The organism is Chryseobacterium gleum (assembly GCF_900636535.1).
Lineage (GTDB): Bacteria > Bacteroidota > Bacteroidia > Flavobacteriales > Weeksellaceae > Chryseobacterium > Chryseobacterium gleum.
Genome location: NZ_LR134289.1, coordinates 2,364,528 through 2,595,213, shown reverse-complemented (window position 1 = coordinate 2,595,213; position 230,686 = coordinate 2,364,528). Strand labels below are relative to the sequence as shown.

223 protein-coding genes, 1 tRNA gene, 1 other RNA gene and 3 pseudogenes (2 of these 228 only partly in view) are annotated in these 230,686 nt (G+C 35.7%); 149 read left to right on the top strand and 79 right to left on the bottom strand.

Annotated features, from left to right (window positions below):
• Window positions 1-494, top strand: the 3' portion of a protein-coding gene (locus EL165_RS11905) for a hypothetical protein (protein ID WP_126358630.1). 25 nt of this gene lie to the left of the window's left edge; only the last 494 of its 519 coding nucleotides appear in the window; its start codon lies beyond the left edge, outside the window; it ends in the stop codon at window positions 492-494.
• A 32-nt stretch (window positions 495-526) separates the two neighbouring features.
• Here EL165_RS11905 and EL165_RS11900 read toward each other — a convergent pair.
• Window positions 527-597 (bottom strand) — tRNA-Gln (locus tag EL165_RS11900).
• 362 nt (window positions 598-959) lie between these two features.
• Between EL165_RS11900 and der the strand changes: the two genes are divergently transcribed.
• Window positions 960-2,270 (top strand): ribosome biogenesis GTPase Der, encoded by a 1,311-nt coding sequence (gene der / locus EL165_RS11895; RefSeq protein WP_002976791.1) that lies wholly within the window; start codon window positions 960-962, stop codon window positions 2,268-2,270.
• An 80-nt stretch (window positions 2,271-2,350) separates the two neighbouring features.
• Here the strand turns inward: der and EL165_RS11890 are convergent, their stop codons facing one another.
• The 3 genes from EL165_RS11890 to EL165_RS11885 form a co-directional block, all read right to left on the bottom strand.
• Complete coding sequence (locus EL165_RS11890) at window positions 2,351-2,836, bottom strand: GNAT family N-acetyltransferase (protein WP_002976793.1); 486 nt, start codon at window positions 2,834-2,836, stop codon at window positions 2,351-2,353.
• A gap of 170 nt (window positions 2,837-3,006) precedes the next feature.
• Entirely contained in the window at window positions 3,007-4,053 is a 1,047-nt protein-coding gene (locus tag EL165_RS26115; RefSeq protein WP_198418459.1) for a hypothetical protein, read from the bottom strand.
• A 77-nt stretch (window positions 4,054-4,130) separates the two neighbouring features.
• The gene (locus EL165_RS11885; RefSeq protein WP_198418458.1) at window positions 4,131-6,929 is read right to left on the bottom strand and encodes a non-ribosomal peptide synthetase; all 2,799 of its coding nucleotides are present in this window, start codon (window positions 6,927-6,929) and stop codon (window positions 4,131-4,133) included.
• 132 nt (window positions 6,930-7,061) lie between these two features.
• On the opposite strand from EL165_RS11885, the gene upp reads away from it, so the two are divergent.
• The gene (upp, locus tag EL165_RS11880) at window positions 7,062-7,712 is read left to right on the top strand and encodes a uracil phosphoribosyltransferase (RefSeq protein WP_041461610.1); all 651 of its coding nucleotides are present in this window, start codon (window positions 7,062-7,064) and stop codon (window positions 7,710-7,712) included.
• 2 nt (window positions 7,713-7,714) lie between these two features.
• On the opposite strand, the gene EL165_RS11875 is transcribed toward upp, so the two are convergent.
• The 3 genes from EL165_RS11875 to EL165_RS11865 form a co-directional block, all read right to left on the bottom strand.
• Entirely contained in the window at window positions 7,715-8,401 is a 687-nt protein-coding gene (locus tag EL165_RS11875) for an alpha/beta fold hydrolase (RefSeq protein ID WP_002976799.1), read from the bottom strand.
• A 132-nt stretch (window positions 8,402-8,533) separates the two neighbouring features.
• The gene (locus tag EL165_RS11870; protein WP_002976801.1) at window positions 8,534-9,187 is read right to left on the bottom strand and encodes a ComF family protein; all 654 of its coding nucleotides are present in this window, start codon (window positions 9,185-9,187) and stop codon (window positions 8,534-8,536) included.
• Window positions 9,188-9,500: 313 nt separating this feature from the next.
• Window positions 9,501-10,979, bottom strand: coding sequence for a helix-turn-helix domain-containing protein (locus EL165_RS11865; protein ID WP_002976803.1), 1,479 nt, complete (start codon window positions 10,977-10,979; stop codon window positions 9,501-9,503).
• A 126-nt stretch (window positions 10,980-11,105) separates the two neighbouring features.
• Between EL165_RS11865 and aceB the strand changes: the two genes are divergently transcribed.
• The 11 genes and pseudogenes from aceB (at window position 11,106) to EL165_RS26305 (ending at window position 20,354) form a co-directional block, all read left to right on the top strand.
• Window positions 11,106-12,680, top strand: a complete 1,575-nt coding sequence (aceB, locus tag EL165_RS11860) for a malate synthase A (RefSeq protein ID WP_002976804.1) — start codon at window positions 11,106-11,108, stop codon at window positions 12,678-12,680.
• Window positions 12,681-12,794: 114 nt separating this feature from the next.
• Window positions 12,795-14,075 (top strand): isocitrate lyase, encoded by a 1,281-nt coding sequence (gene aceA, locus EL165_RS11855; protein WP_002976807.1) that lies wholly within the window; start codon window positions 12,795-12,797, stop codon window positions 14,073-14,075.
• Between the two features lie 113 nt (window positions 14,076-14,188).
• A complete protein-coding gene (locus EL165_RS11850; protein WP_002976808.1) occupies window positions 14,189-14,761 on the top strand; it encodes an OmpH/Skp family outer membrane protein in 573 nt (190 codons plus the stop codon).
• 116 nt (window positions 14,762-14,877) lie between these two features.
• Complete coding sequence (locus EL165_RS11845) at window positions 14,878-15,267, top strand: acyl-CoA thioesterase (RefSeq protein WP_002976811.1); 390 nt, start codon at window positions 14,878-14,880, stop codon at window positions 15,265-15,267.
• 124 nt (window positions 15,268-15,391) lie between these two features.
• Entirely contained in the window at window positions 15,392-15,826 is a 435-nt protein-coding gene (locus EL165_RS11840; protein WP_126358629.1) for a hypothetical protein, read from the top strand.
• Window positions 15,827-15,913: 87 nt separating this feature from the next.
• A complete protein-coding gene (locus EL165_RS11835) occupies window positions 15,914-17,077 on the top strand; it encodes a hypothetical protein (protein ID WP_002976815.1) in 1,164 nt (387 codons plus the stop codon).
• Between the two features lie 95 nt (window positions 17,078-17,172).
• Window positions 17,173-17,619 carry a 6-pyruvoyl trahydropterin synthase family protein gene (locus tag EL165_RS11830; RefSeq protein ID WP_002976816.1) on the top strand — a complete coding sequence of 149 codons (447 nt, stop codon included), beginning with the start codon at window positions 17,173-17,175 and terminating at the stop codon, window positions 17,617-17,619.
• Window positions 17,620-17,640: 21 nt separating this feature from the next.
• On the top strand, window positions 17,641-18,492 hold the full coding sequence (locus EL165_RS11825; RefSeq protein WP_126358628.1) for a UDP-2,3-diacylglucosamine diphosphatase: 852 nt from the start codon (window positions 17,641-17,643) through the stop codon (window positions 18,490-18,492).
• Between the two features lie 110 nt (window positions 18,493-18,602).
• Window positions 18,603-19,592: pseudogene (locus EL165_RS11820) on the top strand (LuxE/PaaK family acyltransferase).
• A gap of 217 nt (window positions 19,593-19,809) precedes the next feature.
• The gene (locus tag EL165_RS26310) at window positions 19,810-20,007 is read left to right on the top strand and encodes a hypothetical protein (RefSeq protein ID WP_232529183.1); all 198 of its coding nucleotides are present in this window, start codon (window positions 19,810-19,812) and stop codon (window positions 20,005-20,007) included.
• Window positions 20,008-20,063: 56 nt separating this feature from the next.
• The gene (locus EL165_RS26305; RefSeq protein WP_232529182.1) at window positions 20,064-20,354 is read left to right on the top strand and encodes a hypothetical protein; all 291 of its coding nucleotides are present in this window, start codon (window positions 20,064-20,066) and stop codon (window positions 20,352-20,354) included.
• Between the two features lie 266 nt (window positions 20,355-20,620).
• Here the strand turns inward: EL165_RS26305 and aqpZ are convergent, their stop codons facing one another.
• Window positions 20,621-21,337 carry an aquaporin Z gene (gene aqpZ, locus EL165_RS11810; protein ID WP_041461611.1) on the bottom strand — a complete coding sequence of 239 codons (717 nt, stop codon included), beginning with the start codon at window positions 21,335-21,337 and terminating at the stop codon, window positions 20,621-20,623.
• Between the two features lie 219 nt (window positions 21,338-21,556).
• On the opposite strand from aqpZ, the gene EL165_RS11805 reads away from it, so the two are divergent.
• The 12 genes from EL165_RS11805 (at window position 21,557) to EL165_RS11750 (ending at window position 34,782) form a co-directional block, all read left to right on the top strand.
• A complete protein-coding gene (locus EL165_RS11805; protein ID WP_002976828.1) occupies window positions 21,557-22,177 on the top strand; it encodes a DUF5715 family protein in 621 nt (206 codons plus the stop codon).
• 62 nt (window positions 22,178-22,239) lie between these two features.
• Window positions 22,240-23,019 (top strand): hypothetical protein, encoded by a 780-nt coding sequence (locus EL165_RS11800; RefSeq protein WP_126358627.1) that lies wholly within the window; start codon window positions 22,240-22,242, stop codon window positions 23,017-23,019.
• A 15-nt stretch (window positions 23,020-23,034) separates the two neighbouring features.
• Window positions 23,035-23,658, top strand: coding sequence for a hypothetical protein (locus tag EL165_RS11795; protein WP_002976831.1), 624 nt, complete (start codon window positions 23,035-23,037; stop codon window positions 23,656-23,658).
• Between the two features lie 95 nt (window positions 23,659-23,753).
• Complete coding sequence (locus EL165_RS11790; protein WP_002976833.1) at window positions 23,754-24,440, top strand: sensor histidine kinase; 687 nt, start codon at window positions 23,754-23,756, stop codon at window positions 24,438-24,440.
• Window positions 24,409-25,086, top strand: a complete 678-nt coding sequence (locus EL165_RS11785) for a response regulator transcription factor (protein WP_002976835.1) — start codon at window positions 24,409-24,411, stop codon at window positions 25,084-25,086. The genes EL165_RS11790 and EL165_RS11785 overlap by 32 nt, the downstream gene beginning before the upstream one ends.
• Window positions 25,087-25,235: 149 nt before the next feature.
• Window positions 25,236-26,588 (top strand): phospholipase effector Tle1 domain-containing protein, encoded by a 1,353-nt coding sequence (locus EL165_RS11780; protein WP_002976837.1) that lies wholly within the window; start codon window positions 25,236-25,238, stop codon window positions 26,586-26,588.
• A gap of 184 nt (window positions 26,589-26,772) precedes the next feature.
• Window positions 26,773-28,698, top strand: a complete 1,926-nt coding sequence (locus tag EL165_RS11775; protein ID WP_002976839.1) for an ABC-F family ATP-binding cassette domain-containing protein — start codon at window positions 26,773-26,775, stop codon at window positions 28,696-28,698.
• A 147-nt stretch (window positions 28,699-28,845) separates the two neighbouring features.
• Window positions 28,846-29,199, top strand: coding sequence for a hypothetical protein (locus EL165_RS11770; protein WP_002976841.1), 354 nt, complete (start codon window positions 28,846-28,848; stop codon window positions 29,197-29,199).
• 251 nt (window positions 29,200-29,450) lie between these two features.
• A complete protein-coding gene (locus EL165_RS11765; RefSeq protein WP_002976842.1) occupies window positions 29,451-31,844 on the top strand; it encodes a TonB-dependent receptor in 2,394 nt (797 codons plus the stop codon).
• Between the two features lie 18 nt (window positions 31,845-31,862).
• Window positions 31,863-32,447, top strand: coding sequence for a hypothetical protein (locus EL165_RS11760; RefSeq protein ID WP_002976844.1), 585 nt, complete (start codon window positions 31,863-31,865; stop codon window positions 32,445-32,447).
• A 140-nt stretch (window positions 32,448-32,587) separates the two neighbouring features.
• Window positions 32,588-33,922 carry a trigger factor gene (locus EL165_RS11755; RefSeq protein ID WP_002976846.1) on the top strand — a complete coding sequence of 445 codons (1,335 nt, stop codon included), beginning with the start codon at window positions 32,588-32,590 and terminating at the stop codon, window positions 33,920-33,922.
• 173 nt (window positions 33,923-34,095) lie between these two features.
• Complete coding sequence (locus EL165_RS11750; protein ID WP_002976849.1) at window positions 34,096-34,782, top strand: hypothetical protein; 687 nt, start codon at window positions 34,096-34,098, stop codon at window positions 34,780-34,782.
• 64 nt (window positions 34,783-34,846) lie between these two features.
• Here EL165_RS11750 and EL165_RS11745 read toward each other — a convergent pair whose 3' ends face one another.
• Together EL165_RS11745 and EL165_RS11740 are read right to left on the bottom strand one after the other, a co-directional pair.
• Window positions 34,847-35,431 (bottom strand): DUF3109 family protein, encoded by a 585-nt coding sequence (locus EL165_RS11745; RefSeq protein WP_002976850.1) that lies wholly within the window; start codon window positions 35,429-35,431, stop codon window positions 34,847-34,849.
• Between the two features lie 6 nt (window positions 35,432-35,437).
• Window positions 35,438-36,343 (bottom strand): DUF6427 family protein, encoded by a 906-nt coding sequence (locus EL165_RS11740; protein WP_002976852.1) that lies wholly within the window; start codon window positions 36,341-36,343, stop codon window positions 35,438-35,440.
• A 42-nt stretch (window positions 36,344-36,385) separates the two neighbouring features.
• Between EL165_RS11740 and EL165_RS11735 the strand changes: the two genes are divergently transcribed.
• The gene (locus EL165_RS11735) at window positions 36,386-36,619 is read left to right on the top strand and encodes a DUF6341 family protein (RefSeq protein ID WP_002976854.1); all 234 of its coding nucleotides are present in this window, start codon (window positions 36,386-36,388) and stop codon (window positions 36,617-36,619) included.
• Window positions 36,620-36,703: 84 nt separating this feature from the next.
• On the opposite strand, the gene EL165_RS11730 is transcribed toward EL165_RS11735, so the two are convergent.
• The 5 genes from EL165_RS11730 to EL165_RS11710 all read right to left on the bottom strand — a co-directional run bounded on the left by EL165_RS11730 (window position 36,704) and on the right by EL165_RS11710 (window position 39,812).
• A complete protein-coding gene (locus EL165_RS11730) occupies window positions 36,704-37,141 on the bottom strand; it encodes a universal stress protein (RefSeq protein ID WP_002976856.1) in 438 nt (145 codons plus the stop codon).
• A 59-nt stretch (window positions 37,142-37,200) separates the two neighbouring features.
• Complete coding sequence (locus EL165_RS11725) at window positions 37,201-37,806, bottom strand: fumarylacetoacetate hydrolase family protein (RefSeq protein ID WP_002976858.1); 606 nt, start codon at window positions 37,804-37,806, stop codon at window positions 37,201-37,203.
• An 86-nt stretch (window positions 37,807-37,892) separates the two neighbouring features.
• The gene (locus EL165_RS11720) at window positions 37,893-38,291 is read right to left on the bottom strand and encodes a putative signal transducing protein (protein WP_002976860.1); all 399 of its coding nucleotides are present in this window, start codon (window positions 38,289-38,291) and stop codon (window positions 37,893-37,895) included.
• A gap of 1 nt (window position 38,292) precedes the next feature.
• Window positions 38,293-39,057 (bottom strand): 3'-5' exonuclease, encoded by a 765-nt coding sequence (locus EL165_RS11715; RefSeq protein WP_002976863.1) that lies wholly within the window; start codon window positions 39,055-39,057, stop codon window positions 38,293-38,295.
• Window positions 39,058-39,098: 41 nt separating this feature from the next.
• Complete coding sequence (locus EL165_RS11710; RefSeq protein WP_002976865.1) at window positions 39,099-39,812, bottom strand: CDP-alcohol phosphatidyltransferase family protein; 714 nt, start codon at window positions 39,810-39,812, stop codon at window positions 39,099-39,101.
• Between the two features lie 89 nt (window positions 39,813-39,901).
• Here EL165_RS11710 and EL165_RS11705 point away from each other — a divergent pair, with 89 nt between their 5' ends.
• From EL165_RS11705 to EL165_RS11665, 9 genes are all read left to right on the top strand, one after another.
• Entirely contained in the window at window positions 39,902-41,830 is a 1,929-nt protein-coding gene (locus tag EL165_RS11705) for an LTA synthase family protein (RefSeq protein WP_002976867.1), read from the top strand.
• Between the two features lie 205 nt (window positions 41,831-42,035).
• Window positions 42,036-42,455: a DUF2147 domain-containing protein gene (locus tag EL165_RS11700; RefSeq protein ID WP_002976869.1), complete on the top strand. Its 420-nt coding sequence runs from the start codon at window positions 42,036-42,038 to the stop codon at window positions 42,453-42,455.
• Window positions 42,456-42,689: 234 nt separating this feature from the next.
• On the top strand, window positions 42,690-43,670 hold the full coding sequence (locus EL165_RS11695; RefSeq protein ID WP_002976871.1) for a pyruvate dehydrogenase complex E1 component subunit beta: 981 nt from the start codon (window positions 42,690-42,692) through the stop codon (window positions 43,668-43,670).
• A gap of 114 nt (window positions 43,671-43,784) precedes the next feature.
• Complete coding sequence (locus EL165_RS11690; RefSeq protein WP_002976874.1) at window positions 43,785-45,779, top strand: KUP/HAK/KT family potassium transporter; 1,995 nt, start codon at window positions 43,785-43,787, stop codon at window positions 45,777-45,779.
• Window positions 45,780-45,844: 65 nt separating this feature from the next.
• A complete protein-coding gene (locus EL165_RS11685) occupies window positions 45,845-46,318 on the top strand; it encodes a Fur family transcriptional regulator (protein WP_002976876.1) in 474 nt (157 codons plus the stop codon).
• 3 nt (window positions 46,319-46,321) lie between these two features.
• Window positions 46,322-48,061: an OstA-like protein gene (locus tag EL165_RS11680; RefSeq protein WP_002976878.1), complete on the top strand. Its 1,740-nt coding sequence runs from the start codon at window positions 46,322-46,324 to the stop codon at window positions 48,059-48,061.
• A gap of 96 nt (window positions 48,062-48,157) precedes the next feature.
• Window positions 48,158-49,333 carry an aspartate aminotransferase family protein gene (locus EL165_RS11675; RefSeq protein WP_041461613.1) on the top strand — a complete coding sequence of 392 codons (1,176 nt, stop codon included), beginning with the start codon at window positions 48,158-48,160 and terminating at the stop codon, window positions 49,331-49,333.
• A 188-nt stretch (window positions 49,334-49,521) separates the two neighbouring features.
• Window positions 49,522-49,908, top strand: coding sequence for an START-like domain-containing protein (locus tag EL165_RS11670; protein ID WP_002976884.1), 387 nt, complete (start codon window positions 49,522-49,524; stop codon window positions 49,906-49,908).
• A gap of 78 nt (window positions 49,909-49,986) precedes the next feature.
• Window positions 49,987-50,802 (top strand): aminotransferase class IV, encoded by an 816-nt coding sequence (locus EL165_RS11665; RefSeq protein WP_002976886.1) that lies wholly within the window; start codon window positions 49,987-49,989, stop codon window positions 50,800-50,802.
• A gap of 88 nt (window positions 50,803-50,890) precedes the next feature.
• Here the strand turns inward: EL165_RS11665 and EL165_RS11660 are convergent, their stop codons facing one another.
• Complete coding sequence (locus EL165_RS11660; RefSeq protein WP_002976889.1) at window positions 50,891-51,472, bottom strand: N-acetylmuramoyl-L-alanine amidase family protein; 582 nt, start codon at window positions 51,470-51,472, stop codon at window positions 50,891-50,893.
• A 104-nt stretch (window positions 51,473-51,576) separates the two neighbouring features.
• Entirely contained in the window at window positions 51,577-52,125 is a 549-nt protein-coding gene (locus tag EL165_RS11655; protein ID WP_002976892.1) for a YqgE/AlgH family protein, read from the bottom strand.
• Between the two features lie 24 nt (window positions 52,126-52,149).
• Between EL165_RS11655 and pdxH the strand changes: the two genes are divergently transcribed.
• The gene (pdxH, locus tag EL165_RS11650; RefSeq protein WP_002976895.1) at window positions 52,150-52,791 is read left to right on the top strand and encodes a pyridoxamine 5'-phosphate oxidase; all 642 of its coding nucleotides are present in this window, start codon (window positions 52,150-52,152) and stop codon (window positions 52,789-52,791) included.
• A 514-nt stretch (window positions 52,792-53,305) separates the two neighbouring features.
• Here pdxH and EL165_RS11645 read toward each other — a convergent pair.
• On the bottom strand, window positions 53,306-53,596 hold the full coding sequence (locus EL165_RS11645) for an HU family DNA-binding protein (protein ID WP_002976900.1): 291 nt from the start codon (window positions 53,594-53,596) through the stop codon (window positions 53,306-53,308).
• Window positions 53,597-53,995: 399 nt separating this feature from the next.
• On the opposite strand from EL165_RS11645, the gene panD reads away from it, so the two are divergent.
• Window positions 53,996-54,346, top strand: a complete 351-nt coding sequence (gene panD, locus EL165_RS11640) for an aspartate 1-decarboxylase (protein WP_002976902.1) — start codon at window positions 53,996-53,998, stop codon at window positions 54,344-54,346.
• 3 nt (window positions 54,347-54,349) lie between these two features.
• The gene (locus EL165_RS11635; RefSeq protein ID WP_002976904.1) at window positions 54,350-55,432 is read left to right on the top strand and encodes a lysylphosphatidylglycerol synthase transmembrane domain-containing protein; all 1,083 of its coding nucleotides are present in this window, start codon (window positions 54,350-54,352) and stop codon (window positions 55,430-55,432) included.
• An 88-nt stretch (window positions 55,433-55,520) separates the two neighbouring features.
• Here the strand turns inward: EL165_RS11635 and EL165_RS11630 are convergent, their stop codons facing one another.
• The 7 genes from EL165_RS11630 to EL165_RS11600 form a co-directional block, all read right to left on the bottom strand.
• Complete coding sequence (locus tag EL165_RS11630; RefSeq protein WP_002976906.1) at window positions 55,521-55,961, bottom strand: GNAT family N-acetyltransferase; 441 nt, start codon at window positions 55,959-55,961, stop codon at window positions 55,521-55,523.
• 17 nt (window positions 55,962-55,978) lie between these two features.
• Window positions 55,979-56,500, bottom strand: a complete 522-nt coding sequence (locus tag EL165_RS11625; RefSeq protein WP_002976908.1) for a 3'-5' exoribonuclease domain-containing protein — start codon at window positions 56,498-56,500, stop codon at window positions 55,979-55,981.
• Between the two features lie 230 nt (window positions 56,501-56,730).
• On the bottom strand, window positions 56,731-57,927 hold the full coding sequence (gene tyrS / locus EL165_RS11620) for a tyrosine--tRNA ligase (RefSeq protein ID WP_002976909.1): 1,197 nt from the start codon (window positions 57,925-57,927) through the stop codon (window positions 56,731-56,733).
• Between the two features lie 479 nt (window positions 57,928-58,406).
• Window positions 58,407-58,997 (bottom strand): NAD(P)H-dependent oxidoreductase, encoded by a 591-nt coding sequence (locus EL165_RS11615; RefSeq protein WP_002976913.1) that lies wholly within the window; start codon window positions 58,995-58,997, stop codon window positions 58,407-58,409.
• A gap of 75 nt (window positions 58,998-59,072) precedes the next feature.
• Entirely contained in the window at window positions 59,073-59,891 is an 819-nt protein-coding gene (locus tag EL165_RS11610; protein ID WP_002976915.1) for a helix-turn-helix domain-containing protein, read from the bottom strand.
• 12 nt (window positions 59,892-59,903) lie between these two features.
• On the bottom strand, window positions 59,904-60,398 hold the full coding sequence (locus EL165_RS11605) for a GNAT family N-acetyltransferase (RefSeq protein WP_002976917.1): 495 nt from the start codon (window positions 60,396-60,398) through the stop codon (window positions 59,904-59,906).
• Entirely contained in the window at window positions 60,376-60,996 is a 621-nt protein-coding gene (locus tag EL165_RS11600; protein ID WP_002976920.1) for a TetR/AcrR family transcriptional regulator, read from the bottom strand. The genes EL165_RS11605 and EL165_RS11600 overlap by 23 nt, the downstream gene beginning before the upstream one ends.
• Window positions 60,997-61,094: 98 nt before the next feature.
• Here EL165_RS11600 and EL165_RS26495 point away from each other — a divergent pair, with 98 nt between their 5' ends.
• A complete protein-coding gene (locus EL165_RS26495; protein ID WP_002976922.1) occupies window positions 61,095-61,229 on the top strand; it encodes a hypothetical protein in 135 nt (44 codons plus the stop codon).
• Window positions 61,229-61,585, top strand: a complete 357-nt coding sequence (locus EL165_RS11595) for a hypothetical protein (RefSeq protein ID WP_002976924.1) — start codon at window positions 61,229-61,231, stop codon at window positions 61,583-61,585. The genes EL165_RS26495 and EL165_RS11595 overlap by 1 nt, the downstream gene beginning before the upstream one ends.
• An 89-nt stretch (window positions 61,586-61,674) precedes the next feature.
• On the opposite strand, the gene EL165_RS11590 is transcribed toward EL165_RS11595, so the two are convergent.
• On the bottom strand, window positions 61,675-64,047 hold the full coding sequence (locus EL165_RS11590; RefSeq protein WP_002976926.1) for a TonB-dependent receptor: 2,373 nt from the start codon (window positions 64,045-64,047) through the stop codon (window positions 61,675-61,677).
• A gap of 138 nt (window positions 64,048-64,185) precedes the next feature.
• Here EL165_RS11590 and EL165_RS11585 point away from each other — a divergent pair, with 138 nt between their 5' ends.
• The gene (locus EL165_RS11585) at window positions 64,186-64,761 is read left to right on the top strand and encodes a Crp/Fnr family transcriptional regulator (RefSeq protein WP_002976929.1); all 576 of its coding nucleotides are present in this window, start codon (window positions 64,186-64,188) and stop codon (window positions 64,759-64,761) included.
• A 59-nt stretch (window positions 64,762-64,820) separates the two neighbouring features.
• Window positions 64,821-65,840 (top strand): NAD-dependent epimerase/dehydratase family protein, encoded by a 1,020-nt coding sequence (locus tag EL165_RS11580; protein ID WP_041461616.1) that lies wholly within the window; start codon window positions 64,821-64,823, stop codon window positions 65,838-65,840.
• Between the two features lie 14 nt (window positions 65,841-65,854).
• Here the strand turns inward: EL165_RS11580 and EL165_RS11575 are convergent, their stop codons facing one another.
• On the bottom strand, window positions 65,855-66,478 hold the full coding sequence (locus EL165_RS11575; protein ID WP_002976933.1) for a hypothetical protein: 624 nt from the start codon (window positions 66,476-66,478) through the stop codon (window positions 65,855-65,857).
• 191 nt (window positions 66,479-66,669) lie between these two features.
• Here EL165_RS11575 and EL165_RS11570 point away from each other — a divergent pair, with 191 nt between their 5' ends.
• The gene (locus tag EL165_RS11570) at window positions 66,670-67,233 is read left to right on the top strand and encodes a TetR/AcrR family transcriptional regulator (protein ID WP_002976935.1); all 564 of its coding nucleotides are present in this window, start codon (window positions 66,670-66,672) and stop codon (window positions 67,231-67,233) included.
• Between the two features lie 39 nt (window positions 67,234-67,272).
• Window positions 67,273-68,673, top strand: coding sequence for an MFS transporter (locus EL165_RS11565; protein WP_002976938.1), 1,401 nt, complete (start codon window positions 67,273-67,275; stop codon window positions 68,671-68,673).
• Between the two features lie 59 nt (window positions 68,674-68,732).
• Here the strand turns inward: EL165_RS11565 and EL165_RS11560 are convergent, their stop codons facing one another.
• The 9 genes from EL165_RS11560 to EL165_RS11520 form a co-directional block, all read right to left on the bottom strand.
• Window positions 68,733-70,013, bottom strand: a complete 1,281-nt coding sequence (locus tag EL165_RS11560) for a serine hydrolase domain-containing protein (RefSeq protein WP_002976940.1) — start codon at window positions 70,011-70,013, stop codon at window positions 68,733-68,735.
• An 83-nt stretch (window positions 70,014-70,096) separates the two neighbouring features.
• Window positions 70,097-70,828 carry a class I SAM-dependent methyltransferase gene (locus tag EL165_RS11555; protein WP_002976942.1) on the bottom strand — a complete coding sequence of 244 codons (732 nt, stop codon included), beginning with the start codon at window positions 70,826-70,828 and terminating at the stop codon, window positions 70,097-70,099.
• 158 nt (window positions 70,829-70,986) lie between these two features.
• Entirely contained in the window at window positions 70,987-71,400 is a 414-nt protein-coding gene (locus EL165_RS11550) for an SRPBCC family protein (RefSeq protein WP_002976944.1), read from the bottom strand.
• 2 nt (window positions 71,401-71,402) lie between these two features.
• Complete coding sequence (locus tag EL165_RS11545; RefSeq protein WP_002976947.1) at window positions 71,403-71,906, bottom strand: SRPBCC family protein; 504 nt, start codon at window positions 71,904-71,906, stop codon at window positions 71,403-71,405.
• Window positions 71,907-71,950: 44 nt separating this feature from the next.
• On the bottom strand, window positions 71,951-72,271 hold the full coding sequence (locus tag EL165_RS11540) for an ArsR/SmtB family transcription factor (RefSeq protein WP_002976949.1): 321 nt from the start codon (window positions 72,269-72,271) through the stop codon (window positions 71,951-71,953).
• A 159-nt stretch (window positions 72,272-72,430) separates the two neighbouring features.
• Complete coding sequence (locus EL165_RS11535; RefSeq protein ID WP_002976950.1) at window positions 72,431-72,631, bottom strand: YqaE/Pmp3 family membrane protein; 201 nt, start codon at window positions 72,629-72,631, stop codon at window positions 72,431-72,433.
• A 26-nt stretch (window positions 72,632-72,657) separates the two neighbouring features.
• Window positions 72,658-73,041 carry a tetratricopeptide repeat protein gene (locus EL165_RS11530; protein ID WP_002976952.1) on the bottom strand — a complete coding sequence of 128 codons (384 nt, stop codon included), beginning with the start codon at window positions 73,039-73,041 and terminating at the stop codon, window positions 72,658-72,660.
• 144 nt (window positions 73,042-73,185) lie between these two features.
• Complete coding sequence (locus EL165_RS11525; RefSeq protein WP_002976954.1) at window positions 73,186-73,599, bottom strand: hypothetical protein; 414 nt, start codon at window positions 73,597-73,599, stop codon at window positions 73,186-73,188.
• A gap of 16 nt (window positions 73,600-73,615) precedes the next feature.
• The gene (locus tag EL165_RS11520) at window positions 73,616-75,634 is read right to left on the bottom strand and encodes a M3 family metallopeptidase (protein ID WP_002976956.1); all 2,019 of its coding nucleotides are present in this window, start codon (window positions 75,632-75,634) and stop codon (window positions 73,616-73,618) included.
• 209 nt (window positions 75,635-75,843) lie between these two features.
• Here EL165_RS11520 and EL165_RS11515 point away from each other — a divergent pair, with 209 nt between their 5' ends.
• The 5 genes from EL165_RS11515 (at window position 75,844) to rimM (ending at window position 78,931) form a co-directional block, all read left to right on the top strand.
• Window positions 75,844-76,374, top strand: coding sequence for an SRPBCC family protein (locus EL165_RS11515; protein ID WP_002976958.1), 531 nt, complete (start codon window positions 75,844-75,846; stop codon window positions 76,372-76,374).
• Between the two features lie 139 nt (window positions 76,375-76,513).
• The gene (locus tag EL165_RS11510; RefSeq protein ID WP_002976960.1) at window positions 76,514-76,963 is read left to right on the top strand and encodes a hypothetical protein; all 450 of its coding nucleotides are present in this window, start codon (window positions 76,514-76,516) and stop codon (window positions 76,961-76,963) included.
• A 132-nt stretch (window positions 76,964-77,095) separates the two neighbouring features.
• Window positions 77,096-77,608: a nitroreductase family protein gene (locus tag EL165_RS11505; RefSeq protein WP_002976963.1), complete on the top strand. Its 513-nt coding sequence runs from the start codon at window positions 77,096-77,098 to the stop codon at window positions 77,606-77,608.
• 202 nt (window positions 77,609-77,810) lie between these two features.
• Complete coding sequence (locus EL165_RS11500; RefSeq protein ID WP_002976965.1) at window positions 77,811-78,374, top strand: 30S ribosomal protein S16; 564 nt, start codon at window positions 77,811-77,813, stop codon at window positions 78,372-78,374.
• Between the two features lie 14 nt (window positions 78,375-78,388).
• Window positions 78,389-78,931, top strand: a complete 543-nt coding sequence (rimM, locus tag EL165_RS11495; RefSeq protein ID WP_002976967.1) for a ribosome maturation factor RimM — start codon at window positions 78,389-78,391, stop codon at window positions 78,929-78,931.
• Window positions 78,932-78,972: 41 nt separating this feature from the next.
• On the opposite strand, the gene EL165_RS11490 is transcribed toward rimM, so the two are convergent.
• From EL165_RS11490 to EL165_RS11470, 5 genes are all read right to left on the bottom strand, one after another.
• Window positions 78,973-80,625, bottom strand: a complete 1,653-nt coding sequence (locus EL165_RS11490; RefSeq protein ID WP_002976970.1) for a serine hydrolase domain-containing protein — start codon at window positions 80,623-80,625, stop codon at window positions 78,973-78,975.
• A gap of 85 nt (window positions 80,626-80,710) precedes the next feature.
• A complete protein-coding gene (locus EL165_RS11485) occupies window positions 80,711-81,625 on the bottom strand; it encodes a helix-turn-helix domain-containing protein (protein WP_002976971.1) in 915 nt (304 codons plus the stop codon).
• A gap of 90 nt (window positions 81,626-81,715) precedes the next feature.
• Window positions 81,716-82,555 carry an SDR family NAD(P)-dependent oxidoreductase gene (locus tag EL165_RS11480; RefSeq protein ID WP_002976973.1) on the bottom strand — a complete coding sequence of 280 codons (840 nt, stop codon included), beginning with the start codon at window positions 82,553-82,555 and terminating at the stop codon, window positions 81,716-81,718.
• Between the two features lie 119 nt (window positions 82,556-82,674).
• Entirely contained in the window at window positions 82,675-83,481 is an 807-nt protein-coding gene (locus EL165_RS11475) for a helix-turn-helix transcriptional regulator (protein ID WP_002976975.1), read from the bottom strand.
• Window positions 83,478-84,407: a helix-turn-helix domain-containing protein gene (locus EL165_RS11470; RefSeq protein ID WP_002976976.1), complete on the bottom strand. Its 930-nt coding sequence runs from the start codon at window positions 84,405-84,407 to the stop codon at window positions 83,478-83,480. The genes EL165_RS11475 and EL165_RS11470 overlap by 4 nt, the downstream gene beginning before the upstream one ends.
• A gap of 347 nt (window positions 84,408-84,754) precedes the next feature.
• Between EL165_RS11470 and EL165_RS11465 the strand changes: the two genes are divergently transcribed.
• From EL165_RS11465 to rpoN, 6 genes are all read left to right on the top strand, one after another.
• A complete protein-coding gene (locus EL165_RS11465; protein ID WP_002976978.1) occupies window positions 84,755-85,393 on the top strand; it encodes a hypothetical protein in 639 nt (212 codons plus the stop codon).
• Window positions 85,390-85,854 (top strand): hypothetical protein, encoded by a 465-nt coding sequence (locus EL165_RS11460; protein ID WP_002976980.1) that lies wholly within the window; start codon window positions 85,390-85,392, stop codon window positions 85,852-85,854. Before EL165_RS11465 ends, EL165_RS11460 begins: the two co-directional genes overlap by 4 nt.
• A gap of 30 nt (window positions 85,855-85,884) precedes the next feature.
• Window positions 85,885-86,526 carry a hypothetical protein gene (locus EL165_RS11455; protein WP_002976981.1) on the top strand — a complete coding sequence of 214 codons (642 nt, stop codon included), beginning with the start codon at window positions 85,885-85,887 and terminating at the stop codon, window positions 86,524-86,526.
• Between the two features lie 153 nt (window positions 86,527-86,679).
• Complete coding sequence (locus tag EL165_RS11450) at window positions 86,680-88,419, top strand: helix-turn-helix domain-containing protein (RefSeq protein WP_002976985.1); 1,740 nt, start codon at window positions 86,680-86,682, stop codon at window positions 88,417-88,419.
• A 756-nt stretch (window positions 88,420-89,175) separates the two neighbouring features.
• Window positions 89,176-90,624 (top strand): asparagine--tRNA ligase, encoded by a 1,449-nt coding sequence (gene asnS, locus EL165_RS11445; RefSeq protein WP_002976987.1) that lies wholly within the window; start codon window positions 89,176-89,178, stop codon window positions 90,622-90,624.
• Between the two features lie 159 nt (window positions 90,625-90,783).
• Window positions 90,784-92,247, top strand: coding sequence for an RNA polymerase factor sigma-54 (gene rpoN, locus EL165_RS11440; protein ID WP_002976989.1), 1,464 nt, complete (start codon window positions 90,784-90,786; stop codon window positions 92,245-92,247).
• Window positions 92,248-92,348: 101 nt separating this feature from the next.
• Here the strand turns inward: rpoN and EL165_RS11435 are convergent, their stop codons facing one another.
• From EL165_RS11435 to EL165_RS11425, 3 genes are read right to left on the bottom strand one after another with little or no spacing between them, the layout of a single operon-like run.
• Window positions 92,349-93,974, bottom strand: coding sequence for an AMP-binding protein (locus tag EL165_RS11435; RefSeq protein ID WP_002976993.1), 1,626 nt, complete (start codon window positions 93,972-93,974; stop codon window positions 92,349-92,351).
• Between the two features lie 58 nt (window positions 93,975-94,032).
• A complete protein-coding gene (locus EL165_RS11430; protein WP_002976996.1) occupies window positions 94,033-94,707 on the bottom strand; it encodes a hypothetical protein in 675 nt (224 codons plus the stop codon).
• Window positions 94,700-95,191 carry an RNA polymerase sigma factor gene (locus EL165_RS11425; protein ID WP_002976998.1) on the bottom strand — a complete coding sequence of 164 codons (492 nt, stop codon included), beginning with the start codon at window positions 95,189-95,191 and terminating at the stop codon, window positions 94,700-94,702. Before EL165_RS11425 ends, EL165_RS11430 begins: the two co-directional genes overlap by 8 nt.
• A gap of 182 nt (window positions 95,192-95,373) precedes the next feature.
• Between EL165_RS11425 and rnpB the strand changes: the two genes are divergently transcribed.
• An RNA gene (rnpB, locus tag EL165_RS11420) (RNase P RNA component class A) lies at window positions 95,374-95,698 on the top strand.
• Window positions 95,699-95,794: 96 nt separating this feature from the next.
• Here the strand turns inward: rnpB and EL165_RS11415 are convergent.
• Together EL165_RS11415 and EL165_RS11410 are read right to left on the bottom strand one after the other, a co-directional pair.
• Window positions 95,795-96,664, bottom strand: coding sequence for a polyphosphate kinase 2 family protein (locus EL165_RS11415; RefSeq protein ID WP_002977000.1), 870 nt, complete (start codon window positions 96,662-96,664; stop codon window positions 95,795-95,797).
• Between the two features lie 204 nt (window positions 96,665-96,868).
• Entirely contained in the window at window positions 96,869-97,333 is a 465-nt protein-coding gene (locus EL165_RS11410; RefSeq protein WP_002977002.1) for a DUF1573 domain-containing protein, read from the bottom strand.
• Between the two features lie 128 nt (window positions 97,334-97,461).
• Here EL165_RS11410 and EL165_RS11405 point away from each other — a divergent pair, with 128 nt between their 5' ends.
• The 6 genes from EL165_RS11405 to EL165_RS11380 all read left to right on the top strand — a co-directional run bounded on the left by EL165_RS11405 (window position 97,462) and on the right by EL165_RS11380 (window position 104,012).
• Complete coding sequence (locus EL165_RS11405; RefSeq protein WP_041461400.1) at window positions 97,462-100,077, top strand: valine--tRNA ligase; 2,616 nt, start codon at window positions 97,462-97,464, stop codon at window positions 100,075-100,077.
• A gap of 21 nt (window positions 100,078-100,098) precedes the next feature.
• A complete protein-coding gene (locus EL165_RS11400; protein WP_002977007.1) occupies window positions 100,099-100,710 on the top strand; it encodes a DUF3239 domain-containing protein in 612 nt (203 codons plus the stop codon).
• Between the two features lie 133 nt (window positions 100,711-100,843).
• Complete coding sequence (locus tag EL165_RS11395; protein ID WP_002977009.1) at window positions 100,844-101,479, top strand: DUF4241 domain-containing protein; 636 nt, start codon at window positions 100,844-100,846, stop codon at window positions 101,477-101,479.
• A gap of 66 nt (window positions 101,480-101,545) precedes the next feature.
• Window positions 101,546-102,436 (top strand): ribokinase, encoded by an 891-nt coding sequence (locus EL165_RS11390; RefSeq protein WP_002977011.1) that lies wholly within the window; start codon window positions 101,546-101,548, stop codon window positions 102,434-102,436.
• A gap of 89 nt (window positions 102,437-102,525) precedes the next feature.
• Window positions 102,526-103,371 carry an alpha/beta hydrolase family protein gene (locus tag EL165_RS11385; RefSeq protein WP_041461401.1) on the top strand — a complete coding sequence of 282 codons (846 nt, stop codon included), beginning with the start codon at window positions 102,526-102,528 and terminating at the stop codon, window positions 103,369-103,371.
• Window positions 103,368-104,012: an HD domain-containing protein gene (locus EL165_RS11380; RefSeq protein ID WP_002977015.1), complete on the top strand. Its 645-nt coding sequence runs from the start codon at window positions 103,368-103,370 to the stop codon at window positions 104,010-104,012. Before EL165_RS11385 ends, EL165_RS11380 begins: the two co-directional genes overlap by 4 nt.
• Here EL165_RS11380 and EL165_RS11375 read toward each other — a convergent pair.
• Window positions 104,009-105,244: a porin family protein gene (locus EL165_RS11375; RefSeq protein WP_002977017.1), complete on the bottom strand. Its 1,236-nt coding sequence runs from the start codon at window positions 105,242-105,244 to the stop codon at window positions 104,009-104,011. The two genes, EL165_RS11380 and EL165_RS11375, sit on opposite strands and share 4 nt — an antisense overlap.
• A 69-nt stretch (window positions 105,245-105,313) precedes the next feature.
• Between EL165_RS11375 and EL165_RS11370 the strand changes: the two genes are divergently transcribed.
• On the top strand, window positions 105,314-105,907 hold the full coding sequence (locus EL165_RS11370) for a hypothetical protein (protein ID WP_002977019.1): 594 nt from the start codon (window positions 105,314-105,316) through the stop codon (window positions 105,905-105,907).
• 42 nt (window positions 105,908-105,949) lie between these two features.
• Here EL165_RS11370 and EL165_RS11365 read toward each other — a convergent pair whose 3' ends face one another.
• Both EL165_RS11365 and EL165_RS11360 read right to left on the bottom strand, forming a co-directional pair.
• Window positions 105,950-106,180, bottom strand: coding sequence for a hypothetical protein (locus EL165_RS11365; protein ID WP_002977020.1), 231 nt, complete (start codon window positions 106,178-106,180; stop codon window positions 105,950-105,952).
• 151 nt (window positions 106,181-106,331) lie between these two features.
• Window positions 106,332-107,221, bottom strand: a pseudogene (locus tag EL165_RS11360) (DUF72 domain-containing protein).
• 316 nt (window positions 107,222-107,537) lie between these two features.
• Between EL165_RS11360 and EL165_RS11355 the strand changes: the two are divergent.
• Complete coding sequence (locus tag EL165_RS11355; RefSeq protein WP_002977023.1) at window positions 107,538-110,723, top strand: TonB-dependent receptor; 3,186 nt, start codon at window positions 107,538-107,540, stop codon at window positions 110,721-110,723.
• 426 nt (window positions 110,724-111,149) lie between these two features.
• Here the strand turns inward: EL165_RS11355 and EL165_RS11350 are convergent, their stop codons facing one another.
• The 3 genes from EL165_RS11350 to EL165_RS11340 all read right to left on the bottom strand — a co-directional run bounded on the left by EL165_RS11350 (window position 111,150) and on the right by EL165_RS11340 (window position 114,234).
• Window positions 111,150-112,808, bottom strand: a complete 1,659-nt coding sequence (locus EL165_RS11350) for a ribonucleoside-diphosphate reductase subunit alpha (RefSeq protein WP_002977026.1) — start codon at window positions 112,806-112,808, stop codon at window positions 111,150-111,152.
• 55 nt (window positions 112,809-112,863) lie between these two features.
• Window positions 112,864-113,154 carry a hypothetical protein gene (locus EL165_RS11345; protein ID WP_002977029.1) on the bottom strand — a complete coding sequence of 97 codons (291 nt, stop codon included), beginning with the start codon at window positions 113,152-113,154 and terminating at the stop codon, window positions 112,864-112,866.
• A gap of 105 nt (window positions 113,155-113,259) precedes the next feature.
• On the bottom strand, window positions 113,260-114,234 hold the full coding sequence (locus EL165_RS11340; protein WP_041461620.1) for a ribonucleotide-diphosphate reductase subunit beta: 975 nt from the start codon (window positions 114,232-114,234) through the stop codon (window positions 113,260-113,262).
• Window positions 114,235-114,658: 424 nt separating this feature from the next.
• On the opposite strand from EL165_RS11340, the gene EL165_RS11335 reads away from it, so the two are divergent.
• The 42 genes from EL165_RS11335 to EL165_RS11130 all read left to right on the top strand — a co-directional run bounded on the left by EL165_RS11335 (window position 114,659) and on the right by EL165_RS11130 (window position 159,989).
• The gene (locus EL165_RS11335) at window positions 114,659-115,348 is read left to right on the top strand and encodes an ABC transporter ATP-binding protein (RefSeq protein ID WP_002977033.1); all 690 of its coding nucleotides are present in this window, start codon (window positions 114,659-114,661) and stop codon (window positions 115,346-115,348) included.
• A gap of 99 nt (window positions 115,349-115,447) precedes the next feature.
• On the top strand, window positions 115,448-115,801 hold the full coding sequence (locus EL165_RS11330) for a four helix bundle protein (RefSeq protein WP_002977035.1): 354 nt from the start codon (window positions 115,448-115,450) through the stop codon (window positions 115,799-115,801).
• 130 nt (window positions 115,802-115,931) lie between these two features.
• The gene (locus EL165_RS11325; RefSeq protein WP_002977037.1) at window positions 115,932-117,161 is read left to right on the top strand and encodes an ABC transporter permease; all 1,230 of its coding nucleotides are present in this window, start codon (window positions 115,932-115,934) and stop codon (window positions 117,159-117,161) included.
• 85 nt (window positions 117,162-117,246) lie between these two features.
• On the top strand, window positions 117,247-118,518 hold the full coding sequence (locus tag EL165_RS11320; protein WP_002977039.1) for an ABC transporter permease: 1,272 nt from the start codon (window positions 117,247-117,249) through the stop codon (window positions 118,516-118,518).
• Window positions 118,519-118,622: 104 nt separating this feature from the next.
• On the top strand, window positions 118,623-119,834 hold the full coding sequence (locus EL165_RS11315) for an efflux RND transporter periplasmic adaptor subunit (RefSeq protein ID WP_002977042.1): 1,212 nt from the start codon (window positions 118,623-118,625) through the stop codon (window positions 119,832-119,834).
• 121 nt (window positions 119,835-119,955) lie between these two features.
• Window positions 119,956-120,522 carry a hypothetical protein gene (locus EL165_RS11310; protein ID WP_002977043.1) on the top strand — a complete coding sequence of 189 codons (567 nt, stop codon included), beginning with the start codon at window positions 119,956-119,958 and terminating at the stop codon, window positions 120,520-120,522.
• Between the two features lie 51 nt (window positions 120,523-120,573).
• Window positions 120,574-122,100: a glycosyltransferase family 39 protein gene (locus EL165_RS11305; RefSeq protein WP_002977045.1), complete on the top strand. Its 1,527-nt coding sequence runs from the start codon at window positions 120,574-120,576 to the stop codon at window positions 122,098-122,100.
• Between the two features lie 156 nt (window positions 122,101-122,256).
• On the top strand, window positions 122,257-123,162 hold the full coding sequence (locus tag EL165_RS11300; protein WP_002977048.1) for an NAD(P)/FAD-dependent oxidoreductase: 906 nt from the start codon (window positions 122,257-122,259) through the stop codon (window positions 123,160-123,162).
• A 150-nt stretch (window positions 123,163-123,312) separates the two neighbouring features.
• Window positions 123,313-124,578 carry a serine hydroxymethyltransferase gene (gene glyA / locus EL165_RS11295; protein WP_002977050.1) on the top strand — a complete coding sequence of 422 codons (1,266 nt, stop codon included), beginning with the start codon at window positions 123,313-123,315 and terminating at the stop codon, window positions 124,576-124,578.
• Between the two features lie 55 nt (window positions 124,579-124,633).
• Window positions 124,634-125,092, top strand: coding sequence for a regulatory protein RecX (locus EL165_RS11290; RefSeq protein WP_002977053.1), 459 nt, complete (start codon window positions 124,634-124,636; stop codon window positions 125,090-125,092).
• Between the two features lie 356 nt (window positions 125,093-125,448).
• On the top strand, window positions 125,449-127,377 hold the full coding sequence (locus EL165_RS11285) for a polysaccharide biosynthesis protein (protein ID WP_002977054.1): 1,929 nt from the start codon (window positions 125,449-125,451) through the stop codon (window positions 127,375-127,377).
• Window positions 127,378-127,416: 39 nt separating this feature from the next.
• Window positions 127,417-128,241, top strand: coding sequence for a polysaccharide biosynthesis/export family protein (locus tag EL165_RS11280; protein ID WP_002977056.1), 825 nt, complete (start codon window positions 127,417-127,419; stop codon window positions 128,239-128,241).
• Window positions 128,242-128,247: 6 nt separating this feature from the next.
• Window positions 128,248-130,635 (top strand): GumC family protein, encoded by a 2,388-nt coding sequence (locus EL165_RS11275; protein ID WP_002977057.1) that lies wholly within the window; start codon window positions 128,248-128,250, stop codon window positions 130,633-130,635.
• Window positions 130,635-131,930, top strand: a complete 1,296-nt coding sequence (locus EL165_RS11270) for a nucleotide sugar dehydrogenase (protein ID WP_002977059.1) — start codon at window positions 130,635-130,637, stop codon at window positions 131,928-131,930. The genes EL165_RS11275 and EL165_RS11270 overlap by 1 nt, the downstream gene beginning before the upstream one ends.
• 6 nt (window positions 131,931-131,936) lie before the next feature.
• On the top strand, window positions 131,937-133,127 hold the full coding sequence (gene lhgO / locus EL165_RS11265; protein ID WP_002977061.1) for an L-2-hydroxyglutarate oxidase: 1,191 nt from the start codon (window positions 131,937-131,939) through the stop codon (window positions 133,125-133,127).
• Window positions 133,128-133,170: 43 nt separating this feature from the next.
• Entirely contained in the window at window positions 133,171-134,295 is a 1,125-nt protein-coding gene (locus tag EL165_RS11260) for a DegT/DnrJ/EryC1/StrS family aminotransferase (protein WP_002977063.1), read from the top strand.
• 13 nt (window positions 134,296-134,308) lie between these two features.
• On the top strand, window positions 134,309-134,881 hold the full coding sequence (locus tag EL165_RS11255) for an acyltransferase (RefSeq protein ID WP_041461623.1): 573 nt from the start codon (window positions 134,309-134,311) through the stop codon (window positions 134,879-134,881).
• A gap of 9 nt (window positions 134,882-134,890) precedes the next feature.
• Window positions 134,891-135,904: a Gfo/Idh/MocA family protein gene (locus EL165_RS11250; protein ID WP_002977068.1), complete on the top strand. Its 1,014-nt coding sequence runs from the start codon at window positions 134,891-134,893 to the stop codon at window positions 135,902-135,904.
• A gap of 106 nt (window positions 135,905-136,010) precedes the next feature.
• Window positions 136,011-137,285 carry a lipopolysaccharide biosynthesis protein gene (locus EL165_RS11245; RefSeq protein WP_041461402.1) on the top strand — a complete coding sequence of 425 codons (1,275 nt, stop codon included), beginning with the start codon at window positions 136,011-136,013 and terminating at the stop codon, window positions 137,283-137,285.
• The gene (locus tag EL165_RS11240) at window positions 137,275-138,453 is read left to right on the top strand and encodes an O-antigen ligase family protein (protein WP_041461403.1); all 1,179 of its coding nucleotides are present in this window, start codon (window positions 137,275-137,277) and stop codon (window positions 138,451-138,453) included. The genes EL165_RS11245 and EL165_RS11240 overlap by 11 nt, the downstream gene beginning before the upstream one ends.
• Window positions 138,443-139,630, top strand: a complete 1,188-nt coding sequence (locus EL165_RS11235) for a glycosyltransferase family 4 protein (RefSeq protein ID WP_002977072.1) — start codon at window positions 138,443-138,445, stop codon at window positions 139,628-139,630. The genes EL165_RS11240 and EL165_RS11235 overlap by 11 nt, the downstream gene beginning before the upstream one ends.
• A gap of 8 nt (window positions 139,631-139,638) precedes the next feature.
• A complete protein-coding gene (locus EL165_RS11230) occupies window positions 139,639-140,853 on the top strand; it encodes a glycosyltransferase (RefSeq protein WP_002977074.1) in 1,215 nt (404 codons plus the stop codon).
• 39 nt (window positions 140,854-140,892) lie between these two features.
• Window positions 140,893-141,804 (top strand): hyaluronoglucosaminidase superfamily protein, encoded by a 912-nt coding sequence (locus EL165_RS11225; protein WP_002977076.1) that lies wholly within the window; start codon window positions 140,893-140,895, stop codon window positions 141,802-141,804.
• Window positions 141,801-142,946: an N-acetyl sugar amidotransferase gene (locus EL165_RS11220; RefSeq protein WP_002977078.1), complete on the top strand. Its 1,146-nt coding sequence runs from the start codon at window positions 141,801-141,803 to the stop codon at window positions 142,944-142,946. The genes EL165_RS11225 and EL165_RS11220 overlap by 4 nt, the downstream gene beginning before the upstream one ends.
• A complete protein-coding gene (hisH, locus tag EL165_RS11215; RefSeq protein ID WP_002977080.1) occupies window positions 142,943-143,557 on the top strand; it encodes an imidazole glycerol phosphate synthase subunit HisH in 615 nt (204 codons plus the stop codon). The genes EL165_RS11220 and hisH overlap by 4 nt, the downstream gene beginning before the upstream one ends.
• 6 nt (window positions 143,558-143,563) lie before the next feature.
• A complete protein-coding gene (locus tag EL165_RS11210) occupies window positions 143,564-144,328 on the top strand; it encodes an AglZ/HisF2 family acetamidino modification protein (RefSeq protein WP_002977081.1) in 765 nt (254 codons plus the stop codon).
• A 92-nt stretch (window positions 144,329-144,420) separates the two neighbouring features.
• Window positions 144,421-145,455, top strand: coding sequence for a polysaccharide biosynthesis protein (locus EL165_RS11205; RefSeq protein WP_041461625.1), 1,035 nt, complete (start codon window positions 144,421-144,423; stop codon window positions 145,453-145,455).
• A 15-nt stretch (window positions 145,456-145,470) separates the two neighbouring features.
• Window positions 145,471-145,893, top strand: a complete 423-nt coding sequence (locus EL165_RS11200; protein ID WP_002977085.1) for a WxcM-like domain-containing protein — start codon at window positions 145,471-145,473, stop codon at window positions 145,891-145,893.
• A gap of 1 nt (window position 145,894) precedes the next feature.
• Window positions 145,895-147,013 carry a polysaccharide biosynthesis C-terminal domain-containing protein gene (locus EL165_RS11195; protein WP_002977087.1) on the top strand — a complete coding sequence of 373 codons (1,119 nt, stop codon included), beginning with the start codon at window positions 145,895-145,897 and terminating at the stop codon, window positions 147,011-147,013.
• A 325-nt stretch (window positions 147,014-147,338) separates the two neighbouring features.
• On the top strand, window positions 147,339-148,229 hold the full coding sequence (locus tag EL165_RS11190; RefSeq protein ID WP_164720335.1) for an O-antigen ligase family protein: 891 nt from the start codon (window positions 147,339-147,341) through the stop codon (window positions 148,227-148,229).
• On the top strand, window positions 148,177-149,310 hold the full coding sequence (gene wecB, locus EL165_RS11185) for a non-hydrolyzing UDP-N-acetylglucosamine 2-epimerase (protein ID WP_041461404.1): 1,134 nt from the start codon (window positions 148,177-148,179) through the stop codon (window positions 149,308-149,310). Before EL165_RS11190 ends, wecB begins: the two co-directional genes overlap by 53 nt.
• A 3-nt stretch (window positions 149,311-149,313) precedes the next feature.
• Window positions 149,314-150,558 (top strand): glycosyltransferase family 4 protein, encoded by a 1,245-nt coding sequence (locus EL165_RS11180; RefSeq protein ID WP_002977093.1) that lies wholly within the window; start codon window positions 149,314-149,316, stop codon window positions 150,556-150,558.
• A gap of 13 nt (window positions 150,559-150,571) precedes the next feature.
• Complete coding sequence (locus EL165_RS11175; protein ID WP_002977094.1) at window positions 150,572-151,354, top strand: methionyl-tRNA formyltransferase; 783 nt, start codon at window positions 150,572-150,574, stop codon at window positions 151,352-151,354.
• Window positions 151,351-152,196: a polysaccharide deacetylase family protein gene (locus tag EL165_RS11170; protein WP_002977096.1), complete on the top strand. Its 846-nt coding sequence runs from the start codon at window positions 151,351-151,353 to the stop codon at window positions 152,194-152,196. Before EL165_RS11175 ends, EL165_RS11170 begins: the two co-directional genes overlap by 4 nt.
• On the top strand, window positions 152,186-153,022 hold the full coding sequence (locus EL165_RS11165) for an NAD-dependent epimerase/dehydratase family protein (RefSeq protein ID WP_002977098.1): 837 nt from the start codon (window positions 152,186-152,188) through the stop codon (window positions 153,020-153,022). The genes EL165_RS11170 and EL165_RS11165 overlap by 11 nt, the downstream gene beginning before the upstream one ends.
• An 11-nt stretch (window positions 153,023-153,033) precedes the next feature.
• Window positions 153,034-154,005 carry an MraY family glycosyltransferase gene (locus EL165_RS11160; protein WP_002977099.1) on the top strand — a complete coding sequence of 324 codons (972 nt, stop codon included), beginning with the start codon at window positions 153,034-153,036 and terminating at the stop codon, window positions 154,003-154,005.
• A 19-nt stretch (window positions 154,006-154,024) separates the two neighbouring features.
• Window positions 154,025-154,570, top strand: coding sequence for a dTDP-4-dehydrorhamnose 3,5-epimerase (gene rfbC, locus EL165_RS11155; protein WP_002977101.1), 546 nt, complete (start codon window positions 154,025-154,027; stop codon window positions 154,568-154,570).
• Window positions 154,571-154,665: 95 nt separating this feature from the next.
• Window positions 154,666-155,967 (top strand): 30S ribosomal protein S12 methylthiotransferase RimO, encoded by a 1,302-nt coding sequence (rimO, locus tag EL165_RS11150; protein ID WP_002977103.1) that lies wholly within the window; start codon window positions 154,666-154,668, stop codon window positions 155,965-155,967.
• A gap of 397 nt (window positions 155,968-156,364) precedes the next feature.
• Complete coding sequence (locus EL165_RS11145; protein ID WP_050791089.1) at window positions 156,365-156,985, top strand: hypothetical protein; 621 nt, start codon at window positions 156,365-156,367, stop codon at window positions 156,983-156,985.
• A 139-nt stretch (window positions 156,986-157,124) separates the two neighbouring features.
• A complete protein-coding gene (locus EL165_RS11140) occupies window positions 157,125-157,727 on the top strand; it encodes a hypothetical protein (RefSeq protein ID WP_228370500.1) in 603 nt (200 codons plus the stop codon).
• Between the two features lie 551 nt (window positions 157,728-158,278).
• On the top strand, window positions 158,279-158,650 hold the full coding sequence (locus EL165_RS11135) for a septal ring lytic transglycosylase RlpA family protein (protein WP_002977109.1): 372 nt from the start codon (window positions 158,279-158,281) through the stop codon (window positions 158,648-158,650).
• 101 nt (window positions 158,651-158,751) lie between these two features.
• Window positions 158,752-159,989 (top strand): IS3 family transposase gene (locus EL165_RS11130; protein ID WP_429825934.1). Its coding sequence is split into 2 segments (ribosomal slippage): window positions 158,752-159,100 and window positions 159,100-159,989, totalling 1,239 coding nucleotides; the frame shifts between segments, so codons are not numbered across the junction.
• Between the two features lie 36 nt (window positions 159,990-160,025).
• Here the strand turns inward: EL165_RS11130 and EL165_RS11125 are convergent.
• From EL165_RS11125 to porX, 3 genes are all read right to left on the bottom strand, one after another.
• Entirely contained in the window at window positions 160,026-160,790 is a 765-nt protein-coding gene (locus tag EL165_RS11125) for an exodeoxyribonuclease III (RefSeq protein WP_002977122.1), read from the bottom strand.
• Window positions 160,787-161,080, bottom strand: coding sequence for a YciI family protein (locus tag EL165_RS11120; RefSeq protein ID WP_002977124.1), 294 nt, complete (start codon window positions 161,078-161,080; stop codon window positions 160,787-160,789). Before EL165_RS11120 ends, EL165_RS11125 begins: the two co-directional genes overlap by 4 nt.
• Window positions 161,081-161,181: 101 nt before the next feature.
• Window positions 161,182-162,726, bottom strand: a complete 1,545-nt coding sequence (gene porX / locus EL165_RS11115; protein WP_002977126.1) for a T9SS response regulator signal transducer PorX — start codon at window positions 162,724-162,726, stop codon at window positions 161,182-161,184.
• Window positions 162,727-163,138: 412 nt separating this feature from the next.
• Between porX and EL165_RS11110 the strand changes: the two genes are divergently transcribed.
• The 9 genes from EL165_RS11110 (at window position 163,139) to EL165_RS11070 (ending at window position 171,212) form a co-directional block, all read left to right on the top strand.
• On the top strand, window positions 163,139-164,365 hold the full coding sequence (locus EL165_RS11110; RefSeq protein WP_041461405.1) for an HD domain-containing protein: 1,227 nt from the start codon (window positions 163,139-163,141) through the stop codon (window positions 164,363-164,365).
• Between the two features lie 71 nt (window positions 164,366-164,436).
• The gene (gene lpxD, locus EL165_RS11105) at window positions 164,437-165,468 is read left to right on the top strand and encodes a UDP-3-O-(3-hydroxymyristoyl)glucosamine N-acyltransferase (RefSeq protein WP_041461406.1); all 1,032 of its coding nucleotides are present in this window, start codon (window positions 164,437-164,439) and stop codon (window positions 165,466-165,468) included.
• Window positions 165,461-166,858, top strand: coding sequence for a bifunctional UDP-3-O-[3-hydroxymyristoyl] N-acetylglucosamine deacetylase/3-hydroxyacyl-ACP dehydratase (locus EL165_RS11100; protein ID WP_002977133.1), 1,398 nt, complete (start codon window positions 165,461-165,463; stop codon window positions 166,856-166,858). The genes lpxD and EL165_RS11100 overlap by 8 nt, the downstream gene beginning before the upstream one ends.
• Complete coding sequence (lpxA, locus tag EL165_RS11095; protein ID WP_002977135.1) at window positions 166,859-167,653, top strand: acyl-ACP--UDP-N-acetylglucosamine O-acyltransferase; 795 nt, start codon at window positions 166,859-166,861, stop codon at window positions 167,651-167,653.
• Between the two features lie 65 nt (window positions 167,654-167,718).
• The gene (locus EL165_RS11090; protein WP_002977137.1) at window positions 167,719-168,009 is read left to right on the top strand and encodes a hypothetical protein; all 291 of its coding nucleotides are present in this window, start codon (window positions 167,719-167,721) and stop codon (window positions 168,007-168,009) included.
• A gap of 15 nt (window positions 168,010-168,024) precedes the next feature.
• On the top strand, window positions 168,025-168,591 hold the full coding sequence (efp, locus tag EL165_RS11085; RefSeq protein WP_002977139.1) for an elongation factor P: 567 nt from the start codon (window positions 168,025-168,027) through the stop codon (window positions 168,589-168,591).
• 67 nt (window positions 168,592-168,658) lie between these two features.
• The gene (locus EL165_RS11080; protein ID WP_002977141.1) at window positions 168,659-169,561 is read left to right on the top strand and encodes a UDP-3-O-(3-hydroxymyristoyl)glucosamine N-acyltransferase; all 903 of its coding nucleotides are present in this window, start codon (window positions 168,659-168,661) and stop codon (window positions 169,559-169,561) included.
• A gap of 90 nt (window positions 169,562-169,651) precedes the next feature.
• Complete coding sequence (gene sucD, locus EL165_RS11075) at window positions 169,652-170,524, top strand: succinate--CoA ligase subunit alpha (RefSeq protein WP_002977143.1); 873 nt, start codon at window positions 169,652-169,654, stop codon at window positions 170,522-170,524.
• 16 nt (window positions 170,525-170,540) lie between these two features.
• Entirely contained in the window at window positions 170,541-171,212 is a 672-nt protein-coding gene (locus tag EL165_RS11070; protein ID WP_002977144.1) for a porin family protein, read from the top strand.
• 139 nt (window positions 171,213-171,351) lie between these two features.
• Here the strand turns inward: EL165_RS11070 and EL165_RS11065 are convergent, their stop codons facing one another.
• The 3 genes from EL165_RS11065 to EL165_RS11055 all read right to left on the bottom strand — a co-directional run bounded on the left by EL165_RS11065 (window position 171,352) and on the right by EL165_RS11055 (window position 174,037).
• Window positions 171,352-172,662, bottom strand: a complete 1,311-nt coding sequence (locus tag EL165_RS11065; protein ID WP_002977147.1) for an ABC transporter permease — start codon at window positions 172,660-172,662, stop codon at window positions 171,352-171,354.
• Between the two features lie 5 nt (window positions 172,663-172,667).
• The gene (locus tag EL165_RS11060) at window positions 172,668-173,579 is read right to left on the bottom strand and encodes an ABC transporter ATP-binding protein (protein ID WP_002977150.1); all 912 of its coding nucleotides are present in this window, start codon (window positions 173,577-173,579) and stop codon (window positions 172,668-172,670) included.
• A gap of 107 nt (window positions 173,580-173,686) precedes the next feature.
• Window positions 173,687-174,037: a T9SS type A sorting domain-containing protein gene (locus tag EL165_RS11055; protein WP_002977152.1), complete on the bottom strand. Its 351-nt coding sequence runs from the start codon at window positions 174,035-174,037 to the stop codon at window positions 173,687-173,689.
• A 118-nt stretch (window positions 174,038-174,155) separates the two neighbouring features.
• Between EL165_RS11055 and hemB the strand changes: the two genes are divergently transcribed.
• Window positions 174,156-175,145 (top strand): porphobilinogen synthase, encoded by a 990-nt coding sequence (gene hemB / locus EL165_RS11050; RefSeq protein ID WP_002977154.1) that lies wholly within the window; start codon window positions 174,156-174,158, stop codon window positions 175,143-175,145.
• An 80-nt stretch (window positions 175,146-175,225) separates the two neighbouring features.
• Here the strand turns inward: hemB and EL165_RS11045 are convergent, their stop codons facing one another.
• On the bottom strand, window positions 175,226-175,519 hold the full coding sequence (locus EL165_RS11045; protein ID WP_002977156.1) for a TM2 domain-containing protein: 294 nt from the start codon (window positions 175,517-175,519) through the stop codon (window positions 175,226-175,228).
• A gap of 187 nt (window positions 175,520-175,706) precedes the next feature.
• On the opposite strand from EL165_RS11045, the pseudogene lptB reads away from it, so the two are divergent.
• The 3 genes and pseudogenes from lptB to EL165_RS11030 all read left to right on the top strand — a co-directional run.
• Window positions 175,707-176,432, top strand: a pseudogene (lptB, locus tag EL165_RS11040) (LPS export ABC transporter ATP-binding protein); the annotation flags it as partial.
• Window positions 176,433-176,936: 504 nt separating this feature from the next.
• Window positions 176,937-178,664, top strand: coding sequence for an ABC transporter ATP-binding protein (locus EL165_RS11035; RefSeq protein ID WP_050791132.1), 1,728 nt, complete (start codon window positions 176,937-176,939; stop codon window positions 178,662-178,664).
• Window positions 178,665-178,725: 61 nt separating this feature from the next.
• Window positions 178,726-179,679, top strand: coding sequence for a helix-turn-helix transcriptional regulator (locus EL165_RS11030; RefSeq protein WP_002977162.1), 954 nt, complete (start codon window positions 178,726-178,728; stop codon window positions 179,677-179,679).
• A 210-nt stretch (window positions 179,680-179,889) separates the two neighbouring features.
• On the opposite strand, the gene EL165_RS11025 is transcribed toward EL165_RS11030, so the two are convergent.
• Window positions 179,890-180,381 carry a DinB family protein gene (locus tag EL165_RS11025; protein ID WP_002977164.1) on the bottom strand — a complete coding sequence of 164 codons (492 nt, stop codon included), beginning with the start codon at window positions 180,379-180,381 and terminating at the stop codon, window positions 179,890-179,892.
• Window positions 180,382-180,554: 173 nt separating this feature from the next.
• Here EL165_RS11025 and EL165_RS11020 point away from each other — a divergent pair, with 173 nt between their 5' ends.
• From EL165_RS11020 to EL165_RS10995, 6 genes are all read left to right on the top strand, one after another.
• Window positions 180,555-181,139, top strand: coding sequence for a hypothetical protein (locus EL165_RS11020; RefSeq protein WP_002977166.1), 585 nt, complete (start codon window positions 180,555-180,557; stop codon window positions 181,137-181,139).
• A gap of 335 nt (window positions 181,140-181,474) precedes the next feature.
• The gene (locus tag EL165_RS11015) at window positions 181,475-183,895 is read left to right on the top strand and encodes a TonB-dependent receptor plug domain-containing protein (RefSeq protein ID WP_002977168.1); all 2,421 of its coding nucleotides are present in this window, start codon (window positions 181,475-181,477) and stop codon (window positions 183,893-183,895) included.
• A 156-nt stretch (window positions 183,896-184,051) separates the two neighbouring features.
• Window positions 184,052-184,621 carry a cob(I)yrinic acid a,c-diamide adenosyltransferase gene (locus EL165_RS11010; protein WP_041461407.1) on the top strand — a complete coding sequence of 190 codons (570 nt, stop codon included), beginning with the start codon at window positions 184,052-184,054 and terminating at the stop codon, window positions 184,619-184,621.
• Window positions 184,611-185,240, top strand: a complete 630-nt coding sequence (locus EL165_RS11005) for a thiamine diphosphokinase (protein WP_002977172.1) — start codon at window positions 184,611-184,613, stop codon at window positions 185,238-185,240. Before EL165_RS11010 ends, EL165_RS11005 begins: the two co-directional genes overlap by 11 nt.
• 42 nt (window positions 185,241-185,282) lie before the next feature.
• Window positions 185,283-186,158: a tyrosine-protein phosphatase gene (locus EL165_RS11000; RefSeq protein ID WP_002977175.1), complete on the top strand. Its 876-nt coding sequence runs from the start codon at window positions 185,283-185,285 to the stop codon at window positions 186,156-186,158.
• Window positions 186,159-186,280: 122 nt separating this feature from the next.
• A complete protein-coding gene (locus EL165_RS10995) occupies window positions 186,281-187,675 on the top strand; it encodes a type III PLP-dependent enzyme domain-containing protein (protein WP_002977177.1) in 1,395 nt (464 codons plus the stop codon).
• Between the two features lie 115 nt (window positions 187,676-187,790).
• Here the strand turns inward: EL165_RS10995 and EL165_RS10990 are convergent, their stop codons facing one another.
• Entirely contained in the window at window positions 187,791-188,450 is a 660-nt protein-coding gene (locus EL165_RS10990; RefSeq protein WP_002977179.1) for an HAD family hydrolase, read from the bottom strand.
• A 184-nt stretch (window positions 188,451-188,634) separates the two neighbouring features.
• Between EL165_RS10990 and speB the strand changes: the two genes are divergently transcribed.
• From speB to EL165_RS10975, 3 genes are all read left to right on the top strand, one after another.
• The gene (gene speB / locus EL165_RS10985) at window positions 188,635-189,492 is read left to right on the top strand and encodes an agmatinase (protein WP_002977181.1); all 858 of its coding nucleotides are present in this window, start codon (window positions 188,635-188,637) and stop codon (window positions 189,490-189,492) included.
• 69 nt (window positions 189,493-189,561) lie between these two features.
• Window positions 189,562-190,404 carry a bifunctional helix-turn-helix domain-containing protein/methylated-DNA--[protein]-cysteine S-methyltransferase gene (locus EL165_RS10980; protein ID WP_002977184.1) on the top strand — a complete coding sequence of 281 codons (843 nt, stop codon included), beginning with the start codon at window positions 189,562-189,564 and terminating at the stop codon, window positions 190,402-190,404.
• A 280-nt stretch (window positions 190,405-190,684) separates the two neighbouring features.
• Window positions 190,685-191,293 carry an alpha-ketoglutarate-dependent dioxygenase AlkB family protein gene (locus tag EL165_RS10975; RefSeq protein WP_041461629.1) on the top strand — a complete coding sequence of 203 codons (609 nt, stop codon included), beginning with the start codon at window positions 190,685-190,687 and terminating at the stop codon, window positions 191,291-191,293.
• 235 nt (window positions 191,294-191,528) lie between these two features.
• On the opposite strand, the gene EL165_RS10970 is transcribed toward EL165_RS10975, so the two are convergent.
• The 4 genes from EL165_RS10970 to EL165_RS10955 all read right to left on the bottom strand — a co-directional run bounded on the left by EL165_RS10970 (window position 191,529) and on the right by EL165_RS10955 (window position 197,393).
• Window positions 191,529-193,388 carry a CocE/NonD family hydrolase gene (locus EL165_RS10970; RefSeq protein WP_002977188.1) on the bottom strand — a complete coding sequence of 620 codons (1,860 nt, stop codon included), beginning with the start codon at window positions 193,386-193,388 and terminating at the stop codon, window positions 191,529-191,531.
• Window positions 193,389-193,613: 225 nt separating this feature from the next.
• Window positions 193,614-196,382 carry a TonB-dependent receptor gene (locus tag EL165_RS10965; RefSeq protein WP_041461630.1) on the bottom strand — a complete coding sequence of 923 codons (2,769 nt, stop codon included), beginning with the start codon at window positions 196,380-196,382 and terminating at the stop codon, window positions 193,614-193,616.
• A gap of 96 nt (window positions 196,383-196,478) precedes the next feature.
• Window positions 196,479-196,898, bottom strand: a complete 420-nt coding sequence (locus EL165_RS10960; protein ID WP_002977193.1) for an SH3 domain-containing protein — start codon at window positions 196,896-196,898, stop codon at window positions 196,479-196,481.
• A gap of 6 nt (window positions 196,899-196,904) precedes the next feature.
• Window positions 196,905-197,393: a BON domain-containing protein gene (locus tag EL165_RS10955; RefSeq protein WP_002977195.1), complete on the bottom strand. Its 489-nt coding sequence runs from the start codon at window positions 197,391-197,393 to the stop codon at window positions 196,905-196,907.
• Between the two features lie 222 nt (window positions 197,394-197,615).
• On the opposite strand from EL165_RS10955, the gene EL165_RS10950 reads away from it, so the two are divergent.
• Together EL165_RS10950 and EL165_RS10945 are read left to right on the top strand one after the other, a co-directional pair.
• Window positions 197,616-198,866: a dicarboxylate/amino acid:cation symporter gene (locus EL165_RS10950; protein WP_002977198.1), complete on the top strand. Its 1,251-nt coding sequence runs from the start codon at window positions 197,616-197,618 to the stop codon at window positions 198,864-198,866.
• 9 nt (window positions 198,867-198,875) lie between these two features.
• Window positions 198,876-199,598, top strand: a complete 723-nt coding sequence (locus EL165_RS10945) for a phytanoyl-CoA dioxygenase family protein (protein WP_002977200.1) — start codon at window positions 198,876-198,878, stop codon at window positions 199,596-199,598.
• 46 nt (window positions 199,599-199,644) lie between these two features.
• Here EL165_RS10945 and EL165_RS10940 read toward each other — a convergent pair whose 3' ends face one another.
• The 4 genes from EL165_RS10940 to EL165_RS10925 form a co-directional block, all read right to left on the bottom strand.
• Window positions 199,645-199,968 (bottom strand): hypothetical protein, encoded by a 324-nt coding sequence (locus EL165_RS10940; protein ID WP_002977202.1) that lies wholly within the window; start codon window positions 199,966-199,968, stop codon window positions 199,645-199,647.
• A 127-nt stretch (window positions 199,969-200,095) separates the two neighbouring features.
• Window positions 200,096-200,413, bottom strand: a complete 318-nt coding sequence (locus tag EL165_RS10935; protein ID WP_126358624.1) for a hypothetical protein — start codon at window positions 200,411-200,413, stop codon at window positions 200,096-200,098.
• A gap of 10 nt (window positions 200,414-200,423) precedes the next feature.
• Window positions 200,424-203,225 (bottom strand): GH92 family glycosyl hydrolase, encoded by a 2,802-nt coding sequence (locus EL165_RS10930; protein WP_002977206.1) that lies wholly within the window; start codon window positions 203,223-203,225, stop codon window positions 200,424-200,426.
• Window positions 203,226-203,383: 158 nt separating this feature from the next.
• Complete coding sequence (locus EL165_RS10925; protein WP_002977209.1) at window positions 203,384-203,839, bottom strand: hypothetical protein; 456 nt, start codon at window positions 203,837-203,839, stop codon at window positions 203,384-203,386.
• A 151-nt stretch (window positions 203,840-203,990) separates the two neighbouring features.
• On the opposite strand from EL165_RS10925, the gene EL165_RS10920 reads away from it, so the two are divergent.
• Window positions 203,991-205,097 (top strand): Mrp/NBP35 family ATP-binding protein, encoded by a 1,107-nt coding sequence (locus EL165_RS10920; protein ID WP_002977210.1) that lies wholly within the window; start codon window positions 203,991-203,993, stop codon window positions 205,095-205,097.
• A 47-nt stretch (window positions 205,098-205,144) separates the two neighbouring features.
• The gene (locus EL165_RS10915; RefSeq protein ID WP_002977212.1) at window positions 205,145-205,393 is read left to right on the top strand and encodes a NifU family protein; all 249 of its coding nucleotides are present in this window, start codon (window positions 205,145-205,147) and stop codon (window positions 205,391-205,393) included.
• Window positions 205,394-205,528: 135 nt separating this feature from the next.
• Here the strand turns inward: EL165_RS10915 and EL165_RS10910 are convergent, their stop codons facing one another.
• The 7 genes from EL165_RS10910 to ppk1 all read right to left on the bottom strand — a co-directional run bounded on the left by EL165_RS10910 (window position 205,529) and on the right by ppk1 (window position 214,121).
• Window positions 205,529-206,236: a barstar family protein gene (locus EL165_RS10910; RefSeq protein ID WP_002977214.1), complete on the bottom strand. Its 708-nt coding sequence runs from the start codon at window positions 206,234-206,236 to the stop codon at window positions 205,529-205,531.
• 21 nt (window positions 206,237-206,257) lie between these two features.
• On the bottom strand, window positions 206,258-206,650 hold the full coding sequence (locus EL165_RS10905; RefSeq protein ID WP_002977216.1) for a DUF3060 domain-containing protein: 393 nt from the start codon (window positions 206,648-206,650) through the stop codon (window positions 206,258-206,260).
• A 167-nt stretch (window positions 206,651-206,817) separates the two neighbouring features.
• A complete protein-coding gene (locus EL165_RS10900) occupies window positions 206,818-209,856 on the bottom strand; it encodes a choice-of-anchor I family protein (RefSeq protein ID WP_002977219.1) in 3,039 nt (1,012 codons plus the stop codon).
• A gap of 138 nt (window positions 209,857-209,994) precedes the next feature.
• Window positions 209,995-210,144 (bottom strand): hypothetical protein, encoded by a 150-nt coding sequence (locus tag EL165_RS25830; RefSeq protein ID WP_002977221.1) that lies wholly within the window; start codon window positions 210,142-210,144, stop codon window positions 209,995-209,997.
• Window positions 210,141-210,794: an NAD-dependent epimerase/dehydratase family protein gene (locus EL165_RS10895; protein WP_002977224.1), complete on the bottom strand. Its 654-nt coding sequence runs from the start codon at window positions 210,792-210,794 to the stop codon at window positions 210,141-210,143. The genes EL165_RS25830 and EL165_RS10895 overlap by 4 nt, the downstream gene beginning before the upstream one ends.
• Before the next feature lie 373 nt (window positions 210,795-211,167).
• Window positions 211,168-212,052 (bottom strand): Ppx/GppA phosphatase family protein, encoded by an 885-nt coding sequence (locus EL165_RS10890; RefSeq protein WP_002977226.1) that lies wholly within the window; start codon window positions 212,050-212,052, stop codon window positions 211,168-211,170.
• A complete protein-coding gene (gene ppk1 / locus EL165_RS10885; RefSeq protein ID WP_002977228.1) occupies window positions 212,049-214,121 on the bottom strand; it encodes a polyphosphate kinase 1 in 2,073 nt (690 codons plus the stop codon). The genes EL165_RS10890 and ppk1 overlap by 4 nt, the downstream gene beginning before the upstream one ends.
• A 231-nt stretch (window positions 214,122-214,352) precedes the next feature.
• Here ppk1 and EL165_RS10880 point away from each other — a divergent pair, with 231 nt between their 5' ends.
• The 6 genes from EL165_RS10880 to EL165_RS10855 all read left to right on the top strand — a co-directional run bounded on the left by EL165_RS10880 (window position 214,353) and on the right by EL165_RS10855 (window position 220,592).
• A complete protein-coding gene (locus tag EL165_RS10880; protein ID WP_126358623.1) occupies window positions 214,353-215,057 on the top strand; it encodes a hypothetical protein in 705 nt (234 codons plus the stop codon).
• A gap of 200 nt (window positions 215,058-215,257) precedes the next feature.
• On the top strand, window positions 215,258-217,156 hold the full coding sequence (gene dnaK / locus EL165_RS10875; RefSeq protein ID WP_002977232.1) for a molecular chaperone DnaK: 1,899 nt from the start codon (window positions 215,258-215,260) through the stop codon (window positions 217,154-217,156).
• Between the two features lie 203 nt (window positions 217,157-217,359).
• Window positions 217,360-217,914, top strand: coding sequence for a helix-turn-helix domain-containing protein (locus EL165_RS10870; RefSeq protein ID WP_002977234.1), 555 nt, complete (start codon window positions 217,360-217,362; stop codon window positions 217,912-217,914).
• A gap of 4 nt (window positions 217,915-217,918) precedes the next feature.
• On the top strand, window positions 217,919-219,208 hold the full coding sequence (locus EL165_RS10865; protein ID WP_002977236.1) for a site-specific integrase: 1,290 nt from the start codon (window positions 217,919-217,921) through the stop codon (window positions 219,206-219,208).
• 5 nt (window positions 219,209-219,213) lie between these two features.
• Window positions 219,214-219,885 carry a hypothetical protein gene (locus tag EL165_RS10860; protein WP_002977238.1) on the top strand — a complete coding sequence of 224 codons (672 nt, stop codon included), beginning with the start codon at window positions 219,214-219,216 and terminating at the stop codon, window positions 219,883-219,885.
• A gap of 176 nt (window positions 219,886-220,061) precedes the next feature.
• Window positions 220,062-220,592: a hypothetical protein gene (locus EL165_RS10855; protein ID WP_002977239.1), complete on the top strand. Its 531-nt coding sequence runs from the start codon at window positions 220,062-220,064 to the stop codon at window positions 220,590-220,592.
• A gap of 5 nt (window positions 220,593-220,597) precedes the next feature.
• On the opposite strand, the gene EL165_RS10850 is transcribed toward EL165_RS10855, so the two are convergent.
• The gene (locus tag EL165_RS10850) at window positions 220,598-221,416 is read right to left on the bottom strand and encodes a hypothetical protein (protein WP_002977242.1); all 819 of its coding nucleotides are present in this window, start codon (window positions 221,414-221,416) and stop codon (window positions 220,598-220,600) included.
• A 148-nt stretch (window positions 221,417-221,564) separates the two neighbouring features.
• Between EL165_RS10850 and EL165_RS10845 the strand changes: the two genes are divergently transcribed.
• From EL165_RS10845 to EL165_RS10820, 6 genes are all read left to right on the top strand, one after another.
• Window positions 221,565-221,852 (top strand): helix-turn-helix domain-containing protein, encoded by a 288-nt coding sequence (locus EL165_RS10845; RefSeq protein ID WP_002977244.1) that lies wholly within the window; start codon window positions 221,565-221,567, stop codon window positions 221,850-221,852.
• A gap of 9 nt (window positions 221,853-221,861) precedes the next feature.
• Window positions 221,862-223,118, top strand: a complete 1,257-nt coding sequence (locus tag EL165_RS10840; RefSeq protein ID WP_002977248.1) for a type II toxin-antitoxin system HipA family toxin — start codon at window positions 221,862-221,864, stop codon at window positions 223,116-223,118.
• Window positions 223,119-223,322: 204 nt separating this feature from the next.
• Entirely contained in the window at window positions 223,323-223,673 is a 351-nt protein-coding gene (locus tag EL165_RS10835) for a helix-turn-helix domain-containing protein (protein ID WP_002977250.1), read from the top strand.
• Between the two features lie 14 nt (window positions 223,674-223,687).
• Window positions 223,688-224,044, top strand: coding sequence for a DUF3853 family protein (locus EL165_RS10830; RefSeq protein WP_002977252.1), 357 nt, complete (start codon window positions 223,688-223,690; stop codon window positions 224,042-224,044).
• The gene (locus EL165_RS10825; protein WP_002977254.1) at window positions 224,025-225,119 is read left to right on the top strand and encodes a hypothetical protein; all 1,095 of its coding nucleotides are present in this window, start codon (window positions 224,025-224,027) and stop codon (window positions 225,117-225,119) included. Before EL165_RS10830 ends, EL165_RS10825 begins: the two co-directional genes overlap by 20 nt.
• A 67-nt stretch (window positions 225,120-225,186) precedes the next feature.
• The gene (locus EL165_RS10820; protein WP_228457750.1) at window positions 225,187-225,978 is read left to right on the top strand and encodes a toprim domain-containing protein; all 792 of its coding nucleotides are present in this window, start codon (window positions 225,187-225,189) and stop codon (window positions 225,976-225,978) included.
• Between the two features lie 62 nt (window positions 225,979-226,040).
• Here the strand turns inward: EL165_RS10820 and EL165_RS10815 are convergent, their stop codons facing one another.
• Together EL165_RS10815 and EL165_RS10810 are read right to left on the bottom strand one after the other, a co-directional pair.
• Window positions 226,041-227,135, bottom strand: a complete 1,095-nt coding sequence (locus EL165_RS10815) for a hypothetical protein (RefSeq protein WP_002977257.1) — start codon at window positions 227,133-227,135, stop codon at window positions 226,041-226,043.
• Window positions 227,136-227,189: 54 nt separating this feature from the next.
• Entirely contained in the window at window positions 227,190-227,981 is a 792-nt protein-coding gene (locus tag EL165_RS10810) for a hypothetical protein (RefSeq protein WP_002977259.1), read from the bottom strand.
• A gap of 1,182 nt (window positions 227,982-229,163) precedes the next feature.
• On the opposite strand from EL165_RS10810, the gene EL165_RS10805 reads away from it, so the two are divergent.
• The 4 genes in view from EL165_RS10805 to EL165_RS10790 are tightly spaced (at most 15 nt apart) and all read left to right on the top strand, a layout consistent with a single transcriptional unit that may run on beyond the window.
• Window positions 229,164-229,565: a single-stranded DNA-binding protein gene (locus EL165_RS10805; protein WP_002977263.1), complete on the top strand. Its 402-nt coding sequence runs from the start codon at window positions 229,164-229,166 to the stop codon at window positions 229,563-229,565.
• Window positions 229,566-229,580: 15 nt separating this feature from the next.
• Window positions 229,581-230,018 carry a hypothetical protein gene (locus EL165_RS10800; RefSeq protein WP_002977264.1) on the top strand — a complete coding sequence of 146 codons (438 nt, stop codon included), beginning with the start codon at window positions 229,581-229,583 and terminating at the stop codon, window positions 230,016-230,018.
• Window positions 230,019-230,027: 9 nt separating this feature from the next.
• Window positions 230,028-230,576: a PRTRC system protein E gene (locus EL165_RS10795; protein WP_027383749.1), complete on the top strand. Its 549-nt coding sequence runs from the start codon at window positions 230,028-230,030 to the stop codon at window positions 230,574-230,576.
• A 9-nt stretch (window positions 230,577-230,585) separates the two neighbouring features.
• Window positions 230,586-230,686: the beginning of a PRTRC system protein C gene (locus EL165_RS10790; RefSeq protein ID WP_002977268.1), read on the top strand. 118 nt of this gene lie beyond the right edge of the window; only the first 101 of its 219 coding nucleotides appear in the window; its start codon is at window positions 230,586-230,588; the stop codon falls past the right edge of the window.

Genomic DNA, 230,686 nt, shown 5'->3' with positions numbered 1-230,686 from the left:
ATGTTGTTTCAATTAACCTAAAAAATAAAAAAGAATTTGAGGGTATATTGGTAGATATATCAGATGATTGGTGCTATATAAAATATATTCCTGTTGATTATGTGGTGGATGGTTTCGTAATGATAAACCAAAGATATATTAAAAACATTCAAAGATCGGAGGAGCATGAATTTAAAGAAAATATACTAAGATTAAAGGGAGTAATTGCTGAAAAAAGTGTTGAGTTAAATATTGATGATAATATAAAATTATTGTCGGATATGCAATCTAAAATTGAACTTATTCAAATTGAGCTGAAATATCCTCATAAATGTTATATTGGTAAAATTCATCTTGTTAAAGGACATTCATTTAAAGCGAGATTACTGAGTCCCAAAGCAAACTGGTTGTTAATCGAATCTTTTTTGTATAAAGAAATACGGGCTATTTACTTTGATAATGACTATGTTAATTCTTTACAGCTGGTTTTGCCTCCCATTTCAGATCTGGATTAAATAAAAAAACCACCCTTAAAAAGGATGGTTTGTAGACCCACAGGGATTCGAACCCCAGATGACTGAACCAAAATCAGTAGTGTTACCGCTACACCATGGGTCTGTTTCTATGCCGCGAAATTATAGAATTTATTTTAAATATGAAAATCAAAATTAAAGATTCATTAACATAATTAGTAAGATGACAGCTTTATGTATTGATATCCAAAGAATTATTTTTTTTAATAAATTTTAGAAAAAAACTGTTTCTATCCATAAACATTAGATTTGTGGATATTACTTGCTCAATTTGATGAGAGGTCTTACATTAATTTATTCGAGGTATAATAACTTCCCGCTTCCAGCCTTCAACGTTCAGTTAAATAATAAAACCTTATCTTTGCAAAAAAAATTGGGCTCCAAAAGTTGGAGTAACCCATTAATAACATATCCTGAGCAAAGCAAAAGGATTATTAAACATTTTTTATGTCAAATATTGTCGCAATCGTTGGACGTCCCAACGTAGGAAAATCCACGCTTTTTAACCGTTTATTAGAAAGAAGAGAAGCTATTGTAGATTCTACAGCCGGTGTTACCAGAGACCGTCACTACGGAAAATCAGACTGGAACGGAGTAGACTTTACCGTAATTGATACCGGAGGGTACGATGTAGGTACAGATGATATCTTCGAAGAAGAAATCCGTAAACAGGTACAGCTAGCAGTAGATGAAGCCACTTCTATTATCTTTATGATGAACGTAGAGGAAGGGCTTACTGATACGGATCACGAAATTTACAGGCTTCTCAGAAGATCCAACAAACCGATTTATATTGTTATCAATAAAGTGGATTCTGCAAAGGAAGAACTTCCTGCTACTGAATTTTATCAATTAGGAATCGATAAATACTATACACTTTCTTCAGCCACGGGTTCCGGAACAGGAGATCTGCTGGATGATATCGTTAGAGACTTCCCGACTACAGAATATAAAGACCCATTTGAAGGACTTCCTAAAATTACCATTGCTGGGCGTCCGAACGTAGGGAAATCTACCTTGACAAACGCCTTGCTGGATGTTGAAAGAAATATCGTAACTGATATTGCAGGAACAACAAGAGACAGTATCCAGACTTTATATAATAAATTCGGACACGAGTTTGTATTGGTGGATACAGCAGGGATGAGAAGAAAGTCTAAGGTAAACGAAGACCTTGAATTCTATTCCGTTATGAGATCTATCCGTTCAATCGAATATTCTGATGTAGTGATCATTATGGTAGATGCCACACAAGGATGGGAATCCCAGGATATGAACATCTTCGGACTGGCTCAGAAAAACAGAAAAGGAATTGTAATCCTTGTTAATAAATGGGATTTGATCGAGGACAAGCAAACCAATACAATGCGTGATTTCGAGAAATCAATCAAAGATAAAATTGGCCAGTTCCAGGATATTCCAATCTTATTCGTTTCAGCCTTAACGAAGCAAAGAATTCTAAAGGCTGTAGAAGTAGCTATGCAGGTTTATGAAGACCGTAAGAAGAAAATTAAAACTTCAAAACTGAATGAAGTAATGCTTCCGATTTTTGAAAATACGCCACCGCCGGCTTTAAAAGGAAAATATATTAAAATCAAATATTGTGTTCAGCTTCCTACACCGTCACCGCAGTTTGTATTTTTCTGTAACCTTCCGCAATATGTGAAAGAACCGTATAAAAGATTTACTGAAAATCAGTTGAGAAAAGAATTCGGGTTTACCGGAGTTCCGATTGAAGTATATTTCAGACAAAAATAATAAGAACAAATATTATAAAAACTCCGGCAAGCGAAGCTTGCCGGAGTTTTTGTTTCAAATAAATTTTCATTTCAGGCTTTTCAAGGCAGCCACTTTTCATATACAAGTCTTACAGGGCGGTAACCCTGTGAAACAAGCCACCGCTGCATTGTATCATTATTGCATAATGTATAACGGTAAATTTTCCGGATTTTATAGTTTGCATACCTTTCTTCAAATGCCTTATTGAGGGCAGAATAGATTCCCTGTTTTCTGAACTCTTTTTTTACATATCCTTCTGAAACGTACAGATCATCTCCTTCCCCAAGCTCAAAATTACTGTCATCTTTCTCTTCAAGATAACCGAAAAGAAAACCTATTGCATTCCCATCGGCTTCAGCAATAAGAAAAGTGCCATCATTTTCTTCCTCACATGTTGACATAAACCGGAGATAACTTTCTCTGATCTGACTCCAGTCAGCGGTGTTGTTATTCATTTCCTTTTCTGAAATATGGAGTTCACCTACCAGTTCATCAACAACAGGAAGGTTTTCGGTGATTTTTATTTTTCTGATGGAATAATTCATAATGATGTTTTTTTATGTGTTGGAATCCGGAAGAGGAAAATTGGAGGTTTGTATTGTTTAATACTATAACCCTTGCTATTAAGAATTAAAACAGATTTAATTAGAAAGATACTTATTCCTATTCTGAACCTGAATTGCTTCTATCTTCCGGTCTCATGCTTCCAGTTTTATCACTTTCCTCTCAGCGGACTGCCATACCAGGACGTATTATCCGAAAGCACTTCTCCTTTCATAACCAGGGAAAGAGGATCAATATTAACATTGTTTCCGATTTCACTGTCATATAGAATAATTGTTCTTGAATTGATTGTGGTCTGTTTTCCGATTTTTACACTTCCTATTTTCATAATCCTGTCTTCAAAAAGGTGAGTCTGGGGACCGCAGTCTTCATTCAGCATGGTTTCATTTCCGATTGAAACCATATCAAATTCTGTAATATCAGTTGTATTGAGCCAAACTCTTTTTCCAATTTTCACCCCCAGAAATCTCATAAAGAACGGCAGCCAGAAAGTTCCGCGCAGAAAATCAAGGAAAAACTGTACAGGAAGAGCTTCATAGATTGTTGTAATGCCTTCACTCAGCCATACCTTCATACTGTACATCGGCATTTCAGTTTTTTTATACCTTCCTACAAAAATCCATTTCAGCAGTACAGTGAAGAAAAAAGAAGGCAAAGCAACAATTCCCAGATAATAAAACGGAGACAGTAAGATAAGATAATGAATGTTTCCTTCCAGATAAGTACTTGTATAGGCAATGAAAAGTACGCTGCAGATAATCACCACAGTTTGTGGGAGAATAATTCTGATTCCTTCAACTACAGCTCTTGCAAGCTTAAGTTTAAATGATGGATTATAGGTAAGGTTATCCTGAAAAGCATCAGATTTCTGTCTGGACGGCAGACCAATCGGAGGAGAACCAAACCAGTCTTTTTCATTTGAATTTTGCAGTTGTTCTTCAGATGGAGCTTTGCTCAATACTCCGATCAGCATATTATCTTTCAGTTCATATCCCTGTGGAATCAGTCCGCTGTTTCCTACAAAGCTGTTATTTCCTATTTTGGTTTTCGATAAAATTAATTTTTCATTCCTTACATCATGCTCTCCCAAAATGACTGCATCTGCAATAAATGAGCCTTCCCCGATTTCTAAAAGATGATGGGAAACATCACTGGCTGTCGAGATTTCTGAATTCTTTCCCACTTTTGCGCCCATCATTTTATAGAATTTACTGATATAGATAGAGGCAAAAAGCGGATGTACAATAACGAGGGAGAGATTAAAAATCTGGTCCTTTATCCATTTTTATAATACATAAAACTGTATACCGGATAGATGCCAGGTTTCATATTATACTGTAAAATCCTGGTCAGGATACTTACCACTCCGATAAACAATAAAATATAAACGGTAGAAAGAATCGGAGCCTGCCACAGATAATAGAAACTATAATCAGCTGAACGCTCGTCCAGATAATACAGAGTATAAAGTGTGGGGGCTAAAGGTAAAACAATAAGAAGAGGAAAGAAAAATAATGAACAGGCATACAGTAAAGCAAAACGGTTTCTTTTTCCCGCAGAAGCCAGCGTAGGTGCTTCAATTTCTTCACCGGATTTTACTCTTACCTTTTCAGCCGGACTGCCGTTCCATACTTCTCCAAATCCTATTTTTCCTCCTTCATTAAGGCAGCTTAAATCCTGAAGTTCCCCGAATTCCTCAATAACGGTATCTCCGCATACAATCACGGAAGATCCAAGATAAGCGTGCGCTTTGATATGTACTTTTCTGATCTTTAAAATCCCATTCTCTACAGAAGCATTGTCAATACTGCAGCCCGAGCTGGTATTCACATTTTTATCTATCGTTACAAGATCTTCGGCAGCGATAGGAAGGAGGCTTAACTGAGCGCTCGGATCTACTTTTACTCCAAGAAGCCTCAGGTATTTCGGATATAAAGGTGTTTCTACAATAAATTCTGAAGGCATCAGTCGCTTAATCGTTTTCCAAAGCCACCACCTGAAATAATACCATCCCCAAAGCGGATAATCTCCTTCTTTTATTTTTCCGATTACCAGCCATTTTGTAAGAACAATAATGATTGAATATACAGGTGGAATTAATGTATAAAGTAAAACAGCACTCAGTAAAGCATAATGTAATCCGTACCCGTTAATCTGGAAATAATAATAGCTCAGATAAGGGAAAAAGATCTGAATACTTAATAAAGCAAATACAACCAGTAAACTAACCGTCTGGGCAATATTACAGGCAATATACTGCCATGTTGAAACCCTGTGAAACGGTTCCTGGCGGGATGTCGCCTGAGTATGCTTGTTTTTGAGAAACTCAGAATAAACTGACAAAGGACGGTTTTCATAAATCTCTTTCAGTGAAGCAGTAGGAATGCCTGCCTTCTGACGAAGATGAGAAACTAATGTTGCCGCCAGCAAGGAATGTCCACCAAGATCCGTGAAAAAATCCTGGGTGAGATTGATTTCTTTTCCCGGAAATACCCATTGCAGCGTCTGGATAAGTTTTTCTTCTATCGGAGCTTCAGCATCAATGTTGATTTCTTCGTTTTTCTGATGAACCGTGAAACTTTCAGGAAGAGGAAGCCGTTTTCTGTCGATTTTACCACTTGGCATTCTCGGCATTTCTTTCATCAGAACAATAGAAATCGGAACCATGTAAGGTGCCAGAAATTTTGCGAGTTCTTTGCGCATTTCATTTTCATCGAAAGAAGATTCGTTGCTCATGACGGCATATCCCACAAGTTGCCCCTGCCCATTTGAATCTTCTTTTACGGCTACAGCAGCTGAAGAAACATCATGCAGCTGATTGAGCCGGGATTCTATCTCGCCAAGCTCAATTCTGTACCCGCGTAATTTGATCTGATCATCAATTCTTCCCTGAAAATCAATAAATCCATCTTCGCGTATGATAACAGCATCCCCGGTTTTGTATATTCTGTCTCCGGGAAGATCTTCAGGAAATGGATTGGCTAAAAACTTCTGTTCAGTAAGTTCAGGAAGATTAAAATATCCGTTACTGACTCCAGGCCCGGAAATGACCATCTCACCACGTTCTCCCCGTGGAACAATATTCATGTTTTCGTCAACCACAGCAATATGATAATTGGGAAGAGGAAGACCAATGGTCAGTTCCTGTTGTCCATTCAGTTCAGTCATATTGGATGAAACTGTTGTTTCTGTAGGTCCGTAGCTGTTGATGAATACTCTATAGGGCTTGGCCCATTTTTCCTGTACCTGTTTTGTACATGCTTCCCCTCCGGTATTGATGAACCTGACAGCAGGAACTTCGTCGATAATGGCCAGAATACTGGGAACTGCATGAAGGACGGTAATTTTATTTTTGGTTAAAACATCGCTAAGCTCATCGATCGCTTTTACAGTGGTGGCGTCAGCGATCCATATGGTGGCTCCTGCAAAAAGACTGATCCACACTTCTTCACACCACATATCAAAAGAAACAGAAAATCCCTGATATACGATATCCGTATCCCTGATTTTTATAAAATCCTGCTCAGAGCGGATTAAATGACAAATGTTCCGGTGGGATATCGGAATTCCCTTAGGGTTTCCTGTGCTTCCTGAGGTAAACAATACATAAGCCCAGTTGTCTGGTGTATAATTGGGAACAGGTGCAGGAACCGGATGTTGAGGTTGTGGTGCAATTTCTAAAGGCTGACAATGAATATGTGCATCCGTGTCAGAAAAATAAGTTTTGACATTAATATCTGTAAAAACCTTTTTTATCCTGTCCTCAGGCATTTCACGGTCTAATGGAATGTAAGCGGCACCGGCTTTAAGAATTCCAAGTATGGCTACAGGAAGTTCAAGGCTTCTCGGATACCATACTCCGATACGGTCGCCCGGCTGTACTCCATGATCTTGCAGTTGAAGCGCAATGGCATTACTCCAACTGTCCAGTTCAGCATAGGATATTTTTTTATCTTTAAATATAAAGGCTGTTTTGTCTTTATATTTCTCAAAGGTGGGAACCAATAATTCAGGCAGAGTTTCATCTTTGATAAACTCCGGACTGATCTTTCCTAAAATCAGGCTTTTCATCATTTAAAATTTACTAAATAGGGTACTTGGGATGTTTTAATAAATATACATATTTCTCACAATCTTTCAATTCGTTTTTTAGTTGTAATTTTGCAGGAATTAATTCAATCAACTGAAATTAAAAATATAATTTTCATGCTTACTATTTTATCGCAACATTTTTCTCTTGTCAACGAATGGATCAACGAACTTAGAAACGTTAATATCCAGCATGACCGGATGAGATTCAGAAGGAATATGGAGAGAATTGGGGAGATTGCCGCTTTTGAAATCAGTAAAGGACTGGAGTATAGGGAAATTGAAATTCAAACTCCTTTAGATACAATAAAAAGCAGGGAAATTGCTGTACAGCCTGTTATTACAACTATTTTAAGAGCTGGTGTTCCGTTATTTGAAGGAATCCTTAACTACCTGGACAGAGCGGACTGTGGTTTTGTGGCAGCTTACAGAAAACATGATGCCAACGATTATTTCTCAATCAAGCAGGATTACCTTACTTGTCCGAGTATTGAAAACAGACCTTTGATCGTTGCAGATCCAATGCTGGCAACAGGCGCCTCTTTAATTGAAGCCATCAAAGATTTGCTGACTCACGGAAATCCAACCCAGCTTCACATTGTAGCCGCTATTGCTTCAAGGCAAGGTGTTGAGACCATTCAGAATGCCTATCCTGAGGCTCAGATCTGGGTAGGAGCTATTGATGAGCATTTAACTTCTAAAGGATATATCACTCCGGGACTGGGGGATGCTGGGGATTTGAGCTACGGAGAAAAACTTCAGCGATAATTTTAAGAAAGATTCCAGAAATCTTTCATTAAGTTTAACAATAAATCAGGCCGTACTTTATCCATAGGATGTTTGGTATCCGGAAGTACGGCTAATTTTGCATCAGGAAGACTTCGGTAAATATGGGCGCTTTCCTCGATAGTAACCATATTGTCTTTATCTCCCACCATGACCTGAGCCGGGATATTTATCGTAGCAAAATTATTTTCCAGAGGTGGATTTTTACCCAGATCGATCATTAGTTCAGCAATAGCCGGAAGAAGTGCTTTCCATTTTGCTCCATGTTGTGATTCCAAAAGCCGGGCATACTGAGGGATTTTCTCAAGAATGACATCAGGATTAAGCATTTTGCTTTCTTTTAAAGCCTGCTCTTCAGTCCAGGCAAACTTAGTTCCCAGAGTCATAACAGAATTTATATTTTCCGGATTTTTCATAGCATAGCAAAGTGCCACATAACCTCCCATGCTATGCCCGAAAATGGATACATCCGCCAGATTATTTACTTCACAATACTCCGAAAGCTCCTGAGTGTACTTTTCTATACTGATACCTTCTGCCGGTAATTCGCTATTTCCATGACCTGAAAATAGAGGGGTATGTACTGTAAAATACTGAGAAAGTACGTTCAGATAAGGCGCGAAAATATCGCTGTGTCCCAGGGCTCCGTGTAATAAAAGCAGATTTGGCATAGCTATTTAATTTTCTGAAAATTAGCGAAAAGAATTGAATGGTGAAAATGGATTAAGCATAAGATTGAGAGGGTTTGAGAGTTGGAGGGCTTGGAAATATTTTTGAATATAACCTCGTATCCCGAACCTCTATTAAACATCCTCTGCCATCACCAAAACACTTACCTTATTGTCTCCGGCATTTAGAATCTCCCATGCAACCGATGAAACTGTATTGCCTGTGGTGAAAACATCATCAATCAGAAGGATATGCTTTCCGGTAACAGGCCGGGTGATGGAGAAAGTATTGTCTGTTTCCAATCTGTGCTTCTTGTCTTTCAGAGCCTGTGCTTTGGAGTAATGATTTCTCCTGATTAATTCATGATCAAAAGGAATGTGATAAAATTTAGACAAAGTTTCAGTATATAAATGAAGCTGATTGTAACCACGTTCCTTCAGTTTTTTTGGATGAAGCGGTACACTTACTAAAAGATCAGGATTGTCGTCTTGGAAATCCAGGCGCTCTGTTGTCCAGTTTGCCAGAATTTTCCCTGTTTTTTCACGGCTTCTGTATTTTAGTTCATGAATAATCTTGCGACTTAAGCCTTCTTCCTCGAACCGTATCAGTCCAAATGCATTCTCAACAGGAAAAAATAAACTGCATTTTTCCTTAATCGGATTATTTTCAAAATAATTGTAATGGGTAAAATGAATCTGGCTGAAACAAAGATCACAAACCAGAATCTCGGAAACAATGATCCTGTTGCAGTGAAGGCAACGGTTAGGAAATAATAAATCTAATATCATAGTGTGTTTTTACTAAGATATAAAATTAATGTCAATTTTTGCCTCGCAAAGTCAATAGTGAATTATTATTGTTCACAAATTTTATGAGCTAATTATTTTATTTAGCATGAGGCATTTTCGTGGCTGAGTGGAACGCCATAGCGACCGAAAAGCTATTAAATAGTATAGAAAACTTCGTGAACTCCGCGTTTAGAAAAATAACTTACCCGTGAATTTCAACAGCAAATCTATTATTCATAAACCTTAATCTCGCATCCCGAGCTTCGTATAAAAATTCACAAGCGAAGCGCATTGATGATTCACTATTTATCCATTAATTCTCAAATCTCTTCCTGATTTTCTCCACAGAACTCTTCATACTCATGTTAAAATGTTCCTTTTCCAGCCTTACCGGCGGCGCTTGTCTTACTTCGCAGTCAGCAATACTGCAGGATTCACAGGTGACCCCTACATTGATGGTTTTTAAAGAAGGAGATTTGATAAAACCTATTTTTTTGATCGTTTGGGAATTCAGTAAAATGCCGAGACAATAACTTCTGTTGCTTCCATCTGAAAAAGGATTTCTTTGTGAAGTGGAAATCACCAGATAGCTTATTCCCTGGTCTTTATAATGAGAAATCTGGGCGTCAGTTAAAGTTTCATTTTCCTTTAAATGATCAAGATTTTTCACAGCAATCCATCTTCTGCAGTAATGCTCATTGGTGGCATTGGCGTGAGGAGCCTGCTGATGGTTGAGATGAAGCTCCTTTAAAATCTGGATTTTATCAGAGTTTTTCTTTTTTACCAGGCATAAATAAAACAGGTCTTTAATACCCATTTCAGCCGAAAGAATATTCGTTAGCCGATAATAGAATGTTTCAGGAGAATGAGTGAAGCTGTTAATGAGATTTTCAAAATTTTCCGGCTCCCATTTATTTTGCTGGAAAAATTCAGAGGCTTTTTCGATGACAGGTTGTTTTGAAATTAATAAAGCTCCGGCAAAATAAGACGCATAAAAATTATTCAGAATTTCTTCAAAACTCCCGAAATCAAGCCATGAATACGTGTTGGGACGGTTTTTTAATTCCAGCACATTGAAACCGATTTCCTTAGCGAGGATGAATGTTTTCTGATCCTTTTCCAGTTTTTGATTCAGCAGTAAAAGTTTTTTCTCAGGAATAAAAAGTGAACGCAGATTATCCAAAGTGCCATATATTTCAAAATCTTCAGATTGAATCTTGTAACCAAACTTTTCTCCAAGAATTTTTTCCAGAATGTCAGACTTTAAATTTTTCCCGGCCTGTAACTTGTTTTCCTTCGTGAATAAGCTTACTTTTTCTTCAATTTCCGGGAAATAATTATCGTATAATTCCTGAAACGATCTTAAAACGGCAAAATAAAACCGTTCTTTTCCAAGATTATAATTCTGTGAAATTTCAATCAGTGCATTGATAAAAGCAGTTACTTTTTTGGGGGCATCACTGATGATACTGATGAGATTATTTTTGTTGATTCCGAATAGTTCCAACGGAACTTCCTTAAAGAAATCAGATTGCAGAATTTCATTGAAAGGAGCCAGGCTTTTATCAAGTTTGGTAGAAACCAGATCGTCAAATGTGCAGCTCAGCGCTTCAGAAAGCTGGATGATCTTGTCATGCTTTGGATATTTTTTACCATTCTCAATTTCATTAAGATAAGATTTTGATAATCCTGTCTTTACGGCAAGGTCCTGTAGAGACCAGTTTCTTTTCTGCCTCTGCTGTTTCAGTTTTAGTCCGAAAACTGTTTTGATAAAGTCGCTTTCTGAATTCATTACTCAAATATAAATAAATAGATGCGATTATTCGCATAATAATTTTTAAATAAATTTAGCGAACGTTCGCTATTTGTGAAAATTTTTGTTTATGTTTGTAACATCAAATCACAAAATCAATAAGTTATGGAAACCAAGACTCAGTTAGAAATAAAGGCTCAGAAGCAGTTTGAAGCAGTTTTTACTCCGGATCTGGTAGATTTTCTGATTGTGCTTCATCAGAATTTCAATCATAAAAGATTAGAGCTTTTAGAAGAAAGAAAAAAAACACAGCAGAAATTTGATAACGGTAACCTTCCTGAATTTTTAAAAGAGACAGAAGCTATCCGAAACGGAAACTGGGTGTGTGCACCGCTGCCGGAAGATTTGCAGGACAGGAGAGTAGAAATTACCGGACCTGTTGATCGTAAGATGATTATTAATGCCTTGAATTCCGGAGCGTCTACCTTTATGGCTGACTTTGAAGATAGCAGCTCGCCGGTGTGGGAAAACTGCATTCAGGGACAGATTAATCTTTCTGATGCCATTAACAGAACCATTGATTTTGTCAACGAAAAAGGAAAAGCATATACCCTTAATGACAGAACTGCTGTTTTGCAGGTTCGTCCCCGCGGCCTTCATCTTCCGGAAAAACATATTGAAATTAATGGAGAGAAAGCTTCCGGCTCCCTGATTGATTTTGGAATCTATTTTTTCAGAAATGCAAAAGTGCTTTTAGAAAATGGAAGCGGTCCTTATTTCTATCTTCCGAAACTGGAACATTATAAAGAAGCCCGCTGGTGGAATGATGTTTTTGTTTTTGCCCAAAATTATCTGGGGATTCAGGAAGGAACGATCAAGGCTACGGTTTTAATAGAAACCATTACCGCCTCATTTCAGATTGATGAAATTTTATTTGAATTAAAAGAACACAGTGCCGGCCTTAATTGTGGCAGATGGGATTATATTTTCTCCTATATCAAAAAGTTCAGAAACCTGCCGGAATTTATCGTTCCGGACAGAGATCAGGTGACCATGACTTCACCTTTCATGAGTGCCTATTCAAAAAGAGTCATTGAAGTCTGTCACAAAAGAAACGTACACGCAATCGGCGGAATGGCCGCTCAAATTCCTGTAAAAGATGATGAAGAAGCAAACAAAAAGGCTTTTGAAAAAGTAAAAAATGATAAGGAAAGAGAAGTGAAAAACGGTCATGACGGCACATGGGTGGCACACCCTGCATTAGTTGCTGTGGCTAAAGAAGTTTTTGACCAATATATGCCTTCCAGAAATCAGATTGATAAAAAATTTGAATATCATATTACAGAAAGCAATCTGCTGGAAATTCCCAAAGGTGATATTACCGAAAAAGGAGTCCGGAAAAATATCAATGTAGGAATTCTCTACCTTGAAAGCTGGCTGATGGGAACCGGTGCTGCCGCCATTTACAATCTGATGGAAGATGCGGCTACTGCAGAGATTTCAAGAACGCAGATCTGGCAATGGCTGAAGAACGAAGCTGTATTGAGTGATGATCGAACATTAACCCGAAGCATGATATTGCAGTGGGAAAAAGAAGAAATGGACAATATTGAAAAGTATGTAGGAGAAACCCGTTTCCAGAATGGAAAATTCAATCTTGCCAAAGAACTTTTCAATGAGTTGATTTTCTGTGAAAAGTTTGAAGAATTTCTAACCCTTAAAGCATATCCTTTTATCTAGTTTGAGAGTGAGTGAGTAGGAGTGTCCGAAAGTTTCAGAATCATATCCCGTACCTCCGAATCTCGTATCCCGAACCCCGAACCCCAAAATCTAATCAAACAAAATCCAAATATTATGAAAACAAGACAAGAACAAATCCAGGCTATTGAGCAAGATTGGCTGACAAATCCACGCTGGAATGGTATCAAAAGACCGTATACAGCAGAAGAAGTTCTGAAACTTCGCGGTTCTTATACCATAGATTATACCATTGCGACAGAAATGTCAAAAAAATTCTGGAATAAACTAAATAGCCAGGACTATGTGGCAGGGCTTGGTGCATTAACCGGTAATCAGGCAGTGCAGGAAGTAGATGCCGGACTGGAAGCAATATATCTTTCAGGATGGCAGGTAGCGGCAGATGCTAACTTATCAGGGGAAATGTACCCGGATCAATCACTATATCCGGCTAATTCAGTACCTGCTGTAGTAAAGAAAATTAATAATGCTCTCTTAAGGGCAGATCAGGTACAGTCTGTAAACGGAACCGATAATAAAGAATATTTAGTGCCCATCATTGCAGATGCAGAAGCAGGTTTTGGAGGTAATCTGAATGCTTTTGAGCTGATGAAACAAATGATTGAAGCGGGAGCAGCTGCTGTACATTTTGAAGACCAGCTTTCCTCTGCAAAAAAATGCGGACACTTAGGTGGAAAAGTACTGGTTCCTACTCAAGAAGCTGTCAATAAACTGATTGCAGCGCGCCTGGCTGCCGATGTATTGGGAGTTCCAAGCCTTATTATTGCAAGAACAGATGCTGACGCTGCAGATTTACTGACGTCAGATATTGATGACAGAGATAAAAAATTCGTAACAGGAGAAAGAACTTCAGAAGGATTTTATGTTGTAAGAAACGGAGTAGAACAGGGAATCGACAGAGGTTTGTCTTATGCCCCTTACGCAGACCTGATCTGGATGGAAACCTCAAACCCTGATCTGGAACAGGCAAGAAGATTTGCAGAAGGAATTCATGCGAAATTCCCTGGAAAGATGCTTGCTTATAATTGCTCTCCTTCCTTTAACTGGGCGGCAAAGCTGAGTGTGGAGGAAATGTCTACCTTCCGTGAGGAACTTGCCAAGATGGGATATAAATTCCAGTTTATTACTTTGGCAGGATTCCATGCTTTGAATACTGCGATGTTTGAACTGGCTCTAGCCTATAAAGAAAGAGGAATGGCAGGATATTCAGAACTTCAGGAACGGGAGTTTGCCTTACAGCAGAAAGGATTCAGAGCGGTGAAACATCAGTCTTTTGTAGGAACCGGGTATTTCGATGAAGTACAGAATATTGTTACAAACGGCTCTTCAGCTACAGTTGCGATGAAGGATTCTACAGAAACTGCACAATTCCATTAGTCATTTTTTTCCATATTTTTTTGATGTTAAACCTTCTCTGTTTTGGGAAGGTTTTTCTACATTATACATAATCAAAAATTGAGTTATATTTGGGGACGAAAAAATTATTAAAAATGAATTTAATCAAAGTACTTTTTATTACATTAGGATTAACACTTACTGCAAATGCTGCAAAAGCCCAACAAAAAATTGGAAGCGTGAATACTGATGACATTTTTGCAAGTTTACCCGAAGTAAAAACAATAAGTGCAACTGTGGATAACCTGACAAAAACAAAACAGACTGAAATTGAAAAACTGATTGGAGATTATCAGACTAAGCTGAAAGCAGCGCAGGATAAAGAAAAAACTCTTAGCGAAGCCAACAAAGAAGCAGTCACTAAAGAATTAATCGCTGCACAGACTGAATTACAGGGTCTTGGTAAAAAGATAGAAGATTCGAGAGCTCAGGCTGCTAAAGATATTTCTGCAAAACAAAACGAATTGTTTACGCCATTGCAGCAAAAAGTAAAAGAGGCTATTGCTGCTGCCGCTAAAGAAAGAGGTATCAATTATGTTTTTGATATTGCATCTCAGGAAACCAATAACCTTGTTTACAACGACGGAAGTGAAGATATCACGGCGCTTGTGAAAAGTAAACTGGGAGCTTCCGCAACAACCGCCAAGCCAACAGGGAAATCCAAATAAGAATTTATATACTGAATATAGAAACGGAATCAACAGAGCTGGTTCCGTTTTTTTATATGTAAAAGTGTGAGAAAGTTCTGTTTTAAAATAATAAATTTGAGTAAACTTTCAGGAGAATGAATTTAATGTACGAAAAACAGATAAAGGTAACTAAGGATCATATCGACCAGAATAATCATGTTAATAATGTACAGTATGTGCACTGGGTGGAAGAAGCAGCTGCAGAGCACTGGGATCTGTTAAAACATAAAACAGAGTATGCCAATGATGTCTGGATGCTTCTGGATCACCATATCCAATATAAAAAACAGGTTTATCTGAATGATGTCATTACAGTAAGAACCTATCCTCTGGCCCCTGAAGGAGCCAAACAGCCGAGAAAAGTAGAATTTTACTGCAATGATGAGCTTGTGGTAGATTCAAGGACCCTTTGGATTCTGTTTGATCCTGTAACCCAAAAGATAAAACGTCTTGAAAGCGACTGGCTGGAGAAGTTTTTCAATTAGAATAAGATGCGGAGTAAAACGATTTTAATTTGTTAAAATGGAATTTGAGTATAAAAAGAATAAAATTTTAGGCAATTTGATATTGGGGTATTTTTATCTATGTTTTACTATCTTTATTACTGTTATGATTCTACGTAACATTAGCCGGGAGTGGAATACGCTTTCATTATCAAAAATATTTTCCTCTACTATTCCGGTTTTTTTGTTTTCTTTTCTTACTTATCTCTTTTTAGGAACGGCTCTGATCAGAAGAAAGTATTACCTGCAGAACTTAAAAGAAGAAGCTAAAATTGATCCTTTAGAAAAGCAAATTATCATATTGGATAAACAGAGCAGAAAAGAAAGAAGAATAGATTTCAATAAGGTTAAGGCTGTTGAATTGTATTATTCATGGAATTCAAACGCCTTTTCATCAGATCTGGGATATTCTAAAATTGTGCTTGAGGATAATGCTAAACCTGTTTTGATTACTCAGAATAATATTAATCAATATTATATTTATAAAGCTTTTAAGAATAAAGTAACTGTAAACAAGTCAAGATTTGCAAATAATTTATAAAGAAATAGAGTGGAGTCAATTTCTTATGCTGCTGGCTTTAAATTTGTAGCTAACGAAGATTAATTGTCAATCAAAAATTAAAAACACATGAAGCTTTTATATTTCCTTACATTGTTGTTAAGCATTGCAGGTTATGGTCAGGAAAACCCTTACTGGTTTACAGATGATATTAAAAAGAAGGTGGCAGATTCTACCCAAAGTCAATCCTGGCGAAGTCAGATGGCAGCAACGTATTACTCAATAAGCGGACAATATAAACCTGCACTGGAAAGTTGGGATATGACTTTTGGAAGAGTAAAGAAGCTGAGCAAGGCAGATAGTCTGAGATTTACAGAATTAATCCCTGTCAATGCAAAAGATTATCTTTTAAAAAAAGCGGAGAGTGAGCAGATTATTATCATTAATGAAGCCCATCATAACGCAAGTCACAGAACTTTTGTATCCTCCTTACTTCAGGGATTATATGATAAAGGTTATCGGTATCTGGGACTCGAAACATTAGCGAGTGACTCTGTAAACGTCACAAAATTTGCTGTTCTTAGCAGTGGATATTATTCCAAAGAACCGGAATTCGGAAACCTTATTTACAATGCTTTGAAAATTGGATTCAGGCTTTTCCCATATGAGGCGGAAGGAAACAATAAAGAAAGAGAAATTGGAGAGGCGAAAAATATTTTTGATTTTATGCAGAAAAATAAAGAGGGGAAATATCTGATCTATTGCGGTTATGAACACGCTTATGAAGGTACTCATAAATCCTGGGAGAAAACAATGGCGGGAAGACTTTCCGACCTTACCGGGATCAATCCGTTCACCGTTGACCAGACTCAGTTTTCAGAAAAAAGTAACCTGAAGTATAATGAACCGCTTTTAAGATTGGTAAATAATAATGTTCCTGTTGTTTTAAAAGATCAAAATGAGGGAATATATAACGATAGTGACAAAAAACTTTATACCGATATTAAAATCATCCATCCAGTTACAAAATACATCAAAGGCAGGCCAGATTGGATGCTTGGAGGAAACCGTAAGCTGTATAAAATTCCGGTTTCTAAAATTTCAACATATCCGGTTATGGTTTTTGCTTACAGAAAAGGAGAATATGAGCAAAATGGAATTCCGGCTGATATCCTTGAACTTAAAACTCCCAAAGAGAGCCGTTTTTTAATACTGGATAAAGGCAATTATGATATTGTTATAAAGGATAAAGAATATAAAGTCCTTCAAAGATTCGGAAAAAAAATAAAATAATAATTAACATTAATGATCAGTCCAAATAATATTTAAAATCGCTGCAATAGAAACAGTCTTTTCTGTGTTAAGCGGTTTTGTCATATCTTTGCAGTATGATACGTATTACAAAAATTTTTACATTCGAAACGGCCCACGTACTTTACAACTACGATGGGAAGTGTAAAAATATGCATGGACATTCCTATAAGCTGTTTGTGACAGTAAAAGGAAAACCGATTAATGATATTGATAACCCTAAAAACGGGATGGTAGTTGATTTCGGAGATATCAAGAGTATCGTAAAATCTGAGATCGTAGATGTGTGGGACCATGCGGTTCTTGTCAATGCACTTTCTCCACACAAAGAATTGGGAGATGATCTGGAGCAGAAAGGACATAAAGTCATCTATTGCAGTTTCCAGCCAACCTGTGAGAATATGTTGTACGCGATCGCCGCTAAAATCAAATCAAAACTTCCTGAAGGAATTTCTTTAGCTTATCTTAAACTTCATGAGACGGAAAACTCTTATGGAGAATGGTTTGCTGAAGATAATCAATAATTTACCCACAAAACTCAGAAGGTGTTAAAAACAACAATTAACTTAGAACCTGGAAAAAAAGTATATTTCGCTTCAGATCAGCATTTTGGTGCTCCTACGCCAAAGGAAAGTAAGTTGCGCGAGGAGCGGTTTATACGCTGGATGGACGAGATCAAAGAAGATGCTCAGGTTTTATTTTTAATGGGTGACCTTTTTGATTTCTGGCATGAATGGAAACATGTAATTCCAAAAGGATATGTCCGTGTTCTGGGTAAAATTGCGGAACTTAAAGACAGAGGAATTCATATTTATTTCTTTGTAGGGAATCATGATCTGTGGATGAAAGATTATCTGGAAGAAGAAATTGGCTGCACGGTATTCTATCAGAAACAATATTTTGAAATGGGAGGAAAGCAGTTTTTGCTGGCTCATGGAGATGGTCTGGGACCGGGTGATAAAGGATATAAAAGAATGAAGAAGTTATTCACGAATCCCGTAGCACAATGGTTTTTCAAATGGCTTCATCCTGATATTGCAATGAAGATCGCATTATACCTTTCTCAAAAAAATAAAATGATCTCTGGAGAAGAAGACAAAGCATTTCTCGGAGAAGATAAAGAGTTCTTGATTATTTATTCCAAAGAAAAGCTGAAGACGCAGAAGATTGATTACTTTATCTACGGACACAGACATCTGCCTATGGTGCTGGATCTGGAACCGGGTGCAAAATATATCAATCTCGGAGACTGGATTTCCTATTTTACCTATGGAGTATTTGAAAAGGATTTTGAACTGAAAACTTTTGAAAATAAAACAAAAAAATTACCTCTAAAAAGAGGTAACTTTCGAACGGGTGGAAAACCCACTCTTGTTTTTAATCCATATTCCGGATAAATGACTGCAATAAGTTTACCAAAATAGGTTTTCTACATTAAAAAATTATTAAATAAAAATATTGTATCGCTGTAATTACTTTGTAGTAAGGGATTAAGAAATTCAAAATTATGGAACTGAAAAAAATATTCAACATAAAAACGGAACAGGATTTCCTGAATGCATCATTGAAAACATTTCGTTATCAATATGAAAATGTTGAAATATACAGGAAATTCGTTGACTTTCTGAATGTGAATCCCGATGAGGTAGACAGCCTGGCAAAAATTCCGTTTTTACCCATCGAAATGTTTAAAAACCATCAGATTCTGGATAAAAACGTAGCAGCAGATCTGTATTTTCAAAGTTCAGGAACCACTCAGATGAATCTTTCAAGACATTTCATTGTAGATCCGGAATTATATGAAGAAAGTATTTATAAAAGCTTTGAACAATTTATAGGAAAGCCGGAAGATTTATTTTCCTTGGTTTGCTGCCAAGTTATCTTGAAAAACAGCATTCGTCACTGATCTACATGGTAGATTATCTGATGAAAAATCAGGTAAGCCTGAAAACGGATACTTCCTTTATAACCATGCTGAACTTTTTGATCTCTTGAATAAGCTTCAGGATAAAAAGGTCATTCTTTTCGGAGTTTCCTTTGCCTTATTAGACTTTCTGGATTATTGTCATGCTGAGCAAAGCGAAGAATCTTTCAATTTTCCTGAAAATCTGATAGTGATCGAAACCGGAGGAATGAAAGGCAGAAAAGAAGAAATGACAAAAGATGAATTGCTGAAGATTTTACAGGAAGGACTTAAAACAGATAAAATATACTCTGAATATTCCATGACAGAACTGCTTTCACAAGCATATTCCTTGGGAATAACGAGTATGAATGCCCAAACTGGATGAGGATCATGGTTAGGAATGCGGAAGATCCTTTAGCCTATGAAAAAGAAGGAAGAACAGGAGCTATTAATATAATTGACCTTGCCAATATCCATTCCTGTTCATTTATTGCAACGCAAGATCTGGGAAAAATAACCGGAGATAAATTTCAGGTATTAGGAAGAATAGACCATTCTGATATCAGAGGCTGTAGTCTGCTCGTAAGCTGAAATGCTGAACAGGCAATGGGGAATAGTCAATTTGCTTCGCTTGTCAATTTTTGTATAATGATAACAAATATAAATAGCTTGTAACTTTGCTGAGTGAAACGCCTTTGCGAATATTTTTAGGGAGTTGGTAAATTAAAAGTTTTGTGAACATTGCGTTTACAATATTTACTGCATTATCATTAATACATTTTACCTTGTACATTTTACAGTCATAACAATGATCAAAATAGAAGAACTCATACACGCCTACATCCATTCCCACTGCGATTTTGAAAAAGAGATTGTATTGACGAATTATTTTCAGGCAGATTGGGAAGCAGATATCCTGATCATTGATGCAGAAGGCGGCAGTCACGAAATTGAAATCAAACTTTCAAAAGTGATTTTAAAAATGATTTCAAAAAATCATACCTGAATAAAGATACCGGCGAAAAATTTCTGAAACATGATAAAATTTCCTGCGGAGATTATATGTGTAATTCTTTTAGCTTTCTGCTCCCGATGGGAATGGTAGATGCTGAACTTATTCCGGAACATTGCGGAATTATTGAATTCTATCATAATGTGGACACGTGGGAAACTGAGTTTTACCCGATCCGCCAACCCAAAAAACTCCATGAAGATTCTTACTGGAAACTGAATGATAAAGATCTTTTCATCAGAAAAATGGCCCTGAACCTTCTTCAGCGCAAAATGGAGATCAAAGGAAAGCATGAAGAACTGATCTTTAAAAATCCTTTTGAAATCAAAAAGCTGAAATAAGATAAAAAAAATTTTTTAACGCAAAGTTTAATTTCTTATTGGTATGTCTTAAGGATGCAAAGAAGAAATCAATTTCATTGATTCTTATTAAGTAAACATTACAATTAGCTTCATCTGCGACGTAGTCGTAACCACTTTGCTGCCTTGAATAAAAGCTCTCCTTCATAAAAACTTTGCGTTTACAAAGAATTTAAAAACAATTTATTCAAAATCAAAAATAAAATCCTGCCGCCTGACAGGATTTTATCATTGAATGTTATTTAAAATTAATCTGTAATTTCAGCTGTGTCTCTCTGAAGTAGGAACTTATAAATTAATCCTCCTACAATTCCTCCCAAAATAGGAGCAACCCAGAACAGCCAAAGCTGCGACATGGCAATTCCTCCCACAAAAACTGCCTGAGAAAGTGATCTCGCAGGGTTCACAGAAGTATTCGTAATCGGGATGGAAATCAGGTGGATCAAAGTAAGAGCAAGACCAATGGCAAGACCGGCAAATTTACCGTTAGCCCATTTGTCTGTAGCGCCCATAATCACAATAAGGAAAAATGCTGTTAATAAAAACTCAGCCAGGAAAGCTGCCCCCATGCTGAAAGCCTTTCCATTGTAAACAGCCTCACCGTAAAAGTTCGTGGCGAAATCTCCGGGTTTCGAGAATTCTACCGCTCCGGCTCCGTTAAGGATCGTATACAGACATCCTGCTGCTACAATCGCTCCCAGACATTGGGCTACAATGTAAGGAATAAGATCTTTTGCCGGAAATCTTCCGCCTGCTAAAAGTCCGAAAGAAACAGCCGGGTTAAAATGTCCTCCTGAGATATGTCCTACAGCGTAAGCCATGGTAAGAACAGTAAGACCGAAGGCTAAAGCAACTCCTAAAAGTCCGATGCCAATATCTGGAACACCGGCTGCAAAAACAGCGCTTCCACAACCTCCGAAAACAAGCCAAAATGTGCCGAAAAATTCAGCGAAAAGTTTTTTTATCATATTGTTTATTGTTTAAAGTATCTCAAATGTAAAATTTAAATCTTAAAGTAAAAAGATAAATCTGAAAAAATATTTCAAAAAAGAGAGAACAAAAATTACAAAATCTGTAATTTGGTGTAAAGTTTGTTTGGGATTTATTTAGAGAGTATTATAGTCGGTTTTGAAAGATATAACATAAATGTTTTATCTTTCATTTGTAATTTTAAAGGTTGGTGAATGAGAAAGTTTTTATGTGTGGTCTTTGTACCTTTTATTTATAGTTTACATTATTCGCAGGCAGCAAAAAAAGCTTTTCCCTGCTATGATCTTGCCACTGTATTGAAAGTTGAACCTACACCGCTTTATAAATCTCACCTCGATGCTTCTAAGAGTTTTGGGCTAAAGCTGCTGAAAGACTCCAAAACAGTACAGAAATATATCAACAGCGGTAAATTCCACAAAATAAAAAAGTCAGGAAAAGGGTATCAGGTTCAGAGACTTGATTACAGCAGGCCTTATATGGTAACCAAAGCAAAAACCACCCTGGAAAAAATAGGATCTAAGTTCAGTAAGGATACAAAAGGCGGTACATTTACTGTTTCATCCATTACCAGGACTCTTGAAGACCAATGCAGGCTGAGAAGAGTGAATTCCAATGCCTCACTTGGGATTAGTTCTCACAATTACGGCAATTCCTTTGATATTTCTTACATAAGATTCAACAACGTTCTGAAATACAATCCAAAAATGGAAATAGCGCTGGAGAAAGTTTTAAAATATTATGAAAAGGCCGGTAGAATATATTATATTAAAGAAAAACAGCAGAGCTGTTATCATATTACTGTGAAAAATTATTAATCAAAACCCTCTTGCATAGCATCTTTAGTTTATCTATTTTTATACGACTAAAAACTATGCTTATGTCAACATTAAACATTGTAGATTATATGCTGCCTGTAGAAGAATGCAGAGCAGCATCAAATGAGTGGAAAGCATCCTTTTCTGACTTTTCAAAACTTCAAAAACTTATTCCTACCAATTACGTATTTAATATTTCCAGAGACCACCTTGAGTGGATGAAGGGGTTCAGTGATTATAAAGACTTTTGTGCGGCAGTCGGAATTTACAGAGATCGTTTGATCCTTATTTTTTATCCTATGAATAACGATGGCGGGAAAATAGATCTGAAAGAATATCCGTACAGTTTCCTTACTGAGCTTGACCGAGACCTTAAATTACAGGAAATTAAGGAATATACAGTTATCAGAAATGCAGTTCTTTCTAAAAATCTTGAAAGCACTGAGAAAAATATGAATATGGGATTCCCGGTAAGCAGTACGCCGATTCTTGAACAGGATATAGCTGTAGAAGCAATTCAACGTTGGAGAAACGAAGGAATGGACTGGTTTTATAAAGAGAGCAGAGAAAACGAAGGAAGCGGAATCTTCAGAAAATTCTATGTTCCAACAGCAGACCTTTGCCTTTTAGATGAAGGACTGGCAGGAATTACCTGTTCTTTCGGGATCAGATACAATGATATTTATGGGAAGATGCTCGTAACGCTTATATTTATCTCTTTTCGTGAAAACCTCAGAAATGCAGAACTGGGTATAGATACTATCTCCAATACCTATGACTGGGCCAAGCCATGTCCGCCTATCTGCCGTATACCGGATGTAGATGTAGGTTGCGAATTTTAAATGATACGCTGAGGAATGGCTGAACTTTATAAGACAATTTTATTCCTGAATTATGCACTGCTTCTGTCTGTTATACTGCTGGGAGCAGCAAAATACCGCATATTAACTACTAAAGAAAAGCAGTATTGTCATTATGCTGTTTTTCTTTTTTTTATTGAGCTGCTGAATCTGGCGCTGCCTTATATATTCAGTCTTAATGATACCTCATTCCTCTATCCTTTATATATCGCAGGAGAATTTTTTCTACTGGCCGGCTTATTTGTCAGAAAGTTGGATTGGCCAAAATCTTTTTTGGGTCTTGTTGGTATATTCGCGGCAGGTTTTATGATCTCAAAATACGGATTTGATTACCCTGCAAATGCTGATATTGCAAAAGTGGTTTCCAATATCATGATCATCTGTCTTTCAGGTTTTATCCTGATCCGGGAAATTAAAAATACGTCTTTACAGAACCGTTTTCTTCTTGCAGATGCCAGTATTTTTTTCTACTATTCCGTGTCGGTATTTATTTTTATCATCCAGCACCAGATCGCCAACCTGTCAGAAAACGATTATTATACTATTCTCAGTGCCAATAATATTCTTTCGAGTATTTTGTACTGTTCATTTTTATATACTTTTTTCAGATTAAAGAAGTAACCTTAAATATCAACCTGCTGATCCTTATAATTGTTACCATAACAGTTATAGTATCCTTTATTCTGCTGGCTTACAGAACCTTTATAACCAGAATAATGAAGGAAAAGAATGCACAGCATGAGGCGGAAGTTCTTCACCAGAAAAAACTGGTGCTGGAAAACATTAAAGCTCAGGAAGAAGAAAGAAAAAGAATTGCAGTCATGATTCATGATGATATCGGAAACCGTCTCAATATTCTTTCTTTATGGCTGAATAACCTTGACACGCAAGGCGACGAGCAGATCAAAAAAAATATCTATGGCCAGATGTCTTCACTGATTGATGCTGCCAGAAGTATTTCCCATTCGTTATATCCCGTTAATCTGGAATCGGTAGGGCTGGTTTTATATGTAGAAGAACTGATTGCAAATCTTTCCCATAAAATTAATATCTCATTGCAGGTAATGCCGGGATATGAGAAGAAAGACCTTTTTGCAGAAGTTCAGCTGTACAGGATTATTCAGGAGTTTACTACCAATGTGATCAAACACTCGGATGCAACGGATCTTTGGATTTACATTAAAGATTATCCGGAAAATACAGCGGTTGTCATTTCTGATAACGGACAGGGGTTTGAATATGAAGAAGTGAAAAAAGGAATGGGAATCAAAAATATAGAATCCCGTATCAAATCATTGAATGCCACGCACAAATGGAAAAAAACTTTTTCGAATAAAGGAAGTCGTTTAATCATAAAAATTCCAAAATATCATGAGTTCCCAAATCAAAGTAGCACTGATTGATGATGAACAGCTGATCCTCGAAGGAGTAAAAATGTTGCTGTCCAATGAAAAAAACATATCGGTAAGTCTTACCGCTGATAATGGCCCCGATTTTATAGAGGACCTCGGAAAACTTTCAAAAGATGATTTTCCTGATATTGCCCTTATAGACGTTCAGATGAAACCTATGAACGGTTTTGAGCTGGTAGAAATCCTTAAAGAAAAATATCCGGACCTTAAAATTATTATCCTGTCTTCCCATTACAAAACCTCTATTCTGGGCTATATGGTCAAGCTGGGGGTGTCCGCATTTCTTCCCAAAAACTCAAATAAAAAAACTTTTATTGAAGCCATCACAATGGTGGATAAAAACGGGGTTTTCTTTACTGCTGAAGACCATCAGATGCTGTTCACCTATATGAACAGTTCAGCCAAAAAAAAATCCCTTTTTGAAACAGAAGATGAACTTTCCGAAAGAGAAAAAGATGTTGTAAAGCTGATCTGCCAAGAATTGACCAATAACGAAATCGGAGAAAAACTGTTCATCAGTCCAAGAACTGTGGAAAGTCACAGGCAGCGTATTCTGGAAAAGATAGGCGCTAAAAATACAGTAGGAATAGTCATCTATGCCATTGTCAACAATATTTACTCACTTGAAAAAATATAATTGGATTCCGTAGAAATACGGAATTTTTTATTTGGTACTTTTCACTCTAGCCAGCCTTGTTTTTCTTCTGTTATTTTGAAATGTCTCTTTCAGGGATCTTAGTAAAAAAAAACACAAACACGATCTGTAATAAAAAATTAAAGTAAAGCATGAGTGGCAGCAGAGTGATTTCCGTCGGGATTTTCTTTGACGGTACAGGAAACAATGGGGCAAATATTCTTTCAGCGGATAAACCGCTGAATAATAATGAAAGCTATTATGGAACCTTCACCAATATCTATAAATTATACAGTTTATTCGTTGGAGATGAAAAAATATATATTGAAGGAATTGGTACCGTAACAGGTAATGAAGATAATAATTTTGCAATAGCAACCTGCGCAAATCCACCTTATGGAAACGGGTATTCTTCAGATGATAAACTTCAGAAAGCCGGGGATTTTGTACAAAATATAGTTAAGAACGAGGCTGCGGAATATCACTTTTACTTATACGGATTCGGGAGAGGAGGAATGCTGGCCAGAACCTTTGGCAATCAGCTTTTGACTGATTATGCAACGGAAAATTGCAGAATAAAATTTTTAGGTGCTTTTGATACCGTAGAGTCCAAACCTTTTAATACGTATAATATGAGTATTGCGGACCGTGTAGAAAATGCTTTGCACATCTGTGCGGTCAATGAGAGCAGGTTTTTCTTTCCGCTTACCGGTTTCTTTGAAAACTCAAAAGCGATGCAGGATCAGAAATCACAAACCAGGTCATCTGTTTGGAAAGAAATCTTTGTGCCTGGAGACCATGCTGATGTAGGAGGTGGATATCTGGAAGGGCCGCAATCTGTATATATTTCCACAGAGTTTATCAATACCGATGATCTGCATAGGTATATTTCAGAAATAAGAAATACAAAAACGGATACGGATGGAAATAAAATATGGAATGCATTGCTATCAGGATATGAAGTTGAGACAGTCAACGGACTTTCAAAAGCTTATGTTTGCCGAGATAGAGTGTATAATGAGCTGTCAAAAATTTATGGAAAGCTGATGATGGATGAAACCAATACAATATCAGCTGTGTTTAGTGCCGGGAATGAAGCTTATTTCGGAACAGACTATAACAGGCATTCTTTTCTCGATCGGTTTTATATCAAAATGAAAGAATATATCAAAGATCTGTCTGTAAACAAAAAGCCGGTTTATGATTTTGGAAAATTTGCGGATTATATCCATATTTCATCAAACTTTGGATTATACAGTGACAATTTTCGGTATAGAACTCAACGTGAAATTAATATTGAGCTGATCAATAACGGATTAAACGTTTCAAGCAGTACCTCTGTTGATCAGACGAGCTGTACGAGACTTTCTGCAGAACTCCACCTGCCGGAAGACAGTTTTGTAGCAGACTTTCTCTATGGAACCAGTGTCCCGAATAATGATATCTGGATCCGTTCCATTTTAAAAGCACCGGAAAAGATCGCATTCAGTGAAATAAATAAGTAGTGCCAACGCTTCTCAGTTTTAAATTTAGGTTAGGAGACATCTGATGGTGTCTCCTTTTTTTAAGCCTCACTTCTATAGAAGAAATTGATTTACAACAGACCGTTTTTTTATTTCTGGGCTATTCATTTCTTTTTCCGTATTTTTGCCGGCGAAAATTCATTATTCATTACTAATTATAATTAAGATGCTTTCGGTTCAGAGTTTAGGATTACATCATTCAGGAAATTATTTATTTCAAAATGTCAATTTCACCATTAAAAAGGATGATAAAGTAGGTCTGGTAGGTAAAAATGGAGCAGGGAAATCCACTTTATTGAAAATGCTTTCCGGAGAAATTAATTTCTATGAAGGAGAAGTGGTGACAGAAGGAAGTATTACCATTGGTTTCCTGAAGCAGGATCTTGACTTCGTAAAAGGGAGAACGGTTTGGGATGAAACCATGCAGGCTTTTGAACAGATTAATGCCTGGAAAAACGAGCTTGAAGAAGTCAACCACCAGATGGCAGTCAGAACAGACTACGAAAGTGATTCTTATACGGACCTGATTAATAAAATGACAGAGCTGAATGATCTTTTGATGAACCATGATGCCTACAATCTTGAAGGTGATATGGAAAAAGTATTGTTTGGTTTAGGATTTAAAGCAGATGATTTCCAAAAGATTACCGATGAATTTTCCGGAGGATGGAGAATGAGAATTGAACTGGCAAAATTGCTGCTTCAGAAGAATGATATCATGCTTCTCGATGAGCCTACCAACCACCTCGATATGGAATCCATCATCTGGCTTGAAAACTTCCTTAAAGACTATCCGGGAGCTATTGTTCTGGTAAGTCACGATAAGCAGTTTATGACAGCGGTTTGTAACCGTACTTTCGATATCAACAATAAAAAGGTTGACGATTATAAAGCCAACTATTCCAAATATCTCATCATGAGAGAAGACCGCCGTGAGAAACTGATTCAGGCTAAAAAGAATCAGGACGCGGAGATCAAGCAGATGGAAGACAATATCAATAAGTTCCGTGCAAGTGCTACAAAAGCTTCTTTCGCACAATCACTTATTAAAAAGCTGGATAAAATAGAACGTATTGAAGTTGATAATGAAGACGTTTCAAAATTCAATATCCGTTTCGTACAGTCTATGGTTCCGGGAAAAGTAATTTTCGAAGCGGTAAACCTTGGTAAGGCTTACGGTAACAAACAGATTTTTGATAATGTAGATTTCATCGTTCAGAGAGGAGATAGAATTGCCCTTTTAGGACAGAACGGACAGGGAAAAACTACACTGGCTAAAATTCTGGCTGGAGATATTAAAGATTATTCAGGAACCTGGAATCTTGGGCACAATGTTAATATCGGATACTTCGCACAGAATCAGGAAGAGGTATTAACACCTAATAAAACGGTTCTGGAAGAAGCTGAAGATGCAGCAACGGAAGAAACAAGACCGAGAGTAAGAGATTTATTAGGATCTTTCTTATTCCAGGGAGATGCCGTTACCAAGAAAACAAAAGTACTTTCCGGAGGAGAGAGAAACCGTCTGGCACTTTGTAAGCTGTTGCTTCGTCCTTTCAATACACTGATCATGGACGAACCTACCAACCACCTTGATATCCAGTCTAAGGAAATCATCAAGCTGGCATTGCAGAACTTTGAAGGAACACTTATTGTGATTTCGCACGACAGGGAATTCCTGCAGGGACTTTGTGATAAGATCTACGAGTTCCGTGACGGGAAAATGAAAGAATTCCTTGGAGATATCAACGAATATCTTGAGTACAGACAAAAGGAAACCATCAGGGAGATTTCTGCAGAAAAAGCCAAACTTCATAATGAAGTGAAGGAAGAACCTAAGAAAGTTGAGGAAAAACCTGTTGTAGTTAGCCAGAGTTCAAATATTGTCAGCAAGGAACAGAAAAATATTCAGAATAAAATCAAGAAAGTAGAAGAAAGAATTTCTGAGCTTGAAGCCAAAATTGAAGCGATGGAAGCTTCTTTTGCCAAAGAAAATCCTTCAGACGAAACCCTGGAGCAGTATAATAAAGCTAAGGAAGACTTAGATACAGCATTGCAGGAGTGGGAATACTTAGGAACCCAACTGGATTAATAAAAATACAAATGCTTCATCAATTTAAAAGGATGAAGCATTTTTTTTGTAACGGAATTCTCTTCAATACAACTTATTATCTATAGTCATTAAGTAATTTAATAAAAGTTTAAGGGAACAATTAAATTATTTTCATAATTTTGAACCATGATTAAAGAAAGCAGAAATTTAAAGCGTTTTATCTCCAGGCTGTTGTTTGGAGTGTATTTCCTCGCGCTGCTTTCTCAAAGCTTTCACCATCACGATTCTGTAGATTATTTTAAAGTTTTTCATTTTAAAAAAGTCGAGAATTCGGTGACGAAAGCCGTTACTAAAGAGAAAGCTGGCGACTGTCTGGCCTGCCACTTTTTGGTTACCGGACATACATTAGCTCCTGAAGAATTCAGTTTTACTTTTGAGCATTACAGCCATGAAGTAAAACAAATCATCGCCATCCAGGAGAAAATCTGGTCTCAGACCAAATTCACCTTTCAGCTTCGGGGACCACCCGCACTTTCATAATTCACAGATTCTAGAGGGTTTAAAGTTTTTTTACTTTAAAGTTTAATGTTTGATGTTCAAAGGTTAAAGCTGTTGGAAATCATTTGATAATGAATATTATTAACGATTTCAGTGACTAACTTTTATTTCTCATCATTAATACATTTTACTTTTTACACAATGTACAGTTTACAAACAAACCCTTCCCACAATTTTTAACGAAAAATGTACCTTATTGAAATTAAAAAGGGTACGCAATCAATCTATTTACAATGAAATTGATATATTGCCTGCTGCTGATCTTTTGCGGATCAGTATTTACAAGCGCACAAAAAACCTATACTGTAGAGGGAACCGTTCAGGATTTCCATGATAAAACATTGCTGGAAAATGCAGTGATCAAAATCGGGAACTTTACAGCCAAAACAAATAAGAAAGGTAAATTTTCTTTTGACAAAATTCCAGCAGGAAAGTATACACTCATTGCACAACATCCTGATTGCAATGATTATACTGAAAATATAGGAGTTGATCGGGATGTTCAGCTGGTGATTACACTGGAACACCATGTCAAAGATATTGAAACCGTTACCATCCATGGAAGCCATAAAAATAATGGTTCGTTGGTAGTGAAGACTATTGATAAGGCAATGATTTCAAGAAATGTTACCGAAAATTTAGGGAATTTATTAACAAATATTTCGGGTGTTAATGTTCTTAAAACGGGAAATAATATTGCTAAACCTATTATCCATGGCCTTTATGGAAGCAGGGTTTCCATTCTTAATGATGGAGTGAAACTTGCTGAACAGGAATGGGGAGTAGAGCATGCACCCAATGTGGATGTTAATAATTTCGAACATATTGATGTCATTAAAGGTGCATCAGCTTTGAAATATGGGGCTGGCGCTGTAGGTGGAGTAGTCGTTTTACAACCGCAGGTTCTGCCTAAAAAGGATACAATCATGGGGAACGTTTCTCTTTCCGGAATTTCAAACGGAAGAGGAGCTGATCTTAATGTGAAACTAGCAAAAACCTGGGAGAATGGCTGGGCCATCAAAACCAATGGGAGCTATAAAAAGCTGGGAGATCTTGAAGCTCCGAATTATGGTTTGATGAATACCGGGATTGAGAGTTCAGGATTTAACTTTGGAGTTCAGAAAATGACTTTTGAAAAAGGTTTTTCATTTGATTATTATCTAACCAAAAGCACAGTAGGAATTCTTAGAAGTTCCCATGTAGGGAACTCAGAAGATCTTCGCAATGCTCTTACATCAGCACAACCAATCTATCAGAGAGATTTTAGTTATGATATTGATAACCCTAGACAGGAAATCGAGCATCATATTGCCAAAGTTTCTGCCTATAAAAGGTTTGAAAATTTTGGAAAAATCACAGCTACTTACAGTTTTCAATACAATCATAGAAAAGAATATGATATAAGACGTACAGAAGCTTTGAGCAAAAAACCGGCATTGGATCTTGAACTGATCACCAATGATCTCAATGTGAATCACCTGATAGAAAGAGGAAATTGGAATCTTGAAACAGGGATTAATGCTGGTTATCAAAATAACTATTCCAATACTCAGACTGAAGCAAGACGTCTTGTCCCGAACTATGACAGATATTATGCAGGAATTTATTCCGTATTGAAATATAAAATCGCACCTGAGCTGGATTTTGAACTTGGAGGCAGATACGACTATGATCGCTATGAAGTAACAAAATGGTATGATCTGAGTGACTGGAACAAAACCTATGCTGCAGACTATTCAGATTTTGTAGTAAGAATTAACCAAAACAGAATTCTTACCAAACCATCTTTAAGCTATAATAACATTTCGCTAAACGGAGGAGTTGTTTATCACCCTTCAGAATATTTTGATCTGAAATTTAATTATGCAAGAGTCTCAAGGTCTCCTAATATCGCAGAACTTTTTGCAGATGGGCTTCACCATTCTGCTGCCATTATTGAAAGAGGAGATATGAGAATGAAAAGCGAAACAGGAAATCAGTTTAATCTGGTCGCAGATGTTAAAGCAAATGTCTTAAAAGGATTAAATATTTCTATAAACCCTTATTTCTTTTATACTCAGAATTTCATCAACCAGATTCCTACGGGATATCAGAATACACAGTGGGGCGGAGCTTTTGTAGTATATAACTATCAACAGATTAATGCAAAAATGTATGGGCTGGATATTGATGCACAGCTTAAGGTTACAGATAATCTGACTTACAAAGGAAGTGGTTCCTATGTTTACGGGCAAGATACAACCCATGATGTACCACTTATTTTAATGATGCCTCCTAATTTTAATAATTCATTGGAATTCAATAAGAAAGAATGGAAAGGCTTCTATTTTACAATAAGTAACAATACCTATCTGAAACAGACAAGATTTCCTGTTTATAACGTTCCGATCAGATTATTCGATTCGGACGGAAATCCTTACAATGAAGAAGTGGACATCTCTACACCTCCAAGTGGATATTCCCTTTGGAACCTTCAGACAGGGGTAAACCTGTCTAAAAATTTCGGAATTGATTTTTCAGTTCGGAATGTATTCGATAAGTCTTACAGAGACTATCTGAACAGACTTCGTTTCTTTTCCAACGAAATGGGAAGAAACTTTATTTTAACTCTTAAATATCAATTTTAATTACTTAAAATCAAAAAAATGAAAAATATTTTTAAAAATACAATTCTTATCTTAGGACTTTTATTCTTTGTTTCTTTAAGCTTAACATCATGTAACAGGAGTGATGATGAAGCAGATGACCTTCCTCAGGAAGAACTTTCAGATGTTCTATTGAGAGTAACAGATGTTGCTACAGGAACTCCGGTTGTATACGACTATCAGGTGAATAGTACTACTAATCCGAATGTTAAGTTAATTAATGGTCATACTTATAATGTTGAAGTAATTTTCAAAAATGGCGATGAAGACGCTACTCAGGAAATTAAGGATGCAAAAGATGAACATTTCTTAGTATATAATTTTCCCAATTCTGATATTACTTTAACACGTACAGATGATGCCAGTTCTACAAGAGGAGACGGAAGCCGCGTAGGATTGAAAACAAAATGGGTTGTTAATACTGCAGTAAAAAATGCTTCTGCACCTAGTCAGCTGGTTCTTACATTATTCCATGAACCGGTGACAGTTTCTGAAGCTTCTGCCGTTAGTGGAAATGGGGTTATTTATGGAACACATACTGGCGGTGAAACAGACGCACAGGCTAACTATAATATTATTAATTAATATATACCTTAATCTTGTTTGGACCGCCGGAATTTCTCCGGCGGTTTTTTATTTAACAATATTTGGCGTTATAAGTTGATTTTAAATGGGTGATTTTCATAAAAAATTCCTATTTTTGCAACCTAAAATTTTAATCAATAATGAAGGTTACCGCACAAAACCATGATGACGTAAGTGCATTGCTTACAGTAACATTGGAAAAATCTGACTACAAAGAAAAAGTAGAGAAGCAGTTGATTAATTATGCTAAAAATGCGCAAGTTCCTGGATTCAGAAAAGGGAAAGTGCCTTTGAGTATGGTTAAAAAACAATATGAAGCAGGTATTGCATTTGAAGAAATCAACAGACAGGTTTCTGATGCATTGAACAACTATGTTAATGAAAACAAATTAAGATTAGTTGGTCAGCCTATTCCTCAGCCAGTAAACGAATTCGATTACAATGCTGATCAATTGGAAGTTGCTTTTGAAGTAGGATTTGAGCCTGAATTCACGATAGATTTAGCTAAATATGAAGCTCCTCATTACAAAGTAGAAGCTTCTGACAAAGAAATCGGTAAGAGCATTGAAAACATGCAGAAGCGTTTCGCTGAGCAGGTTCCTCAAGATAAAATCACTAAAGATTCTTACATTGCTTTAGAAGTTTCTCAGGTTGTGGAAGAAGATGCTGAAGGAGAACACCACCACCACCCGAAAAACCTTACGATTACCGCTGAAAACAAAGAAGCTTTCAAATTGGTAAAAGGTTTGAAAATGGATGGATCTGTAAAAGTTACTAAAGAAACACTTGCAGGTGATGAAGAATTAGCTAAAGAATTAGGATTCAGCAAAGAAGAAGTTGAGCACTTACACCACAATGAAGTAGAAGTAAAAGTAAAAGATTTCTATTCATTAAACTTAGCTGAACTTAATCAGGACTTATTCGATAAAGTATACGGAGAAGGAAACATCAAATCTGAAGAAGAACTTAAAGAGAAAGTAAAAGCTGAATTGGATGAGTATTTCCAGCAGAACGCTGATGTTCACTTCGTGAATAAAGTATTGGAGCAGGTAACTGAGAAAGAAGAAGTAAAACTTCCTGAATCATTCCTTGTGAAGTGGTTATTATTCTCTAACCAGAACATCCAGTCTGAAGAGCAGGCTAAAGAAATTCTTGAAGCTGAGAAAAACCAGTTGAAATATCAGATCATCGAAGGTAAACTGATGACTGAAAATGAAATTAACCTTGACTATGCTGATGTATTGGCTCAGGCTGAGCAGTTAGTGAAAAATCAATTGGCAATCTACGGAATCCACCACTTAGGTGATGAAGAAATCCAGAAGTATGCTGTTGAAATGTTGAAAGATCAGGAGCAGGTAAGACAAATTTCTTCTGAAGTAGCTATGGCTAAATTGAAAGATGTAATTCTTGAAAAAGCAAGCAAAAAAGAAACTAAAATTTCTCACGACGAATTTTTAGAAGAACTTAAAAAATAGTTATATCAGATATAAATATTTGAAAACCGTCAATTGTTGGCGGTTTTTTTATATATATCCCACACCTGAAAATCATGAATCATTAATCAATTATCAATCATCACTAATTGCTCATTATTGATTTGTATGTCCGCCAATATTCCTATATTTACCCTTTAAACTTTATTATAAATATGAAAAAGATCATCATTCCGTTTTTCTGCGCTGTACTTTTTTCAGTGCCTGCAGCAGCTCAGAAAAAAGGGGCTGCATCTGCTAAAACAGAAGCCGTAAAATCAAAATTGACACCTAAAGAAGTCATTGATAATTATTTCAAAGCATTAGGTGGAAAAGATAAACTGGACGCTGTAAAATCTACCATTACTGATAACACCGTGGCTGTACAGGGAATGGAAATTCAAATGACCACTAAGAAATTAGGAAATAAATTCAAATCTGTGCAATCTTTCATGGGGAAAGAAATGATTCAGCTTTTTGACGGAGAAAAAGGATATTTTGATCAGATGGGAACTAAAACAGATATTCCTGCTGATAAAATTGCTGATCTGAAAAAAGGAAAACCCATTGATGCATTAGCATTTGATGCCTCTAATTTCCAGACGGTATCTACAGAAAAACTTGACGGAAAAGACTATAATGTATTGTCTTCAGATAAAGGAAAGTTTTATTTCGATGCTGGAACCGGACTTTTGTATAAGACGGATGCAGGGGAAGGAAATGCAACGATTAAAAGTTATATGACGGTAGACGGAATACAGTTCCCTGCAGAACTGGATGCTGAAGGCGGAGGTCAGAAGATGACCATTAAAACCACAAAAGTTGTCATCAACTCTGGAGTTACAGATGCTGATTTTAAATAAAAATCATTTTCTAAAAAGATAAAAGCCGGGAATTTCCCGGCTTTTTTGATATTTAATTCAATTCTTAAGAACCATATTCTTTTTTCCATTCATCAGCAGCTTCGCTCAGAACGGTATAAAATTCTTCGCCGTATTTTCTGATCAGCGGAGTTTTTAAGAACTTATACACAGGAACCTGAAGCTCTTTTCCAAGGGTACAGGCATCGCTGCATACATTCCATTCATGATAATTCAATGCGGTAAAAGCAGAATATTCCGTAACACGGATCGGATAGAGGTGGCAGGAGATCGGTTTTTGCCAGTCTACAGCACCATCTTCGTACGCTTTTTCAATACCACATTTGGTAATTCCTTTTTCATCGAATGTCACATAAGCACATTCGCGGTTTTCCACCATAGGAGTAACATACATTCCGTCGTGTGGATCAGTAGTCCATGTGCCCTGCTCTTCAAGGGCTTTGATTCCCTCTTGGGTAAGATAAGGTTTTATTTTATCAAAAATACTGTCCAATATTTCAAGCTCGTTCTTATCCAACGGAGCTCCCACATCTCCTTCCACACAACATGCACCTTTACATTTCGAAAGGTTGCAAACAAATTCTTCGGAAAAAATTTCCTCTGAAATCAATTTATCGTCTATCTGAATCATAATTTTTTAAAATAAATCAAAAACTGTACCCGCTTTAAAGGTCAGTAAACTAATAATAATAACCCATACACTGGCTTCTCGCATCCAGTATTTGGGTAAAAATCTCATCATCCTGCTCAGAATAATACTAGAAGGAAATGCCAGCAGCATTAGGTATTCATAGCTTTTATTCATATACAGGATAATGGTGACAAGCTGTGCCACGGAAAAGACCAGCAGAAAAGTATACTTATATCTGCTTATCGGGCTTTTTTTATTATAATTTTTGAAATGGTCATATACGGCATAAATAAGCATCAGAACCACAGGAATCAATGGCAGAAGCTCGGTGTAATCTGTTACCGGTTTCATTTTTCCAAACGGAAAATAATCGATATTCCATGAAGTAAACTGAACGAAATACATGACAGAAAAATAGCTGAATGTAATCAGGACAATTCCTAAAAGGAACCTGAAGAGATTCAGCCCTATTTTGGCAGAAGTTGCAATCACGTGGATGATCACAAAAACAGCCATTGGCCAGGTAGTGGGAAGAAAGATAAAATTCAGCGCTACAATAGCCCCCACCAGCACATATGATTTTTTCCTGACATCCTCATCTGCACTGGTCAGAAGAAGAAGTAGAAAAGAGTTGGTAAGCAGTGAAACGGCAATTCCTATATCCAGATTTCCGGGATAAAGTCCGAAAATAAAAAAAGTATACAGGAATAATGGAAGATGGGTCTGGTAATTAAGCGCAATACTGTGAAAACAAAAATATCCCAAAGCAATTCCCAGAAAAGTTATTCCGGCAATAATAGCTTCGTAAGTGTTGAAATTCAGTATGTTAAATATTATTACTACTAAAAGAAGAAAACCAATATAAACAGGAATTGAAAAAATATTGCTTTCTTTTGAAAGTAATTTAAACATTTTTTATAAATTTGTACAAAGTTAATTTAAAAAAGGAAAATAATGACGTCTTTCTTTCTATTCTTAAGCAAAGTTTTCAAATGGTCTTTCGGTTTCTTTGATGCTTTCGGTAATGTTTTAAACTGGATTCTGTTTATAGTTTGCTGTGTACTATTCACTTATTGGTGCTATGTACTGGTGGTTACACTTGGTGGCGACAAAGATAAAGACTATTATTCTCCAACGGAAGGTAAGCACCCTTACTACGATCCGAATATCTACAAAAAAGAAGGTTAATTAATTGGTTATATAGTAAAAAACCGATCAAAGCATATTGTTTGATCGGTTTTTTTATTACTAACGATTAAAATTTTCTTTTTCTTAGTCGTGAATCGGAAGTACCAGAACAGGAATACTTGAACTTTTCGTTATTCCTTTTGTTAAGCTTCCCACGAATACATCATATATTCCGCTTCTGCCATGTGATCCCATCACAATATAATCTGCATTTTTAGCCTTGGCATGCTCCAGAATAATATCTTTCGCAATTCCTTGTTTTAAAAGGTGCTCACAATCGATATCATGAGCAAGAATCCTCTGCTCAATCTTGTTAAGCTGTACCAGCTCTTCTCTGATCTCATTGGCTTCCACTTCCGGAAAATATTGAAATCCCATATCGCCAATGGCAAAGCCGATATCTGACGGCGCTACGTGGATCAGGTAAATTTTGCCGTTAAGCTGTTTTGCAAATTTTATGGCACCGTCTACCAGTTGGTCTGTCTTGTCCCCAAAATCTACGGGTAATACAATATTTATCATAACCTCTAATTTTGTTATCTAAAGATATGAAAAATTTGTCAGACTCTGATGTTAAATACTTATAATATTCGGATATCAAGCATTTTTTCTTCTTCAAGATAAGCTTCCAGAATATCGTTTTCCTCTACCTTTCCAACCCCTTTTGGAGTTCCTGTGAAAATAAGGTCTCCTACTCGTAACGTAAAGTATTGGGAAGCAAATGCAATAATGTCGTCAAAGTTGAACATCATGTCTTTTGTATTGCCATCCTGTACCTTTTCTTTATTTTTTAATAATGAAAACTGAAGGTTCTCCAGACTGAAATTCTCTTTTTTAAAGAAGCTGCTTACCACAGCAGAACCATCGAAACCTTTGGCAAGCTCCCATGGAAGCCCTTTTGATTTCAGTTCGCTCTGAAGATCTCTGGCTGTAAAATCGATTCCAAGACCAATTTCTTCATAATGTTTATGTGCTGTTTCTCTCTGGATATACTTTCCTCCCTTTGAAATTTTTAATACCACTTCAAGTTCGTAGTGAATATCATTGGAGAATTCAGGAATGTAAAAATCATTTCCTTTTAGAACTGCCGTATCCGGTTTCATGAAGATAACAGGATTTTCAGGAATTTCATTTCCTAATTCTTTTGCATGCTCACTGTAGTTTCTTCCTATGCAGATTATTTTCATAATTCTTTTTTTATATTTTTAACCCCGTCATTGCGAGGGACGAAGCAATCTTTTAGTTGGTTTAAGACTATTGATTCCTGAATAGATTAATGGGTAAATTCATTCCCGCAATAGTAACATTTGAATTTGTGGCTCGTCAGAAAAGAAATTCCGAAAAAGCTGGTGGCACTGTCATCCCTGTAAATATGATTGGATCCACATTTCGGGCAGACAAAATCAAACTCAGGATCTTCAATGGTATGTTCTACTTCCAGCGAGTACTGCTCATTGTCTTTATAATCCTGAAGAATTTGCCGGGCTTTTTCCACATCTTCTTCAAATACCTGAAGCTGTATGCCACCTACCGCCTGTGACAGAAGCCAATCTGATTGAATAAGTTGCTCATTGGCAATAAAACTGTTAATCCCGTTTTCAGCCAGAATTTGTTTGTCCCTGTTAGCTTCAAGGGCAGTTTCGTAAAATTTAAAACGTACCAGTTCAGACATATTAAAATCTGCTTGACAGTTGAATTTTTGTAAAAATCTTTTTGGTATACAGCGGAAAATCAGCATTCTGAAGCCATCCGAAATACCCTAAATCTTTCTGGAATACCGCTTTCACGCCCTGTCCTTTATATTTTCCAAAGTTGAAGACCTCTTCCATTTTCTCATTATATCCGATAAATCCGGCAAGATCTGCATTCTTGTTATGGAATGTAAATTCACTTAACGGCGCTATTTCATTCGGAATATCATCATATTTTCCGACCTGGGCATCCAGAACTTCAAACGTTGCCATTACATCAGCTTCTGCAGAGTGTGCATTTTCCAGTGTTTTTCCACAGTAAAACTGATAAGCTGCTCCTAAGTTCCTGGGTTCCTTCTTATGGAAAATAGTCTGTGCATCCACCAGTCTGAATTTATTCAGATCAAAATCCATTCCTACTCTTAAAAGCTCTTCAGCCAGAAGCGGAACATCAAATCGGTTGGAATTGAAGCCTCCAAGATCACTTCCTGAAATCATTTCCATAATTTTAGCAGCAATATCCCTGAAAGTAGGAGCATCTTTTACATCTTCATCATAAATGCCATGGATCTCGCTGCATTCTTTAGGAATCGGCATTTCAGGATTGACGCGCCATGTTTTGCTTTCTCTGGAAGCATCCGGGTTTACTTTCAGGATACAGATCTCAACAATTCTGTCTTTTCCGATGTTGGTTCCTGTGGTTTCCAGGTCAAAAATACAAAGCGGTTTATGGAGTTTTAAATTCATGTCGGTGATTAATAATTTGAAGTGTGTTTTATTTTAATAATTTATTTTAACTGTCCCTGAAAAATGAGAGACACCAATATATAATAAATAACAAGCATCGGAATTCCTACTACCTGAAACAGGGCAAGAATAACAATTCCTCCTGCAAGTAATACTACTTTAGGGTAGTTGTCTTTTAATTGTTTTGATTTGAACTTCATCGCCATCATCTTGATCGGGCTGATCAGAAGCCATGAAGTAAGAAGGGTAAGCAGAATCAGCAGCAATTCATTTTCAAACAAATAGCTGAAATTTCCGGTTTCTTTAAAGGCATAATAAAGACCAAAAAGTAAAACAGTGTTTGTAGGTGTATTCAATCCTTTGAAATAATAGCGCTGCTCTTCATCAAGATTAAAGATGGCAAGTCTCAGACAGGAAAACACAGTAACGATGATCCCAATGTATTTGATCTCAAATGGAAAGTGAATCCCAAGAAGTTCTGCACCAAACGGTTCAAGCGCTTTATACATCGTAAGTCCCGGAATTACTCCAAAGCTTACCATATCCGCAAGGGAATCAAGCTGAAGGCCAAGATTGGAGTTTGATTTTAATGCTCTGGCTACAAAGCCGTCAAAAAAATCGAAAACCGAGGAGAGAATAAGGCAGATTGCCGTTGTCTGATAATCTCCTAATATTAGATGTATTGCACCTATACAGCCTGCAAATAAATTAGCCAGGGTTAAAGCATTGGCCAGATTATTTTTTATAAAATCCATAAACACAAAATTACAGTTTTTAAAAATTCTAACTCAAAATAATATGAACTAAAAAACGCATTAAAATGATTTTGATGTAAATTTGCCCCATGAAATTTTTAAAAGGATTTAGAAAACAGGAAGTTCTGGCATTGGTTTACCGGATTTTCCTGGCCTATGTTTTTTATCAGATTGCCAGACTTTTATTCTGGTATTTTAATAAAGATCTGATTAAGGTTGACTCTGTTTCAGAATATATAAAGCTGGCTTTCCATGGTACAGCTTTCGATACCACAGCGATTCTGTATGTCAATGCATTATTTATACTCCTTAGTTTATTGCCTTTGGTGATCAACACCAGGAAACCTTTTCAGAAAATTCTTTTCTGGCTGTATTTCATTACCAACGGGATTGCCTATGCGATGAATTTCGGGGATTTTATTTACTATAAATTTTCACAGGCAAGACTTACTTCAGCCGTATTTCAGGTAGCTGAGCACGAATCAAATGTTTCTAAGGTACTGATGATTTCTATCGGACAACATCCTTTCGTACTGATCTGGTATGTGATTCTGATGATCCTGTGGGTTTTCCTTTATAAAAGAGTAAAGGTAGAAGACATAAAACCTCTGAAGCTGCTGCCTTATTTCATCACCTCCATTATTACTTTGTGTATCACTGCTGTATTGGTTGTGGGAGGAATCAGAGGTGACTTTAAACACAGTACGAGACCTATTAATATGGTGGATGCGACCCGTTTTGTAACGAATCCGCTGCAGGGAAATATGGTGCTCAACAGTACATTCTCCTTTTTAAGGACTTTAAATACCAATAATTTCAAGGAAGTTCATTTTGTGAGCGAAAAAGATATAGAAGAGTATGTACAGCCTTATAAAGTATATGACAGAAAAGTAAAAAATCGTCCCAATATCGTTATTTTTATTGTAGAATCTTTCAGTAGAGAATATTCGGGCGCTTTCAATAAAGATAAAAATATCAAAGATTACGTTTCTTACACACCGTTCATGGACAGTCTGTCAACCCAGAGTCTTATTTTTCCGAATACTTTTGCAAACGGCAGACAGTCAATTCATGGGATGAGCAGCGTATTGGCGGGAATTCCGAGTCTTACGGATGCATTTACAGGATCACCTTATTCCAATCAGAAAATCCAGTCCATTGTTTCTGTATGTAATGACCTTGGCTATGACACTTCGTTCTATCATGGAGCGCCAAATGGTTCCATGGGATTCCTTGGTTTCGGAAATATCTTAGGATTTAAGCATTATTTCGGGAAAACAGAGTATAACCACGATGAAGATTTCGACGGGATGTGGGCGGTCTGGGATGAACCCTTCCTTCAGTATTTTGCAAAAAATGTAGGAAAGAAGCAGCCCTTTATGACTACTGTGTTTACGGCTTCATCTCATCACCCTTTTAAAATCCCTGAAAAATACAATGGAAAATTTAAAAAGGGAAAAATAGAAATGCATGAACCGATACAATATACGGATTATGCAATAAAGAAATATTTTGAAACAGCTAAAAAACAGCCTTGGTTCAATAATACAATCTTTGTTTTCACGGGAGATCATACCAACCAGGTGTATTATCCGGAATATGAAAAAGCGATGAACCGTTATGCCGTTCCATTGATTTTCTATTCTCCGAATCCTGAATACCAGCTTAAAGGAGTCAGCCAGGAAATTGCACAGCAGGCAGATATATATCCTACACTGGCAGACCTTATAGGATATAACAAGCCTATCAGAAGCTGGGGGAGAAGTCTGGTGAGCGATAAGAAATATCCTTTCATTGTTGTGAATTCTGACGGAAGTATGGAGCAGTTCATGATCGGAAATTATATTTATCGTTTTGACGGAAAAGAAATAGTAGGGGTATATGATAAATCTGATCTGGGCCTTGAAAAGAATCTGGTTAATGAGATTAAAAATCCGGAAGTAGAGCTGGGAAAGAAAACAGCAAAAGCCTGGTATCAGGATTATATGGACAGAGTGATTAACAGGAAACTGTATTAGGGCGAAATGGCAAAAAGGTAAAACCGTAAAATGGCGAAAACATCACAGGCTGATTGAAACTTAGCTTTTTCGCATTTTAGCGACTTTACGTTTTATATCCTCTTTATGCTTTGTATAATAAAAGTTTTTGTTTGTTGAAAATTAATTTATACATTTATCAATACGTAGATAAGAATATTGTATTACAATTAAAACTATAAGAAATATGAAAAAAATATTGTTAACGTTCGCACTTTCTTTATGTGGTGTGCTTACATTTGCACAGATAGAAGGTAAGTGGAAAACGATAGATGATGAAACCAAACAGGCAAAATCTATTGTTGAAGTGTATAAAAAATCTGATGGGAAATATTATGGAAAAGTTTCCCAGCTGTTAATAAAACCGGCTGATGCCAACTGTACACTTTGTAAAGATGACAGAAAAGGAAAACCGCTTTTAGGATTGGAAATCATAAGAGGACTGAAAAAAGACGGTGATGAGTTCACAGGAGGAACCATTACAGATCCTAAAACCGGAAAGACATACAAATGTACCATTACAAGAAGCGGTGACAAACTGAATGTAAGAGGTTACTTAGGATTGTCTTTACTAGGGAGAACCCAGGTTTGGGAAAAAGCTAATTAATTTAAGTTTAAAATAGAATTTACATGGCATTTCAGAAATAGAATGCCATTTTTTGTGGATAAAATTTTGAATAAATTCTTAGAAACCTTGAAAAACCACAAGAACAAAGCTGGTAGCAGGGAAATTCATTTTAAATCCAGTTAATATTATGACTTTACATTGAAATGAAAAGGCTTTTTATTATGTGTATAATAAAAAAACACTATTTTTGTAGTCTAAATTTTTCAAGAAAATATGGCAGAATATACTTTTCGTGAGGTAATTGCACAGGCAATGAGCGAGGAAATGCGTAAAGACGAATCCATCTACCTGATGGGGGAGGAAGTTGCAGAATATAACGGTGCATATAAGGCTTCAAAAGGAATGCTGGATGAATTTGGTCCGAAAAGAGTAATCGATACACCGATTGCAGAACTTGGATTTACAGGAATCTCTGTGGGAGCTGCAATGAACGGTAACAGACCCATCGTAGAATTTATGACATTCAATTTCTCATTGGTAGGAATTGATCAGATTATCAATAATGCAGCTAAAATCCGCCAGATGAGTGGTGGACAGTGGAATTGTCCAATCGTTTTCCGTGGACCTACTGCTTCTGCAGGACAATTAGGAGCTACTCACTCTCAGGCATTTGAAAATTGGTTCGCCAACTGCCCGGGACTTAAAGTGGTGGTACCTTCTAACCCATACGATGCAAAAGGATTATTGAAAACTGCAATTCAGGATAATGACCCTGTTATTTTCATGGAATCTGAGCAGATGTATGGAGATAAAATGGAAATTCCTGAAGAAGAATACTACTTACCAATAGGAAAAGCAGATATCAAGAGACAGGGTACAGATGTAACTTTGGTTTCCTTCGGAAAGATCATGAAGCTGGCTTTACAGGCTGCTGAAGATATGGCTAAAGAAGGAATTTCAGTAGAAGTTATTGACCTTAGAACTGTTCGTCCTCTTGATTTTGATACCATTTTGGAATCCGTGAAAAAAACAAACAGATTGGTTATTTTGGAAGAAGCGTGGCCATTTGGTTCAGTATCTTCAGAAATTACTTATATGGTACAGCAGAAAGCATTTGATTACCTGGATGCTCCAATCAAGAGAATTACTACTCCTGATGCACCTGCACCTTACTCTGCTGCATTATTTGCAGAATGGTTCCCTAAACTTGAAAAAGTAAAAGAGGAAATCAAAAAAGCGATGTACGTAAAATAGTTATAGAAAAAAACTTCCGAAAGGAAGTTTTTTCATTTATTATATTCATGAAGAAAAATTCTTGACGTCATAAAATTAGTATAAATTTGCGCCTTTAAAATAAATTAAGCTGATATGGCAGAAGTTACAGAAGATGGCTACCACTTCGACATAAAAAGACTTTCCTTTATTGGAGTTCTGGTGTCTCTGGGAATTGTTTTTGGAGATATTGGTACCTCTCCGCTTTACGTAATGAAAGCAATTGTGAATGCAAGATCCCAGGGGAGCAATATGCCTTTCAATGAATACATAGAAGGTGCTCTTTCCTGTATTATCTGGACTCTTACCCTGCAGACCACAATCAAATATGTGATCATTGCTTTGAGAGCAGATAACAAAGGTGAAGGAGGTATTCTTGCTTTGTTTTCACTGGTAAGAAACCTTAAAAAAGGATGGTTGTACCTCATTGCAATTATTGGTGCAGCCGCACTTATTGCAGACGGAGTCATTACCCCATCACTGACGGTAATGTCAGCTATTGAAGGTCTTGAAATTTATAATCCCCACACTCCCGTTGTTCCTATCACTATCGGAATTCTGATTGCCATTTTTGTGGTACAGCAATTCGGAACCAGCTTTATCGGGAAGTTTTTTGGTCCGGTGATGGTGGTTTGGTTCCTGGTATTAGGAGGTCTGGGAGTTATGCATTTGAGCGAAAATTTTGAAATTTTAAGATCTTTCAACCCTTACTATGCCTATAAGCTTATTGTTAATTCTCCGAGTGCAATTGTGATTCTTGGAGCTGTTTTCCTTTGTACAACCGGAGCAGAAGCATTGTATTCCGATTTAGGGCACTGTGGTGCTAAAAATATCAGAGTGAGCTGGGCATTTGTTAAGATCATGCTTATTCTGAACTATCTTGGACAGGGAGCATGGCTGCTGACTAATTATAATAAACCTGGATTCTCTGTGGTAAACCCGTTCTTTGGAATCATGCAGGAATGGATGATCATCCCGGGAGTAATCCTAGCAACAGCTGCTGCAATTATTGCCAGTCAGGCGTTGATTACAGGTTCTTTCACCATATTCTCTGAAGCGATGTCTCTTAACCTTTGGCCAAATCAGAAAATTGATTATCCTTCCGGAGTAAAAGGACAGATGTATATTCCGAGAATCAACTGGGGACTTCTTATCCTGTGTATCATTGTCGTTCTGCATTTCAAGGAATCAGGAAAAATGGAAGCTGCTTACGGACTTTCTATTACAGTAACAATGTTGATGACAACGGTTCTGCTGGTATTCTGGTTATTGAAGCACAGAGTAAGCAAGGTTTTAATCCTGTTTTTCGCATTGGTGTACATGGCTATCGAACTAGGTTTCTTCAGTGCCAATATCATCAAATTCATGGAAGGAGGATGGATTACCGTTGTATTGGCCGGCTCAATAGGAGTTTCTATGTATGCATGGTATAACGGACGACTGATCAAAACAAGATTTATCCAGTTTGTGAAAATTGAAAAATACGTGTCTATTCTTAAAGACATGAAGCTGGATGAAACCATTCCGAAATATGCTACCAATCTGGCTTACCTGAGCAGAGCAAAAAGAAATGATGAGGTGGAATCAAAAATTATTTATTCCATCATCAAAAAACAACCTAAAAGAGCAGATCATTACTTCATTCTGAGCATCGTAAATCAGGAAGATCCATACACTTTCAGATATACCGTAGATGAAATTCTTCCGGGAACAGTATATAAAATCAACTTCCTTTTAGGATTTAAAGTAGACCGAAGAATCAACGACTATTTTAATATGGTCCTGAAAGATTTAATGGCGGACGGAACCATTCCTTCAAGAAGCAGCCATCCATCTTTACGTGCTCATGACATACCACCGGATCTTAAATATGTGATCATAGATAACACCTATATCAACGATATCCTTTTAACTGTTAAACAGAAGATTACGCTTAACATTTATAACTTTGTGAAGTATATCGGAAGTGACGACTTTAAGGCTTGGGGAGTATCTTCGCATAATGTTGAAGTAGAATCTGCACCGATTACAGAACTTACAGTTTACGATAATAAGATCGAACAATCAGGATATTTCCGTCATAACTCGTAGCTACTTGTATTTAACCATACTATCTATTTAAATAAAATTCAATAAATTTGTAGATAATTTTTTTAATGGATACAATACAAAAAGAAAAAAATATAGCTTTGATCAAGGATGTTTTGAGAAACTACTTATTAGAAAAAGGGTTCAGAAACACACCTGAAAGATATACGATATTAGAAGAGATTTATAATATGGATCATCACTTTAATGTTGATGATCTGTATCTTCTGATGATGCAGAAAAAATATCATGTTTCCAAAGCAACGATTTACAATACGATCGAAATTTTCCTTGATGCAGGCTTAATCCGTAAGCATCAGTTCGGAGAAAAGACATTGACCTCTTCATCTTATGAAAAGTCTTATTTTGACAAACAGCATGACCACCTGGTGATCTACAAAAAAGACTCTGATAAAGAAATTGAAGAAATTATTGAATTCTGTGACCCGAGAATTCAAGGAATCAAAGAAGCCATTGAAGAAGCATTTGGCGTAAAAATTGATTCTCATTCGCTATATTTTTATGGCACTAAGAATGACTAATTAATGAGAATAGCACTTTTTCTGTTACTCTTTATTTCTACGCTAAGCTTTGCGCAGGATAAAAACCCTGTGAAGAGAGATCCCTATTTGCAGGCTCCTTCACCCACTCAGCCTAAGCAGGTGAGACCTGAAGATAAGGTAAAGATCATCCATGCGGACGAGATCAAGAAAAACCCTGAGAAATACGACGGGAATCAATATTTTACCGGCAATGTTCAGATTGAACATCAGGGCTCTATTCTTACAGCGGATGAAGTAGTTCTTTACAATGAAGAAAACTTCGTAAAAGCAATAGGAAATACAAGGCTTCAAAATACAGACGGTTCCGTAATTACAGCAGGAGAAATGGAATATGACGCCAACACCCAAAAAGGTGTTGCCAGAAAAAATGTGGTCCTTACCGATCCGAAGCAAACCATCAAAACAGATATTCTGTATTATGACAGGCTGGCTAATCAGGCTTATTTTAATACAGGAGGAACAATCTCAGACGGGCAGAACGTAACCTATGCCAAAGTAGGAACCTATTTTCTTAATACAAGGGTAGTAGATCTTACCGGAAATGTAAAAATCGAAACCCCTCAGTATATCATAGACGGACCCAATATCAAGCAGAATCAGAATACAAAGATTGCTGATTTCATCGGTCCGACAACCATTACCAGCAAAACGAATCCAAGAAACAGAATCTATACTGAAAAAGGTACTTATAAAATGGATACCAAGGAGGCTTATTTAACCAAAAACTCCAGGATATTTTATAACGAAAAAATCCTTACCGGTGATGATATGTACTATAACCAGATTTCAGGATTCGGTAAAGCAACGGGCAATGTAACCCTGGATGATCCTAAAGAAAAAAGATATATAAAAGGAGGATACGGAGAGATTTTCGAAAAGAAAGACTCTGCAATGATGACAAAAAGTCCCTATGCTGTAAAAGTAATGGAAAAAGATTCCATCTATTTTGCTGCGGAAAAAATCATTTCTTACCAAAGACCAGATTCTCTTGATATTAAAGTTAAGAAAAGCTACCTCAGAGCCTTTAAAAAGGCTCGTATTTATAAATCCAATGCCCAGGGGAGAGCAGACTCTATCGCTTTCAATGAAACGGACGGAATTATGCACATGTATACCAACCCTATTCTTTGGAGTGGTGAAAAACAGGTGACCGGTGACAAAGTAGAAGCTTATTTTAATACCCAGACAGAAGACATTGATTCTTTAAAAGTAATCGGAAATGCTTTTGCCATCAGTAAAGTAGATTCACTGAATTTAAAAGATGAATTCAACCAGGTGAAAGGTAAATTCATGACGGTATACTATGAAAAGAATGCGATTAAAGAAGCAAGAGTAGTTGGAAATGCCCAATCAATAGTATATGTGGATGATACCGATCAGGAAACCAAAAAGCCGGAAAGAATAGGAATTACGCTTTCTACCTGCGGAATTATCGGAGCATTATTTGAAGAAAGAGCATTACAGATTATTTCCTGCAGTATCGGAGCGGCTTCAGATACTTATCCAATGAGTATGATAGAACCTTCAAAAAGGAAATTTCCGGACTTTAACTGGAATACCAAAGACAGGATCAGAAAATGGCAGGATATCCTTGTAGACAGCCCTAACTACGAAGAAATACAATATACAGCCGATAACGAACTCTTCGATAAAGCTCAGAAAGCAATTGATGACGAAAAAGCGAAAGAAGAAGCTAAAAAGCCTAAGCGAACAAGAAAATAAATCAAAAGACCAGTAGTTGCTGGTCTTTTTTGTGGATTAATTTTAGCGTTTAATGAATCTTTTATAGCTTTGCTGAAATTTTTGGAGACAATGGAAATGCATAAAGACTTTTTTATATATCAGGCACAAACCACAAAATTTGCTGCAGGTTTTGAGGTAGAGAAAGCTGTAGGAAGCTATATTTATGGTACAGACGGAAAGAAATATCTTGACTTTGTGGCAGGAGTTTCTGCCAATACGCTGGGACATTCACATCCTAAAATTGTAGATGCCATTAAAGAGCAGACGGATAAATATCTTCACGTAATGGTGTATGGTGAATATGCACAGGAAAAGCCTGTAGCATTATGCAAATTGCTTGCTGAAGCTACTCCTGATCCTCTGGAGGTAACGTACCTTGTAAACAGCGGGGCAGAAGCTATTGACGGAAGTTTGAAGTTGGCAAAAAGATATACGGGAAGAGAAGAAATCGTTTCCTTTAAAAACTCTTATCACGGAAATACCCATGGCGCTTTAAGTGTTTCAGGAAATGAAACCCATAAAAGAGAATTTCGTCCTTTGCTGCCGATGGTGTCTTTTATTGAATTTAATAATGTAGAAGATCTTGATAAAATCACGGAGAAAACCGCATGTGTAATTCTGGAAACAATTCAGGGAGCAGCAGGATTTTTGGTTCCTTCTCAGGACTATATGATCAGATTAAAAAGAAGATGTGAAAAAGTAGGAGCGCTGTTGATTCTGGATGAAATACAACCCGGATTCGGAAGAACCGGAAAACTCTTCTCTTTTGAGCACTTTGGAATTGTTCCGGATATTCTCGTAATGGGAAAAGGAATGGGAGGAGGAGTTCCTGTAGGTGCTTTTATGAGTTCCAGAGAAATTATGGAAACGCTTTCCCATTCACCAAAGCTTGGGCATATCACTACTTTTGGTGGAAACCCGTTAATTGCAGCAGCAAGCTATGCAACTTTAAAAGAAGTTCTGGATAGCGGACTGATGAACGAAGTGGATAAAAAAGAAAAACTGTTCAGAGAACTTTTGGTTCATCCTAAAATCAAAAATATCAACGGTAAAGGCTTGATGCTGGCGGTAAATCTCGGGACTCCTGAATATACACTGGAAGTAGCTAAAAAATGTATGGAAAGAGGACTTATTGTTTTCTGGCAGTTATACAGAAATGAATATCTGAGAATTTCTCCGCCTCTTACATTATCTATGGACGAAATCCGGGAAGGATGCCAGATTATTCTAGACATACTGAATGAAAATTAAAGATAAAATCTCTCCTTTCCGGAGAGATTTTTTATGTTTTGCATGGCAGTTTTTAAGGCATGAAATCTGCCAAAATAAAGATGTAAAACCTCTGATAAATATCATGCTGATTCTATAAAAAAGTAATTGTTTTTTTGCGTAATAAAAAAATTAATTTATATATTGCGGGACGATAAAACAAAGATTATATGGCGAAACATAAAGTCCATTACGAATTTCCAATGCACTGTTTATCAGAGATTTTATATGAATATCTGGCGACTGCAGAGGGATTGTCTGAATGGTTTGCGGATGAGGTAACAGAGAAAGGCGATGATTTCTTTTTTAGCTGGGGCGGAGGACCTGCTGAGAAGGCCACTTTGATCAGATATAAGCCTGAAGGTTTCGTGCGTTTCAGATGGGAAGAAGATGAAGGAACTAAAAACTTCTTTGAAATGACTATCGTGATAGATGATATTACAGAAGATCTGTCTCTTAATATTACAGACTTCTGTGAAGATGGTGATGAAGACGAAAACGCAATGTATTGGGAAAATCTTATTGAAAACCTCAGAATAAAATTAGGTGCAGCATAATGCTGGACTTTATTAATTGATAAAACTGATGAACGATTTATCGTTCATTATTTTTTTGTAAATAAATCACATTAAAAATTGGAAAATCAATATTTTACATCAGACGAATTAAATGTAAAGAACAGAGCTTTTCTCTGGGGAGACTCAGTGAAGGTTTCTTTCTTTGTGAGAAATGGTGGATTGATCATGGACGAAGAATGCTATTTTTTCCTGATGGCTTCCATGAGAAAGATGAGAATGAATATTCCTTTAACTTACACGCTGGAGTTTTTCCAGACACTTTTTCAGAAAGATATTATTGAAGGTAAAGGAGTAGATAACGGAATTATCAATTTCCAGGTGTTCAGAAATAATGACGGATTGACATTGGCAAAATCTTCTGTTTCTTATTTTTACGAAGTAACCGAAATGGCTGATGTGCTGGCTGTACATCAAAGACCTCTGGAATTGGACCTGATCAAAGAAATTAACGTTAATAACAACCTTTTGAGCAATATCCGGGTTCACTGTCCGGAAAATATTTATGGAGCAATTTATGCCCAGGAAAACGATCTTGACGATGTGATTCTTCTGAACCCAAACAAAAGAATAGCACGTACCACAGCCGGAAATCTTCTTTTTTTAGAAGGTGATGTGATCAAAGTTCCAAAGCAGACTGAAGGGTCATACATTTCTCCTTTGATGGAAAATTTTGTTACTTTTTTGCATAAGAATAACCTTGCAGATATCCAGGAACACGAGATTATTGCATTTGAATCTCAGAAGGCTGAAGAAATTTTAATGATTTCTGATGAGAAAGGTATGTTTTCTGTAGGTAAGATAAGAAACAAGACTTTTGAAACTTCCCGCTTCTCAGAATTGATAGAAAGCTGGAAGAAAAGTTTTAATCAGTAAAAAATTGACAAACCCGGTAAACAACAAAGTTCCAGAAGTCCTTTACCGGGTTTTATTCTGAGTAAATCAGAAATTGTTTCCTTTTTATTTAATATTCGTTGATAATCTCAACAAATTTCTGTGCGATTTCTTTTTGCCCCTTTTCACTAGTAATATAATTCCTGTTATCAGAATTATTGATAAAACCAAGCTCAACCAATACAGCAGGTGCTTTGGTTTCTCTTAATATATGAAGATTTCGCTCTTCAATTTTGCGGGCATTGAATTTTTTGTAAATTTTTCCGGCCAGTTCCTTGGAAACATCAGAATTCTGAACGTATACTTCAAATCCGTTGTCAGTTCTTTCTTTTTGTGGCGAGCTGTTAACGTGAAGGGAAATAACCATTTCAGGGTTCAGTTTATTGATCTGATCTGTTCTCTCGGCAAGAGTAGGGAAACTATCGGAATCTCTGGTTAGAATAACTTCATATTTGTCCTGGCTTTCATTGATCTTCCGGATTTCTTTAGCAACACTTAATGCAATATTTTTTTCCAGAATTTCACCATAAGTAGCCCCAAAATCATTTCCGCCATGGCCGGCGTCGATGACAATGTATTTTTTATTGATAGGAGTAAATGATAAAAAAGCGGTAGAAAATATTGACAAAGCAAGTAATGTAATACCTTTCATATCAGTGATTTTAGTTTTTCAAAGAACGGAAAAACTTTCTTTAAAATTGGTTAAGAGAATCTTAAAGTTTGTTAATTATCAGGTTGATACGAAAAATATACAGTTTAGTTTAATGAAATGTCTTCAGGAGAGTTGGCCCAGAGAAGGAATTCTCCTCCAAGATTCTGCATGATAGATTTCCAGAGTGTCTGATCGTTGGGAAGTGTGTAATCAAGATTATAAACATCTACTACTGTCCACATTTTTCTTTGAACTTCCGTATCCAGTTGATTAGGCGACCATCCGGAATATCCCGAAAATATTTTGATATGCTCAATACTCAGTTCGCTGCTTAAAACTGCATTAATGATCCGCTCAATATCTTCTGTAAGGTAATACTCATCGGTAATATCTGTATAGATCTCAGTAACTCTTTTGCCTTTTACGATGAAAAATACCTTGTCGTTTTCTACAGGTCCTCCGTCATACACCTCAATTTTAAAGTCAAAAAAATCTTTGAATTTGCTACTCATCTGGCTGTTCTTTTTATTCAATATCAAACCAAATGCACCACTTTCATTGTGTTCAATAACCAATACTACCGATCTTGAAAAAATATCGCCGGAGATGTCAGGTGTCGAGATTAATATTTTACCTTTGTATGAGTGATTCATACTCAAATTTAATAAAAAATATTTATGGAAAACCTGCACGACAAAAGAAAAGTGTACGAGAAATCCCAACTTATTGAAAGTGAGATCAAACAAAATCCAATTGAACAGTTCAGAGACTGGTTTTTGGAGGCAAACGAGAGTCCGGCGATCTCAGAAGCTAATGCTATGGCGGTTTCTACAGTGGAAGAAGATGGGTGTCCAAGAACAAGAATGGTCCTTTTGAAAGCATATACTCATGAAGGATTTATTTTTTACACCAATTATAACAGCAGAAAAGGAAAAGCAATAGAAAACAATCATAAAGCATGCCTGCATTTTTTCTGGCCTAATCTTGAACGTCAGATTATTATCAAAGCAGATCTTGAGAAGGTAGCGGAGAATTTAAGCGATGGCTATTTTCATTCAAGACCAAAAGGAAGTCAGTTAGGAGCTGTTGTTTCGCCGCAAAGTCAGGTTATACCCAACAGAGAGTTTCTGGAAGATAAGTTAAAAGAATTGGAAAAAGAATTCGAAAACACTGAAGTTCCAAGGCCGGCCAATTGGGGCGGATATCTGGCCAGACCTTATGAAATTGAATTCTGGCAGGGAAGGCCCAACCGTCTTCATGACAGGATTATCTACCAGCTGGAAGATCTGGACTGGAAAATTTCAAGACTGGCGCCGTAATTGAAATCAGAGGTTAGAAACTAGAAACTAGAAACTAGAAACTAGAAGTTAGAAGTTAGAGGTAGCTGATGGAGATCTTTTAATAAAAAATTAGATATTCTTATATCAATAGAAGCGGGCTAAAGCCCGCTTATTTTTATAACCATGATGTACAGCTTTATCAAAACGTAATACTCTAAAGGTTTTGATATGGATAAGTGGAGATTGTGTCATTTTAAGTTTTGGCTGAAGCCATTGAAATAAATGTTTATTTAAACGGGCTAAAGCCCGTTCCTATTGAATTTTGTATTTTTCAATATTATCTGTTAAACAATATGATGAAATTTGTAAATGGATTATCAATAGAAGCGGGCTTTAGCCCGCTTATTATTTGTGCATAGCGGTAAGGCTTCAGCCAAAACTTAATAATCATAAACGCTTAAAAAAGCTCAACGGTTTAAATTCCTGACACCACTTATAGAAATAAAAAAGGCTGTTTCTTAGAAACAGCCTGAATTTTTTGTAATCTGAATGATTATTTTTTCTTAGCACCTGAAACTGCATTTGATAAATCAGCTCCAGCCTTGAATTTAGCAACTTTTTTAGCAGCGATCTTGATCGGTTTTTTAGTTGCAGGGTTAATACCTTGTCTTGCTGCTCTCTCAGCTACTGAGAAAGTACCGAAACCTACTAAAGAAACTTTTCCGTCTTTTTTCTTTAATGTAGTAGTTACGTTACCAATGAAAGATTCTAAAGCAGCTTTAGCTGCAACTTTAGTGATACCTGCATCTTTTGCGATTGCGTCGATTAATTCAGACTTGTTCATAATTTTTAATATTAAAGTTAGTTCGTAATTATAGCAAATATAATACTATTTTCTAATTGTGCAATTTTTTTATTAAAACTTGTGAAAATTTTTTACGTTTAAGTAAAATCAGTTAAAATATGATAATTCCACTTTTCACAGAAAATCTACGTTACAGGTTGCTAAAATCATGCCAAATGCTTATGTATATTGACTTTAGCAAAAAGTTAATATTATTTCCTCTATTTATTAAATCCTAAATTGTGTGTAAACAATTAATTTTTTTGACCATATGATTATTAAATTTACAAGCAATTTTCATATTTCTTGTGTTTTGTAAAATTAAACCCCTGTGTTTGTGGGAGTTTTTAAATGATAGTAAAGTCCTGTTTTATTAATTTTTATTAATAAATTTGCAACATGTTAATAGAAGTTTTCAAGTCTAAGATTCACAGGGTGAGAGTAACTGCCTCTGACCTTAATTATATAGGGAGTATTACGATAGATGAAGATCTTATAGAAGCTGCCGGTCTGGTAGTGGGAGAAAGGGTCTATATCGTGAATGTAAACAACGGAGAACGTTTTGATACTTATGTTATCAAAGGGAAAAGAAAATCTGGGGAAGTATGTCTGAACGGACCTGCTGCAAGAAAAGTACAGAAAGATGATATCATCATTATCATTGCCTATGCACAGATGACACCGGAAGAAGCAAAAGACTTCCAGCCGAAAATTGTTTTCCCGGATGAAAAAACAAACCTTCTTACGTAATACATGGAGAAAACATCAAAAAGTCCGGTAAAATCAATACTTACAATAGTAATATCGCTTGCTTTTGCAGGCTTTTTTTTATGGCTCGCCTTAAGAGGACTGGATTTTAAAGTCATTCAGAAATCACTGGCAAAAGCCAATTACCTATGGGTACTGTTTGCCTCCGTATTTGGACTGCTTGCTTATTGGTTCAGAGCTATTCGCTGGAACCTTATGCTGGAACCTATGGGACACCGCATATCGAATTCCAACGCACTTTGGTCCATATCATTCGGTTATCTGATGAATCTTACCATTCCGAGAAGCGGGGAAGTAGCAAGAGCTACAGCTTTATATGGAGTAGAAAAAGTACCTGTAGATAAATCTTTCGGAACTATTATTCTGGAAAGGGTGGTAGATCTGGTCTGTATGTTGGGATTCTTGATTCTGACAGTGATTTTTAAATTTAATGCGATTCTTTCTTTCTACCATTTTGTAATGGATAAAAAGGATGAGAAAGAGAAATTTGTTCCTAATTTTTTTGAAGAACAAATGATGAAATTAGGCGTAAGTGATTTTGATTCATTTTATTTATATGTTAAAATTGCTTTGGCGATATTGGCTTTAATTGCTTTAGCTCTTCTTTATAATTATAAAAAAGAACAACTTATCAATTTTGGAAAAGGAATTCTTCAAGGATTAACTTCTATTTTTAAGTTAAAAGAAAAGGGAAAATTTATCCTTTATACATTGGGAATCTGGATTTGCTACTATCTGGCCGCTTACCTTGTTTGTTTTGCGCTTCCTGAAACATCCGGATTTACCTTTGCAGACGGTTTCTTTATCATTGTAGTGGGAACTTTGGGAATGATAATCCCTGCAAGTGGAGGAATTGGAGCTTATAATCTTGCAATGAAATACGGTTTTATGGCACTTTTTATTTCAGTAGGGAAAAGCGCTGACTTCGGAGGTGAAATGGGGCTTACTTATTCCTTTATTTCTTTACCGCTGCAGATTGTTATTATGCTGGTAATGGGGCTTATTTCCATTCCTATGCTGGCAAAAGCAAGAAATGCTGCTGTTGCAGATAAAAGCTTTGAAAATTAAATTCAACATAGCTGTTTACATTATACAAGGTCCAATTTTTCAATTGGACTTTTTTATGCTCAATTTTCCCAACCTAAATAATTTCAATTTACTGTCTTTCAGTTTCCATAAAATATGAATGCTCATCTTCTCCTATAATTTTAAACCCCAGACTTGCATAGAGATGCTGAGCTTTATTGGTTTTTAATACACTTAATGATACGGTTTTCCCTGCTAGTGAAGCTTCCTCCAGAATGTCAGACAAGATCTTTTTTCCCAATCCTCTACCTTGTTGGGCGGGATCAATCTGTAGCTGAAGAACCTCAATGTTGGTAAAGGTTCTGTCTACTTTTAACAGTCCGATGGGATGATGGTCTAAAAGAATAATATGGGCCTTATCAAACTCATGAAGAACCCTTTGAAGAGTTGTTTTCCTGTCTGTAGAAAGCCCGGAAGCTTCATAATGAGGATTCATGGTTTTCATTCTGAGATTGAGAAGAAAATCAATGTCAGTTTCATCAGCTTTTTTGTAATGCAGGTCAGAAATCATAGTCAGAGATTAGTGTTTTATTTTAATGCAATTTTCAGTCCCATTTCTTCTTTCATATACAGCAGAACCTCAGCATTTCCTCTGGCATCATCTACCGGATTATGAGTATGCTCTGTTTTTCGGAGGTGTTTCCATTGGGCAAAAGTATCTTTTTCCAATCCACAATAGAGATCGGAAAGTCTCCTGGAAGAAAAGCCAAAAGGATTTCGTCCGGTAAAATGATGAAAATACCAGCAGATAAACATCCAGTCGAAACCATTATTATCACTGATAAAAATAGGTCTGCCTCTGGAATTTGTATTAATCCACTCTTCAAAGGCAAGCATTACTTTTTCAGGATCATCGAAATGCATCGTTTCTTCCCTGCTGAAGCCTGAAACTGCCAGGGACTCCGGATTGAATTGTTCAGAAATCGGTTTCAGTTTTCCATAGAAGGTAGTATCCAGTTCTTCATTGACGAGCACCGCACCGAAACAAATCATTGAAAAATCACCAGGAATCGGTCCGTCCGATTCTATATCAACCATGAAGTAGCTCATTGGAAATAGTTTTTACAAAAACGAAGATATTGAAATAAGTTGAAGGAGAGAATAGTAATGTAAGGTCAGGGGAGGAGCTGGAAGAAGGAAGCTACAAGTTACTATTGTATCGTAGTGAACTTCTGTATTTTTAATTTTAACTTTTGTTTTAAAAACATTTCAATCAAAAACTTCAGATATTTTACGTTTGACAAAAAACTTCCCTCTTCCTCTTCCAGTTTCCCCCAAGCCTACACTAGCTCAAAAAAGCTTCTTTTTCCAATTTTTATTTTTGTTCCAGGAATCAGCTCCAACTCTTCGCTGGAATCTGTTATTTTACTATTATTGATTTGAACTCCTCCGTTTTCAATTAATCTCCGTATAGCAGATTTGCTGAGGTCATTCTTTAGTTGATGACAAAGTTTCACAAGGGAAATTTTGTTGTCAATACTCAAAGAGTTGATAGGGATGGATTGGTATTCTTTTTCTTCAAAATTTTTATTCTGAAACTGAGTGATAAAAAACTGTTCCGCCTGGTTTGCTGCAGTGCTATTATGATATTGCGTAATAATGTTTTTTGCAATGATTTTTTTAATATTCATAGGATTTTCACCCTCTGCCATCCTGAACAGAAGCTCTGCTTTTTCTTGCGGGGAAAAATCAGTGGTCAGGTTGATAAATTCTTCAATCAAAGCATCTGGAATTGACATTGTTTTTCCAAACATTTCATTGGGTTCATCTGTAAGCCCGATAATATTGTTCAGGGATTTGCTCATTTTTTCTTTTCCGTCAAGACCTCTCAGCAATGGCATGCACATCACAATCTGAGCAGGCATCTGGTGGACTTCCTGAAGCTGCCTTCCCATTGTACAGTTAAAAAGCTGGTCTGTGCCGCCCATTTCAATGTCACACTCAATTTTTACGGAATCATAGCCCTGAAGAATAGGATATACCAGTTCATGCATGGCAATAGGCGTATTCTCAGTAAACCTTTTATTAAAATCATTACGGTGCATCAGCTGAGCTACCGTGACCTTTGAAAGCAGCTGGATGACATCTGAAAAATTAAGTGTATCCAGCCAGTCTGAATTGAACACAATCTTTGTTTTCCGAACATCAATAATTTTGGAAAGCTGATTGATATAAGTCTGTGCATTATGTTGTACCTCTTCTGCACTTAAGGGTTTTCTAGCTTTATTTTTTCCGCTAGGATCACCAATTCTTGCTGTAAAGCTTCCCACGACTATAATAATCTGATGTCCCAGATCCTGGAATTGCTTCAGTTTTTTCAATACGACCGCATGTCCCAGATGAAGATCGGGAGCGGTGGGATCAAATCCCAGTTTGACAGAAAGTTTTCTGTTTTCTTTTTTTGCCTGATTAAGCTTTTCTTCGAGACCGTTTTCCGGAAGGATGATGGCCGCATTTTCTTGTAATGAATGAATCATGTTGAATAGTTTTAAAATGAAAAGCCCGGACAGGTACTGTCCGGGCTCTATATATACGTAGATTATTTTATTGGATTACAGATATAGAAAGTCTTCCCGAACGGTAGTCCGGAGTGTAATATTCACTGAAGAATGGAAGACGTAATATACTGTTCAGATGTTTCATTGTGATGCCAATATACAGGATTTACCTGTGAAGCCAATATTTAAACCATTAAGACGCATTGCAGGGTTATAACAAGATTTGTTTTAAAAGAAAAACTTAACCATCCATCAATCTTAATGGCTTAAAATAATGGTTCAAAACAATTTTACTTGCGATTTCTGAAGCTAATTTCATGCCATAAATCCCTTTACAGCAAAATAGAAGATCAGAATGTACAAACTGTATTTTATTATTTTCTTCATTAGTTTGTATGAAGTTAATACAGCTGGGTTCATACTCTGTTTTTCGGTATATGTTTTCATAAGAAGTACTTTTAATAATGAATTAAATGTTTTGAATATAAATTTTTGATCTGCTCTTTCCAGATTTCCAGGTCTTCAGAACTTGCCCGGTCTGCCTTGTCGAAAAATAAATGTCTGATGATTTCCAGCCCGGAATAGATGAAAATGCCATGATCGGAAGTTAGTGTAAGCGCTTTATCCATCCCTGTCTTTTCATATTCTTCAGATGATTTCCCATGGGTATTGATAATCATTGTTGATTTCCCTTTCAGAAGTCCTTTCTGTACACCCTGGTCATAACGGTATGCAAAACCATAACTGAACACACGGTCTATATAGCCTTTCATCATAGCGGGAAGCCCTGTCCACCAGATGGGATAAATAAAAGTAATCTGTTCTGCCCACGAAATATGATCCTGTTCAGTTTTTACATCATCCGATGCTTTTCCCATACGTTGTCCCTGCATATCAGCCAGAGAAAGTACAGGATCAAAACCTATTTTATAAAGATCTCTCACAATAATCTCATGATGTTGGGATCGGAGGGTGTCAACTACTGTGTTTAAAAGATTGTGATTTAAACTGTTTTCATTGGGGTGTGCGTAAATGATCAAATGTCTCATTGTTTTGATGATTTAGATTAATGAGACAAAGGTATAGGAGTGAGCTTTTCAAAAATTGTAAGAAAACGAAACGGCCTATCCGGACTTTGGATTACAGATATCCTGCTGGAATTTCAGATACTGTGCAGGTGAAATGTTGATAAAATGTCTGAAATCATGGATGAGCTGGCTCTGATCATAATATCCACATTCATCAATGATGGTAAACCATTGGACTTTATTCTGTTTTCCGGTCTCCTGTTCAATGATTTTGATGGCTTTTAAAAAACGGTTATACCGGTTAATTTCCTTTAAGGAATATCCAAACTGTTCCTTCTGTTTTCGCTGGATGTTTCTCTCCGTTTGCCGGGTCTGTTCTGCAATGACTTTTATTGGATTTAAAAGATCATTCTCAAAACTGCTTAATAGTTTACCTGTAATGTCCTGATATTGAAGATAAGGTTTGCAGAATTCAAGAATGTGATCCACTTGTGCTGTGGTGGAATGTAATTCTTTCAGCTGATGCCACAGTTCAGTAAAGCAGTTTTCTTTCAGCAATTCGTCAGGATGTCTTACAGATTGTTCAATAGATGCTTTCCCAAAAAACCTGTAGAAAGCATCATCTTTAAAATTGGCCACTAAAATGGAGCAGCCGGCGGGAAGTGTATAATCAAAGGCTTGCCTCACAGGACCGAAAACCATACATTTATCAACACTTATACTTGTCTTTTCCAGGGTAGACATGGTGGCACTTTCTCCAAAACAGAATAAAAGAATCGTCTGGTAGGTGGGCAAAAGTGTTTTAGTGACCGGTCTTTCATCTGTGTTTTCAGCAAAATAAAAATGTGTGAATATATTTTCAAATTCTTCAGGAACTGAAATTCTGAACTCATTATATTCCGGTTGTAATTCCATTATTCAGAAAAATTAAAAAAGACTTTTTATCATTTTATAATTGGTCAAAGTTACTCCTTTAACATAGACCTCTTGTTCCTGAACCACCTGAAAACCAATTGTCTTAAAAAACGGTCTGGCTGTTTTGCTTACCTCTGCTGTCAGTTGTTTTTTATGCTGCCGGAGTGCTTCATTTTCAACCTCCTGGTAAAGAATTGATGCAATACCTTTTTGCTGCTCATCCTTGTGGACAAAAAGAAGATCGATATAATTTCCCTGATCAAGAGTACAAAAACCAGCTATCTTATTTTCGTTGAGAGCAATTACAACATACTGATCTCTGATCACTTTCCTCCATCTTTCCTCATTTTCAGCTCCGGATTTCCATGCTTCGAGCTGTTGAGGTGTATAATCTTTTCGGCACACTGCATCTATTGTGGCTGCAAAAAGCTGTAGCATTTCCGGAAGATCTGCTTCATTACCTTTTCGGATGATAATATTATGCTTATTGGATATATTGCTGTTCATAAAGCTTTTGCTGTTCTTTATTGAGTAGTGGATAAAAAAGATTCATCTGGAGAAGCGTATAATGCTGTATCGCTTCTTTAGGATTCAGCTTCAGGATAAGCCTGTTATGGGTAAGCCAGTTATCTGCAATGATAAAAATTTGCTCTGTAAGGCAGTCTACAATAAAGCGGGGAACATCTTTCTGAAAAATATGACTCTTCTGAAGATCTGAAAAAATCAGTTGAAACTCTTCTTTTCTGCTGAAATTGATGCCCTCGTACCTGGATTCTATTTCTGGAATCTGATTCAGGATATCTATAAAACTGATAAATATAAAGCGGTAGGCATAAAAAATTTCACAAGTGGAAAAGGTAAACTGATAAAGGTCTTCCAGGGTCTTATGTTCCTTCTCTTTCATATGGTTCAGAAGCTCATCCATTTTCAAAGTTAGCTCTGAAAAAAGAATTTTAATAATGTCTTCAGAATGCCTGAAATGATAATGCAGATTTCCCGCACTGATATTGAGCTCAGCTGCAATATGCCTGGTAGTAATATTATTATACCCCTTATCATTAAATAACTCCAGTGCTTTAGACAGAATCTTATCCTTGGTCTTCATAGTTCAAAGATAAGAATATACAGGTTGAAATAAATCATATTTTTAAAATTAGAACAAGTGTTCTAATATGGTATATTTGCAGTATCAATCATATCATCATGGAAGGAAAACAGAAATTCGATTACGAATCAGCGGAAAAGATCGAAACAGAAAAGAAAACGGATCCGCAGGAAGTGGTATCAAAAATCCTGCAGATCATCCTTGGAATTATTATGGCAGTGCTTCATATGTAATGAAAAAAAGAATTTCATATTGGTTTTTGCTGGGACTTGCAGCATGGGGTTTGATTATTTTTCTGAGGCGGGCAGGAATTTATATTCCTGTTATCAATGATTATTTTACAGATTGTATTACTGTTCCGATGTATTGTTATCTTATAGAATATCTGATGAATCCTCTTTTAGGTTATCATTGGAAACCTGACCTGAAATTTGTACTGACTTCAGTCCTTTATCTCTCATTTTTGTTTGAAGTGCTCTGTCCGGGGTTATCCGGAAATTTTACCGGAGATTTGTTTGATGTACTGGCTTATAGTGCCGGTGGAATGGTGTATTATTTTAGAAAGGTCAAGCCTTGGGAAACAGGATAAAATAAAGCTGGCAGCTTCTTTACGATGTGAAGCTGCCGGCGGTGCTATAGTTTTTATCCTGATTTGTAATAATTGATCAAGGTGAAGGTTTAGTTACTGCCGCCTGCCCGGTTTGATTCTTCAAATTTCACCTGCTTGGTAGCTCCTTTCACATTATTGTTTCCAAACTTGTAGGTAAGAGAAAGATGAACATTTCTGGTAATCCCTTTGTACTGAAAATCGATATTATAAGAAGGATAATACTCAATCCCTTTTTCACGGTTGGTGTTCAGAATGTCGTTAAGATACAGATTAACCAGCAGTTTTTTTTCCATAAATGCCAGTTTCATACCCGTATACAATGAAGAACTGTTGTAATAATATGAATTTCCAACCCTGTTAGGAAGACTGCCCCAAAGTCCCAGCATAAAAGTGACTGTTTTCTCTTTATTGAGGAAGAAACTGTTATCGATATTAAGATTGGCACTGTATCCTGCGGGAGCAGTCAAGATCGAAGGATCATATGATTTTGATTTTGTATAATATCCGTTTACAAATACCGTAGATTCCAGCCATTTCAGCTTGTTGTAGTTATAGCTGATATTGATACCTGCCTGATCTTCATTGTAAAAATTTTTAGCGACTGTGTATCTGTAATCACCATCTACCATTTGTACTCTGTCCCAGCTATCTTTATTATAATTGTAATATAAAGTGATATTGAGATTATTGTTCAGAACATATCCGAATTCAAAATTATCTGAAAACGTAGGTAAAAGGTAAGGATTACCGGTGCTGTATTCATACTCGGAAGTATAATATTTGAACGGATTCAGGTTACCGAAGTACGGACGTGAAATTCTGCGTGAATAGTTAAGAGAAAATGAATGATTCTCGTTCGGTTTATAACTGATGTAAGCAGTAGGGAAAAACTTTCCGTAATTGATCTTTGCGGAGGTATCGTCATTCATGGAAATCCCTTCCAATGTGGTATACTCATAGCGGAGACCGGCTTTTGCATCCCATTTTTCACTGATTTTAAAATTGGTAGAAAAGTAAACGGCATAATTTTCTTCATTATAAAAGAATGTATTGGTTCTGCCCAAGTTCAGGTCATACTGACCATTGTTGATATTGAAAAAATTAAATTCAGAATCATTTTTAATCTTAGTATATTTTATACCGGATTCTGTCTTGATTTTAGCGAATGTTTTTTCAAAATCAGCCTGTCCGGAATAAATGCGGTATTTGCTTATAGGATTGGCCATTGTAGAAATCGTTTCAGAAGTAATGGTATTGGAAAAATTTCTGGCATTGGAATTATTCAGCATCAGATTGGCAGTAATATTCAGTTTACCTCCTGCGCTGTCAAGTTTTGTTTCATAAAATGCCGTAGCGTTGTGAACATCCCTGCTGTTCCGGTTTCTGAAGTTGGAAAGAATATTCAGAAATCCTTCATCATTGGACCTTACAGCCTGGCTTTCTCCTTTTTCCAAAGGATTACTGTGCGAATAATTGTAATTGATTCCGATAAGATTTTTATCATTGATCTTGTATTCAACCTTTGCATTTCCCCCTTTATATTTGTAGTTATTGAGATTTTGAGTATCCCGGTTCCAGTAATCTTTATTGTTGCTGGCGGAAAGATAGTTATAGGTAGTATAATACCAGTAATTATCTCCTACGGAAAGATTGGTGCTCAGAGACAGCTTTTCTCCCTGATAATTAAAAGTAGCCCCACTTCTTGCTGATACTGTAGGTCTGCCCCAGAAATAGTTACCTGAAGTCTGAATAGATCCGTTCCAGCCCATATTGGTGTTCTTTTTAAGGATAATGTTGATCAGTCCGCTTTTTCCTTCAGCATCATATTTTGCAGGTGGCGTGGTGATAACTTCAATTTTAAGAATGTCATCGGAGCGCAGTGTTTTCAGGTAGTTGATCAGCTCCTGGCCATTAAGATTCAGCAGTCTGTCATTGATCATTACTGCCACATTACTTTTTCCGGCAATGCTTATAGCATCATCACTGGTTTTTACCATCGGTGTTTTGGCAAGTGCCTCTATCGCATCAATTCCCTGAGAGGCAACAGAGTTTTCAACATTAAAGACCAGACGGTCTACTTTTCTTTCGAATAATTTTTTCTTTGCAGTAACGGTAACCCCTTCTATTTTCTGTTCAGTGACAGGTGCTTCTTTGATTTGCAGATCTTTTCTGTGTGTTCCCTTTACCGTAATTTTTTCACTATTGGTTTTTACCCCGTCTTTTATGATTTCGAATAAATATTCTCCGTCTTCTTTCAATGGAATTTTAAACATCCCTTTATCGTCCGTGATGGCTGAAAACTTCACATCATTTTTGGTAATCAGGACTTCGGTTTCCAATGCTGGTTTATTGTCTTTGTCTGTAATAATTCCTTCAACACTCTGCGCAAAAAGAAAAGACGAAGAAATAAGACTTAAAAGAATGGTAATCTTCCGATTCATATTTTTTAGTTTATATACAAGACAATTGTTTTGTCTTTGATATTACATCGGGTGGTGAAGAATCTTTTTATTGCTGATGCATATTGAGACTTTATTTTGATATTTTTGTACCTGATTCAACAAAATATTTTATTTCCAATGTACGACAAGCTTCTACAAAATATCCGTTCAGGACGTGACTTTAGCCATGAAGAGACAGAAGCTGTCAAACACTATTTTGAGCCGATAGCATTTTCAAAAAATACTGTAATAGAAGAAGCCGGTACAGTTCCCCGGTACCTTTATTATATTGTGTCAGGATACCTGAGGATTTTTTTTACTGATCAGAATGGAAATGAAGTGACCACTCATATCAACTGCCCGCCGGGATTTTTTACTTCCTATCAGGATTTTATCAGCGGTACGGTTTCCGAAAACAATGTGGAATGTATCACAGATTCTGAGCTTCTCAGAATTTCAAAAGAAAATCTGGATGCTGTGATCAGTGAAAGCAAGGCAATGAAAGATTTCAGTATCTCTGTTTTTCAGCAGTCGATTGCCTATAATGAGAACCGTTCCAGAGAACTGTCAGTACTCAGTGCTGAGCAGCGTTACCTTAAGCTTATGAAAGATTATCCGGAAATTATTCAGAATGTTCCCGTACAATATATCGCTTCATTTTTAGGGATGAAGCCTGAAAGCCTCAGCAGGATCCGGAAAAAAATAATTAACTAACAAAAGTCAAGTGGTTCCGGTAAAGAGAAGGTGAACTTTGCAGCATTAAAATGAATGCAATGACAAAGAATCATGTAAGTCTTGTTTCCGGGGCAAACGGACATCTTGGAAATAATTTAGTCAGATTTTTATTGAAACAGGGGATTCCGGTACGGGCCGCCGTAAGGAATATCAACAACAGAAAACCTTTTGAAGGACTGAACTGTGAATTGGTACAGGCTGATATAACAGATAAAGCTTCTTTCGTAAAAGCTCTGCAGGGTGTGGAAACCTTTTATTCAGTAGGTGCTGCTTTTAAATTATGGGCTAAAGATCCTGAAAAGGAAATCTATGACGTCAATATGAGAGGTACCCGCAATACCATCGAAGCTGCTGCGGAAGCGGGGGTGAAAAGAATAGTGTATGTAAGTTCTATTGCTGCGCTTGATTATACAAACCTGCCTGCCAGAGAAAGTAATGGCTATAATCCGGACCGAAGGGATATGTACTATAATTCTAAAAATGACGGTGAAAAGCTGGCCTTTGATCTGGCTGCAAAAATGGGGATAGAGCTGGTTTCCGTAATGCCTTCTGCCATGATTGGAAGCGAAGCATTTTTACCGCTAAATGTTTCTTATGGAGTATTAAAGCTGATCCTGAACAAAAAAATTCCTGTAGATACCAAAATTACCCTGAACTGGATAGATGTAAAAGATGTTGCAGAAGGATGTTATCTGGCTGCTGAAAAAGGACGTTCCGGTGAACGTTATATTCTTGCCAATGAAAAATGTATGACCATTACCGACACTACAATTCTTGCCAACAGACTTTATCCTGAACTGAAACTGGAAATTCCGCGTTCCGTACCTAAGGGAATTTTGTTTGCTATTGCTGCCCTTATGGAATTTACAGCAAAGCTAAGTGGTAAACCGCCGGTGCTCACCCGGAAAGATATTGCCATGTTTTCAGGATTACAGCAGGATTTTGATATTTCTAAAGCAAGAAATGAGCTTGGATTTAATCCTAAAGGCCCTGAAAAGGCAGTGAAAGAAGCATTAGATTTTCTTATAAAAAATCTTGAATTGTTGAAAGAGGTTTGAAGAAGCCTCTTTTTTTATTGCTGTTCCAGTTTGATGATCGGACCTTTGTAAAAGCGGGTCAGATCATACAGGTCTGTAAAATGCTGCTGGAGATCCGGGATGACCTTACCGTCAAATTCCTTCACATTACATTGGTTTTCTGCAAGCAGGTACAAAGATTGATTATCCGGTTTAAGATACTCATAGAGGATATTATCCTGATGCTTTTCTTTATTGAGAATTTCTGTGAGAAAGATCCCATAGATCAGGAACTGGTTAAAATTGCTGGAATCCACAATATAATTCATGTCCTGCTTCAGGAGTTTTTCGTAATCAGAAAGGATTTTAAGAAAATTTTCGGCATGAACAGTTGTCGGAATTTCATAAAAAAGGTCTATACCATTGATGAAAAGCTGTGTTTTGGCTTCCTCATGATCTGAAGAATATACTTTGGTAAACCATTGGAAAATAAGCAGGAGTTCCTCCTGGGTGAGTTCTTCAACAGAATCCTTTATTTTTTCTTTAATTGTTTCAAGGGTGTTTCTTGCTTCAGGCTGAAGAAATTTAAGAATATTCTCTTCTTCACGGCTAAGCTTATTGTACAAATTAATTTTGGCAATAGTTGGATTGGTTTTGATGAAATAAAGTTCTTCCGCCATAGTTATTTACCAAATAGTCTTTAAAATGGTTATTTAAAGATACAAAATATGCCTCAATTTTATAAAAAAAATAATATGTACTGAATGGTACAGTTATTTTTACGTTTCAAGGGTACAATAAAATTTTTATTTGTGTCTTAAAAAATAGATAGACTTATCTATTTTTTGTTTAGATTTGTAAAAATTTCTCGATGAAAAAGGAAAAAGTGCGTGACAGAATTATCAGGGTTGCCTCAGATCTGTTTTATAAGCAAGGGTTTAATTCTACAGGAATCAACCAGATTATTGCAGAGGCTGATATTGCTATAGGCTCACTTTATAACCATTTTTCATCTAAGAATGATCTTCTGCAGGCGTATCTTATCAAACAGGAATCGGATTGGTTTGAAGGTTTTGAAAACAGTACATCCAAAATCTCAGATCCCAAAGAAAAACTTTTAACCCTGATTGATTACAGGAAAAAACTTCAGCAGACTTCAAAGTTTGCCGGATGCCATTTTATTAAGATTGTTTCTGAAATAGGAGAGGGCAATCCTTCCGTATCTGATTTTGCCCAAAAGCATAAAGAGAAGCAAAAGGATTTGATCACAGCTCTTGTAAGAGAATATGGAATGCAAAGACAGATTTCAGATCCTGATTTGTTGGCAGAAAACATTTTTTTATTAATAGAAGGAGCTGTTGTTACTTCCACAATCAGGAGACAAAATGATTCTTTTGATCAGGTGAAAAAAATTGTTAAGGGCTTATTACCTTAATTTTTTTGACTCTAAAAAAATAGATATATCTATATAAAAATGAAATGTAACTATTTGAAATTATTGGTAATATTATTAGGTCAGTTATTGACAATTATGGATATTTTTATCATTAACGTATCTATTCCATCTATACAAAGAGACCTGCGTGCCGGCAACGGGGAAATTCAGTTTATGATTGCAGCTTATCTCATCGGATTTGCCTCTTTTTTGATTACCGGCGGCAGATTGGGTGATGTATATGGGAGAAAGAAGATCTATATGATCGGATTAACAGCTTTTATGCTGAGTTCGGTGGCTTGCGGAATTTCCGTAGGGGCGGGCCAGCTGGTTGTTTCAAGATTTATTCAGGGGGTAAGCGCTGCCATGATGGCTCCCCAGGTACTTTCAATGATACAGGTATTGTTCTCTGATCATCAGGAGCGTACAAAAGCAATGGGGTGGTATGGTATTACCATTGGAGCAGGAACTATTCTGGGACAGTTCCTTGGCGGATATTTTTCCTCATTAACAATGATGGAAGAACCCTGGCGTCTTATCTTTCTGATGAATATTCCGGTATGCCTGCCAGCGATCTTTCTTAGTCTGAAAGTATTGAACGAATCTAAAACACCTGTGAAACAATCCTTTAATATGAGCGGTGTTGTAATGCTTTCTGCCGGATTGTTCTGTGCTGTCTATGCATTAACAATGTCTGAACATGCGGGAATTCAATTTAAAAATGTTTTATTGATGATGATTTCAGTAATTATTCTTTTGATTTTCATTAAAAATCAAAAGAAAAGAATCAGGAATGAACGCTCTTATCTGATTGATTTTGAATTGTTCCGGTATAAAAATTTCAACCTTGGAATCCTGGCCGTTTCATCATTTTTTATCATGCTGGATTCATACTTTTATATTCTTTCACTTTTTTTTCAGGACGGATTAAAAATAAATCCTTTAAAAGCAGGTGAAATCATTGTATTTCAAGGGTTGGGTTTTATTATTGCATCTGTCATTTCTGTAAAACTGATTTTAAGATATGGAAAAAAGGCCCTGGTTGCAGGACTGATGTTTATTATTGTTATTCTTATTTTTCAGCTATTCTTATTCAGAACGGAAACAAGTTTTCCACTTTTCTGTCTGTTATTGTTTCTTCATGGATTGGGAGTAGGTTCCATTATTCCTTCGCTGGCCAATATTGCGTTATCTGGCATGTCTGAAAAATTGATAGGAAATGCCTCAGGGGTGTATAATACCTTTCAGCAGATTGCTGCCATCATAGGAATTGTTGCTATTGGAAGTATCTTTTATTATTTTCTTGGAGAGCAACCTGCAATACAACATTATCAAAGAGCTTTTTCGATGACCTTGCTGATCAATATTTTATGTTTGATTCTGGTCATTGTTTCTGTATTTAAAGTTCCTGATCATGTTCTTCCGGAAATGGCTAAATGAAATTGACTTATTTAATAATTACAGAATGCTATAACATGATTATATAAAACAGATATTAATTACTGTATTTTTTTTGCATTTAATTTAACACCTGTTGAAATAATTACTAGGCGGTATTGATGATCTTTATCACTCACAAACTGATAGCCGTCTTCAGATTCCGGATTGTCAAAAAAAGTATTCGGTGATTCCGGATAAATTTTGGTTTTCTCTCCGTCTTTGTCAAGGATATACAGAAAATGATTTTCAAGAATAACTGTGAAAACCTGTGACAAATCAGCTTCAAGAGCAAATTTTCCGGTGTATTGTTTGAGAACTTCATCAGAGACTTCAATTGCTTTCCTGTTGATTTTTTGAGGAATACGATAAGGCTGATCATTCAAAAGCTTAATAATATCTTCAGTCACTTTCTGGAAAGGAATATCTGTGAAATTTGAGGTAAAAATGAAGGTGATTCCTGATTTTAAATCCTGATAATAATAAGCTCTGTAACCCGGTCTGCCGCCTGCCTGGATCAATTGGCTGTCTTTTCCGAACATTGTAAGCGCAAGATCTTTTCTGAGATTCTTTCCGGAAATAAGCTGTTGACTAAAACTATATAAATCATCAATCGTCGAAAAATAATTTCCGGTTTCAAAACGGTTGATGCTGGTATGGGAAACAGGAACAATTTTACCGTTTTCAGTTGAAAATCCATAAGCAAAATCAGACAATGATCGGGAAGAGTTAAACTCACCTGTGTTTTTCAGCTGGTATTTTTTGATGATCTCTTCCTGGATAAAATGCCAGTATCCTCTATCAGACAATTTGTCAATAAGATAGTGCAGGATAAAATATCCCACATTGGAATATAAGGTCTGAGTTCCAGGTTCGAACTGTAAAGATTCCTGTTTGGCCAGCTCTATTGTCTTTTCCAGGCTGAGGTGGTCATATTTCTCATAATCTTTAATTTCCCTTGGAAGACCGGACTGATGAAATAACAGATTTTCAATAGAAATTTTTTCTCCGTTTGGAAAATCAGGAATGTATTGATTAAGATGATCTGACAGTTTAAGTTTTCCTTGCTCAACCAGTTTAAGAATTCCATATTTTACAAATATTTTTGAAACTGAGGCAATAATAAATTTACTGTTCTTATTGACCTGTAATGCCTTGTCTTCATCAGAAATATTATAGGTCTTGTTAAGAAGAACTTTATTGTTTTTAGCGATTTTTACATTTCCGTTAAAATTTTTCAGATCTGTGAGTGCTATAAAGTAATGATCAAGCTCTTTGCTGTATTGTTGCGCAGAAAGTTTTACTGAAAATATAAGAATGAAGAAAAAGATCAAGAGCTTCATAATCTGTTATTTGTGATATTTGCAAATATACATTTTAATCGCTGATATTTTTTTTAAGGATATTTCCTTACACTCTTTCCAAATTATTTTTCAACAGAGATCAATAGCATCATAGGCCTGCGGAGTTCTTCCTTCATTTCCGGAATTTCTTTTATCATCTCTTGGCTGGGTTCAGGTTCTGTGACTTCTTTGATGGTGAAGCCATGTTTTAATAAAGTATTTAAATATGACGTTAAAGTGCGGTGGTATTTGATAACATTTTCTCCCAGAAAAGTAGTGTTTCTTTTTCCCTCCAGAAAATAGCGGTCCACAGGCCAGCTGATTTTTTCTCCGTTTTTATCATATATCCAGTCCTGGCCGCCTTCAGCTGTGAAAACAGGGTGTTCTACTGAGAAAACAAATGACCCGCCGGGAGTAAGCCATTGGTAAATATTATGGACCATACTATCGAATGATTCTACATAATGCAAAGTAAGTGAGCTGAGTATCACATCAAATTTTTCAGCAGGGTAGTCAACATCTTCAAGGGCTTTTCTTTCATATTGAATCCCTTCCAGATTGTTGATTTCTTTAGCTTTGGATAACATTCTTTCCGAAAGATCAATTCCAATGACGGATTTTGCTCCGTTTTCCATAGCATAACGGCAATGCCAACCGAAACCGCATCCAAGGTCGAGCACATTCTTCCCATGAAAATCAGGAAGCATATTTTTTAAAGTATGCCATTCTCCGGCTCCTTCCAGTCCGATTTGAGAGCGGAGCATCTTTTCATACTGGTCAAAAAATGACGGGTTGTCGTATTTATTTTCTTTCATAATAGCAGAGAATTTATCATTACAACATTTCTTACCGAAAATAAGAGCTATGTAAATTTACAACAATTATATCGGAATTCTGAGAGGCTCTGACTGAAAAGCAAAAGCTGAATGTCCCGCATCCAGCTTTATATCCTTGTTTTCCGATCTGGAACTTTTTAGTTCGTTTCCGTATACTTTTTGAAATTATCAAGAATTGCCTGCCAGCCTCCTTTCTGCATTTCTTCCGGATTTTGGTTTTCGGGATCGAAAGCTACATTCAGATGAGTTTGTCCGTTATTTTCTTTAAAATCGACATGAACCTCTCTTCCGTCAGGCATAGTATATGTAAAGTTTTTACCTTCATTTATTTCATTATAAACAGCTTCAAAATCGAAACCGAAACTTCCGTCTTTCGCTTCCATTCTGGCTGCATATTTTCCTCCGACTTTCATATCATTGGAAGCGAAAGGGCACTGCCATGAAGGATCTGCGAAATTCCACCGTGTGATATGCTCCGGATTGGTATAGTAATCCCATACTTTTTGTGCATCTGCATTGATGGTTGCAGAAACTGTGATTTTGTTGCTCATGTTTATTGATTTAATGTTAATAGTAATTCATCAAGTTTTTCAAGCGTTGCAATCATTCCCTGCTCCATGCCCATTTCGATAATGGTTTCCAGATCAGTTAAAGATTCATAGCTTACAATGGTTTCTACAAGAGTATTTTCATTTTTATCTGTGAAAGTTACTGTCCATTCTGCCTGTGGGAGACTGGTGTTGATCTCTCCTTTTTCATTGCAGAATGAATCGCTTGAAGTATATGAATCTATTGGGTTGATCTTATGGTAGCTTACCCAGCCCCAATATTCTGTTCCGTTAGGCTCCACCATGGCATAATGCCAATGTCCTCCTTCACGGAAATCCATTGATTTTGTTTTGGTGGTCAGTGGTTTCGGGGCAAACCAACGGTCAAGAAGTTCACTTTTTGTATAACAGTCCCAGACCATTTGTCTGTTGGCCATAAATTCACGTCTGATAGTGAGAGTGTTCTTTTCTTTGTCTGCAAGAAAATCGAACTGAAGATGATGTTTCATGATAGTATTTTTATAGTTTGTTTTTGATTTTATGTTGTCAAATTTTATTTCTGCTGGCTTTTCAATGTGGCCAGTAAAGTGTCAAGCTGTTCGAAGCGGCTTTCCCAAATCCTTCTGAACTGTTCCAGCCAATGATCTATTTCTTTCATTTTATCAATTTCCAACACGTAATAAATTTCTCTTCCCTGGTGATTTTGAGTTACCAGTTCGCACTCCGTCAGGATTTTCAGGTGTTTTGAAACAGCCTGTCTTGTGGTGTCAAAATGCTCTGCTATGGCATTCGGTGTCATGGCCTGTACTGCGATCAGCGCAATGATGGCCCGGCGTGTGGGATCAGCTATAGCCTGAAAAATATCTCTTCTCATAAACAATGATTTTTAAATGAAACCATATGGTTGCAAATATATGCGCAACTTTTCGGTTTCGCAAATTTTTTTTGAAAAAATTACTAATCAGTAGTTAAAAAAGATCAGATGAATTATTTAAGTGTTTTACAATCAGTTGTTTGATCGCCTTTAGATAGCTTATTTCTTGTTTTGCTTCATGGCTTTAATTAATTTTTCATTCCGTTTATCTGCTCTTTCATTTTGTAAAGAAAGTGCAGCCCAAATGGCAGCGGGGAGCCAGCCGATCAGGGTGATCTGTAAAATCAGACAAATAATCCCAGTGAAAATTTTTCCACGGACAATAAAGGATAAGAAGGGAAGTAAGATAGCCAGTAACATGATTTGAGTTTTAATTAAACTGATTTTTAACGCGATTGAGGATCAAAATAGGCTTTAAAAGTAAGAGGATCTTCCGTTTTATCCTCGGCTTCTTCAAGGTATTCCAGATACTCTTCCTGATGTTTTCCCATATAAACAAGCACAATGGAAAGGTTGATAAACAGGTTTTTGTCTTGAGAACCCAGACTTAATGCCGTCTTTAAGTACTCCAGAGCTTTTTCATTCTCACCCATATCAGAATAAACAGCACCCATATTGATTAAAGCTGAAGTATTTTCAGGCTCAATAAGAAGAATTTCTTCCAGCTCTCTGACCAGCAGATCGTTCAAAGCATCCCATTGATCTTCATTTTCCCATCTTTTAGCCTGAAGTTTTTTTACGTTTTCTAATCTTAGTGTTATACTGCTCATTATTTAAAATTACAAATAGCTATTTGTTGTGTCTTGTTAAGATATTATACAAAGCAACTAATTTACAAATTTCCATCTGATAGCATCATTGTCAACAAAAAAAGAACAGCGATTGCTGTTCTTTTGTACTTTATTATTTTTGATTTACTGAATCAGTTCTTCCAATGTTTTATCCGTTTTCATCAGCTCACCCTGTGGGATCTGATGATGAAGATAAGTGAAAAGCAAATTGGTTACCCAATTGTTTTCAATCTGATGGACAGAGTATGAGCATATTAAACCAAAATCATCAGAAATATAAGCCGGAAGGTCAGAGGAACCTGTAGTTTTGAAGACAGATACAAAAATTTCCTTTCTGATATCACTGATTCTGTCTTCAACCTCCTCATTAGCAACCTTCTCTTCAACAGTGTGATAGGCTTTCATCCATGCATCAGAAAATGCTGCCGAATCCCTGTTATCAAGAATCTCATCAATCTTTTCGGGAGTAATACCGGTAAGTGCCGTTTTCAAAGCATCATTAAAAATGGCTTCCAGCTTATTGATTTTTTCTGTCATAATTTGAATTTATTTTCTATCCGAACGCTCTTTTCAATAAACTTTCCACTTTTGGCTCACTGCCTCTGAAGGCTTTATATAATTCCATCGGATCTTTGGTTCCTCCTGAAGAAAGCAAGACTTTATATTTCGCTGCAATCTCAGGATTGAAAATTCCATTTTCTTTAAAATACTGGAAAGCATCGGCATCCAGAACTTCCGCCCATTTATAGGAATAATATCCTGCAGAATATCCTCCCTGGAAAATGTGTGAAAAACTCGGACTCATAGCTGTTTCTGAATTGGAAGGATAAAGACTTGTTGCTTTTGTGTATTTATCTTCAAACTCTTTTACACTTTCATTTTCCAATTCTTTAACTTTTGTATGGTAGTTCATATCCAGAAGTCCGAAACCTAGTTGTCTTAAAGTCTGATAACCCTCCATAAAGTTTTTGGATTGCTCGATTTTTTCAATTTTTTCGTCAGGAAGAACTTCTCCTGTTTTATAATGTTTTGCAAAAGTTTTCAGGAACTCAGGCTCATAGCAGAAGTTCTCAAGAAACTGAGACGGAAGTTCCACAAAATCCCATTTTACTGAAGTACCTGACAGGGTAGGATATTGGGTATCTGCCATCATTCCGTGAAGTGCGTGCCCGAATTCGTGGAATAAAGTAGTCACTTCCTGGAAGGTCAGTAAACTAGGAGTATCTTTTGTCGGTTTACTAAAGTTGCAGACAATTGAGATGTGCGGACGTGAGTTTTCACCGTTTTGCTTATACTGATTTTTATAGCTGGTCATCCATGCACCGGCTCTTTTCCCTTTTCTCGGGAAATAATCAACGTATAACAAGGATTTATAAGTTCCGTTTTCTTTTACTTCATATACTTTTACATCTTCATGGTATTTCGGGATATCATTTCTCTCTTCAAAAGTAAGCCCGAATAATTTACCTGCCAGTCCGAATACAGCATCCTGTACCTGGTTTAACGGGAAATAAGGTTTCAGTTCCTCATCATTAAGATCAAATTTTGCCTTACGAAGTTTTTCAGCATAATAGGCGTGATCGTAGCTTTGCATCTCCTCAATTCCGTCGGCTTTGGCTAAAGATTTCAATTCTTCAATTTCTTTATCCGCATAGGGCTTTGCTTTGGTTAAAAGCTCATTTAAAAAATCAAAAACTTTTACCGGAGATTTTGCCATTCTTTCTTCCAGAACGAAATCAGCATAGTTTTCATATCCTAAAAGCTCAGCTTTCTGCTGTTTCAGATGAAGAAGTTCTTTAATCAGATTCTGATTGTCAAATTCTCCACCATCGAAGGATTTTTTACCATTCGCAAGTGCCAGTTCCTTTCTAAGTTCACGGTTTTCTGCATAAGTCATGAACGGGATATAACTCGGGTACTGTAAAGTTACCACCCAACCTTCAAGATTTCTTTCCTTCGCTTCCTCAGCATATTGATCAATAATGGCTTCCGGAATTCCTGCAAGATCCTCTTTATGGGAGATATGTTTAAAATAAGCATTCGTTGAAGCCAGTACATTCTGCCCAAACTGTAAAGACTTTAAAGAAAGATCCATGCTGATTTTCTTTAATTTTTCTTTGTCTTCTTCATTCAGTAAAGCTCCGCTTCTTACAAAACCTTTGTAGGTTTCATTCAAAAGCATTTCCTGCTCTTCATTGAGATTATATTTTTCCTTTTCATCGTATACCTTTTTGATTTTGTTGAAAAGGGCTTCATTCTGAGATATTTTTGAAGAATATTCGGTTAAGATCGGCGAAACTTCCTGAGCGATCTGTTGGATTTCGTCACTGGTTTCCGCTGAATTTAAGTTGAAAAAAATATTTGAAACCACATCCAGCTGTTCCCCGGAATAAGCTAATGCTTCAATAACATTTTCAAAAGTGGGTGCTTCAGGATTGTTGACAATAGCATCAATTTCTGCTTCAGATTTTTGAATCAGTTCTTTAAATGCAGGAAGATAATCTTCATTTTTAATGTCACTGAACGGTGCCGAATGGTATGGAGTGTTAAATTTTTCTGTTAAAATATTCATTTTTCGATTTTTATTATAAGTAAATGTAATGATTCGCCGGGAATCACAGCTGAAATGCTCAAAAATAATGCCTTACTGGCAAGTTATGACAAAAATACCTTATCTTTAATTAATCTTGTCATATGGAAAGAAGGAGTGATGTGGGAATATTTAATTTTGGGAACAGATTAAAATCATCATTAAATAATATAACCTTAAATATATAGACTATGAAAACACTCTTAAAAATTATTGGTATCATCATCGTGCTGGTTCTTATATATGCTGTAATTGCTGTGCTTGCTTTCAGTAAAGATTATCACTATGAAAAATCTGTTGTTATCAACGCTCCGCAGGATAAAGTATGGCCTTATGTAGGCACATTAAAAGGATACAATCAGTGGGATCCTTTTTCCAAAGCTGATAAAAACATTGTTATTACCTACTCAGGAAATGGTGATAAAGTAGGCGATTCCTATCATTGGAAAGGAGATAAAAATGTAGGAGAAGGAGAGCAGGCTATCACTGAGCTGGTTCCCAACCAGAAAATGGCTACAAAACTTCATTTTATAAAACCTTTTGAAGGAGATATGAAGGCCAATTTCGTAATGGTTCCTGAAGGAAATGGCACCAAAGTAACATGGATGATTGATAATGAGCTGACTCCTATGATGAAGATCATGAAACCGCTGATGAATGGTAATATGGACAAAATGTTTAGCCAGGGACTTGGAGATCTGAAAAAACTTGCAGAAAAATAAAATGAAAGCCTTGTAAAATCTACAGGGCTTTTTTTTATTATAAATCTTTTTACTGATTCGATTGAGAAGAAGAGTTATTTTATGCCATGTCATTGAAAATTATTTTAAAAATATTATCTTTATATAAAGAATCGATTGTATGGAGAAGATTGTATTTGAAAAAAGTGATATCAGAGACTTTGTGAAAATGACTATCGCAGAGAAAATAGAAAAGCTTAAAAACTTTATCGAATTTACCCTGGAAGCAAGCCGTGACATCAAAAAAACTCCTAAATATGACAGTATGAGAGAAGAAATGCAGGAGGAGATCTACCAGATGCAGCGACAGCTGGGCGCTTTGAATGATCTTAAAAGAAATATGGCAAAAGTACTGAATACAGCTACCCAAAGAGTTCAGCTTGGTTCGTTGGTGATCACCAATAAGGCCCGGTTCTATATTTCCGTATCATTGGGAGAGTTCTTTTTTGAAGGCGACAGATTCTACGCCATTTCTCCGGAAAGCCCGATGGCTAAAAAGATGATAGGAATGAAACCAGGTGATGAGTTTACCCTCAATAAAATCCATCAGAAGATTATAGAAGTGCTGTAATGTGAATGGTGGATTTTCCTTGTAAACAGATAGCTATAATTCTGATAAGCACGGCTTCATCTTTTATTCTCATTTAATATAATAGTTGTTTTAAATACAGCAGATTGAATTCCATGTTGTAAATTTGCAGGTATGAGTAAAGCAACCATTTTAAAAGAAATTATAGAGGAGAGGAGAAGTATTTTCCCGAAAGATTATACTGACAAAGAAATTCCACAGGAAGTTTTAGAGGAAATTTTGCACGCGGCAACATTGGCTCCGAACCATAAACGTACCAAGCCATGGCGTTTTAAAATATTCAAAGGCGAAGAAAAAGCTAAGCTGGCTGCAGAAATGCAGGCAATCTATAAAGCAACCCAACCTGAACAGCTTTTCCTGGAAAAAAAATACAATGACATTGGTTTCAAAATCAATAAAGCTGATGTAGTGGTTTCCATTATTGTTAATTTCAGCGGAATGGTTCCTGAATGGGAAGAAATAGCAGCTACCTCAATGGCTGTTCAGAACATGTATCTTACCTGTACCGCCAACAATATCGGGTGCTACTGGAGCTCTCCCAAAATTGTAGATCACTTGAAAGACTCTCTTACTATCGAAGAAAACCAGAAGTGTCTGGGACTTTTCTATTTGGGTAGTTTGTCTTAAAATAGCCCTGATCGAGCGGCATGTCTGAGCTCTTTTTCTTGTAAAGAAAAAAGCGAGCAGCGAGAGCAGGTTCCCGGCTCCTGAGAAAAAATAATCAGAAATTCTAAAACTTTTTGTCCGGAGCTTTTTACTTCAAACTTTTTTACTATCTTTGCACTCTTAAATATTTAACTGGGACGAGTTCCCATAAAATTCAAACATTATGTCAGTAAAAATCAGATTACAAAGACACGGTAAAAAAGGAAAGCCTTTTTTCCACATCGTGGTTGCAGATTCTAGAGCTAGAAGAGATGGTAGATTCATCGAGAAACTAGGAACTTACAACCCAATTACTAATCCAGCAACTATCGAATTGAACGTTGATTCTGCTGTAAAGTGGTTAAACAACGGTGCTCAGCCTACTGATACTGCTAGAGCTATTCTATCTTACAAAGGTGCTCTTTACAAAAAACACTTACAAGGTGGTGTAGCTAAAGGTGCTTTTGACGAAGCTGAAGCTGAAAAAAGATTCAATGCTTGGGTAGAAGCTAAAGATGCTAAAGTACAAGGTAAAGTAGAAGGTTTAGCTACAGCTAAAGCTGATGCTAAGAAAGCTGCTTTAGATGCTGAAGTAAAAGTAAACGAAGCTAGAATCGCTGCTGCTGCACAAGCTGAAGCTGATGCTAAAGCTGCTGAAGAAGCTGCAAACGCACCTGCTGAAGAAGTTGCTGAAGCTACAGAAGGAGAAGCTCCTGCTGCTGAAACTGAAGAAAACACTGAAGCTTAAGAACAAACCCTGTTATGCGTAAAGAAGATTGCTATTTTTTAGGAAAAATCACACGCAGACATGGACTTGCGGGTAACGTAATCCTTAAACTGGATACCGATCAACCCGAGCTTTACAATAAATTGGAATCAATATTCGTTGAAATCAACGGATTATTGGTTCCATTTTTTATTGAAAAAACATCATGGAGCAAGCTTGATGCTCTGAATATTGCATTCAAAAACTCTTCTGAAGCACTGGTAGATCAGGTTTTAGGTAAAAGCGTTTACCTTCCTCTTTCCACATTGCCTAAACTTTCAGGAAAACAATTCTATTACCACGAGATTATCGGATTTGAAATTTTTGATCAGGATGATCATAACTGTGGAGTGATCAGATCCGTAAACGATCAGACGGCACAGGTGTATTTCATTACAAATCTGGACGGAAAAGAAGTGGTGATTCCTATGATCAAAGACTGGATTCTTGAAGTTGACAGAGAAGAAAGAACCATCAAAATGGAACTTCCTGAAGGTCTTATTGATGTTTTTCTGATTCCTTCGAAGAAAGACGAATAGTTTTGCAATAAGCAATTACTATTCTTACTCATTTTTCCACATTACTCATTACTAATTTTTAAGGCGGGTAAAAGATATTCCTGTACTATTTTATCGGCTTGCTGATGAGCATAAGGTTTGTTATATGCCCTGGCTGTAATCACAATCACAACTGGAATCCCAGTAAACATAATGATTTTATTTCCTCCGTTTCCACTGGATTGAAATGCTTCAAAGCTTCTATTTCCGGCAGTGTAAACTTTTCTCCAGAATAAATATCCGTAGCCTTCAAAATCAGAATGATCTGTAAAATAATTGGTGAACGATTTCTTTACCCAATCTTTATCTAAAATAGTTTTTCCATTCCAGACCCCGTTATTTTTATACAGCTGTCCGAATTTTGCAAAATCGAGAGCTCTCATGCGTAATCCTCCTGCCAGTGAAGGCTTTTGCTGTGGAGTGAATTGCCATTGATAACGGGTGATTCCAAGAGGCTGAAACAACTTTTTGTCTGCATAATTTTTTAAACCTTCAGGAACTGTTTTATCCAGAATATCTCCGGTTACTACAACGCCTGCTGTGAAATAACTCCATTTTTGCCCTATTTCATTCCCGGACATTGGCAGATCCAATGCAAACTTTACCCAGTTATCCGTCGGATACATATTTTCTTCATTGCCGGGAGATTCGGAATCATCATCATTTCCTTCAAAACCGGAGCTCATTGTCAGTAAGCTTTTTATAGTGACATTGTCTTTTTGAACAGAGTAATTTTTAAATTGTTTTAAGTCATAAAACTCTTTTAAATACTGGTTTTCGCTCTTTAAATACCGTTCTTTGACCGCAATTCCCGTTAAAGCTGAAGAAAAAGATTTGCCTACTGATCTTGTATCCTGCAGAGAATCTCTCCCTGAACCGTTAAAATATTCTTCCAGAAGTAGTTTTCCATCTTTTATGATTACAATTCCTGTCAGATCTTTAAATCTGTTTTCGGCAATTTTCCTATTCAGAGCTCTGATGATTTCAGTATTAATTTTTTCTTTGGAAATCTTCCAGCCGCTGTTGGGCAGAACAGGTTGAAGAGCGATCTGTTTTTCCGGAATGTTTTGGGAAGGAACAGTAAGGTTGATCTGTCCTTCTGCAATGACAGGTCCTGTTTTGATGTTGCTCACTTTCAGATAAGGACGGATTTCAATTTTTAAAATGTGATTTCCTGCAGTCAGCGCATCAATTCCGTCATGAGCCATGTAAAAACGCATCCATAAATATCTTCCCCATGAGTCTTCATTCTTACTGCTGAGAAGAGGAATCTGTAATGCTGTTTTGAACTTTTTATTTTCCGGGGTACCAGCTCCAGTGTTAAGATTTTCTGTGTAGATCAGTTTTCCGTCAACATAGAATGAAAACTGGTAATTGCCATTTTTCAACAACTCATCTACAGTCAAGCTGGGTTCAAGCTGACGAAGATAATTAACAAGTGAATTGTCGAAAAAAGCGTAGATACCCAGATCCCCATTTTCCTGAAATAGGGAGGAAGTAAGAATATACGGATCTTTAAGGTTTTCCAGGGAGATAGTTTTATTGAGAAAAATAATTTTTCCGGAATATTTTTTCTGGAGGAGATTTTCAATTTTTTCAGGATTGACAATATTGCTGTTTTGCCCTTGGTAAAGACAAAATATAAAATTAAAGATCAATAATAGAAATGGTTTCATCTCAAAGAAGTATTTAAACAAAAATAGTAAACTTCTTCAGGGTAAAATAGAATGAAATTAACATTACTGCTTACAAATCAAACCTTTAATTGAAAAGTTTTCTGAATTCTCCCGGTGACTGATTTGTTTTTTGTTTGAAAAGTTTGCTGAAAGACTGCGGATGTTCAAATCCCAGCTCATAAGCAATTTCACTTACAGACAGACTCGTTGTGCTCAAACGTTCTTTAGCCAGATCAATCAATTTATTCTGAATATGCTGCTGTGTGTTTTGCTGCGTATGCAGACGGAGCAAAGTTCCCAGATAGTTGGGTGAAATATTCATTTGCTCGGCAATACATTTCACCGATGGAATCCCGTTTTCAAGAAGATTGCCGTTTTCAAAATATCGGGAAAGAATATCTTCAAACTTATGCAGCAGCTCATGGCTTGATTTCTTTCGGGTAAAAAACTGCCTTTCATAAAAGCGGTCTGAATAAATCAATAACAATTCAATCTGGGCAATAATCAGATCCTGCGTGAATTTATCGATATTGGCCATGTATTCCCTTTCGATATTTTTAAGGATATCAACAATCACTTTCTCCTCTTTATCAGAAAGAAAGAGAGCTTCCTTCACCTGATAACTGAAAAAATCATAGGATTTTATTTTCTTGGTCAATGAGGTATTCCACAGAAAATCAGGATGAATTAACAGTAAAAAGCCCGTTGGTTCCACTTCAACATCAGGATCAATCTCCAGACTTAAATACTGTTGAGGGGAAACAAAGCACAATACTCCTGAATCAAAATCGTATTGCTGCTGTCCATAATTGAATTTTGGACTGACATTTTTTTTCAGACCGATAGAGTAAAAATTCTGAATCCAGCTCAATTCTTCATTTTCTACAACATAGCGGACCTTGCTGTAATCTATCAGGCTGATCAGCGGGTGATCAGGATTCGGAAGACCACAGAAAGCATGAAAATCTGAAATGGTATTAAAACGAACGGGCTGTTTCATAATAGCTAATTTAGTTGTTTTTGTAAAAAGTTTAATGAAAGACTTCGGCTCTGCTTAATCAAAACAGAGCCGAAGAATATCATAGTAAAGCTAGATCGCAGTTGAAACTGTCAGGTTTTCCCATTTTTCAGCATCTTTCTTTAAAATATCAATCTTGTTGTTCAGAAACTCCATGGTTCCTACTCCTAATAATAAATGTACAGGAGGATTTTTCTCTTTGCTGATCTGGATCAGAACATCGGCAGCTTTTACCGGATCATTCGGCTGGTTGCCATTGATTTCATTAAGGTGGGCCTGTTCAGAACTTCTTGCTGCTTCATAGGCCTGAATCGGACTTGAAGGGGTTTTCACAGAGTCTTTATTCAAGAAATCGGTACGGAAATAGCCGGGATAAACAACGGTAGCATGAACTCCGAAGTCTTTTACCTCTTCCGCCAGCGCTTCTGTAAAACCGGCAACGGCGAATTTTGTAGAGCAGTAGATTCCCCAGCCCGGAAAATTTCCTGAATAACCGCCGACCGATGAAATATTGAAGATATTTCCTGATCTTTGCTCACGAAGATAAGGCATCGCATTTCTGATCACATTTAATGTTCCGAAAACATTCACAGCATAATTTTCTCTGGCTTCCTCGTCGGTAAGCTCCTCAAGAGTTCCAATCTGTCCGTAACCTGCATTGTTGACCACTACATCAAGTCTTCCGAAATGATCAACTGTTTTTTTAATAGCAGATCTGATATCATTGTTATCTGTAATATTGACGCTGAGAGGAAGGAAATTTTCTGAAGTTTCTCCGATTGAAGAGACCAGGGATTCAACGGTACGGCTGGTTGCAGCAACCTGAAACCCTTCGGATAATAATTTCTTTACCAACTCGAATCCTAAGCCTTTTGAAGCTCCTGTCACGAACCATACTTTTTTTGTTTCCATTGTAAATATTTTTTTGTTTAAATGATGGTACAAAGATGGAAAGTCAGAAAGAGGAAAATGTAGCCGAATCGGGGAATGATGTATCCAAATCGTGAATGATGATTTAATACGAGAAGACTTTAATAGTTTTTCAGAAGATTCCTGTATTTCAAAGGGGTGATTCCGAGGTTTTCTTTAAAGCACCGGATAAAATGACTCTGGTCCGAAAAGCCGCATTCCAGCGCAATATCCGTTAAAGAAGAAGGAGAATGGAGAAGCTTGATGGATTTGTTGACCTTTATTTTCCGGATATATTCTCCCAGGTTACAATGGAAATATTTATGAAAATCTCTGCTTAAATGAACAGGATGGATATTCAGGGTTTCAGAAATTCCGGTAAGTGTAAGGTTTTCAGCAGAGTTCTCGTGTAAAATCTCATTAATCTGATTTACCCAGACAGGTTTTCTTTCTTTGCTTCCTTTTTCTTGAGTCAGTTCGCTGAAAAGATGCAACAGAAGCTGAGTGGCAGAGGATTCAAAAGAAGTGTCATTCATTTTGGTTTCTTTGAATAACTGCCAAATCAGGAGTTTTAAAGCCGGATTTTTTATGGCAAAGCTGCCTTCGGCTTTATTTTTCGGGATATCAAACTGATCAAACCAATCTTGAGTAATTTCTATGTGGAAGCCCCGTGTAAAAATATCAGGTTTAATATTATAATGTGGATCTTGCCAATGATGATACAGCAATGTTCCGGCAGAGCAGCCGTAAGTTTCTTTCCGGTTTCCTTCTGTCATATTCCCCTGAAGCAGAAAGGTAAAGTAAGCGTTCTCATGATAATGCCAGTCTACATAGGGATGTGTATATTCCGTATCAGTAATGGTCAATCCATCTAAATTGATCATCTGATGGGTTTCCCCAAAATATTCGCCGTTTCGAAGAGTATTCATAATACATTCTGTTTTAAACGGTCAATCTGTTCATACATTTTATTAAAAAATATTTTCCTTTCCCGGTTTCCGGATTCATTCAGAGATTTTGAGTTTTTGATCTGATGCTCAAAATAGCTCAGTGAATCTTCACAGGTTATCTTGTCATTGGTCATCATATATCCGAACATACTGAAAGGGACAAAAAAAGAACACTGTTCTTCATTTTTGAATAAAATACTGTTGTTTAAAATGACCAAATCATTCACATAGATCTGAAAATTAGTTTTTTCCAGCGTTTTAATTTCCAGGCTTTCCAATAGTTTTTTCAGATCATCCAGGATAAGAGTTGCTTCATTTTCCTTCAGTAATCCCATTTCATTATAAAACGAAATCTGTCTCAGGGCACTCATAATGGTAGTGTCATTCCAGATTTCAGTTACGTTTTGTTTATCATAAAGCTCTTTCAGCATTTCATTTTTTACAGAATGATATTCCATTTTAAATTCATGGAACGGACTTAAAAACTTATCCTGATTCAGCAGATTCATCCAGACATAAAACTTGAAACGGGACAGGATAGAATCTGAAATGGTATAGAAAAAAGGGATGTCTTTTGCAGAATAAAATACTTTGGAATCAGCAATATTCTGAAAAACATTCAGAATTTTTAAAGAGTTTTCAAAGTAATTCAAAAGGTCTTCTGTGGTTTTTACAGGCTGTGTTCTTTTGACAACCAACTGGTTTTCTGTTCCCAGAAACTGATCCAGTGAGATCTGATAATATCTGGCGAGTTCCAGCGCTTCTTCAAAACTGAATTTAGCTTTCATAGAAGTTCTTCTGTGCGCTGCATCGTAGCTGATATTAAGAATATTGGCAATCTCATCATTTAAAGATTTTTCACCTATTTTTCTTCGGATTTCCTTCAATAAAGCCTCCTGGTGCATAGTTTTGTGATTTTCACAAATGTAGTATTTTTTGTGGAGAAAGCTTTTGATTTTCTGCTATGAAGGCTGGAAGCCTGAGGCTGGGAGAAGGGAAGTATTGGATGTCAAAAGAATAAATAACCGTTTACTGCATCAATAGGATTTATAATCATTATTGCTATTTATCACTTAAAGTAACTTCCAGCCTCCTTTTTCCCACTTCCAGCCCGCTTATATTAGTTAACACTTCATTTCTCATCTACATATTTGTGATTTTCGCAAACAGTATAATTTTTTTAATTTTTTTTCACATTTGGAGCTGTGTGTTCTGCCGATAATTTTGAACTGTAATTTTAAAATAATGAATTATGAAAACACGAATTTTAATAACAGCAGTTCTTTTAGTCCACGGTCTGATATACGCATCAGACAGTCTGAAGGTTGATTCTTTGAAACCAAGATTAATTGCAGCATCACCCTCAAAGAATGTCCGGAATGTCAACGGGATTTTATTTAAATATTTTGATGAGGAAGATCATTTTAAGCCCAAAAAAGTAAACGGCTTAGGAATGGGATTCAATTTTGTGGGCATTTTCCTGCCGCCATTGATGCTTTTCAATTTACAGCCACCAGGAAACCATGATTATGTAATTGTTCCCCGTAAAAAGATGAATACCATTAACGGACTGCAGTTGTCAATCATCAACATGGAGCCTACTGTCACAAACGGATTGGAAATTAATGTATCGAGTAATATCAATACGTATGCAGTGACCAATGGAATGTCTGTTTCTCCGTTTTTTAATGTGCATCACGAGATGAAAGGAGTTTCTGTAGCGCCACTGGCAAATATTGGTCAGAAATGCCGGGGAATTCAGATCGGGTTGTATAATCAATGTAAGGATTTCAGAGGAATCCAGATTGGCGGATGGAATGAGAACGGAAGGAGGAAACTTCCTCTCATCAACTGGAATTTTAAGAAACAGAAAGTAAATAAGACGTTATGAAGAAGTTTGTAGTAATCTCTGCACTATTTCTTAATGGTTTTCTGCAAGCCCAGTTCGAAGAAGTCAAAGAGAAAAAGTGGCTGGTCATTCTTCTCAGCACCAGAATTGAAGGAACTTCAATGGATAAAAAGGCATTTCTATCAATAGGAACAAAATTGACTGATGGTGATAAGAATTATTATAGCTTAAGGGGACATTTTAACTGGTGGGACGAAAGAAAATTGCTGGTTATTCCGGAGTTTGATTATTTCAGAAAGGTAGTTTCATTTCAGGATGGTGCCGAGATATCAGCTTTTTATGCTGGAGCAGGAATTTCCCCTTATGCCGTTTCCCCAAAGGCGGGAATCAGTTTTTACCACTTCTTTTGCGCAGAATTCGGGTATAATTTTGAATATAATACGTATAAACCGTTTCCTATTAAAGGGTTCCGCTTCGGTTTAGGAATTAACCTTGTTTTTTAAAAATTATGAACAAAAATTAAATAGCCAACCATGAAAAATTATAAACTGATCTTATTTTTATTGATGCTATCTGCACGCATTTTTTCACAAAATACAATGAATGATACCTTAAAAACAAATATTGAAGAACCTTTCGATTATAAAAAATATTATGATTGTGATTTTGGAGAAGGGAATGTTTTGATTGTCATTAAAAAAGGAAAAGAATTTACAGATCTTACAGATTTAAGAAAATCCGGAAAAGGTTTTGCCATTAAAATGGAAGCGATCTATAGTATGGAATTTGCGGATGGGCAGAGATATGAATCAAGTGTGGTGAAAAGTATTACCCAGGACAGTATTTCAATCACGAATTTTTTCAATGAGAATGCTGCGAAGCTTGCAGGACAGCCCTTTAAATTAATTACTTATCCTTTGTCATCTCTGAAGTATGTCCGTTTTATTGATGACAGAATGTTGTCCTTGTATAGCAAAAGAAATATCCAGAAGAACTTCAATATGATGGTGAAAAAAATGGATCACGCTAAAATGTGTCCTGCAGTGATTCAATTTAGAGATAGAAACAATGAAATGAAAGTCTGTCATTTCTATCTGACCTCTCAGGGCTATGATCTTCTCTATGAGAACAACGGAAGAGTATATTATATGGAAGGTAAAATAGAATGGAAATAACTTTTGAAGAGAGTGCATTTTCAGCCTGTACTCTCTTTTTGTATTTATCATCATTAATTTTAATGAAAATATTGATGAATACGTTGAAAAAAGCAAAAGCAATGACCCTTGTACTGAAGAAAAAATAATATTTTTGTAATATAGCTCGGATGAATGATGAAAATAAAATGTTTAATACTGTTTTTTATTATTGGAAATCTGTTTTTTCACGCACAAACCAATAATTTAGAAAAAAATACTCCTGAAACACGGTCTTATAAGGAATTGGAAAAAGAATTCTACAGCAGTCGTTTCGGAGATGTAAACAGTAAAAGTATTGCAGAAAGTTATCTTAAAAAAGCAAAAACTGAAAAAAACATTACTCAGATTGCTGAAGGATACGTTATGCTTCATTTTGAAGAGAATCTACCCAATGCATTAAAATATCTTGACAGCTTACAGCCTATTACCAGGAATTCCAAAGAAAATATATATCCGGCCAGAATCTATCTCTTAAAAGGGAATCTGTATTTCAGAAATGATAATCTTCAGGCTGCGCTGAACAATTATATTTTAGGACTGAAATATGCCAAAGAAAAAGGAAATAAAAGGCAGATTGCTATGGCACATATCAGTATTGCCTATCTTAATAATTATATTGGGAAACATGCCGAGACAGCCAAGGTTTTAAGACATTATGCGTATGATGCCGATTATATGAATCAGGATGAGAAGAATGGTCTTAAGTTAAACCTGGCTGACGCATACATAGAAATCAATAAGATGGATTCTGCCTATATCCTCATAAAGGAAGGCTTACTGGATTCTAAAAAGAATAAAGATGTCTACCGCTATCACCAGAACCTTGGAATGTTAGGATATTATCATCTGCATTCAAAAAACTATCAGAAAGCGATCGATGGTTTATTAGAGTGTGAAAAATATTTTTTTACCAATAATAACGGTTCTAAAAGGAACCAGCATTATACTTCTTTATATCTGGGGAAATCCTACGCCGGTCTCAACGAAAAAGAAAAAGCAATAGAGTATTTCCGGAAGATTGATTCTATGGTTCTTAAAACCAATTACATTTATCCCGAGCTGAGAGATGTGTATACTTACCTGATCGATTATTATAAAGAAAACAATGATAAAGAAAAGCAGCTATATTATGTAGATCGGTTTTTAAAGGTAGATCATGTTCTGGATACCCAGTTCAGGTATATTTCCAGAGAACTTCCTAGAAGATATGATACTCCTGAACTGCAGCAGGAGAAAGAGAGTATTACCAATGAACTTACCAAAAGAAAAAGTTTATTTTATATCGTACTGAGTCTTCTGTTGATATCACACCTGTTGTTTATCAACGTTTATTTCAAATATAAAAAATCCGAAAAGAACTATAAAAAGATTGCCCAGGATCTGATTCAATCTGTTAATGAAAATAAAATAGGCAAAAACAAACTGTCGGAAGCCAAAGAAATTCTTTCTGAAGTTTCTAAGTTAGAAAATACAGAACATTCTGAGGAAAAAACACCAAGAACGATTTCCGAAGATATTGCTCAAACTATTTTAAAAGAACTTGAAATATTTGAAAACAAAGATCAGTTTTTGAATAAAGGAATTACGCTGGGAAGTCTTGCCAAAAAAATAAAAACAAACTCAAAATATCTGTCGGAAATTATCAATACCTACAAAGGAAAAAACTTTGCCACTTATCTTAATGATCTCCGTATTGATTATGCCATCAACAGATTGGCCAATGATAAAAAATTCAGGTCTTATAAGATTCCATTTATTGCCGAGGAACTAGGGTATAATAACGAACAGGCCTTCACTTTAGCGTTCAAAAAACGAACCGGTACCCCTCTTTCTATCTATCTGAAAGAAATTGAAAATATGTCTTCTAATTAGGATTAATTTATTGATTTTCATTTGTTTGAATTTATAAATTCATGATTTTAAATATATAGATTTATGAATCTATAGAGCATTCACTTGTATCATTCTTCCTCTTTTCTGCATCTTTGCTTCAGGTAAAAACACAATGTTTCATTTTGTATGTGCACATTACAAAATATCAATTCCGGGTTGCCGGTTAATTAAAAGAACTTTATAACAAAATTATTAACGAACTGGTAAAAATGAGAAAAGGTAACCAGTAAAAAATAATAGCTAAAAAATGAAGTAATTGTTCAGAATTCAGAGATGTAAAAGAGTGGTGATCATTTGAAAAATCATTGAAGTAATTAAAAACAAAATTCGTAGAATCCATCCAAAAGTGTTTAAAAGTGTAGTATAGTTTAATTTGGATTCGCTGACCTGTAGTTGATCATGAAATTATTGCTTAAAAACTAATAACCATTTCAATAAATAAAAACTAATTCCATGAAAACTCAGAATAAATTAAAATTTATTCTTTCTGAAAGTGATAAGGTTGAGTGATTCACTCCGGTCAGATGCGGGTTTATCTTGAAGTTCAGGACAATATTGAGTGGAAATGTATCCTTACAATGAAAAAGATTGAGCAGCAGAAAAAGGTAAATTTCCTGAACTGAAAGTTTAAATGCTTGTTAAATGATTTTTAAAGACGGCGCAATCATTAAGTTGCGCTGTTTTTTTGTAACTTTGCAGACATTAATTTTTATATAAAAAATTTATCATCAACAAATGAAAAAGCAAACGATCAAAGAAATCCTGAAGGATTACAAGAAAGTATTACATCATGACATTACAGTTTACGGATGGGTAAGATCATTCCGTGCTAATCGCTTTATTGCGCTTAATGATGGTTCTACGATTAATAATTTGCAGATAGTTGTTGATTTCGAAAATTTTGATGAAGCAATCATCAAGAATATCAGTACGGCTTCATCCCTGAAAGTAGTAGGTGAAGTGGTAGAAAGCCAGGGAGCAGGACAGTCTGTGGAAATTATCGCTAAAAAGATTATTATTTTAGGGGATAACTTTACGGAAGAACTTCAGAGTACAATTCTTCAGCCTAAGAAGCACAGTCTGGAGAAACTTCGTGAGCAGGCGCACTTAAGATTCAGAACAAACCTTTTTGGAGCAGTGTTCAGAGTACGTCACGCAGTAAGCTTTGCAGTTCACTCATTCTTCAACCAGAACCAGTTTTTCTATATCAATACACCGGTTATTACTGGTGCTGATGCGGAAGGGGCAGGAGAAATGTTTGGAGTAACCAACTTTGATCTGAACAATATGCCGAGAACTGAAGAAGGAGAGATAGATTTTGCACAGGATTTCTTCGGCAGAAAAACAAACCTTACGGTTTCAGGACAGCTTGAAGGAGAAACTGCAGCTATGGGATTGGGAAGAATTTATACCTTCGGACCTACTTTCCGTGCAGAAAATTCCAATACCACAAGACACCTTGCCGAATTCTGGATGATTGAGCCGGAAGTAGCTTTCAACAACCTTGAAGACAATATCGACCTTGCGGAAGATTTCTTAAAATATGTGATTCAGTATGTTTTGGATAACTGTAAAGATGATCTTGAATTCTTAGACAAGCGTTTTGAAGAAGAACAAAAGTCAAAACCGGAAAAAGAAAGAGCAAAAGAAGGTCTTATCGAAAAACTTCAGAATGTAGTGGCAAAACGTTTCAAACGTGTAAGCTATACGGAAGCTATTGAAATCTTACTGAACTCTAAAGAAAATAAAAAAGGAAAATTTGCTTACCCGGTTGAAAAATGGGGAACTGATCTTCAGTCTGAGCATGAAAGATACCTTGTTGAAAAACATTTCGAAAGCCCGGTAGTATTATTTGACTATCCGAAAGAAATCAAAGCTTTCTATATGAAACTGAACGATGACAACAAAACCGTTGCAGCGATGGACGTGCTTTTCCCAGGTATCGGTGAAATCATCGGTGGATCAGAGAGAGAGGCAAGATTAGATGTTTTAAAACAGAAAATGGTAGATATGCATGTAGATGAGCACGAGCTTTGGTGGTATCTTGATACCAGAAAATTCGGTTCAGTACCGCATGCCGGTTTTGGTTTAGGACTGGAAAGATTAGTTCTTTTCGTAACAGGAATGACGAATATCAGAGATGTAATTCCTTTCCCTAGAACGCCAAAAAGCGCTGAATTCTAGAACAATAAAAAAAGCCTTAATCACAAGTTAAGGCTTTTTTATTCTTTAATAGTTTATTATGTTGGGATAAGTAATGCAAAAATCATGCTAAATGCGTTTTTTATCAAATAAATTTATTAAATTCGTAGAATATGTTATGTTAAAACGTAAATAAAGAATATGCTTAAACAACACTTACAACTCAAATTAGGACAGAAGCTGGCCCCTCAGCAGATCCAGTTGATGAAGCTTATTCAGCTTCATACTCTTGAATTTGAAGAGGAGTTGGAAAGAGAGTTAGAAGAAAACCCAGCTTTGGAAATTGCGAAAGAAGATTCTAAGGAAGACGATTATTCTTCCCTTGAAGACGCTTATCAGGATGAGGGTACAGAAAGCATTGAAACAGATTTCGACGTCAATGAATATATTTATGACGACGAACCAAGCTATAAAACCGCATCCAGCAACTACTCTCCGGATGATGAAGAATTTGATAACGAGAGTCTTTTAACAGAAGGACAGTCCTTATATGATTATCTTACAGAACAGATTCACCTGGTGAATATCAGTGATGAAGATCTGAAGATTGCAGAATATCTTATCGGGAATTTAGATACGGACGGCTATCTGAGAAGAGAGATCAAATCTATTGTTGATGATCTGGCTTTCTCACAGGGAATTTACACTACTAAAGAAAGAGTGGAGGATATCCTGGAAAATTATGTTCAGAAACTTGATCCGCCAGGAGTGGGAGCAAGAGGACTGCAGGAGTGCCTGTTATTACAGATTGAAAAGAAAGTCAGCTCAGATAAAGCAGTTTCTTTGGCTGCCAACATCCTGAGACATCAGTTTGAAGCTTTGACGAATAAGCATTATAACAAAATCATCCAGAAATACGATATTGAAGAAGATGATCTGAAAGATGCTCTGGATGAAATATCAAAGCTATCCCCAAAAGTAGGAGGTAACTTTGATACACAGACAATTACGATCAATCAGGAAATTATCCCGGATTTTGTTATTCAGGTGAAAGACGGTCAGGTAATTCCTATGCTGAACAGCAAGAATGCACCTACATTAAGAGTTTCTGAAGAATACAAAGACATTCTTACCACATATTCCCATGATAAAAACTCATCGGAACACAAGCAGGCTGCTTTATTTATCAAGCAAAAGCTGGATGCTGCAAAATGGTATATCGATGCCATTAACCAGCGTCAGAATACATTGTTGCAGACGATTACAGCCATTGTGAAATTCCAGAAGGATTATTTCATCACCGGAGACGAAAAATCTCTGAAACCAATGATCTTGAAGGATGTTGCTGATATTACAGGATTTGATATCTCTACGATTTCAAGGGTAGTAAAAAGTAAATATGCAGATACACCTAACGGTATTGTATATCTTAAAGATCTGTTCTCAGACAGCTTAACGAATGATGATGGGGAAGAAGTTTCCACCAAGGAAATCAAAACTCATCTTCAGGAAGTGATTGATAAAGAAAATAAGAGAAAACCGCTTACCGATGATGCATTAGTGGTTATTCTGAAAGAACAGGGATATAATATAGCAAGAAGAACGATTGCAAAGTATCGTGAACAGCTTAATATTCCGGTAGCAAGGTTAAGAAAAGAACTTTAAAATAAAAAAACAAAAAGCATTTCAATCCGAAATGCTTTTTGTTTTTTATAATAAATGAGGCAATGGCTTTTGCTCTTTTACAATCTAGCTTTTCTGCCAAATTAATTTTGTCTTACATTTTCAAGCCCAAGTTCCCGCATCGAAATCTCCCGCATCTCCACTTTTCTTATCTTTCCGGAAATAGTCATTGGGAATTCATCTACAAACTTCCAATATTTCGGCACTTTATAATGGGCTATTCTTCCTTTGCAATATTCCTGTAGTTCCTCCGCAGTGATGGTAAATCCTTTTCTCACTTTCACCCACGCCATCACTTCTTCCCCGAATTTTTCACTGGGAACACCAATGATCTGCACATCCAGAATGTTGGTATAAGTATATAGAAAATCTTCAATTTCTTTAGGAGAGATATTTTCGCCGCCACGGATGATAAGGTCTTTTATCCTTCCGGAAATAGTAATATAACCGTCTTTGTCCATTACAGCCATATCTCCGGTATGCATCCAGCGAGCATCATCCAGTACTTTTTTAGTATTTTCAGGATCATTCCAGTATTTTAGCATGACAGAATAACCTCTTGTGCAAAGCTCACCATGTTCACCGCGCTTTAAAGTTCTGCCGTTTTCATCAATAATTTTTATTTCAAGATGATCCTGAACTGTTCCTACAGTGCTGACCTGCTTTTCCAACGGTGTTCCTATTAAAGTTTGCGTAGACACGGGTGATGTTTCCGTCATTCCGTAGCAGATGCTCATTTCTTTAATATTCATAAGGTTTTCCACCTTCTTCATAATTTCCGGAGGACATACGGAGCCTGCCATAACACCGGTTCTTAAACTTGAAAAATCATAGCTGTCAAAATCTTTTACGGCCAGTTCCGCAATAAACATAGTTGGTACTCCATACAAAGAAGTACATTTCTCTTCCGAAACGGCTTTTAACGTAATTTCCGGATCAAAACTGTCATTGGGAATTACCATACAGGCTCCGTGGGCAGTACAGCAGATATTTCCGATCACCATTCCGAAGCAATGGTAGAAAGGGACAGGAATACAAACACGGTCCTTCTCCGTATATTTTAATCTGATACCTATAAAATAGCCGTTATTGAGGATATTATGATGGGAAAGCGTAACACCTTTCGGAAAACCGGTAGTTCCGGAAGTATACTGAATATTAACAGGATCATCAAACTGTACATGTTCTTCAAAGCTGTGAAGCACTTCATCCGAAATTTCCTGCCCGTTATTGACAAAATGTTCCCAGTTTTCATCAAAGAATATTTCATGCTCCAGGCTTGGGCATACTTCTTTTGCGTACTCAACCATTTCTTTGTAGTTGCTGGTTTTAAAACTTAAAGAAGAAAAAATAAAGCGAACTTCGGATTGATTAAGTACATAAGTTAATTCATGAGTCCGGTAGGCCGGATTGATATTCACTAAAATAGTTCCTATTCTTGCAGTGGCATACTGCAAAAGTACCCATTCATAGCGGTTGGAAGACCAGATTCCGATTCTGTCACCTGCTTTTGCTCCCAAAAACAATAGAGCTTTTGCAACAGCGGTTGTCTGATTATAAAATTCCTGGTAAGTAGCTCTGTAATTCTGATGAACGCAGACTAAAGCTTCCTGATGGGGGTATTTTTCGACCGTACTTTTAAGATTGGCTCCGATGGTGTGTCCTAATAATGGAATCTCAGATGTTCCATACACATAAGATAAGGGCATAGTTTAAGATTTGGTGGAATAAAATTAATAATTATATCCCGAACTATGCCTATGGATATTAATTTTCCTGAGAATCTATTTCTTTAAGCTGTTTCAGATTTTTATCAAGCTTTTTGATGATGGTGCCATATACCAGTCTGTAATAAAGCCAGATCATAGAAACCGCGAGTAATGTGCTTACGGCAATCCCAACAATAATAATGGTAAGATTGGACCCGCTGGGCTGTATATTCTGGGAATCCAATATATAAAATATAAAAGCAACCAGTACAAACGTGAATATTAACAGCAATACAATACTGATCAGAATAAAAGCATTGACAGTTGTTTTGAATTTAATGATCCGGGTAATAAGCCCTTTCAGATTTTCCTCGATTTTTATTTTCCGGTAATTCTGATAGAATTTCAGCACGAAATAAGCCGTAATCAGCAAGCTTAAGATTTTTATAGCCAGATAAACATGACCAAAGTTATTTTCTGCTTCAGGAGCTTCCTGTGCCCCTAATCTCTCCAGCATTTTACGGAAACTATCTGACTCCTCTTCAGGGAAAAAGTAAAACAGTCCCAGTACTGAAAAGAACAGTAATTCTACGACGCTGATCCAGAAAATGTATTTCACATAATTGCGTGACTTTCTGTTCAACATCTGAAGAATCTCGGTGTTGTCATATTTATGCTGTACAGGTTGTTCCTGCCATGTTTTCTTAAAGCTGTCTAAATCAAATTCAGGCATATTTTTCCATCTGTTCTTTAAGGGTTTTCTTTAATCTGTTCATTTTCACGCGTGCATTGACTTCAGTGATTCCGAGGTTCTCTGCAATATCCTTATATGGCAGATCGTCAAGATACATCATGACAATGGCTCTTTCTACATTAGGAAGAGTCTTGATTACAGTATACAAAAGTGATACCTGCTGCTGTTTTTCATCATCATCTTCCACAAAATCCCTGTGGTTGATGTCCAGCTCATTCGTAGGAAGGCTTTTGCTTTTTTTTCTAAAGAGGGTAATGGCTGTATTGAGCGCTACACGGTACATCCAGGTGGAAATTTTAGAATTCCCTTTAAAAGAATCGTAACTTCTCCAGAGCTGTAACACGATTTCCTGGAAAAGATCCTCTTCATCTTCCAGAGAATTGGTATACAGGCGCGATACTTTAATAATCAGTCCCTGATTATCTTTGATAAGCTGCGCAAATTCTTTTTCTCTGGAATCCATAGATATATAATGGCACGAAGATAATAATAAACTGGTAATTAGGGAAAATTATCATGTAAAATAGTAAAGAGGTGAAAAAACGGAAAAAATTGCTCAATCAATATCGTTTGCATGGAACTAAGACCTTTAGTCATTTCACCGTTTGCTTTTTTTACCGCAAAATTTGCGTACCTTTGCCTCCGCGAGAAAATCGGCCTGTTGATTTCCCGTTTTACGGGAGGTAGGAAAGTCCGGACACCACAGAGCAGCAAAGCGGATAACATCCGTCACCCGTGAGGGTAGGACAAGTGCAACAGAAAGCAGGTACAGTTCGGCTGTAGTGAAACCAGGTAAACTCTTTGCGGTGCAATGGTAAGTATATCGGTTCTTTTCAGTAATGAAAATAGGGGCGGCTCGTCCTGAAAACCGAGGGGTAATCAGCTCAAGTGTTGCAGCAATGTAACACGCAGATAAATAACAGGCGCTTCTCCGGAAGTACAGAATCCGGCTTATAGATTTTCTCGTGATTTTTTTTAAAGCTGGAAGTCAGAGGCTGGAAGAGTGACGTTTTTTAAACACAATGATTGTAAACTCCATCTTCATGCTTCCTCCTTCCAACCTGATTTATTCACTTTCCAATTGTTTTTTAGAATCCTGTAATTCTTTTCTGTCCTTATCAGAAAGCGTAGGATATTTAAGATTCATCTTTTCAAGAGTATCAATGATGATCTGAATGGCAGCTACTCTTGCAAACCATTTGTTGTCAGCAGGAAGCACGTACCAAGGGGCATGATCTTTTGCTGTCTCATTAATTGCTGTTTCATAGGCTTCCATATACTGATCAAATAATGCTCTTTCCGGAAGATCTCCTGCAGAGAATTTCCAGTTTTTTTCCTGCTCGTCTATTCTGTCTAAAAGCCTTTTTTTCTGCTCGTCTTTGGATACGTTCAAAAAGATTTTTACCACAGTTGTTCCGTTTTGCGAAAGATGTTTTTCAAAATTACGGATGCTTTCATATCTGTTTTCCCAGAATTTACTGTCAAAGTCTTTTACTGAAGACCACGTTTTTTCACTCAGGTTATACTCAGGATGTACTTTGCATACTAAGACGCTTTCATAATGTGAACGGTTAAATATTCCGATCATGCCTTTCTGTGGAAGTGCCAGATAATGCCTCCATAGAAAATCATGGGAATATTCTTTCGGGCTTGGAGTTTTAAAGCTCGTCACATTACATCCCTGTGGATTCACTCCTCCGAAAACATGCTCTATCATACTGTCTTTTCCTGCCGCATCCATAGCCTGTAATACGACCAGCAGAGACTGGCTTCCGTCAGCATATAGTTTTTCCTGCAGTTCACGGAGCTTTTCTTTCTCCTGAATCAGCATCTGCTCTCCTTCTTCTTTTGTAAGCTTTCCCTTATAAGAGGTTGAAGTTTTTTTTATTGAAAATTTTCCATTTACCTTAAAGTCATCTGAGAAATTGGTGTCCATATATTAAAGATTAAAAAGATTTTGTTATTAAAATTCAATAGAGGTGGGCTTTAGCCCAGCCATTTAAATGTAAATAAATATGTTTAATCAAAACGTCAATACATCTACTGCCGGCTATTATCTACCATGCGCAACCTAATCCAACATAAATGTAATAAAAAAACCGCCTCAATAGAGACGGTTTCTTTATTTTTTGAGTAGAGCTTACTTTGCAGCAGCTTTTTTAGCAAGTTTTGCAGCTTTTTTCTCAGCTTTAGCAGCTTCCTTCTGCTCAGCAGGAGTCAATACTTTTGGTTCAGGAGCGTTAGCATCTACGTTACCTTTGATGTAGATTACACTTCTGTTGTTTGCAGGGTCGTTAGAGAAAACCTCGATCATTTTGTTGAAAGGTCCAGGGATCGCTGTGTTGTATCCAACCTTAATCTTAGCAGATTTACCTGGCATGATAGGATCCTGGCTGAATTCAGGAGTTGTACATCCACAAGAAGGCTTTACATTTGAAAGGATCAAAGGCTTGTCACCTGAATTCGTTACTGTAAAGAATCTTGTTCCGTCAGCGTTAGGCTTGATAGTTCCGTAATCGAAAGTCGTTTTATCAAATGTAATAGTTTGTGCAGATGCAAGAGCAAATGTCCCGAATAGTGCAATTCCTGCAATTAGTTTTTTCATATTCTTGAATGTTAATATGTTTGTTAGATAAATTTTGTGAAACAAAGTTAAAAATTATTTTAATTCATGCTTAAAAATTTTTTTCTTTAGACTATTTTTGCAAATTGCAAGCCAAAGAAATAGAATTTATGCAGATTTCAGAAAAGTACAATCCACAGGAAACAGAACAGAAATGGTACAATTACTGGCTGGAAAATAAGTTTTTCCATTCAGAACCTAATGACAAGCCACCGTATACCGTGGTCATTCCTCCGCCAAACGTAACGGGGATATTACACATGGGGCATATGTTGAATAATACCCTTCAGGATGTTCTGGTCCGCCGTGCAAGAATGCGCGGGTTTAATGCTTGTTGGATTCCGGGAACAGATCACGCTTCAATTGCTACTGAAGCTAAAGTTGTTGCTAAATTGAAATCTGAGGGAGTCAATAAATCAGATATTACCCGTGAAGAATTTTTAACTCATGCCTGGGACTGGACCAATAAATATGGTGGAACCATTCTTGAGCAGCTGAAGAAGCTGGGATGTTCATGCGACTGGGACAGAACCCGCTTCACGATGGAGGATAAACTTTCACAGCAAGTTATTAAAAGTTTCGTAGACCTTTATAATAAAGGACTTATCTACAGAGGCTACAGAATGGTCAACTGGGACCCGGAAGCAAAAACCAATATTTCTGACGAAGAAGTAATATTTAAAGAACAGAACGGAAAATTATATTTCCTAAAATATAAGATTGAAGGTTCGGAAGAGTTTCTTTCAGTAGCTACCACGCGTCCCGAAACTATTTTTGGGGATACAGCCGTATGTATCAATCCGAATGATGAAAGATACGCACATTTAAAAGGTAAAAATGTAATCGTACCGATCGTTGACAGAGTAATCCCGATTATTGAGGATGAATATGTTGATATTGAATTCGGAACAGGAGCTTTGAAAATTACTCCTGCACATGATATCAATGACTATGAGATAGGTCAGAAGCATCATTTAAAAATGATTGATGCACTTGATGATGACGGAAACCTTAATGAATATGGTTTACATTATGCTGGTAAAAACAGATTTGATGTAAGAAAGCAGATCGCTAAAGAACTTGAAGAAAAAGATCTTTTGCTTAAAGCAGAAGATTATGTAAATAAAGTTGGAACATCTGAAAGAACAGGTGCCGTTATCGAACCTAAAGTTTCAGTACAGTGGTTCCTTAAAATGTCTGAAATTGCCAAGCCGGCTTTGGATGTCGTAATGGATGATGAGGTAAAGTTCTATCCGGAAAAGTTTAAGAATACTTATAAACACTGGATGGAGAACATCCGTGACTGGAATATTTCCCGTCAGCTTTGGTGGGGGCAGCAGATCCCTGCTTATTACTATGGAGAAGGAGATGAAGACTTTGTAGTAGCAGAAACCAAAGAAGAAGCTTTGGAACTTGCGAAACAAAAGACAGGAAATTCAAGTCTGACGACAGAAAACCTCAGACAGGATGATGATGCATTAGATACATGGTTCTCATCATGGTTATGGCCAATGTCTGTATTTGATGGGCTACTTGATCCGGAAAATAAAGATATTAATTATTATTACCCTACTTCTGATCTTGTAACCGGACCGGATATTATTTTCTTCTGGGTAGCCAGAATGATTATGGCAGGACTGGAATACAGAAAAGAAGTTCCTTTTAAGAATGTGTATTTTACAGGAATTGTAAGAGATAAGCAGAGAAGAAAGATGTCAAAATCTTTAGGAAACTCTCCGGATCCTCTTGAATTAATGGATAAATATGGTGCAGATGGTGTACGTGTAGGTATTCTATTGAGTTCTGCTGCCGGAAATGACCTTCTTTTTGATGAAGATTTAATGCTTCAGGGAAGAAATTTCATGACGAAGATCTGGAATGCTTTCCGTCTGATCAATATGTGGAATCACGAAGACAAACCAGCTGCTGCTACAGATAATCAGGCTATTGAATGGTTTGAAAATAAGCTGAACAAAACCATCTTTGAAATCAATGATCAGTTTGAGAAGTTCAGAATTTCCGATGCACTGCATTTGATCTATAAATTAATTTGGGATGATTTTTGCGGTTGGTATCTTGAAGCGATTAAGCCTAATTACGGAGAAGGGATTTCAAAAGAAGTTTATAACAAAACCATCTATTTCTTTGAAGAGCTGATGAAGTTACTTCATCCGTTCATGCCTTTCTTAACAGAAGAGTTATGGCAGATGATTTCAGAAAGGAAGGTTGATGAGGCTTTGGTGATTGCTCAGCAGAAAGAGGCAGGACAGTTTGATGAAAACATTATTAAAAACTTTGAAACTGCTGCAGAATTAATTTCAGGGGTTAGAAATTACCGTCAGACAAAAGGAATTTCACCAAGAGAAGCTGCTGAAATTTATACCAATGCTTCTGAATTTGCCAATGAAGCTGTAGTAAGAAAACTGGCTAATGTTTCTGAAATCCACTTCGGACAGAAAACAGATAAACCGAGCTTTACATTCTTGGTAGGTGCAACTGAAGTTTCTATTCCTTTAAGTGAAAACTTAGATTTAGGAGAGGAAAAAGCTAAAACTGAGGAAGAGCTGAAATATCTGAAGGGATTCCTGGTTTCAGTAGAGAAGAAGCTTTCCAATGAGAAATTTGTTGCGAATGCAAAACCGGAAATCGTAGAAGTAGAGCGTCAAAAGCAAAAAGATGCTCAGGATAAGATTGCGATCCTTGAAGAAAAACTGAAAAGTTTGTAAAATATTTAATACTCCTTAAATATGGATGATAATAGAGATATTTTAACATTAGATAGTAGAACAGTTGCTTCAAATCCTGGAAGGGTTAGAGTAATGCCATTTGTATTGATAAAATACATTTATAAACCTATTTATTTGTTAATTGCTTTATTGTTTTCGTTAGCTTTTGCATGGGATGTTTCATGGCTATGGGGAGGATTTGCTTTTATTATTCTTTTACTTGTAAATATTTTTTATTGGAGAAGACAAAAAGAACATTTTAAATATGGAGATTCTAACGGAGCAATAGTCATTTCTGAAAAACCTAAAATGATTGCTGTCACTACCAATCTATCCAAAGGTTTTGGAGGTAAGTTTCCTGTCATAAAGGTTTTACCTTATAAAGGAAAAGGAAAACTCAATGATAGGATAGGAACAGTTGCCCTTTATGAAAATTCTGAAGAAAAGCCCCACTGGAATAACTTTTTTCCAGTTCCTGTAGACTATGTTAATAATAATAAAGAGGAATTGAATGCTGTTTTGGAATCATATTCAGAAGAAAGCTGGGAAGTTTTGAAAAGCAGAATAAAGCAGCTAAAGCAACCATATAGAGAAGGATTATTTAAAATATTTGATGAAACAAGCAGTTGGTAAAAAGTATAGATATTTTTATCCTTGAAGAGAAACTGAAAAGTTTGTAAAATATAGACAATAAATTTGTCAGAAATCTCAGGCTGGGTACAGATGAAAATTGTATCCAGCCTGATGGTTTAAAAGAATAAATACAATGATACATATAGAAAACATAAAAAAACTATTCTCGAAAGATTTTGTAGAAAGTCCGTTACTGGAAAGTTTTGAAGTAGGAAAGATCTATCTTTCCAGCGGAAAGCTGGTGGCCTGTGATCCTTTGATCACTAATGATATGCTTCCTTTCACTACAGAATTTCCAAAAGGAGATTTCTCTGTAATGCTGCACAAAGAAAGAGAAAGTAACTGTGTTGCCTATGCCGAAATTATATTCAGCAATTCTGAAATTAAAGAATGGAAGCTGGCCACTACGGCAGGGCAGCAAATAAAAGATCTGGAAGAAGGAGAGGTGTTTGGATATCCGGTAGAAAGCGGTATGGGATGTTTTATGGATGTTGATACCCAAAACAGTCTCAATGAACTTGAACAAAGACTGTATCAAAATAAAGGAGGGGATTTTATGGGAATTTATGAAGAATTTTTCCATGATTACTTCTTTGATGAAAACGGAGCGATAGATCAGTATGCCTTTCTGAAACCGGCAAAAGAACATCCGGGAACTATTTTTGCTTTTGAAACAGGATATGGAGAGGGTTTTTATGCAAGCTATGTTGCTTATGACAAAGATCATCAGCCTGTGAAAATAATTACTGAATTTATAGAAATAAGTTAAATTAAAATTAGTTATTTTAGAGATCTAATTTTATCAGGTATAAATTTTAAAGCTAATACAAACACAATGAATTTCTCATCAGAACAACCCCGTATTATTGTTGTAGGCAGCTCATCTATAGATTTGGTTCTTGAAACCGAAAAACTTCCCCTACCTAACGAAACGGTTTTGGCCGTGAAGTCAGATAGTTATTTTGGTGGTAAAGGAGCCAATCAGGCGGTAGGGACTTCCAGATTGGGGGCCAGTGTATACTTCATAGGATGTGTTGGAATGGACCCTCTTGGCCAGCAGATCATGAGAAATCTGGTAAGCGAAAATGTGAATGTAGGATTTGTTCATGAAACAGATAAAGAAGCTACAGGAACAGCTTATGTAACAACTTCCCATGGGAATGCAGCCATTGTGGTGGTACCGGCAGCCAATAAATATCTCAGCAAATCACATATAGATGAAGCTGACAAATATTTTCACACCGCAGATCTTATACTGGTACAGCTTGAGGTTTCTATGGATGTAGTGGAACATACCGTTAAAAAAGCAAAACAATACGGAAAAAAAGTAGGATTATATGCTTCTCCTGCAATGAGAGTCAGTGAAGAAATTTTAGAAAATGTTGACTTTATTGTGGCTAAAAGCAATGAGTTATACATTATTTTCGGGGAAGAAAAGAGAGAAGACATTCTTAAAAAATATTTCAATAAAGTTTTTGTGAGAGATGATACCAACTCTACCATTTATTTTGATGGTACTGAGATGAAGTATTACAGAAACGATAAGGATGAAACCGTTTATAAAATGGGAATGGGAGATGCATTTACCTCAGGATTTGCTATTGCACTTTGTCATGGGAATTCTATTGAGGAATGTGTGAAATTCGGGAATGAAGTTTCTTCAAGAGTCTCAGGAGGGAAAGGTTCTCAGACCGGACTGCCTAGAATCTCAGATTTCTTTTCATAAAGCTATTTACGACATATCAAAAATCTGAAACTTAACATAAAAATATAAGTAAAATGTCCACTTTTATAGTGGATTTTTTCTTTTATACTATGGAAAAACTAATATTGACCACAGAAGACCATATTTCCCTGACTGCCCATCTCTTTAAACCGCAAAAAGATAATGGGAAACTATTGCTGATCAACTCAGCAACAGGAGTTAAGCAGCAGGTATACTTTTCATTTGCCAGCTATTTCGCTGAACAAGGCTTTACTGTAATAACTTATGATTACAGGGGGATAGGACTTTCCAAACCGAAAAATATGAGAGGGTTTCATGGCTCTATGAGAATCTGGGGCTCAAAAGATTATAAAGCTGTCACTCAATATATCAAGACAAATTTTAAAGAATACAAAAAATATTGTCTTGGGCATTCTGTGGGGGCATTAATTCTGGGTATGAATAAAGATTCTGAAATGTTTGAAGAATTTTTTTTTGTGGGAACCCAAAATGCTTTTGTCGGAAACCTTAGAGGGATAACAAAAGTAGAAGCCTATTTAGGATTTGGAATTGCACAGCCAGTAACTACTTCATTGTTAGGATATTTTCCGGCACATTGGTTCGGGCTCGGAGAAAGTCTTCCAAAAAATTGCGCATATGACTGGAGAACCTTAATTTTAAACAGGAAATCAACCAACAGGCTGTTGGAGAAAATTGATAACTTCTCAAAAAATCTGACGCAGAAAGTATTTGTAGTCCGCGCTGAAGATGATATATGGCTGACAGAAAAAGGCGTATTAAGCTTATTGAATAATACCTATCCTAATCTTAAACCCACTTACAGACTGATCGCTGTTTCAGAATCTGATAAAAAGGAAATAGGTCATATCAATTTTTTTAGAAGTTACAACAGTAAACTCTGGGATATTATTTTAAATGAACTGACAGATAAATGAAAAGTACAATAGATAACACGGTAGCATTTGTAAAAGAAAAATTAGAAGGAGCAGAAGCAGGTCATGACTGGTTCCATATTGAAAGAGTCTGGAAGCTGGCTGCACAAATAGCAGAAACTGAAGATTGCGACAAAGAAGTTGTTGAATTATCAGCACTTCTTCATGATATTGCAGATCCTAAATTCCATAATGGCGATGAGACCATTGCTCCCAAAATATCCAGAACGTTTCTTGAAGAGCAGAATGTTCCGGAAGAAACAATTCAGAAGGTTTTGTTTATTATTGAAAATATTTCTTTTAAAAACAGGGATCAGGCTCCGGTAAATCCACCCGTTGAACTTCAGATTGTACAGGATGCCGACCGCATTGATGCCATAGGAGCTATCGGAATTGCAAGAACATTCAATTTTGGAGGTTTTAAAAATAATCCGATGTATCATCCCGATATAAAACCCAAACTGGGAATGTCAAAAGAAGAATATAAAAAATCTGATGGAACAACCATTAACCATTTCTATGAAAAGTTATTGCTTCTGAAAGATATGATGAATACTGAAAAAGGAAAAAAAATGGCCGAAGAAAGGCATGATTATATGCTGAATTTCCTCGACCAGTTTTATAAAGAATGGAATGTGGATTAGAAAATATTATATCCCAGAATTATGGAAGCATATTTTAAGTTTGCTTTAGGCCCTTTTTCTTCAAGTAGATTCATGGCTGTATTATATCTTGCTTCTATAATGTATTTGTTATTATAATTGTACCCTATTCCAAAAACAGCGCTTTTGAAAGCTTGAGATGAAGATAATTTTAATCTGTCAAATACATATCCGTCATAATCCATGGTTAAATCCTTTGCTGAACTTGTTTTCAGAGTTAGGAGATTAATACCGGCATTAATAAAGATCTTTGATTTGTCATTGATGAACATGTAGTGTCTTACACTTAAAGGAATGCTGATGAATGAATAATTCTCTACATTAATGTTATATAAATTACCATTAGTTGTTCTTACAGCTGTCTTATTATTGTAAAGAGAGAATGTTGGTTCAGCCACAACTGACCATTTACCTCTATTAAAAGGCAGTACAATTTCTGCTTCAACCCCAATCCTAAATCCAGTTTTTGAAGGAGCACCTTCGTTACTGAAGGTTTTTGTTATTTCTAAAGGTGAGTAAAAATTGAGCCCAGGTCTGATAGCTAAATTAAATTTTGAATCTCTTTTAGTGTCAGAAATATTTCTGTCATTAGCAGCTCCGGCAAATTTACTGTTATATGTAGAGAAAATTTTCTTTAGGTCATTACTTGTATATCTTGTTTTGGAAGCAGTTGCCTGAGCTGTATTATCATCTGAAAATATGGTCTTCAATTGATCAATATATTCTTCATTGGCTGCAACCTGCAAATTATTTCCATTGAAAAAGTATTTTTTATAAATCAAGGGCTTGATAGAAGAATCTGAATCAGAATAGAAATATCTGATTATATTGTGACCCTGATAAGAGTACAGGTTTTTATTACCTGTTGCAATTTCTTTAAGAAATACAGACGCCTTTTTAAATTCAGGCTCCCTGATGAAAGAAAGATCTCCGGTATTATCAGATGAATAATCAATATCACCGTTGTACGTAACATATTTTACATCATTATAAACACCGAATTCTTTAATTGTAGAAGGTGTTCCTGTACTTTCTCCTGATTTTTCATCTGTTTTGTAAGTGAAGGTATCCGGATTGTTTGCCCATCCTTGGTTTTTGATAAGCACTTCTTTTTTTACGTCACTATTGTTGATGATATAACCTTTTTCAAATTTTATCTGAGCGCAGATGATAACAATACAAAAGAAAAAGAGTACTGAGAATGTTTTTTTCATGGTTAAGTAAAATTAAAAATATGAGCGCAAATATAGATAAAATAAAGAGAAGAAGTATCTTTGTAAAATATGACACTCATTATTTTTATAATATTTTTGGCTTGTGTTCTTTCTCTGGTCCTGTTTAAGGTCAGATCAGGAAGTATCGCCAGGTGGGCGAAGCTGTTTCGTATTGTAACAGTTGTTTTTTCAATTTCTGTTTTTACCTATTGGTTTATTAAGAAAAGTGCTGTGGCATTTGTGGATAATTCTGTAGGGCTGCAGGTGGTCAACAAACTTCCACAGACATTGGATTTTTATCTGGTCAATGTGAATAAAACAGATCAAAGTACAGTTCTTGAACCGAAGCATATTGGAAAAATACGTCCGGAATATTACAGAATAGAGTACCTGAAAATGGATAAATCCGATGAATACTGGATTGCAGGATATCTCGGAAAGAAAAATCTTGTATACTTTTCCCAACATTCTGTACCCAATAAGAATATCGATCAGATTGTAGAAGTGCAGAATTACATTAATCAGAGTATGAAACTGTCTGATGCAGCCAAAAAACAGGTAGATGCCTATAATTATGAGAATACAAAACTGGGAATCTGGATTACGTTGGACTTCCTGCTTCTGTTTCTCAATCTGGTATTGCTTCTCAGAAAAAATAAATAAAAAGGTAATGAGTTCTTATTGCTCATTACCTTTTGTTTTTTGTTAAGGATAATCCAGAATCTGCATGATCTGCTCTTTAAATTCTTCAGGACATGATTTGATAAGTTTATCCTTGTTCTGTTTACTGATTTCTTTGGGATTAAGCCATTCGCTTTTATTGGAGTTCAGACTATGGTTGTCATATACTCTTTTTATGGTATGATTTTCATAAAAAATATATTCATCACCCAGCCAGTTATTGGCAATACTGATTGTACAAATTTCCTTTTCCATGATTTATGTTTTAAAGTATAATGTTTAGTGAAATACATTATACTCTAATATACGAAACTTTTCGTTAAAAAAAAGGAATTTTGTTACAAGATTAATTAAAATCAGTAAGCTTAAATTCTTATTTCTGCAGTAAGCTTTTATATTAAATATATTAAAAAAGTGTTCCTGTACTTTCGGTCGCCATTTGCGGAATATGTATATCAGTTCCCCATTCCTCATTCACTTTTTTGATGAAATAAGCGGATAATAACGGAGAGGCTTTCTCAATATTCTGATGAACAAAAAAGTAAAGATTCTGCAGACCCTCTTTTTTCCACTTTGTAAGGTGTTTTAACCAATCATCCAGTCTTTCATAATCACTTTCTGCATTGGCTCCTACATAACGGATAAATGCATTAGGAGTTGTAAGACGCATATGGAGCATGTCTCTTCTTCCGGCAGTATCTACAATAATATTGGTAATGTTATGGGCTTCAAAAAGTTCACATGTTGTATTAAGGATTTCCTCATCAGTAAACCATTCCGTATTGCGGAGTTCTATAGCTAATGGAACCTCTTTTGGCCATTCTTTTACGAATTTTTCCAGCCTGTCATAATCTTTAGGCTTAAAATTATCATGAAGCTGAAGGAAAGCCATTCCCAGCTTTTCATCAAAATTGATGACAGCGGAAGCAAAATGAGTTACCGGATCGGTAACATCAATCAATCTTCTGAAATGGGAAACTGTGTTGGTGATCTTAGGAAAAAATTTAAAATTTGCCGGAGTTTTTTCTTTCCAGGTTTTTACCTGATCCGGAGTTGGCATTCCGTAAAAAGTAGCATTCAGCTCTATAGAATTAAACTGGGTTGCATAATAGGTCAGTTCATCCTTAGTTCCCTTAGGATAAAATCCTTTGAGATCCGTTTTATTCCATTTAGCACATCCGATAGAGATATTTTCCAGTCCTTTTTATTTAGAGCCAGTATCTCTTTCGTTCTGGGATGATCTTTAGGTAATGTGAAATCTATTTTTGAAGGGTCTTCTACTTGTCCGAATTTCATATCTGTAGTTTTGGTATTAAACAATAAACACAAATATAAACCAAAAATCCCAGAGCGTTTGGCGATTTATGTGGAAAGTATTTAAACATCAAAGATTAGTGATTATGAAATTTTAAGAAATAGAACCCACTTGAAAAGCGCCAAGAATATGACTTTTCACATTTTGTTTAGAAAATTTTTTAACACTTTTACTACGTTTCTATTAAGTTTTTTTTAAGGAAATATTAAACATTCTGTTACGTAATGTTAATTCTGTGTTACCACATTTCATTTTTACTAGATATAATTTTACACCAAGTTTATAGCGAATAAAAATATGAAGAAAAAAATCATCTGTGCTTTTGCTCTGTTATCTTTCGGGTTTGCATTTTCACAGGAAACCAGCTCTAAAATTTTTGGAAGATTAAAGGGAATTTCTTCCGAAGTTACAGTGAAGGTAGTACATATTCCTACCAATAGTACCTTTGAAACGAAAAGTAACAGCAAAGGTCAGTTCAGCTTAGATAATCTTCAGCCGGGAGGCCCTTATAAAATTGAAATATCTGACGGATCACAGGTAATCTATGAAAATCCGAATCTGCAACTTTCTTTAGGAAATAACGACTTGCCTGTAGTAGATGTAGGAAGTAAAGAGAAAACAATTGATGAGGTAAAAATCACTTCTAAAAAGACCACAGCAAAATATGGAGTAGGAATCAGTCAGGCTCAGATTTCAGGTCTTCCGAATATTAACCGAGGCATTCAGGATGTTACCAAGCTAATTCCTCAGAGTGCCAACAACTCTTTCAACGGAACTAATTTCCGTTATAATAACGTGACTATTGATGGTTCTATCAATAATGACGCTATTGGTTTCAGTCCTTCATTGGGAGGGCAGACAGGGACTTCCGGAATGCCCGGAAGCAGTACCCGTTCCAATTCTATAAGTCTGGATGCTATTCAGGATGTGCAGGTGTATATTGCGCCTTATGATGTGAAACTGGGGAATTTCCTTGGAGGAAGTATTAATGCCGTTACCCGAAGCGGGAGTAACGATGTTACAGGTTCAATTTATGCATACGGAAGAAATGCTGCAATTACCGGTAGAAACAGGGTAGGAGATAATTCTAAGATGCCCAGCGATTTCCAGGACTTTATTTATGGTGGAAGAGTCGGATTACCGGTTGTAAGAGACAAAGTGTTTTTATTTACAAACCTGGAATATACCAAAAGGACAGATCCTGTATTCTATAATGCCAATGATCCGGGAGCATTGGTGAATGAACAGGTTGCCCAGCAAATTTCAGACTTCGTACGCAATAAGTACGGATTCAATGTCGGAAGTTTTAACCAGTACAATAACTTCTCTGAAAGCTCTAAACTTTTCAATAAGTTAGATTGGAAAATTAATGATAAACATACTTTATCCATTAAAAACAATACCGTATTTTCACAGGCGTCCAATCTGGAAAGAGACGGAGCCAACTTCAGATTCTCCAGTATGGATTTCGTTCAGAAAAACACAGCATCTACCACTACACTTGAATTAAAAAGCCGTTTTAATGATCAATGGAGTAATAATTTAGTCTTGGGTTATTCTTCTATTCATGATTACAGAGATCCTACTTCGGGAAATGCGATGTTTCCACAGGTGGAGATTGCTTACAACGGAGGAACAATCCTGTTGGGTAATGACAGAGAAGCCACTGTTTTCAATATGAAGCAGAAAACTTTTGAAATCACGGATAACCTTACCTATAAAAAAGGAAATCATACCTTCCTGTTGGGAACTCACAATGAATTATACAATATCAACTATGGTTTTGTAAATGCCCTGAACGGAAGAATTTCCTATAAAAGCCTGAATGATTTTTATAACGGAACTCCCGCCAGAATAAGAGGAACTTATCCTTTCAACGGAGACAGCAGACAGACCCTTTTTGATAATCCTTATGCTCAATATAAGGTGAATCTGCTTTCTCTGTATCTTCAGGATGAGATCAATTGGGGAAGAGTAAGACTTTCACCGGGAGTAAGAGTAGATTACACAGACTTACCGAATAAACCGCAGTTGAGTCCATTGGTAAGCAATTCTCCTCAGGATCCAAACGCTGGAAATACTTACAATAATACTCCGTTAAACCAGCTTACCAACAACTATCTGAATAAGCCGACATTCTCGCCAAGACTTGGATTTACCATTGATCTTACTGAGAACAGGTCTATGGTGCTGAGAGGAGGCTCAGGTATTTTTGTGGGAAGAATTCCTTTCGCATGGCTAGGATATGCTTATTACAATGACGGGGTAGGTTTCGGAAGTTATGACTACAATTCACCAACACCTGCACAGCTTGCTGCCAACGGAGATCCGTTGAATAGTGCCAATTTCCCGAAATGGCAGAATTCGTCAAAAGTTCAGGTAGACCTTATTGACAATAATTTTAAAATGCCAAGAGTCTGGAGAAGCTCTTTAGCTTTCGATTATACGCTGGCCGGATATAAATTAACCTTAGAAGGAATTTATACGAAGGTGCTTTATGACCTGAAATTCCAACAGGTAAATAAAACAGATAATGTGACATATTACAGCTATGATGTGAATCATGAAATGCCGATCTATACAACCAATATCAACAGTAATTTTTCCAATGCATATCTTTTATCCAATACAAAAGAAGGATATCGTTACAATTTAACAGCACAGCTTTCAAAATCCTATGATTTCGGATTCAATTTCTTTGTAGCCTACACTTACGGGGATGCTAAAGATATTACCAATGGTATCCGAAACTCAATGGAAAGTAACTGGCAGATGAACCAGTCTCTTACTCCTAACGATCCGAAGCTCACAACATCTAATTTCGCCATCAAAAACAGAGTAGTGGCCAATCTTGGATATGCCTTTAATATCTCTGATATGAACAGATTATACACCAATGTATATTTTAATGCTCAATCGGGAAATCCTTTTTCATGGGGATTTGTGAACAGTACCATTGCCAATACAGGACAGGCTGCCGGACTTGCGTATATCTTTAAAGATGCTGCAGAAGCCTCCAAATATATAGTTCCTATAAAAGATGCCTCAGGAAATGTTTTGGTAACTGCTCAGCAGCAGATTGCTGATTACGAAAACTTTATTAACAGTAACGACTATCTGAAATCCAGACGAGGTAAATTCACAGAAAGAAACGGAGATTTTACTCCATGGAACATTCAGGCGGATATCAGAATCATGGATGAAATCAGGTTGAGCAAGAAATCTAAGAATAATATTCAGATCTCATTGAGTATCATCAATTTCACCAATCTACTGAATAGGGATTGGGGTAAAGTTTATTTTGTTCCTAATACTTTCAACTCTACAGCAAGTGTCGGGTTGACAAAAGTAGGAAATGTAGCAGCAGGACAGCCTTCTGCAGGAGATCCTACTTACAACTTCAAAACACCGGGACTGCCTTATACTATTGATCAGTTTGCATCAAGATTTCAGGCACAGCTTGGGGTGAGATATAATTTTTAACAACGCTTTTACATTTTACTTCATAATTCTTTTCAAAGGTCCGGATTTTCTTTCCGGACCTTTTTATTTATAAGTAATTATTGATGAATGATAGATTGCTGATACAGAAAATTGCAGTTTATCTTTATTAAAATCAGTAAGTATATTAATACAATCATTTGTGAAAATCCTTGTGATCTGCGGTTAATCAAAGACTAGTATATATAAGTGGTAATAATTCAATAGGAACGGGCTTTAGCCCGTTTTCATAAAATAAACAATAATATCCATCGGCTTTAGCCAAAACTTATTAATACTATAGAAAAGATCTGAGAAAGTCTGTGTAATCCCCGGGCGAACAAATTAAATTGACTTCATTCAAATATAAAACGTCAAAAGCACACCTTGCGGTATGCTTTTGTAAATATAGCGTGTTTATTACTTGATCTATGCTTCGCAGCTTGAGCATGATACGAAGTTAACCATCATTTCTTTTGAAACTGATGAACTTCTCTGGTAGTAAAGTGTTTTAACTCCTTTTTTCCATGCTTCAATATAAAGGTAGTTAACATCTTTTACAGGCATTGTAGAAGGGATCTGAAGATTCAGAGACTGTGCCTGGTCAATATATTGCTGTCTTTGTGCTGCCTGAGAGATAATTTCCATTGGAGAAATTTCTTTGAATGTTTTGAATACTGCCTTCTCTTCAGGAGTAAGCTCATTCAGGTGCTGTACAGATCCATGGTTGAGCATTATCGTTCTCCATGTTTCCTCGTTATCCAGTCCTTTTTCTTCCAGTAATTTTGCAAGGTATTTGTTTTTACGCATAAAGTTCCCTTTAGCAAGACCTGCTTTATAGTAGTTGGAAGCAAAAGGCTCGATTCCCGGAGAAGTTTGTCCCAAAATTGCGGAACTTGAGGTAGTAGGAGCAATAGCCATTGTTGTGGTATTTCTCAATCCGTATCCTTTTAGTACTTCCGGTTCACCATAAATGTTGGCAAGCTCTCTTGAAGCCTGCTCAGCCTGTTCTTTGATATGTCTGAAAGCTCTTGCGTTGAACTGAGTTGCTTCGAAGCTTTCAAATGGAATCATATTTTTCTGTAAATATGAATGGTATCCTAACACTCCTAATCCAAGGGCTCTGTGACGCATTGCGAAGTTTCTTGCTCCCTGTAGGTAATAGTTACCCTCAGTTTTATCAATGAATTCAGATAAAACAGCATCCAGGAAGTAGATAGCAAGCTTTACAGCATCTGTATCCTTCCATTCATCATATAGTTCAAGGTTCATGGAAGACAGACAGCAGATGAAAGACTCTTCCATAGTAGATGGAAGCATGATTTCAGAACAAAGGTTACTTGCATTTACCGTCATCCCTAAATCTTTATAAACCTGTGGCTTATTTCTGTTTACGTTGTCCGTAAAGAAAATATAAGGAAGACCTTTTTGCTGACGGCTTTCCAATACTCTTGCCCAGACTTTACGCTTTTCCATATCACCGTCAATCATATCCTGCATCCAGTAATCCGGAACACATACTCCGGTGAACAGGTTCTGAATCGGGCTACCGATATCTTTAATAGATAAAAATTCTTCAATATCTCCGTGGTCAATATCTAAGTAAGCAGCAAAAGCTCCTCTTCTTACCCCTCCCTGAGAAACAACATCCATAGCTGTATCGAAAAGCTTCATGAATGAAACTGCTCCTGAAGACTTTCCGTTGTCAGTTACAGCTGTTCCTCTGTTTCTCAATTCTCCGAAATATCCTGAAGTACCTCCTCCGATTTTAGTCTGCATGATCACTTCACCCATTTTGTGGGTAATTCCTTCAATACTGTCCGGAATGTGAACGTTGAAACATGAGATAGGAAGACCTCTCTGAGTTCCCATATTAGCCCATACAGGAGAAGAGAAACTGATCCATCCTTTCGTAATCATTTCTTTGAATGCCGGTTGAAGTTCAGGTTTGTATAACCTTTTTGCAGCAGCAGTTGTGATTCTGTCGATTGCTCCGTCTACTGTTTCACCTTTCAACAGATATCCTCTGTTAAGCATCTGCTCAGACTCTTCATTGAGCCACCATATATTTGAATTTTGCTCTTCCATAGATGTTATATTTTCGAATTCCGGAATGAAGAGATCACTCCGGAATTTTGTTTTTTTATTGTATTGATTGTAAAATTTCTACTTTGTGGGAACCGTTCAGTCCGCTTTCATCTCTTAATCTCTGAAATTCTTTAAAAGACGGAACATTCAAAACCTCATGCTGAACTTCTTCATTGATGTAGTTTGAATAATGTACGAAAGTAACACCATCTTCCTTTACAAAAACTTTATACTCAAAGGTGGAAGGATCTAAATTTTTGAAATCTTCCAGAAACTTTTGGATATTAGCTTTATTGTTTGGAACAAAGTCGGGGTTTACCGTATAAGTTACTATTACATTAATCATTCCCTTGATATTTGTGCTTTATTTAATGAACTGTATTCTTATAATACCAGAAAAGAATTACTCCTTATACTGACTGCACTGACGCTCGCTGCGCTCGCGCCCGGATTAAAACAAATCGTTTGCTGTAATACTTTTATCGTGTTTCGTATAGTCTACAGGTCTTTTGGCAAAGAAATCATCTAATGAATTGGCAAAAACTTCCTCCTCGAACCATACCATTGGTCTATATTGCTCAGGAGTAATGTTGTATCTTGTTTTCATGTTGATTTTCTTCAAACTGTCATCTACACGGTATTTCATAAAGTTTAACAGGTCTTCTTTAGAAACGTTGTCGATTTCTCCCAATTCAAAGATCCAGCTAAGGATGTCGCCTTCTCTTGCGATAGACTCATCTACAAGGGTATAGATATCTTCAATATCGCTGTCTGTTAATAAGTCAGGTTGTTCTTCACGGATTTTGTTGATCAGGTAAATTCCTGCATTGGCGTGAATCTGCTCATCTACTGAAGTCCATGCAATGATATTGGAAACATTTTTCATGAAACCTTTGAATCTTGTGAAAGAAAGGATGATGGCAAACTGCGAGAAAAGAGAAACGTTTTCCACTAAAATACTGAATAACAATAAAGCGGAAACATATTCTTTCGGTGTAGCAGAATTAGCATGCTTTAAAGCATTTCCAAGAAACTCGATTCTACCTTTTACAGCAGGAATTTCGATCACGTTAAGGAACTCGTCGTTATATCCTAAAACCTCTAATAAACGGGAATATGCTTCAGAATGACGGAACTCGCATTCTGCAAAAGTAGATCCTAATCCATTGAATTCCGGCTTTGGTAAGTGGTTGTATAAATTTCCCCAGAATGTCTTTACAGACACCTCGATCTGTGCAATGGCTAACAGCGCATTCTTCACAGCATGCTTTTCGTGTGGTTCCAACTGCGAATGAAAATCCTGAACATCTGCAGTAAAGTCCACTTCCGAATGTACCCAGAACGATTTGTTGATGGCTTCTACAAATTGAAGAACCTCCGGGTATTCAAATGGCTTATAGCTTACTCTTTTATCAAAAATTCCCATATTAAATATCTTTATAATTAAATAATTTAGATCCTTGTGGATAACGTTCCGGAAATACTTAAGTTTTTGTTTTTCTGCAGATTGTGAATTAAAGTTATCCACTTTTGCAAATCCATATTTCTTGTAAAGAACTAATAGCAAAGTTCGAAAAAAAGAACTGATTTTGAAAGGGGTAAATACTAATCGGCTGACTTTTAGCCGGAAAAGTTTTCCACATTTACATGAAACAGCCTCGTATAATAGGCTAAACAGCAATCTTGAGGATAAATACATTGAAATGTGAAGTTACAGTTAAACAATTTTATATAAAGTATTATTAATAAAGGGATAATTTGTTAAACAAAAAAATATTTGAATAAATTTTTATTCTTGTAACAATTTGAAAATATGATCTACTTATTGGGTATAAAACATACATCACTTAATGTTAGTAATTCAGGATTTAAATAAGTCATACGATACAGGCAAAAGCAAACTTCATGTTCTTAAAGGAATTAATCTGAATATTTCTGAAGGAGAGTTTGTTTCTATTATGGGAAGTTCCGGTTCCGGAAAATCTACACTACTTAATATTATTGGAATTCTGGATGAAAAAGATTCAGGAACCTATGAATTGGACGGAGTTCCCATTGAACATTTATCTGAGGTAAAAGCTGCAGAATATAGAAGCCGGTTTTTAGGATTTATTTTTCAGTCTTTCAATCTTATCAATTATAAAACAGCTTTGGAGAATGTAGCACTTCCACTGTATTATCAGAATGTGCCGCGAAAAGAACGAAATCAGAAAGCGCTGGAGTATCTGGAAAAAGTAGGACTGGCTCAGTGGGCAAACCACCTTCCAAGTGAACTTTCCGGAGGACAGAAGCAGAGAGTAGCCATTGCAAGAGCTTTGATTACCAATCCAAAGGTAGTACTTGCAGATGAGCCTACCGGAGCACTCGATTCCAAAACTACCCATGATATTATGAAACTTCTTCAGGATATCAATAATGAAGGAAAAACAATAATCGTTGTAACCCACGAACCTGATGTGGCTGCACAGACCAAAAGAAATGTAGTCCTGAAGGACGGGATTATTGAAAGTGATGAGTTTATTAAGCAGATTGTACTATAAGTGAATAGTGAATGGTCAATTTTGCTTCGCAAGTGAATTCTACAATGAGGAAGACAAATAATTTATAATACACACAAATGAATATGAAAAAAAATAAAAATGTTTTTAAATCTGAACCATTATAAGCTTGACGTATATCAATCAGCCAGAGAATTAAGAATAGAATGTTACAAGGCTTTATCTAAAATTCCTGATCATGAAAAGTTTAATGTAATTGACCAGATAGGAAGAGCTTCTACTTCAGTGGTAAATATTACCGAGGGATGCTCGAGAAGATCTGAATTAGAAAGGAAAAGATATTTTGAAATTGCCAGAGGTTCGGTTATTGAGTTAGATTCTTGTTTTGATATTGTTATAGAGTGTAAGTATATTAAAATAGAAGAATTAACAAAAATTGGTAATTTAATAAAAACAGCATTTATCTTATTAAGTAAAATGTTGAAAAGTGATTAGAAATGTGAAAATTAATTAGGTTCGTAACTGAAGTCTGATGAAGGACAAATTGACAACAAGGTTAATTGACTTCGAAGAAAATTGAGAGCGCAGCTAATTGACTTTTTTACACAGTAAAAAAATAAAAAATATGTTTGACCTAGATCGTTGGCAGGAAATATTCAGTTCTATCCGGAGTAATGTACTTCGGACGGTACTTTCAGGGTTTACTGTAGCTTTGGGACTGTTTATTTTCATCGTCCTTTTTGGAATTGGAAGAGGACTTCAGAATGCTTTTTCTGAAGGATTTGCAGGAGATGCTAAAAATCTTATTATTTTTTCCACAGGAAAAGCCTCTTTAGCTTATAAAGGTCTTCAGTCTGACCGAAATATAACAATGAATAACTCAGACTATGATTTTTTAATTAATACGGATAAGGAAAAAGCGGGGCCTTCCAGTCCGAGATATAGTGCCAGTTTAATGGTAAAATATGGAAAAGAAAGTGGTCTTTATCAGATTAATGGTGCTGAACCTGGTGAACAGGTCATTGAAAACAGAAAAGTTATTGATGGGAGGTATATTACAGCGAAAGATCTGGAAAGAAAATTAAATGTTGCGGTCATTGGAAGAATGGTTCAGCGGGACTTGATCAAAAATGGAAGCCCAATAGGAAAAGAACTTGATATTAACGGAACAATGTATAAGGTTATCGGAGTTTTTTCCGATGATGGCGGAGATCGAGATGAGAGACATATCACAGTACCCATCACCACTTTACAGCAGATGAAGAAAGGATCTGATACAGTAAATATAGCTTATATAACATACAATGAGAAACTGACTCCGGATCAGGCCATTAAGTATGGTGATGAGCTTAAAGATAAATTAAAAGCGAGAAAAAATGTTTCTCCCGATGATGAGAATGGTGTCCGTGTCTGGAATAACGCCAAAAATATGAATGACACCTTTACATTCATGGCGGTACTTACAGCAATTGTAGGATTTATCGGACTGGGAACATTACTTGCCGGAATTATCGGGATCAGTAACATTATGGTATACATTGTTAAAGAAAGAACCAAAGAGATCGGAGTAAGAAAAGCTATTGGTGCAAAGCCAGCTGGAATTGTAGGGCTTATTGTTCAGGAAAGTGTTGTGATTACAGTTATATCCGGGCTTGTTGGAGTAGGAGTAGGTGTTTTGACATTAAATCTTATCGGGAACAGCCTTGAAGAGTTTTTCATTAAAAACCCAAGTGTAGGCTGGGGATCCATCATTATGGCATTCATTGCACTGATTTTCTCTGGACTGATTGCAGGATTTGTTCCCGCATACAGAGCCTCAAGAATTAAACCGATAGAAGCATTGAGAACAGAATAATTTGCGATAAACGAAAGTTGAAAAAAGCAAATAAGAAGATAACAGATTAATGGGATTCATTATTTATAACTTATAATTCAGAAAGGTGAATATCATATTTAAAAAAGACACTTGGCAGGAAATTTATTATTCATTGAGGAATAATAAACTCCGGACATTTCTTACCATGATTGGCGTAGGATGGGGAATGTTTTTGTATGTGAGCCTTCTTGGAGCTGCAAAAGGAATGGAAAATGGTTTTGATAAACTATTTTCCGGTTTTGCTACCAATTCCATCTTCCTGTGGGCACAGAAAACATCTATTCCGTACGAAGGATTTCCTAAAGGAAGAGAAGTTCACCTGAACCTGAATGATATGGAAATGCTGAAAAGAAAAGTAACAGCCATAGATTATATTTCGCCGCAGAATGCCAGAGGAAGCTTTACCGGAACACCGGGGGAAAGCATGTCAAGAAACGGGAAGAATGGAACCTATTCGCTTACCGGAGATTATTCTGTAGGAAACAAAATTTCGGAAAAGAAACTGATCTTCGGACGCTATATCAATGATGCCGATGTTTCCGGGAATAAAAATGTAGTGGTGATAGGAGAAGAAATTTATAAAAATTTCTTCGATTCCAAGAAAAAAGAAAACCCAATAGGGAAGTCTATCAATATTAAAGGACTGTTTTTTAATGTAATCGGGGTTTTCCGTGTAAAAAAAGGAGGAGGATTTGAAAATGACCAGACTGCTTTTATTCCACTTTCCACGTATACGAAAATGTATAATGCAGGAGACCAGATCGACATGTTTGCTATTGTAAGCAAGCCTAATGCAAATGTTAATGCAGTAGAAGAAGATGTAAAGTACGCTTTAAAGACAAAGAATAAAGTGTCCCCTGAAGATACCAACGCTTTCGGGAGTTTCAACCTTGGGAAAGAATTTAAAAAATTGACAGGGTTTCTTACAGGAATGCAGTTGCTGACCATTATCGTGGGTACACTGACTATCCTTGCAGGAGTAATCGCTATTTCAAATATCCTTTTGATCACAGTAAAAGAAAGAACCAAAGAAATCGGGATCAGAAGGGCGTTAGGTGCCAAACCTGCTGAGGTAAGAAATCAGATTTTGCTGGAAAGTGTTGTTATTACGCTCTCCTCGGGGTTGATAGGTTTTATGTTTGGGATTTTTGTACTTATGATTCTTAATGCTGTTACTCAGGGCCAGGATTCATTCCCATTCTATAATCCGACAGTTAACTATGGAAATGTGTTTGCGGCAATGGCAGTAATGGTGGTTTTGGGACTTGTTATCGGGATGATTCCTGCGCAGAGAGCTGTGAAGATTAAACCTATTGAAGCATTAAGAACAGAGTAATTAATTTGAAAATGAATCAATTTGAAAATAAAGAAGAACGGTTGATCAATGAACAATCAATCTTTTAATTTTTCAATTTATTTAATAAAAAATAAACTATACATATGAAAAAGAAATTCACTTGGAAAAAAGCCATTTATATAGTGTTGGGGCTTTTATTTGCAGTGGCATTATTCTCAGGGATTGGCTATCTTATAAAATCTAACTCTAACGAAGGTGAGGCTTTCCTTACCCGCAAGCCTACTGTTCAGAATATGGATGATAAGGTAATGGCTACAGGGAAAATTGTTCCAAAAGAAGAAATTGAGATCAAACCCAATATTGCGGGGATTATAGATAAAATCTTAGTAAAAGAAGGAGATAAAGTAGAAGTAGGCCAGCTGATTGCTACTGTGAAAATTGTTCCAAGTATCTCTGAAGTAAATGCAGCTCAGCAGGAAGTTCAGAATGCACAGATCCAGATCAGCAATGCCCAGATGAATGTAGGAAATATGCAGAAGCAGTTTGATATGCAGGAAAAACTTTACAAGCAGGGAGTTGCTTCTAAACAGGAGTTTCTTAATTCTCAACAGCAGTTATTCTCTCAGCAGCAGACTTTGAAAAATGCACAGCAGCAATTGAATACCGCTCAAAAAAGATTGCAGATCGCTAAAACAGGAGCAACTCCCGAACTTAAAGGTCAGGGGTTGGCAACTACCGAGATTCGTTCCAAAGCTTCAGGTACCGTACTTGAAGTGCCTGTTAAAGCAGGAAGCCAGGTGATTGAAGCCAATAACTTCAATGCGGGAACTACCATCTGCTCGGTTGCAGATTTAAATGTGCTGATCTTTAAAGGCGAAATTGATGAGGCACAGGCAGGAAAACTAAGAGAAGGAATGGATATGAATATTGTAATCGGAGCATTACAAAACAAAACTTTCCCTGGAAAACTGACCATGATTGCCCCTAAAGGAAAAGATAATGCAGGAACTATTAAATTTCCGGTAGAAGGTAACGTAAGTAATCCTAATAATGAGTATATTAGAGCAGGTTTTTCTGCGAATGGTGAAATTGTCTTGAGTTCCCAGAAAAATGCATTATTATTGGATGAATCTTTAGTGCAGTATGAAAAGAAACAAGGAAAAGATGTTCCTTTTGTAGAAACCAAACAAAAAGATGGTAAATTCAAAAAAGTATATGTGAAACTGGGAGCAAGTGACGGAATCAATGTTCAGATTCTTCCCGGATCAAATATTACAAAAGATACTGAAGTGAAAGTTTGGAACCCATCAGATAAAGACAAAGAAGAGCTGAAAGAAAAAGCCAATAAAAAATAATAAACTACACTATACACTTTTAAACTGTAATCCTGGAGGAATTCTTTTTCTCCGGGATTTTTTATGTCAAAATTTTTAAAAGAGTAAATTCCTATATTTGAATCAAATAAATCCATGGAAAATGTGTCGATACGCTGGGAAAACCTATAAATCACATTATGCATGTTTTAAATGTCGGAAATCATTTAAGCAGGCAGATAGTAGTGATATTTTACGTCGGATCAAAAAAGAAAAAATATACCATGAGCCAGGGAAGACAATTCGGAATGTAGGATATGTTTTCACGAAAGTAGAAACAAAAGAATTGCAAAAAATTGTTTCAGAGATTGAAAACCGGACTATAAAATGCCCTGAATGCAGCAATATAATGGCTGATCTGGGGAAAGATTTCAAAGCTCCTAAAAAAACAGCTGTCAAAGAATGGAAGATTATAGAAAGTCTTTTCAAAACAGGAAAATGTTTTCATTCATGCGGCTGCGATGGAATAGGGTATATTCCTGAAAATCCCAAAGACTATGAAGCGTATCTGAATAATATGTTGAAAACCTATCAGGAATATTTAGCTACCTGCCAGAAAACTTTTATAGAGGAATGTCCCGGAAAGAATGACGAAATTAAATATTGGTCTGACAATATTCAGAAAATAAAAACTGAAATTATTGATAACAGGTTTGATATAACAGTGTAACGGAAAAGAAGTTTAAATTGTCTTATCATTAAATTCCAAACTATTATATCCATGAAAAAAGACTATTGGATTCTCGTTCTTTTTATCATTGCAAAATTTGCTCTTCAATATTCATTGATAAGTCCTGAATATGAACTTCACAGGGATGAATATCTGCATCTCGATCAGGCGAATCATCTTGCATGGGGATATCTTTCAGTTCCGCCTGTCAACTCTTGGATAGCGTGGATCATTAAAATGTTGGGAAACTTCGTATTCTGGGTTAAGTTCTTTCCTGCTTTATTTGGAGCAATGACTATAGTCATTGCCTGGAAAGTTGTTGAAGAACTGAAAGGAAGCCTTTTTGCTAAAATACTTACTGCGTCAGGTATTCTATTTTCTGTGCTTCTTCGGGTAAATATGTTATTCCAGCCCACATCACTGGAAATTTTCCTGTGGCTGTGTCTTTATTACAGTTTGATTAAATATTTCAATTCCCAAAAAGTTAAGTGGATTTACATGGGAGCAGTCATTTTTGGAATAGGAATATTGAATAAATATAATATTGCTTTTGCCGTCCTTGGACTCATTCCTGCATTTCTGTTAACAAAGCAAAGAAAAATCTTTATGCTCTCTCATGCGTATTGGGCAGCGCTTTTGGTGTTAATTATTGTTTTTCCCAACCTTTTATGGCAATATCAGAATCATTTTCCGGTCATTCATCATATGAAAGAGCTTTCAGAAAGACAGCTTGTACATGTAGACCGGGTGGATTTTATGAAATCTCAGATTCTCTTTTTCATAGGTGTCATTTTTGTTATCATAGCGGGCTGGGGAGCGTTATTGTTGTATAAGCCTTTTGAGAAATTCCGGTTTTTCTTTTGGAGCTATAGTATTACAATTACCTTGTTCTTATTTTTTAAAGCAAAAGACTACTATGCAATAGGACTCTATCCCGTTTATATTGCCTTTGGTGCAGTTTATCTTGGACATCTATTTGAAAAAGGATGGAAGAGGTTTTTGAAACCCGTCAGCATTCTGATTCCGATACTTTTATTTCTTCCCTTATATAATGTAGCCTTTCCGAATAAAAGTCCTGAATATATAGTCTCTTACCCGGATGAGTATAAAAAATTGGGGCTGCTTCGTTGGGAAGATGGAAAAGATCATTCTTTACCACAGGATTTTGCTGACATGCAGGGTTGGAAAGAACTGGCTCAAAAAGTGGATAAAGAATATTCCAAACTGGCAAAGACCGGAACTACGATGGTCTTATGTGATAATTACGGACAGGCCGGAGCAATTAATTATTATTCAAAAGCGGGTGTTGTAGCCATGTCATTTAATGCAGACTATATCAATTGGATAGATATAAACAGGAAATACAAAAATGTAATCAGAGTTAAAGATGCTACCGAAGCAGGAAAAGAACTTAATGAATCCGGTTCATTTTTTGAAGTTTCGGAACTAAAGGATTCTATTACCAATCCATATGCTAGAGAAAAAGGAACAGCGATTTTCAGCCTTCAGGGAGCGAAAATAAATATCAATAAAAGAATTCAGGACGAAATTACCGAAGTTAAAAATGAATGGAAATAGCTTTTCAGCAGAAGCGATAAATGATCAGTTGTTTACGGAATAAAACTAATAGATAAAAAGTATTATTGCAACTATATTGCATTAATTGATTTTGCTTTACCTTTGTATTATCAATTATCAATTATCAATTATCAATTATCAATTATCAACTGAACTATGGAAAATAAAAATTTTGATGTTATCATAATAGGAGGAAGTTATTCGGGATTATCTGCGGGAATGTCTTTGGGAAGATCTTTAAGGAATGTTTTGATCATTGATAATGGAAAACCTTGTAACAGACAGACTCCACATTCTCATAACTTTGTTACTCACGATGGGAAAACACCGTCAGAAATTTCAAAACTGGCAAAAAAAGATGTTGAAAAATACAATACTGTCAGTTTCTATAACGGAACCGCTGTGAAAACACAAAATACCAGCGACGGTTTTAAAATTGAAACTTCATCTGGTGAAAAATTCAATTCTAAAAAACTTATTATAGCTTCCGGAGTGAGGGATGTAATGCCTGACATCCCCGGATTTGCAGAATGCTGGGGGATTTCTGTGATACACTGTCCATACTGCCATGGCTATGAAGTAAAAAATGAAATCACAGGAATTCTTTCCAATGGAGATATCGCTTACGAATTTTCAAAGTTGATTTTTAATCTGACCAAAAGCCTTACCTTGTTTACGAATGGAAAGGCTTCCCTTACTGATGAACAAATAAAGAAACTGGCTCAGAATAAAATTAATCTTAATGAAGATGAGATTGAAAAAATAGAGCATGATAACGGATCTGTTCAGAAAATTATTTTCAAAAACGGGAAAGAAGTTTCTTTAAAAGCTTTATATGCTAAAATTCCTTTCGAACAAAATCTAAATGTATCTGCTGATCTGGGATGTGAGCTGACGGAACAAGGTTTCATTAAAGTAGATGCAATGCAGAAAACAAATGTTCCGGGAGTATTTGCCTGTGGAGATAATGTAACCATGATGCGCTCCGTAGCCAATGCAGTTGCACAGGGAAATTTTGCAGGTGCCGTGGTTAATAAGGAGCTTTCAGATGAAGAATTTTAGAAACAATCTCATCTCATTAAAACAATCATAATGTTGGATTTATTGATGAATGTTTTCATTTTTTAGTGTTTAAAAATCATTTTTGCAATAGAGAAATCTCGACGAAAATTCCGTACATTTGGGGTGAAAATTTCAAAAACTAAAAGTAAAATGGATATTATTTTCGACCTGATTGAAAAGGAAAGACAAAGACAAACCCATGGATTAGAGCTTATCGCATCAGAAAATTTTGTTTCTGAAAACGTGATGAAAGCAATGGGAAGTGTACTGACAAATAAATATGCTGAAGGATATCCCGGAAAAAGATATTACGGAGGATGTGAAGTAGTAGATGAGGTTGAAACTTTAGCCATCAACAGAGCTAAGGAGCTTTTCGGAGTAGATTATGTGAATGTTCAGCCACATTCCGGTTCTCAGGCGAATGCAGCCATTTATCTTGCAGTTTTGAAACCTGGTGATAAAATTATGGGAATGGACCTTTCAATGGGAGGACACCTTACCCACGGTTCAGCAGTGAACTTTTCAGGGATTCAATATAACGTAGTTTCTTACGGAGTTCAGCAGGAAACAGGTCTTATTGATTATGATCAAATGAGAGAAGTAGCGTTGAGAGAAAAACCAAAAATGCTTATTGCAGGTTTCTCAGCCTATTCAAGAGATTTAGATTATGCTAAATTCAGAGAAGTGGCAGATGAAGTGGGAGCTACCCTTTGGGCTGATATAGCTCACCCGGCTGGTTTAGTAGCAAAAGGGTTATTAAATTCTCCATTCGAGCACTGTCATGTAGTAACAACTACAACTCACAAGACCCTTAGAGGCCCAAGAGGAGGAATGATCATGATGGGGAAAGACTTTGAAAATACATATGGTCACAAAACGCCAAAAGGTGAAATCAAAATGATGAGCCAGGTGCTGGATGGGGCTGTATTTCCAGGTATTCAGGGAGGACCGCTTGAGCACGTGATTGCTGGTAAAGCTGTAGCTTTTGGGGAAGCTCTGGATGTTCAGTTTGAAACGTATGCAAAACAGGTTAAAGCAAATGCTCAGGCACTATCAAAAGCAATGATCAACAGAGGTTTTGATATCGTAAGCGGAGGTACAGATAATCACCTGATGCTGGTAGACCTTAGAAATAAAGGAGTAAACGGTAAAGAAACCGAAAAAGCATTAGTACTTGCTGATATTACATGTAACAAAAATATGGTTCCTTTTGATGACAAGTCACCATTTACAACATCTGGTATCAGATTGGGAACTGCAGCTATCACAACAAGAGGATTGAAAGAAAATGATATGGATACTATTGCGGGACTTATTTCTGAAGTAGTAGACAATATCAAAAATGAAGAAGTGATTGGATCTGTAAGAAAAAAAGTAAACGAATTAATGGAAGGTAAAGCTCTGTTTAATTACTAACAGACATTCCGATATCATATAAAGAATGGGCAACTGCTCATTCTTTTTTTATTACATGGAAAAGAAATCTTATACTTTCGAGGAAATAAAACAGAAGCTGGTCAATTACTGTGTTTACCAGGATCGCTGTCATGCTGAAGTGGAACAGAAGATGAGAGAATTCCTGCTCATAGATGAAGCGAAGGAAGAAATTATTTTATACCTGCTGAAAGAAAATTATCTGAATGAAGAAAGGTTTACACGAAGTTATATCAGAGGTAAATTTTACATCAAACATTGGGGAAAGACCAAAATTAAAATGAATCTGAAGCAGAAACAGATTTCTGAGAAGTTAATCAATTCATGTTTTGATGAGATTGATGACGCTGATTATGAAAAAACTATCAGAAAGATGTTTGATGATTATTATTCTAAGCAAACTGGCTTGAAAGAATATCAAAAAAAAACCAAGACTATAAAACATTTGATGAGTAAAGGTTTTGAATATGAGAAAATAATTGATATTTTTGACTAAATATTTAATGAATTACAAAAACTTGACGTATGACTTTTAGGAAAAAAAATAAACAGTTCATTGAAAAAGATTGATATATAAAGATTTAAAAATTATTTTAAAGAAAAACAGCTTAACTAAGAATTTTTATAGATAAATATCTGCTTTATAAAGAGCTTTTATGGTATGATTTTTGTCTGTGAGTTTAGCTGTATCATAAATGAAATTATTAGATTTCATAAACATAACATCAAATTTATTTTTGATTTCAGCATATTGAAATAAATTTATTTATTTTTGTGTGATTGTGCCAAAATTATCTTTGATTGGATAATCAGATATTATACATTAATTAAATATGAACACCAATACAGACAATGTACAATTCTCTTAGAAAAACAATATTTGGAGGGGATAATGTTGTCAATCTCTCAGACGTAAGATATCTTCCTCGATGGATAATTCTTGTAATAGACATTATTATTCTGATCATATCTTTATTTCTTTCCACTTACATTATCGCAAAAATTACCAAGCAGGAATTTATCTATCACGATGATAAAAGTTTAGTTTTTGCTTTTATTATTCTGGTGAATGCTGTTTTTATGTATGTCTTCAAGACTTACGCCGGTATTATTCGCCATTCAACATTTATAGATTTATTTAAACTTCTGATATCGTGCTTTTGCACAATGCTGACTATCGGAATTATAAATCTTTCCTATTTCTGGATCACAGGAAGTAAGTTTATACTTACTCCTTATCTGATACTTTACTTTGTAATTTCTTTTATGGGATTATTCCTTTTCAGATTATATGTGAAAGAGTTTTTCCATATTGTAAGGGAGTACAGAAGAAGTGCACTGAAAAAAAGGATTCTGGTATTGGGAATTGATGAACAATCTATTGCGATTGCCCGTGCTATTCTGGATAATCCAAGTTTGCCATATCAGGTAGTTGGGTTTTTAACTCAGAGAACCGATTCTAAAAGAGCTTCTCTGTTAGGAAAACCCATCTATGAGAAGGAAAAGATAGAGGAGCATTCAAAAGACGATCTTATGGTTGATGGCGTTCTCATTGTTAAGGAGATGATGGCCAGAGATGAGATGAACGCCTGGGTGAATTTGTTTTTAGAAAAAGATCTGAATGTTTTTAAAGCACCCTCTGTACAGAAGTTAAGAGACAGTGATCTAGGAGGGTCTATCAAAAATCTTCAAATTGAAGATTTGTTAAACAGAAAACCGATCAAAATTCAGAATGAGAAAGTTAAAAGCAGACATTTTGATAAAACGGTATTGGTAACCGGTGGTGCAGGATCTATAGGAAGTGAGATTGTAAGACAGGTTGCTCTTTTTAATCCTTCTTTAATTGTAGTACTGGACCAGGCTGAAACACCTCTTTATGAAATTGAACTTGAAATGAGAGAGAAATTTCCTCATATCACTTTCAAATTTGTTTTGGGAGATGTTTCTAACCATCACAGAATGGAATCTCTGTTCCAGACGTATAATTTCTCAATGGTATACCACGCAGCAGCCTATAAGCATGTTCCTTTGGTAGAAGAAAATCCTCATGAAGCCATTTTTGTCAATATATTAGGTTCAAAGATTGTTGCAAAATTATCCAGCAAGTATAAAGTAAACAGATTCGTAATGGTATCTACAGATAAAGCTGTAAACCCAACCAACGTAATGGGAGCTTCAAAACGTGCAGCAGAACTTTTTGTACAGTCACTTCAGAATGTAGAAGGTAATGTGACCAAGTTTATTACAACGAGATTTGGAAATGTATTAGGATCCAATGGTTCTGTAATTCCTCATTTTAAAAAGCAGATTGAAGCTGGTGGCCCGGTAACCATTACCCATCCGGAAATCGTAAGATATTTCATGACGATTCCTGAGGCTTGTGAGCTTGTGCTTCAGGCAGGAACAATGGGAGAAGGAGGTGAGATTTTTGTCTTTGATATGGGGGAGCCTGTAAAGATTATTGATCTTGCCAAAAGAATGATCAAATTATCAGGATTCGAACCTAATATTGATATCAAAATCATCTATACAGGATTAAGACCCGGAGAAAAGCTGTACGAAGAACTTCTGAGTGATGATGCAAAAACACTTCCTACTCATAATGACAAAATTATGATTTCTAAAGATCCTTCAATGGGATTTGAAGATATAGACAGGCTTACTAAGGAAATTACCAAGGCTTCCCTGCGAAGAGATAAAGTGGAAGTGGTTAGAATTCTTAAAACAATAGTGCCGGAATTCCGAAGCAATAATTCAATTTATGAGGCTTTGGATAAATAGAAAAAATATAAATGTATATTTGCACAATTTAACAAAATAATGAAAGGAAAAATAATAGCATTAGTTTTGGCGTCCTCTTTAGTAATTTCCTGCAAAGTGAACCCCAAAGCTAAGAATGATTTAAATTATATGCAGAATATAGAACAGGTCGCAATCAATGCATCTGCTAAAAATTCAGCAAATACGATCCAGGTAGGAGATCAGTTGGTTATTCTGATCACTGCGAAAGATATGGATGTTGTAAAGCCTTTTAATCAGAATTATTCTTCCTCAGAACTTATCCAAACCAATACAATAGCCGGTGGAAATACTCCTAACCAAGGAACAACAGTGTTATCAGGACCTACTTATATAGTAGATGCAAATGGAGATATTGACTTTCCAATATTAGGAAAACTGAATACATCAGATAAAAGTCTGACCGCTTTTAAAGATGAACTAAGGGAAAAGATGACGAGATATGTTATTAATCCCACTGTTAATGTAAGACTCGCTAATTTTAAAGTTACAATACTTGGAGAAGTTAATAGACAGGGAGACTATACAATAGCAAACGGACAAGCAACGATCTTGAATGCATTGGGTATGGCTGGTGACCTGACACAATATGGGAAAAGAGAAGATATATTGGTTATCAGAACAGAAAATGGTATTGTTTCTCATGGGCGTGTTAACCTACATGATGCTAATTTAATTAACTCTCCATATTATAATCTGAAACAGGGGGATGCCATTATTGTTTCTTCAAACAATACAAAAGACGTTATGGCGAAACAAAACCCTAATACAGGTCTTTACCTGACCGCTATTTCTATTGCGGTTACAGCAGTTGCCGTTGTAGTAAGTTTATTTAATAAGAAATAAAGATTGATGGATAACCAGAGAACTTCACAATTTTTGGAGGAAGAAACAAAATTAAATAAGGTTAGTATTAATGATGTAATCAAACCATATCTAAGAAAATGGCCATGGTTCATTTTTAGTGCAATTATAGCATTAGTAATCAGTTACTTTGCAATAAAATTTATCACGCCAGTTTATTATGTAGAGACTACATTACTTATAAAGGATTCAAAAAACTCTTCATCGGCTAATGATTTAGGCGTTCTTTCTGATTTATCAGGTCTGGGAGGGATGAAAACAAATAGTATTTCTAACGAGATTGAAATACTGAAATCTAAAAAATTAATGCGTGATGTTGTTGTTAATCATAATCTTCAAACAACCATCATTGCTAAAGGCAGAATCAGAAGTATTGAGCTTTACAAAGAATCATCACCTATTGATGTAAAGATTGTAAACGAAAAATCATCTAAAGGTTCAACCAATCCTATAAATGTAGAATTAAAAGGAGATCAGATTTTAATACAGTATGATGGGCTTAATAAAGAAATTATCTCCAGCTACGGTAGAATGATCAATCTTCCGTTTGCTAATATAATTATTACTAAAAATAATAAATTCAACAAAAAAGCTGCGCAAGGAGCAAATACAAATAAATTAGAACTAAAAATTTCATCTGTTGAAGCAAAGGTTAATAGTTTAACTGGTGCTCTAAATGTAAATCTAGCTAATAAAGATGCTACTGTACTTCGGTTATCTATAAATTATCCACAAACTTCAAAAGCTGAAGATATCCTGAATTCTTTAGTTGTTGCTTATAATAATGATGCTATTTTAGATAAAAACCTGGAATCTAGAAAAACGTTGGATTTCATCGAGGATAGAGTGAAAAAACTTTCTGTTGAACTTGGGCAGGTTGAAAATGAAAAAGAAAGTTTTAAAACCAAGAATAATCTTACCGATCTTGAGGTTGAAGCTAAAATTAATTTAGAGAGTTCGGCTACAGCTCGTGGAAAACAATTGGATCTCGATGCTCAGATCGAATTAACAAATTCTTTAATTTCTTTCATTTCTAAACAAGGACAATACCAGGCTTTACCTTCCAATATTGGCTTAAATAGTGCTGAAGCAGCTTCAGGAATTGCATCATATAATCAGTTGATACTACACAGGGGAAGATTATTGGAATCCGCAACTCCGGAAAACCCAACGGTTGTAGAAATAAGTAAGCAAATCAACGTACTTCGAAACTCAATTGTTGAGACACTTCAAAGAAATAAAACAGGATTGGAGCTTGCCCGAAATGAATATGTTGGAGAACAGAATAAAGTTTCCGGAAAAATTGCTAAAATTCCATCTATTGAAAAAATGTTTAGAGGAATAGAAAGACAGCAACAGATTAAAGAAAATTTGTATTTATTATTGCTCCAAAAAAGAGAAGAAACAGCAATAGCGCAATCCATTACAGCACCTAAAGCAAGAGTTATTGATCAGGCTTATGCTTCAGCAAATCCTGTTGCTCCTAAAACACAAGTTATTCTGTTGGCCGCACTGTTTATAGGTCTTCTTATACCATTTTTAATTATTTATTTTTCAGAATTATTAAATAATAAAATTGTCACTAAACATGATTTAGAGAAATTAGTACATGCGCCTATTATTGCAGAATTACCAAGTCTTGAAAAGGGAGATTCCGAAATCGTCAAGATGAACGATATTACTCCTATGGCAGAAGCATTCAGAATTCTTATCACCAATATGAACTTCATGCTTTCAAAAGAAAAAAAGGGAAAGGTTGTATTTGTTACTTCTACGGTAAAAGGAGAAGGGAAAACATTTACTTCTGTGAATTTGGCTCTTACGTTGGCAAATCCTAAGAAAAAAGCGATCATCATTGGATCCGATATCAGAAATCCTCAGCTTCAGAGATATAATCCTGCAAGAAAAGGACTTGCCGGGCTTACAGAGTATCTTTATAATGACGAGACGAAACTTGAAGATATTATTCATGTCTCATCTTTTAATCCGTATCTGGATGTAATTTATTCCGGAATGATTCCTCCTAATCCGACAGAATTGCTATCCAATGGTCGTTATGAGACTCTTCTGGATCAACTGAAAGAAAAATACGAATATATTATTCTGGATACTGCACCATTGCTACTTGTTACAGATACTTTCCTTATTGCAGAACTTTCTGATGTTACTATCTATGTATCAAGATCTAAATACACAGAAAAGTCTTTATTAGAATTTGCCAACAGTAATATTGATCAGAAAAAAATTACAAATGTCGGATTTGTACTTAATGATGTAAGCAGGGAAAATTTAGGATATAGCAATAAATATGGTTATGGTTATAACCATCATTCAGAACAATCATGGTTTCAAAAAATAACAAATAAATTTAGTTAATGATAGCAGCATATAAAATAGCGGTTATAGGTCAGGGGTATGTAGGTCTTCCCCTATCTCTTGAGTTTGCTAATCACTATCCTGTATTTGGTTTTGATATTAATACACAGCGGGTTGACCAGCTTAATAACGGAAAGGATATAACGCTTGAAGCTGATGTTAACAAATTAAATGATGGACTGAAAAAGTATAAAGAATCTATGGGCTCTTTAGGCTATAAGGCAACAAGCCAGCTATCTGATATTTCTGAAGCCAATGTATTTATCGTAACAGTTCCTACTCCTATTGATAAATATAATGCTCCGGATCTTACTCCATTGATTTCTGCTTCAAAAATGTTAGGCGAAGTTATCAAAAAAGGAGATATTGTTATTTATGAATCCACAGTTTTCCCCGGCTGTACAGAAGAAGAATGTGTGCCGGTTCTTGAAAAATATTCAGGACTTAAGTTTAACGAAGATTTCTTCGTAGGTTATTCTCCGGAAAGAATTAATCCAGGAGATAAAGTAAATACGCTTACAAGTGTTAGAAAAGTAACTTCAGGTTCTACAAAAGAAATTGCTGAACAGGTAGACCAACTATATAAGAAAATTATTACTGCAGGAACCCATAAAGCACCCAGTATTAAAGTTGCAGAAGCATCAAAAGCCATTGAAAATGCACAAAGAGATGTTAATATTTCTTTTGTAAACGAACTGGCCTTAATTTTTGATAGAGTAGGGATCGATACCCATGATGTATTGGAAGCGGCAGGTACCAAATATAATTTTCTTAAATATAAACCCGGGTTGGTAGGGGGACATTGTATTTCAGTAGACCCTTATTATCTTGCACACAAAGCAGAACAGCTGGGATATAATCCTGATGTTATTCTATCTGGCAGACGTGTCAATGATTCCATTGCAAAATTTGTTGCTGCTAAAGTAGTAAAGCTTCTTATCGCAAAAGGTGGAGTGATTAAAAATTCTAATGCACTGATTTTAGGAGTCACATTCAAAGAAAACTGTCCGGATGTCAGAAATACCAAGGTTGTGGATATCTATCGGGAACTTGCTGATTATGGAGTAAATGTAGATATTTACGATCCATGGGCAAGCAAAGAAGAAGTAAAGCATGAATACGGAATTGATATTCTGGATACTCTTCATGAAGGGAAAAAGTATGATTCTTTAGTGATTGCAGTATCTCATAATGAATTTCTGGAAATGGATCTGGATCTGCTTAAAAAAGAAAATGCTGTGGTCTTTGATACCAAAGCATGTTTAGATAGAAATCTGGTTGATGCAAGATTATAACAGATCATGAGCTATGATATCATCATCATCGGTGCAGGGTTGGTAGGATTGGCTACAGCCTATCAGACTAAGCTTAAAAATCCTGGTTTTAAGATTCTTATTTTAGAAAAAGAAAAGGATGTGGCATTGCACCAATCTGGACATAACAGTGGCGTGATCCATAGCGGTATCTATTATAAACCGGGAAGCCTTAAAGCTAGAAATTGTATTGAAGGATATAATTCGGTGATTAATTTTGCTGAAAAGTATGGAATAAGATATGATCTTTGCGGGAAAATAATTGTAGCCACCTCACAGGAAGAATTACCACTTTTAGATAATATTTATAAGAGAGGAGTTGAAAACGGGCTACAAAATTTAAAGTACCTTTCAAGAGAAGAGTTCCGTGAAATTGAGCCCCATTGTGAAGGCGTAAAAGCAATCAAAGTTCCACAAACCGGAATTATCGACTATCCGGGAATAGCTCAAAAAATAAAAGAACTTTTTGAAGAATTGGGAGGAGAAGTAAGATTTAACAATGAAGTAAAAAAAATCATTGATAAAGGGACTGAAATTATTGTCACTACCAATATTTCCGAATTTAAAACCAAAAAACTGATTTCCTGCGCAGGATTGTATTCGGATAAGATAACCAAAATGACCAACGAAAAAAATGATGTGGTCATTATTCCTTTCAGAGGAGAATACTATAAAATCAAAGATGAAAAAAAATACCTGGTAAAACATCTTATTTACCCGGTACCTGATCCTAGCTTTCCTTTTCTTGGTGTCCACTTTACCAGAATGATTGATGATAATATTGAAGCCGGTCCCAATGCCGTTTTGGCTTTCAAAAAAGAAGGATACCATTTTTTTGATTTCAATTTCAACGAAACCATGCAGACCATGCTATGGCCCGGATTTAGGAAAATTGTAGCAAAATACGGAAAAACGGGAATGGGAGAAATGCACCGTTCACTCTCTAAATCTGCATTTACAAAAGCTCTGCAAAAACTTTTACCTGAAATACAGGAAAATGACCTTGTACCAGGAGGTTCGGGAGTAAGAGCCCAGGCTTGCGACAGAAATGGAGGATTAATTGATGATTTTGACATTGTGAAAAACGGAAATATCATTCATGTTAGAAATGCTCCTTCTCCAGCAGCCACATCTTGCCTTTCTATAGGAAATACAATAAGTGAGCTTATCATGAATTAAGAAATGTACCTATAAGTGTACTCAAAAACTCAAAAACTAAAATATGAAAATTCAAATGGTTGATCTTAAAGGTCAATACCTGAAAATAAAAGAAGACATAGATGTAGGTATTCAGGAATGCATAGACAGTACAGCATTTATTAACGGTCCTGCTGTAAAAGAATTTCAACACGATTTCGAAAAATACCTTGGAGTAAAGCATGTTATTCCATGTGCCAATGGAACAGATGCTCTTCAAATTGCCATGATGGCTCTCAACCTACAGCCTGGTGACGAGATAATCTGCCCTGCTTTCACTTATGTAGCGACTGCAGAAGTCATTGGTCTTTTAGGATTAAAACCTGTAATGGTAGACGTAAACGCAGATACTTTTGATATACAGCTGGAAGGTCTTGAAAAATATCTTACACCCAATACCAAAGCAATTGTTCCTGTTCATTTATATGGACAAAGTGCAGATATGGAACAAATTCTTAAATTTGCAGAAAAACACAACCTTTTTGTTATAGAAGATAATGCTCAGGCAATCGGCTCAGATTATACGTTTTCAGATGGAACTGTTAGGAAAACAGGGACTATCGGACATATTGGCTGTACTTCATTTTTTCCGTCAAAAAATCTGGGTTGCTATGGTGATGGAGGAGCTTTGATGACAAATGATGATGAATTAGCCTCCAAAATCAGAATGATTGCCAACCATGGCCAGGAAAAGAAATACTATCACAAAGTTTTAGGTTGTAACTCAAGATTGGATACCATTCAGGCTGCTATATTAAAAGTGAAGCTTAAGCATTTGGATGAGTATTCAGCTGCCCGAAACAGAATGGCAGATTATTATGATAAAAACCTTAAAGGGATTGCTGAAATTCAGATTCCTGGGAGAGCTGGAAATTCTACACATGTATTTCATCAGTATACCCTAAGAGTAAAAAATGGAAAAAGAGACGGATTACAAAAATATTTGGCAGAAAAGAATATACCAAGTATGATATACTATCCTTTGCCTCTTTATAAGCAGGAAGCTTTTCTTCAATATGTAGAAGATGGCTTTAGCCTTCCGGTTACAGAGCAACTTTGTAAAGAAGTTATCTCTCTTCCTGTTCATACAGAATTTGATCAGGAAGTGCTGGATATTATAATTGAAGAAATTAAGAATTATTTTAACTAATATAAAAGCAGATATGTCTGATTTTTTTGCACATGAAACAGCCGTTATTGACGAAGGATGTCAAATAGGAAACGGAACCAAAATCTGGCACTTTTCACACCTTATGACAGGTTGCATTTTGGGAGAAAAATGTAATATTGGACAGAATGTTGTTATTTCACCTAAAGTAATTTTGGGAAAAAATGTGAAAGTTCAGAATAATGTTTCTATCTATGAAGGAGTAACATGTGATGATGATGTCTTTTTAGGACCTTCAATGGTTTTTACCAATGTAATAAATCCAAGAAGTGCAGTAAACAGAAAGAATGAATATCTGAAAACACATGTTGGAAAAGGGGCTTCCATAGGGGCTAATGCAACTATTGTTTGTGGACATAATATCGGTCAGTATGCTTTTATTGGCGCAGGAGCTGTGGTTACCAAAGAAGTTCCGGATTATGCATTGGTAGTGGGAAACCCTGCCAGACAGATGGGATGGATGAGCGAATTCGGGCACAGACTTCAGTTTGACACAGAAAATATTGCCGTTTGTGAAGAAAGCGGAGAAAAATATAAATTAGAAAATAATAAAGTTTCAAAAATTTAAAACATACAAATGAGTGAAAAAATAAAATTTGCAGTGGTGGGCTGCGGGCATATCGGAAAAAGACATGCCGAAATGATCTCAAGGAATGATGAATGTGAATTAGTAGGATTAATTGATGTTAAAGATAAATCTGCCCTTGGAATTGAAAATTATAATGTTCCCTTTTTTGCTTCACTGGATGAATTCCTGACTTCCGGGATTGATGTGGATGTTGTTAATATTGCTTCTCCAAACGGATTCCATTTTGAACAGTCTTACAAAGTGATAGATGCTGGAAAGCATGTGGTAGTAGAAAAGCCAATGGCTCTGAAAAAACAACATGCTGAAAAACTTATATTTCAGGCTCTGCACAAGCATAAACAGGTTTTTGCAGTAATGCAAAACAGATACTCACCTCCTTCTGCATGGATAAAAGAAATGGTAGAGAGCGGAAAACTTGGTAAAATATACATGGTTCAGCTTAATTGCTACTGGAACCGTGATGAAAGATATTATAAACCGGAATCATGGCATGGGAAACTTGATCTGGATGGAGGAACGCTATTCACACAATTTTCTCATTTTATCGATATTATGTACTGGTTGTTTGGTGATATTACCAATATTCAGGCAAAATTTGCAGATTTTAATCATGAAACTCTTACGGATTTTGAAGATTCAGGTTTTGTTAATTTTGATTTTGTAAATGGTGGGATGGGATCTCTAAACTATTCTACTTCAGTATGGAATCAGAATCTTGAAAGTTCTATGACCATTATTGCTGAAAATGGCGCTGTAAAAATCGGAGGTCAATATATGGATAAAGTGGAAATTTGTAACGTGAAAGATTATATAATGCCGGAATTACCGCCTACCAACCCAGGTAATGATTATGGAGCATATAAAGGATCCGCAGCCAATCATCATTATATTATTGAAAATGTAGTAGATGTATTGAAAGGAAGAAATACCATTACTACCAATGCTTTGGAGGGGTTGAAAGTAGTAGACATTATAGAAAGGATTTATGCTCTGAAAAAATAATAATTGTTTTATTGTTAAAGCAATAGTTGCTGAAATTGTATAAATATGCTAAACAGTTTGGTTACTTTCAACAAGAAATTATGAATGATAAATCGTTTGAATAGTTTTGAATTTTAAAAATATTTTAAATAGTGTAAAATCGAATTCTTTTTTACAAAATGTAGCAATACTATCCAGTGGAACTGTTATCAGTCAGCTGATAGTAATTGCAACCTCTCCTCTTCTTTCCCGAATGTATTCTGTTGAATCATTCGGTATTCTTTCTATTTTTACAAGTTTTACCGTTTTTCTGGCAGTTCTTTCAACTGGGCGTTATGAATTGGCTGTTGGACTTCCAAAAGAGGATGGCAGAGCTTCAGCAATATTTAAACTTATTATTTATATTGCTGTTTCAGTCTCATCATTATACTTTGTTCTGATACTTTTATTGAAAAATGTTTTTCATATTCATGATAAAACACAATTTCTCTCAAATAATGAGGTATATATAGCTCCGCTGTATATTTTTTTTGGTGCTGTTTATTCTGCATTAGGGTACTGGAATCAAAGAAATAAAAAATATAAAAAAATTACTTTTTCAAATGCGATACAAGTAATTACATCTTGCTTATTCAGTATAATCTTCGGAATACTGGGGTACAAAAATGGAATGATTGTAGGGATGATATTAGGAGTCTTTAGTTCTATACTTTATTTACTTTTAACAGATAAAGAGTTAAGAGCTTTCTTAAAATCACATCATAATGAGTTAAAGAGTGTGGCAAAAGAATACTCTTCTTTTCCTAGATATATGATTATTTCTGATATGTCTCTTGCTGCTTGCCAACAATTTATTCCAATATTATTTTCTGTTTTATATAATACAACAATTGTGGGCTTTTTTTCAATGGCGAATAGGATGATCAGACTTCCAAACATAGTTATTACAACATCTGTAGGAAATGTTTTCAGAAACGAAGCTATTGATGAAATCAGAGAAAAAGGAAATTGTAAAGACCTCTATAGATCTACCATAAAAAAGCTTGTTCTAATGTCATTTCCGATATACCTAGTCGTATTCATTATCTCACCTAAGTTATTCACTTTTGTTTTTGGTGACAAATGGGAAGTTGCAGGGTATTTTGCCAGAATCTTATCTGTAATGCTTTTAATAGAATTTGTTGTTACCCCCCTTAATACGTTATTTTATGTAGTGGGTAAACAAAAAATATTAATGAGACTACAAGTTGCAAATGCTTTGTTGGTTTTTATTTCAATTTATTCGGGATATTATTTCTTTTCAGATTATTATATTTCGTTGATATTATTTTCTGGTGTTTCTATTTTATCAAATATTATTTTCTTAATTTTTACAAATAAATTATCAAAAGGTGTACACTGAAAGAATAAATAAATTACAAGTTACTTTCTTAGTATTGATGCTTTATGGATATGAGCTCATATCTTTCTTTCCTGGTTTATTAAATATGGAGTCATCAAGACCTGTATCTGTAGCTTATAGGGTATTTGTATTTTTTCTTGGAACTTGGGTAATTTTAAAAAATAAACCTAAATTAACAAATCAACACTTTTTAATATACTTTTTTTGGGGGCTGTATTTGATAAGGCTTTTTTATGATACAGCATTGACTTCAAAAACAATAGAATCTCCATTGGGAGATTATTGGGCCTTTTCTGCTTCTATCCTGATATGTACTTTTGCCTGTGCCACATATTTTTCAAAAGATACAATTATATCAGTGAGAAAATGGGTACTTATTATTTTATACGTTGTTAACATTTGGGGGCTATATAATAATATCACACATCCTCAGATCGTTCCTGATGATGTATTGGTTAGAGCTGATGCAAATGCGGCTCTTAATACAGTTTCATTCGGAAAATCTGCTGCAGTTATGTTCTTTATTAGTTTTACTATTTTTTTAGACAAAAATAAGCTTTGGCATAAGATTATACTCGCTGTTGGGATGGGTTTGAGTTTTTTCAATTTATTTATGGCAGGATCAAGAGGTCCTTTATTACAACTCATAATTGCTGTCATTGTATATCTTTTTTATGCGAGACACCTGATTCATAAAAAATATGTTTTTCTGCTCATTGCAATTGTAATTACATTGATTTGCTTTTTCCCAGAATATTTAAATATTTCAGATTTAATTTTTGAACGGTTTAAAGAAACAGGTTTTTCTTCCAATGATAGTGACCGATATAGAGCAGAGTTATTTCAATCTGCATGGAATCAGTTTCTTGATCATCCTTTCTTAGGTGATTCTGTTGAGACTATCTTTGGGGGAACATACCCCCATAACTTAGTGCTTGAGTCATTAATGGCACTAGGTTTTCTAGGAGGAGTAATGTCTATAATTATTATAATTGTGGCACTTATCAATGCGTTAAAATTTATAAGAATTCCTTATTATAATTGGATTGGAGCAATACTGCTAATGGATATTGTTGCATCTTTTTCTTCAGGGTCTATAGCAAATTATTTATTGTTTTGGCCTTTATTATCATTAACTCTCAGTAAGAACATACAAAATGGAAAGTAAAAAAATAGTAATGCTCCAAGATTTTTTTGGATTAAATTATACTTACCAAGAAAATCTTTTGACAAAATATTATATTGAATTAGGGCATAGTGTTGTAATGATTTCATCAACATATGAGTCTGTATTTGATTACATTCATGATAATTATAATAAAGATAAAAAAGGATCAGTATCTGAGCATTTAGGCGCAAAAATTATTAGACTCCCTTATAGTGTAAATATATTACACAAATTGAAAAAGCATCCTGGAGTCTATGAAATTTTAGAACAAGAGAAGCCAGATCTAATATATGCACATGACATACATCTTAACTTAAAAGAAGCTGTAAAATATGTGAAAAAGAATCCGAACTGTAAAATTATTATGGACTATCATTCAGACTTTAGTAATTCTGCACATGGTTGGATTTCTTTAAATATATTACATAAGGTAATAAGAAAATATATTTTATATAAGTATATAAAATATATAAAAGCGATCTATCCTATAGTTCCAGCTAGTGCAGATTTTCTTAATCAGGTTTATGATGTACCTTACAAAGATATGAAATTACTTCCCTTAGGATGTGATTATTTAAAATCTATTGATATAATGGAACGTACAGACACATCCACCATCAAAAGTAGATTTGGGATTAAAGAAAATGATTTTGTGTTAATTACAGGTGGAAAGTTTGATCCCTTAAAAAAAACAGACGTATTAATAAATGCGGTTGAACAAATAAATGATCAGAATATACATCTAATTGTATTTGGTAAAGCAAGTGATCAAAATCTTGAATACGAAAATATGCTGAAGGACATCGCTAAAAAGTCAAATGTACATTTTACAGGATGGCTTGATGGGGATTCGATCCTTGAGTTAATGACAATATGTGATTTAGCGATTTATCCGGCAAGCCAATCAGTCATTTGGCAACAATCTATAGGAATGCATCTGCCCCTTTTGATTGGAGATTCAGGTGGGCAAAATCCAGAGTATTTGAACTTGTATAATAATATTATTATTTTGAAATCAAACGAAATTACTTCTGAAAATATGATTAAGCATATTACCCATTTGAAAAGCAATCCGGAATTGTTACAAGAAATGAAATCAGGAGCTAAAAAAGTGGCATCTGAGTATTTGGATTATAGAATTATTTGCAATACGACACTGGAGGTATTTGAACACTAAATTTTAAAATGAAAAGAATTTTTCAGATTAGTAGTGAGGTCAATAGTGGTTCTGTAGGAAGAATTGCTGAGCAGATTGGTGAACAAATTCTTGCCAACGGATGGGAGAGTTATATAGCTTATGCAAGAGATAATTTACCGAGTAAATCCAAAACAATTAGAATTGGAAATAAATTAGATATAATTTCTCATGTATTATTAACACGATTAATGGATCGACACGGATTTGGTTCCAAAAGAGCAACTCTACAATTAATTAATAAGATAAAAGAAATTAAGCCGGATATTATTCAGTTGCAGCATGTACATGGATATTTTATTAATATTGAAATATTATTCAATTTTTTAGCTGAATATAACGTACCTGTTGTGTGGACCTTTCATGATTGCTGGTCTTTTACGGGACATTGCGCTCATTTTGAGTTGGTAGGATGTCAAAAATGGCAGACAAAATGCTATGAGTGCCCGCAGATTCATCAATATCCTAAAAGTTGGGTAGATAATTCTACTGAAAATTTTGAGAATAAAAAAAAATTATTTAATTCTCTAGAGAAGCTTACTATTGTACCTGTTTCAGATTGGTTACAAAAGGAAGTAAAAAAGTCTTTCCTAAAAAAAAATGATGTAAAGGTAATTCGGAATGGGATTGACCTTGTTAAATTTACTATTCAAAATAACTTAGATACCAGAAATAAATATAAAATCAGTGATGATAAGTTTTTAATTCTAGGGGTAGCTAGTCCATGGACTGAGAATAAGGGATTATCCTATTTTATAAAACTTTCGCAGATGTTATCAACTCAATACCAAATAGTATTGATTGGGCTTAATAAAAAGCAAATTAGAAATCTTCCGTCAAATATCATAGGTTTTGAAAGAACGGAAAGTGTCCAACAATTAGCAGAATTATATTCTGCTGCTGATGTTTTTTTTAATCCTACTTTAGAGGAAGCTTTGGGATTAACTAATATTGAAGCTCAGGCTTGCGGAACACCTGTTATAACTTTTAATTCGGGCGGGTCTCCCGAAACAATTGATGAAACAACAGGAATTGTCGTTGAAAAAGGAGATATAAATGGTGTTATTAGAGCAATTGAAAAAATTCGAGTTAATGGGAAAATATTTTATTCAGAACATTGCAGAAAAAGAGTAGAGTCTCTTTTTGATAAAAACAATAAGTTTAAAGAATACATAAAACTATATGAAAGTATATTAAATAAATAAACTAAGTTTGATGCTTTAGGATTAATTAAATATTTTAATATGAAAAAAATAGTACTATTATTGTTCCTTTTCTTTATATCATGTAATTCATCTTCACAAGTGAAAAATAATCAAACAAAATTTTATTATTCATTGGGAAAGATAGGTAGTAAAGCAGAGAACTATTTAAAAAGCACTGGAGGTGAAGAAGTGGGATTTCTGGATGAAGGACAATTTATCTCTAGAACTAGTGACAAATACTTGTTTCTTCCGGATTTATTAGAAAAAGAGATCAATAGAGGAATACCTGATAAGAATCAAAAAGGGGTAGTCTATATAGATCTTGAGATGCCTTTTGATGACATGCTTGGAGAAGATGATAAAAGTGCTATGAAAGCAATGGATTATTGCTTGAAAGTACTCAGATTCGCTAAAAAAGCCAGACCTAATATCAAATTTGGATTATATGCAATTCCTTTTACTAGTGTATGGAGCCCAAATGATGAGTTCTATGCTAAACAAAACAAATTTGCACCTCTGTTGAAAGAATGTGATATTTTTTTTCCTTCACTATATACCTTTTATAGTAATCCTGCAGCAGTTCTTGCTAATGGTAATTATTTAGAAAATAATCTGAATGGACTTATAAAATTAGGAGTTGCCTATAAAAAGCCTGTTTACGTTTTTATGTGGCATAGATACCATAATAGTAATGAGAAAGATGGTATGAAGGAAATTTCAGATAAGATATGGAAGGAACAGATGGAAACTGTTGCAAGTCAAAATGTAAATGGTAAATTTGTAGATGGAATTTTGTGGTGGGGAGCCGATGCCTATTTTTATGAAAGACCTGAAGCGGAAAATATGAGAAAAGAATTTAAAGGAACCCTCAATAACTTTATTTCTCATAATGATGAATCGATAATAAGGAAAGCCAAGATAATAAAAGACGTTTTACAAAGTAAAAAATGATGAATAAAAGACCATATCAGATCTGTACAAAAACTATAATGGACACTACAGACCCTAACATTATTTTTAATGAAAAGGGAGAAAGTGATTATTATATCAATTTTAAAGAAAATATAGAACCCAACTGGCATACAGATCAGCAAGGATACGATGAATTGATGAAAATTGCTGATAGAATCAAAAAGACATCTAAAAATAAAGATTTTGATTGTATTATTGGTCTAAGTGGCGGATTAGACAGTTCTTATGCTGCTTATATAGCAAAAGAAGTTATGGGGATTCGTCCTTTGATTTTTCATGTTGATGCAGGATGGAATACAGATAAAGCTGTGGGGAATATTGAAAAACTGATCAATGGTCTGAATCTGGATTTATATACTGAAGTAATCAATTGGGAAGAAATGAAAGACCTGCAGGTTGCATTTCTGAAATCTCAAATCTCAGATCAGGATTTACCGCAGGATTATGCTTTCTTTTCTGCCTTATATAAATTTGCAAAAAAAAATAAAATCAATTACGTACTTACCGGAAGTAATTTTTCTACAGAATGCTGCAGAGAGCCTGAAGAATGGGGAGGCTTTCCAGGGATTGACACTACCTTAGTAAAAGATATTCATTCGAAGTTTGGTAAAAGACCTCTTAAAACATTTCCGTTAGTTGATATTCTTTCCTATAAAATTCTATACAAATACATATATGGAATGGAAGTATTCAAACCTCTGAATCTTGTTCCGTTCCATAAAAAAGATGCCGAATCTCTTTTAGTGGAAAAGTTCGGTTGGGAACCTTTCCAGCATAAGCATCACGAATCAAGATTTACCCGTTTTTATGAAGATTATTGGTTGCCAAGAAAATTCGGTTACGAAAAAAGAAAAGCACACTTTTCTTCACTGATTCTTACCGGCCAGATGACAAGAGAAGAAGCTTTAGATAGAGTTTCAAGACCTGAACTTTCAGAAGAATTTTTACAGAAAGAATTTGAATATGTTGCGAATAAGTTAGACCTTACCAAAGAAGAACTGCAACAGATCTTCGAAGGAAAAAACAAAACATATAAAGACTATAAAAATAAGATGGGCATTATCAAATTTGGTGCTCAGACTATGCAGAAGTTAGGCTTAGAAAAGAGATTATTCAGATGATTACAATTATCGATTACGGTGTAGGAAACATCAATGCTTTTGTGAATGTTTACAAAAGAGTAGATGTACCCGTTAAAATTGCCAGAACAAAAGAAGATTTAGAAGGAGCTCAAAAATTGATTCTGCCAGGCGTAGGGCATTTCGATCATGCAATGACTCAACTGAATAATTCAGGAATGAGAGAGAAGCTTGATGATCTGGTTCTCAATCAAAAAATACCAGTTATTGGAATCTGTGTAGGAATGCAGATGATGGCAAATAGAAGTGATGAAGGAATCATGGAGGGCCTTAAATGGATTGATGCTACTGTTAAGAAATTTGACGAAACAAAAATTCAGCAGGTAACCAGATTACCCCATATGGGCTGGAATGACGTGATACCTGTGAAAGATGTAGGCCTTTTTGAAGGATTACAGGATAATTCAATATTTTATTTCCTCCATACTTATTATTTTGAATGTAATAATAGTGAAGATATCATGGCGGTTACAGAATATGGAGGAGAATTTGCTTCTGCTGCCCATCACGAAAATAAATTCGGAATACAATTTCATCCGGAAAAAAGTCACCATTACGGTGAGATTTTGTTACACAATTTTGCAAAACTTTAAGAGTCTATGTTAAGACCCAGAATTATACCTTCCCTTCTGATACAAGATAATGGACTTGTAAAAACAGTCAATTTTAAGAATCCTAAATATGTAGGAGATCCTATCAATGCAGTAAGAATTTTCAATGAAAAAGAAGTTGATGAACTTGCTATATTTGACATAGACGCTACTGTAAAAGGGCTGGAACCTAACTATAGCCTGATTGAAAGAATTGCTAATCAATCCAGAATGCCCCTTTGCTATGGAGGCGGGGTAAGAACTGTAGAGCAGGCCCAGAAAATTTTTGGACTTGGAATAGAAAAAATTGCACTTTCCTCTGCTGTTCTTCAAAATCCTCAGTTAATTACTCAGATTGCCGAAAGAGTAGGTTCACAAAGTGTTATCGTTGTTTTGGATGTAAAGAAAAAATTATTTGGCGGATACGAGGTTTACACTCACAATGGCAAAAAATCCACTGGAATTAATCCTTTTAAATTTGCAGAAGAAGCTCAGAAACTGGGGGCAGGAGAAATTATCATCAATTCAATTGATCAGGATGGCGTAATGAAAGGCTATGATATGGGATTAATAGACAAAGTAAGAGAGAAAATTTCATTGCCTCTTACGGTTTTAGGAGGAGCCGGATCTTTAAATGACATAAAGCAGGTAATAGATCAACACGGTATCATAGGTGTTGCTGCGGGAAGTTTATTTGTATTTAAAGGAGTTTATAAAGCTGTACTCATCAACTATCCTTCCTTTGAAGAAAAAGAAAAATTAAGACACAAATAACTAATCATCATATGAAATAATTCTTCTGAGATTGCTGCTTGTTTCCCTAAAGCTTTCTTGAAATTATCAATATGATAAGGAAAAAAAATACTATGCATATAAAAGATAAAATACTTCTTATTACAGGCGGAACAGGCTCATTTGGGACAGCTGTTTTAAGAAAGTTCATTAATACAGACCACTTTAAAGAGATCAGGATTTTTTCTCGTGATGAGAAAAAACAGGATGATATGAGGAATCAGTTTAAAAATGATAAACTCAAATTTTATATAGGGGATGTAAGAGATTATAACAGTATTGAACCTGCAATGAGAGGAGTGGATTATGTTTTTCATGCAGCAGCACTGAAGCAGGTTCCATCATGTGAATTTTTTCCAATGCAGGCCGTAAAGACGAATGTAGAAGGAACACAAAATGTTATTGATGCAGCAGCTAGGAATAAAGTGAAAAAAGTGATCTGTTTAAGCACAGATAAGGCTGCCTATCCAATTAATGCAATGGGGATTTCCAAAGCTATGATGGAAAAAGTTGCCGTAGCAGCATCCAGAAACCTTGAAGAAACTGTTGTTTGTCTTACAAGATACGGGAATGTAATGGCTTCAAGAGGATCTGTGATTCCATTGTTTATCAAGCAAATCAAAAATGGAGATCCGATAACGGTTACGGATCCTAATATGACCAGATTTTTAATGTCTCTTGAAGAAGCGGTGGAGCTTGTATTATTTGCATTTGAACATGGTAATTCCGGAGACTTGTTTGTCAACAAAGCCCCGGCAGGAACTATCGGTGATCTGGCACAGGCATTAAAGGAAATGTTTAAGGCTGAAAATCAGATTAAAATAATAGGAACAAGACATGGTGAAAAACTATATGAAACGCTATGTACCCGTGAAGAAATGTTAAAAGCCGAAGATATGGGAAATTTCTATAGAATTCCTGCTGATAACAGAGACCTGAATTATGCACAGTTTTTTTCAGAAGGGGTAGAGGATATCTCAAAAATAGAAGACTATCATTCTCATAATACAGAACAGCAGGATGTGGAAGGAATGAAGAAACTGTTATTAAAATTACCTCTGATCCGTAAAGAAGTTTTAGGAGAAGATCTACTACAATATCCAGATTAATAAAAATAAAATCTAATGAATGTACCTGAGGTTCTCATAGGAGGAAAATATTCGGATGAAAGAGGAAGTCTTTTCTTTAATAATAGCTTTGATGCCTCTGAAATTAAAAGAATTTACTATATAGAAAATACTGATCCGCAGTTTATCAGAGGCTGGACAGGACATAAGTTTGAGCAACGCTGGTTTTCAGCTTTGTCAGGAAGTTTTACTATAAGGTTAATCAAAATTGATGACTGGTCTATGCCTTCCAAAGGATTAGAAATTTTAGAATATCAGTTAGATGCCGATAAAATGGATGTTCTCCATGTTCCTGCAGGCTATGCAAGTGCTATTCAATCCGGAGAAAAAGAATCAAAATTATTAGTAATGGCAAATTATTCTTTAGGAGAAATAGATGATGATTATCGTTTCCCTATAGATTATTTCGAAAATTTATAAAATGAAAAGAATAGGAATTACGGGACAGAATGGGTTTGTAGGATCTCATTTATATAATACTTTAGGGTTAAAACCGGAAGAATTTGAAAGAATCGAATTTAAAAAGGAATTTTTTAATAACCCGGAGAAATTAGACCATTTTGTGGAGCAATGTGATGTTATTGTACATTTAGCAGCCATGAATCGTCATCCGGATCCAGAGGTTATTTTTGAAAATAATATCAATTTAGTTAAAGAATTGATAGCTTCTTTAGAAAGAACCGGATCAAAAGCTCATGTTCTGTTTTCATCCTCTTCTCAGGAAGAAAAAGATAATTTATACGGAAAGTCTAAGAAAGAAGGCAGAGAATTGTTTTCAGAATGGGCAAAAAAATCCGGAGGCATCTTTACAGGACTGGTAATTCCGAATGTTTTCGGACCTTTTGGGAAACCAAATTATAATTCTTTCATTGCAACTTTCTGTCATAAACTTACTCACGGTGAAACTCCAGGTATTGATATTGACGGAGAAGTGAGACTTATTTATGTAGGAGAACTCGTTCAGGAAATTATAGATAATATATATAAAGGTCAAACCGATGAATTGTATGAAGTTTCCCATACTTCTGTCAATAAAGTTTCAGAAGTACTGGAAAAATTAAATTACTATAAGAAGCTTTATTTTGAAAACGGAGAAATTCCGGAATTAAAAACCAAGTTTGATTTAAACCTGTTCAATACTTTCAGATGTTATTTTGATATTAAAAATCATTATCCTGTAAAATTTACACAGCATGTAGATCCAAGAGGTGCTTTTGTAGAAGTAGTTCGTCTAGGGATCGGGGGGCAGTGTTCTTTCTCTACAACAGTTCCCGGAATTACAAGAGGAAATCATTTCCATACCAGAAAAATAGAAAGATTTGCAGTTATTAAGGGACAGGCGTTAATACAGTTAAGAAAAATAGATACAGAGGAAGTACTGGATTTTTATCTGGATGGTAATGAGCCTGCTTATGTAGATATGCCTATCTGGTATACCCACAATATTAAAAATATAGGTAATGAAGAGCTCTATACTATTTTTTGGATCAATGAACCATTTAATCCGGAAGATGCGGATACTTACTTTTTAAATGTCTAATATGATCACGATAAAGAAAAATTATATTGAGTATATTTTTATTTTTTTTCTGACTTTTGGGTATATCTTTTTCTACTCACTCGCAGTTCCTTTTAATGCCCCGAATACACTATTTTCGGTTCCTTTTCGTGTTATTCTGCTCTTTATAAGTTTTTACATCATTTATGTAAACTTTGACACGATAAAGAAAAGGAAAACCACCGTTGTTTTTACGATTCTTTTTTGGTTGTTCTATTTTATAAAGGCAGTTTATAGCTTTAAAACAGATACTTATCTACAGAAAACATTAAATAATGAACAGCAGATTTATATCAGAATTATTGGTTTGAATCTGATACCTTATATTGCTGTTTTAAGTATCAGTTTTTCAAAAGAAATTGTGGTGAAGCTGAACAGCTTAATATTTAATTTTTTATTAATTATATTAGGAATAAGCTGTATATATACCATAATTGTTTTCCAGGCTTTTGAAAAATCAAGTGGGATATTTGCAGGATATTATATTAGTACCGGACATTATGGCTTATCTTTATTGATAATATCAGTGTATTATTATTTTATTTCATCTCAAAAGATTAAACCTGTTTTAGGGATACTTATAGGGGCCTTTACTGTATTTAGTTCCTCCGCAAGAAGCCCTATGCTGGCTGCTTTTATTATTTTATTTATAATATTATTGTATGTTAATAAATTGAAATACTGGTTGACATTAATGCTTGCTACCCTTCTTTTTATTATAGGTATATATGCTTTAAATAAGACATATTTAGCTAATTTTGAGTTTGTTGAAAGAATGTATAGTGCTATTTTTGAAGGAGGAGGATCCGGAAGGTCATATTACTTAGCAAAAGGCTGGAATGTTTTTAAAAATAATATACCTTTTGGAGGACGTATTTTATTTGAAGATGGACTGTATCCGCATAATATTTTTGTAGAAGTTCTGATGAGTATGGGGATTGTCGGGATCATTCTGTTCTTTTTTTATTTTAAAGATTTATGGAAGTTCAGGTTGAATTTTATTAGTAAGAATAGATACTACTTACCATTTATTTTGTTTTTTATACAATATTTTGTTCTTGTCCTGACTTCCTACAGTCTCTTTGCCAACTTGGAATTCTGGACTTTTTCAACGGTATTTATATCAATAATTTTATTTTGTAATGATGAAAAAATTAAAAGTAATGACAGTCGTGGGAACACGGCCGGAAATCATTAGATTATCAAGAGTATTATCAGCATTGGATGCATCCGAAGCTATAGAACATATCATTGTCCATACAGGGCAGAATTACGATTATGAGCTTAACCAGATTTTCTTTGAAGATCTTGGATTAAGAAAACCCGATTATTTTCTGGAAGCAGCAGGGAAATCGGCTACAGAAACAGTTGGGAATATCCTGATCAAAATTGATCCGCTTTTAGAAGAATTGCAGCCAGATGCTTTCCTTGTTTTAGGAGATACCAACTCATGTCTCTGTGCAATTCCAGCTAAAAAAAGACAAATTCCTATTTTCCATATGGAAGCTGGTAACAGGTGCTTTGACCAGAGAGTACCGGAGGAAACAAACCGTAAAATTGTTGATCATACATCAGACATCAACCTTACCTATTCTGATATAGCCCGTGAATATTTGTTAAAAGAAGGATTACCTGCAGACAGAATTATCAAAACAGGATCTCCGATGTTTGAGGTTTTAAATCATTATTTACCACAGATAGAAAGCTCTGATGTGCTGAAAAGATTAAATCTGGAAGAAGGAAAATATTTTGTAGTTTCATCACACAGAGAAGAAAATATAAACTCTGAAAAGAATTTTCTGGGATTGATGGAAAGCCTTAATGCAATTGCAGAAAAATTCGGATACCCAATCATTGTTTCTACTCATCCAAGGACGAGAAATATGATTGATAAAATGAAGATATCTGTAAGACCTGAAGTACAGTTTCTAAAACCTCTGGGTTTTCATGATTATAACGCACTTCAAATGAGAAGTTATGCCGTATTATCAGATTCGGGCACGATCTCGGAGGAATCTTCGATTCTAAATTTCAGAGCGCTTAATATCAGAGAAGCACATGAAAGACCTGAAGCAATGGAAGAAGCATCAGTAATGATGGTAGGTTTATCTCCCGAAAGAATTTTACAGGGACTGGTTCAGCTTCAGCAGCAAAAAACAGGTAAGGAAAGAAATTACAGACCGGTATCAGATTATTCTATGCCAAATGTTTCTGAGAAGATGGTAAGAATTATCCTTAGTTATACGGATTATGTAAACAGAGTAGTCTGGAGAAAATAAATTATGGCTAAAAAAGTACTCATCCACAGTATTGTTTTTGCTCCAGATGCTGTTTCTACCGCTTATCTTTATAATGATATTGCATATAATTTAAAAGAGAACGGCTTTGAAGTAGAAGTTCTTTCAACCATGCCGCATTATAACAAGGTTGATCAGAGCAAAACAAAATTTAAAAAAAGATTTCTAGGCCTTTATTATTCCAGTAATTATAAAGGTATCAAAGTATATCATGTGCCTCAGAAAAAATATGAGAGTGTTCTTTTAAGAGGATTTATGATGATTTACTGGCATTTACTATCGTTTTTTCTTGGAATGCGGATTAAAAATGTTGATGTTATCATCAGTCCTTCACCACCTCTTACTATTGCGATAGTATCTATTGCATTGGCAAAACTGAAAAAGGCGAAGTTTATCTATAACGTTCAGGAAATTTATCCTGACTTTTTTGTGAACCAGGGCAAAATGAAATCTCAGTTTGTTTTAAATATTCTTAAAAAGCTTGAAAAATTTGTTTATAGACACTCAGATTCATTGGTAACGATTGATCAGAATTTTAAAAATACATTGATTCCAAGAGTTGAAAATCCTGATAAAATTGAGATTATTGCTAATTTTGTAGATACGGAACTTTATCATCCAATAGAACATCCGGTAGTTAACGCTCAATTATTTCCGGCCAGTGATAATTTGAAAGTAATGTATGCCGGGAATATTGGTTTTGCACAGGACTGGATTCCGCTTATAGAAATTGCAAAAAAAACAAAAGGAATGCCTGTCAGTTATTTTGTTATTGGAGATGGAGCCTGCAGATCATGGCTTAAGGCACAAATTGAAACACATAAGCTGGATAATATAAGTTTAATTGATTATCAGGCGAGAGAGACAATCCCTCATATGATTAATTATGCAGATCTGCATTTTATCTTTATGAATAAAAAATTGGAAAAAGATGGTCTTCCCTCAAAAGTATATACCATTATGGCCTGTAAAAAACCTTTACTGGTAATCAGTAATAAGAATACACCGCTATATGATTTGCTGGAAAATACAGATGCTGCGTTTTTGATTGAAAATTCGTCGAATAATGTTAATGAAGAGTTATTTAATGTACTGCAGGACGTATTGAATCATAGAAATAAGCTGAAGCAAATGGGGGAGAAAGGATTTAATATGGTACAGAAAGATTATACCAAAGAAAAAGTTACTGAAAAATATTATGAACACATCAACAGTGTAATAAATAGCTAATCAAAAAACAACGATGAAAATAATAATAATTACTCAGGAGGATTCCTTTGTTGTTCCCAAAAATATAGAAAAGATTCTGCGTCTGGAGAATGTGGAACTTTTAAAAGTAATAGATATTGACTCTAATTACAGTCTCGTTAACAAGAAATCTTACTTTATTAAAGGTTTTGGATTACTGCAGACTGTAAAAATGGGTATGAAAGTAATTTCGGCCAAGGTCTTGAATAGTATAGATATCTTCACGTCTTACAAACTTGCTATCAAGCCCAAAAGTCTGAAAGCAGTTTCCGGACGATACAATATACAATTTGAAAGAATAAAAAATCCTAACTCAGCAGAATTCTTAGAAGAGGTAAAAACTTTACAGCCGGACCTTATTGTATCCTACTCTGCACCTGTGGTATTTAAAGAAACTTTGTTGAAGATCCCTAAGCATGGGTGTATCAATTTGCATTGTTCATATTTACCCCATTATGCAGGAGTAATGCCTAGTTTTTGGACACTGTATAAAAAAGAAAAAACAACAGGAGCTACAGTACATTATATGGATTCAAAAATTGATAACGGAGCCATCTTAAATCAACAGGAGATACAGATTTCTCCTAATGAAACTATGTTTTCTTTAATTTTAAAAAGCAAAGAAATCGGTGGAAATCTAATGTGTAAAACCATTCGTGATATTCAAAATTCTAATATTAGCGTTAAAGAGAATTTTGCTGAAAAAGGCAGTTATTTTACCTGGCCTACGGTTGACCAATTTCAAGACTTTACTAAAAACGGAGGAAAATTAATATGAATAAGTATGCTGTGCTTAGTATGGATGTAGAAGAATGGTATCATCTGGACTATTTTACAAAAGAAGAATGTGAGTTGAATCAGTCAACTTTAGATGGATTAGATATTTACCTGGATATTTTAGATCAATATGATATTAAAACTACCTTTTTTATTGTAGGAGAACTTGTAGAAGTTTTAAAAGATAAGATTAAATATATAAAAGCTAAAGGCCATGAAATTTGTCTTCACTCATATGCCCATAAAAGACCTCTTCAGCTTAGTCTTGATGGGTTTAGAGAAGACACAGTAAAAGGGATTGATTCATTCAGAGAATTTACAGGGCTTGAAGTAGATGGATACAGAGCTCCATGTTTTAGTTTAGATAGGCCTCGGTTGGAGATTTTAAGAGAATTAGGCTTTTCATTTGACTCAAGTAAAATAAAATTTGATGCCCATGACTTATATGGAAGTATTAATCTCGATGATTTTGAAGAATTTCACCCAACAATATATAAGAAAGAATCATTTTATGAGTTTGAAGCTTCTACTGTAGAAGTGCTGGGAAAAAATCTGCCGGTTTCAGGTGGAGGATATTTAAGAATTTTTCCCTGGGCACTGACGAAAATGCTCCTGAAAAAATATTTTAAAAAAAATCAACATTATTTCTTTTATATCCATCCATTTGAATTTTCAAAAAATTATAATATTACTGTTCCGGAAAATACAGATTTTAAAACAAAAATCAGATTTAATCAGGGAAGGAAAAGCGTTGAAAATAAAATGCATAAACTGATTCAATTGTTGAAAGAGAATAACTATAAGTTTGTTACATTTAACCAAATTATTAAAAATGAAGGCTAAGTTGCTTTTAACAGGAGCAAGCGGATTTATAGGCTCACAAATATATAAAGCGCTGAAAGAGGACTTTGATGTTACGGCTATTTCTTCTTCTTCCTTGAGAGAGGAATATACAACGCTTAATCTTTTGAATGAAAATGATTGCAAAAATTTTTTCAAAAATAAGAAGTTTGATTTTATTATTCATGTAGCAGCAATAGCTCACGGCAAAAATAAAAATGGTACAATGAAGGTGGGGGAAGCCAATATTGTAATGACAAAAAATATTTTTAATTCTCTTGATGTAAAAAATACAAAGGTTATTTTTTTAAGTTCGGTTTCGGTATACAGCTTTAAAAACAATAAAGAAATAATTTCAGTAAATGATCAGCCATTACCAGTTACAGAATACGGGAAAAGTAAATTAATATGTGAAAATTTGTTAAAAGAGAAAAAACCTGTATCATTGCATATTTTACGGTTGACCCCAGTTTATACAGAAAATAATTTAAAAGATTTAGGAAAAAGAGTCTTCCTGCCTGTATTGAAGTTCCCTTTCATTACAAAGCAAGCAAGAATTTATTCATTATGCCATGTTGATGGAGTAGTTAATGAAGTAATTAACTCAATGAATACAGATCACGATTCATTAAAGATTGTAAAGGATCCTGAAGATCATACTCAGGAAGAGCTGTTGTCATTTTTTAAAATAGAAAAACCACAAATAATTATTAATCAGAATATTGTTAAACCATTGTTTTTTATATTAAGATTGATCCCCGTTTCGAAGTCGAATATTATAAAGGATATGTTTACTAAGTTATTTTATTCGGCCGTATATATTAATTAATTTTACTTTTGATGAAAGAATTTATTTATTTAGTGATAATCTTATTGCTTTTTTTGGCTGAATTGATCTATTTCAAAATAGCTGATAAGTATAATATTATAGATAAACCTAACCATAGAAGCGCTCATACGCAGGTTACTTTAAGAGGCGGGGGAATTATATTTCCAATTGCTTTCATACTTTTTAGTTTGTTCAATTTTAATGAAGCAGTCAAAGATTACTGGGCTTTTGGTTTAGGCATGCTTGCTATCTGTATCATTAGTTTTATAGATGATGTTAAGCCATTATCAAATAAATTAAGGCTTACGGTTCAGTTTATTTCTGTTGTTTTACTGTTGGATTTTATAAATGCATTCGCTTTGATGCCATTTTGGGTATGGCCCATCATGTTTATTGTGATTGTAGGAACCCTGAATGCCTATAATTTTATGGACGGAATCAATGGTATGACAGGATTATACAGCCTGGTTACAGTTTGTTCACTTATTTATATTAATAGAAATATTTTTCAATTTACTGACAATAAATTTATATACTATCCGACCTTGGCCTGTATTGTATTTCTTTTTTTCAATTTTAGAAAAAAAGCAAAATGTTTTGCAGGAGACGTCGGGAGTATGGGAATCGGCTTCTGGATAATAGGACTTATTACTCTATTGATCATGAAAACTCAGGATTATAAATACATACTATTATTATCTGTTTACGGAATTGAAGTTGTTTTGACAATCATTGAAAGAATTATGCTGAAAGAAAATATTTTTGAAGCACACAGAAGACATTTGTATCAGCTTCTTGCCAATGAAAAAAAAATTCCTCATTTATTGATAAGTTTTGTATACTCCTTTTTCCAACTGCTGGTAACTGTTTTTTTAATACATTCCTCTTTCCCGTTATGGATCGTTGCTCTCATTGTGTTTTTACCTGTTGGAGGACTGTATCTGTTATTAAAATGGAGCATTAAGAAACAATATAATCTGTAGATTTTTTTAGAAATAAATTATGAAAATTAAAGAAACACCGCTTAAAGACTGCTACATCATAGAGCCTACTATATTTGAAGATGAAAGAGGCTACTTTTTTGAAAAGTTCAACGAAAAAAAATTCGAGGAACTGACCGGAATGAACGGACACTTTGTACAGGATAATATTTCTAAATCTTCTTATGGAGTATTGAGAGGATTACACCTTCAGAAAGGAGAACATGCTCAGGCAAAACTGGTTTCGTGTCTTGAAGGAAGTGTTTGGGATGTGGCTGTAGACCTTAGAGAAGATTCTCCTACATTTGGTAAATGGTTCGGAATAGAGCTTACTGCAGAAAATAAACTGCAGCTGTATGTACCGAGAGGCTTTGGACATGGTTTTTCTGTATTGAGTACCCATGCGGTATTTTCTTATAAATGTGATAATTTTTACAGCAAAGAATCAGAAGGCAGCGTAAAATTCAATGACCCAGATCTTAATATCGACTGGAAAGTAGATGAAAAAGATGCCATACTTTCCGAAAAAGACCAGAATGCTCCCGGATTTAAAGAAAAAAACTTTTAAAGTATATTCATGAAAACCACTTTTATAAAGTGGTTTTTATTTTTTAATCTTAACTCTCTAATATTTTGTATCTTTGCAGACTCAAAATCAAAACGATGCGTACAAAATCTGTAGGGAAGAAGAAAATCAATGTAGTCACTCTTGGATGTTCCAAGAATGTATATGATTCTGAAGTATTAATGAGCCAGCTGAAAGCCAATGGCAAAGAAGTGGTTCATGAAGACCGTGGGGACATTGTTGTAATCAATACTTGCGGATTTATTGATAATGCGAAAGAAGAATCTATCAATACTATTCTTGATTATGTTGAGGCTAAAAACAGAGGTGAGGTTGAGAAAGTATTCGTTACCGGGTGTTTATCCGAAAGATATAAACCGGACCTGATCAAAGAAATTCCGGATGTGGATCAATATTTCGGGACAAGAGACCTTCCTGTCCTCTTAAAACACCTTGGAGCAGATTATAAACACGAATTGGTAGGAGAAAGATTAACAACAACTCCAAAACATTACGCATATCTTAAAATTTCTGAAGGCTGCGACAGACCATGTTCTTTCTGTGCCATTCCATTGATGAGAGGCGGGCATGTTTCAACCCCTATCGAAAAACTGGTTTCAGAAGCTCAGAAACTGGCTAAAAAAGGAACAAAGGAATTAATTCTTATTGCACAGGACCTTACTTACTATGGTTTGGATCTTTACAAGAAAAGAGCATTAGGAGATCTTTTAAAAGAACTGGTAAAAGTAGAAGGGGTAGAATGGATTCGTCTTCACTATGCTTTCCCGAGTGGTTTTCCTGAAGATGTGCTCGATATTATCCGCGAAGAACCTAAAGTATGTAATTATATAGATATTCCTCTTCAGCATATCAATTCAGATTTGTTGAAATCAATGAAGAGAGGAACTACCCATGAAAAAACTGATGCTCTTTTAGGAAAATTCAGAGAAAAAGTTCCTGATATGGCAATCAGAACGACACTTATTGTTGGATATCCGGGAGAAACAAAAGAAAGATTCCAGGAACTTAAAGACTGGGTAAGAGAACAGAAATTTGACAGATTGGGATGCTTTACATATTCTCATGAGGAGAATACAACTGCTTATGTTTTGGAAGATGATATTCCACAGGAGGTAAAAGAGGCAAGAGTAGAAGAAATTATGGAATTACAGTCTCAGATTTCTTGGGAAAAGAATCAGGAGAAGGTAGGTAAAGTATTCAGATGTATTTTCGACCGTAAAGAAGGGAATTACTTCATCGGAAGAACAGAGTATGATTCACCAGATGTGGATAATACAGTTTTGGTTTCCGCAGAAGATACTTACATTTCTATTGGTGAATTTGCAGAGGTCAAAATAACCTCCGCAGAAGAATTTGACTTATATGGAGAATTAGTATAGCTAAATGCTTATTAATCAATTGAAAATAAGGCTGGCTGAATTAATCCGTTAACGAAAATTAACATAGAATTTTTTCTGTTCCTTCTTTTTATTATATTGAAAACCAATTGATTAATATTATATATAATTAGGAATATTTAATTTTTTATCTATAAAGCATATAAAATCAAAAATTATATCTTAAATTTGCGCAGAAAGCAATATTTTTAAATCATGTATTGTCAATAAGTTAATCATTAAAATGAAGCTAAAATTCAATTGGAATAGTTATTTGATCTTTTTTTAGTTTCAATATAATGTTCACAAGTTGGGATGCATCCTTTTTGGAAATATTGATGAAAAAAATGTAATTAAAAATCTTTAAAAACTTATGAAAAAATTTTTATTAACAGCAATTATGCTTGTTGGCCTTTCGGCTCTTTCTAAGGCTCAGCAGGGGCGAGTGGGGATTAACACAACCACACCAGCCGCAACTCTAGACGTAGTAGCAAATACTACTGATAATGCTAGACCTGATGCCTTATTAGTCCCTCGTATGACGGCAGCAGAATTATCCGCTAAGGATGATACTAGTGGAACATATGGCGCACCTCAAAATGGAGCCGTTGTTTACATTACTGCAGGAACCGGAACAGGAGCCAGAAAAGCTAAAATTACTGGCCCAGGTTTCTATTATTTCGACAATACTGTTCCTGAGTGGAAGCCACTTGGTGGAGGTGCTGCTCCTGCTACACCATTCAGAATGAACTTAACCCAAGCTGCTTCTACTGCTTATGACTGGACAAATTCCAACTTTGATTATTGGGAATTCACTAGTGGAACACAACTTACTTTACCAGCTCCTACAGCTTACAACGGAAGAACAATTTATATAAGAAACCAAACAGGTGGTACTCTGCAGTTTTCCGGTACTGATGGAGTTGCTACTCCTAAAGGTATGTCGAGTCTTACGGGAATAGCTGCTATACAGATTTATAGCAACGGTACAAACTGGTATCTAGTTTCAGGTAGAAATTAATTAAAAACATAAAATTAAAATGAAAAATATTTTCTTAAATATAGCAGGCGGTGTATTATTGTTCCTAGGTGCAAACGTAAATGCTCAAATTATTAGTAATGGAAATGTTACCTCAACTTTGAATAATACTAACTATTTCATGGATGCTAGTAATTTTGAGGGATTAGCCAACCAGAGCTATGGTAGAGGTTTAGGGTTTCCAAGAACCAATCTGACTACTTTTACATTTGATACTTCTCCAATGGACAATACTGTAATTGTTTCTGACTTTGATGGTATGGTAGTGTATAATACAGCTACAGGTAATACAGCAACTGGTCAGGGAGTAACTACTGCGGTTGCTCCGGGATTCTATTACTTCTCTAATCCAGGTAATCCAGGTAACATTACTAATGGTAGATGGGTGCCAATGGGAGGTGCTGGTAAAGTAACTATCGGTACTGCTGAGACAACAACTAATACTATTATCAATACTACAGCCGGAGATAAACAGCTTTATGCTATTAAAGGAACTTTCACGGCAAGTGGTACTTCTACAGCTGTAAATATCCCTGCACCTGCTGGAATGTCTGCAATGTATGGAATTACAATCTATAAAGCTGGTACAAATACAGTATATGATAGAAGCCTATATTCTTATACAATTGCTACAACTGCAGGTAATGCAATTACTGGTTCTCCTAGTATGTCTGTAGTTTATCCTTCTGGAACATATGATTATGTACTGGAATATTTAAAATAGAAAAAGTATTAATTACATATTAAACAACCCGATGAGAAATCATTGGGTTGTTTACTTTTTAGAGAGAAGCGTTCTATTATTTAGTGATATTAAATAATATTGATTTAATTTTTACATCATAACATTATAATTACAATCAATCTGAAATTTAACAATGTATCAGGCTGTTAAAATCTAATTCAGAATATTGGATATGGTAGGCTTAAGCAGCTTATTACTGTCATTTTCTTTAGATTTAGAATTTAAGACTTTTATTTTTTAAATGTGTTTTTTTAATTCATATCTTAACATTGTTGATTCTATAAATTATTGATTATTAGGTAATTTTGAATTGGTGTTTTTTAAATTATGCATGAATTAGTTAATTATATTAACTTTTTAAGCTTTTTTTTAACGTTTTTTAACAATATGATTTAAACTCCCTATTTATAGGGTTTCGCAAAGGTTGTTAACGTTTTGTTAGTGTTTTGTTAACTTTTTTTAACACATAGAGTAGGGTTTTATAAAGATTCCTGATACATTTGCTCCGTCAAAACCAATAAAAGTTCAAAATGATGAAAAGATTCATTCTCGTAATCATAATGATGATTTCAACCCTGGGTGTTTATTCTTTTACGAATAATGCCTTAGATGCGAAAAAAACAAGTTATGCATCGTACTACCACGATAAATTTAACGGTAGAAAAACCGCTAGCGGAGAAATCTTTGATAATTCAAAGTTTACTGCAGCAAACAGAACGCTTCCGTTTGGAACAAACGTTAAGGTAACAAACCTTAGAAATGGTAAAGAAGTAATAGTGAGAATTAATGACAGAGGGCCTTACCATTCATCAAGATCTTTAGACATGTCTAAAGCAGCGTTCGATGAGATCGGAGATATCAATCGTGGTACCATTCCGGTCGAATATGAAATTGTCGATTAATTTTATGATTTAAATTAAAAAAAAGCCAGCTGACTCAGCTGGCTTTTTGTATTGATAACCTGTCCCGTCCTGAAATAAGTTGACAATTAATCGACTTATTTATGAAAGATCAAGTATTAAAAAGAGAAAAGCGCACACAAAGAGACTACAGTATAGCCTTTAAATTAAGAATAGTTTCTCAAGTAGAAAACGGCGATTACACTTACAAGCAGGCTCAAAAAGAGTATGGTATCCAGGGAAGAAGTACTGTTTTGGTTTGGTTGCGAAGATATGGTAACTTAGAGTGGAGTAAACCTAAACTTCATACTATGCCTAATTCCAAAGAAACACCAGCTCAAAAAATTAAACGTTTAGAAAAAGAACTAGCTGATGAAAAGCTAAAAACCAAGGTTCTTAATACGATGATTGATATCTCAGATAAACAATATGGGACTCAAATCAGAAAAAAGTTTTCCTCCCAACAATCTTCCAACTCCACAGACAAGGAATAAGTATATCAAGACTGTGTAGATTGTTTGGGATAAGCCGTCAGGCTATTTATCAAGCTAAGCAAAGGATTTTAATCCGGGAAAACCAATTACTGAAGGTAAAATTTCTGGTTCAGGAAATACGAATGAAGTTACCTAAATTAGGAACAAGAAAACTTTATCATCTTCTTAAAGAACAGCTCATACAGGAAGATGTCAAATTGGGAAGAGATGCTTTATTTGCCTACTTAAAAAGAGAGAATATGCTAATCCGTAGACAAAAGAAATATATTAAAACAACATTTTCAAAGCATTGGCTTAGAAAGCATCCCAATCTGTTGAAGGATTTGAGAGTAGAGAAAGCGGAACAGGTGTTTGTAAGCGATATAACTTATCTTAAAACCAAAGAATCTACATGTTATTTATCTTTGGTAACAGATGCCTATAGTAGAAAGATCATGGGATATTCATTAAGTTCAAATATGAACACTGAAAATGTTGCGAAAGCTTTAAAAATGGCAATAAAAAATAGAGGTTCAAGTGGCCCATTAATTCATCATTCAGATAGAGGTTTGCAATATTGCTCTGGTTATTACCAGAAAATACTTAATAAGAATGAAATCAAACCGTCAATGACTGATGGTTATGATTGCTATCAAAATGCACTGGCAGAAAGGGTGAATGGAATATTGAAACAAGAATTCCTTTTTTATAAAACAAAGAATATGCAAGATCTAAACTCATTAGTAAAAGAAAGTATTTATCTTTATAATACTAAAAGACCACATCTAAGCCTTAATATGCAAACTCCAGATAAAGTGCATAAAAAATCCGAAGAAATAAAATATCTCTCCGGATTAAATATTGTTTAATTTATGTCAACCTATTTTAGGACGACTCAACCTTTCTTATATATCCAATTCCACCAAAGCAGGACAATGGTCAGAATGTACTGCTTCCTTTAAAATAACAGCTCTGCTGAGCTTATCTTTTAAACTATAGGAAGTAAAATTATAATCCAGTCTCCAGCCCTTATTCCTTTCTCTTGAATTTTGTCTGTAGCTCCACCATGTGTAATTATCCGGTTCATTGTTGAAGAATCTGAAACTGTCAATAAGTTCACATTCATTAATGAAGTTGGTCATCCACTCCCTTTCCATAGGAAGAAATCCTGAAACATTTTTCAGGCCAACCGGATTGTGAATATCAATAGCCTCGTGACAGATATTGAAATCACCCGATATAATCAGGTTGGGAATTTCTTTTTTTAAATTCTTGATGTATTCAAGGAAATCGTAGCAGAACTGCATTTTAAAATCCAGTCTCTCAATATTGGATGCAGAAGGAACATAGACCGAAATAGCAGAATATCCGTCAAAATCTGCACGGATAATTCTTCCTTCATTATCATAGCTCTCGATTCCGCAACCGAACTCTACATGGTTGGGTTTTATTTTTGAAGCAATTCCGACTCCGCTGTAGCCTTTTCTTACTGCTGAGTGCCAATAACTATGATATCCTAATTTTTCAAGGCTTTCGATGTCAATCTGATCGTTTCCGGCTTTACTTTCCTGAATACAGATGATGTCCGGATCCGCAGTCTTCAGCCAGCCCAGGAAATCTTTTGTAAAAGCAGCCCTGATTCCATTGACATTGTAGGTAATTAATCTCATGAGTTTTCTATAAAAATTTTAAAGTTTTCATTGTACTTTGACGGGATGAATTCTGTAATGGCATAATCAGCAATTTCGTGAATATAAAAAGGATCTTCAGAAATGATCTGCTCTGCTTCTTTTCTGGACTCTGCGTTGGTGATAATAATCCCGCCCGTTCTGGGTTCTTTTCTTCCTGAGGCAATGAAACGCCCGGCTTCATAATGTCTGTCAAGGAAAATATTGTGCTGTGGAATAAGCTGCTCTACCTTTTCAATAGAACTTTTATAAGTAAGCGAAATAATGAACATGATTTATTTTTTACGAAGATATGAACTATAAAAAAGAGGCGGAAAAAATCGCAAGATTTTTTCCGCCTTTAAACCCAAAATTAAATAAACTATGAAAAAAACTACTTGGGTTCTAAAATACTGATAGGAATAATACACTCTTCCAGTGAAATTCCCCCATGCTGATAAGTTTCTTTATAGTAATTAACAAAATGATTGTAATTCTTAGGATAAGCCAGGAAAGTATTGTTTTTAGCAAAAATATACTTCGAGCTCAGGTTTCCTTTTGGAAGGAAAAGTTTTTCAGGATTGGTAATTGCCCATACATCACTGTCATCATAAGTTAAGCTTTTACCGGTTTTATATCTGATATTCGTAGAGGTTTCTCTGTCTCCCACCACTTTACTTGGTTTTTTAACATACACTGTTCCATGATCAGTTGTAATGACCAGTTTGTACCCGTTTTCTGCAGCGGCTTTTATAATTTTCATTAATGAAGAGTTTTCAAACCAGTTGAACGTAAGAGAACGGAAAGTCTTATCATCACGGATCAGCTGATCTACAATATGGTTGTCAGTCTTCGCATGGGAAAGGATATCAATAAAGTTGTAAACAATTACCAGCAGGTCATTGTTTTTATGCTGGTTAAAATCATCATAGATCTTTCTTTCAAAATCTGCATTCAGTACTTTAAGGTATTTCATAGATTTTGATCCGAGACCGATTCTCTTCATCTGATCTTCAAGAAAGTCACGCTCAAACTCATTTTTGTTTCCTTCTTCATTGTCATTAAACCATTTGTCCGGGAAACGTTTTTCAATTTCAGATGGCATTAATCCTGCAAAGAACGAGTTTCTTGCATACTGTGTTGCTGTAGGAAGGATACTGTAGTAATAATCTTCAGATATTTTATTGTAATATTTTGTGAACAAAGGTTCAATTACTTTCCACTGATCATAACGAAGGTTGTCTACCATCAGAAGAAGAACTTTCTCTTTTTCAACTTCAGGCTTTACTTTCTCCTTGAAAAGCGTGTGGCTCATCATCGGCTTATCCGAATCTGTAAGCCAGTTTTCATAATTCTTCTCAATAAACTTCGCAAACTGAATATTCGCTTCTTCTTTCTGAGACTGCAGAAGATCAGCAAATTCATTGTCGGCCACTTTATCAAACTTGATTTCCCAACTCAGGATTTTCTTATAGTATTCAGCCCATTCCTGATACGTTCTCAAATAAGAAAGTTCCATAGAAAGGTTTCTGAATTCCTGCTGGTACTGTAAAATAGTTTTCTGTTCAACAAGATTATCCTGCTGAAGGTTTTTCTTTAAGGAAAGTAATATCTGATTAGGATTTACAGGCTTTAATATATAGTCGGCAATCTGGGAACCGATAGCCTCTTCCATAATATGTTCTTCTTCGCTTTTGGTAACCATAACGATTTTTAAGGCATTATCTTTTTCCTTGATCATAGGAATGGCTTCCAGCCCGGAAATGCCCGGCATATTTTCGTCAATTAACGTTAAAGCAAATTTCTCTGAATCCATAAGTTCCAAAGCCTCGTTCACATTGTTAACAGGCGTTACCTGGTAACCTTTCTTTTCTAAAAATACGATATGAGGTTTAAGTAAATCTATTTCATCATCAATCCATAATATCTTTTCTGACATAATTTATTTTTTACATGGTTATTGTATCAAAATGTTGACCAAATCCTTTTAAAATCTCACAAAATCGAAATATTAAAAGTTAAATATTAGTTAAATGGAAATGCTCGGGCAGATTTCACATTTTTATCCCATTTAATCACTGGTTTGTATATACTCCAAAGCCTTCCAATACTTTATCTTTACTAAGATTATCTGCTTTCTATCAAAGGTAATCCTTTAATACAACAGCTGCAAACCGTTTGTAAAGAAAATCTGAATTGATGAGCAAATAACTCAGAAAATTTTAAGACTGGTTGAAGATATTTGGTTAAATAAAAAGTATAAAGAATGCTTGGCTCAATTTTTTAATGGTAATTTAATAAAAGGCTCAATTTTAAAATGCCTAACTTTGTTTACCAATATTGAAGTTTCAATGCAGAATAAGCTAAAAATCATCAACGATCCTGTTCACGGATTTATAAAAATTCCACACGAAATTTTATTTGACATCATTGAACATCCTTATTTTCAAAGGTTGAGGAGAATCGGGCAAACCGGTCTTTTGAATCTGATATTTCCCGGTGCTACCCATACAAGATTTCACCATGCTCTGGGAGCAATGCATTTGATGTTTACAGCCCTGGAAACACTAAAACAGAAAGGAGTGAAAATTTCTGAAGAGGAGGAAAAAGGAGCGATGCTGGCTATTCTGATGCATGATATTGGTCATGGTCCGTTTTCGCATGCGCTGGAAAGCATGCTGATGGACGACTGGCATCATGAAAATCTTTCGTTACTGCTGATGAACAAGCTGAATGAAGAGTTTAAAGGGCAGCTTTCCATGGCCATTGAAATGTTTCAGGGAAAATACCACAGAAAATTTTTCAACCAGCTGATCTCTTCCCAACTAGATGTTGACCGTCTGGATTATCTTAAAAGAGACAGTTTTTTTACCGGAGTATCAGAAGGAAATATTAATACCCAAAGAATAATCTCCATGATGAATGTCTGTGAAGAAGGCGAGTTGGTCATTGATGCAAAAGGTATTTATTCCATTGAAAATTTTCTGACTGCCAGAATGTTTATGTATTGGCAGGTATACTATCATAAAACGTCGGCTTTGGCAGAGTTTCTTTTGGTTAAAATTCTTGAAAGAGCAAAATATCTGGTTTCCCAGGGTGTGGAACTGCCCGCAACCGATAATCTCAAATATTTTTTATACAGGGAAAAGAGTGCTGCAACCGATGAAGATATAGAAAGGTTTACCAGGCTTGATGACAATGACGTGATACAGGCAATGAAGGAATGGCAGCATTCAGATGATTTTGTGCTGTCATATTGGTGTAAATGTGTAATTCAGAGAAATTTGCCTAAAACCATTATTTCGTCACATCCATTTGATCAGAAAATAATTGACGAAAAAATAAAAAAGAGTAATGAATTTTTCGGAATCGATAATGGTAATGAATTGGTTCATGAAATTAAAAGAAAACTGCTGCCTTATCATGCAGAGAAACAGCCGATTTATTTGTTGCAGAAAAATGGTAAAAGAACAAGGCTGCATGAGTCGGAAGATCAGCTTTTATCGGGGTTGATGGTGAATAAGACAACCCGCTATATCCTTATGTTTCCAAGAGATATCTCCGGAATGGATTCTTAAAGAATATTAAAATTTACGATCTGAAACTAAAACGTGTTTGCAAATTATAGAATTTCTTATCTTTGCAGAATATGGAATTCACAGCTTCGCAAATTGCAAGTTTTATTGACGGAAAAATAATAGGTGACGAGAATGCGCTTATTACAGGAGTTTCACCAATTGAAAATGGGGAATCAGGACATCTTTCTTTTATAGCACAAGATCGGTTTTCTCATTTTTTGGATAGCTCAAAATGTTCTGTTATCATCGTTTCGGAAAAACTTCTGGAGAAAAATCATTATAATCCTACCCTAATCGTTGTAAAAGATGCCTATCTTTCTTTTCAGATTCTGATGAATTTATATCAGGAAATGCAGGGGAGAAAAGAAGGTATTGAAAATGGTTCTTCCATTCACGATACAGCTGTTATAGGAGATAAGGCCTATATAGGGGCATTTACTTATGTTTCCGAGAAAGCTAAAATAGGGGAAGGTTCACAGATCTATCCGCATGTATATATAGGAAAAGGAGTAAAAATCGGTAAAAACTGTAAGATAGACAGTGGTGCCAGAATTTATGATTATTGTATTATTGGAGATAACTGTGTAATTCATTCGAACACGGTAATTGGCGGTGACGGATTTGGTTTCCAGCCAACAGCCGACGGCTTCAAAAAAATACCGCAGCTTGGAAATGTTATCATTGAAGACGATGTAGAAATTGGTTCAAACTGTAGCATTGACAGAGCAACAATAGGTTCTACCGTTATTGGTAAAGGAACCAAGATTGATAACCTTATTCAGATTGCCCACAATGTGAAAATTGGTCAGAACAACGTAATTGCAGCCCAGGCAGGAATTGCAGGTTCTACTACAATTGGTGACTGGAACCAGATCGGCGGCCAGGTAGGCGTTGTAGGACATATTAAAATAGGGAATCAGGTAAAAATTCAGGCACAGAGCGGTGTAAATTCCAGCGTTAATGACAAGGAGACATTGTATGGTTCGCCGGCAATCAGTTATAATGACTATTTGAGAAGCTATGTTCATTTCAGAAACCTGCCTGGAATAGTAAGTAGAATAAATAATCTTGAGAATAACTCAAAAGATAATACTAATGAGTGATATGCAAAAAACACTTCAGCAAGAGGTAACTCTTTCTGGAATTGGTCTTCACACGGGTAAAGAAGTAAAACTTACCATTAAGCCTGCTAAAGAAAATACAGGTTTTGTTTTTGTAAGAACAGACTTGGAGGGACATCCTCAGGTAGAAGCAGATGTAAATTATGTTGTAGCAACAGAAAGAGGAACTACATTAGAAAAATTAGGGGTAAAAATTACCACTTGCGAGCACCTTTTAGCAGCCCTTGTTGGTTGTGATATTGACAACGCAATTTTAGAAATGGATGCCTCTGAACCTCCAATTTTAGATGGATCTTCAAAATACTTTGTGGAAGCTATCGAAAGTGTTGGAGTAGCAGAACAGAGCGTAGCAAGAGAATATCTTGTTGTAAAAGAAGTTCTTACTTACAGTGATCCGGCTACAGGTTCGGAAATCACGATCATTCCATCAGATACTTATGAAGTAACTACAATGGTAGATTTTGGGACTAAAGTATTAGGTACTCAAAATGCCACTCTTAAAAATATTTCAGAATTTAAAGACGAAATCTCATCAGCAAGAACATTCAGCTTCCTGCACGAGTTGGAAATGCTTTTGGATCACGGTTTGATCAAAGGTGGAGATATTTCCAATGCCATCGTATATGTAGATAAAGATCTTACTCCTGAAACTACAGAAAAACTAAAGAAAGCCTTTGGAAAAGATAATGTATCCATCAGACCAAACGGGATTCTCGATAATCTTAATTTAAACTATCCTAACGAAGCTGCTAGACACAAATTACTGGACGTAATCGGTGACCTTGCTTTGGCAGGTGTAAAAATAAAAGGTAAAGTTATCGCGAACAAACCTGGGCACTATGTGAATACCCAGTTTGCGAAAAAACTAAACCGCCAGTGGAAATTGCAGAAAAAGAAAAACGTTCCGGATTTTGACCTTACCAAGGAGCCGGTATTCGATATCAACGGCATTATGAAGCTTATGCCTCACAGACCTCCGTTCTTATTGATTGATAAAGTTCTTGAACTTTCAGACTCACATGTAGTAGGTCTGAAAAATGTCACAATGAATGAACCATTCTTCGTAGGACATTTCCCTAAAGAACCTGTAATGCCTGGAGTTCTTCAGGTAGAAGCATTAGCACAGACAGGAGGAATTCTTGTACTGGCCAGCGTTCCGGATCCTGAAAACTATTCTACCTATTTCATTAAAATTGATAAGGTGAAATTCAAAAGAAAAGTAATTCCGGGAGATACGCTGATCTTCAAAATTGAATTAATAGAGCCTATCAGAAGAGGAATTGTTCATATGCAGGGGTATGGATATGTAGGAGACACTGTAGCAGTAGAAGCAGAGCTTATGGCTCAAGTTGCAAAAAATAAAGTTGATTAAATGATTCATCAATTAGCAGCCGTAGATAAACGTGCGAAAATCAGCAAAAATGTAATCGTAGAACCTTTCACTACCATTGCAGGGGATGTAGAAATTGGAGAAGGAACATGGATTGGTCCGAATGTTACCATCATGGATGGAGCAAGAATAGGGAAAAACTGTAGGATTTTTCCCGGGACAGTAATCTCTGCAATTCCTCAGGATCTGAAATTTGATGGTGAAGATACCCAGGTGATTATCGGCGATGATACAACAATCAGGGAATGCGTTACGGTAAACAGAGGTACAAAAGCTCTGGGATATACTAAAATAGGTGCTAACTGCCTTATTATGGCTACTTCGCATATAGCCCATGATTGTGTTATCGGAGATCACGTTATCATTGTAAACGGTTGTGGTATTGCAGGACACGTGGAGATAGGAGATTATACGGTAATGGGAGGCTTGTCAGCCGTTCACCAATTTGGTAAAATCGGAAAGCATGTAATGATTTCCGGAGGTACTCTGGTAAGAAAAGATATCCCGCCTTACGTAAAAGTAGCCAGAGAGCCTATGTCCTATGCAGGTATCAATTCGGTTGGTTTAAGAAGAAGAGGATTTACCAATGAGAAAATCTTTGAAATCCAGAAAATCTACAGAGCTATTTTCCAGATGAAGATGAACGTTTCCCAGGCTATTTCCCATATTGAAAAAGAAATGCTTCCAACGGCTGAAAGAGATGAAATCTTACAGTTTATCCAAAATTCACCAAGAGGTATTGTAAAAGGGTACGGTACCGGAAAGGACAGAGAATAAGTTACCCCAATATTATCAGACAATGAAAAGCTTAATTGTACTTACACTTTCTGCGACATCTTTTTTTGTTTGGACAGCAAACGGAAAAGACTGAAACTGTAAAAAAAGAAAAGCCTTTTACCATAGAAAGACAGCTTTCTCAAGAGTCTTATGATAGTATTGCAAAGAATAATTTAAATGGTATTCTGAAACAGAGAAATACGGGAAGTTCAATTTTTGGAACAGCTGATCAGTATAAATCTGATATTCAGATGAATGTAAACAGATTGAATAACAATGTGAATGCATTCAATAATAATATATTTAACAGAATGATGCCTCAGGGGCAGGGAATACAGTTTAATAAAAGAAAATAAATATTTACATAATTAATGGCAACAAGTAACGATATCAGAAAAGGGCTGTGCATAGAGTATAGCAATGATATTTATAAAGTAATCGAGTTTCTTCACGTAAAACCGGGAAAAGGACCTGCTTTCGTAAGAACAAAATTAAAGTCAGTAACTAACGGTAAAGTAATTGACAATACTTTCTCAGCTGGACACAAAATTGATGAAGTAAAAGTAATCACCAGAAAATTCCAGTATCTGTATGATGATGAGAACGGATTCCACTTCATGAACAATGATGATTTCTCTCAGTTATACATCAACAAAGAAATGATTGAGAACTCTCAGTTTATGAAAGCTGGTGAAGAAGTAACCATCATTTTGAAAGAAGCTGATGAAACTCCGCTTTCTGCTGAACTTCCACAATCAGTATACCTTGATGTGATTGAAGCTGATCCGGGAGTAAAAGGAAACACAGCAACAAATGCTCTTAAAAACGCAATCGTTGAAACCGGAGCAAGAGTAATGGTTCCTTTGTTCATTGAACCGGGAGACAGAATTAAAGTAAGCACTGAAGACGGCAGCTACTTAGAAAGAGTAAAAGAATAAATAAAATGTACATAAATTCGGTTTGCATCAGCACTCCGAATTTTGTTTTATAAGAAAATCTATTGTTATGAGATTCCATTCTCCGCAAAAGCTTAAAACCATTGCAGATTTAATAGGCTCAGCATTTGTAGGGCCTGAAGATTTTGAAGTATTGGGGACCAATGAGATTCACATGGTAAAACCAGGTGATATCGTTTTTGTAAATCATCCTAAATATTATGACAAAGCATTAAACTCTGCAGCCACTATTATTTTAATTGATAAAGAAGTAGAATGCCCGGAAGGCAAAGCGCTTCTGGTTTCTGATGATCCTTTCAGAGACTTTAATAAAATCAATACTCATTTCACCAGAATATATAATTTCACAGAAGAACTTCACGATGTTGAAATAGGAGAAGGAACAAAAATCCATCCTTCTGCAGTAATTGGAAACAATGTGAAAATCGGAAAAAACACCCTTATTTTTCCAAATGTTGTCATTGGAGACCGTACAGAAATCGGAGATAATGTGATCATCCAGTCCGGTACGGTTATCGGTGGAGATGCTTTCTATTACAGAAAGCTGAATGGTAATTTTGACCGTTTAATTTCTGTAGGAAACGTTATCATTGAAAACAATGTTGAAATTGGAAACAACTGTACTATTGACAGAGGAGTTACAGATTCTACAGTGATTGGGGAAGGATCCGTTTTGGACAACCTTATTCAGATCGGTCATGATACCGTAATCGGGAAAAAATGCCTTATTGCTTCTCAGGTGGGAATTGCAGGATGCTGCATCATTGAAGACGAAGTGACCATGTGGGGACAGGTTGGAATTGCATCCGGCCTTACCATTGAGAAAGGCACAGTTCTTTTGGCCAAAGCCGGAGTGAACAAAGACCTCAAAAAAGGAACCTATATCGGCCTGTTTGCAGAAGATTTTAAAGGCTATCTGAAAAAAGAAGTAAAACTGAGAAATCTCAAATAAACAATTCCAAAGGTTTTGTCCGAAATCAAAGAAATTTGAGTAAATTTGTGAGCATTAATAAAATAATAAATAAATTAAAACAACAATAAAATGTCAATTTTAGTAAACAAAGATTCTAAAGTAATTGTACAAGGATTTACAGGGAACGAAGGAACTTTCCACGCTGGTCAGATGATTGAATACGGAACAAACGTAGTAGGTGGTGTTACTCCGGGAAAAGGAGGTAGCGAGCACTTAGGAAAACCGGTATTCAATACAGTTGCTGACGCTGTTGAAAAAGCAGGAGCAAACGTAAGTATCATTTTCGTACCGCCGGCATTCGCAGCAGATGCTATCATGGAAGCTGCTGAAGCAGGAATCAAAGTAATTGTATGTATTACTGAAGGTATTCCTGTAGCTGATATGGTAAAAGTGAAATCTTATATCGCTGACAGAGACTGCAGATTAATCGGACCAAACTGCCCTGGAATCATTACTTCTGAAGAAGCTAAAATTGGTATTATGCCAGGTTTCGTTTTCAAAAAAGGAAAAGTAGGTATCGTTTCAAAATCTGGTACTCTTACTTACGAAGCTGCTGATCAGGTTGTAAGAGCAGGTTACGGTATTTCTACTGCAATCGGTATCGGTGGTGACCCAATCATCGGAACAACGACAAGAGAAGCGTTAGAGCTATTTATCAACGATCCTGAAACTGAAGCTGTTGTAATGATTGGTGAAATTGGTGGAGGTCTTGAAGCTGAAGCTGCTAGATGGTACAAAGCAAGCGGATCTACTAAACCGGTTGTAGGTTTCATTGCCGGACAAACAGCTCCGAAAGGAAGAACAATGGGACACGCTGGTGCTATCGTAGGAGGTGCTGAAGATACAGCTCAGGCAAAAATGGAAATCATGAGAGAAAACGGTATCAACGTTGTAGATTCTCCTGCAGATATCGGTGCTACTGTAGCAAAAATTTTAGGATAACATAAAACCACAGCATATGAAAAAACTTTTATTAGCCTCAGCTTTGACCCTTTCTGCTTTATCCTTTGCACAAGTGCAATGGAAAAGTACAAGATTTGGGGTGACAGGAGGTTTAAATTACTCCAGAGTATCTAATGCCCATAATCCTTCAGGCCCTAGATACACATTCCAGGCTGGAGCTTTGGCATTAATTCCCGTAGGAAAGGCAAATCAGTTCTTTATTCAACCTGAAGTTCAGTACTATGGTGCTGGAGAAACAGGAAAGGATAAGGATGCTAAAGGAGTAAGCGGTTATGACGCAGTATATGCAAATAACTACCTGAGTGTGCCTCTTTATTTCAAAGGCTATTTTTCTGAAGCAGAATCAGAATTCTTTGGATTGATAGGACCAAGATTTAACTTTTTGCTAAGTCAGAACGTTAAAGACGCTCCTGTAAGCAGACCTTATTATGACCCGGATGTTACCGATCCTAACCAGCCGGCAGGCGTAAATGGAAAGGCAAACAGCTTTAACTGGGGACTTGGGCTGGGAATAGGATATAGCTACAAAAGACAGCTTGAAGTTGCTTTAAAATATGACTTAGGTCTGGGAGACACTTACCCTGGTCTTGCTAAAGAAACCAAAGGTACTGATAAGAAAAAATCAGAGCAGGTAATTGCCCTTACTTTAAGCTATATATTCAAATAGAAATATTTCAGAATAAAAAAATCCCGGAAACAAAGTTTCCGGGATTTTTATTTTTTATATCTGTCGGTAAATCGAACAATTTTCTTAGCTTTTTTGCTATTTTACGATTTCGCCATTTTGGCATTTAACGATTTAGTAGCTAGCCTTTAATCCATTTCCAAAGTTCTTTTAAAGTAGCCTTATTGCCATACATCAAAATCCCTACACGATAAATTTTTCCTGCAAGGAAGATCATAAAAATAGTGGTTGCCAGCAGTAGGACAATAGATAATGCTATTTGCCAGACAGGGACTCCAAACGGGATTCTGGCAATCATAGCCACCGGTGAAGTAAATGGAATAATAGATAGCCAGAAACCTAACGGACCATCAGGATTATTCATTAAAGAAAAGCTTCCATACATTCCTAATGTCAAAGGTAAAATTGCAAATAACGTAAATTGTTGCGTCTCTGTTTCGTTATCTACAGCAGAACCTATTGCTGCATAAATAGAGCTATAGAAGATATAGCCTAAAAGGAAGAAAACAATAAATACAAAGATGATTAACGGGAAGTTCAGTTCCAGTAAGCTGTGAGAAATCTGAGTGGCAAGCTGTCCTACATCCAGTTTGTCAGCCAGTTCTTCATTCCCTCCCGGAATATTTTTCTGAATAGGAGAAAAACCTGTATTTAATACCAGTGCACCAATTACTGACATTGTAATCCAGATCACGAATTGTGTCAGTGCAACCATTGTTACCCCAAGAATTTTACCCATCATCAGTTCAAAAGGTTTTACAGAAGAAATAATGATTTCCACAACACGGTTATTCTTTTCCTCAAGCACACTTCTCATTACCCTTACCCCATAAATAATGATGAACATGAAAGTGACGTACATCAGTACCATACTCAATCCGGATTTAACCCCAAAGATAAGATCAGAATCTTCCTTATTGTTATCCGTAACATTGATGGTTTTTAAGGTAAAGCTTTTATCCAGATTATTCAATTGAACTTCCTGGATACCCAGCTGCTTGATTTTTTCTTTTCTGACAACATTGCTGATATCAGATACAATTCTCTGTTTTGTATCAAATCCTATTTTGCTGTTGATGATCAGTCTGGTATCATTTTCAAGCTGATCAAAATTCTGGTTTTTCAATTCCGGAAGAATAAGGATGCCGTCCAGAGATTCATTACCTTTCAAATTGTTAATCTTGGATTTTTCGTCAGCTGCAGAGACAAAAACGTAATTTAATTTTTCATTGGTTTTCAGCTGGTTGGTAAACAATCCGCTTTTATCCACCACTTCTATAATGCTATGCGATTCATTTGCTTTAAACATTAATCCGATCACAGCCCCGAAGGCAATGATCATAATAGGAGCAAGCAGGGTCAATATGATGAAAGATTTTTTCTTAACCTGTGTAAGAAACTCTCTTTTGGTAATTAAAAAAATATTATTCATAAAAATTAAGAATGGTTACTTACAGCATTAATAAACACTTCATTCATACTCGGGATTCTTTCGTCGAATGATCTTACTTTACCTACCTGTACAAGGTCAAGGAGAATATTATTCTGGCTTTCTTCATTTTTCAGGTCAAAGGAAACAAGGTTGTTTTCATTCGATAAATTGAAAATCTCATACTTATTTCTGAAATTTTCAAACTGATCGTTATTGACTTCAGAAAGCGTAATTCCGAAAATATTTTTCTTGAATTTTTCTCTTACATCAAAAACTCTTCCGTCAATGATTTTCTTCGAATTGTTGATCAAAGCCACGTAATCACACATTTCCTCCACACTTTCCATTCTATGGGTAGAAAGAATGATCGTTGTTCCGTTATTTTTAAGATCAATAATCTGATCTTTAATTAAATTAGCATTTACCGGATCAAAACCCGAAAAAGGCTCATCAAGAATCAAAAGATGAGGTCTGTGAAGAACCGTAACTACAAACTGAATTTTTTGAGCCATCCCTTTAGAAAGTTCAGAAAGCTTTTTCTTCCACCATTGGTCAATATTCAGTTTTTCAAACCATTTTTTGGCTTCGTTCAAAGCATCACTTTTGGTCATTCCTTTCAGTTCCCCGAAATAAAGGATCTGATCACCAACTGTCATGTTTTTATACAGCCCTCTTTCTTCAGGCATGTAGCCAATGTCTTTAATATGGTTGGGGTTCAGTTTCTGTCCGTTGATAAAAATATCTCCCGAGTCTGCCTGGGTAATTTGATTAATGATACGGATGAAAGAAGTTTTTCCGGCTCCGTTAGGCCCTAAAAGACCGTAAATACTGGCTTTTGGAACATGGATGCTGAAATCATCCAGGGCGACCTTTTTTCCGGCGTTATAGGTCTTTTTAATATGTTCAGCTTTTAACATTAAATTGTTCTTTTTACAATTAGTATAAAAAAGTTCCGAAAGTTACGGAAATATTAAAACAGAATTAATGTAAAAGAAAAAATCCTGATGATTATCAGGATTTTAATTTATTGTTTCACGATTTGAGTAACTTTCTGCGTGTTGTCACTTAATATATAACGGATCATATATTTTCCGGGTTTCAATTTTTCAATATTGATCTCTCCGGAATTCATATTTACCGTATAATTGGCAACCTGCATACCCAAAATGGAATAGAAAGTTACACTTTTGATTCTTAAAGAAGAATCTTTTGCCTTAATAATAAGGAAGTCCTTTGCAGGATTTGGATAGGCAAGCAATACACCATCATCCGCCTTTTGAGTGATGGAACCCGGCTCTCTAAGCTGAGCTTTAAAATTGTTGGAAAATCCAACAAAAGTGCCTACAAATAGAAATAAAAGTAAAAGTTTTTTCATCAAATTTATAATTTCTCGAATATATATAACAAATGTAATACATTCTGCAATTGCATACAATAGTTTTTTGCAGAACTTATATTAAATTTGTAGAAACTTATTCAAAAAGTATTCCAAAATGATACATTCAAGAAATAGAAGACTTAGAGTTAATGAATCTATCAGAAGTCTGGTAAGAGAAAATGTGCTTACAACTGATGATTTTGTAATGCCGATCTTCGTAATGGAGGGCGAAAACAAGCAGGAGGCAATCCCGTCTATGCCGGGAATTTTCAGGCGCAGTATCGATTTAACAGTGAAGGAATGTAAGGAATTATTTTCTTTGGGAGTAAAAGCTGTCAATTTGTACATGAAAGTGTCAGAACATCTGAAAGACAATACAGGAAAAGAAGCGTGGAACAAAGACGGATTGATGCAGAATACCATCAAGGCTATCAAAGATGCCGTTCCCGGAATGATTGTTATGCCAGATGTAGCTTTGGATCCTTACTCGATCTACGGACATGACGGAATCATTGAGAACGGAAAAGTGCTGAATGACGCTACCAATGACGCATTGGCAAGAATGTCAGTATCTCATGCAGAAGCAGGAGCCGATCTTGTAGCACCAAGTGATATGATGGATGGAAGGGTACAGGTTATCCGTGAAGCATTGGAAGAAAGCGGATTTACAGACGTAGGTATTGTAAGTTATGCTGCCAAATATGCAAGCTCTTTTTATGGGCCTTTCAGAAGTGCTTTGGATAGTGCTCCGAAGGACAACATGGAAATTCCGAAAGATAAGAAAACCTATCAGATGGATTTCCACAATACCCGTGAAGCATTGAATGAGGTATTTAAAGATATAGACGAAGGAGCGGATGTTATCATGATCAAGCCGGGACTGCCTTATCTGGATATTGTTTCCAAAGTACGTGAAGCCATTGATCTTCCGATCGCAGTATACAATGTAAGTGGTGAATATGCTATGGTAAAAGCAGCTGCCCAAAACGGCTGGCTGGATAATGACAAAACAATCATTGAAAGCTTAACATGCTTTAAAAGAGCAGGAGCAGATATGATCTTTACGTATTTTGCAAAAGAAGCGGCGATCTTATTAAATAAATAAGATAATATTCATTCAAATAAAAATCCGGCTGTTCTGATCAGAACAGCCGGATTTTCCATTATTAATTAGTTCATTATTTTTTATAACCAACCCTTTCTGCCATACACATATGTGTCATCGAATTGTTTGTCACTCATAAAGAGATATAAAATACCTTCAATAAAAGGGATAATAGAGGCAGCTCCAAAAGTGACAACGTTAAGGACCAGCTGAATAATAGCTTCTTTCTTATAGCCCAGATAAAATTTATTTAAAGCCAGCCAGCCAACAAGGATTCCCAATAAGGCAGCAGGGATTTTCTTTTCTGAACGGTAAGGGACACCGCTTTGCTGGTTCTGTACATTTTCTGTTTTTGTGTAACCGTAATTTTCCATTGCTTAGTATTTTGTAATTGATTGATATGTTTTACAATAAGTAGTTTAAAATGTTAAAAAGTTACAAGAAGCAAAAGAGTGGAAAGCCAAAATTGCAAATTCATTTAATTCCCCTTCTGCTATCTACCTTTTCGCCTTTTTGCTTTTTCGCCTATCTGCGAGTTTATATTTTTGATATATTTGCCCTATGATTTTACGAGGAGAAAACTTAATCAAGGAATACGGTCCTAAAAAAGTTGTAAAAGGCGTTTCTGTACAGGTTCAACAGGGAGAAATTGTTGGTTTGCTGGGTCCCAACGGAGCAGGAAAAACCACATCGTTTTATATGATCGTAGGGTTGGTTAAGCCTACTTCAGGGAAAATTTTTCTGGATAAGCAGGAGATCACTACCGATGCCATGTACCGTAGAGCTCAAAAGGGAATCGGGTACCTTGCTCAGGAAGCTTCAGTTTTCAGAAAATTGTCTGTGGAAGAAAATATTATGGGAGTATTGCAGCTGACCAAACTTTCAAAACGTGAGCAGCAGATCAAATGTGATGAACTTATTGAAGAGTTTTCTCTGCAGCATGTCCGTAAAAACAGGGGAGATCTTCTTTCCGGAGGAGAAAGACGTAGAACAGAAATTGCACGCTGTCTTGCTACAAGTCCGAACTTTATCCTTCTGGATGAGCCTTTTGCCGGGGTAGACCCTATTGCGGTTGAAGATATCCAGAAAATTGTAAGAAGCCTTGTTGATAAAAACATTGGAATTTTGATTACCGATCACAACGTACAGCAGACCCTGGCAATTACCAATAAAACGTACATTATGTTTGAAGGAAAGATCCTTAAAGAAGGACTTCCTGAAGACCTTGCGAACGACCCGCAGGTACGAGAAGCTTATCTGGGTGAGAACTTCGTCTATCAGAGTATTTTAGATAAGCCTAAAAAGAAAAAATATGCCTATAACATCTGGGCAGGAAACTTTGATTCAAAAGCACAGCTGCAGGGATTTGTGGATGAAAATTTTAAACAGTTTGATGACCTGAGACTCATGTATGGCTTCGAGGATATCAGTTTTGCTTCATTAGCCAACTCTGAAATTGAACATATCTTTAATGATATCGTAGATAAAAATGCCAATAACTCCTTTGTTTTCCAGAAAAAAGAAATCAACAGCCAATATTCTTTAGAACAGGCAGAAGCAGAGTCTAAAGAAGCCAGCAGAAAAGAACTGCACTACCTTACGACTTATATGTATGAAGGATAAAATATAAAGCATTTATTTGCTGAACATGATAATAAAACGTACCTTTTTCTTTTGAAAGCGGTACGTTTTTCATTTAAAATGATTTCTATGGCTAAACCTTTTAACAGAACTGTCACCTTATTCGGAATTTATAAACAGCTTGTCCCGTTCATCAGACCTTACCGATTAATGATCTACGGAACCCTGTTTCTTACATTTCTCGGGGCTCTGGCAGCACAGGTTAACCCGATAGTTTTGAAATACACGGTAGATGAGGTTACCGAACTTACCCATCTTCCACACCCGATGTCAGAAGGGATTCATATTCTTATCATTATTTCCGTTATTTTATTGGGAAAGGAACTCTTAAACATTTTTATCAACTTCGGACAGAAATTTTATGGGGAAAAGATCAGGATCAATGTCAGTTCTGTATTGGCACAATCAGCAATTGATAAGATATTGACCTACAGAGTTGCCTATTTTAATGACGAAAACCACGAATCCGGAAAGTTACAGATCAGGATAGACCGTGGAATAGAAAGCCTGACAAGACTGGTGCAGAATTTTTTCATTGATATCTTACCATTATTTTCCAATGCAATCATAGCACTGATTATTATGTATATGCAAAATGTGTATGTGGGGCTTGTCTCCACTATTATTGTTCCAATCTACTTTTATATCAGTTCTCTGCAGGCTAAAAAACTGAGCGGGGTCCGTCGCCAGCTTAGAAATCAAAGAGAAAGAAAAACATCAGGACTTCTGAACCTGATCAATTCCATTATGGTGATTAAAAGTTTTGTGCGTGAAAAATTTGAAGGAAAGAAACAATATGATCTTCAGATGGAACTTATGGAAAGCCAGATGGTGACTAGAAGAACCAACTTTATTTATGATGGTTTAAAAACCTTTATTGAGCAGTTCGGTGTGGTTTTGATTATCCTTTTAACCGTTTATTTGGTTCTTGATCAGCAAATGACCATTGGTGCGATCATGCTTCATATTATGCTTTTCAACAACGTTTCTGCACCTATCCGCCAGCTTCACAGGATTTATGATGATATGAACGATGCCATGATTTATGCCGAAGGGTATTTCGATATTTTAAATGCCGATGAAGAAACTGAACCGAACGGAAATTTTGTAGAAAGAGAAATCAAAGGAACTTTTGAATTAAAGAATGTTGATTTTACCTATCCCAACGGTACAAAGGCTTTACATAATGTTTCCATGAAAATTGAAAACGGGAAAACAACGGCTTTGGTAGGACTTAGTGGTGCGGGAAAATCAACAGTAATCAATCTTTTGTGTAAATTTTATCTACCCGATTCCGGAGAAATTCTTTTGGATGGTGTAAACCTTAATGAATATGATAATACTTTTTTAAGAAGCGATCTTGGATTGGTTCTTCAGAAAAATCATATTTTCCAGGGAAGTATTGAAGATAATATCCGGTACGGAGATATGAATGCAAGTTTTGAAGAAATTCAGGAAGCCGCAAAAAAAGCTTATCTGCATGAGCAGATTATGGATCTTCCCGAAAAGTATCAGCATGATGCCACACAACTTTCAGGGGGACAGCAGCAGAGAATTGCCATTGCAAGGTTGTTCCTTAAAAATCCTCCGATTATCTTTCTGGATGAGCCAACAGCCAGCCTGGACGCCATTGCTACGGAACAGATCAAAAACTCTCTGGATGCCATAAAAGAAGGAAGAACAGTGATCATTATCTCCCATTCCCTGTCACAGATTCTGGATTCTGATATCATTTATGTAATGAAAAAAGGAAGAGTGGTTGAAAATGGAACTCATGATGAGCTCTACAATAAAGAAGGTACTTACCGTGAGATTTTTGATGCCTCTGCCCGCAGTCTTAATCTCGATAAACTGGTGAATACTTTTAAAGAAAATTAAAGTCAAAAAGCCATCTCATTTATAGGTATACCTCAAAAAAGAATTTTAGCTTTGTTACATAATGAACGACCACTACCTTAAAAAACTTGATCGGGTAACGGCTATCCTTACCCAGTTACAGTCGAAACCTGTTGTACGCGCACAGGATCTGGCTGAAAAGTTCGATGTAAGTATAAGAACCATTTATCGCGATGTGAAAACTCTGGAAAATGCAGGCATTCCTATTGTTGGAGAAGCTGGCAACGGATATTCTTTAATGGAGGGTTATAAGCTTCCTCCGATTATGTTTACCAAAGAAGAGGTCTTAAGTTTTATTACTGCCGAAAAGCTGATGCAGAAATTTTCCCATCAGAGCCTGGGTAATCATTATCAGGCCGCCATGGAGAAAGTACGGTCGGTATTGAAATATTCTGATAAAAATCTGATCAAAAATATAGAAAAGCAGATTGATGTTTTCAGCTTTCATACAGATTCGGGCGACTCACTAAAAAATGTGATTCCTATTATTCTTGAAAGTATCGCAGAGAAAACGCAGCTGATTATAAAATATCAGACGGTAGACGGAAGGGTGAATCACAGAACTATTGAAACCGTCGGGATGTTTTTTGAATTTAATTTCTGGTACATCATGGCGTTCTGTACTTTAAGGAAAGATTTCAGACAGTTTCGTATTGACCGTATCCTTGAAATTTCAAAAACGCAGAATCCTTTTTTACAGGAATACGGACAGGTAAATGATTACCGCAAAAAATCAAATGGAAATAAAGAAAGAGCTAAACTTCTGGTAGATAAAAAGGTCATGTCTCACCTGGTGAATTCTAAAAAATATTACGGACTCATAGAAGAAGTAGAAACCGAACAAGGGATGGAACTTACTTTTGAAACTGAATGGATCAGTGACGGTTTCCCCCGCTGGCTCATTACTTTTGCAGATTATGCTACTGTTCTTGAACCGGAAAGTCTTCGCACAAGATTGAATGAACTGCTGAGAAAAATGACAGAAAGACATCAGTAAAACCCCAACAGATAGCTGTTGAGGTTTAAAGACTTAATTGAGGCAATAAATGAAATGGCTTGAAGCGAAAAAGGCAAAATTGCAAATAAGCAGATCTGTTGTGTCGCTAAAAATGATAGTAGTTGGTATAAGTTGAAGAAAATCACAATTAATAAAATAGGCAGATTTTCTTACAATTAAGCTTTTTGCAATTTTACCTTTTTACTTTTATTAGAATCTTTCCCAGAAGAATGGCGGTTCAATACCTAGAGCTCTTAGGTAAACATATCCCTGACCGCGGTGGTGGATTTCATTGTCAATGAAATAAAGAATATTTTCATACACCGGGAATTCATATTGTCCGAAAAGGTTGAATACTTCCTGGAAACGCTCTTCAGAAATCTGATTGAAATAGTGATTGATCACTTCTGTTTCTTCATCCCATTTTTTTAATAGCTCTTCTTTAGAAGTAGGATTGAAGCCTTCTTCATTATAACCTTCCATATTTCCTTCAATGATTCCTTTCAAAGCGGGACCTGCAATGCTGATCATCTCAGTGGCAAGTTTTGCAAAAGGTCTCATCCCTCCGACAGAAAATTCAAATAATTCTTTTTCAGGAAAAGCTTCGATTACTCTTCTTGTAAGATTTCTGTGTCCCTGCCAGTCTTTTAATAACTGATCTGTGGTCATAAATTGTTTAGTGGCTGTGGCTGTAGTTGTCATAATATTATTGTTTTTGTTTGTTGTTGATACAAAGGTAAGATGGAGCAATGACAACAGTTTGTCAGTAGGATTTCAGGGATTAAAAAAATATTTTTTTCTTTGCTAAAAATATCCTGACCACTTTTCCGTTAAAAAGAAAGGATATTAATAAAGAAATTGCTATTATTAGAATTATGAAGACGTATATTTTGCCTGCTATCACCACTTTTTTATTAGTATCATGCAATAAGATTGAGGAGAAAATAGACCAGACTGTTCAGAAAACAACCGAAACCGTACAGCAGAAAGCACAGCAGGCTGTAGAAGAAACAGTGAAAAAGACAGTCAATGAATCTGTGAATTCTCTAATTAATTCCGAAGACGTTAAGTTTAACACTGTTTTTCCGGGTGCAGGAGTAGACATTATTTCCGAAGAGAAAGGAAAAAAGATCAAAATTCCGGGAAGACCGGAAGGTTATATCTTTAAATACAAAGCGGATATTGCTGTTTTACTGCCGTTTTTAGAAGCGCAGCCCACTTCTGATGAAAGTAAATCTGATAAAACTGCCCGTAAGATTGACGGACAAAGTATTATAGATAAAATAAGCTTTCTGTCAAAATTCCTGCCTGACAATACCTTTGATGCCAAAATTCTTGAAGATATTAAGTCCGATAAAAACATCCGGTATTATAAGCTGAAAAGATTTCCTAACAGTAGTACCATTATCTACAACCCAAAAAATCAGACCATCATACAATACGTAGAGGTAAATAAATAATTTGGATATGGCCGGTTTCTCCCGGCCATTTTTTATTCCCATTTATTGCAAGCCATAAGCGAAGCAACCTCAGCCCGTTGAAAATTACTTATCAGAACAAGTAAAATCATATTTATTTCTGATGTTAAGTAATTGATTTTTTTATACAAATAAGATAATATTGATTTATTTTTTTTCATGTTATTAATAAATCACTTTATGTTTTGTGGATTAATTATTATTTTAACGAAATGGTATGATTTTAGTAAATATGAAATGGAATTATTATCATATATTTTATTTTTATGATTAATGTTGATTTTTTTATTAGATTTATTGAATATTTAATAATCAACATGAAAAAGAATTTATTTAATGGTAAAATTTATGCATTAGTATTAAGCGGAGCTGGTGCTATGGGATATGCTCAGGACAGCATAAAACAAAATAAAATAGATGAGGTTGTGGTTACCACGGGTAGAACCAAGCCAAGAACCATCATTACCTCAGCTATTCCTATAGATAATATTTCTGCTGTACAATTAAAATCTACAGGACAAACTACTTTTGACAAAGCTTTAACCTATGCTGTTCCATCTTTTAATTCATCTCAACAAACTGTTTCTGACGCTACGGCTCATTTTGACCCGGCAGACTTAAGAGGTTTAGGGCCTTCCAGAACATTAGTTTTAGTGAATAATAAAAGAAAAAATCAAAGTGCTCTTATTTATGTAAACGATACGCCGGGAAAAGGTGAAGTAGGTACAGATCTGAAGAGTATTCCTTCAGCAGCTTTACAAAACGTAGAGGTCTTGAGGGATGGAGCATCTGCACAATACGGATCTGATGCTATTGCAGGCGTAATCAATATTATTCTTAAGAACAGTGTTGGAAAAAGCACGGTCAATCTTTTTTCAGGGATTACTTCAAAAGGAGACGGATTTAATATCGGAGCAGATTTTAATACAGGAATCAGGGTAGCAAAAAACGGAAGCCTGAACCTTACATTAGGTTTTTCATCCCAAAATAAAACAAACCGCGCAGGTTCTGTTACAAAAGATGAACTTTTTGGCGTGGATAATGCCTGGACGCAGGCTAATCCCGGTTTAGGGATGATCATTGGGCAGCCGCAGACAAAAGTTGCCAATATGTTTGTAAATTTTGAATTGCCAACCAGTGAAACGGGTAAATTTTATGCCTTTGGTGGTACAACCTATAGAAATGGGACCAGTTACGGCTTATATCGAACACCTTATTGGGTAACTTCCGATTTTGGTTTGTTAACACCAAAAGGACAGCCTTACAATGGATTTCAGCCGGAATTTAAAACAGATGTATATGATTATAATTTAACTTCCGGATGGAAAGGGATGTTTGGAAAATGGAGTTTTGACGGGAGTGCAACATTTGGTTCTAATGCAGTAGATTATGTGGTAGGAAATACCATTAATGTATCTTTGGGAGCAAATTCACCCACCCGTTTTAAAGCAGGTGGCCATCAGTTCAGTAATATTATAGGGAATATAGATATCAGCCGGGATTTTGGCTCGTTTGTTTTAGGTGCCGGAGCTGAAGTGCGCAATGAAAACTATCAGGCGAAAGCAGGAGAAGAAGCATCTTACATAGGAAGCGGTGCGGAATCATTTCCGGGACTGCAGCCTCAGAATGAAGTCAATAAAAACCGTCAGAACATCGGGGCTTATATAAATGCTGAATGGGATGTTACCAAAAACCTCTTGTTTGGAGGAACTGTGAGATATGAAAACTTCAGTGATTTTGGAAATAATGTTTCCTGGAAAGGAAATGCAAGATATAAATTGCTGGATGATAAGTTAGTTTTCCGTGGATCTGTTTCTACAGGGTTCCGAGCTCCTTCATTACACCAGATTTACTATTCCAATGTTCAGACCAAAATTACCGGGAATACAGTAGCTAATCAGGGTACCTTTAATAATGACTCCCAAATTATAAGATCTGATCTTGGTGTACCAAAATTAAATGCTGAAAAAGCCTTTAATATTACCGGAGGATTAGCTGTAAAACCTTTTAAAAACCTGACTATTACAGCAGATTATTATAGAATAAAAATTAAAGACAGGGTGCTTTTTTCAGGGGATATAGGTTACAAAACCGGTGCTCCGGGAAGTCCGGATCTGACCAATCCTGTGGAAGTCATATTGAACAATAATAAAATAACTTCCCTGAAATTTTTCACCAATGCTGTAAATACAGTTACTCAGGGAATAGATTTCGTTGCCAATTATTATACTTCTGCTATTGGCAAAGGAAGGTTGGGAATTATTGCTGCTTTCAATTATAACGAAACTAAAATAGTAGATAATATTGCCGTTCCGCCTATTTTGGCTCAAAATGGTTACTCAGAAAACTTTTTTGACAGAAAGGAACAATCCAGAATTATCTCTGCAAGGCCAAAAACAAAAACTATCCTCAGTCTTTCATATGATATTTCAAAGTTTAATTTTAACTTAAACAATACTTACTTTGGTTCTGTTACCTGGCAGCACGCTACTGATCCTGCCAAAGATCAGACGTTTTCCGGTAAGGTAATTACAGACATAGTTTTAACTTATAAAATCACGAATGATTTTAAAGTTTCAGGAGTTGTAAACAATTTATTTAATATATATCCGGATGTAATAGACAGCAAAGGGGATGTAGTAACAGATTTGGGAGGAAGGTTCAGATATCCATGGGAAGTAAACCAGTTCGGATTTAATGGAACCACTTTTCAGCTCAATGTCAATTATACTTTTTAATCTGAAAGAAAAAGTAACTCAAAAGACATAAAACCTACCTATGCAAATATTAACTGACATTAATTTCTAATGTCAGTTTTATTTTTTTCAGATAGGATAGGGATCTATTACGACATTTTACTTTTTACATTGTATAAAAAAAGGTATTTTAGTCCTATGAAAATTTATACTAAGACAGGAGATAAAGGTCAGACTGCATTGTACGGCGGAACAAGAGTTTCCAAAGCCAGTGCAAGAGTAGACAGTTATGGAAATATAGATGAGCTGAATTCATTCATTGGAATAGCAAAAAGTCATATTGAAGATGAAGAAGTGCTGAGACAACTGAAAAAGATCCAGTTTGATTTATTTACAGTAGGCTCAGAAGCAGCAACGCCTGTGGATAAGCTAATGTTGGCCAACGGAAAATCACGCCTTCCGATCATCATTTCAGAAACAGAAATTGAAGAACTTGAACAATGGATGGACGCCTTCGATGAAAAGCTGGAACCGCTTCAGTATTTTATTCTTCCCGGAGGAGGAAAACCTGCCACTTTTTTGCATGCAGCAAGAACAATCTGCAGAAGAGCGGAACGTTCATTGGTTTTCCTGAATGAATCTGAAGAAGTACGTCCTGAATTGATCAAATATTTAAACAGACTTTCAGATTATCTTTTCGTGTTGGCTAGATATATCTCAAAACTTAACAACGAACCGGAAGAATACTGGAACCCGAATGAAAGATAAAGCATTACTTTTCATCAACGGAGATGCTCCAAAATCATTACCCGATCTTAATAATTATGGATTGATAGCGTGTACAGACGGCGCTTTTCATTATTTGAAAAGAATGGGATTTCCTATGGACAGGCTGGATTTTATATCCGGGGATTTTGACTCGCATTCCGGGTCTGATGAAAATATTTATGACGAAAAATTTATCCACACTCCGGATCAGAATCAAACAGATTTTTATAAAGCTTTGGATATAATCCTTGAAAGAGGCGTAAATAAAGTTGATATTTTTGGTGGAAGCGGGGGAGAACAGGACCATTTTCTGGGAAACCTTACAGTTGCCTACGCATTCAAAGATCGTATGGAACTGAAGTTTTATGATGAATATTCAGAATATTATTTTATCCCCAAAAACTTTAAAGTAGAAGGAGTACAAAATAAAATGATTTCCTTATATCCCTTTCCTGTAGCAGAAAATATTGTAACAAAAGGCTTAAACTGGCCGTTGGAAAATGAAAATTTATCCATTATTTCAAGAATTGGAACCCGGAATTTCGCCGTTGAAGACGAAGTTGTTATCGGATATGAAAAAGGAGATCTGTTGATTTTTATAGGAACGGATTATTTATAATTTACTGCAATCTATCAACTGGCTTTATCCAAAATTTAACATTTGAATACATTCATAAGAATATCAGTTTTCACTATTTCATTATGCTGCATTTTATCCTGTAAAACACAGCATTTTGGAAAGCCGGAATATGGAAAAAATGAAACTGAAAAAGTAATTCACCTTAAGAAAGTAACCAATTTCCGGACTGTAGGAAATATCAAAAATACGGAAGGAAGAACGTTAAAAGAAGGAAGGTTTTACAGGAGTGCCCATCTTCATAAGCTTAAAAAGAGATCTTTTGACCGGTTTGATGAATTGGGAATCAGAGAAATTATTGATCTCAGGAATTCAAAGGAAATCGCTCAGAAACCTGATCAGATTCCTGCAGAAAACACATATAAGAAATATTCAGCGTTTGAAGATGAAGGCGATCAGCTGTCCCAGGCAAAAAAACTGGTCCTTAAAGGTAAAGTGAACGCGTCTGATGCGGATAAAAGGATGATCGATTTTTACCGTGAATATGTTACGGAAAATCCCGAAACCATAAAAACGATTATTACCGAGGTGTTGGAGTCCAAAGACCCTGTTCTTTACCACTGTACTGCCGGTAAGGACAGAACCGGGATTATTACAGCGTTGATCCTTACCATTCTGAAATTTGATAAGGAAACCATTTACAACGATTATCTTTTATCCAACAACTACAGAAAAGACCTTGTTCAGAAAAGACTCCGCCTTGCCAACAGGTTACATTTCCTTTATCCGAAGATGGATTTACAGGTGTTGGAAAAGCTGAGCTGGGTAGAAAAAAGATACCTTGATGCGGCTTTTGAAGAGATCAATAAAAAGTATGGCTCTGCAGATGCTTATATCCAGCAGGTATTGGGGATTTCAGATACCAAAAGAAATGAATATATTCAGAAGTTTACCTATTGATTATCAGATGTAAATTTTTCTGAGATTCAATATCGGGTGTTAATTTAAAATTATAATAATTTTAACACCTAAAAATGAAACTTTTTTAGCAATTTTGCATTTCTTAATTCACTTGTTTAGAAATGAAAATAAAGTACTCGGAACTTATTGATCAGACATTATATTTTCCTACGGAGGAATTTAATGTTTCTGAGAACAATTTGTTGTTTCACGATATTCCGTTGATGGATGTGGTTGAACAATTTGGCACCCCGCTAAAGATTAGCTACCTGCCGAGAATTTCTCAAAATATTCAGAAAGCGAAAGGCTGGTTTAAAGAAGCTTTTGAGAAAACCGAATATAAAAAGAATTATACCTACTGTTACTGTACAAAATCCAGTCATTTCAATTTCGTATTGGAAGAAGCCCTGAAGAATGATATTTCAATAGAAACATCATCTGCTTACGATATGGATATTGTAAAATCTCTATATGAAAAAGGTAAGGTAGATAAGAATATTGAGGTGATCTGTAATGGTTTTAAAACCGATGATTATCTGGCCAAAATCTCAGATATGATCAACAGCGGATTTGAAAATATTACTCCGATTCTTGATAATTACAGAGAGCTGGATAAGCTTACGGAAAGTATTGATTCTACTTTTGATATCGGAATCAGAATTGCATCGGAGGAAGAACCGAAGTTCGAATTCTATACCTCAAGATTAGGTATCGGATATAAAGATATTATTCCTTATTACAGCCAGAAAATTGCAGAACACCCGAATGCAAGACTGAAAATGCTTCATTTCTTTATCAACACAGGGATTAAGGATACGGCGTATTACTGGAACGAATTGTATAAATGTCTTCGTGTATATGCACGTCTGAAGAAAATCGCTCCGGAAGTGGATTCACTGAACATCGGAGGAGGTTTCCCAATCAAAACTTCTTTGAATTTCGATTATGACTATCAGTACATGGTGGAAGAAATCGTTTCTCAGATCAAGAAATTCTGTGAAGAAGAAGGAGTAGAGGAACCTAATATTTATACTGAGTTCGGAAGCTTTACCGTAGGGGAAAGCGGGGCCAACCTTTATAAAATCATTTCTCAGAAACGTCAGAACGACAGAGAAAAATGGAATATGATTGATTCTTCTTTCATGACCACTCTTCCTGATACATGGGCCATTTCAAGACACTTCATCATGCTTCCGCTTAACCGTTGGGAAGATACTTATGAAAGAGTGTTCCTTGGAGGGCTGACTTGTGATTCGGACGATTATTATAATTCCGAACAGCATACCAATGCCATTTATTTACCTGTTTTCAGTGATACAAAACCTCTGTATATCGGATTCTTCCATACCGGAGCTTACCAGGAAACAATCGGTGGTTATGGCGGAGTTCACCATTGTCTGATGCCTCAGCCGAGACACGTTCTGATTCAGAAAGATGAAAACGGTGAATTACAGTACGAGATTTTCCGTGAAAAGCAGGAACCGGAAGATGTATTGAAGCTTCTTGGGTATAAATAATTTTATGATCCTCAGAAATGGGCTTTAGCCCTTTACAATCAATAGAAAAGTCAATTGGCTTTAGCCAAAACTTATACAAAACAAAAGCTCTCAGAAAAATCTGAGAGCTTTTTATTTAAAAATATTTTGAAATTTTATCCAGTTCTAATTCTTCATAATCAGAAACTACTGTGTCTGCCAAAGTGTAATCCTGATTTTTTGAATGTGGGCTTCTGTATGCTGCACAAAAGATTTTTGCACGGTGTGCAGCAAGAATTCCATTGGTAGAATCTTCAATCACCATACAGTTTTCAACAGGTTCTCCAGCCATTTCAGCGGCCAGAAGAAAAACTTCAGGATGAGGTTTTGATTCCTTTAAATCGGCGCCGCTGATTTTCCCCCTAAAATAGGGTTCCAACCCGAATTTCTCAAAAACCATATTGATCGTTACCATTGTAGCAGAAGACGCCAGGATAAGTTTTATCCCATTCTCATGATAATGCTCGATCAGTTTTCTTACTCCGGGAATTAAATCAAATTCCTCATCATTGTAAAAATAATCCTTGAAATGAGATCTTTTGATTCCTGCGATTGTTTCGTAAGTCTGATCTAAATTAAATTCATTAATCAAAGTTTCAGAAACTCTTTTGGTAGAAGCTCCGGTAAAAGAGGTATACAGTTCTTCAGAAACTGCTATTTCCAGTTCGTCAAATGTTTTGAAATAGGCTTTTCTATGCAATGGTTCTGTATCTACTATGACACCATCCATATCGAAGAGAACAGCTTTTAAAGGCATATCAGGAGTTTTATACAAAAATAACTTTTAAAATTTAAACATTAAAGGATTTAAAATTGAAAAGTCAGGATAAGGTTAAAAATTCATAACAAACCGTTCATCACTTATAACTCAGGTACTATTTTGTATCTTTGTGGAATCATTTAATCTTTCAATCATTTAATTTTTTAATTAATAATTATATATGAAAACATACGCAGGAATTCCCGAGGAAAATGCAACGCTAGAGAATTCGAAAGTAATGTTGGTAACCGTTCCTTACGATGGAACTTCAACATGGGGAAAAGGAGCTGATAAAGGTCCTGAATTATTCTTAAATGCTTCTGAAAATATGGAGCTTTACGATATCGAAACACAAACAGAACCTTACCTTCAGGGAGTTTACTTAGCAGGAGAAGTGTCTGAAAATTCTTCCCCGGAAGCAATGACGGAAGCGGTTTATCAGAAAACCAAAGAGCTTTTGAACAATGAAGGTAAATTATTTACTCTTTTTGGTGGGGAACACTCTGTTTCTATCGGTTCTATTCGTGCGGTAGGAGAAAAATTTGAAAATTTAACCGTTCTTCAGTTAGATGCTCACACAGATTTACGTCCTGAGTTTCACGGTTCTACTTCAAACCATGCCTGTGCGGTTTTTGAAGCTAACCAAAAACATAACTTAGTACAGGTGGGAATCCGTTCTATGGATGCTGAAGAAGCACAATATTTGCCGGAAGGAAGAGTATTCTTTGCTCACGAAATTGCTAACAATGAGAACTGGATCAATGATGTACTGGAGAAAGTATCAGGAAACGTTTATATCACGATTGATTTAGATGCTTTCGATCCTTCCATCGCTCCTTCTACGGGAACTCCTGAGCCGGGTGGATTACAATGGTATCCAACGTTGGAATTATTAAGAAAAGTATTTGAAAAATGTAACGTAGTAGCGTTTGATATTGTAGAGTTAATGGATTCTCCAATGGCTAAGCCAACTGCTTTCTTATCTGCGAAGTTATATTACAAAATGCTTGCTTATTACGATATTTATAACAACAACTAATATTCCGCAAGAATCGGATTTTTTCTGCCGTATATTCTTTGGAAATTTGTGAGGTAAAATCATAATACAATGTCCACACAAAGTCAGATAGATTACAACAGAATTGCCAAAGCGATAGAATATATCCGGAGCAATTTCAGGCTTCAGCCAAGTTTGGAGGAAGTGGCAGAGAATATTCACTTAAGTCCGGCTCATTTCCAGAAGATCTTTACAGATTGGGCAGGAACGAGTCCGAAAAAATTTTTACAGTTCATCAGTCTTGAACATGCTAAGAATTTATTGAAGGAAGAAAAAGCAAGTTTGTTTGATACCGCCTATGAGACAGGACTTTCAAGCACCAGCAGGCTTCATGACCTGTTTGTGAAAATAGAAGGAATGTCTCCGGCAGAATATAAAAACGGAGGAAAAAGCCTCAATATTCATTACAGTTTTTCCGAAAGCCCTTTCGGGAATATACTAGTAGCTTCTACAGAAAAAGGAATCTGCTATATGGCTTTTGAAGACGATAAAGAAAAAGCATTCGGGGAACTGAAACAAAAGTTCCCTAATGCTTCTTTTATTGAGCAGCAGGATGCACTTCAGAAGAATGCACTGTCCATATTCGATAAAGACTGGACAAAACTCAATACTATAAAATTACACTTAAAAGGAACCGATTTTCAACTGAAGGTATGGGAAAGCTTATTGACGATTCCTATGGGTAAACTGTCAACCTATGGAAGCCTGGCTGAAAAAATAGGAAATCCTAAAGCATCCAGAGCAGTAGGAACAGCTATTGGAAGTAACCCGGTTGCCTTTCTGATACCTTGCCACCGCGTGATTCAGTCTACCGGACACCTCGGCGGTTACCGATGGGGAAGTGATAGGAAACAGTTGATTGTAGGTTGGGAGGGCTCACATATTTACTCGTAATCTATTATTAAGTTTTGGCTAAAGCCAATGGATTAGATTATTTTTGTTAAATGGGCTAAAGCCCATTCCTATTGATATAAAAATTCGTGTCATTAGTGAAAAGCATTGGTGCCATTTGTGTTTAGTGAACAAGCATTTGTGCCTTTTTGCGGTTGAAAAATATTAAATTTAAGTTTTGGCTAAAGTCTATTTCTATTGATGTGAAAATTCGTGTCATTTGTGAAAAACATTGATGTTATTTGTGTTTAAATATAAAAGCATTTAATTAAAAAAAACTATGATGAGTCTCTTCGAAGAAATATCAGATTATCCACTGAATATCCTTCCACACGATGGAACCGTTCATTATTATGGCAAGGTTTTCTCAAAAGAACAATCTGATTTTTATTATGATTATCTGTTCAATCAGATTCCATGGGAGAATGATGAGGCTGTAATATTTGGAAAACTGATTTTAACCAAAAGAAAAGTAGCCTGGTTTGGAGAGAAAGCATTTGAATATACGTATTCGAAAAGAACAAAATATGCCAGATTCTGGACTCCCGAATTACTGGAACTGAAGAAAAAATGTGAAGAAGTTTCTGGCGAAACCTACAATTCTTGCCTGCTTAATCTATACCATGACGGAAGTGAAGGCATGGCTTATCACAGCGATGGTGAAACAGACCTTAAGAAACATGGAGCCATTGCTTCTTTGACCTTTGGAGCAGAAAGAAAGTTTTTATTTAAACATAAAACAACCAAAGAAAAAGTTGAAATATTTCTTGAAAACGGAAGTTTATTAATTATGAAAGGAACTACACAGGATCACTGGCTTCACAGGCTTCCACCCACTACAAAAGTGAAAACTCCCAGGGTAAACCTGACCTTCAGAACCATTGAAGACTAGTATTTAAGAGAAATTTTATCCATAACGTTTGTTATTCCGAAGGAGTCCCAATGATGCTTTATCTAATGGCAAGTCGTTTACAGACTTTAGAGGATTACGCTTATCATATCCATTAATAGGAGTGTGCTTTAGCCCACATAGACAAAAGAACCAATTCATCCGGCTTTAGCCAAAACCTAAAAAAAACTTCAGATCTTCAAAAATAAAAAGCTGTTCAGACGAACAGCTTTTCAATTTATTTTAAAACATCAGCTTCAATGGAGCTGTCATCATACACTTTGATGAATGCCTTAGTGTAATCTTCTTTATTGGCAAAATTTGGATTATCCATAAACTTCTGCGGGTTAATGGCGAAAAGTGGAAACCATGTACTGCTGATCTGAATCTGGATTTTATGTCCTTTTTTGAACGTATGAACCACATCCTGAAGTCTGAAATTAACAGCCGTTTTCTGGTTAGGAACAAGCGCCTCTCCCTTTTCTTTTGTATTTCTGAACCTTGCAGGCATAATTTCACTTCTTACCATCTGATGATAGTTTCCGTAGATAACGCCTTCTTTCTTTTCTGCAGGTTTGAAATCTTCCGGATATACATCAATCAGTTTTACTGCAAAATCGGCATCTGTAGAAGTGGAAGCAATATTCAGTTTAGCCATGATCTCTCCGGCAAAAGTAATGTCTTCAGTGAGTATATCCGTTGTGAATGTCAATACATCAGGTCTTCCCACAGCAAATCTCTGGTCTTCCGACATATAATTTCTCGGAGTGAAACCATTGAAATCTTTTAAATGATCAGAGCTTAAAACAGGATTGTTCGGATCACTGTAATATTCGGAATAACCTTGTCCTGATGATTTTTTTAAGGTGTTATCCGCCAGATAGAAATTCACTTTCTGAGCATTTTTAGGAGGATAAGAAGCAAATTCTTTCCATTCTTTAGCACCGGTGTCATACATCAGTGCTTCAGGAAGTCCTGCATCCTCTTTGGTATTGCCTTTCAGGTAGTGGTTGAAGAATTTTGTTTCAATATTTTTCTGATAATAGGTTGCAATACTATCTCCAAAATAGGTTTCACTGTGAAAATGTTTTCCCTGCTCCTGAGACCAGCCGCCATGGGAGAATGGCCCCATTACAATGGTATTTTTGGCTTTAGGGCTTGTTTTTTCGATGGTTTTATAAATATTCAGCGGGCCCGAAAGATCTTCTGCATCAAACCATCCACCGACAGTCATTACAGCATGATTGATATTTTTTAAATGAGGAAGAAGACCTCTTTTCTGCCAGAATTCATCATAGTTGGTATGATTCATAATTTCTGTCATGAAGAAGTTATTCTTATAATACTTTTCATACCCGTCTTTCAGGGTACCCATATCTCTGTAGAATTTTAATCCATCTTCAGAAGTCTGCTTGATGAAAGAATCCATATACCATGCCTGCTTTTCAGGTTGTGTTTTCTGTATTCCGAAAACAGGAAATGTTCTGAAATAGCCCAGCATAAATCTTCCGTTGTGAAGAAAATCGTCATTCCAGAAATCAGAAATAGGTGCCTGTGGAGAAGAAGCTACCAAAGCCGGATGCTGTGACAAAGTTCCTACGGCAGTATAAAATCCGGGATATGATGTCCCGAACTGACCTACCTTACCGTTGTTATCTTTCACGTTTTTCAAAAGCCATTCGATGGTATCATAGGTATCAGTACTTTCATCAACATCTTTTTTGGTTTTACGTTCTACCTGCGGCGTCATATTGGTAAATGTACCTTCACTCATATATCTTCCGCGTACATCCTGGTACACAAAAATATACTTGTCTTTCATAAGATAGGTGTTAGGGCCTACTTTTGTTTTATATTCACTTTCTCCGTAAGGAGCAATGCTGTAGCAGGTTCTCTGCATCAGAAAAGGATATTTGTTCTTGTTGGATATATCTTTAGGGATATATACTGCTGTGAAAAGTTTCACGCCATCACGCATTGGAATATAAAATTCTTTCTTGGTGAAATTGTCTTTAACGAAAGTATCTTTCTGTTCCGTTTTCTGAGCCTTTCCAAGAATGAAAAAAAGAATACATAATACTGAAATATGGATTTTCATAAAAAAAATTTGCTGCTAATTTAAAAATAAAAACAGTTTTATTCGTAAATCTTGTTTAAAAGGTTGTTGCAAAAGCCACCCGTCAAAAATTCTTTGAATTTTCGCCACCCCTCCAAAGGAGGGGAATATTACGTCTTCAGTTGTAATGAAATTAAGGCTATTCATAGAAATAGCCGGGAAATATCCGGCCATTATCTAAACTATTTATAAAAGTATACTGTTGCTTTATTGTGTCTTTTTTCCTGCAAACTTATTCAGTTTCATGCTGATGGAGAACATGATGTACCGTTTCAGGATAAGATCTTCACGGTCTTCAAAATAAGAATCAGTGATGGTTCTTCTCACGCTCTGATTTTGATTTAAAACATCATAGACCTTCACTTTTGCGGTAAACTGCTTTTTATAGAATGAATATCCCAGACTGGTATTCCAGAAGTAGAAATCCTTTTTAAAGCCGGGAGCAATATTGGAATTGGTATTATATTCAAAATCATTTCCAAATACCAATCTGCCTTGCAGCATATAATTGGTCAGCTCCAGCTTTAAGGATTGATTGGCTGTATTTACATTCGTTACATTGTAATTGGTATAATTTGAAAAACTGTATCCAAGTCTGTAAGAAGGCTTAATGGTAATTTTATCCTTGATTTCATAGGTGAAATTAAGTCCCGGATTAAGACTGTATGAGTTGCTGGTAAAAGCCTGTCCGTCTATAAAACCATTATTGTATGCATACACCATGCTGAATCTCGGATTGATGGTAAGTTTGTTGTTTTTCCACTTCAGGGTTTTGCTGAAACCTCCGCCTGCGTTGATGTTTTTATTTCCACTTACGTTGCTGTAGGTAATTACCTGTTTTCCTGCATTATCATAGGTGGAAAAATTGATAATATCGTTATTTCTGTATGTAAAACCAATATTGAAATAGTAACTGAGGTCTTTTACCTTATTATAATTATTGAAATACAAATAAAGATTATTGATCCAGGTATTTTTCAGATCAGGGTTTCCCTGATAGGTAATCAATGGGTTTGACTCATCTTTATAAGGAGTAAGCTGCTCTGCTGTAGGAATATTGAAGTTGGAGTAGTTGTAAACACTCAGATATTTTCCTTCTCCCATCTGATAGTTAAGATTTACATTATACTGGGGCAGTACAAAATTTTTCTGCATATCATATTGCTGCCCGTTATAAATAGAGTTTACTTTCATGTCTGAGATGTCAAGATTCATGGACGCCCAGAAATTCAGTTTCTTTTTATTAAGCTGGTAGGTAAACTCAGGAGAGATCTGATTGATTCTTTGCTTCATATTGTTGGATAAAAGCTGATTGAATTTAGTGTAATCTCCGGTTATATTATCAAAATCATTTACATTTCTCAAATTTCTGGCAGACCTGGTTTCATACTTTACTTCAAAACTTACACTTGAAGAATCGGAAACTGGTTCTGTATATCCGGCAGTGAAATTAAAACTGTTGTTCTGATTTTTATTTCTGGCTAACTGATCCCTGTTGTCTACAGTTGGTCCACTGGGTTGATAGAACGTGTTTTGAGACTGGTTCAGGTTATCTCTTTTCGATTCAGAGATGGAACTGCTCATATTCGCTGAAATCGAACGCCCTTTTTTCCTGAATTTTCTTGAAAAATAGAGATAAGGATTAAATGAATTGCTTTCCGAATCATTACTTGAATACGTATTGCTTTCATTCAGAAGGTTCCCGTTATTTAAAGTTGATGAGCGTGAATTATTAAAATTAAAACTGCTGTTTTTTGTGAATCTTGGAGAAAGATAGATACTGGTCATGGAATCCAGTTTAATTTTGGCTGAAGTATCAAAACTGTATTGCCTGGATTCATTTTCTCCGTTACTTTCAGAATTGGTCTGAAGCGTATAATTGGGGAGAAGGGTAGACCTTGAAACTTTGGATCTTGTTTCCATATTGGAATCGGAATGCATCAGACTGAAGGAATCAAGATCAGCATCTTTCCCCAATTTGTCACTATAATTTAACCCAATGGTTGTTGACCTTTGAATTCCTTTTGTACTGCCTCCCTGGGTGTAATAAGTCATATTTCCTACCGTTGAGACAGTTCCTCCCTGCATCATCCAGGCATTCCGTCCGTTACCCATACTGTCAAAAACCTCATCTCTGGAAAATCCTTGTGAATTGATGTTATTGGAAGAAGCTAACAGACTTATTTTTGTATCTCCTTTAAAATAGCTGGCCAGCCCGCTTGCTTCATATCGCTTGTCGGAGCCGTAGCCAACAGTAAGCCTGGTCAGCAAACCTTTATTTTTCTTTTCGTCAATCGTAAAGTTGATGGTGGTATTCTGCGATTTGGCTGTTTTTCCGCTGAGTTCTTCCTCCTTTGTTTTGGTAGTGGTAAACTGAATATTTTTGATGATATCTGCCGGTAAGTTCTGAAGGGCAATTTTACCATCTTTATCAAAGAAGGGTTTACCATTAATCATGATTTGGTCTACATCTTTTCCATTCACCGTAATTTTTCCCTCATTACTGATTTCTACACCAGGAATCTGCTTCAGAAGCTCTTCTATTTTGCTGTCAGGTCTTACTTTAATGGCAGCAGCATTGAACTCAATTGTATCTTTTTTAATTTTTACGGGAGATACGGTGATCTTTACCTCATCAATAGCATTTACCAGACTTTGTTTTTCCAGCTGGATATCTCCCAAGGCTAACGACTGTTCTATTTTTTCAAATTTTTTGGTGTAAGAAGATAACTTCTCAGCATCAATTTTAAGAATGGAAGGTTCTTTTACATCGTCAATTTTCAGAGAGAATTTTCCCTCTTTATTGGTAGCGGTGTAATTAACGATAGATGAATCTTTTACTTTTAAAAGATAGACGGTCGCATTTTCTATCGGTTTCTTCTCAGAATCTGATATTTTTCCGTCAATGTGTAGTTTTTGGGCGTGCAGTATAATGACTGTGAACATCAAAGTCAATAGCAGCAGAGTTTTCTTCATTAGTTTTTTTTTCAGAGCCGTAAAAATATAAAAACATCCCAGTTTTGGGATGTTTCTATGCATTTTTTGTGAAATTTTATTATTTTTTAATAAAAATTATGCTCTTAAGTATCTTGAATAAGCATATCCTTCCTGACCGTCTGCAGTTTTCACTTTCCACCAGTCATCAGAAGTCTGCTCAATAAGCGTTACAGATGATCCTTTTGAAGCTTTACCTACTACGGCAGCTTCAGTAGAAGGCTCCTGTCTGATATTAAGGTTAGACTCTTCCGTAGCTACTGTTAAAGAAGCTCCTGAAGCAAGACCTGCAACCTGAACATCAATATTGATATCTGAAGCAGAATAAGTAGAATCGATAGCTCCCAGAGCATTCCATACAGCATCTTTAGCCGCAGTATTGGATGCATTTCCGGAAACGTATAGAATTCCGTCCTGCTCCTGAACCTGAAGATTAGAAATTCCTGCAGACTGTGCTGCCGAAACTACGCTTGAATATTTATCTTGTAATTCGCTCATCTTTAATTATTTTACGATTAGATTGTTGTTATACTTTCCGATTTTCAAAGCATCTACAGATTCTTTGATTTTTCTTGCCTGTAAGGCAGAAACATTCCCTGTAAGAGTAAGCTGTCCGTTTACAACTTCAACTTTTACAGAAGGGAAATCTTTTACCGCATCCTGAACTTTTTTCTGAACAGCAGGATCTACAGCTGATGCTGTTTCAACCGGTGCTGCAGGTGCAGGAGCTGCTACCGTAGACATATCCATTACGTCTTTTACTCCGTTGATTGCTTTTAGTTTTGCAATCATCGCGTCTTTAGACTGCTGATCTGCGAAAGTACCGCTTAAGTGTGCCACACCTTCTTTTACTTCAACAGAAGCATTGGGATTAGAAGTTACTATAGTTGTAGCCTGAGTCTGAAGATCGGCATCAGAAACTTTCTTTTTACAAGAAATAGCACCGAAAGATACAGCTACAGCTAATGCAGCCATTGCAATAGTTTTTTTCATATTGTATATTTATTTTAATGTTGTTATACACTCAAATGTAATAATAAAATTTGTACCAAAAGAATAAAAATTCAATAAATGTTTCTTAATTTTTTTACAATATTTTCGAAACCAGGTTTTTAATTTTCATTGATTAAAAACTTAATGTAAAATTCATCTCTATTGAAGAAAATCTTCTGCCAATTGAAAAACCATTATATTTGCGCAAATTGAACTATATATATGAAAGGACAGAATAAACTTTTTATAGCAATTATCATTGCACTACTTCTGGGAGTAGGAATTGGAGGTGTTGTACACGTAAACTATCCGGATAGTGCAGAACCCTTTTCTAAAAATATAAAACTGCTGGGAACAGTTTTTATCAGATTGGTACAGATGATTATTGCACCATTGGTTTTTACAACATTGGTAGTGGGTATTGCGAAAATGAGTGATATCAAAATGATCGGAAGAGTAGGAACAAAAGCAATGCTTTGGTTTATTTCCGCTTCTCTGGTTTCTCTTTTTATCGGGTTGATGCTTGTTAACTGGCTGGAGCCGGGACATGTGACAAAACTACCTATTCAGGATGTGGCTTCTGCTGATGAACTTCTTAAAAGCAGCAAAAGTTTTTCCATGGAAGATTTTGTAAAGCATATGATCCCTAAAAGTTTATTTGAAGCCTTTGCCACTAATGAAGTATTACAGATTGTTGTATTTGCCGTGATGTTCGGCGTTGCACTGGCTAATTTAGGGGAAGAATATTCAAAACCTGTTGTAAAACTTTTTGATATCATTGCTCATGCCATCCTTAAAATGGTTGGATATATCATGTGGTTTGCTCCGCTTGGAGTATTGGGAGCCATTGCAGCAGTAGTAGCCACCAACGGTTTTGAAATTTTTAAAGTATATGCTATTTATTTAAGAGATTTCTTCTTTGCGATAGCAGTTCTTTGGCTGGTTCTTTTACTGGTAGGATATCTTATCTTAGGAAACCGCCTTTTTGATCTTTTAAAAAGAATTAAAGAGCCTTTGTTGATTGCTTTCTCCACTACAAGTTCAGAAGCTGTATTTCCGAAATTGGTGGAGGAACTGGAGAAATTCGGTTGTAATAGTAGAGTTGTATCATTCATTTTACCTTTAGGATATTCATTCAACCTGGACGGAAGCATGATGTATATGACATTCGCTTCCATCTTTATTGCTCAGATTTATGGAATCGAAATGACGCTTGGGCAGCAGATCACGATGCTTTTGGTATTGATGCTTACTTCAAAAGGTATTGCAGGAGTTCCGAGAGCTTCTCTGGTAATCATTGTGGCAACCTGTTCAATGTTCGGGATTCCGCCGGAAGGTATTGCTTTGATCTTACCAATTGACCATTTCTGTGATATGGGTAGAAGTATGACCAACGTGTTAGGAAATACTTTGGCAACTTCAGCGGTTTCAAAATGGGAAGGACAATTAACTGAGCCATTGGACAAAATTTAAAAACAATTCATGAGTTTAAATAACTTAGACAATCATAAAAGCCATATTCAAGAATATGGCTTTGCTGTTATCAATAATGTGTTTTCAAAGCAGGAACTTGAAGAAATAGACACCGTTCTGCAAAGTATAGACACTTCAAAAGAAAATTTCAGAAAATCTGAAGATCTGTTCGCCATAAGACAGTTTTTAAAAGAAGTTCCGGAAATCAAAGACCTGATTTTCAATGAAAATATCAGGAAAGTGGTTAAGGAAATATTCGGGGAAAAATATTTTGTGGTCAAAAGTATTTATTTTGATAAACCCGAAACTTCCAACTGGTACGTAGCCTATCATCAGGACCTGACTATTTCTGTAGATAAAAAGCTTGAACTCCCTGGTTTTGGCCCATGGACAACCAAACAGAATCAGTTTGCGGTGCAGCCTCCGGTGAATGTTCTGGAAAATATCTATACCATCAGAATCCACCTGGATGATACTGATGAAAATAACGGAGCTTTGAAAGTGGTTCCAAAATCTCACGCAAAAGGTATTTACAGGCCTGAAACCATCGACTGGACTGTTGAAACAGAAGAAATCTGCAACGTAGAAAAAGGTGGAATTATGCTGATGAAACCTTTAACGCTTCACGGCTCTAACAGAACAACGAACGGAAAGAAAAGAAGAGTCATTCACATCGAATTTTCTGATATCGAACTTCCGGAAGCCCTGCAATGGTCGGAAAGAATGAATTGATAAATAAACCCTTCTTCAAAATTCTGAAGAAGGGTTTATTTTAGTATTAATCACAGGAGATGATTTCACCATACGGCTTGTCTATATTTTCTTTATGATAGGAGAGAAATAGTAGACCTTCTTTTGGGTTGGCATTCCAGAAAGATGTCGGTGTGGAGACTTTCATCTTTGTTTTCAGGATATTTTCGATCATACTATCCTTACTTCCAAAAGTTGTAACAGGAGTAATTTCCTGAATTTTTGATGTATCATCTATTTTTACTTTATAGATGGCAAAAGGTTGCTTAGGTTTGAATCCACTGATCTTTGATAAATCAGATCTAGATTCAGTTTGGGTTTCATCATAGCAACGGGTAAACTGTAAACCCATAAACCTGAATTTGTTATTGTCTATGTAGGTAAAAGCCTCGGAAAGATTTTTAAGCTGTAAATTTTCAGCTTTTGTGGGTTTATTTTCCAGTTTTGATTTTGGAGTACAGGATGAAATAGAATACGTGTTATTGTATTTTATTTAAAAAGATCAGATATCTTTCATCAGGGAGTACATTAATTTCACAAGCTCCCGAATATGAATTTCCAATCAGGCCACTTACATTAATTGTTTTGAATGCTTTTCCCTTATAGGTTTTTTCAATTTCAATATCTGCTTTATAGGTTCTTTTCTCAGTGTTTTCGTCATATACTTTCAAAATTCTGATAATACCTGCAAAATCAGAATTATGATAATTGTATGCTAATGTTTCATATACACATTTACAGGCTGAAACGTTTATGACACTTAAAAGTATAAAAGATAGTATTAATAATTTTTTCATAATTGCGTTTTTATTTCGCAGAAATTTCATCGATAAAGATATACGCATCACCTCCAGCTCCCTGGTGCCATTCCGGAAGTTTTCCAAAATAGTAAGCTTTTACTTTGATATATCGGGCTTCAGTAGGGAGAATTTTAGTTGAGAAATCTTTGATCTGGACTTTCTCATCTTTAGGATCAATATCATTATCAATAGTTTTCAGAAGAACAAAATCTTTTCCGTTCATAGAAGCATAATATTCTACTTTTTTAGGCATCAGAATCCATGCTCTGCTGTCCTGAAGATAGGTAGAAGACAAAGTGGCGATCTGCTGAGGTGATTTAAAATCAATAATGGCTTCAAAATTTTGTCCCTGATATCCGTGCCATTCACCTTTTCTCCAGTTCACATCTCCTCTGATTCCGTCAATAATAGCAAGGTTTCCTGTAGCACTGTATTGAGGTGTTACTTTTGACAGGATATTGATGTCCCAGTAGTTTGGTCTTCTGTTAAAATAAGCGGTTGTCACAGAGCTTTTTTCGCCGTTTCTTTCAGCGTATGCCATTACCTGAGTTGTTTTAGTAATGGAGAACGGCCCTTTGTATGTGATGAAAGTCTTTCTTTTATTACTGTCACTTTCGTCCATCGTCATATAATATATCTTGTCATTTGGATTCAGTGGAGTGATCTCAACTTTGGTAGAAAAATCAAAGATTCTGTCGGCAGCAATTACCGGTGAGGCTGTCTGTTCTGTATATTTAAAATCTTTAACAGGTTTTACGTTTTCGAACCCTAATTTTTTGAGTTCAGCACGGCCTGTAGTTTTTGTAATCGTCCTTGTAGTGCCATCTTCAAGATGAATTTTAATTTCGTCAAAATAAGGAGTGGTAGTTTCCCATTCCGGTAATCCCGGAGTTACAGAATAAATTCCCATGGAGCTTAAAACATACCAGGCACTCATCTGTCCGCAGTCTTCATTTCCGATAAGCCCGTCAGGTGTGTTTTTATAAAAGTTATCAAGGATGTATTTAATTTTAGCATCTGTTTTTTCAGGTTTGTTTACGAAATTGTACAGATAAGCAATATGGTGGCTCGGTTCATTTCCCTGAGCATATTGTCCCATCAACCCTGTAATGTCTACCTGTTCTCTTCCCGTGGTTTTATCAGGAGCTGTAAAGATGGCATCAATAAACTGTTCAAATTTTTCTTTTCCTCCATGAGCTGCGATAAGCCCCGGAATGTCCTGCTGTACGGAATAAGAGTAATGCCATGAGTTTCCTTCCGTATAATTGTTATTGACTTCTCTCGGATCAAATGGCTCATACCAGTTTCCGTTTTTTCTTGGCTGCATGAAACCTGTTTTCGGATTGTAAAGATTTTTCCAGTTCTGAGAACGTTTCATGAAATACTGATAATCGTCTTTTTTGCCTAAAATTTTTGCCATCTGGGCAATGCACCAGTCATCATAAGCATATTCTACGGTTTTGGAAACACTTTCATGCTCATCATCTATGCTGATATAATTATTCTGTTTATAAGCATTCAAACCAAAAATATCCTGCATGGCTGAACTTTTTGCTGCCTGAAATGCCTTCTCGTAATCAAATCCCTGAATTCCTTTAGCCATAGCATCTGCAATGACAGAAACGGAGTGGTAACCAATCATACATTCTGTTTCATTGGAAGCCAGTTCCCATACCGGAAGTTTTCCTCCCTGCTCATATTGTTTAATGAAGGTATTGATAAAATCAGCAGTTCTTTTTCTGTCGATTAAAGTCATTAGCGGATGAGCACCTCTGAAGGTATCCCAAAGGGAAAATACCGTATAATAATCAAAACCATTGGCAGTGTAAAGTTTGTTATCCCTGCCTCTGTACTTTCCGTCAACATCCATATTGATGTTCGGTTGTGTAAAAACATGATAAAGAGCAGTATAAAAAACAGCTAATTTGTTTTTATCATCAGACTTTACTTCAATCTTTGAAAGTTCTTTGTCCCAGTCAGATTGAGCCTGTTTTTTTACCGTATCAAAATCTTTCGTCTGTCCTTCTGCCAGCATATTCTTTTCTGCTCCTTCGTAACCTGTTGGAGAAACAGAAACCTTTACATTGATCTTTTCTCCTTTTTTAACATTGGCTGAAAACGCCAGGGCAAGCTTGGTTCCTGTAAAAAGATTGTTTTCCTGTTTTCCGTTAATTTCCTTTTTTGAAATTTTCATGGGCTTTGAAAATTCAATTCTGGCATAAATATATTGGTTGGTTGCCCACGCTTCACTTCTTCTGAAAACCTCAATAGTTTTATCATCAATGATTTTTACCTCACCTTCCAATAGTTTATCTCTGTGGTTAAGGTCCATGATAATATTGGCATTTCCTGCATTGTTGAAAGTATATTCGTGGTAGCCAACTCTTTTGGTAGCAGTAAGACGAACATCAATATTATTTTTATCTAATCTGACAGCGTAGAATCCTGCCGTTGCTTTTTCATTTTTATGCGAAAATTTTGAAGAATATTCTTTACTGTTCAGACTGGGATTTCCCATCGTAGGCATCAGCATGATATCTCCATAATCCGAAACTCCAGTTCCGTTCAGATGGGTATGAGAAAAACCATAGATCACAGAATCCAAATAATGATATCCGCTGCATCCGTCCCAACTGCCGTCAATTCTTGTATCAGGTGACAACTGTACCATTCCGAACGGAACAATAGCACCCGGAAAAGTATGGCCATGGCCTCCGGTCCCAATAAACGGATTGACATATTGAGAATAATTCTGTGCAGAAATAATCTGGGTAATCCCTATAGAAAATGCAATAAGCGCTTTTTTCATGTTTTTATTTTATAAAAAGCGAAGATATTGAAAAACAGTAAAAACAGAGCTAACAAATCATTTGGTTTTAGGCCATAAAAGTATTCTAATGCTTAAATTGTTTTTTAAGACTCATATCATTATGAATGGAACGATGTGAAATGAAGTACAGAAAATTTCTACACTTCTCCTTCAAAAAAATCCCTGAGGTACGCCTCTTTGTCTTTGTCTGCCCGTTCGGAACCCAGATATTTTTTCCAGGACCGGGATTCATGATAGACAATACCCATTTCCCATACACAGTACGTTGGCAGATGGGTTTTGTTTCTGTCCCATACTTCAAATTTGCCGGAACCATCATAATATACGCTTTCCCACAGTTCATTTTCACTTCGCCATGTGCAGACCAGCAAAAGATAGTTTTTTCCGCAACGGTGCATAATAACAAATCCGAGATCATCAATGTTTTTAAAATTTTCGTCAGCATTGTCAATGCATTTTTGGGCATTTTCAATGTCCTGTTGAGGAATTTCAGCAGGATCACCGGCCAGGTCATACCATTTGAATTTTGTTTTTCCAACGGTAAAAATTCCTTTTGGCTGTGCATATTTGGAAGGATAGGACGTTATTTTCATACCAATTATTTACTGAAGCTTATTCTGGTATCAGGACATAAAACAGGAGTGAAAAATTTTTAACGATCTGATTTATCACCTGATATTATAGATTTTATTGATTCTAAATTACCGAAAAAAATGCGTAAATTTGTAAACAATTTATATTTATATGTTGACGAAAGAAAAGGTTCAGGAATTCCTTAAAGAAATAGAAGTAGACGATTTGGTGAATAATCTTCAGATTATGGGTGATGATGTTTATATTGACATGACTGCTCATTCACCTGCAATGCACGAAAAGAAAAAGCTGGAAGCTGCCATGAAACAGGCCTTTGCCAGTGAGTTTGGAGAAAACGTTCATTTAAAACTTAAAATCGTTTCTCCGGAGCCTAGTGAAATTCAGCAAAGTCAGATCAAAGGAAAACAAATTCCGGGGATTCAAAATATTATCGCTATTGCTTCCGGTAAAGGAGGAGTAGGAAAATCTACAGTTTCTGCAAATATGGCAGTAACGTTAGCTAAAATGGGCTTTAAAGTGGGATTACTGGATGCCGATATCTATGGTCCCTCAGTGCCTACCATGTTTGATACAGAAGGGGAGAAACCAATTTCTGTAGAAGTTAATGGTAAAAATCTGATGAAGCCTATCGAGAATTATGGTGTGAAAATGCTTTCAATAGGATATTTTTCAGGCGCTAATCAGGCAGTAGTGTGGAGAGGACCAATGGCTTCAAAAGCATTGAATCAGATGATCAGAGATGCTGCCTGGGGAGAACTTGATTTCTTATTAATCGATCTTCCTCCGGGAACAGGTGATATTCACTTATCCATTATTCAGGAAGTACCGGTAACAGGGGCAGTGATTGTAAGTACACCTCAGCACGTTGCATTGGCAGATGTTAGAAAAGGTATTGCTATGTTCCAGATGGAAAGTATTAACATTCCGGTTCTTGGTTTGATCGAAAATATGGCGTATTTTACACCGGAAGAACTTCCTGACAATAAATATTATATCTTTGGAAACCAGGGAGCACAATATTTGGCCGAAGATCTTGGAATTCCTGTATTGGGAGAAATTCCATTGATCCAGAGTATCAGAGAAGCAGGAGATGTTGGAAGACCGGCGGCACTTCAGGAGGGATCTAAAATTGAAGAGATTTACACAGAAACTGCCAGAAAGATGGTTGAAAGCTTAGTGGAAAGAAATAAAAACCTTCCTCCTACTGAAGCAGTGAAGATTTCCACAATGGCGGGATGCTCGCCAAAAGCAAAATAATAATAATTTCAATAAAATTTGAAAAAACCGAATTGAACTGAAAAAATATGGAAACAAACATAACGCACGAAGATACAGTAACAAGAGTAATGGAAGCTCTGGAAAGCATCAGACCGTTTTTGAATAAAGACGGAGGTGATATTGAGCTTATTGATGTGAAAGATAATCAGGTGTTTGTGAAACTTTTAGGGAACTGTTCCGGATGTTCATTGAATTTTTCAACCTTAAAGCTAGGTGTGGAGAATACAATTAAACAACATGCTCCGGAAATAGAAAAGGTAATCAACGTAGAGTAAAATTATATCTGAGATATTTTAAAAAGACAGGCCTTAAAAAGCCTGTCTTTTTATTTGTATTAATACAATAAGTTTGGCCACTAAGTTTAACCCAACCTGACGGGTTTTAAAAACCCGTCAGGTTGGATGATACAATCAGTTCAGGTGAACTTTAACATTATAATTTTCAAAAATTTCAACAATTTGGTTAAATTTTGTTTTCAGGATTTTTTTACTTCTTTTATGGTTGATCCAATTGAGCTTTGAAATGGATTTTACTCCGAAATTTCCCCGGAGGCAATCATACAAAGCATATAGATTGCGTCCGAAATATCCAGAAACTCCATTGATTTCTTCTCCCAGTGTACAGAAAAAGCCATCTAAGCTATGGAAATCATTTCCGTCAATCTTAATATTGATATTTTCCCTGTTGATTGCAGGTTGGGTCGAATGTAAAGCATGAACAAGCCATCCCTGCAGTTCATCTTTTTTGAAATTTTTCCAGATATACTTTTTATTAATTTCATTATTAAGTTTCATATCCAAGGCTTTTTGGTACCCTTTTGGTTTGGTCCAGACAAAACCTGTTAAAATGATATTTTTTTTTGATTTACTTATTTTTATATCACTGATAAAAGTTCCAGATAAAATCTTTTTTTGTTGATCAAGTCTATAAATGAAGCCATTGTTCAGATCCATTTTATAGGCTTTTTCGACAACAGACATAAGAGCAGGAATATCATGAACATTAACCAATCTGACTTTTTTATAAACAATACCGTTAGAACCTTCAATATTGTATACCTGATCTATTAATGAGATAATTTCAGGAGTATTTCCTGTATCTAGTGCAAATCCAAACATGAAATAAGTATATCTAAAAAGTTATTGTTTTACAACCTTATTTTCCACTCCCGTAATAGAAACATCCGGTTTTCCGGATTTTGTTCCTGAAGTCCGATAATAGACCATATTGTCACCACCATCCATAGAAATTTTGTCCACTTTATCGATGTATACTTTATTACCCGTTCCTGAAACCATAATTTTCTGAGCACTTCCTTTGACTGTTAAAGTATTGCCACTTCCTTCTACTTCAACAACACCTCCATTAAGAGAATAATTGAGTTTGTGACCTACACCTTCTACATGTACAACCTTACTACCTTCGGTTTTCTCTACACCATTGGCAGATTCTGTTGTTCTGGATTGTGAGAAAAATGTTCCTGTTCCTGATAACAGCAAAGCAAGAATCCCGGCAATTTTAATATTTTTCATTGTGAATTGGTTTTTGTTGGGTTAAATATAGATATAAATACCTCTTCAGGCATCTCAAAAGTTAATCATTTTTAAACAAGAATCTTTACACGGTATATTATAGATTCCAATAAAAAAAGCTCCGGAAACCCGAAGCCTTAGATAGAATGATATATTGTACTATATGATTACTTTACAATGACTCTTTTGATTTGTCCTTCAGATGTTTTTACAAGATAAACACCGGCAGAAAGATTGGAAGTATTTATTGTTAATGCATTTTTTTCCTTTCCAATAAGTTTTCCGGATATATCATACAATTCGTAATCCTGTTTTCTGTTGAAGTAAAGCGTATTTCCTTTATTCACAGGATTAGGGAACACATTGAATGTCGCCTGCTCAGCTTTTATCTCACCAGTACCAAGTGTTGCCGGCGAAGCTACTTCAAACGTTGATAGCGTTCCACTAATTTCATTGGCAACAATCACGTAGCCTTTATTGGTTGTTGTATTTTCTGGGGCAATGTAGATAATTCCTTCAGGGCCATTATCACCTCCGTAAGCGGATGTAGAACGGGAATGCTTATAATCGGTGAAAGTAGGGTTGTTAGGATCTGTGATATTATATACCATAACACCGCCGGTTCTTTCCAGTGTGATGAAAGCGTAAGTCTGTCCGTTAATTTTTCCTAATGCCACTCCCTCCGGTTCAGGTCCTTTTGCCCGGCTTCTGTTTTTAATTACATTCGACTCATTATCCGCATTGAAAATTAAAGGATGATTGGCGGCAATATATCTCTCAAACTGATCTCCGCTGTCATAAACGATCTGTTTGGTGTCTGCATTGAAAATAGAGAATGAGCGTGCTCCTAAAGCTGCTATTTCTTCAAACTCAGCGTCTCCATCCGTATTTCCCGTAGCAGATGAAACCCTGAATCTCCCCAGATTATGTGAAGCTTTTAAAATTGTTGAATTCGGGAACAATACAGGATCCAAAATATAACTGTTTGCACCTACAGTAGTTCTTTCACTGAAACCTGAAAGATCTTTTTCATCTCCTTCATTGGCTGTTACAATATAATTGGTGTTTCCTACCTTATAATTCTGTACGGCATCAGGAACGTAATAGGCTTTTACCGGCCAGTTGGCAATAACTACCTCACCGTTATTGTCGGAAGCATCAAAACCATTCCCCGGCAGGCTCATGTCTTTTTTACCCAATCCCCAGATTCCTGTGATGGTTTTAGAGATCAGGTTAATTTCTGCCACTGCATTATTCTCCTGAAGTGTTACCCAAGCTTTCTGGCTGTCTGCACTGATGGTAACATATTCCGGCTCCAGATCCTGGGAAAGCGTATTGTTGGTTCTTACCTTTCGTAAACCAGTTGCAGTTAATGCAGCCAGTTGAGATTCAAAACTGTTAAAATTAAGGGTTGTCACATTAGTCTGGGTAAGATTTGCAATACCTCCTGAAATATCAATGATGCTGATTGTTCCTTCAGGATCTACTGTGTATGCATCATTAGGTTCACCTTCGTTGGCAGTAACGACTTTTGTCCCGTCAGGGGAGAATGTGATCATGTCTGGTAAAGCGCCCACAGTTACCTGTTTCAGAAAGTTTCCGTTAATATCAAAGAAGACTACAGAACCGTTTTGCTGTGGATCTGCATTTGGGGAAGCGGCTGCGATAATTCCGTTTTTTACGGCAATACTTGTAATTCCGCCATAAGGAGCCATGTTGACTGTTTTTACAACAGACAGCATTTCAGGATTACTGAAATCGATAATGTCAAAAACATCCGTAATGGAGCTGATTGTAAATAAACGTTGTGTGGTTGCATCATGGACTACAATTTCTGTAGAGCTGTTATTGCTTCCAGAAGGGTCAAAACTTCCAAGATAATTGAGTTGGATCTGATGCGAAGGAGTAGGTGCCGGTTTATCATTATCGATAATATAAACGGTTGCAGAGTTGTCTCCTGAAATTGTTGCTCCAACAGGATTTTCAAGGCTTACCACAAAATACTCGGCCTCCTGTTCTGCCACTGTATCATTAATAATCGGGATATTAACAGTGTAGCTCGTTGTAGCTGGAGTAATGCTAATGGTCTGGTTAGCTAAAGTAAAATCATTAGCATCAGCCGTACTGAAAGGTGCCGGTTTTACAACCAGGTTTACAGTTGATGCCGAAGGATTGTTAATATTGATTTTAAATGCAAGGCTTCCTGCATTTTCATTGACTTTAATGAAATTCTTTTCCAGAGAAATTGTTGTTCCTGCAGTAGTAAATGTACTGGAAGTAACCGCTGTAACTCCATTATCACTAAAATCTTCCACTGTATTAGGCTTCAGTGCCAGGTAATACGTTTGTCCCGGCACCATTCCGGAAGTAGGAATCACTGTGATCGTATTGTTGCTGAAAGTTGTAGTAAAGGGAACTTGTGTACCTGAAGGATTTCCCAGACGGAAATCGATAAGGTTTTGTGCATTAGAATCGTTGATCGCGGAATTATCTGTTAACCTTATATTTTCGTTAAAAGATAACGTTGGATTTACAGTAGTTGAGGCATTGTTGGTATTGTTGGCCGGAAGATAAGTAACTGTTGGCGGCGTGGTATCAACACCTCCTGCAGGAGTAGCATCTACCGTAAAGTTATCAAAACGGTTATTTCCTCCGGTTCCGCCTCCTGTTGCGGAGAATTCAACCTTTAATTTAAAATCAGGATTGTTGTTAGCTCCCTGAATGGCAGAAAAATCAAGGGTAATTAATTGGGGATCGTTATCCTGAGGATTTACAGTCTGGAATGGTACAAATGTAATCCCGTCCGTTGAATAAGACCATGTCTGTGTCCCTGCTCCCTGTGCGGATCTTCTGGTGGTAAATTTAACAATTATATTATTGTATCCTGTTGTAGGTAAATTAAACTGTAAAGCTCCACCAATCGGATTATTAAATCTTAAGTGGGTGCCGGATGCATCACCGTTTCTTGCATTTAAATTCTGCAAACTAAAATTCTGGCCTGTACCACCAGTAAAATCAATTACACTGGTTCCTCCCGCTATGGCAGTAAGAGAACCATTCACCAACGTAGAAGATGGCGAGGTAATAGAGGCCGTGGAAGTATTATTATTAAAATTCCAGTAATGAATCAGTGTCTGTCCGAAAAGTCCGCTCTGAAAAAAGAATGCGGCAATCACAGACCCTTTGAGTAAGTAGTTGTTGATCATTTTTTGCTTTTGTTAGATAAATGCAAAAATGAACTTTATGTTTCGCAACTATTTTAATGGAATTTTAAGAAATGTTTAAAAAATAGGTCTATTCCGATAAAAGATAAATTATATTCAAAGAGTATTTTTATAATTCAGCTATTTTCCTGACTTGCCTGAAAAATTTAAAACCTTTCCTGATTTATTTCCTTCCAGAGGATGTTTCTGCATATAAAAATATCCTGAAACGGCAGTTACAAGCAAGAGTACAAAAATAACCAGAACAATTCTTTTTAACATGTCTCTCATATCGCTAAATTTTTAATATCTCTAATTTCTAAAGTAGATGTAGGGTACCCTTTTTGTGTTACATTGATCATTGCTCTACCCACTTCCTGTAAAGTTAAGGATTTTGATTGAAAAAATACGGGAAAAATCCAAATAAAAGGTTTAAAAAACCATTTTACATTTAATTGACCTTCAATGGGTTTCATAAATCCGGGACGAAAATTATAAGCTCCTTTGAAGTTCATTCTTTTCAAATCATTTTCTGTTCTGCCTTTTACACGCGCCCACATCAGCTTTCCGCTCTCCGTGCTGTCTGTACCTGCTCCTGAAACATAGCTGAAAACCATTTCAGGATTTTGGTTTAACACCGCTTTTGCAAAATGCAGAGTGGTATCATAAGTGATTTTAGTGTAGTCTTTTTCATTCATCCCTATACTGCTGATTCCCGCACAGAAAAAACAGGCATCATACCCTTTCAGCTTTTCATCATGAAGATCTATTGTCAGAAAGTCAGGGACAATATATTCTTTCAGTTTAGGATGTGATTTTCCTGATGGCTTCCGGCTTATGCTTAGTATTTCAGAAACACCAGGGTTGTCAAGGCATTCCATTAAAACACCTTCACCTACCATTCCTGTAGCACCTGTGAGAATTATTTTGATTGGCTTCATTGTTTTGCTATTGATATTGGTATGACGGATGGGGATGAAGTTTTACTTTAAAGTTTTTAGATAAAAGATAAAAGATAAAAGATAAAAGATAAAAGATAAAAGATAAAAGATAAAAGATAAAAGATAAAAGATGTTCCTTTAAATATTAAATATCTGAATTTAATAGGGGGGGCTTTAGCCCGCCTTAACAAATGAGCCAACTTCTATTGTCTTTAGCCAAAACTTAATATGAGAAGAAGGATTGCTTCGTCGTTTATGAACTATGTTCGCAGGCCTTCAGCCTGTTCGCGATGACAAGAGAATCAGGAGTAAAAGTCTCTGAAAATAAAAGCCAGCTCAAAAATGGCTGGCTTTCAATAGGTTTGTAAAAATGTTATTTTTTATCCTGCAGCTGACTGTATATATTATGAATCAATCCGTCTGCTACCGAGATTTTCGGAACAAAAATTCTGCTGATGTCAGACCAGGACATGACATTGTTGAAAATACTCAATGCATGTACCAATACATCTGCCCGGTCTTCTCTGAGGTTGTATTTTGTCATTCTTTGTTCTACAGAGAGTTCATTAAACTCTTTATACGTTTTTTTCAGGTGAGACAGAGACATTGGTTTTCCGTCTTTGGTTTTGCTCATGGAGAATACTTTGTTGATATTTCCTCCCGACCCGATAGCGACAATAGGTTTTTTGCTAACGATATTTTTCTTGATTTCGTCCTTCATCTCTTTCCAGTTATCCATTGTCACAAGATTATTGAGAAGACGGATCGTTCCGATGTTGAAAGATTTTTCGTAAACCATCTTACCATTTTCATAGAAGGTAAGCTCTGTAGAGCCTCCGCCCACGTCAATATATAGATAGGCAAATTCTTTGTCAAGACCTTCTGCAACATGATTTTCATAGATCAGGGTAGCTTCTTCATCACCGGAAATAATTTCGATATTGATTCCGGATGTTTCTTTTACCTGGCCGATAATTTCATTGCCGTTCGAAGCATCGCGCATTGCACTGGTAGCACATGCTCTGTAATGATCTACTTTGTATATTTTCATCAGGTCACTGAAGATTTTCATAGAATCAATGACCATTTTTTCTCTTTCAGGCCCAATCTTTCCAATGGTAAAGACATCCATTCCCAGTCTCAGGGGGATTCTGAGAAGGTTCAGTTTGATGAATTCAGGTTTTCTGTTATTGATCTTTACTTCATTGATAAGAAGGCGGGCTGCATTACTCCCTATGTCTATCGCTGCTATCTTCATTTTTTGCTTGTTTTAGCTTTTAAATATTTATAGGTTTCTATCTGTGAACGGCACTCTTTTTTATCATTTCTTACATACTCATTACTCAGCTTTTTATCTAAAATTCTGGCTTTCACATTATCCCTAAGCTGAATATCAAGAATATCTTTTAATTCTTTCTTAAGGTTTTTGTCTGTAATTTTAGCGGCAGCTTCAATTCTGTAATCAAGGTTCCTTGTCATCCAGTCTGCGGAAGAAATGTACATATCCTCGGCTCCTTTATTGTAAAAATACATAACTCTGGCGTGCTCCAGGTATTCATCTACAATACTGATGGCCTTTATTTTCTCTTTGAATTCCTTTTGATTGACGGCACAGTAGATTCCTCTTACGATCATTCTGGTCACCACTCCGGCTTTTGCAGCTTCATATATTTTTTCAATCAGTGCACGGTCACTCATTGAGTTTACTTTTACGATGATTTCTGCTTTTCGGCCTGCCTTGGCTTCCTCAATTTCTTTATCAATATGGTGAACAATCTTTTCACGCATAAACTGAGGGCAAACTAATAAATTTTTACATGTTTTCAAAACCGGAAGGTAATCATCTTTCGGTTTTTTCAGTACATTGAAAACTTTATTGATATCTGCCATGATGCCTCGGTCGGCTGTCATCAACAGATGGTCTCCGTATATTCTTGCTGTTTTTTCGTTGAAATTCCCTGTGCTTACGAAGCCATACTGAATGGTTTTGTTATGGGCCCTTTTCTTGATAACACAAAGTTTGGCATGTACCTTTTTGTTGGGAAGCCCTATCAGAACAGTAATTCCTTCCGGTTCCAGCATATCTTTCCATTCAAGATTTGACTCTTCATCAAATCTTGCCTGAAGTTCAAGCATTACCGTCACTTCCTTACCATTTCTCGCAGCATAGATCAATGCATTGATGATCTTTGAGCTGCTCGCAAGACGATAAGCGGTAATCTGTATTGATTTTACATCCGGATCCATTGCCGCTTCACGAAGAAGGTCAATCACCGGATTATACTTATGATAAGGAAATGTAAGCAGAACATCTTCTTTTAAGATGACATCCGTCACTCTTTCTCCATGTTCAAAGGCCTGATGGGTAAAGGAAGTTCTTTCCTCCGGTCTCTCATACTTTTCAAAAACATCAGGAAAATCCATGAAATGTTTGAAATTATGAATCTTTCCTCCGGGGATGATACTGTCTTTCTTAGTTAAATTCAGTTTTCTGATAAGGAGTTCCAGCAAGGCTTTATCCATATCTTTATCAAAAACGAAACGTGTAGGTTTCCCTTTTCTTCGGTTTTTGAGTCCCTTTTCTATTTTTTCTGCAAAGTTGGTTCTGATGTCATTATCCAGATCCAGCTCAGCATCTTTTGTTACTTTAAAAGCATTGGCGGCAAATTCATCATACCCGAAATAAGAAAATATATGGGGAAGATTAAAAGTGATCACATCTTCCAGCAGCATTACATTTTTTTCTTCCGGATCTTCTGTTGGCAGCAATACGAAACGTCCCACAAAGCGGGAAGGAATTTCAATGATGGCATAATTGCTGGAGTACTGCCAGTCTTTTTTTCTCATCGCTACACCCAGATAGAGACTTTTGTCCCGTAAATAAGGCATAGGAGTATTTTCATGAAGAAGAATGGGAATTACATTGGATTCTACCACTTCATCAAAGTATTGTCTGACAAATTCTTTCTGCTTTGCGGTGAGGTTTTTGGCATTTTTAATAAAAACTTTATGATCAGCCATTTCGGCCTGAATTTTTTTCCAGGTTTTATCAAAGTTCAGCTGTTGCTTCATCACCACTTCATTGATTCGCTGAAGGATTTTAGATGGCGGCTGATAGAAAGATTCGGCAATCACTTTTTCCTTGAAATCCATAGCACGCTTTAATCCGGCAACACGCACTCTGAAAAATTCATCCAGATTATTGGAGAAGATGCCAAGGAAACGTATTCTTAAATGCAAGGGAACTTTTTCGTCCATGGCTTCCTGCAAAACTCTTTCATTAAAGGCCAGCCATGTAATATCTCTAGGATTAAAGTGTAATGACATTCTGAATGTGTATATTTTATCAAAAATAATAATTAGTGAAGATTCTTCCTCTATTTCTTAGGTTAAACTTTGATTAATTTTTGAAGATTTAGTGAATTATTCTTTTTAATTATTGTGTTTTATTATAAAGTAATTGGTTTTCAGTATATTTATATCATGAATAGCCTGGTTTTGCCCGGGATGTTTTATTTTTTTGAGAATATTTCAAGGAATTATAAAAACTTTTTAGCCATGAAAAAATTGATAACCATACTTCTGCTGCAGTTATCTGGGCTGATATACAGTCAGTATGTAGAGGTTCTGAAAAAAGGACAACCGGAGAATTTATCACCTCAGAAGTTTATGATTCCTTTACAGAATCAGGAGAACTATAAATCTGCATTTGTAGGGCAGTACAAAGCACATTATCCCAACACTTATCTCGGGCACTTATTTACAGCCATTGCTGATGAGGCAAAAAGCTCAGGGGCAAATGCTTATCACATTGTGAGTTTTAAAGAAGGAGATTCTCAAAATGAATCTGAACTGGTATTGGATACTTACTACATTCAGGATTCTGATATCAAATATCAAAGTACGCTGATTGAAAAAAATAAAATTTATATTATCGGAGAACCTGTTATAAGCAGTGGAAATACTTCAAAATTTAAAGTAAACGGAGAGAAAAAAGAAGTAAAAGACAATACATTTGCCACCATAGCTCTAAAGGAAAACGAAGAAGTGAAAATAGTAAAAGGAGGGATTACAGGAATGGCAGTCTGGGCAAAATGGAAACCGGAACAGTTTAATAAATTCTACAGCTTTTCAGGAATGGGTATAGATGGTGCAGGTTTTGGACCTAATGGAATGGGAGTTGCCATTAATACAGGAAGGATATATCCTGTAGATCCTGATCTGGGATATTTTTTAATTCAGGTTCTAAAAGAGAGCAAATAAATCTCATATTGGATGGACTAAAATTGACATATCTGTGCTCAGAAAAATGATATTTTTTCCTGAAAACAATTTCAAAAACCCCATTATAAAGGGGTTTTTATTTTTATTGTGTCATTTTGTCATAATTCTTCAAATGGTACAGATATTGAGAAATTGAGAGTGTAAATTAAATTTTAAAATAGAAAAAAATATAAAATATTATGAGTAAAATAATTGGAATTGACTTAGGAACAACCAACTCTTGTGTTGCTGTAATGGAAGGTAAAGACCCTGTTGTTATTCCTAACGCAGAAGGTAAAAGAACTACTCCTTCTATCGTAGCTTTTACAGAAGATGGAGAAAGAAAAGTTGGTGACCCTGCAAAAAGACAGGCGGTAACGAATCCAAAGAAGACAGTATACTCTATAAAAAGATTTATTGGAACTCATTTTAAAGAAGATGCTCAGGAAATTTCAAGAGTACCTTATGAAGTGGTAGCAGGACCAAATGATACTGTAAAAGTAAAAATCGACGATAGAGAATATACACCACAGGAAATTTCTGCAATGACTCTTCAGAAAATGAAGAAAACTGCTGAAGATTATCTTGGACAGGAAGTAACAAGAGCGGTAATTACTGTTCCCGCATACTTCAACGATGCACAGAGACAAGCTACTAAAGAAGCTGGTGAAATTGCCGGTCTTAAAGTAGAAAGAATTATCAACGAACCAACAGCTGCAGCGTTAGCTTACGGTCTTGATAAAAACCATAAAGATCAGAAAATCGCAGTATATGACCTTGGTGGTGGTACTTTCGATATCTCTATTCTTGATTTGGGAGATGGTGTATTCGAAGTATTATCTACAAACGGTGATACCCACTTAGGAGGTGATGACTTCGATGATGTGATCATCAACTGGATGGCTGATGAATTCAAAGCTGAAGAAGGTGTAGATTTAAAAGCGGATGCCATTGCTCTTCAAAGATTGAAAGAAGCTGCTGAAAAAGCTAAAATTGAATTATCTTCTTCTCCTCAGACTGAGATCAACCTACCTTATATCACGGCTACAGCTACAGGTCCTAAGCACTTGGTGAAGACTTTAACGAAAGCTAAATTCGAGCAATTATCTGCAGACCTTGTAAGAAGATCTATGGAGCCTGTTGCCAAAGCATTAAAAGATGCTGGATTATCAACTTCTGATATCGACGAAGTAATCCTTGTAGGTGGTTCTACAAGAATCCCGATCATCCAGGAAGAAGTAGAAAAATTCTTTGGTAAAAAACCTTCTAAAGGAGTAAACCCGGATGAGGTTGTAGCGATTGGTGCAGCGATCCAGGGAGGTGTATTGACAGGTGATGTAAAAGATGTATTACTACTTGACGTTACTCCGCTTTCTTTAGGAATCGAAACTATGGGATCTGTATTCACTAAATTAATTGAAGCGAACACTACAATCCCAACTAAAAAATCTGAAGTATTCTCTACAGCTTCTGACAACCAGCCAGCTGTAAGCATCAGAGTAGGACAGGGAGAAAGACCAATGTTCAATGATAACAAGGAAATCGGTAGATTCGATCTTACAGATATTCCGCCGGCACCAAGAGGAGTTCCTCAGATTGAAGTAACTTTCGATATTGATGCTAACGGTATCTTAAGCGTATCTGCTAAAGATAAAGGTACTGGTAAAGAGCAGTCTATTAAGATCCAGGCTTCTTCAGGTCTTTCTGACGAAGAAATTGAAAGAATGAAGAAAGAAGCTCAGGAAAATGCTTCTGCAGATGCTAAGAAAAAAGAAGAAGTTGAAATTTTCAACAAAGCTGATGGATTGATCTTCCAGACGGAAAAACAATTGAAAGAATTCGGTGAGAAACTTTCTGCTGACAAAAAAGCGGCAATCGAAACAGCTCACACAGAATTAAAAGCAGCTTTCGAAGCTAAAAATGCTGATGACGTAAAAGCTAAAACTGAAGCGTTAGATGCAGCATGGATGGCAGCTTCTGAAGAATTGTACGCAGCTGGACAACAGCCGGGTGCAGATGCAGGTGCAGGAGCTCAGAATCCTGGTGGAAACGCCGGAGCTGAAGATGTACAGGATGCAGACTTCGAAGAAGTTAAGTAGTTATTGATTAATATTAATTAACAAAATATAGAAAATCCCCACAGGCGTATGTTTGTGGGGATTTTTGTTTTTTCAAAGATTTTTGATTTTGTGCTTTTTTAAGTGTTTTTTATTACACATTTGTACCATATTTGTACCGGCACTTAAGCAGAGAAGATGTGGCACTTAAGATTTTTTTTCTTACCTTTAGTTTTTCTATATGTATGATTAAAAGGATTAAAAGAGAATGTCTGCATTGTTCGCAGGAATTTATACCTAAGACAGTAACTTCATTTTATTGTCGTGAGCAGTGTATAAAAAATGCTTACCAGAAAAGAAAGCGTCAAGAAAAATTAGAATTAAAAAGACAAGAACTGATTGATCAGATTCCTTTAGATAAAATTCTCTTGACAGTCCCTGAAGCTGTTTTACTCTTTGACATTGCAAAAAGAACACTTTATAGACTTATCAAACAAAATGTAATACCTTCTATTAATGAAGGAACTCGTTTAATAAAAGTAAATCGTGAAGTTTTGCAAGAAATGTTTCCTCCGGCATCTAAAGAAAAGATTGAAAAGAAAAATTCTAATCCTAACTTGTATGATCTTTCTGAAGAGAATTGCTATACTATTGGTGAGATTTCCAAAAAATTTCAGTTACACGATACGAGTGTATACAAGCATATCAGAAAGTACTCAATTCCCACCCGTCAAATTGGTAATTATGTTTATGCTCCAAAAAGCGAGATTGACAAATTATATAATGGTACTATAGATTAAGCTTATGAAACAACTTTCAAAAACTCAAGTTACAGTTAGATTGCGTAAAGCTGAGGATAGAAATGAATGGTATGTCTATTTGGAGAGTTATCCTGTATTTATTGCTGGAAAAAATAAACCGCAACGTTCTAGGGAGTATCTCAATAGAATTGTTTATACGGTTGAATGGGATAAAAAAAGAACAAGCAGAACTAACCTAAAGGACGGGACAAAAGCCTTTAAACCAAAGCGTGATGATAATGGAATTATAGTTTGTAAGAGTGAGCGTGACAGGGAGACAATGTTATATGCTGATGGAATTCGTAAACTACGCCAAAAAGAATATGATAATGTCGACTTGTATAGTGATAGCGATGCTATTAAGGCCGAATTGCAAGAAAAACAAAAAGAAAAATTTATAGATTACTGTAATAGGTTGCTAAAGAAAAGACACGGCTCAAATAATAGTTCTGATTCAATTAGAACTAACTGGAGGTGTTTAATTGAATTTATTATAGAGTTTTCCGGAGATGATTTAAGATTTTCAAAAATTGATTTGAGTTTTGCTGATGATTTTAAGCTTTATCTTTTATCGGCGCCCTATCGCGGAAAAAAGAAAGGAATTCTTTCAAATAATAGTGCTGCAACGTACTTTTCTATTTTTAAGGCAATAGTTTCCCAAGCTTTTATTGATGGTTATTTTATAATTGACTTATCAGCAAAGATTAAAGGTATTGGAGAGCAAGAATCTTTCCGTGAACATCTCTCTTTGGAGGAACTTAATCTTTTAGTAAATACTCCTTGTGAAAATGATGAATTGAAAAGAGCATCTTTATTTTCTGCACTGACAGGGTTAAGACATTGTGATATTAAAAGGCTTAAGTGGAAAGAAATTGATGTTCAGTCAAATAGAATCAAAATTCAATTTAGACAAAAGAAAACAAAAGGAGTCGAGTATACACCGATTTCTGAACAAGCAATTCATTTATGCGGAACTCCGAGACTTCCCGAACAGCTAGTATTTGAAAATTTACAAGATAGCTCTTGGATTTCGAGACCTCTCGAAAAATGGGTCAAATCAGCTGGAATAACAAAGCATATAACTTTTCATTGCTTCAGACATACTTTTGCAACATTGCAGCTTTCTTTAGGAACAGACATTTATACAGTTAGTAAAATGCTTGGACACAGTAAAGTTACAACAACTCAAGTTTATGCTAAAGTAGTTGATGAACTGAAAAATAGAGCAGCTGGAGCTATTAAGCTGGATGAAAATATTTTAGAAGAAAACCAAGAAATTATACAAGCAAACTAATAAATATGAAAGTCAAAAATTTTGAATTAATATGTATGTATTTACCCATTATAGTGGTATGTATCCTTTTAGGAACTCAAGTCAGAACATATTTTATCGATAAAGGGTCCGATGAATTTACGGCAAATATCTTTTTTATAGTCGTGATTTTCGTAGGTGTTGTTATTTATTCAGGTCTAACATTGTTTTTGCATACTATCTATGAAATTATAAGCAGAATTATTACTAAAAGAAAAAATCTAGTTTTGGTTAATGAATTCTTTTCTGGACCTGTTACTATTGCTGATATTAAAGAAGATTTAAAATTTAAAGAAGTTGTAAAGTTCGATAATAAGCTTGAGATTGCATTAAGATATACAAAGGAGCAATTTGCGCTATACACATCTGTTAATGATTTAGAAAACCTATGCAGCTACATTACAAAGTATGCTAAGAAAGAAAAAATAGAAAATTTTAGCCCTGTAAGGGTTCACAAATTATCTAATATGGATTTGTATCATTTTGGCTGGAACATTTGGAAGCACTTTGATAGGCGAAATCAATATGAAGTAGCATTGTTTTTAAAAGAAGTTTTTCAACATTCACTAAAAGATGTTGAAACGGACTCAATTAAAAGTCATTTAAAAGATGATGATGAAAAAGGTATCATTAAAATAAAAAGAGATTTAAAATTTTAGTATAATAAATATCTTAACTCCTTGCATAGTCGTAGCGATTATTGAGCATTTACTAATATTTCTGAAGCTATCCATTTACGAACTTAAATGTCGGGAATATTTCAAAAAATTATAATACATTATTAATAGTTAAATTTTTTTAGAAGAAATTTTATCATAAATAGATTTTACATAAAATGAAGAATGTAGAGAATATTCCTTTTTTACTGCAACAAATTGAAGGTAAATTAAATTCGCTATCTATAGAACAGGATAAATTAGATAATCCTCTTTTTGATATAGAAGTGACCAAAAACGAAATCTTACGGATCGAAAGTGAAATTGACCCGATAAAGAAAGAACTTATATCTTATACTGATATTCAGAGGCAGAAAGAATTAATGAGGATTCGTCTAACAGAGTATATGGATGTACTCGGCAAAAATCACGATCTCCCTTTTTCAAAAAGTCAGGGGCGTATTGGAGAATTAAATTTTTATCTAAAGCCCCTTGTTGATATCAGAAGTATTTTGAACAACGATTTGACAACTGGTATCAGCGTTAATTTAGCCCTGACAAAAGATCCATCTGATGCAGTCTTTGATGCAGAATCATTTAGAGAAACTCTTTTTCAGCAAAGACATAGTATTATCCAAGCAAACAATATCTTTCAACTCTTTGAAGTGTGCAGAAATTTCCTTGAAAAGATAAAGATAAATTATAAGTAATTTTTTTATTGGATAATGTCTTCATTGTAATGGATTCGCCACTTCGGATTGTACTGAGGTGAAGTTAACTGATAGTCTAAGTAAAAATCATAATCACTATTCATTGCCAGAAATTTACTGTAAAACTCTTCTTTATAACCTGCATTATCCAAGTAGAATCCAATAGCTTGGTGATAAGGATATACAAATGATAATTTTTTATAATGATGATGTAATTTATCTGCGTCAATTAATTGCTTTACCATAGCAAATGCATTAAGGATATTTTTTGTTCCACCGGAATATAGTGGTCTTACAGTACAGTCTATAAGTGTCTTTTCAAGATTTGAAACTTTTACTCCATTAATGAAGGTTTCCATTGTAGTACTGCTTTGATTTTTAAGAAAGTAAAATGTTTTGTCTCTGAATTGCTTTATATTTTTTGTGACTCTCTGAGGTTTACTAAAAGCTAAATCTATATTTCCTTGAGTTAAGGTGTTTTTAGGACTGGAAATGCTATCGATCTCTTCTGATAAATAGATGGCGTTGTTTTCAATAGTACTTATTTGATGCATTATTAGTGCTGAATGGTGGCTAAAGTGTGTATATTTGTTATACGCATAAACCAAGTCAACAACTTCAGGATTGGAGTCATTGAAAATATATAAATCTTGTTCTAAGGTGTAATGTTTTTGAAGTATGTATTCGCTAATTTCTTTACTTAATTTTTTGAATTTGCGAAAACTCGAAATTTCCTGTACCAAATAATCAAATTCCTTTTTATTTAAAGCCTTTCTGTGAGGACTACCAGCAATATAAGCATCAACAATCTTTTCAAAATTCATTAGTACGTAGTATTATTTACTTATGTATACATAAGAAATAATACAAAGTTAGTCTTTTTTATTTGAAAAGTCAAATGGAGGAGATTTTTATTTAAAATGTCCGTTATTTCATACAAAATGTGTAATTTTGTATGAAATAACGGACATTATGAAAAAGAAACAAATAATTTTACCCAAGTATTTGGCTCTGCTGGAACAAATGGGAGAGAATATTAAACTTGCTCGAAAAAGAAGAAAATTAACTACAGAGCAGGTTTCAGAGAGAGCCGGAATTGTACGTTCAACACTACATCTTATTGAAAAAGGTGATCCAAGTGTGGCAATGGGATCATATTTTAATGTTTTGAGAGTATTGGGTCTTAGCGATGATATTTTAAAGCTTGGATCTGATGATGAATTTGGAAGAAAATTGCAAGATTTAGAATTACTGAAATAATATAATTAAATGAAATCTACTAAAGTTGACATATTTGTATATGCAGATTGGATTGACCTTCAAGGTCCTCATTTAATGGGGATTTTGTCAGCTCATCAGGGTAAAGGAAAAAAGTCCTTTAGTTTTGAATATGATAAAGAGTGGATTAAAAGTGCGGGTCAAAATTTAATAGATCCTGATCTTCAGTTGTTTGGAGGTCCACAATATCCAACCAATAAAGAAAATTTTGGTGTTTTTATGGATAGTATGCCTGATACTTGGGGAAGAACACTAATGAAAAGAAAATCTATTCAGGTAGCCAAAGAAACTGGAGAGAAAGAAAAGAAACTTTATGATCTGGATTATTTATTAGGAGTGTATGACCAAACAAGGATGGGTGCTCTGCGATTTAAGACTTCAATAGATGGAAATTTTTTAGATGATGATGAGAATAACCCTACACCACCCTGGTCATCATTAAGAGAGTTGGAGGCAGCCGTGAAAAGTTTTGAAAATGAAGATGAGCCTAAAATGAAAAGGTTATTAGCACTGCTTGTAGTTCCAGGATCTTCATTAGGGGGTGCAAGACCGAAAGCTAATGTTATGGATCAGGAAAAAAATTTATGGATTGCTAAATTTCCTTCAAAAAATGATACAATTGATAAGGCAGCGTGGGAATATCTGGCATACCGATTAGCTACTGATGCCGGAATTAATATGTCAGAAACAAAGATTCAAAAATTAAGTAACAGCTATCATACATTTTTCACCAAAAGATTTGATAGAACAAACTCCGGAAGAATTCATTTTTCGTCAGCTATGACTATGACAGGAAACAATGAAGAAAAATTAAGAGATTCAACTGCAAGTTACCTTGATATCGTTGATTTTATTACGAACTACGGTATTGATGTTAACAATAATTTGAAGGAATTATGGAGAAGAATCGTGTTTAGTATTTGTATATCAAACACAGATGATCACCTTAGAAATCACGGATTTATTTTAACCCCAAAAGGATGGATACTTTCACCAGCCTATGACATTAATCCGTCTGTGGATAAAGAAGGACTTGCTCTAAATATTGATACAGATAATAATGCTTTGGATCTTGAACTTGCTAAGGAAGTGGGCGCTCAATTTAGACTGAACGAAAATGAAATGGATGAAATCATTGAAAAAGTCATTTCGGTTGTAAGAGGATGGGAAAGTATTGCTAGCGAGATTGGAATACCCAGATCTGAACAAGAGCGTATGAGATCTGCATTTTTACCATTTGAAAATTAATCTTTTAAAATAATCTTAGTAAATAAATTTTAATTGATTAATACGTTTAGAATGAGCTATAAAAATTAAGTTTCAACAGTAGGTAAAAACTTATTGCTTAATATCGATTACAAAAACACAGTGTTTTAAGTGTTTTCGTCGTGTTTTTCAAACACAGCGAAAACACTTTTTTCATTTGCACCATAATAATTAAAATCAAGTATTATGGATTTGCAAAATATTTCATTTGAAAATTTACCACAAGCAGTCGCCTTCTTAATTCGTGAACTTGCTGAGATAAAGCATCTGGTATCAAAAGAAGATGTTGTTATACCTCTCAAAAAAATTCCAATCGGAATAGATGAAGTAGCATCCTTAATCGGTAAAGCGAAACCAACCATTTACACTCTTGTTAGAGAAAGAAAAATCCCATGCTACAAAAACGGTAAGAAACTATATTTTTTTGAAGAAGAAATACTGAACTGGATTTCTAAAGGCAAGAAAAAGACCTTGCAGGAAATTACCGAGGAATGTGAAGCGGATTTTAAGAAAAATCGCAGAAGACAACATAACTAATAAAAATGCGATCGATGTCTAACGAAATTAATAAACTAAAGCAAAAGCTTATTTGGCAAATGACCGGGGAGGAATTAGTAAGTTTATTTAAATATGAAAATATTTATATAACAAATCGTACAAAGAGATCCTTGCAGCAAAATAAAATAATTGATGAAAAGTATGTGTATGGTCTTAAAGGTATAGCCAAGTTATTTAATTGCAGTATTTCATCTGCTATGAGATTAAAAAAGAGCGGTAAAATTAAAGATGCGATCACTCAGGAGGGGCGAAAAATTGTCCTGGACGTTGAGAGAGCTTTAGTTCTAATTAACAATGAATATGAACTAATAAACTGCAATAAAGAAAAAGATGATGTCGTTACAAGATAGCAGTCAGAAAATCATTCGCAAGGAATTTAAAAATGAAAGAATTCCTGAGAGTATAAGAATAGGCAACCATTTTGTTGATGATTTTATCTTTGATGAAAATAGTCAAGCCGCCAACATTCCCATCAATGCGCTAAGGGTTATATTTAATATAATCTCTATTATAAGTAATGAACAATTCAGACCTGAAGATCGTCCGAAGCAACTCTCTTTGTTCGATGATGATTTTGAGACTGAAAATAATACTTTCGCCCTGCTTAAAATTAAGAATAGCAAAATTTCTCCCAGTGGCTCAACAAAGCAGGTAATTAATGCCTATGAGTTTTTAGCAAAATTTAAGATGGGATGGTATAAGTCCCAGAATAGAAAAGGTAAGGAAATCAAAACTTTTGCAGGACTTATATCAACACCAACCTACGATGAAAGAGGCTACACATCTTTTCTTATCAGCAGTTATTGGCTGAAGAAATTAATTGTAATACCGGAATATAATTATATGCTTTATCAGTTGGTGTATAATATTAAAAATAATAAACATATCATATTTGCAATTTGGCTGGCTAAACTTCCATCAACTGGCACTGTATTGAAACTGTCAACATTTAATTCGAAGTTTGACTTAAATTATCGAACAGCAAATGATTTTTGTTTTAAATTTTTAAAACAGGTTAAGGGCAGTCTCGATAAATACAGTACAGTGTCATTTAATTTCAAATGCAAAGGAGAAAACATTGCAATTCATCCATATTCCACTGAAAAAATTCAGGAAGCAGATTTGAATATAGATAGCGAACACTTGTTCATCACCTATCGAATTAATTATTTTAAAAAAAGGTACAGATTGCAGGAGCAGGAAATGCTGCAGTTCGCATATCATTATCGAAATATATTACAGACAAGAGAGCTGATAGAGAAATCTTACAATTACTTTATCAAAAAAAATAGAAAATTAAAACTACGATCCTCTGATTTTAGTGGTAAGGTATTTTTAAAGGAGATACAACAACTTATGATAGAACTTTACCGGGACACAAGAATGGGAAAATTTCTTCCGGATGGATATCCCGTCATTTTTTAATTAATCTAATATTTTATTTACAATGAATTGTGAGCAAATAAAACAAAACGTCAGTATCAGGACGGTTATGGAATCCTATGGTCTATTCCCTGTAAAAGAAAACAAAAGAACAGCATTTTATTTTGCATTAGATAGACAAGAGAAAACAGCCAGCCTGTCTGTAGATTTCATTAAGAATACAGCTTTTGATTTTGGAACAGGTAAAATATATGATGTTATATCAATAGTTCAAGCTATTAATAAATGTAATGTTTCAACAGCGCTTGAATATTTAAATAAGCTTGATTTTTCGCCTACAATAGATAATGTGGTTGAAACAAATGATGGCTTTACTTATAATGTTTTAAAAACAATCGATGTCGAGCATCCTGCGTTGCTAGAGTATCTTAAGTCAAGGGGAGTTTTGAATTGTAAAAGTCTTATCAAAGAGATCCATTACAAAATAGAAGATAAATATTATTTTGCGATTGCTTTTTTTAATAATTCAGGAGGTATTGAAGTCCGTAATAAATATTCTAAAATCTGCCTCGGACCAAAAGATGTGACGTTAATAAAGAAGGGAAATCAGCAAAATAATGAAATTGTTGTATTTGAGGGCTTTTTTGATTATTTGTCATATAAAACGATAGAAGATGATAAATTTTCTTCAGATGCAGATTATTTAGTCTTTAATTCAACATCGATGCTCTTAGCGGGAGATAAAATACTAAAGAAATACAAAAAAATATCTCTATTTCTTGATAATGATAAAACGGGAAAAACTGTCGTAGAGCAGATCCGCAACAGCTATAAAAATGTTGAAGATTTTTCCTGGATGTACCAACATTATAAAGATTTGAATCAGTGGCTGATAAGGTGATGATGTTTTCAGTAAAGACAAAACCGCTACTTAATAGTAGCGGTTTCATTTTGAAATTAATCTTATTGAGTAACCCATCCTGGCACTCCGTTCACACTTTTTAATATAAAGGTTCCATTTGATGGGGGAATAGGAATTACTTCAGTTGCAAAACCAAAGCTGCCATCCGCTTTGGCTACAACTTTTTTGGTGTAAGCTGGATCTCCGTCTGCATCGGGCATTTGTGAAGGTGTAACACTCAGTTTTCCATTGATATTGAGCCATCTTTCAGAAAAATCTCCAGAGATTAGCGCAAACTTATAGTCTGTATAATTGTTTGTAATGCTATCCCAAAAATTTGTTGAACTGGTGGTTACTGGTGTTGAATGAATTGCCAGCTTATTACTAATACTTCTATTTCCAGATGCGGGGCTTCCTGCACCGACACCAATAAAAACATTATTAGATCCAGTTCTATTGCCTGTACCCGACAGATATCCTATAGAAATATTATCATTGCCTGATGTGATATATGACATTGCTCCTGCACCGATTCCAATATTCCTGTTTCCGGAAATTGTTCCATTAATAATACCATTTAGTGCTGATACCCCCGCTCCATAATTTAGTTTTCCAGTAATTTCTCCTTGAGACATTGCATAGGCACTGGCCGAATTCCCTTTTCCGGAAGTTATGTTTGAGTCCGTTGCAAAAATTGAGTTGTATTCACCGGCGATAGTGCTTCTAGATTTACCGATGATATAATTTTCTTTTTGATCAAAATCAAGCTTCAGATTATTTTTTACAATAAGTTCCAGCGTGGAAGTATTACCTGTTTGAGAGACAACTTCCAATGGATCACTTTGAAGTAATGGAACCCATTTTTGACCGTCGAAATAATATAGACCTGACTTTTCAAGATGAACAGATTGCCCTGATAAATTGGTGGCAGGTGATAGAACGAAAACTATTGCTCCCTTCTGTGCTGTAGTGTAAGTTTTTGTTGCCAATTGATCTCCACTAATTCTTGGTAGAATGATCCCATCGAAATGATTGGCATCATCTGGTTTGCCTACTACTTCTAAGGTAGCTTTAGGCGTTTGAGTATTGATACCGACTTGTGAGAAAAAGTTGGCACTTATCAATAAAAAAAATAGTTTTAGAAAGTTGTTTTTCATTTTGTTATTTGATTATAGTTCACTATGTTTTTAGAATCTACTTTTGTGGTATAGCTATTTGGAGTGAGGTTTGATCCAATTTGAGTAGCCTTGCACTTCACCAGTGGCGTTTGAGTTTATCATATTTAAGTTTCCTGCAATAATATATATGGTATTATTTTGAAGCAGTACCGGAATTACATAAGTTGAATTTTCATTTTGCATAAAAACTATATCTTTAGGAAAGTATCCGATTTCGTTGCATATTCCCGAAATATCAAATAAAACATCATCTAAAACATTAGGTGCATCAGATGCTCTGCTAATTTCAAATTTTATATTCACTATCCCTTCTAATTTCCTTAAAGTTACCGAGCCTTTAAAGCCTCCATATTTTTTTGTTCCTATCGAATAATGTTTTGAGGATGTTAAGTAAACATTTTTGTCAGACGAAAGATTAAGAGGCTCAGACCACTTTGATGATTCTGTCAGAACATCATCATTGCTGTTATCAAATGACAGAATAATTCTATATTCTATTGGTTCCTTTTGATTGGATATAGATTTCCACGAATATCCGCTAAAGTAATATAGCCCTGGCTCTGTAATATCAGCTACCTGACCTGATAAGTTTGATGGTGCAGTGGTGACAAATATAACAGCACCTTTCTTTGAATAATTGTATGTTTTTTTCTGCAACTGATCTCCCGTAATGCGTGGGGGGAGAATTCCATCATAATGATTGATGTCTTCTGCTTTTCCTACAACTTCAAAAGTAGTCTCAGGAGATGAGGTGTTGATTCCTACCTGAGAAAACAGAAATGAATTAACACAGAAACAAAGCAGCATAAAAAAGTTGTTTTTCATCAGTAATTCTTTTGTTAAATTATTTTACAAAATTCATATTTAACCGTATTACTGCTATTAAACTAATTGTTATAAATGGCGGAGTGAACTTTTATGATTGTAAAAAGTCATAATTGAATATTCAAAAGTTTTATTCAAGGCGATCTATGATTAAGAATTGAACATATGTGACCATTGAGTTTATTTTGTCGCCTATGACTATGTCATTTAAAAGTATAATCGGTTTAAGCAAATTCTTCAATTCGGAAAGGCGCTCATTTTATTTCGGAAAAGCACTCTGGATATTTCGGAAAAGCGCTCCTAAACCCAACTAGTCGGACGAAAATTATCTCTTTTATACTATTAGATTCGGAAACGAACTCTTTACATTGTCGAAATTTTGATAATTGTGGATAAATACTGAATGTTGGATTGAAAAATTCGGAAACGCACTCATTCGTATTTTGATTGATGTTCGGAAAAGCACTGATCTCTTTTTCGGAAAAGCGATCATCTATCTTTCGGAAACACACTCATTCTTAAAATCCTCTCAAACAGCTGCTGCAGGATAATAGTGGAGTACAGTAAAAGTATTTCTAAAAATATATAAAAGTTCTTTTTTCTCTAAAAGGAATTTAAGCTTTTGCTTTTAAAGAAAAAATATAATCTTTTAGTACAAAAATTATGTCTTTACATCTTTACAAATAAACCGATTGTAAACAATATGTATTGCAATTAGTTTGATATTATTCACCAGTGTAAATTGATAAGTTGATTTAATAACTGTGTTTTTGTTTTTACAATTGCAAATGTAGAAAAGAGGCTTTCTCACAAAAAAATCTTTTTGGGTATCTAAAAAATTTTCTACACCAGTTCCGATAATTTGTCAGAAACTCCTAAATCCTTCGGACAAAAATATTTCAAGCCCTGAAAATAAATATAATTAGTGACTCTTTTTCCTTGGGTTTTATGCGCCTGCTCTTTTTCTATGGTCATAAGCAAAGAAAAACCGGAACCTCAGTTATACAAATCAATTCAACTTATGCTCTTTGACATCTTCGGAAATATCAAAAAAATATATAAATAATCATTTCCAATTAGGAAAAACAATAGAGAAAACCGAGTGTCCTCGATACCAAATCAATTCACTCAAGAAATTTTTAGAAAACGAAAATAATTTTAAACAATTTAAATTCAATTATTATGAACATCGTAGGCAGAATTACAAAGAATGCGGAAGTTAACGCATTAGCAAATGACAGACAAGTTGTTAATTTTTCAGTAGCTATAAATGATAGCTTTAAAAATAAACAAGGAGATAGAGTAGAACAGACCACATTTTATAACTGTTCATACTGGATTAGTTCTAATGTAGCTAAAATTCTTACCAAAGGTACTTTGGTAGAGCTGACAGGAAAACCAAGTGCAAGTGCTTGGATAGGAAAAGATGGAGAGATTCGTTCGGGTCTAAATTTTCTCACATCATTTATTAAAGTTCACGGAGGAGGAGGTAAGGCGGATGTTAATACTAATTCAACCATCGAAGCCAAACCACAAACAGCAAGTGCTTTAGTCGGAGATAAGGATGATGATTTACCATTTTAATTTAAAATTTAAACAATGAAAATATCAAAAATTCCTACAGATTATCTTTTTATCAAATCCATCGATTCAAATGAATTTAGTGATTTTGCAATCATTCATACTACTGAACAATGGAGAGAATTATGTACTGAAAGATTGGACTCTGTAAAACCTTTTGAAAATGATACTTTTTTCAAATGGCTTAATTATAAAGATGAAGCAGTTGATTTTTTTAGGTTTACGGATGAAAGCTTCTCTGAAATTAAAGATTGGTTTCAAAACAATGATATGTTTTTCGTGGAAACTAATGAAGAAGAAATCAGTCAATTGAAACCATTGGATTTTGTATTAAACTGTTATCAGATGCAGGTTTTTACTGATGGTACTGCCATTTATAATGCTTTTGAAAAGCATTTGGGTACTGAATATTGGACTCTCCAATTTTCTCTGAACGAATTAACACAGACAACTTAATTGAAAGCTATGCAGACCAATTTTTTTAGACAACTCGCCAAACTTAATTTAAAAGGTGACTTGCAGTTGATACTTCGACCAACAGAAGAAAATGGCTTTGTTCTATCCATATTGCTCAATAATGAGCAGTGTGGAGACGAAGCAAGAAAATTGATTCCACCTGTTAATTTAAAGGGAACAGCAGAAGAGCTTGATAACGGATTCTTTGAAACGGTAGGCACACCATTACAGACTGCTTCGGGTTTAATGGTAAATATGGAAAGCTTTATGAAACAGATGGAAGAAGCCAAGAAGAAATCTGCAATGGAAAAGGAGAAAAGTGATAAGGAGAAAAAAGAAAAGGAAACAAAGGATAAAAAATTTACTGAATCCTTACAAAAGGCAGTGCAATTTGAAAAGGAGGGCAAATATAAAGATGCGTGGTCTGCTCTACCTAAAATTTCAGATTATCCCGATAAGGCAGATAACATCAGGAAAAAGCAGGAACAATATGAAGTCCATCTTGCTCCAAGTCTTTTTTCCGAGCCACAAGAACCACAAGAAATTTCCAACATTTAAATATAGATTATGTTACTCGCAACACAATTAGAACGGGTTTTCATTCTGAAAGATAATGGACAGGATATTCGCCTGACAGACCCCGAACCAAAATGGAGTGTAGAAGCAGT

Bases quoted from the DNA above. Each gene is read 5' to 3' on its own strand.
- EL165_RS10805 (WP_002977263.1), top strand. From the start codon at position 229,164: ATGAACATCGTAGGCAGAATTACAAAGAATGCGGAAGTTAACGCATTA.
- EL165_RS11410 (WP_002977002.1), bottom strand. From the start codon at position 97,333: ATGAAAAAACTAATTGCAGGAATTGCACTATTCGGGACATTTGCTCTT.
- EL165_RS26495 (WP_002976922.1), top strand. From the start codon at position 61,095: ATGGAAGGAAAACAGAAATTCGATTACGAATCAGCGGAAAAGATCGAA.
- EL165_RS11865 (WP_002976803.1), bottom strand. From the start codon at position 10,979: ATGAATTCAGAAAGCGACTTTATCAAAACAGTTTTCGGACTAAAACTG.
- tyrS (WP_002976909.1), bottom strand. From the start codon at position 57,927: ATGATTCATTCATTACAAGAAAATGCGGCCATCATCCTTCCGGAAAAC.
- EL165_RS11400 (WP_002977007.1), top strand. From the start codon at position 100,099: ATGGATGATAATAGAGATATTTTAACATTAGATAGTAGAACAGTTGCT.
- EL165_RS10820 (WP_228457750.1), top strand. From the start codon at position 225,187: ATGGAATCCTATGGTCTATTCCCTGTAAAAGAAAACAAAAGAACAGCA.
- EL165_RS11850 (WP_002976808.1), top strand. From the start codon at position 14,189: ATGAATTTAATCAAAGTACTTTTTATTACATTAGGATTAACACTTACT.
- EL165_RS11595 (WP_002976924.1), top strand. From the start codon at position 61,229: ATGAAAAAAAGAATTTCATATTGGTTTTTGCTGGGACTTGCAGCATGG.
- EL165_RS11375 (WP_002977017.1), bottom strand. From the start codon at position 105,244: ATGAAAAAAACATTCTCAGTACTCTTTTTCTTTTGTATTGTTATCATC.
- hisH (WP_002977080.1), top strand. From the start codon at position 142,943: ATGATTACAATTATCGATTACGGTGTAGGAAACATCAATGCTTTTGTG.
- EL165_RS25830 (WP_002977221.1), bottom strand. From the start codon at position 210,144: ATGAGAGACATGTTAAAAAGAATTGTTCTGGTTATTTTTGTACTCTTG.
- EL165_RS11055 (WP_002977152.1), bottom strand. From the start codon at position 174,037: ATGAAAAAACTTTTACTTTTATTTCTATTTGTAGGCACTTTTGTTGGA.
- EL165_RS11315 (WP_002977042.1), top strand. From the start codon at position 118,623: ATGAAAAAGAAATTCACTTGGAAAAAAGCCATTTATATAGTGTTGGGG.
- EL165_RS11655 (WP_002976892.1), bottom strand. From the start codon at position 52,125: ATGAATCACTCATACAAAGGTAAAATATTAATCTCGACACCTGACATC.
- EL165_RS10880 (WP_126358623.1), top strand. From the start codon at position 214,353: ATGAAAAAATTGATAACCATACTTCTGCTGCAGTTATCTGGGCTGATA.
- EL165_RS11070 (WP_002977144.1), top strand. From the start codon at position 170,541: ATGAAAAAACTTTTATTAGCCTCAGCTTTGACCCTTTCTGCTTTATCC.
- EL165_RS11590 (WP_002976926.1), bottom strand. From the start codon at position 64,047: ATGAATCGGAAGATTACCATTCTTTTAAGTCTTATTTCTTCGTCTTTT.
- EL165_RS11600 (WP_002976920.1), bottom strand. From the start codon at position 60,996: ATGAAGACCAAGGATAAGATTCTGTCTAAAGCACTGGAGTTATTTAAT.
- EL165_RS11110 (WP_041461405.1), top strand. From the start codon at position 163,139: ATGCAGAATAAGCTAAAAATCATCAACGATCCTGTTCACGGATTTATA.
- EL165_RS11465 (WP_002976978.1), top strand. From the start codon at position 84,755: ATGAAAACACGAATTTTAATAACAGCAGTTCTTTTAGTCCACGGTCTG.
- EL165_RS11835 (WP_002976815.1), top strand. From the start codon at position 15,914: ATGAAGCTTTTATATTTCCTTACATTGTTGTTAAGCATTGCAGGTTAT.
- EL165_RS11365 (WP_002977020.1), bottom strand. From the start codon at position 106,180: ATGGAAAAGGAAATTTGTACAATCAGTATTGCCAATAACTGGCTGGGT.
- EL165_RS10810 (WP_002977259.1), bottom strand. From the start codon at position 227,981: ATGAAAAACAACTTTTTTATGCTGCTTTGTTTCTGTGTTAATTCATTT.
- EL165_RS10945 (WP_002977200.1), top strand. From the start codon at position 198,876: ATGAGTTTAAATAACTTAGACAATCATAAAAGCCATATTCAAGAATAT.
- EL165_RS11530 (WP_002976952.1), bottom strand. From the start codon at position 73,041: ATGAGCAGTATAACACTAAGATTAGAAAACGTAAAAAAACTTCAGGCT.
- EL165_RS11355 (WP_002977023.1), top strand. From the start codon at position 107,538: ATGAAGAAAAAAATCATCTGTGCTTTTGCTCTGTTATCTTTCGGGTTT.
- EL165_RS11165 (WP_002977098.1), top strand. From the start codon at position 152,186: ATGAAGGCTAAGTTGCTTTTAACAGGAGCAAGCGGATTTATAGGCTCA.
- EL165_RS11765 (WP_002976842.1), top strand. From the start codon at position 29,451: ATGAAATTGATATATTGCCTGCTGCTGATCTTTTGCGGATCAGTATTT.
- lpxA (WP_002977135.1), top strand. From the start codon at position 166,859: ATGATTCATCAATTAGCAGCCGTAGATAAACGTGCGAAAATCAGCAAA.
- EL165_RS11585 (WP_002976929.1), top strand. From the start codon at position 64,186: ATGTACGACAAGCTTCTACAAAATATCCGTTCAGGACGTGACTTTAGC.
- EL165_RS11885 (WP_198418458.1), bottom strand. From the start codon at position 6,929: ATGATGAAAAGCCTGATTTTAGGAAAGATCAGTCCGGAGTTTATCAAA.
- EL165_RS10925 (WP_002977209.1), bottom strand. From the start codon at position 203,839: ATGAAAATAACGTCCTATCCTTCCAAATATGCACAGCCAAAAGGAATT.
- EL165_RS11340 (WP_041461620.1), bottom strand. From the start codon at position 114,234: ATGGGAATTTTTGATAAAAGAGTAAGCTATAAGCCATTTGAATACCCG.
- rimM (WP_002976967.1), top strand. From the start codon at position 78,389: ATGCGTAAAGAAGATTGCTATTTTTTAGGAAAAATCACACGCAGACAT.
- EL165_RS11255 (WP_041461623.1), top strand. From the start codon at position 134,309: ATGTCTGATTTTTTTGCACATGAAACAGCCGTTATTGACGAAGGATGT.
- der (WP_002976791.1), top strand. From the start codon at position 960: ATGTCAAATATTGTCGCAATCGTTGGACGTCCCAACGTAGGAAAATCC.
- EL165_RS11160 (WP_002977099.1), top strand. From the start codon at position 153,034: ATGAAAGAATTTATTTATTTAGTGATAATCTTATTGCTTTTTTTGGCT.
- EL165_RS11555 (WP_002976942.1), bottom strand. From the start codon at position 70,828: ATGAAAGAAAATAAATACGACAACCCGTCATTTTTTGACCAGTATGAA.
- EL165_RS11065 (WP_002977147.1), bottom strand. From the start codon at position 172,662: ATGAATAATATTTTTTTAATTACCAAAAGAGAGTTTCTTACACAGGTT.
- EL165_RS11450 (WP_002976985.1), top strand. From the start codon at position 86,680: ATGATGAAAATAAAATGTTTAATACTGTTTTTTATTATTGGAAATCTG.
- EL165_RS11380 (WP_002977015.1), top strand. From the start codon at position 103,368: ATGAAAAGTACAATAGATAACACGGTAGCATTTGTAAAAGAAAAATTA.
- EL165_RS26305 (WP_232529182.1), top strand. From the start codon at position 20,064: ATGTGTAATTCTTTTAGCTTTCTGCTCCCGATGGGAATGGTAGATGCT.
- EL165_RS10975 (WP_041461629.1), top strand. From the start codon at position 190,685: ATGAGTCTCTTCGAAGAAATATCAGATTATCCACTGAATATCCTTCCA.
- EL165_RS10815 (WP_002977257.1), bottom strand. From the start codon at position 227,135: ATGAAAAACAACTTTCTAAAACTATTTTTTTTATTGATAAGTGCCAAC.
- EL165_RS11275 (WP_002977057.1), top strand. From the start codon at position 128,248: ATGGATAACCAGAGAACTTCACAATTTTTGGAGGAAGAAACAAAATTA.
- EL165_RS11520 (WP_002976956.1), bottom strand. From the start codon at position 75,634: ATGAATATTTTAACAGAAAAATTTAACACTCCATACCATTCGGCACCG.
- EL165_RS11875 (WP_002976799.1), bottom strand. From the start codon at position 8,401: ATGCCAAATCTGCTTTTATTACACGGAGCCCTGGGACACAGCGATATT.
- EL165_RS11775 (WP_002976839.1), top strand. From the start codon at position 26,773: ATGCTTTCGGTTCAGAGTTTAGGATTACATCATTCAGGAAATTATTTA.
- EL165_RS10860 (WP_002977238.1), top strand. From the start codon at position 219,214: ATGAAAGTCAAAAATTTTGAATTAATATGTATGTATTTACCCATTATA.
- EL165_RS11625 (WP_002976908.1), bottom strand. From the start codon at position 56,500: ATGAGCTACTTCATGGTTGATATAGAATCGGACGGACCGATTCCTGGT.
- EL165_RS11195 (WP_002977087.1), top strand. From the start codon at position 145,895: ATGAAAAGAATAGGAATTACGGGACAGAATGGGTTTGTAGGATCTCAT.
- EL165_RS11260 (WP_002977063.1), top strand. From the start codon at position 133,171: ATGAAAATTCAAATGGTTGATCTTAAAGGTCAATACCTGAAAATAAAA.
- EL165_RS10800 (WP_002977264.1), top strand. From the start codon at position 229,581: ATGAAAATATCAAAAATTCCTACAGATTATCTTTTTATCAAATCCATC.
- aceB (WP_002976804.1), top strand. From the start codon at position 11,106: ATGGAAACCAAGACTCAGTTAGAAATAAAGGCTCAGAAGCAGTTTGAA.
- EL165_RS11715 (WP_002976863.1), bottom strand. From the start codon at position 39,057: ATGAATTTAAAACTCCATAAACCGCTTTGTATTTTTGACCTGGAAACC.
- EL165_RS11435 (WP_002976993.1), bottom strand. From the start codon at position 93,974: ATGCCCTTATCTTATGTGTATGGAACATCTGAGATTCCATTATTAGGA.
- EL165_RS10970 (WP_002977188.1), bottom strand. From the start codon at position 193,388: ATGAAAATCCATATTTCAGTATTATGTATTCTTTTTTTCATTCTTGGA.
- EL165_RS11550 (WP_002976944.1), bottom strand. From the start codon at position 71,400: ATGAGCAACAAAATCACAGTTTCTGCAACCATCAATGCAGATGCACAA.
- EL165_RS11735 (WP_002976854.1), top strand. From the start codon at position 36,386: ATGACGTCTTTCTTTCTATTCTTAAGCAAAGTTTTCAAATGGTCTTTC.
- EL165_RS10940 (WP_002977202.1), bottom strand. From the start codon at position 199,968: ATGGGTTTACAGTTTACCCGTTGCTATGATGAAACCCAAACTGAATCT.
- EL165_RS11045 (WP_002977156.1), bottom strand. From the start codon at position 175,519: ATGGAAAATTACGGTTACACAAAAACAGAAAATGTACAGAACCAGCAA.
- EL165_RS11425 (WP_002976998.1), bottom strand. From the start codon at position 95,191: ATGGATTCCAGAGAAAAAGAATTTGCGCAGCTTATCAAAGATAATCAG.
- EL165_RS11390 (WP_002977011.1), top strand. From the start codon at position 101,546: ATGAATTTCTCATCAGAACAACCCCGTATTATTGTTGTAGGCAGCTCA.
- EL165_RS10955 (WP_002977195.1), bottom strand. From the start codon at position 197,393: ATGAAAAAAACTATTGCAATGGCTGCATTAGCTGTAGCTGTATCTTTC.
- EL165_RS10795 (WP_027383749.1), top strand. From the start codon at position 230,028: ATGCAGACCAATTTTTTTAGACAACTCGCCAAACTTAATTTAAAAGGT.
- EL165_RS11730 (WP_002976856.1), bottom strand. From the start codon at position 37,141: ATGATAAATATTGTATTACCCGTAGATTTTGGGGACAAGACAGACCAA.
- EL165_RS11740 (WP_002976852.1), bottom strand. From the start codon at position 36,343: ATGTTTAAATTACTTTCAAAAGAAAGCAATATTTTTTCAATTCCTGTT.
- EL165_RS11335 (WP_002977033.1), top strand. From the start codon at position 114,659: ATGTTAGTAATTCAGGATTTAAATAAGTCATACGATACAGGCAAAAGC.
- EL165_RS11135 (WP_002977109.1), top strand. From the start codon at position 158,279: ATGATGAAAAGATTCATTCTCGTAATCATAATGATGATTTCAACCCTG.
- EL165_RS11805 (WP_002976828.1), top strand. From the start codon at position 21,557: ATGAGAAAGTTTTTATGTGTGGTCTTTGTACCTTTTATTTATAGTTTA.
- speB (WP_002977181.1), top strand. From the start codon at position 188,635: ATGAAAACATACGCAGGAATTCCCGAGGAAAATGCAACGCTAGAGAAT.
- EL165_RS10980 (WP_002977184.1), top strand. From the start codon at position 189,562: ATGTCCACACAAAGTCAGATAGATTACAACAGAATTGCCAAAGCGATA.
- EL165_RS10995 (WP_002977177.1), top strand. From the start codon at position 186,281: ATGAAAATAAAGTACTCGGAACTTATTGATCAGACATTATATTTTCCT.
- EL165_RS11080 (WP_002977141.1), top strand. From the start codon at position 168,659: ATGAGATTCCATTCTCCGCAAAAGCTTAAAACCATTGCAGATTTAATA.
- EL165_RS11290 (WP_002977053.1), top strand. From the start codon at position 124,634: ATGGAAAAGAAATCTTATACTTTCGAGGAAATAAAACAGAAGCTGGTC.
- EL165_RS11870 (WP_002976801.1), bottom strand. From the start codon at position 9,187: ATGATATTAGATTTATTATTTCCTAACCGTTGCCTTCACTGCAACAGG.
- EL165_RS10950 (WP_002977198.1), top strand. From the start codon at position 197,616: ATGAAAGGACAGAATAAACTTTTTATAGCAATTATCATTGCACTACTT.
- EL165_RS11270 (WP_002977059.1), top strand. From the start codon at position 130,635: ATGATAGCAGCATATAAAATAGCGGTTATAGGTCAGGGGTATGTAGGT.
- EL165_RS10965 (WP_041461630.1), bottom strand. From the start codon at position 196,382: ATGAAGAAAACTCTGCTGCTATTGACTTTGATGTTCACAGTCATTATA.
- EL165_RS11570 (WP_002976935.1), top strand. From the start codon at position 66,670: ATGAAAAAGGAAAAAGTGCGTGACAGAATTATCAGGGTTGCCTCAGAT.
- hemB (WP_002977154.1), top strand. From the start codon at position 174,156: ATGATACATTCAAGAAATAGAAGACTTAGAGTTAATGAATCTATCAGA.
- EL165_RS11310 (WP_002977043.1), top strand. From the start codon at position 119,956: ATGTGTCGATACGCTGGGAAAACCTATAAATCACATTATGCATGTTTT.
- EL165_RS11325 (WP_002977037.1), top strand. From the start codon at position 115,932: ATGTTTGACCTAGATCGTTGGCAGGAAATATTCAGTTCTATCCGGAGT.
- EL165_RS11705 (WP_002976867.1), top strand. From the start codon at position 39,902: ATGAAATTTTTAAAAGGATTTAGAAAACAGGAAGTTCTGGCATTGGTT.
- EL165_RS11795 (WP_002976831.1), top strand. From the start codon at position 23,035: ATGGCTGAACTTTATAAGACAATTTTATTCCTGAATTATGCACTGCTT.
- EL165_RS10845 (WP_002977244.1), top strand. From the start codon at position 221,565: ATGAAAAAGAAACAAATAATTTTACCCAAGTATTTGGCTCTGCTGGAA.
- EL165_RS10905 (WP_002977216.1), bottom strand. From the start codon at position 206,650: ATGAAAAATATTAAAATTGCCGGGATTCTTGCTTTGCTGTTATCAGGA.
- EL165_RS11480 (WP_002976973.1), bottom strand. From the start codon at position 82,555: ATGGAAACAAAAAAAGTATGGTTCGTGACAGGAGCTTCAAAAGGCTTA.
- EL165_RS11485 (WP_002976971.1), bottom strand. From the start codon at position 81,625: ATGAAACAGCCCGTTCGTTTTAATACCATTTCAGATTTTCATGCTTTC.
- EL165_RS11605 (WP_002976917.1), bottom strand. From the start codon at position 60,398: ATGAACAGCAATATATCCAATAAGCATAATATTATCATCCGAAAAGGT.
- EL165_RS11180 (WP_002977093.1), top strand. From the start codon at position 149,314: ATGGCTAAAAAAGTACTCATCCACAGTATTGTTTTTGCTCCAGATGCT.
- EL165_RS10830 (WP_002977252.1), top strand. From the start codon at position 223,688: ATGTCTAACGAAATTAATAAACTAAAGCAAAAGCTTATTTGGCAAATG.
- porX (WP_002977126.1), bottom strand. From the start codon at position 162,726: ATGTCAGAAAAGATATTATGGATTGATGATGAAATAGATTTACTTAAA.
- EL165_RS11015 (WP_002977168.1), top strand. From the start codon at position 181,475: ATGAAAAAGAATTTATTTAATGGTAAAATTTATGCATTAGTATTAAGC.
- EL165_RS11205 (WP_041461625.1), top strand. From the start codon at position 144,421: ATGCATATAAAAGATAAAATACTTCTTATTACAGGCGGAACAGGCTCA.
- EL165_RS11385 (WP_041461401.1), top strand. From the start codon at position 102,526: ATGGAAAAACTAATATTGACCACAGAAGACCATATTTCCCTGACTGCC.
- EL165_RS11760 (WP_002976844.1), top strand. From the start codon at position 31,863: ATGAAAAATATTTTTAAAAATACAATTCTTATCTTAGGACTTTTATTC.
- rimO (WP_002977103.1), top strand. From the start codon at position 154,666: ATGCGTACAAAATCTGTAGGGAAGAAGAAAATCAATGTAGTCACTCTT.
- EL165_RS10935 (WP_126358624.1), bottom strand. From the start codon at position 200,413: ATGAAAAAATTATTAATACTATCTTTTATACTTTTAAGTGTCATAAAC.
- EL165_RS11280 (WP_002977056.1), top strand. From the start codon at position 127,417: ATGAAAGGAAAAATAATAGCATTAGTTTTGGCGTCCTCTTTAGTAATT.
- EL165_RS11025 (WP_002977164.1), bottom strand. From the start codon at position 180,381: ATGACAACTACAGCCACAGCCACTAAACAATTTATGACCACAGATCAG.
- EL165_RS11405 (WP_041461400.1), top strand. From the start codon at position 97,462: ATGCAGATTTCAGAAAAGTACAATCCACAGGAAACAGAACAGAAATGG.
- lpxD (WP_041461406.1), top strand. From the start codon at position 164,437: ATGGAATTCACAGCTTCGCAAATTGCAAGTTTTATTGACGGAAAAATA.
- EL165_RS10910 (WP_002977214.1), bottom strand. From the start codon at position 206,236: ATGTTTGGATTTGCACTAGATACAGGAAATACTCCTGAAATTATCTCA.
- EL165_RS11060 (WP_002977150.1), bottom strand. From the start codon at position 173,579: ATGTTAAAAGCTGAACATATTAAAAAGACCTATAACGCCGGAAAAAAG.
- rpoN (WP_002976989.1), top strand. From the start codon at position 90,784: ATGCTTAAACAACACTTACAACTCAAATTAGGACAGAAGCTGGCCCCT.
- EL165_RS11505 (WP_002976963.1), top strand. From the start codon at position 77,096: ATGAGTAAAGCAACCATTTTAAAAGAAATTATAGAGGAGAGGAGAAGT.
- efp (WP_002977139.1), top strand. From the start codon at position 168,025: ATGGCAACAAGTAACGATATCAGAAAAGGGCTGTGCATAGAGTATAGC.
- EL165_RS11845 (WP_002976811.1), top strand. From the start codon at position 14,878: ATGAATTTAATGTACGAAAAACAGATAAAGGTAACTAAGGATCATATC.
- EL165_RS11720 (WP_002976860.1), bottom strand. From the start codon at position 38,291: ATGTCTGAACTGGTACGTTTTAAATTTTACGAAACTGCCCTTGAAGCT.
- asnS (WP_002976987.1), top strand. From the start codon at position 89,176: ATGAAAAAGCAAACGATCAAAGAAATCCTGAAGGATTACAAGAAAGTA.
- EL165_RS11470 (WP_002976976.1), bottom strand. From the start codon at position 84,407: ATGCACCAGGAGGCTTTATTGAAGGAAATCCGAAGAAAAATAGGTGAA.
- EL165_RS10900 (WP_002977219.1), bottom strand. From the start codon at position 209,856: ATGATCAACAACTACTTACTCAAAGGGTCTGTGATTGCCGCATTCTTT.
- EL165_RS11035 (WP_050791132.1), top strand. From the start codon at position 176,937: ATGATCTACGGAACCCTGTTTCTTACATTTCTCGGGGCTCTGGCAGCA.
- EL165_RS11540 (WP_002976949.1), bottom strand. From the start codon at position 72,271: ATGAGAAGAGATATTTTTCAGGCTATAGCTGATCCCACACGCCGGGCC.
- upp (WP_041461610.1), top strand. From the start codon at position 7,062: ATGCTTACTATTTTATCGCAACATTTTTCTCTTGTCAACGAATGGATC.
- EL165_RS11305 (WP_002977045.1), top strand. From the start codon at position 120,574: ATGAAAAAAGACTATTGGATTCTCGTTCTTTTTATCATTGCAAAATTT.
- EL165_RS11645 (WP_002976900.1), bottom strand. From the start codon at position 53,596: ATGAACAAGTCTGAATTAATCGACGCAATCGCAAAAGATGCAGGTATC.
- EL165_RS11225 (WP_002977076.1), top strand. From the start codon at position 140,893: ATGAAAAAAATAGTACTATTATTGTTCCTTTTCTTTATATCATGTAAT.
- EL165_RS11300 (WP_002977048.1), top strand. From the start codon at position 122,257: ATGGAAAATAAAAATTTTGATGTTATCATAATAGGAGGAAGTTATTCG.
- ppk1 (WP_002977228.1), bottom strand. From the start codon at position 214,121: ATGTCATTACACTTTAATCCTAGAGATATTACATGGCTGGCCTTTAAT.
- EL165_RS11285 (WP_002977054.1), top strand. From the start codon at position 125,449: ATGTACAATTCTCTTAGAAAAACAATATTTGGAGGGGATAATGTTGTC.
- EL165_RS11020 (WP_002977166.1), top strand. From the start codon at position 180,555: ATGAAGACGTATATTTTGCCTGCTATCACCACTTTTTTATTAGTATCA.
- EL165_RS11755 (WP_002976846.1), top strand. From the start codon at position 32,588: ATGAAGGTTACCGCACAAAACCATGATGACGTAAGTGCATTGCTTACA.
- EL165_RS11565 (WP_002976938.1), top strand. From the start codon at position 67,273: ATGAAATGTAACTATTTGAAATTATTGGTAATATTATTAGGTCAGTTA.
- rfbC (WP_002977101.1), top strand. From the start codon at position 154,025: ATGAAAATTAAAGAAACACCGCTTAAAGACTGCTACATCATAGAGCCT.
- dnaK (WP_002977232.1), top strand. From the start codon at position 215,258: ATGAGTAAAATAATTGGAATTGACTTAGGAACAACCAACTCTTGTGTT.
- EL165_RS11460 (WP_002976980.1), top strand. From the start codon at position 85,390: ATGAAGAAGTTTGTAGTAATCTCTGCACTATTTCTTAATGGTTTTCTG.
- EL165_RS11010 (WP_041461407.1), top strand. From the start codon at position 184,052: ATGAAAATTTATACTAAGACAGGAGATAAAGGTCAGACTGCATTGTAC.
- EL165_RS11725 (WP_002976858.1), bottom strand. From the start codon at position 37,806: ATGAAAATAATCTGCATAGGAAGAAACTACAGTGAGCATGCAAAAGAA.
- EL165_RS11770 (WP_002976841.1), top strand. From the start codon at position 28,846: ATGATTAAAGAAAGCAGAAATTTAAAGCGTTTTATCTCCAGGCTGTTG.
- aceA (WP_002976807.1), top strand. From the start codon at position 12,795: ATGAAAACAAGACAAGAACAAATCCAGGCTATTGAGCAAGATTGGCTG.
- EL165_RS10870 (WP_002977234.1), top strand. From the start codon at position 217,360: ATGATTAAAAGGATTAAAAGAGAATGTCTGCATTGTTCGCAGGAATTT.
- EL165_RS11455 (WP_002976981.1), top strand. From the start codon at position 85,885: ATGAAAAATTATAAACTGATCTTATTTTTATTGATGCTATCTGCACGC.
- EL165_RS11005 (WP_002977172.1), top strand. From the start codon at position 184,611: ATGAAAGATAAAGCATTACTTTTCATCAACGGAGATGCTCCAAAATCA.
- EL165_RS11250 (WP_002977068.1), top strand. From the start codon at position 134,891: ATGAGTGAAAAAATAAAATTTGCAGTGGTGGGCTGCGGGCATATCGGA.
- EL165_RS10990 (WP_002977179.1), bottom strand. From the start codon at position 188,450: ATGCCTTTAAAAGCTGTTCTCTTCGATATGGATGGTGTCATAGTAGAT.
- EL165_RS11615 (WP_002976913.1), bottom strand. From the start codon at position 58,997: ATGAGACATTTGATCATTTACGCACACCCCAATGAAAACAGTTTAAAT.
- EL165_RS11230 (WP_002977074.1), top strand. From the start codon at position 139,639: ATGAAAAGAATTTTTCAGATTAGTAGTGAGGTCAATAGTGGTTCTGTA.
- EL165_RS11170 (WP_002977096.1), top strand. From the start codon at position 151,351: ATGAATAAGTATGCTGTGCTTAGTATGGATGTAGAAGAATGGTATCAT.
- EL165_RS11790 (WP_002976833.1), top strand. From the start codon at position 23,754: ATGAAGGAAAAGAATGCACAGCATGAGGCGGAAGTTCTTCACCAGAAA.
- EL165_RS11690 (WP_002976874.1), top strand. From the start codon at position 43,785: ATGGCAGAAGTTACAGAAGATGGCTACCACTTCGACATAAAAAGACTT.
- EL165_RS11745 (WP_002976850.1), bottom strand. From the start codon at position 35,431: ATGATTCAGATAGACGATAAATTGATTTCAGAGGAAATTTTTTCCGAA.
- EL165_RS11800 (WP_126358627.1), top strand. From the start codon at position 22,240: ATGTCAACATTAAACATTGTAGATTATATGCTGCCTGTAGAAGAATGC.
- EL165_RS11535 (WP_002976950.1), bottom strand. From the start codon at position 72,631: ATGTTACTGGCTATCTTACTTCCCTTCTTATCCTTTATTGTCCGTGGA.
- sucD (WP_002977143.1), top strand. From the start codon at position 169,652: ATGTCAATTTTAGTAAACAAAGATTCTAAAGTAATTGTACAAGGATTT.
- EL165_RS10825 (WP_002977254.1), top strand. From the start codon at position 224,025: ATGATGTCGTTACAAGATAGCAGTCAGAAAATCATTCGCAAGGAATTT.
- wecB (WP_041461404.1), top strand. From the start codon at position 148,177: ATGAAAAAATTAAAAGTAATGACAGTCGTGGGAACACGGCCGGAAATC.
- EL165_RS11030 (WP_002977162.1), top strand. From the start codon at position 178,726: ATGAACGACCACTACCTTAAAAAACTTGATCGGGTAACGGCTATCCTT.
- EL165_RS11510 (WP_002976960.1), top strand. From the start codon at position 76,514: ATGGAGAAGATTGTATTTGAAAAAAGTGATATCAGAGACTTTGTGAAA.
- EL165_RS10915 (WP_002977212.1), top strand. From the start codon at position 205,145: ATGGAAACAAACATAACGCACGAAGATACAGTAACAAGAGTAATGGAA.
- EL165_RS11350 (WP_002977026.1), bottom strand. From the start codon at position 112,808: ATGGAAGAGCAAAATTCAAATATATGGTGGCTCAATGAAGAGTCTGAG.
- EL165_RS11120 (WP_002977124.1), bottom strand. From the start codon at position 161,080: ATGTTCATTATTTCGCTTACTTATAAAAGTTCTATTGAAAAGGTAGAG.
- EL165_RS11685 (WP_002976876.1), top strand. From the start codon at position 45,845: ATGGATACAATACAAAAAGAAAAAAATATAGCTTTGATCAAGGATGTT.
- EL165_RS11145 (WP_050791089.1), top strand. From the start codon at position 156,365: ATGCTTGTTGGCCTTTCGGCTCTTTCTAAGGCTCAGCAGGGGCGAGTG.
- EL165_RS11785 (WP_002976835.1), top strand. From the start codon at position 24,409: ATGAGTTCCCAAATCAAAGTAGCACTGATTGATGATGAACAGCTGATC.
- EL165_RS11670 (WP_002976884.1), top strand. From the start codon at position 49,522: ATGGCGAAACATAAAGTCCATTACGAATTTCCAATGCACTGTTTATCA.
- EL165_RS11140 (WP_228370500.1), top strand. From the start codon at position 157,125: ATGGATGCTAGTAATTTTGAGGGATTAGCCAACCAGAGCTATGGTAGA.
- lhgO (WP_002977061.1), top strand. From the start codon at position 131,937: ATGAGCTATGATATCATCATCATCGGTGCAGGGTTGGTAGGATTGGCT.
- EL165_RS11545 (WP_002976947.1), bottom strand. From the start codon at position 71,906: ATGAAACATCATCTTCAGTTCGATTTTCTTGCAGACAAAGAAAAGAAC.
- EL165_RS11200 (WP_002977085.1), top strand. From the start codon at position 145,471: ATGAATGTACCTGAGGTTCTCATAGGAGGAAAATATTCGGATGAAAGA.
- EL165_RS11220 (WP_002977078.1), top strand. From the start codon at position 141,801: ATGATGAATAAAAGACCATATCAGATCTGTACAAAAACTATAATGGAC.
- EL165_RS11560 (WP_002976940.1), bottom strand. From the start codon at position 70,013: ATGAAGCTCTTGATCTTTTTCTTCATTCTTATATTTTCAGTAAAACTT.
- EL165_RS10840 (WP_002977248.1), top strand. From the start codon at position 221,862: ATGAAATCTACTAAAGTTGACATATTTGTATATGCAGATTGGATTGAC.
- EL165_RS11575 (WP_002976933.1), bottom strand. From the start codon at position 66,478: ATGGCGGAAGAACTTTATTTCATCAAAACCAATCCAACTATTGCCAAA.
- EL165_RS11100 (WP_002977133.1), top strand. From the start codon at position 165,461: ATGAGTGATATGCAAAAAACACTTCAGCAAGAGGTAACTCTTTCTGGA.
- EL165_RS11125 (WP_002977122.1), bottom strand. From the start codon at position 160,790: ATGAGATTAATTACCTACAATGTCAATGGAATCAGGGCTGCTTTTACA.
- glyA (WP_002977050.1), top strand. From the start codon at position 123,313: ATGGATATTATTTTCGACCTGATTGAAAAGGAAAGACAAAGACAAACC.
- panD (WP_002976902.1), top strand. From the start codon at position 53,996: ATGTTAATAGAAGTTTTCAAGTCTAAGATTCACAGGGTGAGAGTAACT.
- EL165_RS11525 (WP_002976954.1), bottom strand. From the start codon at position 73,599: ATGACAGAAAAAATCAATAAGCTGGAAGCCATTTTTAATGATGCTTTG.
- EL165_RS11840 (WP_126358629.1), top strand. From the start codon at position 15,392: ATGATTCTACGTAACATTAGCCGGGAGTGGAATACGCTTTCATTATCA.
- EL165_RS11415 (WP_002977000.1), bottom strand. From the start codon at position 96,664: ATGGACACCAATTTCTCAGATGACTTTAAGGTAAATGGAAAATTTTCA.
- EL165_RS11700 (WP_002976869.1), top strand. From the start codon at position 42,036: ATGAAAAAAATATTGTTAACGTTCGCACTTTCTTTATGTGGTGTGCTT.
- pdxH (WP_002976895.1), top strand. From the start codon at position 52,150: ATGGAAAACCTGCACGACAAAAGAAAAGTGTACGAGAAATCCCAACTT.
- EL165_RS10835 (WP_002977250.1), top strand. From the start codon at position 223,323: ATGGATTTGCAAAATATTTCATTTGAAAATTTACCACAAGCAGTCGCC.
- EL165_RS11890 (WP_002976793.1), bottom strand. From the start codon at position 2,836: ATGAATTATTCCATCAGAAAAATAAAAATCACCGAAAACCTTCCTGTT.
- EL165_RS11515 (WP_002976958.1), top strand. From the start codon at position 75,844: ATGAAAACACTCTTAAAAATTATTGGTATCATCATCGTGCTGGTTCTT.
- EL165_RS11235 (WP_002977072.1), top strand. From the start codon at position 138,443: ATGGAAAGTAAAAAAATAGTAATGCTCCAAGATTTTTTTGGATTAAAT.
- EL165_RS10920 (WP_002977210.1), top strand. From the start codon at position 203,991: ATGTTGACGAAAGAAAAGGTTCAGGAATTCCTTAAAGAAATAGAAGTA.
- EL165_RS11345 (WP_002977029.1), bottom strand. From the start codon at position 113,154: ATGATTAATGTAATAGTAACTTATACGGTAAACCCCGACTTTGTTCCA.
- EL165_RS11430 (WP_002976996.1), bottom strand. From the start codon at position 94,707: ATGCCTGAATTTGATTTAGACAGCTTTAAGAAAACATGGCAGGAACAA.
- EL165_RS10850 (WP_002977242.1), bottom strand. From the start codon at position 221,416: ATGAATTTTGAAAAGATTGTTGATGCTTATATTGCTGGTAGTCCTCAC.
- EL165_RS10930 (WP_002977206.1), bottom strand. From the start codon at position 203,225: ATGAAAAAAGCGCTTATTGCATTTTCTATAGGGATTACCCAGATTATT.
- EL165_RS11475 (WP_002976975.1), bottom strand. From the start codon at position 83,481: ATGAATACTCTTCGAAACGGCGAATATTTTGGGGAAACCCATCAGATG.
- EL165_RS11695 (WP_002976871.1), top strand. From the start codon at position 42,690: ATGGCAGAATATACTTTTCGTGAGGTAATTGCACAGGCAATGAGCGAG.
- EL165_RS10960 (WP_002977193.1), bottom strand. From the start codon at position 196,898: ATGAGCGAATTACAAGATAAATATTCAAGCGTAGTTTCGGCAGCACAG.
- EL165_RS11490 (WP_002976970.1), bottom strand. From the start codon at position 80,625: ATGAAACCATTTCTATTATTGATCTTTAATTTTATATTTTGTCTTTAC.
- EL165_RS10890 (WP_002977226.1), bottom strand. From the start codon at position 212,052: ATGAAGATAGCAGCGATAGACATAGGGAGTAATGCAGCCCGCCTTCTT.
- EL165_RS10865 (WP_002977236.1), top strand. From the start codon at position 217,919: ATGAAACAACTTTCAAAAACTCAAGTTACAGTTAGATTGCGTAAAGCT.
- EL165_RS11395 (WP_002977009.1), top strand. From the start codon at position 100,844: ATGATACATATAGAAAACATAAAAAAACTATTCTCGAAAGATTTTGTA.
- EL165_RS11830 (WP_002976816.1), top strand. From the start codon at position 17,173: ATGATACGTATTACAAAAATTTTTACATTCGAAACGGCCCACGTACTT.
- EL165_RS11330 (WP_002977035.1), top strand. From the start codon at position 115,448: ATGTTTTTAAATCTGAACCATTATAAGCTTGACGTATATCAATCAGCC.
- EL165_RS10895 (WP_002977224.1), bottom strand. From the start codon at position 210,794: ATGAAGCCAATCAAAATAATTCTCACAGGTGCTACAGGAATGGTAGGT.
- EL165_RS11660 (WP_002976889.1), bottom strand. From the start codon at position 51,472: ATGAAAGGTATTACATTACTTGCTTTGTCAATATTTTCTACCGCTTTT.
- EL165_RS11710 (WP_002976865.1), bottom strand. From the start codon at position 39,812: ATGGATTTTATAAAAAATAATCTGGCCAATGCTTTAACCCTGGCTAAT.
- EL165_RS26115 (WP_198418459.1), bottom strand. From the start codon at position 4,053: ATGATGGGCGCAAAAGTGGGAAAGAATTCAGAAATCTCGACAGCCAGT.
- EL165_RS11175 (WP_002977094.1), top strand. From the start codon at position 150,572: ATGAAAATAATAATAATTACTCAGGAGGATTCCTTTGTTGTTCCCAAA.
- EL165_RS10855 (WP_002977239.1), top strand. From the start codon at position 220,062: ATGAAGAATGTAGAGAATATTCCTTTTTTACTGCAACAAATTGAAGGT.
- EL165_RS11370 (WP_002977019.1), top strand. From the start codon at position 105,314: ATGACACTCATTATTTTTATAATATTTTTGGCTTGTGTTCTTTCTCTG.
- EL165_RS11750 (WP_002976849.1), top strand. From the start codon at position 34,096: ATGAAAAAGATCATCATTCCGTTTTTCTGCGCTGTACTTTTTTCAGTG.
- EL165_RS11780 (WP_002976837.1), top strand. From the start codon at position 25,236: ATGAGTGGCAGCAGAGTGATTTCCGTCGGGATTTTCTTTGACGGTACA.
- EL165_RS11580 (WP_041461616.1), top strand. From the start codon at position 64,821: ATGACAAAGAATCATGTAAGTCTTGTTTCCGGGGCAAACGGACATCTT.
- EL165_RS11630 (WP_002976906.1), bottom strand. From the start codon at position 55,961: ATGATTTCTGACCTGCATTACAAAAAAGCTGATGAAACTGACATTGAT.
- EL165_RS11610 (WP_002976915.1), bottom strand. From the start codon at position 59,891: ATGGAATTACAACCGGAATATAATGAGTTCAGAATTTCAGTTCCTGAA.
- EL165_RS11675 (WP_041461613.1), top strand. From the start codon at position 48,158: ATGCATAAAGACTTTTTTATATATCAGGCACAAACCACAAAATTTGCT.
- EL165_RS26310 (WP_232529183.1), top strand. From the start codon at position 19,810: ATGATCAAAATAGAAGAACTCATACACGCCTACATCCATTCCCACTGC.
- EL165_RS11635 (WP_002976904.1), top strand. From the start codon at position 54,350: ATGGAGAAAACATCAAAAAGTCCGGTAAAATCAATACTTACAATAGTA.
- EL165_RS11680 (WP_002976878.1), top strand. From the start codon at position 46,322: ATGAGAATAGCACTTTTTCTGTTACTCTTTATTTCTACGCTAAGCTTT.
- EL165_RS11500 (WP_002976965.1), top strand. From the start codon at position 77,811: ATGTCAGTAAAAATCAGATTACAAAGACACGGTAAAAAAGGAAAGCCT.
- EL165_RS11210 (WP_002977081.1), top strand. From the start codon at position 143,564: ATGTTAAGACCCAGAATTATACCTTCCCTTCTGATACAAGATAATGGA.